208 protein-coding genes, 2 tRNA genes and 2 pseudogenes are annotated in these 230686 nt (G+C 60.5%); 128 read left to right on the forward strand and 84 right to left on the reverse strand.

The features are described from left to right. Positions 1-56 precede the first annotated feature (56 nt). The 5 genes from ACN0WV_RS01915 to ACN0WV_RS01935 all read right to left on the reverse strand — a co-directional run bounded on the left by ACN0WV_RS01915 (position 57) and on the right by ACN0WV_RS01935 (position 4846). Positions 57-131, reverse strand: a tRNA-Gly gene (locus ACN0WV_RS01915). 56 nt (positions 132-187) lie between these two features. After that, on the reverse strand, positions 188-838 hold the full coding sequence (locus ACN0WV_RS01920; RefSeq protein WP_417603376.1) for a GIY-YIG nuclease family protein: 651 nt from the start codon (positions 836-838) through the stop codon (positions 188-190). A gap of 85 nt (positions 839-923) precedes the next feature. After that, a complete protein-coding gene (locus tag ACN0WV_RS01925) occupies positions 924-2069 on the reverse strand; it encodes a DNA cytosine methyltransferase (protein ID WP_417603378.1) in 1146 nt (381 codons plus the stop codon). 356 nt (positions 2070-2425) lie between these two features. Beyond that, complete coding sequence (locus ACN0WV_RS01930) at positions 2426-4471, reverse strand: ASKHA domain-containing protein (protein WP_417603380.1); 2046 nt, start codon at positions 4469-4471, stop codon at positions 2426-2428. Between the two features lie 114 nt (positions 4472-4585). Beyond that, complete coding sequence (locus ACN0WV_RS01935) at positions 4586-4846, reverse strand: hypothetical protein (protein ID WP_417603382.1); 261 nt, start codon at positions 4844-4846, stop codon at positions 4586-4588. A gap of 143 nt (positions 4847-4989) precedes the next feature. Here ACN0WV_RS01935 and guaB point away from each other — a divergent pair, with 143 nt between their 5' ends. From guaB to ACN0WV_RS01950, 3 genes are all read left to right on the forward strand, one after another. Then, complete coding sequence (guaB, locus tag ACN0WV_RS01940) at positions 4990-6438, forward strand: IMP dehydrogenase (RefSeq protein WP_084349860.1); 1449 nt, start codon at positions 4990-4992, stop codon at positions 6436-6438. Between the two features lie 251 nt (positions 6439-6689). After that, on the forward strand, positions 6690-7841 hold the full coding sequence (locus ACN0WV_RS01945) for an RsmB/NOP family class I SAM-dependent RNA methyltransferase (RefSeq protein WP_417603384.1): 1152 nt from the start codon (positions 6690-6692) through the stop codon (positions 7839-7841). 127 nt (positions 7842-7968) lie between these two features. After that, positions 7969-10245: an ATP-binding protein gene (locus ACN0WV_RS01950; protein WP_417603386.1), complete on the forward strand. Its 2277-nt coding sequence runs from the start codon at positions 7969-7971 to the stop codon at positions 10243-10245. Positions 10246-10357: 112 nt separating this feature from the next. Here the strand turns inward: ACN0WV_RS01950 and ACN0WV_RS01955 are convergent, their stop codons facing one another. After that, positions 10358-10951 carry a gamma-glutamyl kinase gene (locus ACN0WV_RS01955; RefSeq protein ID WP_417603388.1) on the reverse strand — a complete coding sequence of 198 codons (594 nt, stop codon included), beginning with the start codon at positions 10949-10951 and terminating at the stop codon, positions 10358-10360. A gap of 197 nt (positions 10952-11148) precedes the next feature. On the opposite strand from ACN0WV_RS01955, the gene recA reads away from it, so the two are divergent. From recA to ACN0WV_RS01970, 3 genes are all read left to right on the forward strand, one after another. Then, complete coding sequence (recA, locus tag ACN0WV_RS01960) at positions 11149-12228, forward strand: recombinase RecA (protein WP_084349862.1); 1080 nt, start codon at positions 11149-11151, stop codon at positions 12226-12228. Positions 12229-12356: 128 nt separating this feature from the next. Continuing rightward, positions 12357-15017, forward strand: a complete 2661-nt coding sequence (alaS, locus tag ACN0WV_RS01965) for an alanine--tRNA ligase (RefSeq protein WP_417603390.1) — start codon at positions 12357-12359, stop codon at positions 15015-15017. Between the two features lie 3 nt (positions 15018-15020). Continuing rightward, on the forward strand, positions 15021-15308 hold the full coding sequence (locus tag ACN0WV_RS01970) for a DUF1330 domain-containing protein (RefSeq protein WP_417603392.1): 288 nt from the start codon (positions 15021-15023) through the stop codon (positions 15306-15308). Positions 15309-15455: 147 nt separating this feature from the next. Here ACN0WV_RS01970 and typA read toward each other — a convergent pair whose 3' ends face one another. After that, positions 15456-17276: a translational GTPase TypA gene (typA, locus tag ACN0WV_RS01975; RefSeq protein WP_417603394.1), complete on the reverse strand. Its 1821-nt coding sequence runs from the start codon at positions 17274-17276 to the stop codon at positions 15456-15458. Between the two features lie 58 nt (positions 17277-17334). Next, positions 17335-17673 (reverse strand): DMT family transporter, encoded by a 339-nt coding sequence (locus ACN0WV_RS01980; protein ID WP_417603396.1) that lies wholly within the window; start codon positions 17671-17673, stop codon positions 17335-17337. Positions 17674-18066: 393 nt separating this feature from the next. Between ACN0WV_RS01980 and mfd the strand changes: the two genes are divergently transcribed. Continuing rightward, positions 18067-21558, forward strand: a complete 3492-nt coding sequence (gene mfd, locus ACN0WV_RS01985) for a transcription-repair coupling factor (RefSeq protein ID WP_417603398.1) — start codon at positions 18067-18069, stop codon at positions 21556-21558. Positions 21559-21691: 133 nt separating this feature from the next. Here mfd and ACN0WV_RS01990 read toward each other — a convergent pair whose 3' ends face one another. The 3 genes from ACN0WV_RS01990 to ACN0WV_RS02000 all read right to left on the reverse strand — a co-directional run bounded on the left by ACN0WV_RS01990 (position 21692) and on the right by ACN0WV_RS02000 (position 25142). After that, the gene (locus ACN0WV_RS01990; protein ID WP_417603400.1) at positions 21692-22906 is read right to left on the reverse strand and encodes an NADP-dependent isocitrate dehydrogenase; all 1215 of its coding nucleotides are present in this window, start codon (positions 22904-22906) and stop codon (positions 21692-21694) included. A gap of 123 nt (positions 22907-23029) precedes the next feature. Next, complete coding sequence (locus ACN0WV_RS01995; RefSeq protein WP_417603402.1) at positions 23030-24238, reverse strand: multidrug effflux MFS transporter; 1209 nt, start codon at positions 24236-24238, stop codon at positions 23030-23032. A 316-nt stretch (positions 24239-24554) separates the two neighbouring features. Further along, on the reverse strand, positions 24555-25142 hold the full coding sequence (locus ACN0WV_RS02000; protein WP_417603404.1) for an LOG family protein: 588 nt from the start codon (positions 25140-25142) through the stop codon (positions 24555-24557). Positions 25143-25275: 133 nt separating this feature from the next. Here ACN0WV_RS02000 and ACN0WV_RS02005 point away from each other — a divergent pair, with 133 nt between their 5' ends. From ACN0WV_RS02005 to ACN0WV_RS02015, 3 genes are all read left to right on the forward strand, one after another. Next, positions 25276-26820, forward strand: a complete 1545-nt coding sequence (locus tag ACN0WV_RS02005) for a LysM peptidoglycan-binding domain-containing protein (RefSeq protein WP_417603406.1) — start codon at positions 25276-25278, stop codon at positions 26818-26820. Positions 26821-26922: 102 nt separating this feature from the next. After that, positions 26923-28776, forward strand: coding sequence for an ABCB family ABC transporter ATP-binding protein/permease (locus tag ACN0WV_RS02010; RefSeq protein ID WP_417603408.1), 1854 nt, complete (start codon positions 26923-26925; stop codon positions 28774-28776). 185 nt (positions 28777-28961) lie between these two features. Beyond that, entirely contained in the window at positions 28962-30146 is a 1185-nt protein-coding gene (locus ACN0WV_RS02015) for a multidrug effflux MFS transporter (RefSeq protein ID WP_417603410.1), read from the forward strand. A 40-nt stretch (positions 30147-30186) separates the two neighbouring features. Here ACN0WV_RS02015 and ACN0WV_RS02020 read toward each other — a convergent pair whose 3' ends face one another. Further along, the gene (locus ACN0WV_RS02020) at positions 30187-33918 is read right to left on the reverse strand and encodes an efflux RND transporter permease subunit (RefSeq protein ID WP_417603413.1); all 3732 of its coding nucleotides are present in this window, start codon (positions 33916-33918) and stop codon (positions 30187-30189) included. Beyond that, a complete protein-coding gene (locus ACN0WV_RS02025) occupies positions 33915-35207 on the reverse strand; it encodes an efflux RND transporter periplasmic adaptor subunit (protein ID WP_417603415.1) in 1293 nt (430 codons plus the stop codon). The genes ACN0WV_RS02020 and ACN0WV_RS02025 overlap by 4 nt, the downstream gene beginning before the upstream one ends. Before the next feature lie 252 nt (positions 35208-35459). On the opposite strand from ACN0WV_RS02025, the gene ACN0WV_RS02030 reads away from it, so the two are divergent. The 4 genes from ACN0WV_RS02030 (at position 35460) to ACN0WV_RS02045 (ending at position 39732) form a co-directional block, all read left to right on the forward strand. After that, on the forward strand, positions 35460-36125 hold the full coding sequence (locus ACN0WV_RS02030; protein ID WP_417603417.1) for a hypothetical protein: 666 nt from the start codon (positions 35460-35462) through the stop codon (positions 36123-36125). Between the two features lie 55 nt (positions 36126-36180). Further along, positions 36181-37521, forward strand: coding sequence for a PQQ-like beta-propeller repeat protein (locus tag ACN0WV_RS02035; RefSeq protein WP_417603419.1), 1341 nt, complete (start codon positions 36181-36183; stop codon positions 37519-37521). 48 nt (positions 37522-37569) lie between these two features. Continuing rightward, positions 37570-39039 (forward strand): ribosome biogenesis GTPase Der, encoded by a 1470-nt coding sequence (gene der / locus ACN0WV_RS02040; RefSeq protein WP_417603421.1) that lies wholly within the window; start codon positions 37570-37572, stop codon positions 39037-39039. Positions 39040-39495: 456 nt separating this feature from the next. Further along, a complete protein-coding gene (locus ACN0WV_RS02045; protein WP_084349877.1) occupies positions 39496-39732 on the forward strand; it encodes a hypothetical protein in 237 nt (78 codons plus the stop codon). A gap of 95 nt (positions 39733-39827) precedes the next feature. Here ACN0WV_RS02045 and ACN0WV_RS02050 read toward each other — a convergent pair whose 3' ends face one another. From ACN0WV_RS02050 to ACN0WV_RS02060, 3 genes are all read right to left on the reverse strand, one after another. Then, the gene (locus tag ACN0WV_RS02050) at positions 39828-40529 is read right to left on the reverse strand and encodes a hypothetical protein (protein ID WP_417603423.1); all 702 of its coding nucleotides are present in this window, start codon (positions 40527-40529) and stop codon (positions 39828-39830) included. 12 nt (positions 40530-40541) lie between these two features. Further along, positions 40542-41834: a serine--tRNA ligase gene (gene serS, locus ACN0WV_RS02055; RefSeq protein WP_417603425.1), complete on the reverse strand. Its 1293-nt coding sequence runs from the start codon at positions 41832-41834 to the stop codon at positions 40542-40544. Between the two features lie 205 nt (positions 41835-42039). Next, positions 42040-42678: a trypsin-like serine peptidase gene (locus ACN0WV_RS02060; RefSeq protein ID WP_417603428.1), complete on the reverse strand. Its 639-nt coding sequence runs from the start codon at positions 42676-42678 to the stop codon at positions 42040-42042. Between the two features lie 406 nt (positions 42679-43084). Between ACN0WV_RS02060 and yajC the strand changes: the two genes are divergently transcribed. From yajC to ACN0WV_RS02105, 9 genes are all read left to right on the forward strand, one after another. Next, a complete protein-coding gene (yajC, locus tag ACN0WV_RS02065; protein ID WP_417603430.1) occupies positions 43085-43372 on the forward strand; it encodes a preprotein translocase subunit YajC in 288 nt (95 codons plus the stop codon). 36 nt (positions 43373-43408) lie between these two features. Beyond that, positions 43409-45070: a protein translocase subunit SecD gene (gene secD, locus ACN0WV_RS02070; RefSeq protein WP_417603432.1), complete on the forward strand. Its 1662-nt coding sequence runs from the start codon at positions 43409-43411 to the stop codon at positions 45068-45070. Between the two features lie 3 nt (positions 45071-45073). Further along, on the forward strand, positions 45074-46042 hold the full coding sequence (gene secF / locus ACN0WV_RS02075) for a protein translocase subunit SecF (RefSeq protein ID WP_084349883.1): 969 nt from the start codon (positions 45074-45076) through the stop codon (positions 46040-46042). Positions 46043-46141: 99 nt separating this feature from the next. Beyond that, complete coding sequence (locus ACN0WV_RS02080) at positions 46142-46495, forward strand: Mth938-like domain-containing protein (protein WP_417603434.1); 354 nt, start codon at positions 46142-46144, stop codon at positions 46493-46495. Positions 46496-46590: 95 nt separating this feature from the next. Next, entirely contained in the window at positions 46591-47202 is a 612-nt protein-coding gene (ccmA, locus tag ACN0WV_RS02085) for a heme ABC exporter ATP-binding protein CcmA (protein WP_417603437.1), read from the forward strand. Next, positions 47199-47855 (forward strand): heme exporter protein CcmB, encoded by a 657-nt coding sequence (gene ccmB, locus ACN0WV_RS02090; protein WP_417603439.1) that lies wholly within the window; start codon positions 47199-47201, stop codon positions 47853-47855. The genes ccmA and ccmB overlap by 4 nt, the downstream gene beginning before the upstream one ends. Before the next feature lie 41 nt (positions 47856-47896). Then, positions 47897-48646, forward strand: a complete 750-nt coding sequence (locus ACN0WV_RS02095; RefSeq protein WP_417603441.1) for a heme ABC transporter permease — start codon at positions 47897-47899, stop codon at positions 48644-48646. After that, positions 48643-48801, forward strand: coding sequence for a heme exporter protein CcmD (ccmD, locus tag ACN0WV_RS02100; RefSeq protein WP_179141397.1), 159 nt, complete (start codon positions 48643-48645; stop codon positions 48799-48801). The genes ACN0WV_RS02095 and ccmD overlap by 4 nt, the downstream gene beginning before the upstream one ends. Beyond that, positions 48794-49333, forward strand: coding sequence for a DsbE family thiol:disulfide interchange protein (locus tag ACN0WV_RS02105; protein WP_417603443.1), 540 nt, complete (start codon positions 48794-48796; stop codon positions 49331-49333). The genes ccmD and ACN0WV_RS02105 overlap by 8 nt, the downstream gene beginning before the upstream one ends. Before the next feature lie 78 nt (positions 49334-49411). Here ACN0WV_RS02105 and ACN0WV_RS02110 read toward each other — a convergent pair whose 3' ends face one another. Together ACN0WV_RS02110 and acnA are read right to left on the reverse strand one after the other, a co-directional pair. After that, positions 49412-49546 (reverse strand): hypothetical protein, encoded by a 135-nt coding sequence (locus ACN0WV_RS02110; RefSeq protein ID WP_268876722.1) that lies wholly within the window; start codon positions 49544-49546, stop codon positions 49412-49414. A 205-nt stretch (positions 49547-49751) separates the two neighbouring features. Then, positions 49752-52523 (reverse strand): aconitate hydratase AcnA, encoded by a 2772-nt coding sequence (gene acnA / locus ACN0WV_RS02115; RefSeq protein ID WP_417603445.1) that lies wholly within the window; start codon positions 52521-52523, stop codon positions 49752-49754. A gap of 326 nt (positions 52524-52849) precedes the next feature. On the opposite strand from acnA, the gene ACN0WV_RS02120 reads away from it, so the two are divergent. Further along, a complete protein-coding gene (locus ACN0WV_RS02120) occupies positions 52850-53545 on the forward strand; it encodes a DUF1223 domain-containing protein (RefSeq protein WP_084349891.1) in 696 nt (231 codons plus the stop codon). Here the strand turns inward: ACN0WV_RS02120 and ACN0WV_RS02125 are convergent. The 8 genes from ACN0WV_RS02125 to ACN0WV_RS02160 form a co-directional block, all read right to left on the reverse strand. After that, the gene (locus tag ACN0WV_RS02125) at positions 53509-54384 is read right to left on the reverse strand and encodes a lysophospholipid acyltransferase family protein (protein WP_417603820.1); all 876 of its coding nucleotides are present in this window, start codon (positions 54382-54384) and stop codon (positions 53509-53511) included. The genes ACN0WV_RS02120 and ACN0WV_RS02125 overlap by 37 nt on opposite strands. 162 nt (positions 54385-54546) lie before the next feature. Then, on the reverse strand, positions 54547-55614 hold the full coding sequence (locus ACN0WV_RS02130) for a flagellar motor switch protein FliG (protein ID WP_417603447.1): 1068 nt from the start codon (positions 55612-55614) through the stop codon (positions 54547-54549). Between the two features lie 107 nt (positions 55615-55721). After that, positions 55722-55880, reverse strand: coding sequence for an adenylosuccinate lyase (locus tag ACN0WV_RS02135; protein WP_143514456.1), 159 nt, complete (start codon positions 55878-55880; stop codon positions 55722-55724). Between the two features lie 267 nt (positions 55881-56147). Next, a complete protein-coding gene (gene purB, locus ACN0WV_RS02140; protein WP_417603449.1) occupies positions 56148-57449 on the reverse strand; it encodes an adenylosuccinate lyase in 1302 nt (433 codons plus the stop codon). A 143-nt stretch (positions 57450-57592) separates the two neighbouring features. Next, positions 57593-58804: a bifunctional alpha/beta hydrolase/OsmC family protein gene (locus tag ACN0WV_RS02145; RefSeq protein ID WP_417603451.1), complete on the reverse strand. Its 1212-nt coding sequence runs from the start codon at positions 58802-58804 to the stop codon at positions 57593-57595. A 301-nt stretch (positions 58805-59105) separates the two neighbouring features. Then, entirely contained in the window at positions 59106-59921 is an 816-nt protein-coding gene (locus ACN0WV_RS02150; RefSeq protein ID WP_084349896.1) for a lytic murein transglycosylase, read from the reverse strand. Positions 59922-60116: 195 nt separating this feature from the next. Next, positions 60117-61523 carry a type I glutamate--ammonia ligase gene (glnA, locus tag ACN0WV_RS02155; protein ID WP_084349897.1) on the reverse strand — a complete coding sequence of 469 codons (1407 nt, stop codon included), beginning with the start codon at positions 61521-61523 and terminating at the stop codon, positions 60117-60119. Between the two features lie 115 nt (positions 61524-61638). Further along, entirely contained in the window at positions 61639-61977 is a 339-nt protein-coding gene (locus ACN0WV_RS02160) for a P-II family nitrogen regulator (RefSeq protein WP_417603454.1), read from the reverse strand. A 252-nt stretch (positions 61978-62229) separates the two neighbouring features. Here ACN0WV_RS02160 and ACN0WV_RS02165 point away from each other — a divergent pair, with 252 nt between their 5' ends. The 3 genes from ACN0WV_RS02165 (at position 62230) to tig (ending at position 65554) form a co-directional block, all read left to right on the forward strand. Next, positions 62230-63960 (forward strand): NAD(P)H-hydrate dehydratase, encoded by a 1731-nt coding sequence (locus ACN0WV_RS02165; RefSeq protein WP_417603456.1) that lies wholly within the window; start codon positions 62230-62232, stop codon positions 63958-63960. Positions 63961-64110: 150 nt separating this feature from the next. Next, positions 64111-64195: transfer RNA gene (locus tag ACN0WV_RS02170), tRNA-Leu, on the forward strand. 24 nt (positions 64196-64219) lie between these two features. After that, complete coding sequence (gene tig, locus ACN0WV_RS02175) at positions 64220-65554, forward strand: trigger factor (protein WP_417603458.1); 1335 nt, start codon at positions 64220-64222, stop codon at positions 65552-65554. Positions 65555-65707: 153 nt separating this feature from the next. Here tig and rplI read toward each other — a convergent pair whose 3' ends face one another. From rplI to rpsF, 3 genes are read right to left on the reverse strand one after another with little or no spacing between them, the layout of a single operon-like run. Then, positions 65708-66337, reverse strand: a complete 630-nt coding sequence (rplI, locus tag ACN0WV_RS02180) for a 50S ribosomal protein L9 (RefSeq protein ID WP_417603460.1) — start codon at positions 66335-66337, stop codon at positions 65708-65710. 12 nt (positions 66338-66349) lie between these two features. Further along, complete coding sequence (rpsR, locus tag ACN0WV_RS02185; RefSeq protein WP_025061827.1) at positions 66350-66577, reverse strand: 30S ribosomal protein S18; 228 nt, start codon at positions 66575-66577, stop codon at positions 66350-66352. A 25-nt stretch (positions 66578-66602) separates the two neighbouring features. Further along, positions 66603-66956, reverse strand: coding sequence for a 30S ribosomal protein S6 (gene rpsF / locus ACN0WV_RS02190; protein WP_084350288.1), 354 nt, complete (start codon positions 66954-66956; stop codon positions 66603-66605). A 242-nt stretch (positions 66957-67198) separates the two neighbouring features. Between rpsF and fabD the strand changes: the two genes are divergently transcribed. The 22 genes and pseudogenes from fabD (at position 67199) to ACN0WV_RS02300 (ending at position 86636) form a co-directional block, all read left to right on the forward strand. Next, positions 67199-68137 (forward strand): ACP S-malonyltransferase, encoded by a 939-nt coding sequence (gene fabD / locus ACN0WV_RS02195; protein WP_084349902.1) that lies wholly within the window; start codon positions 67199-67201, stop codon positions 68135-68137. A gap of 259 nt (positions 68138-68396) precedes the next feature. Then, entirely contained in the window at positions 68397-69134 is a 738-nt protein-coding gene (gene fabG, locus ACN0WV_RS02200) for a 3-oxoacyl-ACP reductase FabG (protein ID WP_116597070.1), read from the forward strand. A 205-nt stretch (positions 69135-69339) separates the two neighbouring features. Beyond that, positions 69340-69576, forward strand: a complete 237-nt coding sequence (locus tag ACN0WV_RS02205) for an acyl carrier protein (protein ID WP_084350289.1) — start codon at positions 69340-69342, stop codon at positions 69574-69576. 268 nt (positions 69577-69844) lie between these two features. Further along, positions 69845-71104, forward strand: coding sequence for a beta-ketoacyl-ACP synthase II (fabF, locus tag ACN0WV_RS02210; protein ID WP_084349904.1), 1260 nt, complete (start codon positions 69845-69847; stop codon positions 71102-71104). Next, positions 71104-72261, forward strand: coding sequence for an endolytic transglycosylase MltG (gene mltG, locus ACN0WV_RS02215; protein ID WP_417603465.1), 1158 nt, complete (start codon positions 71104-71106; stop codon positions 72259-72261). The genes fabF and mltG overlap by 1 nt, the downstream gene beginning before the upstream one ends. A 336-nt stretch (positions 72262-72597) precedes the next feature. Beyond that, positions 72598-72927 (forward strand): hypothetical protein, encoded by a 330-nt coding sequence (locus ACN0WV_RS02220; RefSeq protein WP_198662598.1) that lies wholly within the window; start codon positions 72598-72600, stop codon positions 72925-72927. Beyond that, positions 72875-74218 carry a DNA-packaging protein gene (locus ACN0WV_RS02225; RefSeq protein WP_417603821.1) on the forward strand — a complete coding sequence of 448 codons (1344 nt, stop codon included), beginning with the start codon at positions 72875-72877 and terminating at the stop codon, positions 74216-74218. Before ACN0WV_RS02220 ends, ACN0WV_RS02225 begins: the two co-directional genes overlap by 53 nt. A gap of 201 nt (positions 74219-74419) precedes the next feature. After that, entirely contained in the window at positions 74420-75628 is a 1209-nt protein-coding gene (locus ACN0WV_RS02230) for a phage portal protein (protein WP_417603467.1), read from the forward strand. After that, on the forward strand, positions 75621-75842 hold the full coding sequence (locus ACN0WV_RS02235; protein ID WP_084349908.1) for a GTA head formation protein, RCAP_rcc01685 family: 222 nt from the start codon (positions 75621-75623) through the stop codon (positions 75840-75842). The genes ACN0WV_RS02230 and ACN0WV_RS02235 overlap by 8 nt, the downstream gene beginning before the upstream one ends. Positions 75843-75874: 32 nt before the next feature. Next, positions 75875-76429: an HK97 family phage prohead protease gene (locus ACN0WV_RS02240; protein WP_417603469.1), complete on the forward strand. Its 555-nt coding sequence runs from the start codon at positions 75875-75877 to the stop codon at positions 76427-76429. 28 nt (positions 76430-76457) lie between these two features. Then, entirely contained in the window at positions 76458-77639 is a 1182-nt protein-coding gene (locus tag ACN0WV_RS02245) for a phage major capsid protein (RefSeq protein WP_417603471.1), read from the forward strand. Positions 77640-77798: 159 nt separating this feature from the next. Then, positions 77799-78395, forward strand: a complete 597-nt coding sequence (locus tag ACN0WV_RS02250) for a head-tail connector protein (protein ID WP_417603473.1) — start codon at positions 77799-77801, stop codon at positions 78393-78395. After that, positions 78392-78730, forward strand: a complete 339-nt coding sequence (locus ACN0WV_RS02255) for a head-tail adaptor protein (protein ID WP_084349911.1) — start codon at positions 78392-78394, stop codon at positions 78728-78730. The genes ACN0WV_RS02250 and ACN0WV_RS02255 overlap by 4 nt, the downstream gene beginning before the upstream one ends. Beyond that, a complete protein-coding gene (locus ACN0WV_RS02260) occupies positions 78727-79137 on the forward strand; it encodes a DUF3168 domain-containing protein (protein ID WP_084349912.1) in 411 nt (136 codons plus the stop codon). Before ACN0WV_RS02255 ends, ACN0WV_RS02260 begins: the two co-directional genes overlap by 4 nt. A gap of 23 nt (positions 79138-79160) precedes the next feature. Further along, the gene (locus ACN0WV_RS02265) at positions 79161-79574 is read left to right on the forward strand and encodes a phage major tail protein, TP901-1 family (RefSeq protein WP_417603476.1); all 414 of its coding nucleotides are present in this window, start codon (positions 79161-79163) and stop codon (positions 79572-79574) included. Positions 79575-79578: 4 nt separating this feature from the next. Next, on the forward strand, positions 79579-79905 hold the full coding sequence (locus ACN0WV_RS02270) for a gene transfer agent family protein (protein WP_417603478.1): 327 nt from the start codon (positions 79579-79581) through the stop codon (positions 79903-79905). Continuing rightward, positions 79902-80105 carry a rcc01693 family protein gene (locus ACN0WV_RS02275; RefSeq protein ID WP_084349915.1) on the forward strand — a complete coding sequence of 68 codons (204 nt, stop codon included), beginning with the start codon at positions 79902-79904 and terminating at the stop codon, positions 80103-80105. Before ACN0WV_RS02270 ends, ACN0WV_RS02275 begins: the two co-directional genes overlap by 4 nt. Then, positions 80098-80759: pseudogene (locus tag ACN0WV_RS02280) on the forward strand (phage tail tape measure protein). Before ACN0WV_RS02275 ends, ACN0WV_RS02280 begins: the two are co-directional and overlap by 8 nt. Before the next feature lie 10 nt (positions 80760-80769). After that, the gene (locus tag ACN0WV_RS02285) at positions 80770-81402 is read left to right on the forward strand and encodes a phage distal tail protein, Rcc01695 family (RefSeq protein ID WP_417603480.1); all 633 of its coding nucleotides are present in this window, start codon (positions 80770-80772) and stop codon (positions 81400-81402) included. After that, a complete protein-coding gene (locus tag ACN0WV_RS02290; RefSeq protein ID WP_417603482.1) occupies positions 81402-82286 on the forward strand; it encodes a DUF2163 domain-containing protein in 885 nt (294 codons plus the stop codon). The genes ACN0WV_RS02285 and ACN0WV_RS02290 overlap by 1 nt, the downstream gene beginning before the upstream one ends. Beyond that, positions 82286-82723 carry an NlpC/P60 family protein gene (locus ACN0WV_RS02295; protein WP_417603484.1) on the forward strand — a complete coding sequence of 146 codons (438 nt, stop codon included), beginning with the start codon at positions 82286-82288 and terminating at the stop codon, positions 82721-82723. The genes ACN0WV_RS02290 and ACN0WV_RS02295 overlap by 1 nt, the downstream gene beginning before the upstream one ends. A gap of 4 nt (positions 82724-82727) precedes the next feature. Continuing rightward, a complete protein-coding gene (locus ACN0WV_RS02300; protein WP_417603487.1) occupies positions 82728-86636 on the forward strand; it encodes a baseplate multidomain protein megatron in 3909 nt (1302 codons plus the stop codon). Between the two features lie 58 nt (positions 86637-86694). Here ACN0WV_RS02300 and ACN0WV_RS02305 read toward each other — a convergent pair whose 3' ends face one another. Next, positions 86695-87027: a TraR/DksA family transcriptional regulator gene (locus ACN0WV_RS02305; RefSeq protein ID WP_417603489.1), complete on the reverse strand. Its 333-nt coding sequence runs from the start codon at positions 87025-87027 to the stop codon at positions 86695-86697. A gap of 79 nt (positions 87028-87106) precedes the next feature. Here ACN0WV_RS02305 and cysE point away from each other — a divergent pair, with 79 nt between their 5' ends. Continuing rightward, entirely contained in the window at positions 87107-87916 is an 810-nt protein-coding gene (cysE, locus tag ACN0WV_RS02310) for a serine O-acetyltransferase (protein ID WP_417603492.1), read from the forward strand. Positions 87917-88042: 126 nt separating this feature from the next. On the opposite strand, the gene ACN0WV_RS02315 is transcribed toward cysE, so the two are convergent. From ACN0WV_RS02315 to ACN0WV_RS02350, 8 genes are all read right to left on the reverse strand, one after another. Then, complete coding sequence (locus ACN0WV_RS02315; RefSeq protein WP_417603494.1) at positions 88043-89332, reverse strand: pyruvate dehydrogenase complex dihydrolipoamide acetyltransferase; 1290 nt, start codon at positions 89330-89332, stop codon at positions 88043-88045. Between the two features lie 3 nt (positions 89333-89335). Next, positions 89336-89689 (reverse strand): hypothetical protein, encoded by a 354-nt coding sequence (locus ACN0WV_RS02320; RefSeq protein WP_417603496.1) that lies wholly within the window; start codon positions 89687-89689, stop codon positions 89336-89338. A 43-nt stretch (positions 89690-89732) separates the two neighbouring features. Then, the gene (locus ACN0WV_RS02325) at positions 89733-91103 is read right to left on the reverse strand and encodes a pyruvate dehydrogenase complex E1 component subunit beta (RefSeq protein ID WP_417603498.1); all 1371 of its coding nucleotides are present in this window, start codon (positions 91101-91103) and stop codon (positions 89733-89735) included. A 3-nt stretch (positions 91104-91106) separates the two neighbouring features. Beyond that, positions 91107-91490, reverse strand: a complete 384-nt coding sequence (locus tag ACN0WV_RS02330; protein ID WP_084349925.1) for a VOC family protein — start codon at positions 91488-91490, stop codon at positions 91107-91109. Then, entirely contained in the window at positions 91490-92488 is a 999-nt protein-coding gene (gene pdhA / locus ACN0WV_RS02335; protein WP_084349926.1) for a pyruvate dehydrogenase (acetyl-transferring) E1 component subunit alpha, read from the reverse strand. The genes ACN0WV_RS02330 and pdhA overlap by 1 nt, the downstream gene beginning before the upstream one ends. A 146-nt stretch (positions 92489-92634) precedes the next feature. Beyond that, positions 92635-92937, reverse strand: coding sequence for an FtsB family cell division protein (locus ACN0WV_RS02340; RefSeq protein ID WP_084349927.1), 303 nt, complete (start codon positions 92935-92937; stop codon positions 92635-92637). Between the two features lie 179 nt (positions 92938-93116). Then, positions 93117-94046 (reverse strand): class I fructose-bisphosphate aldolase, encoded by a 930-nt coding sequence (locus ACN0WV_RS02345; protein ID WP_084349928.1) that lies wholly within the window; start codon positions 94044-94046, stop codon positions 93117-93119. Between the two features lie 216 nt (positions 94047-94262). After that, positions 94263-95450, reverse strand: coding sequence for a phosphoglycerate kinase (locus ACN0WV_RS02350; RefSeq protein ID WP_417603502.1), 1188 nt, complete (start codon positions 95448-95450; stop codon positions 94263-94265). A gap of 129 nt (positions 95451-95579) precedes the next feature. Between ACN0WV_RS02350 and ACN0WV_RS02355 the strand changes: the two genes are divergently transcribed. Together ACN0WV_RS02355 and ACN0WV_RS02360 are read left to right on the forward strand one after the other, a co-directional pair. Next, complete coding sequence (locus ACN0WV_RS02355; RefSeq protein WP_084349930.1) at positions 95580-96086, forward strand: peptidylprolyl isomerase; 507 nt, start codon at positions 95580-95582, stop codon at positions 96084-96086. Then, a complete protein-coding gene (locus tag ACN0WV_RS02360) occupies positions 96079-96624 on the forward strand; it encodes a peptidylprolyl isomerase (protein ID WP_417603504.1) in 546 nt (181 codons plus the stop codon). Before ACN0WV_RS02355 ends, ACN0WV_RS02360 begins: the two co-directional genes overlap by 8 nt. A gap of 120 nt (positions 96625-96744) precedes the next feature. Here the strand turns inward: ACN0WV_RS02360 and ACN0WV_RS02365 are convergent, their stop codons facing one another. Beyond that, a complete protein-coding gene (locus ACN0WV_RS02365; RefSeq protein WP_417603506.1) occupies positions 96745-97662 on the reverse strand; it encodes a GNAT family N-acetyltransferase in 918 nt (305 codons plus the stop codon). A gap of 46 nt (positions 97663-97708) precedes the next feature. On the opposite strand from ACN0WV_RS02365, the gene ACN0WV_RS02370 reads away from it, so the two are divergent. Further along, positions 97709-97837, forward strand: a complete 129-nt coding sequence (locus ACN0WV_RS02370; RefSeq protein WP_417603508.1) for a hypothetical protein — start codon at positions 97709-97711, stop codon at positions 97835-97837. 78 nt (positions 97838-97915) lie between these two features. Here ACN0WV_RS02370 and tyrS read toward each other — a convergent pair whose 3' ends face one another. Beyond that, positions 97916-99169: a tyrosine--tRNA ligase gene (tyrS, locus tag ACN0WV_RS02375; protein ID WP_417603510.1), complete on the reverse strand. Its 1254-nt coding sequence runs from the start codon at positions 99167-99169 to the stop codon at positions 97916-97918. A gap of 726 nt (positions 99170-99895) precedes the next feature. Between tyrS and ACN0WV_RS02380 the strand changes: the two genes are divergently transcribed. The 4 genes from ACN0WV_RS02380 (at position 99896) to pgi (ending at position 105066) form a co-directional block, all read left to right on the forward strand. Continuing rightward, positions 99896-100987, forward strand: a complete 1092-nt coding sequence (locus ACN0WV_RS02380; protein ID WP_417603512.1) for an anhydro-N-acetylmuramic acid kinase — start codon at positions 99896-99898, stop codon at positions 100985-100987. A gap of 342 nt (positions 100988-101329) precedes the next feature. Next, on the forward strand, positions 101330-102784 hold the full coding sequence (zwf, locus tag ACN0WV_RS02385; protein WP_084349935.1) for a glucose-6-phosphate dehydrogenase: 1455 nt from the start codon (positions 101330-101332) through the stop codon (positions 102782-102784). Then, positions 102781-103452: a 6-phosphogluconolactonase gene (gene pgl, locus ACN0WV_RS02390; RefSeq protein WP_417603515.1), complete on the forward strand. Its 672-nt coding sequence runs from the start codon at positions 102781-102783 to the stop codon at positions 103450-103452. The genes zwf and pgl overlap by 4 nt, the downstream gene beginning before the upstream one ends. 6 nt (positions 103453-103458) lie before the next feature. Continuing rightward, the gene (gene pgi / locus ACN0WV_RS02395) at positions 103459-105066 is read left to right on the forward strand and encodes a glucose-6-phosphate isomerase (RefSeq protein WP_417603517.1); all 1608 of its coding nucleotides are present in this window, start codon (positions 103459-103461) and stop codon (positions 105064-105066) included. A 195-nt stretch (positions 105067-105261) separates the two neighbouring features. On the opposite strand, the gene ACN0WV_RS02400 is transcribed toward pgi, so the two are convergent. Both ACN0WV_RS02400 and ACN0WV_RS02405 read right to left on the reverse strand, forming a co-directional pair. Further along, a complete protein-coding gene (locus tag ACN0WV_RS02400; protein ID WP_417603519.1) occupies positions 105262-105390 on the reverse strand; it encodes an entericidin EcnA/B family protein in 129 nt (42 codons plus the stop codon). Between the two features lies 1 nt (position 105391). After that, entirely contained in the window at positions 105392-107209 is a 1818-nt protein-coding gene (locus ACN0WV_RS02405; protein WP_417603521.1) for an extracellular solute-binding protein, read from the reverse strand. 805 nt (positions 107210-108014) lie between these two features. Here ACN0WV_RS02405 and ACN0WV_RS02410 point away from each other — a divergent pair. Genes ACN0WV_RS02410 through ACN0WV_RS02420 form a run of 3 tightly spaced genes read left to right on the forward strand, consistent with a single transcriptional unit; the run spans position 108015 to position 109974 of the window. After that, positions 108015-108788 carry a 3-hydroxybutyrate dehydrogenase gene (locus tag ACN0WV_RS02410; RefSeq protein ID WP_417603523.1) on the forward strand — a complete coding sequence of 258 codons (774 nt, stop codon included), beginning with the start codon at positions 108015-108017 and terminating at the stop codon, positions 108786-108788. After that, on the forward strand, positions 108785-108943 hold the full coding sequence (locus ACN0WV_RS02415) for a hypothetical protein (RefSeq protein ID WP_417603525.1): 159 nt from the start codon (positions 108785-108787) through the stop codon (positions 108941-108943). Before ACN0WV_RS02410 ends, ACN0WV_RS02415 begins: the two co-directional genes overlap by 4 nt. Further along, positions 108928-109974, forward strand: a complete 1047-nt coding sequence (locus ACN0WV_RS02420) for a patatin-like phospholipase family protein (RefSeq protein ID WP_417603527.1) — start codon at positions 108928-108930, stop codon at positions 109972-109974. The genes ACN0WV_RS02415 and ACN0WV_RS02420 overlap by 16 nt, the downstream gene beginning before the upstream one ends. Before the next feature lie 51 nt (positions 109975-110025). Here ACN0WV_RS02420 and ACN0WV_RS02425 read toward each other — a convergent pair whose 3' ends face one another. The 3 genes from ACN0WV_RS02425 to ACN0WV_RS02435 form a co-directional block, all read right to left on the reverse strand. Then, entirely contained in the window at positions 110026-110739 is a 714-nt protein-coding gene (locus tag ACN0WV_RS02425; RefSeq protein WP_084349941.1) for a DUF502 domain-containing protein, read from the reverse strand. Between the two features lie 70 nt (positions 110740-110809). Then, positions 110810-111739 (reverse strand): pseudouridine-5'-phosphate glycosidase, encoded by a 930-nt coding sequence (locus ACN0WV_RS02430; protein ID WP_417603529.1) that lies wholly within the window; start codon positions 111737-111739, stop codon positions 110810-110812. Then, positions 111736-112635, reverse strand: a complete 900-nt coding sequence (locus ACN0WV_RS02435; RefSeq protein ID WP_417603531.1) for a PfkB family carbohydrate kinase — start codon at positions 112633-112635, stop codon at positions 111736-111738. The genes ACN0WV_RS02430 and ACN0WV_RS02435 overlap by 4 nt, the downstream gene beginning before the upstream one ends. 117 nt (positions 112636-112752) lie before the next feature. Between ACN0WV_RS02435 and ACN0WV_RS02440 the strand changes: the two genes are divergently transcribed. From ACN0WV_RS02440 to tsf, 3 genes are all read left to right on the forward strand, one after another. Next, positions 112753-114069, forward strand: a complete 1317-nt coding sequence (locus ACN0WV_RS02440; RefSeq protein WP_417603533.1) for a HupE/UreJ family protein — start codon at positions 112753-112755, stop codon at positions 114067-114069. A gap of 263 nt (positions 114070-114332) precedes the next feature. Then, positions 114333-115106 (forward strand): 30S ribosomal protein S2, encoded by a 774-nt coding sequence (gene rpsB / locus ACN0WV_RS02445; protein WP_084349945.1) that lies wholly within the window; start codon positions 114333-114335, stop codon positions 115104-115106. 94 nt (positions 115107-115200) lie between these two features. After that, positions 115201-116076, forward strand: coding sequence for a translation elongation factor Ts (gene tsf / locus ACN0WV_RS02450; RefSeq protein WP_084349946.1), 876 nt, complete (start codon positions 115201-115203; stop codon positions 116074-116076). Positions 116077-116446: 370 nt separating this feature from the next. Here tsf and ACN0WV_RS02455 read toward each other — a convergent pair whose 3' ends face one another. From ACN0WV_RS02455 to ACN0WV_RS02465, 3 genes are all read right to left on the reverse strand, one after another. Further along, on the reverse strand, positions 116447-117214 hold the full coding sequence (locus ACN0WV_RS02455) for a LuxR family transcriptional regulator (protein WP_084349947.1): 768 nt from the start codon (positions 117212-117214) through the stop codon (positions 116447-116449). Between the two features lie 231 nt (positions 117215-117445). Then, positions 117446-118015 carry a DedA family protein gene (locus ACN0WV_RS02460; RefSeq protein ID WP_417603536.1) on the reverse strand — a complete coding sequence of 190 codons (570 nt, stop codon included), beginning with the start codon at positions 118013-118015 and terminating at the stop codon, positions 117446-117448. Continuing rightward, on the reverse strand, positions 118012-118362 hold the full coding sequence (locus ACN0WV_RS02465; RefSeq protein ID WP_084349949.1) for a hypothetical protein: 351 nt from the start codon (positions 118360-118362) through the stop codon (positions 118012-118014). Before ACN0WV_RS02465 ends, ACN0WV_RS02460 begins: the two co-directional genes overlap by 4 nt. A 240-nt stretch (positions 118363-118602) precedes the next feature. On the opposite strand from ACN0WV_RS02465, the gene ACN0WV_RS02470 reads away from it, so the two are divergent. The 3 genes from ACN0WV_RS02470 (at position 118603) to ACN0WV_RS02480 (ending at position 121081) form a co-directional block, all read left to right on the forward strand. Further along, entirely contained in the window at positions 118603-118812 is a 210-nt protein-coding gene (locus ACN0WV_RS02470; RefSeq protein ID WP_084349950.1) for a hypothetical protein, read from the forward strand. Positions 118813-118909: 97 nt separating this feature from the next. Continuing rightward, positions 118910-119677: an SDR family NAD(P)-dependent oxidoreductase gene (locus ACN0WV_RS02475; RefSeq protein WP_417603539.1), complete on the forward strand. Its 768-nt coding sequence runs from the start codon at positions 118910-118912 to the stop codon at positions 119675-119677. Positions 119678-119869: 192 nt separating this feature from the next. Further along, positions 119870-121081 (forward strand): MFS transporter, encoded by a 1212-nt coding sequence (locus ACN0WV_RS02480; protein WP_417603541.1) that lies wholly within the window; start codon positions 119870-119872, stop codon positions 121079-121081. A 42-nt stretch (positions 121082-121123) separates the two neighbouring features. Here the strand turns inward: ACN0WV_RS02480 and ACN0WV_RS02485 are convergent, their stop codons facing one another. Then, positions 121124-122005: a MurR/RpiR family transcriptional regulator gene (locus ACN0WV_RS02485; RefSeq protein WP_417603543.1), complete on the reverse strand. Its 882-nt coding sequence runs from the start codon at positions 122003-122005 to the stop codon at positions 121124-121126. Positions 122006-122100: 95 nt separating this feature from the next. Here ACN0WV_RS02485 and ACN0WV_RS02490 point away from each other — a divergent pair, with 95 nt between their 5' ends. The 11 genes from ACN0WV_RS02490 to ACN0WV_RS02540 all read left to right on the forward strand — a co-directional run bounded on the left by ACN0WV_RS02490 (position 122101) and on the right by ACN0WV_RS02540 (position 133854). Next, positions 122101-122871: an N-formylglutamate amidohydrolase gene (locus ACN0WV_RS02490; RefSeq protein WP_417603545.1), complete on the forward strand. Its 771-nt coding sequence runs from the start codon at positions 122101-122103 to the stop codon at positions 122869-122871. Then, positions 122868-123386 (forward strand): TRAP transporter small permease subunit, encoded by a 519-nt coding sequence (locus ACN0WV_RS02495; RefSeq protein WP_417603547.1) that lies wholly within the window; start codon positions 122868-122870, stop codon positions 123384-123386. Before ACN0WV_RS02490 ends, ACN0WV_RS02495 begins: the two co-directional genes overlap by 4 nt. Further along, a complete protein-coding gene (locus ACN0WV_RS02500) occupies positions 123376-124701 on the forward strand; it encodes a TRAP transporter large permease (RefSeq protein ID WP_417603549.1) in 1326 nt (441 codons plus the stop codon). Before ACN0WV_RS02495 ends, ACN0WV_RS02500 begins: the two co-directional genes overlap by 11 nt. A gap of 54 nt (positions 124702-124755) precedes the next feature. Next, complete coding sequence (locus ACN0WV_RS02505) at positions 124756-125793, forward strand: TRAP transporter substrate-binding protein (RefSeq protein WP_417603552.1); 1038 nt, start codon at positions 124756-124758, stop codon at positions 125791-125793. Between the two features lie 63 nt (positions 125794-125856). Beyond that, positions 125857-127218: a glutamine synthetase family protein gene (locus ACN0WV_RS02510; RefSeq protein ID WP_417603554.1), complete on the forward strand. Its 1362-nt coding sequence runs from the start codon at positions 125857-125859 to the stop codon at positions 127216-127218. A gap of 97 nt (positions 127219-127315) precedes the next feature. Beyond that, positions 127316-128698: an aldehyde dehydrogenase family protein gene (locus ACN0WV_RS02515; RefSeq protein WP_417603556.1), complete on the forward strand. Its 1383-nt coding sequence runs from the start codon at positions 127316-127318 to the stop codon at positions 128696-128698. Further along, a complete protein-coding gene (locus tag ACN0WV_RS02520; RefSeq protein ID WP_417603558.1) occupies positions 128695-129840 on the forward strand; it encodes an iron-containing alcohol dehydrogenase in 1146 nt (381 codons plus the stop codon). Before ACN0WV_RS02515 ends, ACN0WV_RS02520 begins: the two co-directional genes overlap by 4 nt. 88 nt (positions 129841-129928) lie before the next feature. Continuing rightward, positions 129929-130990: an extracellular solute-binding protein gene (locus tag ACN0WV_RS02525; RefSeq protein ID WP_417603560.1), complete on the forward strand. Its 1062-nt coding sequence runs from the start codon at positions 129929-129931 to the stop codon at positions 130988-130990. Between the two features lie 59 nt (positions 130991-131049). After that, positions 131050-132147, forward strand: a complete 1098-nt coding sequence (locus ACN0WV_RS02530) for an ABC transporter ATP-binding protein (protein ID WP_417603562.1) — start codon at positions 131050-131052, stop codon at positions 132145-132147. Next, positions 132144-133001: an ABC transporter permease gene (locus ACN0WV_RS02535; protein WP_417603564.1), complete on the forward strand. Its 858-nt coding sequence runs from the start codon at positions 132144-132146 to the stop codon at positions 132999-133001. Before ACN0WV_RS02530 ends, ACN0WV_RS02535 begins: the two co-directional genes overlap by 4 nt. A 4-nt stretch (positions 133002-133005) precedes the next feature. Further along, positions 133006-133854 (forward strand): ABC transporter permease, encoded by an 849-nt coding sequence (locus ACN0WV_RS02540; protein ID WP_417603566.1) that lies wholly within the window; start codon positions 133006-133008, stop codon positions 133852-133854. Between the two features lie 79 nt (positions 133855-133933). Here the strand turns inward: ACN0WV_RS02540 and ACN0WV_RS02545 are convergent, their stop codons facing one another. After that, on the reverse strand, positions 133934-135961 hold the full coding sequence (locus ACN0WV_RS02545) for a S8/S53 family peptidase (RefSeq protein ID WP_417603568.1): 2028 nt from the start codon (positions 135959-135961) through the stop codon (positions 133934-133936). 3 nt (positions 135962-135964) lie between these two features. Further along, the gene (locus tag ACN0WV_RS02550; protein WP_417603570.1) at positions 135965-137134 is read right to left on the reverse strand and encodes a phosphatase PAP2 family protein; all 1170 of its coding nucleotides are present in this window, start codon (positions 137132-137134) and stop codon (positions 135965-135967) included. Between the two features lie 176 nt (positions 137135-137310). Between ACN0WV_RS02550 and ACN0WV_RS02555 the strand changes: the two genes are divergently transcribed. Then, entirely contained in the window at positions 137311-138939 is a 1629-nt protein-coding gene (locus tag ACN0WV_RS02555; protein WP_417603572.1) for a hypothetical protein, read from the forward strand. Positions 138940-139178: 239 nt separating this feature from the next. Here the strand turns inward: ACN0WV_RS02555 and ACN0WV_RS02560 are convergent, their stop codons facing one another. Beyond that, positions 139179-141515, reverse strand: coding sequence for a calcium-binding protein (locus ACN0WV_RS02560; protein WP_417603574.1), 2337 nt, complete (start codon positions 141513-141515; stop codon positions 139179-139181). A gap of 384 nt (positions 141516-141899) precedes the next feature. Here ACN0WV_RS02560 and ACN0WV_RS02565 point away from each other — a divergent pair. From ACN0WV_RS02565 to ACN0WV_RS02590, 6 genes and pseudogenes are all read left to right on the forward strand, one after another. Next, positions 141900-142949, forward strand: a pseudogene (locus tag ACN0WV_RS02565) (dipeptidase). 19 nt (positions 142950-142968) lie between these two features. Continuing rightward, positions 142969-144564, forward strand: coding sequence for an ABC transporter substrate-binding protein (locus ACN0WV_RS02570; protein WP_417603576.1), 1596 nt, complete (start codon positions 142969-142971; stop codon positions 144562-144564). After that, positions 144565-145620 (forward strand): ABC transporter permease, encoded by a 1056-nt coding sequence (locus ACN0WV_RS02575; protein WP_417603578.1) that lies wholly within the window; start codon positions 144565-144567, stop codon positions 145618-145620. Then, positions 145617-146528: an ABC transporter permease gene (locus tag ACN0WV_RS02580; RefSeq protein ID WP_417603580.1), complete on the forward strand. Its 912-nt coding sequence runs from the start codon at positions 145617-145619 to the stop codon at positions 146526-146528. Before ACN0WV_RS02575 ends, ACN0WV_RS02580 begins: the two co-directional genes overlap by 4 nt. Then, on the forward strand, positions 146525-147385 hold the full coding sequence (locus ACN0WV_RS02585) for an ABC transporter ATP-binding protein (RefSeq protein ID WP_417603582.1): 861 nt from the start codon (positions 146525-146527) through the stop codon (positions 147383-147385). Before ACN0WV_RS02580 ends, ACN0WV_RS02585 begins: the two co-directional genes overlap by 4 nt. Then, the gene (locus ACN0WV_RS02590) at positions 147382-148146 is read left to right on the forward strand and encodes an ABC transporter ATP-binding protein (RefSeq protein WP_417603584.1); all 765 of its coding nucleotides are present in this window, start codon (positions 147382-147384) and stop codon (positions 148144-148146) included. The genes ACN0WV_RS02585 and ACN0WV_RS02590 overlap by 4 nt, the downstream gene beginning before the upstream one ends. A gap of 72 nt (positions 148147-148218) precedes the next feature. On the opposite strand, the gene ACN0WV_RS02595 is transcribed toward ACN0WV_RS02590, so the two are convergent. Further along, entirely contained in the window at positions 148219-148983 is a 765-nt protein-coding gene (locus tag ACN0WV_RS02595) for a DeoR/GlpR family DNA-binding transcription regulator (protein WP_417603586.1), read from the reverse strand. A gap of 209 nt (positions 148984-149192) precedes the next feature. Between ACN0WV_RS02595 and glpD the strand changes: the two genes are divergently transcribed. From glpD to glpK, 9 genes are all read left to right on the forward strand, one after another. Further along, a complete protein-coding gene (glpD, locus tag ACN0WV_RS02600; protein ID WP_417603588.1) occupies positions 149193-150830 on the forward strand; it encodes a glycerol-3-phosphate dehydrogenase in 1638 nt (545 codons plus the stop codon). A gap of 12 nt (positions 150831-150842) precedes the next feature. Then, positions 150843-151931, forward strand: coding sequence for an ABC transporter ATP-binding protein (locus ACN0WV_RS02605; protein WP_417603590.1), 1089 nt, complete (start codon positions 150843-150845; stop codon positions 151929-151931). Positions 151932-151942: 11 nt separating this feature from the next. After that, positions 151943-153025: an ABC transporter ATP-binding protein gene (locus ACN0WV_RS02610; RefSeq protein WP_417603592.1), complete on the forward strand. Its 1083-nt coding sequence runs from the start codon at positions 151943-151945 to the stop codon at positions 153023-153025. Positions 153026-153164: 139 nt separating this feature from the next. Continuing rightward, positions 153165-154034, forward strand: coding sequence for a carbohydrate ABC transporter permease (locus ACN0WV_RS02615; protein WP_417603594.1), 870 nt, complete (start codon positions 153165-153167; stop codon positions 154032-154034). A 3-nt stretch (positions 154035-154037) separates the two neighbouring features. Further along, positions 154038-154895 (forward strand): carbohydrate ABC transporter permease, encoded by an 858-nt coding sequence (locus ACN0WV_RS02620; protein WP_417603596.1) that lies wholly within the window; start codon positions 154038-154040, stop codon positions 154893-154895. Continuing rightward, positions 154895-155329: a hypothetical protein gene (locus ACN0WV_RS02625; RefSeq protein ID WP_417603598.1), complete on the forward strand. Its 435-nt coding sequence runs from the start codon at positions 154895-154897 to the stop codon at positions 155327-155329. Before ACN0WV_RS02620 ends, ACN0WV_RS02625 begins: the two co-directional genes overlap by 1 nt. Before the next feature lie 12 nt (positions 155330-155341). Then, positions 155342-155614, forward strand: coding sequence for a DUF2160 domain-containing protein (locus ACN0WV_RS02630; protein ID WP_417603600.1), 273 nt, complete (start codon positions 155342-155344; stop codon positions 155612-155614). Between the two features lie 84 nt (positions 155615-155698). Continuing rightward, the gene (locus tag ACN0WV_RS02635) at positions 155699-157411 is read left to right on the forward strand and encodes an ABC transporter substrate-binding protein (RefSeq protein WP_417603602.1); all 1713 of its coding nucleotides are present in this window, start codon (positions 155699-155701) and stop codon (positions 157409-157411) included. 124 nt (positions 157412-157535) lie between these two features. Continuing rightward, positions 157536-159044, forward strand: coding sequence for a glycerol kinase GlpK (glpK, locus tag ACN0WV_RS02640; RefSeq protein ID WP_417603604.1), 1509 nt, complete (start codon positions 157536-157538; stop codon positions 159042-159044). A 76-nt stretch (positions 159045-159120) separates the two neighbouring features. On the opposite strand, the gene ACN0WV_RS02645 is transcribed toward glpK, so the two are convergent. Next, complete coding sequence (locus tag ACN0WV_RS02645) at positions 159121-159708, reverse strand: nucleotidyltransferase family protein (protein WP_417603606.1); 588 nt, start codon at positions 159706-159708, stop codon at positions 159121-159123. A 364-nt stretch (positions 159709-160072) separates the two neighbouring features. On the opposite strand from ACN0WV_RS02645, the gene ACN0WV_RS02650 reads away from it, so the two are divergent. Next, positions 160073-161347 (forward strand): DUF2254 domain-containing protein, encoded by a 1275-nt coding sequence (locus ACN0WV_RS02650; protein WP_417603608.1) that lies wholly within the window; start codon positions 160073-160075, stop codon positions 161345-161347. A gap of 64 nt (positions 161348-161411) precedes the next feature. Here ACN0WV_RS02650 and ACN0WV_RS02655 read toward each other — a convergent pair whose 3' ends face one another. The 4 genes from ACN0WV_RS02655 to ACN0WV_RS02670 all read right to left on the reverse strand — a co-directional run bounded on the left by ACN0WV_RS02655 (position 161412) and on the right by ACN0WV_RS02670 (position 165494). Next, positions 161412-162725: an HlyC/CorC family transporter gene (locus ACN0WV_RS02655; RefSeq protein ID WP_084349984.1), complete on the reverse strand. Its 1314-nt coding sequence runs from the start codon at positions 162723-162725 to the stop codon at positions 161412-161414. 105 nt (positions 162726-162830) lie between these two features. Further along, entirely contained in the window at positions 162831-163802 is a 972-nt protein-coding gene (locus ACN0WV_RS02660; RefSeq protein ID WP_084349985.1) for a site-specific tyrosine recombinase XerD, read from the reverse strand. After that, on the reverse strand, positions 163799-165355 hold the full coding sequence (locus ACN0WV_RS02665; protein ID WP_417603611.1) for a hypothetical protein: 1557 nt from the start codon (positions 165353-165355) through the stop codon (positions 163799-163801). The genes ACN0WV_RS02660 and ACN0WV_RS02665 overlap by 4 nt, the downstream gene beginning before the upstream one ends. Further along, positions 165345-165494, reverse strand: coding sequence for a hypothetical protein (locus ACN0WV_RS02670; protein WP_179141402.1), 150 nt, complete (start codon positions 165492-165494; stop codon positions 165345-165347). Before ACN0WV_RS02670 ends, ACN0WV_RS02665 begins: the two co-directional genes overlap by 11 nt. A gap of 95 nt (positions 165495-165589) precedes the next feature. Between ACN0WV_RS02670 and ACN0WV_RS02675 the strand changes: the two genes are divergently transcribed. Then, positions 165590-166168: a shikimate kinase gene (locus ACN0WV_RS02675; RefSeq protein ID WP_084349987.1), complete on the forward strand. Its 579-nt coding sequence runs from the start codon at positions 165590-165592 to the stop codon at positions 166166-166168. Beyond that, on the forward strand, positions 166165-167271 hold the full coding sequence (aroB, locus tag ACN0WV_RS02680) for a 3-dehydroquinate synthase (RefSeq protein WP_417603613.1): 1107 nt from the start codon (positions 166165-166167) through the stop codon (positions 167269-167271). The genes ACN0WV_RS02675 and aroB overlap by 4 nt, the downstream gene beginning before the upstream one ends. 61 nt (positions 167272-167332) lie before the next feature. On the opposite strand, the gene ACN0WV_RS02685 is transcribed toward aroB, so the two are convergent. The 5 genes from ACN0WV_RS02685 to ssb form a co-directional block, all read right to left on the reverse strand. Next, the gene (locus ACN0WV_RS02685; protein ID WP_417603615.1) at positions 167333-167740 is read right to left on the reverse strand and encodes a DoxX family protein; all 408 of its coding nucleotides are present in this window, start codon (positions 167738-167740) and stop codon (positions 167333-167335) included. 245 nt (positions 167741-167985) lie between these two features. Continuing rightward, positions 167986-169056, reverse strand: coding sequence for an ABC transporter ATP-binding protein (locus ACN0WV_RS02690; protein ID WP_417603617.1), 1071 nt, complete (start codon positions 169054-169056; stop codon positions 167986-167988). Beyond that, entirely contained in the window at positions 169053-171272 is a 2220-nt protein-coding gene (locus ACN0WV_RS02695; protein WP_417603619.1) for an ABC transporter permease, read from the reverse strand. The genes ACN0WV_RS02690 and ACN0WV_RS02695 overlap by 4 nt, the downstream gene beginning before the upstream one ends. Then, complete coding sequence (locus ACN0WV_RS02700; RefSeq protein ID WP_084349992.1) at positions 171273-172298, reverse strand: ABC transporter substrate-binding protein; 1026 nt, start codon at positions 172296-172298, stop codon at positions 171273-171275. 452 nt (positions 172299-172750) lie between these two features. Then, positions 172751-173272, reverse strand: a complete 522-nt coding sequence (gene ssb, locus ACN0WV_RS02705) for a single-stranded DNA-binding protein (protein WP_084349993.1) — start codon at positions 173270-173272, stop codon at positions 172751-172753. Positions 173273-173482: 210 nt separating this feature from the next. Here ssb and ACN0WV_RS02710 point away from each other — a divergent pair, with 210 nt between their 5' ends. Continuing rightward, a complete protein-coding gene (locus ACN0WV_RS02710; protein WP_235866524.1) occupies positions 173483-174055 on the forward strand; it encodes a lytic transglycosylase domain-containing protein in 573 nt (190 codons plus the stop codon). On the opposite strand, the gene ACN0WV_RS02715 is transcribed toward ACN0WV_RS02710, so the two are convergent. From ACN0WV_RS02715 to miaA, 6 genes are all read right to left on the reverse strand, one after another. Beyond that, positions 174052-174654 (reverse strand): glutathione S-transferase family protein, encoded by a 603-nt coding sequence (locus ACN0WV_RS02715; RefSeq protein WP_417603622.1) that lies wholly within the window; start codon positions 174652-174654, stop codon positions 174052-174054. The genes ACN0WV_RS02710 and ACN0WV_RS02715 overlap by 4 nt on opposite strands. Positions 174655-174784: 130 nt before the next feature. Continuing rightward, positions 174785-176869, reverse strand: coding sequence for a dipeptide ABC transporter ATP-binding protein (locus tag ACN0WV_RS02720; RefSeq protein ID WP_417603624.1), 2085 nt, complete (start codon positions 176867-176869; stop codon positions 174785-174787). A gap of 100 nt (positions 176870-176969) precedes the next feature. Beyond that, the gene (locus tag ACN0WV_RS02725; protein ID WP_417603626.1) at positions 176970-178163 is read right to left on the reverse strand and encodes an ABC transporter permease; all 1194 of its coding nucleotides are present in this window, start codon (positions 178161-178163) and stop codon (positions 176970-176972) included. Positions 178164-178176: 13 nt separating this feature from the next. Beyond that, positions 178177-179223, reverse strand: a complete 1047-nt coding sequence (locus ACN0WV_RS02730; protein WP_417603628.1) for an ABC transporter permease — start codon at positions 179221-179223, stop codon at positions 178177-178179. Positions 179224-179282: 59 nt separating this feature from the next. Beyond that, positions 179283-180950, reverse strand: coding sequence for an ABC transporter substrate-binding protein (locus tag ACN0WV_RS02735; protein WP_417603630.1), 1668 nt, complete (start codon positions 180948-180950; stop codon positions 179283-179285). A gap of 379 nt (positions 180951-181329) precedes the next feature. Further along, positions 181330-182223, reverse strand: a complete 894-nt coding sequence (miaA, locus tag ACN0WV_RS02740) for a tRNA (adenosine(37)-N6)-dimethylallyltransferase MiaA (protein WP_417603632.1) — start codon at positions 182221-182223, stop codon at positions 181330-181332. Between the two features lie 126 nt (positions 182224-182349). Here miaA and pyrH point away from each other — a divergent pair, with 126 nt between their 5' ends. The 12 genes from pyrH (at position 182350) to lpxB (ending at position 194316) form a co-directional block, all read left to right on the forward strand. Then, complete coding sequence (gene pyrH, locus ACN0WV_RS02745) at positions 182350-183084, forward strand: UMP kinase (protein ID WP_084349999.1); 735 nt, start codon at positions 182350-182352, stop codon at positions 183082-183084. A 169-nt stretch (positions 183085-183253) separates the two neighbouring features. Then, a complete protein-coding gene (gene frr, locus ACN0WV_RS02750; RefSeq protein ID WP_417603634.1) occupies positions 183254-183823 on the forward strand; it encodes a ribosome recycling factor in 570 nt (189 codons plus the stop codon). A 26-nt stretch (positions 183824-183849) separates the two neighbouring features. Further along, positions 183850-184575, forward strand: coding sequence for an isoprenyl transferase (locus tag ACN0WV_RS02755; protein ID WP_084350001.1), 726 nt, complete (start codon positions 183850-183852; stop codon positions 184573-184575). After that, positions 184572-185363, forward strand: coding sequence for a phosphatidate cytidylyltransferase (locus ACN0WV_RS02760; RefSeq protein ID WP_417603636.1), 792 nt, complete (start codon positions 184572-184574; stop codon positions 185361-185363). The genes ACN0WV_RS02755 and ACN0WV_RS02760 overlap by 4 nt, the downstream gene beginning before the upstream one ends. Beyond that, positions 185360-186541 (forward strand): 1-deoxy-D-xylulose-5-phosphate reductoisomerase, encoded by a 1182-nt coding sequence (gene dxr, locus ACN0WV_RS02765; protein ID WP_417603638.1) that lies wholly within the window; start codon positions 185360-185362, stop codon positions 186539-186541. Before ACN0WV_RS02760 ends, dxr begins: the two co-directional genes overlap by 4 nt. A gap of 16 nt (positions 186542-186557) precedes the next feature. Then, a complete protein-coding gene (gene rseP / locus ACN0WV_RS02770; protein WP_417603640.1) occupies positions 186558-187895 on the forward strand; it encodes an RIP metalloprotease RseP in 1338 nt (445 codons plus the stop codon). 152 nt (positions 187896-188047) lie between these two features. Further along, positions 188048-190405: an outer membrane protein assembly factor BamA gene (bamA, locus tag ACN0WV_RS02775; protein WP_417603642.1), complete on the forward strand. Its 2358-nt coding sequence runs from the start codon at positions 188048-188050 to the stop codon at positions 190403-190405. 1 nt (position 190406) lies between these two features. Continuing rightward, positions 190407-191024, forward strand: a complete 618-nt coding sequence (locus ACN0WV_RS02780) for an OmpH/Skp family outer membrane protein (RefSeq protein WP_417603644.1) — start codon at positions 190407-190409, stop codon at positions 191022-191024. A 65-nt stretch (positions 191025-191089) separates the two neighbouring features. Continuing rightward, complete coding sequence (fabZ, locus tag ACN0WV_RS02785) at positions 191090-191551, forward strand: 3-hydroxyacyl-ACP dehydratase FabZ (RefSeq protein ID WP_084350006.1); 462 nt, start codon at positions 191090-191092, stop codon at positions 191549-191551. Beyond that, positions 191548-192333: an acyl-ACP--UDP-N-acetylglucosamine O-acyltransferase gene (gene lpxA / locus ACN0WV_RS02790; protein ID WP_417603646.1), complete on the forward strand. Its 786-nt coding sequence runs from the start codon at positions 191548-191550 to the stop codon at positions 192331-192333. Before fabZ ends, lpxA begins: the two co-directional genes overlap by 4 nt. A 2-nt stretch (positions 192334-192335) precedes the next feature. Further along, positions 192336-193145, forward strand: a complete 810-nt coding sequence (locus tag ACN0WV_RS02795; protein ID WP_417603648.1) for an LpxI family protein — start codon at positions 192336-192338, stop codon at positions 193143-193145. A gap of 4 nt (positions 193146-193149) precedes the next feature. Further along, on the forward strand, positions 193150-194316 hold the full coding sequence (gene lpxB / locus ACN0WV_RS02800; RefSeq protein ID WP_084350300.1) for a lipid-A-disaccharide synthase: 1167 nt from the start codon (positions 193150-193152) through the stop codon (positions 194314-194316). A gap of 92 nt (positions 194317-194408) precedes the next feature. Here lpxB and ACN0WV_RS02805 read toward each other — a convergent pair whose 3' ends face one another. Beyond that, the gene (locus ACN0WV_RS02805; RefSeq protein ID WP_417603650.1) at positions 194409-195104 is read right to left on the reverse strand and encodes an invasion associated locus B family protein; all 696 of its coding nucleotides are present in this window, start codon (positions 195102-195104) and stop codon (positions 194409-194411) included. A gap of 516 nt (positions 195105-195620) precedes the next feature. On the opposite strand from ACN0WV_RS02805, the gene ACN0WV_RS02810 reads away from it, so the two are divergent. Then, complete coding sequence (locus ACN0WV_RS02810) at positions 195621-197177, forward strand: helicase HerA-like domain-containing protein (RefSeq protein ID WP_417603652.1); 1557 nt, start codon at positions 195621-195623, stop codon at positions 197175-197177. A 112-nt stretch (positions 197178-197289) separates the two neighbouring features. Here ACN0WV_RS02810 and ACN0WV_RS02815 read toward each other — a convergent pair whose 3' ends face one another. The 9 genes from ACN0WV_RS02815 to ACN0WV_RS02855 form a co-directional block, all read right to left on the reverse strand. Then, positions 197290-198585 carry a branched-chain amino acid ABC transporter permease gene (locus ACN0WV_RS02815; RefSeq protein ID WP_417603654.1) on the reverse strand — a complete coding sequence of 432 codons (1296 nt, stop codon included), beginning with the start codon at positions 198583-198585 and terminating at the stop codon, positions 197290-197292. Between the two features lie 187 nt (positions 198586-198772). Next, positions 198773-199222, reverse strand: a complete 450-nt coding sequence (locus ACN0WV_RS02820) for a MarR family winged helix-turn-helix transcriptional regulator (RefSeq protein WP_417603656.1) — start codon at positions 199220-199222, stop codon at positions 198773-198775. A 118-nt stretch (positions 199223-199340) separates the two neighbouring features. Continuing rightward, positions 199341-200360: a hypothetical protein gene (locus ACN0WV_RS02825; protein ID WP_417603658.1), complete on the reverse strand. Its 1020-nt coding sequence runs from the start codon at positions 200358-200360 to the stop codon at positions 199341-199343. A gap of 67 nt (positions 200361-200427) precedes the next feature. Next, positions 200428-201438 carry a branched-chain amino acid ABC transporter permease gene (locus tag ACN0WV_RS02830; RefSeq protein WP_417603660.1) on the reverse strand — a complete coding sequence of 337 codons (1011 nt, stop codon included), beginning with the start codon at positions 201436-201438 and terminating at the stop codon, positions 200428-200430. Further along, the gene (locus ACN0WV_RS02835) at positions 201438-201680 is read right to left on the reverse strand and encodes a hypothetical protein (RefSeq protein WP_417603662.1); all 243 of its coding nucleotides are present in this window, start codon (positions 201678-201680) and stop codon (positions 201438-201440) included. The genes ACN0WV_RS02830 and ACN0WV_RS02835 overlap by 1 nt, the downstream gene beginning before the upstream one ends. Positions 201681-201683: 3 nt before the next feature. After that, on the reverse strand, positions 201684-202511 hold the full coding sequence (locus ACN0WV_RS02840; protein ID WP_417603664.1) for an ABC transporter ATP-binding protein: 828 nt from the start codon (positions 202509-202511) through the stop codon (positions 201684-201686). 109 nt (positions 202512-202620) lie between these two features. Continuing rightward, positions 202621-203397 (reverse strand): ABC transporter ATP-binding protein, encoded by a 777-nt coding sequence (locus ACN0WV_RS02845; protein ID WP_417603666.1) that lies wholly within the window; start codon positions 203395-203397, stop codon positions 202621-202623. 86 nt (positions 203398-203483) lie between these two features. Beyond that, positions 203484-204680: an ABC transporter substrate-binding protein gene (locus ACN0WV_RS02850; RefSeq protein ID WP_417603668.1), complete on the reverse strand. Its 1197-nt coding sequence runs from the start codon at positions 204678-204680 to the stop codon at positions 203484-203486. Positions 204681-204995: 315 nt separating this feature from the next. Further along, positions 204996-206000, reverse strand: a complete 1005-nt coding sequence (locus tag ACN0WV_RS02855; protein WP_084350019.1) for a GlxA family transcriptional regulator — start codon at positions 205998-206000, stop codon at positions 204996-204998. 176 nt (positions 206001-206176) lie between these two features. Between ACN0WV_RS02855 and ACN0WV_RS02860 the strand changes: the two genes are divergently transcribed. Further along, positions 206177-207544, forward strand: coding sequence for a class II 3-deoxy-7-phosphoheptulonate synthase (locus tag ACN0WV_RS02860; RefSeq protein WP_084350020.1), 1368 nt, complete (start codon positions 206177-206179; stop codon positions 207542-207544). A gap of 181 nt (positions 207545-207725) precedes the next feature. Here the strand turns inward: ACN0WV_RS02860 and ACN0WV_RS02865 are convergent, their stop codons facing one another. Further along, on the reverse strand, positions 207726-208490 hold the full coding sequence (locus tag ACN0WV_RS02865) for a PAS domain-containing protein (RefSeq protein WP_417603671.1): 765 nt from the start codon (positions 208488-208490) through the stop codon (positions 207726-207728). A gap of 197 nt (positions 208491-208687) precedes the next feature. On the opposite strand from ACN0WV_RS02865, the gene ACN0WV_RS02870 reads away from it, so the two are divergent. From ACN0WV_RS02870 to phoB, 11 genes are all read left to right on the forward strand, one after another. Further along, positions 208688-209578, forward strand: a complete 891-nt coding sequence (locus tag ACN0WV_RS02870) for a YicC/YloC family endoribonuclease (RefSeq protein WP_417603673.1) — start codon at positions 208688-208690, stop codon at positions 209576-209578. A 3-nt stretch (positions 209579-209581) separates the two neighbouring features. Beyond that, positions 209582-210226: a guanylate kinase gene (gene gmk, locus ACN0WV_RS02875; protein WP_417603675.1), complete on the forward strand. Its 645-nt coding sequence runs from the start codon at positions 209582-209584 to the stop codon at positions 210224-210226. Next, the gene (locus ACN0WV_RS02880; RefSeq protein WP_417603677.1) at positions 210223-210744 is read left to right on the forward strand and encodes a gamma carbonic anhydrase family protein; all 522 of its coding nucleotides are present in this window, start codon (positions 210223-210225) and stop codon (positions 210742-210744) included. Before gmk ends, ACN0WV_RS02880 begins: the two co-directional genes overlap by 4 nt. Positions 210745-210937: 193 nt before the next feature. Beyond that, positions 210938-212113 (forward strand): trans-sulfuration enzyme family protein, encoded by a 1176-nt coding sequence (locus tag ACN0WV_RS02885; protein ID WP_417603679.1) that lies wholly within the window; start codon positions 210938-210940, stop codon positions 212111-212113. Further along, positions 212110-213141, forward strand: coding sequence for a sensor histidine kinase (locus tag ACN0WV_RS02890; protein ID WP_417603681.1), 1032 nt, complete (start codon positions 212110-212112; stop codon positions 213139-213141). The genes ACN0WV_RS02885 and ACN0WV_RS02890 overlap by 4 nt, the downstream gene beginning before the upstream one ends. A 262-nt stretch (positions 213142-213403) precedes the next feature. Further along, positions 213404-214444, forward strand: coding sequence for a substrate-binding domain-containing protein (locus ACN0WV_RS02895; protein ID WP_417603683.1), 1041 nt, complete (start codon positions 213404-213406; stop codon positions 214442-214444). Positions 214445-214538: 94 nt separating this feature from the next. Beyond that, positions 214539-216011 carry a phosphate ABC transporter permease subunit PstC gene (gene pstC / locus ACN0WV_RS02900; protein ID WP_084350028.1) on the forward strand — a complete coding sequence of 491 codons (1473 nt, stop codon included), beginning with the start codon at positions 214539-214541 and terminating at the stop codon, positions 216009-216011. Further along, entirely contained in the window at positions 216008-217369 is a 1362-nt protein-coding gene (pstA, locus tag ACN0WV_RS02905; protein ID WP_417603685.1) for a phosphate ABC transporter permease PstA, read from the forward strand. The genes pstC and pstA overlap by 4 nt, the downstream gene beginning before the upstream one ends. A gap of 13 nt (positions 217370-217382) precedes the next feature. Next, positions 217383-218183, forward strand: coding sequence for a phosphate ABC transporter ATP-binding protein PstB (gene pstB, locus ACN0WV_RS02910; protein ID WP_417603687.1), 801 nt, complete (start codon positions 217383-217385; stop codon positions 218181-218183). Between the two features lie 4 nt (positions 218184-218187). Beyond that, positions 218188-218919, forward strand: coding sequence for a phosphate signaling complex protein PhoU (gene phoU / locus ACN0WV_RS02915; RefSeq protein WP_084350031.1), 732 nt, complete (start codon positions 218188-218190; stop codon positions 218917-218919). A gap of 1 nt (position 218920) precedes the next feature. Then, positions 218921-219610 carry a phosphate regulon transcriptional regulator PhoB gene (phoB, locus tag ACN0WV_RS02920; protein ID WP_417603689.1) on the forward strand — a complete coding sequence of 230 codons (690 nt, stop codon included), beginning with the start codon at positions 218921-218923 and terminating at the stop codon, positions 219608-219610. Positions 219611-219793: 183 nt separating this feature from the next. On the opposite strand, the gene ACN0WV_RS02925 is transcribed toward phoB, so the two are convergent. Next, positions 219794-220312, reverse strand: coding sequence for an acyloxyacyl hydrolase (locus ACN0WV_RS02925; RefSeq protein ID WP_417603691.1), 519 nt, complete (start codon positions 220310-220312; stop codon positions 219794-219796). A 97-nt stretch (positions 220313-220409) separates the two neighbouring features. Beyond that, complete coding sequence (locus tag ACN0WV_RS02930) at positions 220410-221252, reverse strand: glycosyltransferase family 2 protein (RefSeq protein ID WP_417603693.1); 843 nt, start codon at positions 221250-221252, stop codon at positions 220410-220412. Between the two features lie 197 nt (positions 221253-221449). On the opposite strand from ACN0WV_RS02930, the gene ACN0WV_RS02935 reads away from it, so the two are divergent. The 6 genes from ACN0WV_RS02935 to ACN0WV_RS02960 all read left to right on the forward strand — a co-directional run bounded on the left by ACN0WV_RS02935 (position 221450) and on the right by ACN0WV_RS02960 (position 229762). Then, positions 221450-222703 carry an imelysin family protein gene (locus ACN0WV_RS02935; protein ID WP_417603695.1) on the forward strand — a complete coding sequence of 418 codons (1254 nt, stop codon included), beginning with the start codon at positions 221450-221452 and terminating at the stop codon, positions 222701-222703. A gap of 47 nt (positions 222704-222750) precedes the next feature. Continuing rightward, positions 222751-224289, forward strand: a complete 1539-nt coding sequence (locus ACN0WV_RS02940) for a di-heme oxidoreductase family protein (protein ID WP_417603697.1) — start codon at positions 222751-222753, stop codon at positions 224287-224289. A gap of 1 nt (position 224290) precedes the next feature. Beyond that, on the forward strand, positions 224291-225274 hold the full coding sequence (locus ACN0WV_RS02945) for an imelysin family protein (protein WP_417603699.1): 984 nt from the start codon (positions 224291-224293) through the stop codon (positions 225272-225274). A 3-nt stretch (positions 225275-225277) separates the two neighbouring features. Continuing rightward, entirely contained in the window at positions 225278-226348 is a 1071-nt protein-coding gene (locus tag ACN0WV_RS02950; RefSeq protein ID WP_417603701.1) for a DUF1513 domain-containing protein, read from the forward strand. Positions 226349-226495: 147 nt separating this feature from the next. Then, entirely contained in the window at positions 226496-227290 is a 795-nt protein-coding gene (locus tag ACN0WV_RS02955) for a sulfite exporter TauE/SafE family protein (protein ID WP_417603703.1), read from the forward strand. Between the two features lie 270 nt (positions 227291-227560). Next, positions 227561-229762, forward strand: a complete 2202-nt coding sequence (locus tag ACN0WV_RS02960) for an NADP-dependent isocitrate dehydrogenase (RefSeq protein WP_417603705.1) — start codon at positions 227561-227563, stop codon at positions 229760-229762. A gap of 118 nt (positions 229763-229880) precedes the next feature. Here the strand turns inward: ACN0WV_RS02960 and ACN0WV_RS02965 are convergent, their stop codons facing one another. Together ACN0WV_RS02965 and ACN0WV_RS02970 are read right to left on the reverse strand one after the other, a co-directional pair. After that, positions 229881-230336: a host attachment family protein gene (locus ACN0WV_RS02965; protein ID WP_417603706.1), complete on the reverse strand. Its 456-nt coding sequence runs from the start codon at positions 230334-230336 to the stop codon at positions 229881-229883. Then, positions 230336-230566, reverse strand: coding sequence for a hypothetical protein (locus tag ACN0WV_RS02970; protein WP_417603708.1), 231 nt, complete (start codon positions 230564-230566; stop codon positions 230336-230338). The genes ACN0WV_RS02965 and ACN0WV_RS02970 overlap by 1 nt, the downstream gene beginning before the upstream one ends. Positions 230567-230686 lie beyond the last annotated feature (120 nt).

Below are 230686 nucleotides of genomic sequence, written 5' to 3' on the forward strand. Positions count from 1 at the left end.
ATGTTGAATTTCGTCGGCAAATTGAAGGCAGTTCCGGCATGCCTGCAATTTGATGGTGGAGCGGGTGATGAGATTCGAACTCACGACATTCTGCTTGGGAAGCAGACGCTCTACCCCTGAGCTACACCCGCGACACAGTTCTGATACTGTCTCGTAGGGCACTTCGCAAGGCATCAAGTGAGTGCCCCTAGTTGTTTTCGTCGTCTTCGGTTTCGACCGACGACGCACCGCCCAGAGCGTTGTAGCGGCGTTCGGTCAACCATTGCAGACGTTTCGCCTGCGTGACAAGGACGCGACGAAGCCCGCCTTGCACTTTGCGCTCTGATATGACTTGCGCAAGGCGCGAGATGATCAAAGCGCGCCGAGCAATGCGAAAGTCGGGGTGTGACCTGATCTTGTGAACGTCGTCCGAGACGAGCCGAAAGCGGAGCGAAGGCGGCTTCGTGATCACCATTGTCGGCGCTGGTGGATCCTTTTCATTTAAAACCGCCTTGAACGTGCTGCCTGCTATCGCCTCCTGATACACAAGATCTTCCAGCGCGTCTAAATGCGCTTTTGCGTCGGGGTCGGTTGCACCGGTTTTCTGAAACTGGGGTAGCGGCCAAACTTCGACCTCGTAAACCTCGAACGGATCAAGGACCGACATTGCAACGGCGTCTGTCCGCTGATTTGTCAGGTGCCGCCTAATTCGGGTGCTCACCTTTTCTTTTGTCTGTCCGACGTAAATTGGTTCGCCATCATAATCGAAGAAAGCATAGACGCCCCACTTGAAACCGCCAATTGCGCGCGGTTTCCCCGTGATCGGATCATCGAACTCCTGAAGGAGAAACTCTGTCAAATTTGACCGAAGATCCTCGGTCTCAAAAGGCGGAAAATTGGTGTCGTCAGGATTTCGGTCAGCCATGACCGATACTTACCGGACTTCAGGCAACCAAGGCGAGTCGATTCCGCTTCAGGATCGGTTCAAAGATTGCCTCGGCCAGATGCCGAACGACAGGAGCGGCAACACCGTCCCCTGCCAGCTTGTAGGCGTCGTTGTAGCGTTCTGGCAGGACGTAAGTGTCAGGCAGGCCCATAAGAGAAGCTGCCTCGCGTGTCGAGAGCAGGCGCGAGCGCACCTTTTTTCCATCTACCAGCATGATTGTCTGACGGCTCGATCCTCCGGCGGGCGTGCGTAAGCATCCAGCAATCTGGTCAAAGCGCACCTCCGCGCGCTGCCGCTTCACACCGTTGGCATCGGCGCGCGTGCGCCTGTATATCGTTCCAACCACGCGCCCTTTACACTGCTTGGCTGCGTCAACCTTCTTGCGGTTGTGATCGGTCATCATGTCGAGCAGATACTTCGTTTCTGCTTTGGTGTGCCACTTCACACCTGTTGGCTTATCTTCGATCAGCGAGGCCAGGTTCGTATTCCGTGCCGGTGGCGTCGGAAGATTCCACCAACGCCACCGCGACGCGGCTGTCCGTGAAAGCAGGTTGCACCCCTCGACCAACGCGGGCGGATGCCACAGCGCACAAGGCCCATCTGCTGTATGCCCCTCCGGGATCGTCAGGTCGCCCCGAATACCCACCATGAAAAAACGTGGGCGCGATTGGGGCAGAAAGTGAACCGCATCGACGACGACCGCCCCGAACCTATAACCGAGGCCTGAGAAAGCAGCACAAAGCGTTGCGAAGTCGCGCCCACCGTTGCTGGTGATCGCCCCATAGACATTTTCGAGCGCGATGATCTTGGGGCCGCGACCGCCGGCGTGAAGCGAGCGCATCAGTTTCCAGAACGGTTTGAACATACCGCTACGCTTGCCCGCAAGGCCCGCGCCATTGCCCGCGAGTGAAAGATCCTGGCAGGGGAAGGACGCCCACACAAGGTCTGGCGATCCGGGCAGCTCATCCACCGTGACCTGAGAGACATCCTTAAGCAGCAATTCCTTCCCGCCATCGTGGTTGGCGCGATAGCTTGCTGCCTTCTTCGGGTCTATGTCGTTTGCAAATAGACATCGCCAATCCGACCCGAGGCCAAACCCGGCCATGCCGCCGCCTGCAAAGAAATCGTAGAATGTGTGCGGCATAATCCCTCCTTCGCTAAATGTTGATTAGCGCAAGCCAATATCGGTTGTCCAAGGTTAACCTTCGGTGCCTGGGGAAGGTGACCTGAAAAGTTCTGTTGAGCAAGAACAAAAGTGGAACTTGCGCGGTGTTGCTGCGCAAAATCCCGCTGAAGGCGAGAGTGCCGCTTAGCCCTTAGACGTTATGCCCGTGCGGACGATCTCGGATGTGGCTGGACCCATGGCAGGTGCAGTTTCGCCACGCGCGGTATGGAGGCGCGAAGTGAATCCTCCGTCGCCAGACTTGTGCAATAACGCCCGCGCAGACGTTTCGCGACAGCGCCCGTTGCCGCCTGGCGCTGACATCTGCGACGTGCCGATCAGCTGCTGCGCCGCCGTCTGCGGCGCCCGCCGCCGCCATCCTCACCGCCGGAATTGAAGCTTACGTCTGGCAGGGGCGCGATTGCGGACAGGTTCGGGAACGGATCGGTCGCATGCGGGATGGCGTTGGCATTGACGAAATGTTCCTGGAATTTCGGCTCGATCGCAGTTTCCACCTTGACGACATTCCGCACGGTGGCCTCGATCTCGGCGCGCGCTGCGACGTTGCATAGCGCGATCCGTGCGCCTGTGCCGGCGGCATTCCCGGCGCTGGTCACCTGATCAAGCGGTACGTCCGGGATCATCCCCAGCACCATCGCATGCAGCGGCGAGATATGCGCGCCGAACGCGCCCGCCAGCACCACGCGGTCAACCTGATCCACGCCCATCTCGTCCATCAGCAATCGAGAGCCCGCATAGAGCGCCGATTTCGCAAGTTGAATGGCACGGATGTCGCCTTGGGTCACGGTGATCAGCGGGCCGCCATCGGCGCTGGCGTCATGGATGACATAAGAATGCGTCCGACCTTCGGGGATGTTGCGCGATGTGCCGGTCTGCGCCGCCGACCCGATCAACCCGGAAGGGTCCAAGAGGCCCGCCATGCGCATCTCTGCCACAGCCTCGATGATGCCGGAACCGCAGATGCCGGTGATGCCGGTCGCTGCCGTTGCCGCGGCAAAGCCGTCCTCATCGGACCAAAGCTCGCATCCGATGACGCGAAACCGCGGCTCGCGGGTCCGCGGATCAATCCGGATCGCCTCGATCGCGCCGGGGGCCGCACGCTGGCCGGAACTGATCTGAGCGCCTTCAAAGGCCGGGCCGGTGGGGGAGGAACAGGCCAGCACGCGGGTGGAGTTGCCCAGAAAGATCTCGGCATTGGTGCCGACATCCACAATCAGCGACAGGTCCTCGCGTTTGCCCGGCTCTTCGGACAGCGCCACGGCGGCAGCATCCGCACCGACATGGCCCGCGATACAGGGCAGGATATAGACCTGCGCGCTGCTGTTGAGCGCCGTCAGATCCAAGTCGCGGGCAGGGAAGGACAGGCTGTCGGATGTTGCCAGCGCAAAGGGTGCCTGACCCAGCTCCAACGGGTCGATGCCAAGCAGAAGATGATGCATGACCGGATTGCAGACAAAAACCGCCTCGACGATCAGGCGTTCGGCAACGCCGGTCTCTGCCGCGAGTTCGCGGATCAACGTATCAAGCGCCTCGCGAACGGCTTGCGTCATCTCGACATCGCCGCCGGGGTTCATCATCACATAGCTGACCCGGCTCATCAGGTCCTCGCCGAACCGGATCTGCGGGTTCATGATGCCCGACGATGCCTTGACCTCGCCCGTCGCAAGATCGGTCAGATGCGCGGCGATGGTGGTGGATCCAAGATCAATCGCCAGCCCGTACAGCCCATCCTCATGCAGGCCCGGCCAGACATCAATCAGGTGATGCGCGCCCGGCAGATGCGATTTGTGCAGGGCGACGGTGATCTTCCAGTTGCCCTTGCGCAGAACCGGTTGCAGGCGGGCAAGCGTTGCCAGATCCGCCTTGATTTCCGGAATGTCCCACTGTGCCTCCAAGGCGCGTTCCAGACGCTCCAAATCGCCGGTGGGTTCGTGCATGTCGGGCTCTTCCACCTCGACATAGTAAAGCCGCGTGGCGGGGTCCATCTCGATCACGCGGGCCGAGGCCGCCTTGCGCACCACCTGCCGGTGGACCTGGCTTTCGGCGGGCACATCAATCACCACGTCGCGCTGGATGGTCGCCTGACAGCCCAACCGGCGACCGGATTTCAAGCCGCGCTTGCTGTCATAGCGTTCCTCGACGGCGTTCCACGGCGACAGCGCATCGGGGGCTACCGTGACGCCGTGCTTGGAGAATTCACCGTATGACGGCGTGATCTGACATTTCGAGCAGATGCCGCGGCCGCCGCAGACGGAATCGAGATCAACGCCCAGTTTGCGCGCCGCAGTCAGCACGGGTGTGCCGACGACAAACCGTCCGCGTTTGCCTGAGGGGGTGAAGATCACGAGGGGATCGGTGCTCATCTGCGCCTGCCTGTCTGCTGTTCTGCCGCAACGGGGTGTGCGGCGACCATAGCCATTGCGGCGAAAGGTGAAAGGCCGGAAACGCCGGAACATCAGGCGACACCGGCATTTGCGTCAATCTGTCTGCATGCCACTGGGGCATACCGGCCGCACAAATGAACGGCCCGCGCGTTCGAGGAAAAAGACCTGCGCTGCGTTCACGCAGGCTTGCGCCGCATGGAGGCTGGTCTCGTCGACCGAGGCGCAATCTTCGGTCTGCACGGCACCAGAGGGAGTGCCAAGGCTGGCAAGGCCGACGTCGATTGCGTTGCAATGTGCCGCCCTTGGGTTTCGTTCCGGGGCTCCGACGCCGGTGTCATCTGTATGCGTCATCATGGCTGCCGTATCGATCGCGGCCAGCGCAACCGGCAATTGGCAGGTGCCGGGCGGGGCCTGGCTGCACGTTTCGCTCTTTCCTTTCCGACCACCACATGAGATAGGGACGCGTCAAACGACGCTCCCACCGAAAGGTTACTGCCATGGAGATTCGCGAGGCGCTCACCTTCGACGATGTTCTGCTTGTTCCCGCAGCTTCCAGCGTGTTGCCCAGCACCGCTGACACCCGCACGCGGGTGACAAAGGCGATTGCGCTGAACATTCCGCTGCTCAGCTCTGCCATGGATACGGTCACTGAAAGCCGGATGGCGATAACGATGGCGCAGGCCGGCGGGATGGGCGTGATCCACCGCAATCTTGATATCGAACAGCAGGCCCGTGAAGTGCGCCGGGTCAAACGGTTCGAATCCGGTATCGTCTACAGCCCGGTGACGCTGACGCCGGATCAGACGCTGGCGGATGCCAAGGCGCTGATTGAACGCTACAACTTCACCGGCTTTCCGGTGGTGGACGAAAAGGGCCGGGTGGTCGGCATCGTGACCAACCGCGACATGCGTTTTGCCGAACATGACGACACGCCCGTGCGGGTGATGATGACCTCCGACAATCTGGCGATCCTGCAAGAACCTGCTGATCGCGACGAGGCCAAGAACCTGATGAAGGGCCGACGGATCGAAAAGCTGCTGGTCACTGACAAGGACGGCAAGCTGACGGGCCTTCTGACGCTGAAAGATACAGAGAAGGCCGTGCTGAATCCCACCGCCTGCAAGGACGATCTGGGGCGGCTGCGCGTTGCTGCGGCCTCGACCGTGGGCGATGCCGGGTTTGAACGCAGTCAGGCGCTGGTCGATGCCGGTGCCGACATGATCGTGATCGACACAGCGCATGGCCATTCCGAGGGCGTGGCGATCGCCGTCGAGCGCGCCAAGGCGCTGTCCAACGAGGTTCAGGTCGTCGCCGGTAACGTCGCCACCGCAGAGGCAACGCGCGCGCTGATCGGCGCGGGGGCGGACGCGGTCAAGGTGGGCATCGGGCCGGGATCCATCTGTACCACGCGCATGGTTGCAGGCGTCGGCGTACCGCAGCTGACCGCGATCATGGATTGCGCCCGAGAGGCCGGGGATATTCCGGTGATCGCCGATGGCGGCATCAAGTTTTCCGGTGATTTTGCCAAGGCGATTGCCGCAGGCGCGTCCTGCGCGATGGTCGGCAGCATGATCGCAGGCACCGATGAAAGCCCCGGAGAAGTCATCCTTTATCAAGGCCGTACCTTCAAAAGCTATCGCGGCATGGGGTCATTGGGCGCGATGGCGAGCGGCTCTGCCGACCGGTATTTTCAGAAAGACGCCGCCAGCGACAAGCTGGTGCCGGAAGGCATCGAGGGTCAGGTTCCCTACAAGGGCACCGCGACGGCGGTGATCCATCAACTGGTCGGGGGCTTGCGCGCGGCGATGGGCTATACCGGCTGCGCCACGGTCGATGAAATGCGCCGGAACTGTCAGTTCGTAAAGATCACCGGGGCAGGGCTTCACGAAAGCCATGTGCATGATGTGCAGATCACCCGCGAGTCGCCGAACTACCGGATCGGTTAACCGGGGCGCGACGTCAGCGTCTGACAGCGTCAATTTGCGCGGCTCACTGGCTCCGGTTCCGCTTTGTGTCGCGCTCTGCACAGGCTTTGCTCGTCGAACAGAGACGGTCATCACTGCATATTGGCTTTATGAAGCAGATCTTCACGTCTTCTGACAATATACATGGCGCGGAGGTCTCTGGCTTCAGTCAATTTCGGCATTGAAGACGATCTATCAGGAAACAATTTTGAAATGACACATGAGGTTCTGACGTGACGCCTGCTGCCCGCTACCAAGCTGCCATCGAAGTTCTGGACCGTGTCACGACGGGTATCGCTGCCGAGCAAGCGCTGACCAACTGGGCACGCGGCGCACGTTTCGCCGGGTCCAAAGACCGCGCGGCGGTCCGCGATCACGTCTACACCGTGATCCGGTGCCAACGAAGCTGCGCGGCGCTCGGCGGAGGCGAAGCCGGGCGCGCGCTGATCCTCGGGTTGTTGCGCGCCGAAGGCACGGACCCGGCTGACGTATTTACCGGCGAAGGCTACGGGCCACAGCCGCTTACTGATGCTGAACTTTCCGCAGGGCGCACGCCAGACAGCGCCGAAGCCATGGACATGCCGGACTGGCTGCTTACACGGCTCAAGGCTTCACTGCCCGAGGTGGAGCCGACCGCGCTGGCTCTTCGGGAACGGGCACCTGTTTTCTTGCGTGTCAATAGGTTGCGCGGAACAGTTAAGGTGGCGCAAGAGTCTCTTTTGGCCGAAGGGATCGCCACGCAACCGCATGCCTTGTCTCCCTCTGCACTGGAAGTCACCGAGGGCGCGCGCCGGGTGCATCTGTCTCAGGCCTATGCCGAGGGTCTGGTAGAGCTTCAGGACGCGGCCAGCCAGGCCGTCGTCGATCAACTGCCGTTGCGCGCGGGAATGCGTGTGCTGGATTATTGCGCTGGCGGCGGTGGCAAAGCGCTCGCGATGGCGGCACGCCTGTCCGGCCCGGTTGAAGCCCATGACGCAGATCCGCGCCGCATGTCTGATCTGCCGAAACGCGCAGAGCGGGCGGGGGCGCAGATCGCGCGGATTGACAGGCCCGGCGGGCTCTACGATCTGATCCTTTGCGATGCGCCCTGTTCGGGCTCCGGTGCGTGGCGGCGTTCGCCTGAGGGCAAGTGGGCATTGACCGAGGCGCGGTTGCAGGAATTGCAGGATATTCAGTTGGATATTCTTCGTGAGGCGTCGGCATATCTGACCACGGACGGGCATTTGGCCTACGTCACATGTTCGATCCTGTCCGATGAAAATGACTCCGTGATTGACCGGTTTCTGGCGGATCGTCCGGACTGGCGCGTTGCAGACCGGCGACAGTTTCTGCCTGTCGATGGCGGTGACGGCTTTTTCCTGGCACTGATGTCGGCGGATGCTTGACCGGGACGCACAACCTTGAGACGATATTTTCAGCTTTAAGGAGCGGTTAACAAATCTCTCGTCGTAATGGCCGGGGTGAGAATCACAGGGGGTCGCCTTGGCCTATACGGCATTGAATCCCGGACCGATGACGCGCGCTTCTGACCGCGTCTCGCAACGGCTTGGCTGGTTGTTGATGGCCGCCGGGTTGCTATTGGCCCTGTCCTTTCTGGTCAGTTCGTACCAATTACAGTTGGCGTTATCGGTTGGCGGGCTGACAGCAGCTTGTCTGGCGGCGCTGTCCAGATCTTTGACATATCTTCACAAGCGTCGCCGTGATCAGGCGTATGATGCCCTGGCCGAAGTCATCGCCCAAGACAGTGCTTTTGCATTTTTCACCGACCCCGAGGGGGAAATCATCTTTCGCAACCATGCGGCCGAAGCACGTTATGGCAAAAGCGAAGGCGCGACGCTGGCAGGAGAGCTACGGGATATTCTCGCGAATCCCGGCAACGTGCTTTACCGTCTGCAAACGCGCATCAACGCCGGCGGGACCGCACGCGAAGAGATCGTGACCAGACAGGGTAGCGTGCGCATTTCGGTGCACGCGCTTGGCAAGTCCGGCTTGCTGTGGCGTGTCGAGGAAGGCACCGCGACCGAAAAGCCGTCATCCTGTGCCGCAATGAAACATGTGCCGATGCTGACACTTGGGCGCAATAACGTTGTCATTTCCCTGAACGAAGCCGCGCGTCAGATGGCTGGCCATAGGATTGCATCGCTGGATTGCCTGATTCTTGATCCGCCGCTTGTGTCGGGAACCGTGCATCGTATTCAGACCGAAGATGGCGTTGTGGCGCGTTTGGCGACCTGCGTTCCGGCGGGTGTCGGCAGGTCAGAGCTGTTCTTGCTGCCCGCACCCAGGCAAACCGCGACCGATGATGCCGCGGCTGCGTTTGATGCGCTGCCGGTGGGCCTTCTCAAGCTTTCACCAAACGGCGTGGTGCTGCGGTCCAACAAAGAGGCGCGGGCGCTTTTTGGCGACATCTGCACCAATGGAAAACAACTGTCGGACTATATGGAAGGTCTGGGGCGACCGCTGACCGACTGGATACAGGAAATGGCTTCGGGACGTGGCACCAGCCATTCGGAGTTTCTCCGGCTCACGCGGGCGGACAAGGAAGTTTTCGTTCAGGTCACATTGAACCGGATTTCCGAGAACGGGCAGACCGCGTTGATTGCGGTCATCAATGATGCCACCGAATTGAAGACGCTCGAAGCGCAATTCGTCCAAAGCCAGAAAATGCAGGCGATTGGTCAGTTGGCGGGCGGGGTCGCGCATGACTTCAATAACCTTCTGACCGCGATTTCAGGACATTGCGACCTGTTGTTGCTGCGGCACGATCAGGGGGACCCGGATTTCAGCGACCTGGTGCAGATCAATCAGAACGCCAACCGAGCCGCTGCGTTGGTGGGTCAGTTGCTGGCGTTTTCCCGCAAGCAGACCTTGCGGCCGGAAGTTCTGGACCTGCGTGATACCTTGTCTGACCTTACCCATCTTCTGAACCGCCTTGTCGGCGAGAAGGTCGGATTGGATTTGCGGCATGATCCGGTGCTGAAACCCGTGCGGGCGGACAAGCGTCAGCTGGAACAGGTGATGATGAATCTCGTCGTGAATGCACGCGACGCCATGCCCACGGGCGGTTGTATCGTGATCGAAACGGGCATGAGGGTGCTGAGTGAACCCATGCGCCGTGACCGCGCAGAGGTGGCGGCGGGTGAATATGTGTCGGTGAAAGTGTCTGACGACGGTATCGGCATTCCGCCGGACAAGCTGCAAAAGGTGTTCGAGCCGTTCTACACAACAAAACGCACGGGCGAGGGCACAGGGCTGGGCCTGTCCACGGTCTACGGGATCGTTAAGCAGACCGGTGGTTTTATCTTTGTCGACAGCGTGACCGGGTCCGGGACGTGTTTCACGCTTCTCCTGCCCGCCAGCGAGTTGGAACTGCCTCTTGAAGCATTGCCCAGACCGGCGATTGAGAAACCGATAATCCGGCATGGCGAAGGTGTAGTGCTTCTGGTCGAGGACGAGGCACCGGTGCGTGCGTTTGCATCCCGCGCGCTGCGGCTTCGGGGATACACGGTATTGGAGGCAGCCTCTGCCGAAGATGCGCTGAAGCTCTTGGAAGACACCAGCGTCGAGGTCGATGTTTTCGTGACGGATGTGGTGATGCCCGGCATGGACGGGCCAACCTGGGTGCGTGAAGCGTTAAAATCCCGGCCCGATGTGCGCGTTGTCTTTGTGTCCGGCTATGCCGAGGACGTCTTCCGCGACAGCGATGCCCGCATCCCGAAGTCGATCTTCCTGCCAAAGCCGTTTTCACTGAGCGATTTGACGGAGACCGTCCATAAACAACTGTCGTAGCCCGAACCCGGTTGCGTGGCGCAGTCTGACAACGTGAATGAGCGTGCGCAGGTCTGCTGGATGTGGATTTCACATCCAATCGGCAAACATACGATTTCGCGGCTGTTCCGCCTCACAATCCGCTTTCCCAGACCTCATATTCATTGGCGCATTTCTTGCGAAACATCTTTGCCGTTTCTGTCGAGACAGTAAGGTCCATCTCTGGCGAAACATTGGTCTTTGGCAGGTCAAGGGTGACGTTCAAACGGGATTCGATGAACTGCTGCAATGCGGGTTGGTTCTCATAGCGAAAAAGATGGTTGATCCGCACACCGTTCGGCCGCGGCTCCAGAAATTTCGCCTGGCTCCCGACATTGGCGAAGGGCGGTTTGTCGCCTTTCATGTAGGCCAGGACAAAATCGTCAAAATCTATCCCGGCGGTCGATGTCGGCTTGCCATTCAGAAAGGGCCGCTTGCGATAGCGAAACCAGCTGCCAAGCCAATCCAGCGGGTCGCGGACCACGGCCAACGTCTCCATGTTATCGGCGCCGACTTTTTCGAACATCGGGCGGAAAAACCGATTATAGCGGTAGATCGGCGCATGTTTCAGTTCCGGCGGGTCCATGACAGCCATGGATGCGCGGGACTTCAAGGCCGCCTCATAAGCCGACGAACCCGTTTTTGGCACCGCCAGAAACACCAGTCTTTCTTTCCAGAACACCAGCATTCGGAAAACCTCCTCGATCGTTTGGCAGGTATGGCCCAAACCCCTCAATCCTTCCTTAACCAATTCCACGAAAACTGACGAGAGTAGGATTTAACTTGAATTGTTCCTGTTTTGATCTCATACAGATGAGAACAAGAGGCGAACATGAAGCAGCAATTGCCGCCCGGCAACGGGTGTGGAATAAGGACACGAAACTCATGGCAACGGCAGATCTTTTGACGATGGACAGCAAGCGCAACGCGGACAAACAAAAGGCGCTGGACAGCGCTTTGGCCCAGATCGAACGGCAGTTCGGCAAGGGGTCGATCATGAAACTTGGCGGCGACAATGTGATCAAGGACATTGAAGCAACCTCGACCGGGTCGCTTGGACTGGACATCGCGTTGGGGATCGGTGGGTTGCCCAAGGGGCGGATCATCGAGATTTACGGGCCAGAAAGCTCTGGCAAAACCACGCTGACCCTGCATTGCGTGGCCGAAGAGCAGAAAAAGGGCGGTGTTTGCGCTTTTGTCGATGCCGAACATGCGCTTGATCCGCTTTATGCCCGCAAGCTGGGCGTTGATCTGGACGAATTGCTGATCAGCCAGCCCGACACCGGCGAACAAGCGCTGGAGATCGTCGATACGCTTGTCCGGTCGGGCGCTGTCAACATGGTGGTTGTCGATTCGGTTGCTGCGCTGACCCCGAAATCCGAACTTGAAGGCGATATGGGCGACAGCAGCGTGGGCGTGCAGGCCCGCCTGATGAGCCAGGCGATGCGCAAGCTGACCGGCTCGATCAACCGTTCGAACTGTATGGTGATCTTCATCAACCAGATCCGGATGAAAATCGGCGTGATGTTTGGCAGCCCGGAAACGACTTCGGGTGGCAACGCGCTGAAATTCTACAGTTCCGTGCGGCTCGATATTCGTCGTATCGGCTCTATCAAGGACCGCGACGAGGTTGTGGGAAACTCCACCCGCGTCAAGGTCGTCAAGAACAAGGTGGCCCCACCCTTCAAGCAGGTCGAATTCGACATCATGTTCGGCGAAGGCATCAGCAAGATGGGCGAGCTTCTTGATCTGGGGGTCAAGGCCGGAGTCGTCGATAAATCCGGCAGCTGGTTCAGCTACGGCGATGAGCGGATCGGACAAGGCCGCGAAAACGCAAAGAACTTCTTGCGTGAAAACAAGCAGATGGCGCTGGAGATCGAAGACAAGATCCGCGCCAGTCACGGGCTCGATTTCGACATGGGTGCCGGTGGCGAAGGGGCACCCGACGAGGTGATGGAGAGCTAAGCACAGTCCGGCGAACAGATTTCAAAGGCCGGCACCCTCGCAAGGTGTGTCGGCCTTTTTCAATGCGTCATGGACAGTCGCAGGGCAGGGCGGTACACCTGCGTAAAATCCTTGCACGAGACCAGAATATGCCTTCGCTCAACGACATACGCTCTACTTTTCTGAATTATTTCGAGAAACAGGGCCATCGTATCGTGCCCTCCAGCCCGCTGGTGCCGCGCAACGATCCGACGCTGATGTTCACCAATTCGGGCATGGTTCAGTTCAAGAACCTGTTCACCGGGGTGGAGCATCGCGATTACACCCGCGCCACGACGTCGCAGAAATGTGTGCGGGCGGGCGGAAAGCACAATGATCTCGACAATGTCGGCTATACGGCGCGGCACCATACCTTCTTTGAAATGCTGGGAAATTTCAGCTTCGGCGATTATTTCAAAACCGAAGCGATCCGGTTTGCCTATGAGCTGATCACGCGCGAATTCGGCATAGATGCCTCTCGCCTTCTGGTCACGGTGTACCACACCGATGACGAGGCATTCGAGATCTGGAAGAAGATAGGCATCCCCGAGGACCGCATCATCCGTATCGCCACCTCCGATAATTTCTGGCAGATGGGCCCGACCGGTCCTTGCGGCCCCTGCACAGAGATTTTCTACGATCACGGCGATCATATCTGGGGCGGTCCTCCGGGCAGTCCTGAGGAAGACGGCGACCGGTTCATCGAGATCTGGAACATCGTTTTCATGCAGAACGAGCAGTTCGAGGACGGCTCGATGCGCGCGCTCGACATGCAGTCGATTGATACCGGGATGGGGTTGGAACGGATCGGCGCGCTCTTGCAGGGCAAGCACGACAATTACGACACCGACCTGATGCGCCACCTGATCGAGGCCAGCGCCAACGTCACCGATGGGGCACCCGACGGGCCGGGCAACGTGCATCACCGGGTGATCGCCGATCATCTGCGCTCGACCTCGTTCCTGATTGCGGATGGTGTGATGCCTGCAAATGACGGGCGCGGCTATGTGTTGCGCCGGATCATGCGGCGGGCGATGCGGCATGCGCATTTGCTGGGCGCGCAGGATCCGGTCATGCACCGTCTGGTGCCGTCGCTTGTGCATGAAATGGGCGCGGCCTATCCGGAATTGGGACAGGCGCAGTCGCTGATCGAAGAAACGCTCAAGCAGGAAGAGACGCGCTTCAAGCAAACGCTGGATCGCGGTCTGAAATTGCTGGATGACGAGCTGGGCAAGCTGCCCGCCGATGCCGCATTGCCGGGTGAGACGGCGTTCAAGCTGTATGACACGTTCGGCTTTCCGCTCGACCTGACACAGGATGCGTTGCGAGAAAAGGATCGCAGCGTTGATACGGCGGGCTTCGATACCGCGATGGCCGAGCAGAAGGCCAAGGCCCGCGCCGCGTGGTCCGGCTCTGGCGAGGCGGCGGATGCGACGATCTGGTTCGACATTGCCGACAAGCACGGCACCACGGATTTTCTGGGTTATGACACCGAAACCGCCGAGGGTCAGATCGTGGCGCTGGTGTCCGACGGGGCCGAGGTTGCCTCGGTCAAAGCGGGCGACACCGTGCAGATCGTGTTGAACCAGACACCCTTCTACGCCGAGTCAGGCGGGCAGGTCGGCGATAGCGGCATCATCCGCAGCGACTCTGGCCTTGCGCGGATCACCGACACGCTCAAGGTGGCCGGGGTGTTTATCCATTTTGCCGAGTTGACCGAAGGTACGTTGACCAAAGGCGAAGGCGCGGTGCTGGAGGTGGATCACGCGCGCCGCACGTCGATCCGTGCCAACCACTCGGCAACGCATCTGCTGCACGAGGCGCTGCGCCGGGCGCTTGGCGATCATGTGGCGCAACGCGGGTCCTTGAATGCCGATGACCGGCTTCGGTTTGACTTTTCGCACGCAAAACCGCTGACACCTGCTGAGCTGGCCCAAGTCGATGCCGAGGTGAACGATTTCATCCGTCAGAACACGCCTGTCGAAACCCGCATCATGACGCCGGACGACGCGCGTGGATTGGGCGCGCAAGCGCTGTTTGGTGAGAAATACGGCGATGAGGTCCGCGTGGTCTCGATGGGGCATGACCCGCAATCGGGCAAGGGCGGCAATGGCGCGACCTATTCGATCGAGCTGTGCGGCGGCACGCATGTTCGCCAGACCGGTGATATCGGTGTGTTCGTGACGCTTGGCGACAGTGCCTCCAGTGCGGGTGTGCGGCGGATCGAGGCGCTGACCGGCGCTGATGCCTTCCGCTATCTTTCGGGGCAAGACCACCGGCTTGCCGATGTGGCGTCCGAGTTGAAGACCCAGACCACCGACGTTCCCGCGCGTGTCCGTGCCTTGCTGGACGAGCGCAAGGCGCTGAGCAACGAGGTGGCGCAGCTGCGCCGCGAACTGGCGATGGCCGGTGGGTCTGGCAAAGGTGGGGGCACCGATGCGCGCGACGTCAACGGTGTGCAGATGGTGGCGCAGGTATTGTCAGGCGTGTCCGGCAAGGATCTGCCGCCGCTGATCGACGAGCACAAGGCGCGGCTTGGGTCGGGCGTGGTGCTGCTGATCGCGGATACCGGTGGCAAGGCCGCTGTGGCGGCTGGCGTGACCGAGGATCTTATGGGCCGTGTGTCCGCTGTTGATCTTGTGCGTGCCGCAGTGGCCGAACTGGGCGGCAAGGGCGGCGGCGGTCGGCCCGATATGGCGCAGGGCGGAGGCGCGGATGCCGCAAATGCAGAGGCCGCTTTCAAGGCGGCAGAAGCCGTAATCGGAGGATAAACTATGCCAGCACTTTGGATTGCCCACGTGACCGTTTCGGATCCCGAGGCCTATGGCCGCTATGCCGAGCTTGCCGGTCCCGCGATTGCCAAACATGGCGGTCGCTTCATCGCGCGCGGTGGACGTTTCGTACAGCTTGAGGGCAAGAAACGGCCGCGCAATGTTGTCGCCCAATTTGCCACTCTTGAAGAGGCGGAAACCTGCTACCACTCGCCCGAGTATCAGGACGCGCTGAAACATGCGCGCGGAGCATCAGAGCGCGAGCTGTTGATTGTCGAGACGACTGACTAGGCGCTGATTTGGCGGGCTCGCCAGACCGGACACATCGTCTTATAAAATCAATTATTTAACCAAAAAATCGGCGGCCACTGGCCGCCGATTTTAATTATCTACAGATTGTTGTCGGTGTCCGCGCTGGACACCGATGATGATGGAAGGTCAGCTTGCCTTGGACATCCGCTTGCGTTCATGCGGGTCAAGGAAGCGCTTGCGCAGACGGATTGCGGTGGGGGTGACCTCAACAAGTTCGTCATTGTCGATATAGGCGATCGCCTCTTCCAGAGACATCCGAACCGGCGTGGTCAGACGCACCGCCTCGTCCGTGCCGCTGGCGCGCACGTTGGTCAACTGCTTGCCTTTAAGGGGGTTCACTTCAAGATCGTTTTCGCGGCTGTGCTCGCCGATGATCATTCCGGTATAGACCTGTTCTTGTGCGCCGATGAAAAACTTGCCGCGATCTTCCAGCTTCCATAGCGCGTAAGCAACTGCGACGCCGGCTTCCATCGAAATCAGGACGCCCGCACGACGGCCGGGAATGGTGCCCTTATGCGGGGCCCATGTGTGGAACACCCGGTTCAGAACGCCTGTCCCGCGCGTATCGGTCAGGAATTCGCCGTGATAGCCGATCAGACCGCGCGACGGAACATGGGCGATGATGCGGGTCTTGCCTGCACCGGCGGGCTTCATTTCGGCCAATTCGCCCTTGCGCGTTCCGGTGATCTTTTCGATCACCACGCCGGAATATTCGTCATCGACATCAATGGTGACTTCTTCGATCGGTTCCAGCCGTTCGCCATTATCGCCGTCGCGCATCAGCACCTGAGGACGCGAGATTGACAGCTCGAACCCTTCGCGGCGCATGTTTTCAATCAGAACGCCCATCTGCAATTCGCCGCGCCCTGCGACCTCGAAGGCTTCGCCGCCGGGCGTGTCGCTGATCTTGATCGCGACGTTGGATTCCGCCTCTTTCATCAGCCGTTCACGGATCACGCGGGATTGTACCTTCTTGCCGTCGCGCCCGGCCAGAGGACTGTCATTGATGCCGAATGTGACGGTGATGGTGGGCGGGTCGATGGGTTGGGCATCAAGGGCTTCGTCCACGGCCAAAGCGCAGATCGTATCGGCAACTGTCGCCTTGGTCATGCCGGCGAGGCTTACAATATCACCGGCCTGCGCCTCTTCGATGTCCTGCTGGGCAAGGCCGCGGAACGCCTGGATCTTGGTGACGCGGAACTGTTCGATCTTCTGGCCGATGCGGCTAAGCGCCTGCACGGTTGAGCCGACCTTCAGCTTGCCCGATTCCACGCGGCCCGTCAGGATGCGCCCGACGAACGGATCGGCGCCCAGTGTGGTGGCCAGCATGCGGAAGTCTTCGCCCTGCCGCTTGACCTGTTTGGGGGCAGGGACGTGATTGACGATCAGGTCGAACAGCGCGGTCAGATCCTTGCGCGGTCCGTCCAGCTCGTGATCGGCCCAGCCGTTGCGGCCCGACGCATACATATGCGGAAAATCAAGCTGGTCATCATTGGCGTCGAGGCTGGCAAAAAGATCAAAACATTCGTCCAGCGCGCGGTCAGGCTCTGCATCCGGCTTGTCGACCTTGTTGAGAACGACAATCGGGCGCAAGCCAAGCGCCAGCGCCTTCGAGGTCACGAATTTTGTCTGGGGCATCGGCCCTTCGGCGGCATCGACCAGCAGGACAACGCCATCCACCATCGACAGGATCCGCTCTACCTCGCCACCGAAATCGGCGTGGCCGGGGGTGTCGACGATATTGATCCGCAGACCTTTCCATTCAACCGAGGTGGGCTTGGCAAAGATCGTGATGCCGCGCTCTCGCTCGAGGTCGTTCGAATCCATCGCCCGTTCGGCAACTGCCTGATTTTCACGGAAAGCGCCCGACTGTTTCAGCAGCTCGTCCACAAGTGTGGTCTTGCCGTGGTCGACGTGGGCGATGATGGCGATATTTCGCAGATCCATTTGGAAACCTTTTCTGTTCGCCCGCGCCGTACGCTTGCTGAGGGCAAAAGACCACCCCCTAATGCGTCGCAGCCGCCGAAAACAGCTGTATCACTGCGATGCCAGCGACGATGAGCAACATTCCTATCACAGCCGGCCAGTCGAGCGTTTGACCAAAAACGACAAAGCCGATCAGCGCGATCAACAAAATTCCCAGACCGGACCAAAGCGCATAGGCCACGCCGACAGGCACGCTGCGCAGGGTCAGTGCCAGCAGATAAAACGCTGCGGCATAAGCCACCACCACGATCACCGAGGGCAGGGGTTTGGTGAATTGCTGGCTGGCCTGAAGCGCGGTCGTGCCGATGGTTTCCGCCAGAACCGCCAGAAACAGCGTGGCGTAAGTCAACAAAGACATAGATGGACCTTTCCTCAGAGCATGTATCGCGAGCCTTCAGATCAATCAGAGTTGCCGAAAACGCAAGCAAATTGGGTCTGGTTGGGAGGACCAGTTGCAAAGGCGGGTCTTTTTAAAGCCATCGACCGATATGCGCTGCTGCATGGGGCAGTGTCGAACAGCCCGTCCCGTGCCGTCGCGGCGCATACTAACCCGGTTTGGGTCGTTAAGTGACATAAAACGATCAATCCGATGCTGTCAGCCATATTCCATCAATTTGCGGCGCGTCGCTGGCATTCAGCGGATAAGCGCCAGAATAACATTCGGGCAGGGGCGACAACCAGGCCAGGCAGGCTGCCAAACGCGCTGGAGACAGGTTGACGCGGCCCCCGGCATGCCCCATTTGCGTCAGCTATGGCATATCCCGATACCCCCTCGCGCGATCATATCACCATGGGTGGCGCGCCCGAAGGCTACGACGCCCGGTTGATCCTGCAAGAGCTGGAGCGCAGTTCCGCTCCTGTCCTGCATATTGCTCGCGACGACAAGCGGCTGGCGCAAATCCGCGATGCGTTGCACTTCTTCGCGCCTGCGATGCCGGTTTTCAGCTTTCCGGGATGGGATTGCCTGCCCTATGATCGGGTCTCGCCCAATGCCGACATCTCGGCAGCGCGTATGGCGACACTGGCCGCGCTGGTTCACGCAATGCCGGATCGCTTCATCCTGCTGACCACGCTGAACGCCGCGTCGCAATATATCCCCGCGCGGGACGTGCTGCGAGAGGCCGCCTTCACCGCACGCGTCGGCGAGCGCGTCAACGAAGAGGCCCTGCGCGGCTTTCTTGTCCGCATGGGGTTTTCGCAGGCCCCCACCGTGATGGAACCCGGCGATTATGCCATCCGGGGCGGTATCATCGACATCTATCCGCCGGGTGATGGCGGGCCGGTCAGGCTCGATTTCTTCGGGGACGTGCTGGACGGCGCGCGCCGCTTTGATCCCGCCACGCAACGCACCACCGAAAAGCTTGACATGATCGAGCTTGCCCCGGTGTCCGAGGTTATCCTCGACGAGGCGGCAATCACCCGGTTTCGCCAGAATTATCGCATCGAATTCGGCGCGGCCGGCACGGATGATCCACTATACGAGGCTGTCAGCGCGGGCCGCAAACATCAGGGGATCGAACACTGGCTGCCGTTTTTTCACGACCGGCTGGAGACCTTGTTCGACTACCTGCCGGGCACCACGATCACGCAGGATGATCAGGTCACGCCCAGCCGGATTGCGCGCTGGGATACGATTGCCGACCAATATGAAACCCGCCGCCTTGCGATGGGTCAGAAGAACCGCATGGGCACGGTCTACAAACCCGCGCCCCCCGGCCTGCTGTACCTGGACGAGTCCGCGTGGGAGGCAGCCACAGCCACGCGGCGCGCGATCCAGTTCCACCCCTTGCCGCAAGCGACTGGTCCAAAGGTCGTGGATGCGGGCGGGCGTATCGGACGCAGTTTTGCCCCCGAACGCCAGCAGGAAAGCATCAGCCTGTTCGGGGCGCTGGCCGACCATATCAAGGCGAAGCTGGCCCAAGGCCCCGTGGTCGTCGCCAGCTATTCAGAGGGTGCGCGCGAACGCCTGTCCGGGCTGATCGAAGACGAAGGCCTTGCCGAAACCATCCCCATCACGGACGCCACCCGCATTGGCAAGCGCGGCTTGCATCTGGCCGTCTGGGCGCTGGAGCACGGGTTCGAGGGTCCGTGGCAGGACCGTCAGCACATCACAGTCATTGCCGAACAGGATGTGCTGGGCGACCGGCTGATCCGCGCGCCGAAAAAACGCCGCAAGGCCGAGAATTTCCTGACCGAGGCGCAGTCGCTCAGCCCCGGCGATCTGGTGGTGCATGTCGATCACGGCATCGGTCGCTATCAGGGGATGGAGGTCATCACCGCCGCCGGTGCCGCGCATGAATGCCTGTTGCTGGATTATGCTGAAGGCGCGCGGCTTTATCTGCCGGTCGAGAACATCGAACTGCTGTCGAGATACGGCCATGACGAAGGTCTGCTGGATCGTCTGGGCGGCGGGGCATGGCAGGCCAAGAAGGCCAAGCTCAAGGAACGCATCCGCGAGATGGCCGACCGGCTGATCCGCATCGCGGCGGAACGTGCCTTGCGCAAGGCGCCGATCATGGACCCGCCGCCGGGGGCGTGGGACGCGTTTGCCGCGCGTTTTCCCTATCAGGAAACCGACGACCAACTGCGCGCCATCGAGGATGTGATGGCCGACATGCATTCCGGCCAGCCGATGGATCGGCTGATCTGCGGCGATGTCGGCTTTGGCAAGACAGAGGTGGCAATGCGGGCGGCCTTTGTCGCTGCGATGTCGGGCGTGCAGGTGGCGGTGATCGCGCCCACGACACTGCTCGCCCGGCAACATTACAAAAGCTTCGCCGAACGCTTTCGGGGCTTCCCGCTGGAGGTGCGCACCCTGTCGCGTTTTGTCAGCGCCAAGGAGGCCGCCCAAACCCGCGACGGCATCGCGCGCGGCACCGTCGATATCGTCATCGGCACGCATGCCTTGCTGGCCAAATCCATCCGCTTTCAGAACCTCGGCGTGCTGATCATCGACGAGGAACAGCATTTCGGCGTGTCCCACAAGGAGCGGCTGAAACAGCTGCGCTCGGACGTGCATGTCTTGACACTGACCGCCACGCCGATCCCTCGCACGCTGCAACTGTCCCTGACCGGCGTACGGGATCTGTCGATCATCGGCACGCCCCCGGTGGACCGGCTGGCCATCCGCACCTATGTGTCGGAATTCGACCCTGTCACCATCCGCGAGGCGCTGCTGCGCGAACACTATCGTGGCGGGCAAAGCTTCTACGTCGTGCCGCGCATCTCCGATCTGCCGGAGATTGAGGATTTCCTGAAAGAACAACTGCCCGAACTCAGCTATGTGGTGGCCCATGGCCAGATGGCCGCAGGCGAGCTCGACGACCGCATGAACGCCTTCTACGACGGCAAATTCGACGTGCTTCTGGCCACGACAATCGTGGAATCCGGCCTGGACATTCCCACCGCCAACACGATGGTCATCCACCGCGCGGATATGTTCGGCCTCTCGCAACTCTATCAGATCCGGGGACGGGTGGGGCGGTCCAAGACCCGCGCCTATGCCTATCTCACCACCAAACCACGCGCCAAGCTGACCGCCACCGCCGAAAAGCGCCTGCGTGTTCTGGGCAGCCTCGACACGCTGGGGGCTGGCTTCACACTCGCCAGTCAGGATCTGGATATTCGCGGCGCGGGCAACCTGCTGGGCGAAGAACAATCCGGCCAGATGCGCGACGTCGGCTATGAACTTTACCAATCCATGCTGGAAGAGGCGATCGCCAAGATCCGCGCAGGCGAGATGGAAGGCCTGTCCGAGGCGGACGACCAGTGGGCACCGCAGATCAATCTCGGCGTCCCGGTGCTGATCCCCGAGGAATATGTCCCCGATCTTGACGTGCGCCTTGGCCTCTACCGCCGCCTCAGCAGCCTGACCACGAAGGTTGAACTCGAAGGCTTTGCCGCCGAACTCATCGACCGTTTCGGCGCGTTGCCGAAAGAGGTCAACACGCTCCTGTTGGTGGTTCGTATCAAGGCGATGTGCAAACGCGCGGGCATTGCCAAACTTGACGGCGGCCCCAAAGGTGCCACGATCCAGTTCCACAATGATAAATTTGCCTCTCCGCAAGGGCTGGTCGAATTCATCGAGGATCAGAAAGGCCTCGCAAAGGTCCGCGAAAACAAGATCGTCGTCCGGCGGGACTGGAAGAAAAGCCGCGACAAGATCCAGGGTGCCTTTGCCATTGCCCGCGATCTTGCCGAAAAAATCGCTGCCGAGAAAAAGCGCGCCAAGTCCGCCACCTGACCCTGATCACTTCTTCTTGGCAAAAATACTCCGGGGGAGGCTGGCATAAGCCAGACGGGGGCAGCGCCCCCATCTGCGTGTACGCAAAAATGAACCCTGCGCGCCCGTATGGGCGCACAGTCAAGGAACAACTTTATCCCGCAAGCGCCTTGTTCAGGTTCTCTTCGATCTTTTCCAGAAAGCCCATCGTGGTCAACCAGCCTTGATCCGGGCCGACAAGCAGCGCCAGATCCTTGGTCATGTGCCCGGCCTCGACAGTCTCGATGATCACGCGCTCCAGCGTCTCGGCAAAACCCTTGAGCGCTTCGTTCCCGTCCAGTTTGGCGCGGTGCTTCAAGCCGCCTGTCCACGCGTATATCGACGCGATGGAGTTGGTCGAGGTCTGCTCGCCTTTCTGGTGCTGGCGGTAGTGCCGCGTGACCGTGCCATGCGCGGCTTCGGATTCCACGACCTTGCCATCGGGTGTCATCAGGATCGACGTCATCAGCCCCAGCGAGCCAAAACCCTGCGCAACGGTATCCGACTGCACGTCGCCATCATAGTTCTTGCAGGCCCAGACATAGCCGCCCGACCATTTCAGGGAACTGGCCACCATGTCGTCGATCAGCCGGTGTTCGTACCAGATCTTCTTTTCCTCGAACGCCTCTTTGAATTCGGCCTCATAGACCTCTTCAAAGATGTCCTTGAACCGTCCGTCATAGGCTTTCAGGATCGTGTTCTTGGTCGACAGATACACGGGCCAGCCCAGGTTCAGACCATAATTCAGCGACGCACGCGCAAAGTCATAGATCGACTTGTCGAGGTTATACATGCCCATGACGACGCCACTGTCGGGCGCGTCAAACACCTCGCGCTCGATCACTTCGCCATCGGTACCTTCGAATTTCAGCGTGATCTTGCCTGCACCCGGAAAGCGGAAATCCGTGGCCTTGTACTGGTCGCCGTAAGCGTGACGTCCAACCACGATGGGCTTGGTCCAGCCCGGCACCAGCCGCGGCACGTTTTTGCAGATAATGGGCTGGCGAAAGATCACGCCGCCCAGAATGTTGCGGATCGTGCCATTGGGGCTGCGCCACATCTTTTTCAGGCCAAATTCCTCGACCCGTGCCTCGTCCGGCGTGATGGTGGCGCATTTCACGCCAACGCCGACTTCCTTGATCTTTTGTGCGGCGTCCACGGTGATCTGGTCATCGGTGCGGTCCCGCTCTTCCATGCCCAGATCGTAATACAGCAGGTCGATGTCCAGATATGGCAGGATCAGTTTCTGCTTGATGAAATCCCAGATGATCCGGGTCATCTCGTCGCCGTCAAGCTCGACTATCGGGTTCTGCACCTTGATCTTGGACATGGGGGCCTCTTTCGCGCTGGCTGACTGGTAAACCTGCCCGATCCCTACCGCATGCGGGTGCAGCGTCAAAGACCTGCTTTCCGCAATGCGGTTTTTTGCGCGGCTGCGTCCGAAAAAAGCGCGTTAAGCGGGCAGACCACGTTCGACGCGGCGCATGTGCAACATGATGACCAGCGAAGCCAGTGCCATCGCGCAAACACCCAGGGCGAGCGGCAGGGTGGTGCCGTCGAACATCAAGCCTAGCGGGATCGCCAGGGCGACAGAGAACACAGTCGAAACCGCGCCGATCACACTGGCAGCCGTCCCTGCGATATGGCCCATGGGCTCCATCGCCAAGGCGTTGAGGTTGCCCAAGGTCATGCCGGCCTGAAAGAACACCGAAATCTGCCAGATCACGAAAGCAGCGAACCCCAGATTGCCCGGCAGATCAGCCATGCTCAGCAGCACCATGGCACCGGACAACCCGACCTGAACCGCCAGCGTCACCGTCACCAGAAACCGCATTCCCAAACGGCCGACCAGCGCTGCATTCAACAGGCTGCCCGTCCCTGCCAATACTGCGACGATCCCAAACCAGAACGGAAATTCCGCGCCGCGCCCAAAGGTGATGTCATAGATCTGCTGGACCGACGACAGCATTGAAAACAGCATTCCGAAACACAGGGTTTGCACGACAATGGACAGCCGCACGGTGGGGTGCATCGCCAATTCCGTCAGCGCCTGTTTCAAGGCCGAAAGACGCATCGGTCGCCGCTCCTCGACGGGCAGGGTTTCCGGCAGGCGCAGCGCCAGCCACAGGCAGGCAAGCCCCATGAACACCACAAATGCCACGAAGATTGCCCGCCAACCGGAATGCGCGATAAGGAACGCGCCCATCAGGGGGGCGAGGGCCGGCACCAATGTGAACACCATCATGATGAAGGACATGATCTTGGCCATCCCGCGCCCGGCATATAAATCGCGGATGATTGCCAGTGTCACGATGCGCGGTCCGGCGGCACCCAAGCCTTGTACCAGGCGCGCCGCCAGCATCAGTTCCAGCGAATGCGCGGCCCAGGCCACAGCGGATGCCAGAACGTAGACAACGGCCCCGATCATCAGCACGGGTTTGCGCCCGTACCGGTCCGACAGCATCCCCGTGACAAGCGTTCCAAGCCCCATGCCCAGCACAAATGTCGTCAGGATCAACTGCGCGCGATTTTCGAAACCGGGGCTAAGCTCTGTTCCGATTTCGGGCAGCGCGGGCAGCATTGCATCGATTGAGAACGCAATGGTGGATACCATCATTGCCATCAACGCAACGAACTCAAACTGTGAAAGGCGGTGTGGCATGGCGCAGTCCTGATTTCAGTGCAATGCGCCTCGGACCTGCCGTGACAGGGAGGGCGCATTCAGCCTGCCTATGCCCATTTTTTAGCCTTGACCAGTGCAATACCTGTCAAAAATAGCACATGGCCTGTCCGCCTTCTCACAAGCGGTGTTGTCGCGAGAGTCGCGTGTCAGTGATATTTACAGCAAACGAATTTCAAGATTCTGTTCACAAGGCTGCGTCTGCGGGTTGGGCAGGGTCATCTTGGACGATGCCGCCGGGCCGATACCTGGCCGGCTTCCACCGAAAATGCAGTTGTTCAGGGGATATGTCGGTGATTCATCCGCGCGTCTGCGCCAGCGCGTCAGGGCACAGGGCGTCGCGCAGCGTCTGTGTCACGTCGCGTGCAGACGTGGCGCTGGTAACGAACGCCGCCAGGGACGCGTCGGCAAAGCCGCGCGCGATCACATGATCCAGCAACGCTTGCAGCGGGTCCCAGTAGCCGTTCACGTTCAGCAGCACGATCGGTTTTGCGTGCAGGCCCAACTGGCGCCATGTCAGCACCTCGAAAAATTCATCCAGCGATCCTGCACCGCCGGGCATGACCACGATTGCGTCGGCGTTCATCACCATGACCTTCTTGCGTTCATGCATTGTCTCGGTGACGATAAAGCGGGTCAGATCAACCTTGCCGACTTCGGCGCGCAGCAGATGCTCGGGGATCACACCAAACGTGTCGCCGCCTGCGGCTTGCGCCGCCCGCGCCACGACGCCCATCAGCCCGACATCGCCCGCACCGTAGACCAGCCGCCAGCCCTCGGCCGCCAGCGCGGTGCCCAGATTCTCCGCCTCGTCGTGAAAGGCGGGGTCGTCGCCGCTGCGAGAACCGCAATAGACACAGACGGACCGGGTGGGCGAGTTGGCCATGTGGGCGTGCTCCGATAGGTTTTCCAAAGTTTTGATTCCTGATAGCCTTGTTGATATATACTCTCAACCGGGCAGGTGTCTTTCTGGCATACTGTCGTCATTTATCCGGTCTCCGGGCACGAAAAGGATCGCCATGAACAAGGTGGCCGGCATGACGCTTGGTGGCGTCGCTGCAATCGGCGGGACAGGCACCGCTGCCATTCTCGCCTTGGTGTTCTTTTCTGGGGACAGGCCTGCATCGTCGCCGGTTGATATGCCCGTCGCAGAAACATCGCAGGCAGAAACGTCGAAGGCACCGCAGAAGGCCAGAGCTGCGGATGCGCCGGCGGCAGATGATCCGGTCGCGCCGCAGGCGGGGGCAGAGCCGCAAACGCCGCCCGGTTTCGATATCGTCCGGGTGGACCCGAACGGGGCGGCGCTGATTGCCGGGACCGCAACGGCCGGGGCGGGGGTGCTTGTTCTGCTCGACGGGCAAGAAAAAGACAAGGTCGAAGCTGACGGCACGGGACGCTTCGTCAGTTTTCTGTCCTTGCCGCCGAACGATCTGCCACGCGTGCTGAGCCTTCGACTGGTGACCAGGGATGGCACAGTCGACTCCGAAGACCGGGTCATCATTGCGCCAAGATCTGTCGCGCCCCCCGAAGATCTCGCGTCGGTGGAACCGGCGCGGCGAAAGGCTGAAGTGTCGGGCGCAAAGGTGCCGCAGCCCGGCACGGGGCCGAACGGCGCGGTCGCCTCGCCGAAGCAGAAGACCCAAACGCCACAGCAATCTGCCGCCGACATTCCCGCCCCTCCCGATACCCGCGAAATGCCCGACGACATGGCCAGGACAACGGCGCGCGCCGGGATGAATGCGGCAACCGACCCGACAGAAATCGCGCAGGACGCGCAAGAAGCCGGGCTGGCGATGGCCGGCGCATCAGCGGACAATATCGCTGTTGAGGGTCCCGCGACAGGCAGGACCAATCGTCCCGCATCATCAACTCTCAGGTCAAGTGACGCGATCGGCGTGTCAGGCAGGACAAGCCCGTCCGAATCCCAACCGGACGCGCTGGCGCGGACCGCCGTGAGCGTGCCACAGCCTGATACGGTGCCTGCGCCGACACCACAGGCCCCGACGGTGATCCTGGCCAACCGCGAAGGCCTGCGCGTGCTACAGACCCCATCGGACGGCGCGATGCAGGCCGTGGCACTGGATGCGATCACCTATTCCGAGGCCGGCGATGTGGCGCTGTCGGGGCGCGGCTCAGCGCAGGGGTTTGTCCGGGTCTATCTTGACAACACCCCCGTCACCACCTCGCGGATCGCACAGGATGGCAACTGGCGGGCAGAGCTTCCGGATGTCGATAGCGGCGTCTACACGCTGCGCATCGACGAGGTCGATGACGACGGCACCGTGATCAGTCGCGTGGAAAGCCCGTTCAAGCGCGAGTCGCCTGCATCCTTGGCGGCAGGGTTGGGAACCGGCGCACAACAGGTGCAGGCGCTGACGGTGCAGCCCGGCGATACGCTCTGGGCGATTGCGAATGACCGTTATGGCGACGGCTTTCTCTATGTCCGCGTGTTCCGCGCCAATGCCGACCGCATCCGCAATCCCGACCTGATCTATCCCGGTCAGATCTTTGCCTTGCCGGATGACGATACCGGCGATGCCGGCAGTACCGCAACGCCCGAATAACCTGCCACACCTGCCTGCGCACAGGGGCTGCGCAGGGCGGGGTACTGGTCTTTCCGCATTGCACCGACTATCTCGGCAGACTTGAAGCAGAAAGACGTCCCCATGCCCGCAGATACCACCACCGCCGCCGCTGACGAAAACCGCGAGTCCACCGAGGCCAATCTAGCCCGGGCGGAGCGCCGCTCTTCCCTGCGCACCATCCGCAAGGTCGTGCCATATCTTTGGCCGAAAGATCCTGCCTGGGTGCGCCACCGGGTTGTCTGGGCCATGGCAACGCTGATCCTGGGCAAGCTGATCGCGGTCGGCACGCCGATGATTTACAAGGGCGCGGTTGACGCGCTGAGCGGCGAGGGTGTCTCGCCGCTGATGCTGGGGGCCGTCGGGCTGACCATCGCCTATGGCATGGCGCGACTGTTGTCGGTGGGGTTTCAGCAGTTGCGCGACGCGATCTTCGCGCGGGTCGGGCAGCGGGCGCTGAGGATGCTGGCGCTGGAAACCTTCACCCATATCCACCGTCTCAGCCTGCGCTATCACATCACCCGCAAGACCGGCGGGCTGAGCCGCATCATCGAGCGTGGCGTCAAGGGCGTGGACTTCCTTCTGCGCTTCATGCTGTTCAGCATCGGGCCATTGCTGCTGGAGCTTCTGCTCGTCGCGGGGATCTTCTTCTTCGTCTTCGATGTCTGGTATCTGGCGGCCGTGGTCGTGACCATCGCGCTCTATGTCTGGTTCACCTTCGCGGTTACCGAATGGCGGGTCAAGCTGCGCCGTCAGATGAACGATCAGGACACCGACGCCAACCAAAAGGCCATCGACAGCCTGCTGAATTTTGAAACCGTCAAGTATTTCGGTGCCGAGGATCGCGAGGCCCGGCGCTATGACGCGGCGATGGAGGGCTACGAGACGGCGGCGATCAAGACCGCGACCTCGCTGGCGTTTCTGAACTTCGGCCAGTCCCTGCTGATCACCACCGGCCTTGTTGTGGTCATGGTGCTGGCGGCGATGGGCGTGCAGTCCGGCGATCTGACAGTCGGCGACTTTGTCATGGTCAACGCCTACATGATCCAGATCACCATGCCGCTGAACTTCCTTGGCACGGTCTACCGCGAAATCCGCCAGAGCCTTGTGGATATGGGCCAGATGTTCGATCTGCTGGAACAGCCCGCCGAGGTTCAGGACAAACCCGCCGCGCCCGCGCTGGCCGTGAAGGGCGGCGTGGTCAGCTTTGACAATGTGAAATTCGGTTATGACAGCGAGCGTCATATCCTGAAAGGCATCTCGCTGACGGTCGGGGCGGGCGAAAGCGTGGCGCTGGTCGGGCCATCGGGGTCCGGCAAATCCACCATCGGGCGGCTCTTGTTCCGGTTCTACGATGTCGATGGCGGGGCGATCCGCATCGACGGGCAGGATCTGCGCGAGGTAACCCAGAAAAGCGTGCATGACGCGATTGGCGTGGTGCCGCAGGACACGGTGCTGTTCAACGATACGATACGGTATAACATTGCATATGGCCGCGACGGCGCCACCGAGGCGCAGATTATCGAGGCTGCCCGCGCCGCACAGATCCACGACTTCATCGCCTCGCTGCCCGAAGGCTATGACACCGCCGTGGGCGAACGCGGCTTGAAACTGTCGGGCGGCGAAAAGCAGCGCGTTGGCATTGCCCGCACGTTGCTTAAGAACCCGCCGATCCTGCTGCTGGACGAGGCGACCTCGGCGCTGGACACCGAAACCGAGCACGAGATCCAAGGCGCGCTGTCGCGGGCCGCCGAAGGCCGCACGGTCATCACCATCGCGCACCGGCTGTCCACCATCGCCGACGCCGATCGCATCGTCGTGCTGGAAGCGGGTGAGGTGGTCGAACAGGGAACGCATGAAGATCTGCTGGCCCGCGCCGGACGCTACGCCCAGCTTTGGGCGCGCCAGCAGGCTGAAGAGGAAGATGACGTGGCTTGAGGTGACCAGCCTGCACAGATCCTGCCAACACCGGTTTTTCAGATCGTAACAGCAACCGCCTGATGCGTCGAAAGCACAAATTTGCCTGATCACGAAACGCTTACCGTCTGCTGACAGATACTGTCAGCAGACGGGGTTGAGCATCGCAAAGCGGCGCGCTAGGGCAATGGCGAAAGGATTTCGTCATGTCACTGTTCCGCGCCGCCCTCGTTCTGGGCCTGCTTTCTGCCGTTGGTCCCTTCGCGATCGACATGTTCCTGCCTGCAATGCCCGCCATCGCCGCTGATCTGGCGGTATCGGAAACCGCGACGCAGGCCACGATCACGGCCTTCTTCATCTCGTTCGGACTGGCGCAGCTGATCTACGGCCCGTGGTCGGATCAGGTTGGCCGCAAACTGCCGCTTTATGTCGGGCTGACGATCTTTTCGCTCGCCAGCATCGGTTGTGCGATGGCCGACAGCATTGTGGCGCTGACGGCGTTGCGGTTTGTGCAGGGGATCGGCGCATCCGTGGTCATGGTGGTGCCCCGCGCGGTCATTCGCGACATGCTGACCGGCAATGCCGCGACCCGGCTGATGGCGCTGGTGATGCTGGTGATTTCCGTGTCGCCCATGCTGGCACCGCTGGCGGGCAGTATCGTGCTGGCCTTTGCGGAATGGCGGGTGATCTTCTGGGTGCTTGCAGGCGGCGCGGTTCTCAGCCTTGCCCTGACGGCGGCGCTGCAACCCGAAACTCTGCCCGTTGAAAAGCGCGTCCCGATCAACCTGGCCTCGCTGTGGCGCGGCGCTGGCATCTTGCTGCGCGACCGGACGTTTCTGGGCATGACCTTCATCGGTGGCTTCGGCATGGCCAGCTTTTTCGTCTTCATCGCCAGCGCGCCCTTTGTCTATTCCGGACAATATGGCCTGACACCCACCGGGTTCAGCATTGCGTTTGCCGTCAACGCCGTCGGCTTTTTCGGAGCGTCGCAGCTTGCGGCCCGTCTGGGCGAGCAGCTTGGCCCCGAAAAGGTGATCCGCCGCGCCGTCATGGGGTTTGCAACCTTCACCACATTGCTTCTGGTGCTGACGCTGTCCGGGTTTGCAAGCCTTTATGTCCTGATCGGCTGCCTGTTTCTGGGAAATGCCTGCCTCGGGCTGGTCATCCCGACAACCATGGTGCTTGCGCTTGATCCGCATGGCGAGATTGCCGGGCTGGCCTCGTCACTGGGGGGCACCATGCAGATGCTGGCAGGCGGCGCGATGATCGCGCTGGTGGGGCCGTTCTTTGACGGCACGGCGCTGCCGATGGTGGTGGCCATTGCCATCTGTGCGTGGGTTGCCTTCGGCCTGTCCCGCCTGCTGGTGAGCGAACAGGCGGCCGTGGCATAGGCCCGGCCGCAAGCTCCGTGTCGGTGCTTGAGGCTGGTGTTTACTCGGCCGCCTTCAGCGCCACATGGCTGCCCGGCGCGGGGGCGGCCTCTGGCGTGTCTTCCCACAGGATGGTCGGTGCCTTGATGCGCCGCGCGGCACGGCGCAGCGCCCAGTCCTGCGCGGCCGCACTGGACCGGCCCAGCGACAGCTTGGCCAGCAACCGTGCGAACCAGCCGACATAGGCCACGAACCAGACCCGCAGCGCCAGCATCGACGGTGTCACGACCAGCGTCAGCACCGTGGCGATGCCCAGCCCGAACACCACCGCAGTCGCCAGCTGTTTCCACCAAAGAGAGGTCGGGCTGTCGATCGAATAGCCGCCATTGATGAAATCTAGGCTCAGCCCGAACATCATCGGCGCAAGCCCCGCCATCGTGGTGATCGTGGTCAGCAGCACCGGGCGGATACGGTCCTCTGCGGTGCGGATGATCGCCTCGATCCGGGGCATGTAGCGGGCGTAATCCTGATAAGTGTCGATCAGCACGATGTTGTTGTTCACCACGATGCCCGCCAGCGCCACGATCCCCGTGCCGGTCATGATGATCGAAAAGCTTTGATCCATCACCAGCATCCCGATCAGCACGCCGGTGGTGGACAGCACCACCGCCAGCAGCACCAGGACCGAGTTGTAAAGGCTGTTGAACTGCGCCAGCAGGATGATGAACATCAGCCCCAGCGCGCCCAGAAAGGCGTTGCCGAGAAAGGCCTGACTTTCGGCCTGATCCTCCTGATCGCCGGTCCATTCCCATGTGATGTCAGACGGGAATGGACTACCGTCCAGCCAGCCCGTCAGGACGGCAATGCGTTCATTGGCGTTCAGCGGCACCGTTTTCAGCGTATCGGCATCGACAGATGCGGACGGATCGGACAATGACACGATGTCATAGCCAAAATCGCCGCCCGGAATATCCGGCGTGCCGGTGCTGTCCTGCATCCTTGCGCGCCCGATACCAACCAACGCGTCGCTCTTCACGTCCTTCAAGGATACCAGCCCGTCAACCACATCCGCCTTCACGTCGAAATAGCGTTTCTGGTCGATCCTGTTGATCTCTGCCAGCTTGGCCACGGGTTTGCGCGTGATGAAATTGGACAGTGGCACCAGCCCGTCGCCGGTGCGCACTTTCAGCGAATCCAGAGTTGTCAGCACCCGGTCCTTTTCCGGCAGGCGCACACGGATCTCGATCTCTTCGTCGGAACTGTCAACGCGCATCGTGTCCAGCAGAATGCCGCGCGTCACCAGTTGCACCATCGCGCCCACGGTGGCCACATCCGCACCGTAACGGCCTGCCTTTTCCACATCCACGTCGATCTGCCAGTCGATGCCGGGCAGGGGGCGCGTGTCCTCGACCAGGGTCAGGCCGGGTGTTTCCTCGAACCGGGTGCGCGCGATGTCGGTCGCGGTCAGAAGATCCTCCCAATTGTCGCCTTTCAGGCGCAGATGCACGGGCTTGCCGCTGGCAGGCCCCATGGCGAGGTTGAGGATCTCGATCTCGATACCGGGCAGGGCTTCCAATTGTTCGGTCAGCTCTGCCAGCACCACATCGCCATCCAGTTCCGGCACGTCGCGGCGATCCTCCCATGGCACGGTTTCCAGCTGGATCTGGCCGATCGTGTCCTTGGGGGATTGCGCGCCGCCGGTGTTGGAATTCAGCCCGCCATCGCCCGCAAAGGCAAAGGCGGTCTGCACGCCGGGATGGGCCAGCACGATCTCTTCGGCCTCGGCCAGCAACCCGTCCTTTTCGACAAGGCTGAGATTGCCGCGCGCCCGGACATAAACGATGGCCTGTTCCGGCTCGCTTTCGACAAAGAAATCCACGCCGTTATTGTTGGCACCGAAATAGGTAAACACGCTGCCCACGAAAATCGCGACCGCCGCGATGGTCACCAGCGGCATCACCGGGTTGCCCGCGATCAGCCAGATCAGCCAGCCAAACGGGCGGCGGCGATAACGCCCCTGCACGCGGGTGGCGCGGCGTTCGATCTTTGCGGCCCCCATCACGATGGAGGCGAAGACGGCCGCCAAGACGAAGGGCAGGCCAAGCGCCAACACGCCGACGACGATGCCCAGCACACCACCCGCATCGGAAAACGCCCAAGCCACAAGCGCGCCGAAGGGCAGGATGTAATCGGGGTTCAGCGCCTGCATGGCGCTTGCGAACAGCGCAAGCATGGCCACCGGCACCAACGCCGCGCGGGCCAGCCACGGCAAATTGCGGCGCAGCGTGGCGCTGGCATTGCCCAGCATCCGCGAAAAGCGCCCCGTCACGCCGCCCATCACCGGCAGGAAAATCAGCGCCACCACCAGCGAGGCCGACAGCACGAAGATCAGCGTGACCGGCAACATCCCCATGAACTCGCCCGGAACCCCCGGCCAGAACAGCATCGGCAGAAACGCACAGAGCGTCGTCCCGGTAGAGGACACGACCGGCCAGAACATCCGTTTGGCCGCCTCGACATAGGCATGCATCGGGCCAACCCCGGCCGAGATCCGCTTGTCGGCATATTCCACCACCACCACGGCGCCATCGACCAGCATGCCCACGGCAAGGATCAGCCCGAACATCACGATGTTGGAAATCGCGATATCCATGATCGCCAGAAAGGCAAAGCACAGCATGAACGAGGTCGGGATGGCAAACCCCACCAGCAGCGCGGGCCGCGTGCCCAGCGAGGCAAGCACCACGATCATCACCAGCGCAATCGCCGTCAGCACCGACCCTTCCAACTGGCTGACCATGGACCCCACGGTGCGCGACTGGTCGTTGGACGTGCCGACCTTGACCGCGGCCTGCAATTCGGGCGGCCAGTTGGCCTGCGTCTCCTCGACGACCCGCGTCACCTCGGCGGCGGTGTCGATCAGGTTGAACCCCTTGCGCTTGACCACCTGCAACGCAACCGTCGGTTGGCCGTTGAAGCGCGCCGTGCCGGTGCGGTCCTCGAATGTCAGCTGGATCTGCGCCAGATCGCCCAGCGTCACCACCCGGTCGCCATTGGTCTTGACCGGCAGGTTGTAAACGTCGCTGGCATCGTCAAAGCTGGACGGGATCTTGACGCTGAACGTACCCTGATCGGTCTCGACCTCGCCGGCGGCGATCAACTGGTTGTTGTTCTGCACGACGGAAATCAGCTCTCCGGCGGTGACATTGTAGGATTCCAGCCGCAGTGGGTCGATTACCACTTCCAGCATCTCGTCGCGATTGCCTGCGATGGCGGCCTCCAGCACCGCGTCCAGCCCCTCGACCCGGTCCTGCAATTCCTTGGCCACGCGGGTCATGGTGCGTTCAGGAACGGCCCCGGTCAGATTGACGATGACGATGGGGAATTCGGAAAAGTTGATCTCGTTGATCGAATATTGCTCTGCCCCGACTGGAAAGCCTGCCTCGGCATTGCTCATGGCGTCGCGGACATCGGCCATGGTCTTGGTCTTGTCCCAGCCGAATTCAAATTCCAGCGCGACCCCGGCATAGCCCTCGGACGCGGTGGCCGACATGGTTTTCAACCCGTCCAGATCGGCCAGCTCGGTCTCCATCGGCTTGACCAGCAATGTCTCGCTGTCCTCGGCAGAGATTCCGGGGAAGGGGACGGACACGAACAGCGCCGGGATCTCGATATCCGGTTCGCCCTCCTTGGGCAGCATGGCATAGGCAAACACGCCGATCGCCAGCGACAGGAAAATGAAGGCGATGACCATCCGGGCATGTTCGGCGGCCCAGTCGACGATACCGGTCATTGCGTGACCTCTTTGTAGGTCGCGGCCACCGGCACGCCGTCGACCACATATTCCTGCCCGACGGTGATGACATCCACCTTGTCCGGCAGACCAGTGACAAGCACGCCTTCGCGCGTGTCACGCAGCAGGGTGACGGGTATGAACTGCGCCTCGTCATCGGCCGTAACCGTGCGCACGCCAAGCGCGCCTTCATCGTTCAGCGTCAGCGCCGATTGCGGCAGCAGATGCGCCATCGCACCCTCTGCCTCGATCAGGATCTCGGCGGTCTGGCCCGCGCGCAGGGCCAGTGCTGCATTGGGCACCTGAACCTCTACCCGGAAGGTGCGGGTGGTTTCGTCGGCACTGCGCGACAGAAAGGTGACACGCCCCTTGGTTTCCTCGCCGCCCGTCAGGCGGGCTGCGGCGGGGGCACCAATCTCGATCCTCGTGACCTCGGTTTCCGGCACAAAGGCCACCATCTTGATCGGGTCAAGCTGAATGACGGTGGCGCAGATGCCGCCGGCCTGCAACAGGCTGCCCAGTTCGGCGCCGTCGCTTTCCAGCAGCCCGGCAAAGGGCGCGTGAATTTCCAGCCATTCGATTTCCTTGCGCGCCGAGGCCACGGCGGCTTCGGCGGCCTGGATGCCGGCCTGTGTGCTTTCCAGACCGGATTTGGCCGATTCGACCGTCGCCTCGGCAGAGCTGACCGCCGCCTTGGTGGTTGCCACCCGCGTCGCCGAGGCAAACCCGTCCAGTTGCAGCGACGAGGCGGCATTGTCGTTGATCTTCGCCTCTTCCAGCCGCGCCTGCGCCTCTGCCACGCGGGCACCCGCCTCTGGCACTCGGGCGCGGGCCTCTGCCAGACGTGCCTCGGCTTCGGCCAGCGCGGATTCGCGGGTGCCCGGTTCAAGCTGGCACAGCAACTCGCCCTCGTTCACGAACGATCCCTTGCGCAGTGGCTCTGACGCGACGCGGGCGGTGGTTTCGGCCCGGACATCGACCTGCCGGGCGGCGGTGGTCTCGCCGCGCAACACAACCGCACTGTCAACTTCGCGCGCGACCGAGTGCCGTGCGATCACCGACACCGTGCCGGGGGCCAGTTCGGCGGCATTTTGCGATGCGGCCTCGGTTGCGGCGGTCGCTTGCGGTTCTGCCTGCTTGTCGGTGCCCCCCGTGCCGGGCGTGTCGCCGCGCATCAGGGCTTCGGGTGTTGCTTGGCGCGCAAAATCCAGTAACGCCTCACGCTGAAAAACAATGGCAAACAAAAGTGCGGACACCAATAAAGCGGTGACGATCGAAACGATCCGCATGATTATCCTTCCAATGGGATGGCCTGTCCGCCCCGACCGATCCCCCCGGAAGGACCATGTCGAAAGACATGCGCTGAACTGTTTGGTTCAAAATAAACTTTTCTACATCGCCGCGCAAGGCACCAGTGAAACGACATTGCTTCGGCTGTGAAGCCGCGTTCTCATGCGGCCTTGGCACGCAGCGCCGCAACCGTTAAGAGGGGGCAAAACCAGTGGTATAGACCGCTACCCAATCGCAGACAGGGGCCGCTTGTGAGCAATTCCGACAGTTTCATTGATGAGGTGACCGAAGAGGTCCGCCGCGACAGGCTTTTTGCGCTGATGAAGCGCTATGGCTGGATTGCGGTGCTGGTCGTGATCCTGCTGGTGGGCGGGGCGGCCTGGAACGAATGGCGCAAGGCCAGCGCCCGCGCCTCTGCCGAACAGCTGGGCGATGCGATTCTGGCTGCATTGGAACAGGACGACGCGCAGGAACGGGTTTCGGCCCTGACCGCGATCGACGCGCCGACCCCCGGCGGCAAGGCGCTGCTGCATCTGCTGACCTCGTCCGAACAGGCGAGTGCCGGGGATGATGCGGGCGCGCGCAACAGCCTTGATGCGATCAGCGCCGATGCGGAAGTTCCCGAAATCTACCGCCAGATCGCGGCCTACAAGGCGCTGACACGCGGCGGCACGGACATCACTGTCGAAGACCGACGCCTGCGGTTCGAAGGGCTGGCCACGCCCGGCAGCCCGGTGCGTCTTCTGGCCGAAGAACAGCTTGCGCTGATTGATATTGAAACCGGCGAGCGTGACGCTGCGTTGACCCGCTTGCGGGCGCTTCTCGAAGATGCCGAGATCACCTCGGGCTTGCGTCGGCGGGCAACACAGTTGATTGTTGCCCTTGGTGGCACGCCGGGCGAAGTTTCCGCCGGGTAGGCAAGGCGACCGACGGGCGCAAATCCGTGAAGCAGGACGATAAGGGGACGATGCTGTGCTGAAATTTAGCGGGATGGCCGGTTTGGCCGGGCTGATGTTGCTTGGTGCCTGTGGAGAGCGTGAAGTGATCCTGCCGGGCGAACGGCTGGACCTGCGCGAGGTCTTGCAGGCCGAGGATGGCTTTGTCGATCAGGCCGATGCGCTGAATGACGGCATCAACCGCGAGGCACCGATCCGCCTTCCCGCCATGTCCACGAATGGCAGCTGGCCGCAAGCCGCAGGCAGCGAGCTGTTTCGGGTCGACCATGCGCAGCTGGGACGCAGCCTGACGCCGATCTGGTCCTCAAGTATCGGGCAAGGCGACAAACGCCGGGCGCGGATCTCGACCGATCCCGTCGGCGGCGCGGGGCGCATCTTCACCATGGACAGCGCCTCGACCGTGACCGCGACATCGACCGGCGGCGCGACGTTGTGGCAGACCTCATTGACTCCGGCGCGCGATGGCGCGGGCGATGCGGGCGGCGGCGGTCTGGCGCTTGGGGGCGGCACGCTTTACGTCTCGTCCGGCTTCGGGACCCTGACGGCGCTCGACCCGGCAACCGGTGCCGAGAAATGGCAACAGAAACTGCAAGCCAGCGGCACGGGCACGCCCAGCTATCATGACGGCATCGTCTATCTGGTGGCGGGTGACAGCACCGCCTGGGCGCTTGAGGCCGATACCGGCCGCATCCGCTGGCAGGTCGACGGGCTTTCGGACGTGAACAACGTCGCAGGTGGCCCCGCCCCGGTGGTCAGCGACAAGCAGGTGGTGTTCTCCTTCGGCTCCAACGAGGTGCAATCGACCTTCCGCAAAGGCGGCATCCGGCTGTGGAACGCCTCGCTTGCCGGTCAGCGGGCGGGCTATGCCGCGGCTGGCATCGGTGACGTGACGGGCGATCCGATGCAGGTCGGCAATGTGCTTTACGCGGGCACGCATTCGGGCCGCACCATGGCGCTGAACGCCGATAGCGGCGACCGGATCTGGACCGCGCGGGACGGGGCGCTGGACGCGCTTTGGGTCACTGGCGGATCGGTGTTCTTCGTGTCCGACCGCAACGAGCTTTTGCGTCTGGATGCCTCTGACGGCAGCCGGATCTGGGCGGCGCAACTGCCCGGCTATACCCGCGAGAATCGCCCGCGCAAACGCAAGGCGATCCACGCGCATTTCGGTCCGATCCTGGCTGGTGGCCGGCTGGTCATCGCGTCCTCGGACGGGCAGATCCGCAGCTTTGACCCGGTCAGCGGCGCGCTGGTCGGCAGCACTGCGATCCCCGGTGGCGCGACGTCGCGGCCCATCGTCATGGGGGGTGTGCTCTATGTCGTGTCGTCCAATGGGCAACTCCACGCTTTCCGTTGACGCCGAATTGCGCTATCGGGGCTGTCTGACGCGCCTTGGAGCCTGAAAATGTCCTTCACCCTCGCCATCGTGGGCCGCCCGAATGTGGGAAAATCCACGCTGTTCAACCGCCTTGTCGGCAAACGCCTTGCTCTGGTCGATGACCAGCCGGGGGTGACGCGCGACCTGCGCGAAGGCGATGCCCGCCTTGCCGACCTGCGCTTTACGGTGATCGACACCGCTGGGCTGGAAGAGGCCACGGACGAATCCCTGCAAGGCCGGATGCGCAAGCTGACCGAACGCGCGGTGGATATGGCCGATATCTGCCTGTTCATGATCGACGCCCGTGCGGGCGTGACGACCACGGACGAGGTGTTTGCCGAAATCCTGCGCAAACGCGCCAAACATGTGATCCTGGCGGCCAACAAGGGCGAGGGTGCCGCCGCCGATGCCGGCGTGATCGAGGCATACAGCCTTGGCCTGGGCGAACCCATCCGCCTGTCCGCCGAACATGGCGAAGGGTTGAACGACCTTTATCTGCATCTGATGCCGCTGGCTGACGGTTTTGCCGAACGTGCCGCCGAGGATGCGCCAGAGGTCGATGTGACACTGGACGAGGACGAAGCCGAGGCTGGCGAAGACGGCCCGGCGCTGCGTCCCATTACGGATGCGAAACCATTGCAGATCGCCGTCGTCGGCCGGCCCAATGCCGGCAAATCGACGCTGATCAACCAGATTCTGGGCGAAGAGAAACTGCTGACCGGGCCCGAGGCCGGGATCACCCGCGATGCAATCTCCAGCCGCACCAGTTGGGAGGGCACGCCGGTCCGGATTTTCGACACGGCAGGCATGCGCAAGAAGGCCAAGGTGCAGGACAAGCTGGAAAAGCTGTCCGTATCAGACGGGCTTCGCGCCGTGAAATTCGCCGAAGTGGTCGTCGTGCTGCTGGATGCGGAAATTCCGTTCGAAAGCCAGGATTTGCGGATTGCCGACCTTGCCGAACGCGAAGGCCGCGCCGTGGTGATCGCCGTGAACAAATGGGATATCGAAGAAGACCGGCAGGGCAAGCTGCGCGATCTCAAGGAAGCGTTTGAACGTCTGCTGCCGCAATTGCGCGGCGCGCCTTTGGTCACGGTGTCGGCCAAGACGGGCCGGGGGCTGGACCGGCTGCACGCCGCGATCATGAAGGCGCATGACGTCTGGAACCGCCGCGTATCCACCGCGCAGCTCAACCGCTGGCTGACCGGCATGCTGGAGCAGCACCCGCCGCCCGCGCCACAGGGCAAGCGCATCAAGCTGCGCTACATGACACAGGCCAAGACCCGGCCGCCGGGCTTCGTGGTGATGTGCTCGCATCCCGACAAGCTGCCCGCCAGCTATTCGCGCTATCTTGTGAACGGGCTGCGAGAGGATTTCGACATGCCCGGCACGCCGATCCGGCTGTTCATGCGCGGGCAAAGCGACAAGAATCCCTTCAAGGGCCGCCGCAAGACCAATGCGGGCGCACTGACCAAGCATCTGGGCAAGCGCCCGAAGTAGCGGTTTTCAGATTGAGCGCTTCCGCGCGCTCTTTTTTCAGCAATTTGCAGCGTGACGCGACAGCCTTTCGGGTAGGGACCCCGGAAGGCTGTTTCGATTCGAGTATTTTTACCAAGAAGAAGCCATCACGGCGGGCCCTTGGCGAAGGAAATTTACGAGCGAAATCTTGCCATTGGCGGGTTTGACGACAGAGGCGGCGGGAACCTGCACGCAGGCTTGGCGGGGGTCCGCGCAGAGGTGGTCAAAACCGGATGCCGCTGCGTTTTTCCGCCGGTTTTTTCGGCAATCTTCTGCCTGTCGGTGGCACCTATCTGCCGATTTCGCGGACGGTGCCCAAAGCGCTCCGGTTGGGCTTGAAAGGGGCGCGAAAGAGGGCTTTGTCATGGGCATGACGGACGAAACGCCGTCGATTTCGCGGCCATGAATGGCCGTGCAACTCAACCTAGGAGAAGACTTATGAAACTCGCAGCACTCACACTCGGAACTGTCCTTGCTCTTGGTGCAGCACAGGTTCATGCCGAGACCATGGTCGAGGATATGGATGCCAGCGGAGCCTATTCGATGGAAGAGCTTCAGGCGGCCTATCCCGATCTGACCGAGGATGGGTTTGCCCAGATCGACACGTCGGGTGACGGTGAAGTCGATGCCGACGAGCTGGCCGCCGCGCGCGAAGCCGGTGTTGTCGCTGAATAATTGACGGCAGGGCCTCCGCCTTGCAGCGGGGGCCCGTCGCGCACCGGGGGCGTGCCTGACAAGGCGCGCAACCCGGTGCCTCTTGGCTTTCGGGTCTATTCGGTATCGGTGCCGCGCAGGGCGAGGATCACCAGAATGCCGATGACGGCCAGCGCCGTCACCGCCACGTTCAGCGGGTCGGAATTGGCAACCACGATCCCCACCAGCGCCCAGATGATGGTGATGCCGTAGCTGGGTGCACGGTGCAGGAAATATTGCGTGGCGACAGCACCTGCCAACCCAAGGCTCAGCGCCAGTAGCGCCGCGGGGGTTTCCGGCAACCAGCCATATCCGCCCAGCAAAAGCCCGACCGATACTGCCGAGGCGGCTGTCAGCCAGCCCGCATAGACCGCGATCGGCGCCTGTTGCCACCAGCGGTCGGTATCGCCTGACTTGAACAATGCCATCAATGCCGTGCCAAGCATGATGAAGATCAGCACCGTGGCAAGGACCGGCGAGAGGTTGGCCAGCGGAATCCAGACAGCCCCCACCGCCATGCTGGCAAAGAGCCAGGGCCGCATCGGTGCCCAGTCTGGATCGTCCCACCGGCGGATCAGGCCAAAGCCGCTGCCGACGATGAGCCACGCATAGATCAGCCCCCAGATCGAGAACGCGTACCCCGCAGGCTGCACGGGCGGGTTGACCTGCGGGACCGGAAAGCGGTCAGGAGGGAACCCGCTGAACCCCTGCGACAGCAAGGGAGAGGCGGCAAAACCCACCGCCGCCAGCAGCACGAGGGGGGCCCAGACTCGTGTCATGCAGTGTGCTCCTCAGACCAATGTGCCATCGGCGCTCAGCCGGGTCTTGCCGCGCAGCCACGGGTGCAGCGCCTCTGGCAGATCGACCGAGCCATCCTCTTGCTGGCCGTTCTCCAACACCGCGATCAGGCAACGCCCCACCGCAAGGCCAGAGCCGTTCAGCGTGTGCACATATTCCGGCTTGCCGCCGCCTGAGGGTTTGAACCGCGCATTCATCCGGCGCGCCTGAAACGCATCACAGACGGAGACAGAGCTGATCTCGCGATACGCGTTCTGTCCGGGCAGCCAGACCTCGATGTCATGGGTGCGGCGCGCGCCAAAGCCCATATCGCCGGAGCACAGCGACACGGTCCGGTAGGGCAGACCCAGCCGTTCCAGAATCCCCTGCGCGCAGGCTGTCATGCGGTCCAGTTCCGCGCGGCTGTGATCGGGATGGGTCACGCTGACCATCTCGACCTTCTCGAATTGGTGCTGGCGCAGCATGCCCGCCGTGTCACGGCCCGCAGAACCAGCCTCGGACCGGAAGCATTGCGAATGCGCGACATAACGGCGGGGCAGGGTGTCTTCGTCCACCGTCAACCCATTCACGATATTGGTCAGCGTCACCTCGGAGGTCGGGATCAGCCACCAGCCATTCGTCGTCTGATAGCTGTCCTCGCCGAATTTCGGCAACTGACCTGTGCCCAGCATCATCTCTTCGCGCACCAGCACGGGGGTCCATGTTTCGGACAGACCGTTTTCCTCGACATGCGTGTCCAGCATGAATTGCGCCAGCGCCCGGTGAATGCGCGCGACACCGCCCGACAACACGACAAACCGCGCGCCCGACAGTTTTGCGGCGGTCTCGAAATCCATGCCCGGTTTCACGCCCGCCAGATCGTAATGTTCCCTGGGGGCGAAATCGAACGCGCGCGGGGTGCCCCAGCGGTGCGTTTCGACATTGTCATCCTCGTCGGTCCCGTCCGGCACATCGTCATGCGGCAGGTTGGGCAGGGTCATCAGCAGCGCGGTCAGCCGCTCATCCTCGGCTTTTGCCCTCGCCTGCATGTCCGCCATCTCGGCCTTCTTGGCGGCCACCAGCGCGCGCAGACGCTCGAACTCTGCCTCGTCACCGCGGCCCTTGGCGGCCCCCACTTCCTTGGACGCCTTGTTCTGTTCGGCCTGAGCGGTCTCTGCGGCGTGGATCGCGGCACGGCGCGCCTCGTCGATGGCCAGAACATCCGACGACACCGGCGCAACGCCTCTGCGGGACAGCGCCGCGTCAAAAGCAGCCGGGTTTTCGCGGATGGCGCGGATGTCATGCATCTGTCTGGTCCTTCGTGATGAATCGTTCTGTGCGGCGTTATGCACCAGAATTCGCGCGGGCGGTACTGGCGGTTTTGACGCTGTTGTGCTGCGCATGTCAGGGGCGCGCCGCCCATGTTTTGCCCGTGAGGTGCATTGGACGCAACCCGCAACGCTGCGCGATTGCCAGACTCCGCATGTGTTTTGTCGAACTGACGCCGCTTTGTCAGGGCTCGTCCGTCATCCGGCTCAATACCCATTCTCCTACAGGGGCACCCAGACTGGCCGTGCTGTTCGCGCCATTGACCACGCCCACAACATGCCAGATGCCGTCAACCTGCTGGAAGACCGGCCCGCCAGAGGTACCGCCTCGCGCCGGACAGGACAGCCACAGCTGGGTATCGCTTAGCCGCTGACAATCGAACCGCGCGCCCAGCCGGTGCGGCCGGTTGTCCTGATATCCCATGATCGCGACGATCCCAGGCTGCGGTGCGTGGATTGCAAACGGTGTCACCTCCAGCGGGTGTTTCAGCCACATCAAAGCGATGTCCGATGGGCCGGGCTTGTCGGCATAATCGGGGTGCACCAAGACCCGTTGGGCAGCTGAATCGCCGGCATAATCCCCGCCCAGCCAGCCCGCGACGAAATGCAACCGGCTCAGCGGAATGACTCCGTCGCGCCCCTGCACACAATGCGCCGCCGTCAGCACCAGATCCGGTGCGACAAGCGTGCCGGAACACAGCGCCTTTTGATTGAACCCCGCCTGATTGACCCGTCCCACGGCCTGCCACGCTGCGTGGTCCTCCAATGGCAGGGCGGGCAGTTCAGCCTGCGCCGGCACACAAAGCCCCAATACAAGGATCATTGCCGCCCAAAACCGCATGCGCCTCTGTCCGGTCAATCCGCTGGCGCGTCGACCTTTGGGGGCAGTTGCCGGATAGTCCACTCGGCATATCGCGTTCTGTCGGGCAAGCATTGCATCCCCGACCGCTGTGTCCTTCCGGACCGGCGTGGTTGGCTGCATGGCGTTGTCCATGTGATGTCCCGTCCGTTATTCCGGCCAGCAACTTGGGCGGCGTGGCCGGACCCTAGCGCCGTCGCGGATTGGCGGCAATCTGCGGGGATTTGCGGGGCATAGGGCTTTTGTACAGAACGGAGGTACAAAAAGCACAAAATGCACCAACCAAGCCGCCTTGCAATGCCCCGGCTCTGCGCATAGGTTCCGCCAGAATTTGCGGGGATGTCTCCGCCTGAACCAACGGAGCCTTCCCATGGACACCAGCGCCATCGCGCAGTTTCTGCCTCTCATTCTGATCTTCGCGATCATGTATTTCCTCCTGATCCGTCCGCAGCAGAAAAAGCTGAAAGATCATCAGAAGATGGTAAGCGCTCTGCGCCGTGGCGATCAGGTCGTGACCCAGGGTGGCCTGATCGGTAAGGTCGTTAAGGTCAAGGAAAACAACGAGTTGGAAGTTGAACTTGCCGAAGGTATGAAGGTTCGCGTGGTGCAATCCACCATCGCGCAGGTGCTGTCCAAGACAGAACCCGCCGACACCTGATCCGCCCAATTTCTGCCTCGTAGACGGAGCGGCCTTATGCTGCAAATCGACCTTTGGAAGCGCGTGCTTATCTGGGCAGTGTGTATCGCAGGCCTGCTTTTGGCCATGCCCAACGCCTTCTACTCCCGCGTCGAGACACATAACGACGCTGTGGCCACCATCGAGGTCGCAGGGCAAACGCCGGAACTTGCTGAACAATCAGCGGGTTGGCCGTCGTTCTTGCCGTCGTCCCTGGTCAATCTGGGCCTTGATCTGCGGGGCGGCGTGCACCTGCTGGCCGAGGTTCAGGTCGAGGATGTCTACAAGGCGCGGATGGATTCAATGTGGCCAGAGCTGCGCAACGCCCTGCGCGAGGCGCGCTCTGATGTCGGCACGATCCGTCTGCAACCTTCCGGCGATGATGAACTTCGCGTGAAGATCTCGCAGCCCGAAGGTATGGCGCGGGCGATCGAGGTTGCGCGCGCATTGTCGCAACCCGTCACCTCGATCACCGCCGCAGGGGCGCGCGATCTGGACGTGGCGGGCGACGGCGATGTGCTGGTCGTTACCCTGTCCGAGGCGGAACGCACGGCGATGGATGACCGCACGCTGCAACAAGCCCTTGAAATCATTCGACGTCGCATCGACGAGGTTGGCACACGCGAACCCACGATCCAGCGTCAGGGGGCCGACCGCATCCTGATTCAGGTGCCTGGCATCGGGTCCGCGGAAGAGCTGATCGCGATCATCGGCACGACCGCGCAACTGACCTTTCAGCCTGTCATGGGGCGCGGCTCGAATGCCGACGCCACTGTGCCTGCGGGGCAGGAAGTGTTGCCGTCCCTCGATGAGGAAGGGCTGTATTACACGCTGGAGACGGCTCCGGTTGTCACAGGCGAAGAGCTGACCGACGCGCAGCCTGCCTTTGACCAGAACGGGCGTCCAGCGGTCAACTTCCGCTTCAACCCGACAGGGGCGCGGAAATTCGGAGATTATACCGCCCAGAACATCGGCAGCCCCTTCGCCATCGTGCTGGATAACGAGGTCATCAGCGCGCCGGTGATCCAAAGCCATATTCCGGGCGGTTCGGGCATTATCACCGGCAATTTCACCGTCGAGGAATCCACCAAGCTTGCCGTGTTGCTGCGCGCGGGTGCCTTGCCTGCCGGGCTGAATTTTCTGGAACAGCGCACCATCGGGCCGGAGCTTGGCCAAGACAGCATCGACGCGGGCAAAATCGCCTGTATCGTTGCTTTCATTGCGGTGCTGGTCTTCATGTTCCTCAGCTACGGCCTGTTCGGCATCTTTGCCAATATCGCGTTGCTGATCAACGTGGGTCTGCTTTTCGGACTGCTCAGCCTGATCGGGGCAACACTCACGCTGCCGGGGATTGCGGGCATCGTGCTGACCATCGGCATGGCCGTGGATGCCAATGTGCTGATTTTCGAGCGTATCCGGGAAGAACTGAAATCCGCCCGAGGCCCGGCGCGTGCCATTGATCTTGGCTATGAAAAAGCGCTGTCAGCGATCATCGACGCCAATATCACCACCTTCATCACGGCCGTGATCCTGTTTGCCATGGGCTCTGGTCCGGTACGCGGCTTTGCCATCACTCTGGGCATCGGCATTCTGACATCCGTGTTCACCGCGATCTTCGTCACCCGCCTGCTGGTGGTGATGTGGTTCGAACGCACCCGCCCCAAGACGATCGAGGTCTGACCCATGCGCCTGAGACTGGTACCCGAGACGACGAACTGGGATTTTTTCAGCCGCTCAAAGCTGTGGCTGGGCATTTCGGCCTTCATGATCGTGCTTGCCCTGATCTCTTTCGGGGCGCGCGGGCTGAATTACGGCATCGACTTTCGCGGCGGTACGACCATCCGCACGCAAAGCGAACAGACGGTGGATGTGGGCGCGTATCGTGACGCGCTGGCCGCGCTGGAACTGGGCGACATCACCATATCCGAAGTGTTCGACCCCAATTTCGGGCCAGAGCAGAACGTGGCGATGATCCGCATTCAGGCCCAGGACGAGACGGATAGCGTTTCATCCGAAACCATTGTCGCCGCTGAAAACGCCTTGTCCGAGGTGACCCCGGATATCAGGTTCGTGTCGGTGGAATCGGTTGGCCCGAAAGTCTCTGGCGAGTTGATCCAGACCGCCGTGATTGCCGTCGTTCTCGCGATCTTTGCGGTGCTCGTCTATATCTGGCTCAGGTTCGAATGGCAGTTTGCGCTTGGGGCCGTGGTCGCGCTCGTGCATGACGTTGTGCTGACCATCGGCGTGTTCTCCGAGGTCGGCATCAAGTTCGATCTTGCGATCATCGCGGCGCTTCTGACCATTGTGGGCTATTCGTTGAACGATACGGTCGTGGTGTTCGACCGCGTTCGCGAAAACCTGCGCAAATTCAAGAAGATGGAGCTGAAAGAGGTTCTGAATGTCTCGATCAACGAAACGCTTAGCCGGACGTTCATGACCTCGATCACCACGCTGATTGCGCTGATCGCGCTGTTCGTGCTGGGCGGCGACGTGATCCGTGGCTTTGTCTTTGCGATGATCTGGGGTGTTGTCGTGGGCACCTATTCGTCGATCTTCGTGGCCTCGACCTCCCTGCTTTGGCTGGGCGTCAAGCGCGACTGGACAAAGACGGATGGCAAGGCCGGAACGCAATTCGCGGATATTGATGCCTGACATGAAGGCAGGGGCGCTGTAACGCGCGTCTGCCGTTGGCCATCTCTTTCGCGGGCGCTGCGCTGGCGGTGAACTGCTGTTCGACTGAAGGAGAAGGACATGCGCCTGAACGAGATCGTCTTTACCGATGCCCAGCCCGTCGAGGGCTATGGGTCCGGCTATTTCCGGATCGGCGGCAAAGTCGTGGAAGGCCCGGTTATTCTAAGCGCGGGTGGTGTGCAAAGCTGGGGCGGCTATGACGACCGCGCGCCGCTTTTGGCGCTTGCCGAGGACATTGACGTGCTGTTCGTCGGCACCGGTGCCGAGATCCTGCATCTGCCGCGTGACTTGCGCGAAGAATTGGAGGCCGCGGGCATGGGGATCGAGGTGATGAACACGCCCTCGGCCTGCCGGACGTATAATGTGCTGCTTTCCGAAGGTCGGCGGGTGGCGCTGGCTGCGCTTCCGGTTTGAGCGTGCCGGTGGGGCCTTGCCGGGGCAGTAATCAACATCACCCGCGCGCATTTGATCTCTTTTGTCCGTGCGGGCAATGAATTAAGCCCGACACCATGACATTGCATGCCATAGATCTCAGCGTCTCGCGTGGCGGGGTTGCGGTGCTGGAAGGGTTGAATTTCAGCCTTTCACCCGGCACGGCGCTTGTGTTGCGCGGGCCGAACGGGTCCGGCAAGACAACGCTTTTGCGCACCGTCGCGGGCTTGCAGCCGCCCTTGGCCGGGCGGGTCGAGGGCGACGGTGAAGAGATTGCCTATGCCGCCCATGCTGACGGGTTGAAGGTGATGCTGAGCGTGTCCGAAAACCTGTCTTTCTGGGCGTCGGTCTTTGGCACCGGTGACATCGTGGCGGCACTTCGCGCCTTCGATCTGGAGGCCCTGTCGGATCGGCTCGCCGGGACACTCTCGGCGGGGCAGAAACGTCGTTTGGGACTGGCGCGGCTCATGGTGACGGGGCGCGCGATCTGGGTGCTGGATGAACCAACAGTCTCATTGGACGCGGCGTCTGTCGAACTGTTCGCCGCAGCCGTGCGCACCCATCTGGGGCAGGGCGGATCGGCGCTGATCGCCACCCATATTGATCTGGGACTGGACACTGAACTGCTGGATGTCACGCCCTTTCGCGCCGTCTGGCGGGCCTCTGACCCGGACGAGGCGTTCCTGTGATCGCGTTGCTGACACGCGATCTGCGGCTTGGCGTGCGCGCGGGCGGCGGCTTTGGTCTTGGGCTTGCGTTCTTTCTGATCGTGACGGTGCTGGTGCCGTTCAGTATCGGGCCGGAAAGCGCCCTGCTGGCGCGGATCGCTCCCGGCATCCTGTGGCTGGGGGCGCTGTTGGCCTGCCTTCTGTCGCTGGATCGCATCCTTGCGCTGGACTGGGAGGATGGCAGTCTGGATCTGCTGGCCACCGCGCCCTTGCCGATGGAAGGGATCGTCAGCATCAAGGCGCTCGCGCATTGGATCACCACCGGCCTGCCGCTGGTGCTGGTCGCGCCGGCGCTTGGCGTGCTGCTGAACCTGCCGGGGCCGGGCTATCTATGGGTCACGGTGTCGTTGCTGTTGGGGACGCCCGCACTTTCGGTGATCGGAACTTTCGGTGCCGCCCTGACGGTGGGCATCAAGCGTGGCGGGCTGCTCCTGTCGCTGCTGGTCCTGCCGCTTTACGTCCCGACGCTGATCTTCGGGGCAGAGGTCGCGCGACGTGGCGCTGCCGGGCTGGAGGTCGTGACGCCACTGACCATGCTTGCCGGGATCACTTTTGGCGTGATCGCGCTATTGCCATTTGCCTCTGCGGCAGTGTTGCGGATTAACCTGCGCTGAACCATCTGTTAGGACGGCGCGGAACTGATGTAGGAGGAGGCATGGCCTCTATCTGGGAATATGCGAACCCGGTGAAATTCATCCGGACCACCGACAGGCTGTTGCCCTGGCTGTCGGCTGCGGCGGTGGTGACGCTGCTTGTGGGTCTGGTCTGGGGGTTCTTCTTCACGCCGGACGATTACCGGCAGGGATCGACCGTCAAGATCATCTACCTGCATGTACCGGCCGCGCTGATGGCCATCAATGCCTGGCTGATGATGCTGGTGGCGTCACTGATCTGGATCGTGCGCCGCCACCATGTCAGCGCGCTGGCCGCCCGTGCCGCCGCCCCCGTGGGTGCGGTGATGACGGTGATCGCTTTGGTCACCGGTGCGCTTTGGGGCCAGCCGATGTGGGGGACGTGGTGGGAATGGGATCCACGGCTGACCTCGTTCCTGATCCTGTTCCTGTTCTACCTTGGCTACATGGCGCTTTGGGCCGCGATCGAGGATGACGACACCGCCGCTGATCTGACCTCTATCCTGTGTCTGGTGGGGTCGGTCTTTGCGATCCTCAGCCGCTATGCGGTGAATTTCTGGAATCAGGGTCTGCATCAGGGCGCGTCGGTGATGCGTGCGGGCGCGCTTGCGGGCGATACCGAAGAACGTGTCAGCAACATCTTTGCCGTGCCGCTTTTTGTGTCGATGGCAGGGTTCGCGCTGCTGTTCATCGCGCTGGTTTTTCTACGCACACAGACTGAAATTCGGGCACGACGGACACGGGCCTTGATGGCGCGGGAGAGGATGGGGTGATGCCGGATCTGGGGAAATACGCGGATGTCGTACTGTCATCCTATGCAGTGTCGATCCTGCTGATCGTGGCCCTGGTCGGCGTCAGCTTCTGGCGCGCGCGCCGGGTCAAGGCAGAGCTGGACCGGGTTGAAACAAGGGGAACACGCCGTGGCTAAGATTTCACCACTGATGATTGCACCGCCGGCGATCTTTGCCGGGCTGGCCGCCTTGTTCTACGTTGGCATGTTCCGCGACGATCCGCAGGGTTTGCCCTCCACCCGGATCGGACAGCCCGCACCGGCGACTACCGAGACTGCCCTGACCGGCTATCCCGCGCTCGAACCGGGGGCGCTAGCAACGGGCGAGGTGACGCTGGTGAATTTCTGGGCAAGCTGGTGTCCGCCGTGCCGCGCCGAACACCCCAAGCTGCTGGAACTGGAGGCACAGGGGATGCGGATCGTCGGAGTGAACTTCAAGGATCAGGCCGAGGACGCACAGAAATATCTGGCCGAGTCGGACAGCCCGTTCATAGCCGTTCCGTTTGATCCCAAGGGCCGCAGCGCGATTGATTGGGGCGTGACCGCCCCACCCGAGACATTCATCGTCGATGGCGATGGCACAGTGCTGTTTCGCTTTGCCGGACCGTTGGTCGGATCAGATTATGAGAACCGTTTCGCGCCCGAGCTGGAAAAAGCATTGGCTGACTGACGCTTGCCGTCCCGGCCCGAACCGGGCCGAGACGACGCGCATTTGCTATGAAATACCAAGAATAGCGGGACCCTTATCTCAGGGCGTGATCGCGCAATGTTCCGATGCGCTGAGCGAGGGGCAGGCCGGGGGCGACTTGGTGCTGGCCTGGGCACCGTAAACGACAAGAATGCTCAATGCGATGATCTGCGCGAATGTGATCGTGTTCTTCATGGTCTCTGCCTCTTTGCTTGCCCTTCAAATGGGGCATTACAGCAAATGACATAAGGGGAAATTTCCGGGCTGGCGCGTCACGAAGCCGTGTTTGGCGAAGACCCGCGCATAGCAGGGTTGCACAAAACGAAAAGGCGCGCCACCGAAGCGACGCGCCATTTTCTGCATTGAACCCCGTCAGCTTGGGGTTGTGGGGCCTGACGGATCAGGATGCCGCGAGGTTGCGAAGCACGTAATGCAACACGCCGCCATGCTCGATATATTCAATCTCGATCGCGGTATCGATCCGGCATTTCAGCGTGATTTCCTTTTCCGTGCCGTCGGCATAGGTGATGGTGCAAGGCACATCCTGAAGCGGTTTGATCGTGTCCAGACCCGAGATCGAGACCGTCTCGTCACCCGTCAGCTTCAGCGATTTGCGGGTGTCGCCGCCGGTGAATTCCAGCGGGACGACGCCCATGCCCACCAGGTTGGACCGGTGGATACGCTCAAAGCTTTCGGCGATGACTGCCTTGACGCCCAGCAGGGCCGTGCCCTTGGCCGCCCAGTCACGGCTGGAGCCCGCGCCGTATTGCTCGCCACCGAAGATCACCAGCGGCGTGCCGTTTTCCTGATAGGCCATTGCGGCGTCGAAGATGGCCGCCTGTTCGCCATCCGGGCCTTTTGTGTAGCCGCCTTCGACCCCGTCCAGCATCTCGTTCTTGATGCGGATGTTGGCGAATGTGCCGCGCATCATCACCTCATGGTTGCCGCGACGGCTGCCATAAGAGTTGAATTCGCGCGACGGCACCTGACGCTCTGTCAGATAGCGGCCCGCTGGTGTGGTGTCCTTGAACGAACCGGCCGGGCTGATGTGGTCAGTGGTGACCATGTCGCCAAGCAAGGCCAGAACACGCGCACCTTCGATATTGCTGATGGTGCCCGGCTCCTTGCTCATGTTCTGGAAGTAGGGCGGGTTCTGGATATAGGTCGATGTGGACGGCCAATCATAGGTTTCCTGCTGCGGAACCTCGACGCCCTGCCATTTTTCGTCGCCTTTGAAGACATCGGCATATTTCGACTGGAACGCCTCGCGCGTCACGGTCTGTTCGACCAGATCCGCGATTTCCTTTGTGGTCGGCCAGATGTCCTTGAGGTAGACGTCATTGCCGTCCTTGTCCTTGCCAAGACTGTCTTTGGTGATGTCGACATTCATGTCACCCACCAGCGCATAGGCCACGACGAGGGGCGGCGATGCCAGATAGTTGGCGCGCACATCCGGGCTGATCCGGCCTTCGAAGTTGCGGTTGCCCGACAGGACCGACGTGCCGATCAGGTCATTGTCGTTGATGCATTTCGAGATCTCCTCGGCCAGCGGGCCGGAGTTGCCGATACAGGTGGTGCAGCCATAACCGACAAGGTTGAACCCGATCTTGTCGAGGTCCTTTTGCAGATCCGCAGCCTCCAGATAGGCAGAGACGACCTGCGATCCGGGGGCGAGGGATGTCTTGACCCACGGTTTGCGCGTCAGGCCAAGGGCCGCCGCCTTGCGCGCCACAAGGCCCGCGCCGATCATCACATAAGGGTTCGACGTGTTGGTGCAGGACGTGATCGAGGCAATCACGATAGAGCCGTCATGCAGCTGGTAGTGGCTTTTCTCTGTCGGAACGAAACCCCGTTTGTGATGCCCCTCATCACCGGGGATGTCGGTGGGTTCCGGCGCGCCGCCTTCACCTTCCCAGCGAACCTCGGAACTCGCGCTGGTGTCCTTGCCTTCGCGGATGCCCTTGACGTACTGGCCAAATGCGGTGGCCGCGGAATCCAGCGCGATGTAGTCCTGTGGACGTTTGGGGCCGGAAATGGCGGGCACGATCGTGCCCATGTCAAGCTCCAGCGTGTCGGTATAGACGGGATCGTAATCCGCGCCGCGCCACATGCCGTTTTCCTTGGCATAGGCCTCGACCAGTGCGATGCGGTCGTCTTCACGGCCGGTATTGCGCAGGTAACGCAGGGTTTCGTCGTCGATCGGAAAGAAGCCGCAGGTGGCACCGTATTCCGGTGCCATGTTGGCGATAGTGGCACGATCCGCCAGTGGCAGATTGTTCAGACCGTCACCGTAGAATTCCACGAATTTGGAAACCACGCCCTTTTCACGCAGCATTTCCACGACTTTCAGAACCAGGTCGGTGCCGGTGGTGCCTTCGACCATGCGGCCGGTCAGTTTGAAACCCACGACTTCGGGGATCAGCATCGAGATCGGCTGACCCAGCATCGCGGCCTCAGCCTCGATCCCGCCAACGCCCCAGCCCAGAACGGCCGCGCCGTTGACCATGGTCGTGTGGCTGTCGGTGCCGACCAGCGTGTCGGGATAAGCGACGACATCGCCGTTCTGGTCCTTGTCGCTCCAGACGGTCTGGCTGAGATATTCCAGGTTCACCTGGTGGCAAATGCCGGTGCCCGGTGGCACAACGCGGAAATTGTTGAACGCGGTCTGGCCCCATTTGAGGAAAGTATAGCGCTCCATGTTGCGCTCATACTCTCGGTCCACGTTCATCTGGAAGGCGCGCGGGTTGCCGAATTCGTCAATCATGACCGAGTGGTCGATGACCAGATCGACCGGGTTCAGCGGGTTGATCTTCTGCGGGTCGCCACCGAGATGCTTGATGCCGTCACGCATGGCGGCAAGGTCAACCACGGCGGGGACGCCGGTGAAATCCTGCATCAGTACGCGGGCCGGACGATAGGCGATCTCGCGCGGGTTCTTGCCGCCTTTGGTCGCCCATTCGGCAAACGCCTTGATGTCGTCGACGGTGACGGTGTTGCCGTCCTCAAACCGCAGCATGTTTTCCAACACGACCTTCAGCGCGGCGGGCAGTTTCGAGAAATCCCCAAGCCCGGCTGCTTCGGCTGCGGGGATCGAGTAATAGGCGAAAGACTGGTCGCCGACAGACAACGTCTTGCGTGTCTTGGCTGTATCCTGACCGACTGTGATGGGCATTATTGGCTCCCTTGCGAAATGCGGGTGATAAGGGTGTTGCTGGCTGTTATCTGCCCTAACCTGACGTGCCAATCAAGGGGGGTGCGTCGTTATGTATACCATTGCACACCGAATTTGGGCCGCCAGATCCAGAAATTGCGACACCTGACACGGAACAGGGTGTCAATGCGTCCGCTTTCGTCGCTGAGGCGAGAGATTGGCGGTGCCAAAACGGTGGCGGCTCGGTTCTTTGGGACAGCTCTCGGGTTATCGCAAATCCTTGATTGGCTATTTCAGCATGATCGTTTTAATGACGTTGGGATACTTCAAACGGAATAGAGTGACGCATGCGAAAGCTGGTTGGATGGATCGCCACAATCTGGATAGCGCTGGCTGGCGCTGCTGCGGCGCAGGACCATCCGGTGGTGGTAGAGCTTTTCACCTCGCAGGGTTGTTCCTCTTGCCCGCCTGCGGACCAACTGCTGGGTGAGCTTGCCCGGCGTGACGATGTGATCGCTCTGGCGCTGCATGTCGATTATTGGGATTATATCGGCTGGAAGGATGTCTTCGCCCAGGCCGGGTTCACCAAGCGGCAAAAGGCCTATGCCGCGGCTGCCGGTCATCGCAGCATCTACACGCCGCAGATGGTTGTGCAAGGGACAGAGGATGTCGTCGGCAACCGCAGGATGGATGTGGCCGATCTGATCCGCAAACACGAATCGCAACGTCTGCCCGTGTTGGTGGAACTTGCCCGCAACGGTTCAGAACTGGTGATTTCGGCCCGCGCCCTGCGCTCTGCCGGACCGGCAGACATTCATCTGGTGCGCTACGAGCCCGAAACTGTTGTTGCGATAAAGCGCGGCGAGAATGCCGGGCGGACGCTGACCTACCACAATGTCGTGACTGACTGGCGGGTTCTGGGACGCTGGGACGGGCAGGGCACTTATAAGGCGCGCCTGCCGATTTCGGGTCCACGTCCACTGGTCGTATTGGTTCAGCGCGCCGGTCACGGCCCGATCTTGGCAGCTGCACGTTTGCGCTGACGTTTTGGCTTCCACCGGCGGTGGATCCAGAACCACTGTTCGGGATGGGCCTCGATCCGGCGTTCCAGCGCTTGTGTCACTTGCCGCATCATCTCTACCGGGTCGCCATGCGGCACCGGCTCATCGAATTCGATGTGGAAATTCTGCCCGTCCGGTTGTCTTGTACCGAAGAACGGGATCAGCAAGGCCCCGGTTTTTAGTGCGATATCGGCAGCCGAGGTGACCGTCGGGGCGGGCTTTCCCAAAAACGGCAATGGCGTGCCCGAACTGTCGTATATGTCGAACAGCAACACACCCATGCCACCCTCACGGATATGGCGCATCAACCCCAGCGTACCGCGGCGGCCCTGTTCAAAGACGGGGCCGGACAGGGCATGCATATTGGCGGCGTAATGTGCGTTGAAATAGGCGTTGGACATGGGCCGGTACAACCCGCCGATTTCGAATCCGCGCGCAACAAGTGCTGCACGAGGTGCTTCGAAATTACCAAAATGTCCGGTGACAAAAACCACCGGGCGGCCTTCGGCGCGGGCCTGTTCTGCGGCGTCAACACCCGGCCCGTGCACCGGCGTGTTGGTCATTCTGCGCAGCAAGCCTTTGACGTCGTAATTCTCGATCATCGTGCGCCCGGCATTGTCGGCCACGGCATCTGCGAGCTGCCTGCGTTCCGCTTCGGGCAGGTCCGGCCAGACATGGGCAAGGTTGGCCATGGCGCGGTCCCGGTATCCGGCAAGCGGCGCGACGATGCGGCTGATCAGCCGACCCATCAGCCAGAGCCGGGCACGCAGCGGCAAGACCAGTGCCAGCCGGATCATCGCCCGTAATGCGCGATCGGTCATCCAGTCGCCAAAGCTGCCCTTGGGGGGCGTCGAAGATGTCTTGTCTTGCACGTTTGTGGCGGCTTTCCTTGAAAGGACTGCCGAGACATAGGCCGAGGCAGGAACGATCACAAGCATCGGGCCATTTGTATCGCACCGTTACATTGCCAGTATCGGCTGAGTTCACTCTTCTTCGTCAGGCTGGACCAATGTGATCTCGCCGGCTTCGACCAAGGACAGTATACCGGCAACCACAGTGTTCATCGCCGCCTCGCCGTCCTTGCGTTTTGGCGTGCCGCGCTCTTCGATCTGTTCGCGAATCTGTTCCGACATGCGCTTGCCCAGATTTTCGAGCATGTGGTCGCGGGCCTCGTCCTGACCGATGGTCGCTGCAAAGGCCAGCGCGGTCACCATCGCGTCACCATCGGCGTCGCGCAGGATGCGCGGCACATCCAGCGCTGCGATCCGCGTCGGAATGTCAGAGAAGGTGAAGATCGCTTTGCGGACGGCTTGCGCAAAGACGCTGTCAGTCTCGTCCAATCCGCTCAGCACATCGTCGCGGGTCAGCGATGGTGAGACGTTCAGAATCGCCCCGACCCGATTTTCCGGAGCCGCATTGAAGGCGCGTTCGGGCTTGTTATCAAGCTGGCTTGCAAGGCTCAGACCGATCCGGTCAACGGCATCCGGGGTGACAGCGCCGGTCTGCGACACTGCGTAGGCGATCAATCTGGCCTGGGCACCGGGCAGCTTGCACAGCACCTCTGCCGCGCGGGTCACATCAATTTTTGACAGGGCAACGGCGGCAACCTCTGTGCTTTCAGCCTCGAGCATACGGCGCAATTCATCGGCCGATAGACGCGCGATGCGCGCCCACGGATCGCCCGCCTGACGCACGCCGGCCTCTTTGCGAAGGCGTTGGGCGGTCTGGGCGCTGATCTTTCCGTCCAGCGCCGACAAGGCCCCCGCGATCCCTTTGGGAAAGCTAAGCCCAACGCCGCCGAGTTCGTCGGCGAATTCGGTCAACACCTCGTTCAAAGTGTCGGTGTGCACATAGTGCATGTCGCCAAGCTGTTGGGTCAGCGTGGCCTGCAAGTCATCGGGCAGGGTGGTCAGGGCCACCTCTGCACCTTCATTCAGAATGAACTGCACCACGATCGCCGCCTTCTGGCGGCGGGTCAATACAGGGGTCATGCCGACCGGTGGGCGGGCGGCAGGTGAAGCCAATGTGGCGATCTGTGTCTGGTTCGTCATCCGTTCAGGACCTCGTCCGGCTACATCCCGTATGGTCCCGACCTAACCCGAGTCAGGTGAACAAACCCTGAACGAGTGACGTTTGATCGCAGTTTATTCTTTTTGCCTCAGCCGGTCACTTGCTCGACACAGCTGCCCGATGCGCTGTCATAGACAGTGCCCTGAGCGCAGGACATCGCCTCACTATGGCCCGAACAGGACGCCCAAGCGCCGACTGCGGGAATGATTGCCAGAGCCGTGGCGGCCAGAATTGTCTTGAGGTTCATTGCAATTCTCCATTTGGTCTGTGGAGACAACATAACACAGCCTTGGCCTGCGACAAAACGTGAAGACACAGGTTCAATGAGATCGGCGTCAGCTTGCCGTCGCGCGCCGGGCTCTGGCCGGAAGCGCTGGAACGTTCGGGCGTCTGTCTGTCAGCAAAAATAGCGACGCTTCAGGCAGGCACGAAACGCCTTCCTCGCGACGTTGGCAAAACGAAAAATCCCCCACTGTCGGACAGTGAGGGATCGCAATTTACGTGTCTAGTCGCTTCAGCCAAACACGCGTTTGAAGATCGTGTCGACATGCTTGGTGTGATAACCGAGGTCGAATTTCTCTTCGATTTCTTCTTTCGACAGGGCGGCTGTGACCTCGTCATCCGCCAGAAGCTCTGTCTTGAAATCGGCACCCTTCTCCCAGACCTTCATCGCGTTGCGCTGGACAAGGCGATAGGAATCCTCGCGGCTGACACCGGCCTGCGTCAGCGCCAGCAACACGCGTTGGGACATCACCAGACCTTTGAATTTGTTCATGTTGGCCAGCATGTTGTCGGGATAGATCACCAGCTTGTCGATGACCTGCGTCAGACGACCAAGCGCGAAATCCAGCGTGATTGTGGTGTCGGGGCCGATGTTGCGCTCCACCGAGCTGTGGCTGATGTCGCGCTCGTGCCAAAGAGCTACGTTTTCCATGGCAGGCACAACGGCCATGCGCACCAGACGCGCCAGACCGGTCAGGTTTTCGGTCAGAACCGGGTTGCGCTTGTGCGGCATCGCGGAAGAGCCCTTCTGACCGGCAGAGAAGAATTCTTCGGCTTCCAGAACCTCGGTGCGTTGCATGTGGCGAATTTCGGTCGCGACATTCTCGATAGAGCTGCCGACAACGCCGAGGGCTGCGAAGAACGCGGCGTGACGGTCGCGCGGGATCACTTGCGTGCTGATCGGTTCGGGCTTCAGCCCCAGCTTTGCGCAAACATGTTCTTCAACCGCGGGGTCGATATTGGCAAATGTGCCAACCGCGCCGGAAATCGCACCGGTGGCAATCTCGTCGCGGGCGGTGGCCAGACGGGTGCGGTTGCGGTCCATCTCGGCGTAGAAACGCGCGAAGGTCAGGCCCATGGTCGTGGGTTCGGCATGGATACCGTGGCTGCGGCCGATGCGAATGGTGTCCTTGTGTTCCAGCGCGCGGCGTTTCAAAGCCTCCAGCAGTTTGTCCATATCGGCAAGCAAGAGATCGGCAGCACGGACCAGTTGCACGTTGAAGGTGGTGTCCAGCACATCCGAAGAGGTCATGCCCTGATGCACGAACCGCGCTTCGTCATTGCCGATGATCTCTGCCAGATGGGTCAGAAAGGCGATCACGTCATGTTTGGTCACGGCTTCGATCTCGTCAATCCGGGCGACGTCGAATTCCACGTCCTTGGCTTTCCAGACCGCTTCGGCATTTGCCTTCGGGATGACCCCCAGTTCGGCCTGAGCGTCACAGGCATGGGCCTCGATCTCGTACCAGATGCGGAACTTGGTCTCGGGCGACCAGATTGCGACCATGTCGGGGCGGGAATAGCGGGGGATCATCGGCGGGCCTTCCAAGCTGCAAACGGGATTGCGCGGGGTTTAGACCCAAGCGGCCTTGCCCACAAGGCAGTAGCGCCCCGACCAGCGTGCCAGGGCAGCTGGTCGGGGCCGAAACGGTTCCTGACGTCAACCGGCGCGGCGCGTCAGACCAGTTCCGTCAGCACCTTCGCGCCGCGCTCCAAGCTGCGATGGACAGGACATTTATCCGCAATCTCCAGCAGTTTGGCGCATTGCTCTTGTGATAGCTCACCTTCAAGCGTGATCCGGCGGCGGAACGTGTCGATCTTGTCAGTACTTCCAGAGGACGCATCCTGCGCGTGGACCTTGTCGTGGCGAACATCCACCGAGACGTGATCCAGCGGCCAGCCCTTGCGGCGCGCATACATGCGGATCGTCATCGAGGTGCAGGCACCCAGACCGGCAGCCAGGAACCCGTAGGGCGACATGCCGCGATTGCTGCCGCCATAAGCCTCAGGCTCGTCGGCCAACATGTGATGATCCGGGCCGTTTTGTACGTCTTGCAGGAAGCCGTCCGGATCAGCCTCTGCCACGCGGACCACGCCTTCGGGCGCGCCGGGGGGCGGTGCGGGCGCTGGCAAATCAAGGTAGCGTCCGGCCCAGGCGGCAATTACCTGTGCTGCATATTCTGCATCGCTTGCGCGGCTGACCAGATGATCGGCATCGTCCAGCGTGACAAAGCTTTTCGGATGTTTCGCGGTGGTAAAGATGCGTGTCGCATTGGAGATGTCCACAACGCTGTCGCGCGGCGCATGCATCACCAGCAGCGCGCGTTTCAGCCCGGAAATGGCGCTTTCAAGCTTTTCCGACGTGACGTCCTGCACGAAACCCTGCGAGATCGTGAAGGTCTGCCCGCCCAGATCAACCTCTGCACGGCCATCCTCGGCAATCTTGTCCAGCGCATTGGCGAAGTTATGGGTCACATGGGCGGGATCGAAGGGGGCTGCGATGGTGACGACCGCGCGCACGCTGTCGATGCTGCCCGCAGCGCGCAGCACAGCCGCGCCGCCCAGTGAGTGACCGATTATCAGCGACGGTGCCATGCCGCGCGCGCTAAGATAGGCGGCGGCATTGTGCAGATCATGCACATTCGACGAGAAAGACGTATTGGCAAATTCGCCGCCTGAATGCCCAAGCCCGGTGAAATCGAACCGCAGAACGGCGATCCCCATCATCGCAAGCCGACCCGCGATCCGGCGCGCGGCGGCGATGTCCTTGGAGCAGGTGAAACAATGCGCAAACAGCGCCGTGGCCAGATGTGGGCCCTCCGGCAGATCAAGCCGCGCGGCGAGCGGGGCGCCCGCGTGGCCGTCAAAAGTGATACGTTCGGTGGCCATGGCGGCTCCTTTCTGATGTTATTGAAAGGGTAAGCAGACATGTGCCTGCCCGCCAGAGATGTGTCATGGCTGTCACGTCAAGGTGACGGCCGGTGTTGTTTGGTGTTCAGCAGAAATCGGATCTTGCGGGCGGAGTGGCCAATTTCGCATAACCGTCCGCACGCCTGATGCTGGTCAGTCTTGTCGCGTTGCAACGCGCCCGCCGCCTGTTGCAACCATCAAGAGCGGGCGCATCTTCATCTAAAGCCTTGCATTTTCCCTTTAAGTCATTGATAAGTAAATGTTAAAGGTGATATTTAACTTACCCTCCGATCCGTTGGGCCGCGTAGACAATCGCGCGTTGATAGTTACCACTGTCATTCCAGGCAGACAGCGCCTGAAAGTTGCGTGTGCCTTCGCCATAAGGTTGACCGGGCTGCCAGCCGTTCTGGCGCAGCATATTGGCGGCAGAGGCCAGCGCGTCGACCGCGCTATACGGATCGGCCTTGCCATCGCCGTTGGCGTCAACACCGTAGCGCAGCCAGTTCTCGGCCAGAAACTGCATATGCCCCAATTCGCCCGACGGGCCACCCTGCGTGCTGGTCGAGATCACACCGCGATCCACCAGTTTCAACGCCGCGATCGCGCTGCCTTCAAAGCGCGGATGCCGTCGGCAATAGGAGGCCAGCGTGACCGCCCCGTCGACGATGGGCGTCTTGCCAAGATAGCCGCCCCAGCTTGTTTCCAGTCCCCAGATTGTCACCAGAAGGTCGGCCGGTACACCGTAAGTGCGTTCGATCGATGAGAACGTGTTGGGATTCTTGCTTTTCTTCGAGCGCGCCATGTTGATGAAACTTTGCGCAGAGCTGCCCGAACGCTTGGCGAGAAACGCCGCCGGATCGCCGTATGAGACGCCGCTTTGGCTGGACGGGTTGGATTCGAACCGCCATGTCAGGCTGGACAGGGATGCGCTGCCAAGCGCCTGAAGGCCGCTCTGGCCCACGCCATTGGACGCGGCCTGTTGGCTGAGACCCTGCTTATAGGCACCAAAACTGCCCTTGTTCGTGATGCAATTCGCCGCCAATGCCGGAGAGGCAGTCAGCAGCGACAGGAAAAGAGCGGTGAAAATCGGACGCATTGCGGTCTCCGGAATAGGTAACTGATCCAGACGACCCTACCCGCAGAGATGCTCTGGGCCAAGAGGGAAGGCAAATGCGGTTTTTCGGTACGGTGACGCGCGCAGGAGCGCGTGAAAGCGATGTTCTTTTCGAAGGCAGAAAAGAAAAGGGCGTCCGTGAAGACGCCCCGTTCCGATAGCTGTGCAAGCTGGAAATCAGCAGCTGTAATACATTCCGAACTCGACCGGGTGCGGTGTTTGTTCGTAAAGTTCGACCTCTTCCATCTTCAGTTTGATATAGCCGTCGATCTGGTCTTTCGTGAACACGTCACCTGCCAGAAGGAAGCCGTGATCTGACTTGAGCGCCTCCAACGCCTCGCGCAGCGAGCCGCAGACCGTGGGGATGCCTTCCAGCTCTTCCGGCGGCAGGTCGTACAGGTTCTTGTCCATCGCTTCGCCCGGATCAATCTTGTTCTTGATGCCATCGAGACCGGCCATCAGCAGGGCAGCAAAGCACAGATAGGGGTTTGCTGCGGGATCGGGAAAGCGTGCCTCGACGCGTTTTGCCTTGGGCGATTCGGTCCACGGAATACGAACGCAGCCGGACCGGTTGCTGGCCGAATAGGCGCGCAGCACAGGAGCCTCGAAGCCTGGGATCAGCCGCTTGTAGCTGTTTGTCGCCGGGTTGGTGAAGGCGTTGAGCGTCTTGGCATGCTTCAGGATGCCACCGATGAAATACAGCGCTTCCTGGCTGAGATCGGCATATTTGTCGCCCGCGAACAGCGGTTTGCCGTCTTTCCAGATCGACATGTTCACATGCATGCCGGTGCCGTTGTCGCCGTAGATCGGCTTGGGCATGAAGGTCGCGGTCTTGCCGTAAGCCTGCGCCACGTTGTGAATGACGTATTTGTATTTCTGCAACTCGTCGGCCTGCTTTGTCAGCGTGCCGAAGATCAGGCCCAACTCGTGCTGACAGGACGCAACCTCGTGGTGGTGCTTGTCGACCTTCATGCCGAGCCGCTTCATGGTGGTCAGCATTTCAGCGCGGATGTCCTGCCCGTCATCGATCGGATTGACCGGGAAGTAGCCGCCCTTCAGGCCGGGGCGGTGCCCGGTGTTGCCCATCTCATATTGTGTGTCGCTGTTCCAGGACGCATCCATCGCATCAACTTCGTAGGATACCTTGTTGATAGAGTTTGAAAAACGAACATCATCGAACAGAAAAAATTCGGCTTCCGGACCCCAGTAGGACACGTCGCCGATGCCCGAGGATTTCAAGTAAGCCTCTGCCTTTTCCGCGGTGCCGCGCGGGTCACGTTCGTAGCTTTCGCCGGTATCCGGCTCGACGACAGAGCAATGGATGCAAAGCGTCTTTTCCGCGTAGAACGGATCAATATAGGCGCTTTCGGTGTCGGGCATCAGCTTCATGTCCGAGGCTTCGATCGATTTCCAACCGCCAATCGAGGAGCCATCGAACATGAAGCCCTCTTCCAGGAAATCTTCGTCGACCAGATCCGAGACCACCGTGACGTGCTGCAACTTGCCGCGCGGGTCGGTGAAGCGAATATCGACATAGGCGATATCCTCGTCCTTGATGGTTTTCAGAATTGCGTCATTGCTCATCTTTGGTTGTCCTCTTCTCATCGCGTCCCGGCCGGTGGCCGTGAGCTTTCAACTGGAATTGAATTCGGGTGGGAGTGTTGAAGCATCGAGGCCCCGGATCAGGTCCGGGGCAGGCTCAGAGCGCGTCTGAGCCGGCCTCTCCGGTTCGGATGCGGATCGCCTGTTCGACCGGGCTGACGAAAATCTTGCCGTCGCCGATCTTGTCGGTCTTGGCCGCGTCGATGATTGCCGCGATGGCATCATCGACCAGATCATCGTCCAGCACGACCTCGATCTTCACCTTGGGCAGGAAATCGACGACATATTCCGCGCCTCGGTAGAGTTCAGTATGGCCCTTTTGGCGTCCGAAACCTTTGACTTCGATGACGCTCAATCCCTGTATGCCGGCATCTTGCAGGGCTTCTTTCACCTCATCAAGCTTGAATGGCTTGATAATCGCCTCGATCTTCTTCATCTGAAATCTCCGTCGCAACAGGTGTCGCTAGGGATTGATCATGTGGGGCACCATGGCTCAATCGGATTCGGGTGCTATGGCTGTTTCGACGCCGGATGTCAGAATTAAATGCACATAATTTGTGCGTTCTGACTTAATAATGCGCGATCAGAAAACTCTGTATGCGAATCTGCGCGGTTGTCCTCTTGTAAGCTATGTCCTGAAGGGCGGATAAGAGGTCGAGCTTTTACACCAGTGACAGGACAGTTGTGCATGACCGAGCTTCTGACTGCCGCGCAGATGCGCGCCATTGAACAGGCCGCGATAGACAGCGGCGAGGTTAGCGGACTGGAATTGATGGAGCGGGCAGGGCGGGGCGTCGTCGAGGCGATTTTCGAGGAATGGCCGGAGTTTGCGCGAGATGCGATGCCGGAGCGGGGGCCAGCCCCCGCACCCCGGGAGTATTTGGTCCAAGAAGAAGAGACAAGTATTCTGCGGGCCGTGGTGCTGTGCGGGCCGGGGAACAATGGGGGGGACGGGTTTGTCGTGGCGCGGTTGCTGCAGGAACAGGGCTGGAAGGTGCAGGTTTTCCTCCATGGTGATCCGTCGCAACTGCCGCCTGACGCGAAAGTGAATTATGAACGGTGGTGCGCGCTGGGGACGACCTATTCATTTTTGCAATACGAAGAAAAGTTTTGGAATTGCGACCTGCTGGTGGATGCACTGTTCGGAACAGGGCTTAAGCGCGCGCTTCGAGAATTTGATGGCCTATTCTCAAAAATGGAAAATATGGTGGGGTGCCGTCCCATTAAGGTTGGGCATGAAATTGGTCGGGCGGCCATCGTCGCCATCGATCTTCCAACTGGTATTTGCGCTGATAGTGGCCGGATCTTCGCGATTTCAGACTCTCGCCATGGGGTCTCAGCCAGCGCGCATCTTACAGTGACCTTTCATAGCATGAAATTGGGGCACGTCTTGGCCGATGGACCAGATCATTGTGGCAAAGTCGTCGTCAAAACTCTGGGGATTGAGGCATTTGCTTTCCGGTGGTCGCGTGAAGGTCCGGACAGGCAGCGGGAAGTGTGGCTTGAGCAGGTCACGCTTGCCAAAGATTCGATCTGTCTCGGAAAAGAAGATTATCAGCACAAATACTCTCATGGCCACGCCCTGATCTTGTCCGGTGGTGCCGGGCGCACGGGGGCGGCGCGGCTTGCAGCGCGGGGCGCGTTGCGGATCGGGGCGGGGCTGGTGACTTTGGGGGTACCCGGCTCGGCGCAGATGGAGGTGGCCTGTCAGATCACTGCGATGATGCTGAAGCGTGTTGAGGATGGCGACGGGCTGGCTTCGGCGCTGGAAGACGGGCGCATCAATGCGCTGTGTCTGGGGCCGGGGCTGGGACTGGATGAGCGCGCGACGGGGTTGGTCGCCGCAGCGCTACGCGCCCCGGCCCCCGAGCCGGGGCCTTCTGTTTCGCAAGGCCCCGGGCCAAGCCCAGGGCGGGCAGTGCTGCTGGATGCTGACGCGCTGAGCCTGCTTGCGCGCGACCCGGATCTGTTTGCGTTGCTGCATGATCAGTGCGTGCTGACGCCACATGCGGGCGAATTCAAGCGGCTGTTTCCAGACATCGCTGAGAAATTGAACGCTGCCGCAACGAAAGGTCCGGCCTATTCCAAGGTTGATGCCACACGTGCGGTGGCCAAACGGGCGGGATGCGTGGTGCTGTTCAAGGGGGCGGAGACGGTGATCGCGGATCCTTCCGGGGCTTGCACGATAAACTTGGCCAAATATGATCGTGCCGCACCTTGGCTCGCGACGGCCGGGTCGGGGGACGTGTTGGCGGGGTTCATCGCCGGATTGCTGGCGCGCGGTTATTGTCCGATGGACGCCGCTGCGAGTGCCGCCTGGCTGCATGTGGAATGCGCGCGCAGCTTTGGGCCGGGCTTGATTGCTGAAGACCTGCCGGAGGTTTTGCCCCAGGTTCTGAGTCGTGTCCTGGGTTCTTGACATCCACTGTGTTTCGGCCGCGTACCGCCGGTGCCGGAATAACCCTGCAGCCCTGTCTGTTTCAGGCGAATTTTCCGCTCGCATCCGGCTTGCGGGTTTGCTAGACAGCGCCGGACTTGGGCGGCCCGTTGGGCTGCCTCTTGGGTTTTTGCGGGTGTGGCGAAATTGGTAGACGCACCAGATTTAGGTTCTGGCGCCGCAAGGCGTGGGGGTTCAAGTCCCTCCACCCGCACCAGAGGATGAGAAAAAGGACACGTAAATGCAGGTCACCGAGACTCTGAACGAAGGGTTGAAGCGCGGATACGCGATCACCGTCAGCGCTGATGAGCTTAGCGCGAAGGTCAACGAAAAGCTGGCCGAAGCGCAGCCCGAGGTCGAGATGAAGGGCTTTCGCAAAGGTAAGGTTCCGATGCCGCTGCTGAAAAAGCAGTTCGGCCAGCGTTTGCTGGGCGAGGCGATGCAGGAAACCATCGACGGCGCGATGAACCAGCATTTCGAAGACAGCGGCGACCGTCCTGCCGCCCAGCCAGAGGTCAAGATGACCAATGAGGACTGGAAAGAAGGCGACGACGTCAATGTCGAGATGAGCTATGAGGCGCTTCCGACGATCCCCGAGGTCGATCTGAGCGTGATCAAGCTGGAAAAGTTGGTGGCCAAGGCGGATGACGCATCGGTGACCGAGGCGCTGGAAAATCTGGCCGAGACCGCGCAGAATTTCGAGGACCGTGAAGAGGGTGCCGCAGCCGAGGATGGCGACCAGATCGTGATCGATTTCGTCGGCAAGGTGGATGGCGAAGCATTCGAGGGCGGCTCTGCCGAGGATTATCCGCTGACGCTGGGATCAAACAGCTTCATCCCCGGTTTCGAAGAGCAACTGGTCGGCGTGAAAGCGGGCGACGAGAAAGCCGTCGAAGTGTCGTTCCCAGAGGATTATCAGGCCGAGCATCTGGCGGGCAAGGCGGCGATCTTCGATTGCACCGTCAAGTCCGTGAAGGCATCTCAGGCTGCGGTAATCGACGACGAGCTTGCCAAGCGTTTTGGTGCCGATGATCTGGCCGCGCTGAAAACCCAGATCGCCGAGCGTCTTGAGGCTGAATATGCGGGCGCTGCGCGCGCGGTGATGAAGCGCGGCCTGCTGGATCAGCTGGATAATGTCGTCAGCTTCGAACTGCCGCCGTCGCTGGTGGATGCCGAAGCCAAGCAGATCGCGCATCAGCTGTGGCACGAGGAAAACCCCGAAGTCGAAGGCCATGATCACGATCCGGTAGAGCCCACCGAAGAGCACAATAAGCTGGCCGAGCGCCGCGTGCGTCTGGGGCTTCTTCTGGCGGAACTGGGCCAGAAGGCCGAGATTCAGGTTACCGATGCCGAGATGACGCAAGCAATCATGAACCAGGCGCGGCAGTATCCGGGCCAGGAACGTCAGTTCTTTGAGTTCATCCAGCAGAACCAGCAGATGCAACAGCAGATGCGCGCGCCGATCTTCGAGGACAAGGTCGTCGACCACATCGTTGAACAGGCCGATGTGACCGAGAAAGAAATCTCGAAAGATGAGCTGCAAAAGGCCGTCGAGGCGCTTGAAGAAGACGAATAAGCCCCGTTACCTACGGAGTTTCATAAAACCGCGCCTCTCGCAGGCGCGGTTTTTTGCTGGCCTAGGGGAAGGCCAGGCCGCGGCACAAAAAAAGACCGCGCGGGGTGGGCCCGCGCGGTCTGAACGCCCCGAATTGGGGGCATTGCTGTCGGCTTAGTCTTCGGTGGACTCGGCTTCGGCCTCGGCTGCGGCGTTGACCACATCGCGGGGCGCGTCGTCGTCCTCGGCGGCAGAGCCGATATCGTCGAACAACTCGGCGATCTCGAAATCTGCGGCGGCCTCTTCTTCGGCGGCCAGTTCCTGGATCGACTTGCCGGACGCCTGAAGCTGCGCCTCTTCGGGCGAACGGGCGACGTTCAGCGTGATCGTCACCATGACCTCGGGGTGAAGGTTCACCTCAAGTTCGTGCAGACCCAATACCTTGATTGGCTCGCGGATGATGATCTGCTTGCGGTCCAGCGAGAAGCCAGCCTCGGTCGCGGTGTCCGCGGCGTCACGCGTGGTGACAGAGCCGTAGAGGTTGCCGCCGTCAGACGCTTGGCGAATCACGACAAACTGTTCGCCGTCAAGCTTTGCTCCCAGCGATTCGGCTTCCTTGCGGCTGTCGAGGTTGCGGGCTTCGAGATGCGCTTTTTGTGCTTCGAATGCCTTGATGTTGTCTTCCGACGCGGTCAGGGCTTTCTTCTGCAACAGCAGATAGTTGCGGGCGTAGCCGGGCTTGACGTCAACGACGTCGCCCATCTGGCCGAGTTTCGCAACGCGTTCGAGAAGGATGACTTGCATGATGCTTACTCCTTACTTCACTGCGTAGGGCAGCAGGGCGAGGAAACGGGCGCGTTTGATCGCACGGGCCAGTTCACGCTGCTTCTTGGCCGAGACGGCGGTGATGCGGCTGGGGACGATCTTGCCACGCTCAGAGATGTAGCGTTGCAGAAGACGTGTGTCCTTGTAGTCGATCGCAGGTGCGTTGTCGCCCGAGAAGGGGCAAACTTTACGACGGCGGAAAAATGGTTTTGTTGCCATGGTTTAGCGTCCTTTTCTCAGGTGATCAACGGCGCTCGCGGCGGTTGTCCCGCTCGTCGCGCTTCTGCATCTGGACCGAGGGTCCTTCGGCGTGCTCGTCGACCTTGATGGTCAGGACGCGCATCACATCGTCATGCAGACGCATCAGGCGTTCCATTTCCTGCACGGCCTCGGAAGGGGCATCGGTGCGCAGGAAGGCATAGTGGCCCTTGCGGTTCTTGTTGATCTTGTACGCCATGGTCTTGACGCCCCAATACTCGTGTTCCACGAGCTTGCCGCCGTTGTCGGCGAGGACGGTGCCGAAATGTTCAACAAGGCCTTCGGCCTGCGTGTTGGACAAGTCCTGACGCGAAATGAATACATGCTCATACAGTGGCATGCGGTCTCCGTTCATATTGCGGCGCATTTCAAAGGACAGGTCTGTGATCCTTCCGCCCCTGCCCACGAGAGTCTGCGCGGTTTGTCTGTAATTGCGAAAGGAGCGCTCCGTATACACGGAAATGTCCAGGGTGCAAGTCTGCCAGCGGAGGTGTCAACTGCGTTGCGCGAAAGCTGCTGTGACGGTACATCAGGTCCAACCGCCCCGACAGAAAGGGGCCGCACATAACAAGGGGGCATCAGATGAGCCGCGCATTCGTATTTCCCGGGCAGGGTGTCCAGACCATCGGCATGGGGCAGGCGCTTGCCCAGGCCTATCCGCAGGCGCAGGCCGTGTTTGACGAGGTGGACGACGCGCTTGGCGAAAAGCTGAGTACACTGATCTGGGAAGGCGAGGCGGATGCGCTGACGCTGACACAGAACGCGCAGCCCGCACTGATGGCGACATCGCTTGCCGCGATGCGGGCGTTGGAGGCAGAAGGCGTGGCGGTGGATGCGGCCGCTTATGTGGCGGGTCACTCGCTGGGCGAATATTCCGCACTGGCGGCAACCGGTGCGATCAGCATTGCCGACACTGCGCGGCTTTTGCGGATTCGCGGCAAAGCCATGCAAGAGGCCGTGCCTGTCGGTGCCGGGGCCATGGCTGCTTTGCTGGGGCTGGATTTCGAGACTGCCCGTACCGTCGCGCAAGAGGCTGCACAGGGCGAGGTTTGCGAGGCTGCGAATGACAATGACCCGGCGCAGGTGGTCGTGTCCGGGCACAAGGCGGCTGTGGAACGCGCCGTCGAGATCGCCAAGGAAAAAGGGGCGCGGCGCGCTGTTTTGCTTCCTGTAAGCGCGCCGTTTCATTGTCAGTTGATGGAGCCTGCTGCCCGCGCGATGGCAGAGGCTTTGGAGGATGTCGAAATCTCCAACCCGTCCGTGCGGCTGGTGGCGAATGTGCTGGCGCATGATGTGGCCAATCCCGAGACCATCCGCTCCTTGCTGGTGCAGCAAGTCACCGGATCGGTGCGGTGGCGCGAAAGCGTGGGGTTCATGGCGGCGCAGGGCGTCACCGAGATCTGGGAGATCGGCGCGGGCAAGGCGCTGTCGGGCATGATCCGACGGATCGACAAAACCATCGCGACGCGCAATATCGGCACGCCCGACGAGGTCAAGGCGGCAGCAGAAAGCCTGAGCTGAAGAATGTCGCACAGGCCCGCTTCGGCAGGTCACAAGAGAATCGTGAAGCGGGATTTGCCGGTGAAGATTAGCGCTGGCGGGAACAGAGTGCGACGCAAACAACCTGGGTCTCTGGCTGCGGGGCAAGGTGTTACCGGGCGGGGTGAGATCACGATTTGCTCGTCTTGATTATGAGGCCATGCAATGCGATACGCCTCAAATATGGAACATCGCGGCACGGTCGGCAAAACAGCTGACCCGCCGCAAACGGGGGACAGGTATGTTCGATCTGACTGGAAAAACCGCGCTGATCACCGGCGCTTCGGGGGGCATCGGCGGCGAGATTGCACGCGTGTTGCACGGCGCGGGTGCCACGGTAGGGCTGAGTGGCACGCGGACCGAACCGCTTGAGGCCCTGGCCGCCGAACTTGGCGAGCGTGCGCATGTCCTGCCGTGCAACCTTTCGGATTTCGCAGCCGTTGATGCCCTTCCCAAGCAGGCAATCGAGGCGATGGGCAGTCTGGATATTCTGGTCAACAACGCCGGTATCACCCGCGACAACCTGTTCATGCGGATGTCGGATGATGAATGGCAATCGGTGATCGACGTGAACCTGACCGCGACATTCAAGCTGTGTAAAGGTGTACTGCGCGGCATGATGAAGGCGCGCTGGGGCCGGATCGTGAATATCTCGTCCGTTGTCGGGGCAACCGGTAATCCCGGTCAGGGCAACTATGCCGCCGCCAAGGCGGGTGTGATCGGCATGTCGAAGTCGCTGGCCTATGAGGTCGCAAGCCGAGGCATCACCGTTAATGCCGTGGCACCGGGTTTCATCACCACCGCGATGACAGACAAGCTGAACGACGACCAGAAATCTGCGATTATGGGCCAGATACCCGCAGGCCGCATGGGCGATCCGGCCGAAATTGCCGCTGCGGTTCTGTATCTTGCCGCGCCAGAGGCCGGGTATGTCACCGGAACCACCTTGCACGTCAATGGCGGCATGGCCATGTTGTGATAAGCGTGTTTGGCACCGGTGCGAAAGCGTTTGCCAACGCTGCACCATGTGCTATAGGCGCAGAAGTTTCGGGCAGAAGGGGGTAACTCTTTCGAATCCGACCCGCATCGCGGGGAGTTGAGCCGCCCGCAAGGGCACTTGAAAACCCCGCAGGGGCGAGGGATAATCCGGGCGAATGTCCCGACAATACCGTGAGGAAGACAATATGAGCGACGTCGCAAATCGCGTTAAAAAGATTGTGGTAGAGCACCTGGGTGTCGAAGAAAGCAAGGTCGTCGACAATGCCTCGTTCATCGACGATCTGGGCGCAGACAGCCTTGATACCGTGGAACTGGTCATGGCTTTCGAAGAGGAATTCGGCATCGAAATTCCTGACGACGCCGCTGAAACCATTCAGACCTTCGGCGACGCGGTTGGATTCATCTCCAACGCCAACGCCTGAGCCCCAACAGTCATAGAGACAGCGTAAACGGCCTCCGTCATGGGGGCCGTTTTCGTTTGTGGGTACCACGCTCACCTGCGGAGCCGTGTTTGATGCCCTTCTGACAGGCGATAGAGGCACAAATCGGGGCGATGCTTGCGGGCTGTTTCGGGCGCAAGATCATGCCGGGCTGTGCGGAACTTTGTCAAAGTGATAATCGACGGTCTTGCCCCCTTGCCCGCATGCAGGGTAAGAGCGGCAGGAACGAAATTGATGGAAGGACAACCGAATGCGCCGTGTTGTTGTCACAGGACTTGGCCTTGTCACCCCCTTGGCCAGCGGGGTCGAGGAAAGCTGGAGACGCATTCTGGATGGGCAATCGGGTGCGGGGAAGATCTCGCGGTTCGATGCCAGCCATCTGGCAACTGACTATGCCTGCGAAGTGCCGCATGGTGATGGAACCGACGGTACGTTCAATCCAGATGACTGGATGGCACCAAAAGACCAGCGCAAGGTCGATACGTTCATCCTTTACGGTATTGCCGCAGCGGCGCAGGCTGTCGAAGATGCAGGCTGGACCCCGGATGATCGGGCAGAGCTGGAACGGACCGGCGTTCTGATCGGATCCGGTATTGGCGGGCTGAACTCCATCGCCGAGACAGCGTTGGTTCTGCGGGATCGCGGACCGCGGCGCGTGTCGCCGTTCTTTGTTCCGGGCGCGCTGATCAATCTGATCTCGGGTCAGGTCAGCATTCGCTACGGATTCCGCGGACCGAACCATTCGGTTGTGACGGCCTGTTCGACTGGCGCGCATGCCATCGGCGATGCCGCGCGGCTGATCCGCGACGACGATGCCGATGTGATGATCGCCGGCGGGGCCGAGGCGTCGATCTCGGAGATCGGCATCGCCGGCTTCAACGCCTGCAAGGCGCTGTCCACCAAGCGCAGCGATGATCCCACAAAGGCAAGCCGCCCCTATGATGTCGATAGTGACGGGTTTGTCATGGGCGAAGGCTCCGGCATCGTGGTGCTGGAAGAATACGAACACGCCAAGGCGCGCGGTGCCAAGATCTATGCCGAGGTGATCGGTTACGGTCTGTCGGGCGACGCCTATCACATCACCGCGCCGTCAGAGGATGGCGACGGCGCGGAACGCTGTATGCGCATGGCGCTGAAAAAGGCCGGGCTGCAACCGTCCGATATTGATTATATCAACGCCCATGGCACCAGTACGATGGCGGACAAGATCGAACTGGGCGCGGTAGAGCGCATGATGGGCGATGCCGCAGACAAGGTCACCATGTCCTCGACCAAGTCGATGACCGGGCACCTGCTGGGTGCTGCTGGCGCGATCGAGGCGATCTTCTCGATTCTCGCAATCCGTGATCAGGTGGCGCCACCGACGATCAACCTCGACAATCCGGCGGTGGAAACGAAGGTGGACCTTGCCCCCAACGCCAAGCGCGAGCGCAAGATCAACGTGGCCCTGTCCAACAGCTTCGGCTTTGGCGGCACCAATGCCAGCGTGATCTTCAGAAAGGTCGATTGATGTGGCGCCATATCGCGTCTAACGCGCTGACGTTCCTCGCCGTCTTGCTGTTCCTGGCCGGGGGCGTGGTCATATGGGGCCGGTCGCAATACCTGTCCGAAGGACCGCTGGAGCAGGCAATCTGCGTGCAGGTCGAACGTGGGACCAACCTGCGCGCTGTGTCGCGCAATCTGGAAGGTCAGGGGGCCGTCACAAGCGGGGCGATCCTGCGGATCGGCGCGGATTACATGGACAAGGCGCAAGACCTGAAAGCGGGCAGTTTTCTGGTGCCGGAAGGCGCGTCGATGGCAGAAATTGTCGATATCGTGACCCGTGGCGGTGCCAGCACCTGCGGGACAGAGATTGTTTACCGCATCGGCGTGACTGCGGCGGAAATCCAGGTGCGCGAGCTTGATCCCGCCAGCGGCCGCTATGCCGAACGGGCAAAGTTTGCGCCTGGCGATGCAGAGACCAATCCGGTTTACGCCGAGATGCGTGCAAAGGACGACACCCGCTACCGCGTCGCGCTGGCTGAAGGTGTCACCAGCTGGCAGGTGGTGCAGGAATTGGCGTCTCTGGACCTGCTGGAGGGCGAGGCGGAGGTTCCGGCAGAGGGCAGTCTTGCCCCCGACAGCTATGAGGTTCAGCCCGGCGATACGCTGGACTCGGTGATCGCCCGGATGCAGGGCGCACAGGAGGCAATCCTTGCCGATGCATGGGAGAACCGCGCCGATGATCTGCCGCTTGAAACGCCGGAAGAGGCACTGATCCTTGCGTCAATCATCGAGAAAGAGACCGGCAATGCCGAAGAGCGCGGACAGGTTGCCTCGGTCTTTACCAACCGGCTGCGCGCCGACATGCCCCTGCAAACCGATCCGACGGTCATTTACGGTGTGACCGAAGGCAAAGGTGTCCTGGGGCGTGGGTTACGCCGGTCGGAGCTGGACCGCGAGACGCCGTGGAACACCTATGTCATCAAGGGTCTGCCGCCGACACCGATCGCAAATCCGGGGCGTGCCAGCATCGTGGCGGCGCTCAACCCGGCTGATACGGATTTCATCTATTTTGTCGCGCGCACGCTCGATCCGGCGGATGGCCACAACTTCGCCGTCACGCTGGACGAACATAATCGCAATGTGACGGCTTACCGTGCGCTGGAAGCGCAGCGCAATCAGTAGCGCCACCGCGCGGTGTGATTTCGAAAAAGTTAATCACTTGATTTAGAAGGCGGCGCTATCCTTGGGGGTGGTGCCGCCTTTTTCGTTTGTCTGAAAAATCGCTAAAAGCGATGGTTTTCGCGTTGCGCTTAGGTTGCGCAGAAGTAGATATTAACATTTATTTACAATTATTTACGGCATCGTGTGGGCGTGTTCAGGCTTGACTCTGCGAACGGTCTCCCGTATAGGTTGTGGCATGCTGGAACAGTTGGGCGAACGGCCCCGGGGGTGACCCCGGTGGCCGTTTTTTCATGCGGTTCGGGCGGAGGATCACTCTAGCGAGAGGTCATCGAGCACATGACACTTATTACCCCGGAAGAAGGGTTTGCCGAACTGGAAAACGTGGCCCGCGAGGTCCGCGAAGAGCTTCGGGAAGCACGAAAAGATTTGCAGGACCTGAGACAACGGGTCCGCGCCGGGGAAGTCGGAACGGAAACAGAGGGCCTGAAGATACTCGCATATGTGAGATCCATGTTGAAGGCTGCCAGCGAAACGGAGGCGCAACTTGCCAAAGCACAACGAGACAGAGCCGGAATTGTCCGGGATTACGCGATCGATTTTGACGCCGCACGATCTGAGATCGGGTGCCGCCTGGATCGCTTGCGCAGATGTTGCCGTGAGGAATGAGTTCCTGAACGATATGACCGAGGGAGAGCTTCTGGCTCTCCCTTACATTTTCGAGTTCTGGGCGCTGGACCATCAACTGCCCCCGGTGGGGGATTGGCGGTCCTGGGTCATTCTGGGTGGGCGCGGCGCGGGCAAGACGCGTGCCGGGTCCGAATGGGTCCGGTCCATGGTAGAGGGGTCGCGTCCGCGCGATCCCGGCCGGGCAAAACGCGTGGCGCTGGTGGGCGAGACGCTGTATCAGGTCCGCGAGGTGATGGTGTTCGGCGAAAGCGGCATTCTGGCCTGTTCGCCGCCTGATCGGCGTCCTGAATGGCATGGCGGGCGGCGCACGTTGATCTGGCCCAACGGGGCCGAGGCGATGGCCTTTTCCGCGCATGAGCCTGAATCTTTGCGCGGGCCGCAATTCGATGCCGCCTGGGTGGATGAGCTGGCGAAGTGGAAGCGGGCTCAGGACACCTGGGACATGCTGCAATTCGGTTTGCGGCTGGGGGAGTGTCCGCAGCAATGCGTGACGACGACGCCGCGCAATGTGGGCGTGCTCAAGCAGTTGCTGAAGCTGGATTCGACCGTTGTCAGCCATGCGCCCACTGAGGCGAACCGCGCCAATCTGGCCGATAGCTTTCTGGCCGAGGTGCGTGCGCGCTATGCCGGGACGCGGTTGGGGCGGCAGGAACTGGACGGCGTGTTGATGGAAGACGAGGAGGGCGCGCTCTGGACACATTCCTTGCTGGACGAGGTCCGGATCGACAAGGCCGGCGCGTTTGACCGGGTGCTGGTCGCGGTCGATCCGCCGGTTAGTGGTCATGCCGGGTCTGACGAATGCGGGATCGTGGCGATTGGTGTCACCATGCAGGGGCCGGTGCAGGATTGGCGCGCTGTTGTGCTGGAGGATGCCAGCGTGCGCGCGGCCAGCCCGATGACGTGGGCGCGCGCGGCAATCACCTGCATGGAGCATTGGGGCGCTGATCGTCTGGTGGCCGAGGTCAACCAGGGCGGCGATATGGTCGAACAGGTCATCCGGCAGGCCGATCCGCTGGTGCCGGTGACCAAGGTGCATGCCGCCAAGGGCAAGATCGCACGGGCCGAGCCTGTCGCGGCTTTGTATGAGCAGGGGCGCGTCAGCCACTTGCGCGGCCTTGGCGAACTTGAGGATCAGATGTGCCGCATGACCTTGCAGGGCTATCAAGGCAAAGGATCGCCGGACCGCGTGGATGCGCTGGTCTGGGCGTTGACAGAGGGCATGATCCAACCGGCGGCGGGCTGGCGCAAGCCGCAGTTGCGCGCGCTTTAGGAGGTGCGACCGCATTGGTTAAGCGACCTTAACCATTAAACCCTAGGTTGGTTTCAACGGCGGCGGGCAACCTCGTCAGACTGACAGCAAGACGGACAGACAGCCAGAGTGGCAGGCAGGCAGGACGGGCGCGCGAAACAGCGTGATCCGAAGGATCGCGGCTTGTCTGCACGGCACAGGTGAAACGAGGAGCATCACACGATGGTATTTGATTTCATGCGCAAGAGCCAGGCAGTACCGGCCCCGGTGAAAGCGCCTGCGGCCCCCGAGGCCAAGGCGAGCGCGGTGGGTCGGGTGATCGCCATGCAGGGCAATGGCCGGGTGGCCTGGAGCCCGCGCGACACGGTGTCCTTGACGCGCACAGGCTTTGCCGGCAACCCGGTTGGGTTCCGCGCGGTGAAGCTGATTGCCGAGGCCGCGGCGGCGTTGCCGCTGGTGCTTCAGGATGCGGAACGACGCTATGAAAGCCATCCGGTGTTGGCGCTGCTATCCGCGCCCAACCCGGCGCAGCGGCGGGCGGAATTGCTGGAGGCGCTTTATGGCCAGATCCTGCTGTCGGGCAATGGCTATGTCGAGGCCGTGCAAACCGATCTGGGCGAGCTGGCGGAACTGCATGTCCTGCGGTCCGACCGGCTGTCGGTGATCCCCGGCCCGGATGGCTGGCCTGTGGGGTATGAATATGCGGTTGGCGGTCGTAAGCACCGGTTTGATGCTACGGGGCCGGTTTCGCCGATTTGCCATATCAAGAGCTTTCATCCGCAGGACGACCATTACGGGCTAAGCCCGATGCAGGCGGCGGCCATGGCGCTGGATGTGCATAACAGCGCTTCGCGCTGGTCCAAGGCGCTTCTGGACAATGCCGCGCGGCCTTCGGGAGCGATTGTCTACAAGGGTGCCGAGGGGCAGGGAAGTCTCGCGCCCGATCAATATGACCGGCTGGTGAGCGAGATGGAAAGCTATCACCAGGGCGCGCGCAATGCCGGGCGGCCGATGCTGCTGGAAGGTGGTCTCGATTGGAAACCGATGGGATTCAGCCCCTCGGATATGGAGTTCCAGAAGACCAAGGAAAGTGCCGCGCGGGAGATTGCGTTGGCCTTCGGGGTGCCGCCGATGCTGATGGGGATACCGGGCGATGCGACCTATGCCAATTACCAAGAGGCCAACCGCGCCTTCTATCGGCTGACGGTTCTGCCGCTGGCGATGCGGGTGGCCGGGGCGCTGAGCGGTTGGCTGGGCGGACATATCGGCGAAACGTTTGATCTCAAGCCCGACCTGGATCAGGTGCCCGCGCTGAGTGCCGAACGCGACGCGCAATGGGGTCGTGTCACGGGTGCCGAGTTCCTGACCGTCGCCGAAAAGCGCGCCATGTTGGGCCTGCCTGCGCTGACGGAGGATGCGGCCAATGGCTGATGGCCGAGGCCTGCCTTTCGACTGTGCGCCCTCGTTGAAACTGGAAGCGCATGAACGCATGGCGCGGATGCAGTTCGAAGCCGTGAACCGACGGATCGACAAGATCGAAGTGCTGATGGAGCGGCTTGAGCGACGGCTGTGGCTGGCAGTCTACGGCGTGGTGGGCGTGATCCTCGCGCAAGCGGTCCAGGGCCTTCTGGCGGCGGCGCCGTGATCCGGGATTTCGAGATGATGGAAGGACAAGAGATGCAGACGGATTATGGGTGGGAGCAGAAATTCTGCCGTTTCGAGACAGAAGTCTCGGTGACTGATGGCAGCCGGATCGAGGGCTATGCCTCCTTGTTCGGGGCCTGCGATCAGGGCGGTGACGTGGTTGAGGCCGGCGCTTACAAAGCATCGCTCAAGCGGATGGCCCAGGAACGCCGCGCGGTAAAGATGCTGTGGCAGCACGATCCGGCGACGCCCATCGGGATCTGGGATGAGGTGCGCGAGGACGGTCGCGGGCTGTTCGTCAAGGGGCGTCTGCTGGACAGCACGCAGAAGGGCCGTGAAGCGGCGGCGCTGATCGCGGCGGGGGCCATTGACGGGCTGTCGATTGGCTACCGGACGTTGAAGGCCACGAAGAATGACAGGGGCCAGCGGCTTCTGACGGAACTGGAGCTTTGGGAAGTCTCGCTTGTGACCTTCCCGATGCTGCCCAGTGCGCGGGTGGCGGCCAAGGGCGATGCCCCGGCCGAGGCCATGCTGCGCGAGTTGGCGCAGGCGCTGGAAGGCGCGCGTCTGAACCTGGCGCGCGACTGACGCGTCAAGCCATCACGGGACCAATGCCATGAGCAAGACCGAGACGACCTCTCGGACCGGGGAAGATCTGTCTCCGGTCACCCAGGTGAAATCCGCAATCGCGGGTTTTGTCGGGGATTTCAGAACCTTTCAGGACGACATGTCCGCACGGCTTCAACAACAGGAAGAGCGACTGACCATGCTTGATCGTAAATCTCATACTGCCTACCGCCCCGCATTGGCCACTTCGGCCGAAGTCGAGGTGCCGCACCAGAAGGCGTTCAACGCCTATCTGCGCTCTGGCGACGATGACGGCCTTCGCGGTCTGGAATTCGAGGGTAAGGCGATGTCCACCGCCGTAAATGGCGATGGCGGCTATCTGGTCGATCCCGTGACCTCCGCATCGGTCAATTCGGTGCTGGCGACCACGGCATCTATCCGGGCGATCGCCAATGTGGTGAATGTCGAGGCGACGTCCTATGACGTTCTGATCGACACCACCGAGATGGGGGCCGGCTGGGCGTCCGAGACCGGATCTTCGACTGAAACTAGTACGCCGATCGTTGACCGTATCGCCATTCCGCTGCACGAGTTGTCGGCTTTGCCGAAAGCCTCACAGCGTCTTTTGGATGATGCCGCGTTCGACATCGAAGGCTGGCTGGCTGGCCGGATCGCCGACAAGTTCGCGCGTGCCGAGGCTGCCGCCTTCATCAACGGGGACGGCAATGACAAACCCACCGGTTTTCTGAGCCACCCCACTGTCGATAATGACGTCTGGAGCTGGGGGAATATCGGCTATGTGCCGACCGGCGCTGACGGTGGGTTTGCAGGCGCTGACGCGCTGATTGACCTGGTCTACTCTCTGGGGGCAGAATACCGCGCCAATGCGACCTTCGTGATGAACTCCAAGACCGCCGGTCTGGTGCGCAAGCTCAAGGACGCGGATGGTCGTTTCCTGTGGTCGGACGGTCTGGCGGCGGCAGAGCCCGCGCGTCTGTTGGGCTATCGCGTGCTGATTGCCGAGGACATGCCCGATGTTGCGCCGGGTGCCGATGCGATTGCCTTTGGCGATTTCGGCACGGGCTACACGGTTGCTGAACGCCCCGATCTGCGGGTGCTGCGCGATCCGTTCTCGGCCAAGCCACATGTGCTGTTCTATGCCACCAAGCGTGTCGGCGGCGATGTCAGCGATTTTGCCGCGATCAAGCTTCTGCGTTTCGCCGTCTCGTAAGGCGCGGCGGAAGAGCGGCGGGGCAACCCGCTGCCCTGGCGCGCGCCGGTTTGGACTTGCGTTGTCCAGCTGCTCCCCTCCGTCCGAGCAACGTGAGCGGCGCGCGTCTTTTTTGCCGGAAAAGCTCCCGCGGAGGGGCAGGATGTTTGGAGACGATCCATGATGTTGATCGAAGAAACCACAGTGCCGCAGGCGGTGCTTCCGATTGCCGGATTGCGAAGCCACCTGCGGCTGGGATCGGGCTTTGCCGAGGATAGCTTGCAGGACGGATTGCTGGAAGGTTTTCTGCGCGCGGCGCTTGCGGCCATTGAGGCGCGCACCGGGAAGGCGCTGATCGCGCGTGATTTCACCTGGACGGTGGAGCGTTGGAACGGTGCCGGGCAGGGCTTGCCGATTGCCCCGGTCAGCGCGATTTCGCAAGTGTCCATGGTTGGACGCGACGGCCTGCCGACGGTGATCGAACCGGGCAAATACCGTCTGGTGCAGGATGCGGTGCGTCCGGTTCTGGCACCGATGGGCACCTGCCTGCCGACGATTCCGCATGGCGGTCATGCCGAACTGAAACTGACCGCCGGAATGTCGCCGGACTGGGGCAATCTGCCCGCCGATCTGGCGCAGGCGGTGATGCTGCTGGCCGCGCATTATTACGAATACCGCGACGAGACCTCGCTGGGTCGCGGCTGCATGCCCTTCGGCGTGACCAGCCTGATTGAGCGCTACCGGCCGCTTCGGATCGGCCTGGGGGCAGAGCAATGAGTACCGTCGAACTGAGCCGCCCGCTGGTGCTGGAGGCACCGCTGGTCACGGCCGACGGGGCGGGAGGCTACGACGAGGGCTGGAACGCACTTGGCACGCTTTGGGCAGAGGTCAAGCCGCGCAGCGGGCGCGAAGTGTCCGGACCTGCATCCTCGGCCTCGGTCATGGGGTTCAAGATAACGGTGCGCGGTGCCCCGGTGGGCAGTGCGATGCGCCCACAGGCAGGACAGCGGTTCCGTGAAGGCACCAGGCATTACCGGATCGAAGCCGTGAGCGAACGCGACCCGCGTGGCCGGTTCCTGATCTGCTTTGCCGAAGAGGAGGTCGCGGCATGAGCTATGCGCTTTCTGCACCGCTTCAGTCGGCCGTCTATGCGTGCCTGCTGGCAGATGCCAGGGTGCAGGCCACCGTCGGTGCGCATGTCTACGATGCGCTGCCATCCGGCCGGGTGCCGGATCTTTACGTCACGCTGGGGGCCGAGGTGGTCCGCGACAAATCCGATGCCACGGGTGCAGGGGCAGAGCATGACCTGACGATCACCGTCGTCACAGGCGCTTCCGGGTTCCAGCAGGCCAAGGAAGCCGCCGCTGCGATCAGTGACGCGCTGGAAGATCCCGCGTTGACACTCAGTCGCGGACGATTGGTGGGGATGCGATTTCTCAAGGCGCAGGCAGCGCGTGTGGGAACCGGAACCATCCGCCGCATCGACCTGAAATTCCGCGCCCGCGTGGAAGACAACTAAACACTATCAACGGAGTAAATGCCATGGGTGCCCAGAACGGCAAGGACATGCTGATCAAGGTGGATCTGACCGGTGTCGGCCAGTTCCAGACGCTGGCGGGGCTGCGTGCCACGCGGGTAAGTTTCAACGCCGAGACGGTCGATGTGACCTCTTTGGAAAGCTCGGGCGGCTGGCGCGAATTGCTGGGCGGCGCGGGTGTGCGTTCGGCCTCGCTTTCAGGGTCGGGCGTGTTCCGCGATGACACGACGGACGAGCGCGCGCGTCAGATCTTCTTCGACGGCGAGACACCTGATTTTCAGGTCATCATTCCGGATTTCGGGGTGGTCGAAGGCCCGTTCCAGGTGACGGCGATCGAATATGCCGGTTCGCATAACGGCGAAGCGACCTACGAGCTGTCCATGGCCTCCGCCGGTCAGCTGATCTTTACGGCGATTTAAGGCCATGACCAATCCGTACAGAGGGGAAGTCGCGCTGGAGATCGACGGGGTGCAGCACCAGTTGCGCCTGACTCTGGGCGCATTGGCAGAGTTGGAAGCCGGGTTGGACAGCGGATCGCTTATGGATCTGGTGGCCCGTTTCGAAGGCGGCAAGGTCAGCAGCCGCGATGTGCTGGCCTTGATCGTCGCGGGGCTTCGTGGCGGCGGCTGGCAGGGCCGCGCGGGCGATCTTCTGGCGGCCGAAATCAGCGGCGGTCCGATGGCGGCGGCACGGGTGGCGGCAGAGCTTTTGACCCGCGCCTTTCTGCCACCGGAGGAGATCGCGACGTGACCGCGCTGGACTGGCCGGCGCTGATGCGGGCCGGCTTGCAGGGGCTGGGTCTGCGCCCGGCGGAGTTCTGGGCACTGACACCTGCCGAATTGCGGGTGATGCTGGGCGAACGCTCCGGCGCGGCGTCCCTGGGGCGCGATGGGTTGGAGGCGCTGATCCGCGCCTATCCCGACAGTCAGGAAAGGGCAGAAGATGTCTGACAGAGACGCAGTGGAAACGTTGGAAAATCAGGTGGATGCGCTGGAAAATTCTCTGGCTTCCGCGACCGGCATGGCGGCCGGGTTCGATGCGGAAATGCGCCGTATCCACCAGACCTTCAGTGCCACCGGCAAGGGGGTCGCTGCGCTGGAAACCTCGCTGAGCCGGGGTTTGAAGGGCGCAATCGACGGGGTTGTGTTCGACGGGATGAAGCTGTCGGACGCGCTGGAGCGGATCGCCAACTCCATGATCGGCACTGCATATAACGCGGCTGTCAAGCCGGTGACGGATCACGTTGGCAGCCTGATCGCGGGCGGCGTGTCGGGAATTTTCGGCGGCGCATCGCCTTTTGCTGACGGCGCGGCCTTCGGGCAGGGCCGGTTATGCCTTTCGCCAAGGGCGGCGTTGTCACCGGGCCTACGAATTTCCCGATGCGCGGCGGCACCGGGCTGATGGGCGAGGCCGGGCCTGAAGCGATCATGCCCCTGACACGCGGTGCGGATGGCAAACTGGGCGTGCAGGCGCAGGGCGGGGCCGGCGCGACGACGGTGGTGATGAACATCTCCACGCCGGATGTCGATGGGTTCCGCCGCAGTCAGGCGCAGGTCGCCGCCCAGATGAGCCGCGCGTTAAGCCGCGGTCAACGCAACCGCTGAGGAGGACGTCATGTCATTTCACGAAGTCAGATTTCCGGCCAGCCTGAGCTTTGGGTCGGTCGGCGGTCCCGAACGGCGCACCGATGTTGTGACGCTGGCGAACGGGTTCGAGGAACGCAATACGCCCTGGGCACATTCCCGACGGCGCTACGATGCCGGGTTGGGATTGCGGTCGCTGGACGATATCGGCGAGCTTATCGCCTTTTTCGAGGCCCGTCAGGGGCAGCTGTTCGGCTTTCGCTGGAAAGACTGGGCGGATTACAAAAGTTGTCGCGCGTCGCGGACTGTCCGCTTCGACGATCAGGTGATCGCGCGCGGTGACGGCGCGACGGTGACGTTCCAACTGATCAAGCGCTACTGGTCGGGAGACAGCCATTATGACCGCCCCGTGACGAAACCTGTGCAGGGTTCTGTCCGTGCGGGTGTGCAGGGCGACGAACTGCTTCACGGCGTGCATTACGAAGTCGATGACGAGACGGGCCTCATCACTTTTGCAGAGCCGCCGCTGGCGGAAGGCGAGGTGACGGCCGGGTTCGAATTCGACGTTCCGGTGCGGTTCGACACGGACAGTATCCGCACAAGCGTCGCCAGTTTCCATGCAGGCGAGGTGCCCGACGTGCCAGTGGTGGAGGTACGGGTCTGATGACGTTTCATGAGGGGCTGAAGACGCATCTGCAAACCGGCTGCACCACCGTTGCACGCGCCTGGAGCGTGACGCGGCGCGATGGCGTCCAGATGGGCTTTACCGATCACGATTGCGATCTGGTCTTTAACGGCATGATCCATCGTGCGGATACCGGCCTGACCGCGCGGGCGCTGCAACAAAGTACCGGCCTGTCGGTGGACAATAGCGAAGCGATGGGCGCGCTGTCTTCGTCGGCGATTTCAGAGGCGGATATTGCCTCGGGGCGGTTCGACGGCGCGGAAGTGTCGTCCTGGCTGGTGAATTGGGCAAACCCGGACGAACGGCAATTGCTGTTTCGTGGCTCTCTGGGCGAGATCCGACGATCCGGCGGCGCGTTTGAGGCGGAACTGCGCGGGCTGAGCGAGGCGCTGAACCGTCCGCTGGGGCGCGTGTTCCAGAAACCGTGCTCGGCCGTTTTGGGCGATAGCGCATGTGGTTTCGACACGTCGACACCGGGCTATTCGGTCGAGGCGCATCTGATCGACGTTGAAGCGCGGCGGATCTTTCGGTTCGGCGATACGGGCAGCTTTGATGCCGGGTGGTTTCAACGTGGACGTTTTGAAGTGCTGTCAGGGGCGGCAAAGGGGCTTCGAGGCGCAGTGAAGCGCGACAGGTCCGAAGGCGATCTGCGCATCGTCGAGTTGTGGGAGCCGATGCGGGCAGACATTGCCTCTGGCGACAAGATCCGCGTGATCGCGGGCTGTGACAAGCGCTTCGAAACCTGCCAGTTGAAATTCGCCAATCAACTGAACTTTCAGGGTTTCCCCGACATTCCCGAAGAGGATTGGGTCATGGTGCATCCATCGGTCGCCACGGCGCAATCCGGCGGGAGCCGACGGTGATGGCGGCGGGTTTGCAGGTGGTGAACGCGGCGCGCGATTGGTTGGGGACGCCTTACCGGCATCAGGCCTCAACGCGGGGCGCGGGCACCGATTGCCTGGGTCTTTTGCGCGGAGTTTGGCGCGAGGTGGTCGGGCCAGAGCCTGTAATCATTCCGGCCTACACGTTCGACTGGTCGGAGCCGCAGGGCGAGGAACGCCTGTGGGCCGCTGCCCTTGCGCATCTTTCGCCCGCCGGGCCGGACATTAAGCCCGGCGATGTGTTGCTGTTCCGAATGCGGAACGGGGCGGTCGCGAAGCATCTGGGCATCCTTTCGGAGGCAGGAACTCTGCCCGCCTTCGTTCACGCATATACGGGGCATGGGGTGGTCGAAAGCCCGCTCAGCGCCCCCTGGAGACGCCGCATCGTGGCGCGTTTCCGTTTTCCTCTGGAGGGATAATCTCATGGCGACGATTCTGCTGTCGGCCGCGGGTGCGGCGCTTGGAAGCTCTGTCGGCGGGAGCCTGCTGGGCCTGTCGATGACGGCCGTGGGCCGGTTTGCCGGGGCGACGCTGGGTCGGGCCATCGACCAGCGCCTGATGGGGCAGGGATCGGAGACGGTCGAAACCGGCCGCATCGACCGGTTTCGTCTGACAGGTGCGGGCGAAGGTGCCCCGATTGCGCAGGTCTACGGGCGTATGCGGATCGGTGGGCACCTGATCTGGGCGACGGAATTTCAGGAACACGTCACCACTAGCGGCGGCGGCGGCGGTGGCGGCAAGGGCGCGCCACGTCAGCCCAAGACAAAGTCGTTCAGCTATTCCGTCAGCATTGCGCTGGCGCTTTGCGAAGGCGAAATCACCGGTGTGCACCGGGTCTGGGCCGATGGTGCCGAAGTGCCTTTGGGCGATGTGTCGATGCGCGTCTATCCGGGCAGCCGCGACCAGTTGCCCGACCCGGCAATTGCGGCAGTCGAAGGGGCGGGCAGTGTGCCGGCCTATCGTGGCACCGCCTATGTGGTCTTCGAGGATCTGGCATTGGAACGGTTCGGCAATCGTATCCCGCAGTTCAGCTTTGAGGTCACGCGCCCCGATCAGGACAAGGACGATCCCGCCAGCGTGGCGCATGGGATCAGCGGCGTCGCACTGATGCCCGGAACCGACGAATACGCGCTGGCCACTGTGCCTGTGCATTTCAAATATGGCGGCGGCAAGGCCGCGATTGCCAATATCAACACCGGCTCGGAACAGCCCGACCTTCTGCAATCGCTGGACATGCTGGAGGCGGAACTCCCCAACGCCCGCTCCGTGTCGCTGGTCGTCAGCTGGTTTGGCAACGATCTGCGCTGCGGCGCCTGTAGCTTGCGCCCACGCGTGGAGCAGGACGAGTTTGACGCCGGTACGATGCCCTGGAGGGTTGCGGGACAGACGCGCGCGACCGCGGGCATCGTGCCGGAGGTGGAGGGGCGACCGGTATATGGCGGCACCCCATGTGACACTTCTGTTGTGCAGGCCATACGCGAGATGAACGAGCGCGGGCAGGACGTGATGTTCTATCCGTTTATCCTGATGGATCAGCAGGCTGGAAACACCGTGCCGGATCCGTGGACGGGTGCGGAAGGACAGCCGCCGTTGCCGTGGCGCGGAAGGATCACCCTTTCGGCGGCCCCCGGTCAGGACGGATCGCCCGATGGAACAGCCGCCGCCGATGCGCAGGTCGCGCAGTTTTTCGGGACGGCCAGTGCCGCCGACTTCGCGGTGGGGAATGGAAAGGTCGGCTATTCCGGTCCCGCCGAATGGGGATTTCGGCGCTTCATCCTGCATTATGCGGCGCTGTGCGCGGCGGCGGGCGGTGTGTCGTCATTCTGCATCGGCTCGGAAATGCGAGGGCTGACGACGATCCGTGGCAGTTCCGGCTATCCGGCGGTTGCGGAGTTGCAGGCACTGGCGGCAGAGGTGCGTGCGCTTCTGGGGCCGGAGTGCAAGATTGGCTACGCGGCTGACTGGTCGGAGTATTTCGGTCATCACCCGCAGGATGGCACGGGCGATCTGCGCTTTCACCTTGATCCGCTTTGGGCGGATGACAATATCGACTTCATCGGGATCGACAATTACATGCCTTTGTCGGACTGGCGTGACGGGCATGATCACGCCGACGCAGCGTGGGAGTCGATCCACAACCAGGATTATCTCGCATCGAATATCGAGGGCGGCGAAGGCTACGACTGGTATTACCCGTCCGATGAGCCGCGCGCAGCGCAGCGCCGTGTACCGATCACCGACGAGGCCCATGACGAGCCCTGGGTCTGGCGGTACAAGGATATCCGCAACTGGTGGTCGAACCCGCATCACGAACGGATCGCAGGCGAACGGCAGGCGCAGCCGACGGCCTGGGTGCCGGGGTCGAAACCGATCTGGTTCACCGAATATGGCTGCGCGGCGATCGACAAGGGCAGCAACCAGCCCAACAAGTTTCTGGACCCCAAAAGCTCGGAATCCGCATTGCCGCATTATTCGGACGGTCGGCGGGACGAGCTGATCCAGCACCAGTATCTGCGCGCGATGCAGGGATATTGGCGCGATCCGGCACATAACCCCGTGTCCGAGATTTATGACGGCCCGATGATCGACATGGACCGGGCATTCGTCTGGGCGTGGGACGCGCGGCCTTATCCGTGGTTCCCCGCCAACCGCGCCTTGTGGTCTGACGGGGCGAACTACCTGCGCGGTCATTGGCTGAACGGGCGATCCTCGGGGCGCACGCTGGCCTCTGTCGTGGCCGAGATCTGCGAACGGGCAGGTTTGAGGGACTATGACGTCAGCGGGCTGCACGGGTTCGTGCGCGGCTATGTGGTGCCGGATGTCGCGGCGGCGCGTGGCGCGTTGCAACCCTTGATGCTGGCCTACGGGTTCGACGCGGTAGAGCGGAACGGCCTGCTGAGCTTTGTGATGCGGGCGCAGACCAAACCTCTGTCGCTGGGCCACGAAGCACTTGCCGAAAACGCGGAATTCGAGGGCACGGTAGAGCAGACCCGCGCCGCAGATGTGGAAATGTCCGGCCGTGTCCGGGTGCGGTTTCTACAGGCGGATGGCGATTATGACACCGTGGCCGAAGAAACCGTATTGCCCGACGACACCACGCATTCGGTGGCGGAGACAGAGCTTGCCCTGTCGATGACCCGTGCCGAGGGTCGTCAGACCGCCGAGCGTTGGCTCTCCGAGGCGAGGCTGTCGCGGGACGCGGTGCGCTTTGCCTTGCCGCCTTCGCGGATGGATATTGGCGCTGGCGATGTGGTGGCGCTTGACGAGGATGGCGCGCTGTACCGCGTCGACCGCATCGAACATGGCAATGGTCAACTGATCGAGGCCGTCCGGGTTGATCCCGATGTCTACCGACCGTCTGAATTCCCCGATGACCAAGTCAGCTTGCGCCCGTTCTCCGCGCCGGTCCCAGTCTTGCCGCTGTTTCTGGATCTGCCGCTGCTGACCGGTGATGAGGTCGCTCACTCTCCGCATCTGGCGCTGGCGGCGGATCCATGGCCCGGAACCGTTGCCGTCTATGATGCCGTGAGCGACGAGGATTACGGGCTTAACCAGATCATCGCGGCACAATCCAAGGTGGGCCTGACAGAGACACCGTTATTTGCCGCACCCGCTGGCCGCATTGACCGGGGCGGCGACCTTCAGATCAAGCTGACCTCCGGTGCCTTGCAAAGCGTCAGCGATGGCGCGTTGCTGTCCGGCGCGAACATGGCCGCGATCGGGGATGGCACACCGGGCGGATGGGAGGTGTTCCAGTTCCGCGATGCCGAACTGGTGGACAAGGACACCTGGCTGTTGTCGCACAGGTTACGCGGGCAGGCGGGTACTGACGGGACGCAGCCCGCTGTCTGGCCCGCCGGATCCTGGGTGGTGATGCTGGATGGCACGCCGCAGCAGATAGAGCTGGCAACCGCGACACGCGGGCTGGCGCGACATTACCGGATCGGTCCGGCGAAGCGCGGTTATGACGACCCCAGCTATGTCCACGAAGTACACGCGTTCGAGGGCATCGGGCTGCGGCCCTACCGCCCGGCGCATCTGCGGCTTGCGGTGTCGGACGGTGGTTTCGATGTCAGCTGGATCAGGCGGACCAGAACCGAAGGTGACATCTGGGAAACCCCCGAAGTGCCCCTTGGCGAAGAACGCGAAGCCTACTTGCTGCGGGTGCTACAGGGCGAGACGGTGCTGCGCGAACACACACTGGAAACATCTGCCTGGCATTACAGCGCCGCGGCGCGGGCACAGGACGGGCCGGGGGTGACAGTCGCGGTCGCGCAGCTTTCGGCGCGATTCGGGCCGGGGCCATTTGCGAAGGTGAAGGCCGCGATCTGAACGGCGACCCTGCGCGATGGGTTTCTCTCGCGCTGGGTATGTCCGGGCGACGCGACGTCTAGCCGGACGCACAGCCGATACAGCGGGTGGCGGCCAGATCGACCTCCAGCCGCTTTTCGGCGATCTGTTCACCGCAATCGTCACACCATCCGTATTCGTCTTGATCCAGTCGTTGCAGGGCCTGACGCAGTTGCGTGGCTTCGGCATCACGGCGGACTTGACCGGCGCGGGCCATCGCCTGCGCCTGCAATGCGTCCATGCGGCTGAGCCTGCCGACCGCCTGCTGGTCCAGTTCGACGACGGCCTGACTGTCACGACCCAACGCGCTGTCATCGTTCAAGGCGGCCAGCCGATCCTCGATCAATTCACGAAATTTGTCATTTCGGTCCATGATTTCCTCCATCACAGGTTTGCAATTGGCGTTGGCCCCCTATCTGGTGTATTCAAGCACGGTCCAAGGAGGAATTGCCATGCCAACGACCCGCGCGAAGCTCGCCGAACTCGATCCGGTGTGGAGCCAGATTATTGAAGAGGGTCACGTCGCGATTCGTGAAGAGCCGCTTTTGGGGGGCGTTGTCCATTCGAGTGTGCTGCATCACGGCACCATCGAGGCCGCGCTGGCTTATCGGACGTCACTGAAACTCGCCTCGGGCGAGATGTCCGAACAGATGCTGCGTGAAATCTGCGACGAGGCCTATTCCAAAGATCCCGACCTGGCAGCAGCGGCGCGGGCCGATATCGTCGCGGTCTATGATCGCGACCCGGCATGCCATCGTTTCCTGCAACCATTGCTGTTTTTCAAAGGCTTTCAGGCCTTGCAGAGCTACCGCGTTGCCAACTGGCTGTGGCGCGTCGGGCGGCGGGACCTGTCCTATTTCTTCCAGATGCGCTGTTCCGAAGCCTTTGGCGTGGATATCCACCCGGCGGCGCGGATCGGGCGCGGGATCATGATCGACCACGCACATTCCATCGTCATTGGCGAAACTGCGGTTGTGGGCGACAATGTCTCGATGTTGCATTCTGTGACCCTTGGCGGGACCGGCAAGGAAGAGGAAGACCGCCACCCGAAGATCGGCGACGGCGTGTTGATCGGGGCCGGTGCAAAGGTGCTGGGCAATATTCATATCGGCCATTGCTCTCGCATCGCCGCAGGGTCAGTCGTTCTGGATGCGGTTCCGGCCTGCAAGACCGTGGCGGGCGTGCCTGCACGGATCGTGGGCGAGGCAGGATGTGACCAGCCGTCGATGACCATGGACCAGATTCTGCGTTCGGGTGCGTGAAGCATCAGCCTGATAGGTGTAAGGCGACGCGGTCGTTTGGGTGCCGATGTGAAGGTAGGACAGGGGCGCGTTAGTCTGCCGCGCCATGCCTTTGTGGAGATCGACGCCGTGATCGGCTGCCACACGTCACGCCAGCATAACCATCGGATTTTCGAGGTTTTCCTTGATCGCCGCCAGCAATTCTGCCCCAAGTGCGCCGTCTATGACACGGTGATCGACGCTAAGTGTCACGGACATGATGGTAGCGGCTGTCAGATCGCCATCCGGACCGACAACAGGCTTTTTGATGCCCGCGCCAACCGCAAGGATTGCGCCGTGGGGCGGGTTGATCACCGCATCGAAATTCTCGACCCCGAACATGCCCAGATTGGAAATGGCAAAGCTGCCGCCCTGATATTCATGGGGGCCCAGTTTTCGGTCCCGCGCGCGCGCGGCAAGATCTTTCATCTCGGCTGACAAGGTGGTGAGGGTTTTCTTTTCGGCGTCCTTGAGAACGGGTGTGAACAGGCCGCCCTCGATTGCCACGGCAACTGCGACGTCCGAGGGCGTCAATTGCAGGATGCGGTCACCGGCCCAGACGGCATTGGCGGCAGGCACCTGTTGGAGGGCCTGCGCACAGGCCTTGATGATGAAGTCATTGACGCTGAGTTTGATCCCGCGCGCGTCGAGTTGCGCATTCAGATCGGCGCGGAATTTGAGCAGAGCGTCCAGTTGAATATCGCGGCGCAGGTAGAAATGCGGAATCTGCTGTTTGGCTTCGGTCAACCGCGCGGCAATCGTCTTGCGCATCCCGTCGAGCGGTATTTCATCATGCGGACGGTCGGCATAGATTTTTGCGATCTGACCTGAGGAGACAGGCGGCACGGATGGGGGCGCATCTGCGCGATCTTGCGTTGCGCTGGCAGGCGCGGCGGCTTGGGGGGGGGCACCTTCAACATCTGCGCGGACGATCCGCCCATGTGGACCGGAGCCTTTGATCTGCCCAAGATCCAGATTGTTCTGCGCAGCAATACGACGTGCCAGCGGCGAGGCAAAGATGCGCTCACCAGAGGCGGATTTTGGCGCGGCGGGCGCGCGAGGCCCCGGCTCGGGGGCCAGGGCGGGTTTTGATTCGACCTTGGTGTCGTGCGGGGTCGTTTGCCCGGTTTTGGCCGGGATGTCCTTCTCGCTTTCGCCCTCTTCGAGCAGCACCGCGATGGGGGTGTTCACCTTGATACCTTCAGTGCCTTCCGAGATGAGGATCTGGCCGATCGAGCCTTCATCGACGGCCTCGAACTCCATCGTTGCCTTGTCGGTTTCGATCTCTGCGAGGATGTCGCCGGACGACACGGTGTCGCCTTCCTTGACGAGCCATTTCGCGAGCGTGCCTTCTTCCATCGTCGGGCTGAGGGCGGGCATCAGGATTTCTATAGGCATCGGTCAGGTCCTCTTTGACGGCGCACCGGATGAGGGCTTCGGCGCGTGGGGGCCAGCCCCCACACCCCCGGAGTATGTTGGCCAAGAAGAAGCAGGGGCGTCTTCGATCAGTGTCAGAATGTCATAGGGGCGTCGTGGAAGCTTTCCGCGTGAAAGCGTTTCCACGGCTCGGATCAGCGGGGATTTGTGGGCGGCGATCCATTCATAGGCTTCCCGGTGGGACGGGCGGTCACCGGGGCGCGGGCCCTGCATCAGGCATTCAGGCACAAGAGCGCGGACAGGTGTTCCTGCCACCGTTGTCGCGATCCGGTAGGCTTCGTTTGCGACGTCGCGGCCCTGCACTTCAACGCGGGTCATCGTCTGACCGCGATCGAGGAGGCCGGGAGGGGCATTGGCGGCATCACCGATATGTCACTTTCCGCACGGCTTCCATCACCTCTTCGGTGATGACCAGCGCGTGCTTTTCGAGGTTGGCGGCATAGGGCATGGGCACGTCCTTGCCGGTACAGTTGATTACGGGCGCGTCGAGCCAATCGAACGCTTCTTGCATCAGGATGGCCGAGATGTGGTTGCCGATCGCGCCCTTGGGAAAGCCTTCCTCGACCGTGACGCAGCGGTTGGTTTTCTGTACCGATGCAATGACGGTTGCCGTGTCCAACGGGCGCAGGGTGCGCAGGTCGATGACTTCGGCGCTGATCCCGTCTTCGGCAAGCTTTTCAGCGGCTTCCAGCGCGTAGGTCATCCCGATTCCGAAGCTGACGATGGTCACATCCGTGCCCTCCCGCCAGATCCGCGCCTTGCCGAACGGCACGGTGAAATCGTCGAGTTTCGGCACATCGAAGCTGCGCCCATAGAGGATTTCGTTTTCCAGAAAGATCACCGGGTTCGGATCGCGGATGGCGGTTTTCAGCAGTCCTTTGGCGTCCGAGGCGGAATAGGGCATCGCGACCTTCAGGCCCGGAATATGCGAAAACCAGGCGGCGAAGTCCTGACTGTGCTGGGCCCCGACGCGTGCAGCGGCACCGTTGGGGCCGCGAAATACCATCGGCGCACCCATCTGACCGCCGGACATATAAAGGGTCTTGGCGGCAGAATTTACAATCTGATCCATGGCTTGCATGGCGAAGTTAAACGTCATGTATTCGACGATCGGCTTTAACCCACCAAAGGCGGCCCCCACGGCGATGCCGGTAAATCCGTGTTCGGTGATCGGTGTGTCGATGACCCGTTTGGAGCCGAATTCTTCAAGCAACCCCTGGCTGATCTTGTAGGCACCTTGGTATTCAGCGACCTCTTCGCCCATCAGGAACACGTCACCATCGCGGCGCATCTCTTCGGCCATCGCATCCCGCAGCGCCTCGCGGACGGTCTGCTGGTGTGTCTCCGTGCCTTCGGGCCAGTCGGGCGAGCGGTCGGGTTCCGGATGGGTGCGCGCCGCGGCGGGTGCGCTTTCGGAGGTCAGCGTTTTGTCGGCAGGGGCCGGTTGCTGGCTTTGCGCGGTTTCAACGGTGGCAGAGTCAGCGTCTTCGCCGTCGTCAAGAAGTAATCCGATGGGGGTATTTACTTTGACGCCCTCGGTGCCGGCCGGGATCAGGATGCGCCCAAGAATGCCCTCATCCACGGCCTCGAATTCCATCGTGGCCTTGTCGGTTTCGATCTCGGCAAGGATGTCGCCCGAAGAGACGGTATCGCCTTCCTTGACCAGCCATTTGGCGAGCGTGCCTTCTTCCATCGTCGGCGACAGAGCGGGCATCAGAATTTCTGTGGCCATGTCCTAACTCTCCGTTTCAGCGGGCGTGACAAATCCCACGACATTGCCTTGACCATCCTCGACATAGGCCGCGCGGCCGACGCCGGGATAATCGGTCGGGGGCAACGCTTCGGCGCCGCCATGTTCAAGCGCCCAGGCGTAGCGTTCATCGACATCCGCCACCTCGAAGGTCAAGGTGCAGCCGCGAATGGGGCCGTTTGGTGCCGGTGTGGCATCCATCCGCTTCATCAAGCCGCCGGTCAGGCTGTCACCCAGATCCTTGCCGTCTATCAGGTGGTAATCGACCTCCTCGCCACCCGGCATGGGGGTGAATTCCCAGCCGAAAAGGCCGGTATAGAAGGCGCGGGCGCGGGCAGGATCCTCGGCGTGGATCTCGAAATGTGGCATCAGTCGGCCTCCGCGTATATATCTGTCCAAAGCTCTTCAAGCGCGGGTTCGGGGCTATCCTTGGCGAATTCCGCGCTGGCATTGACCACCGCCTTGATCTCTTTGTCGATCGCCTTGAGATCGTCTTCGGTGGCGTGTTTGCCTTCAAGCAGCATGATGCGGACATGTTCGATCGGGTCGCGTTCCTCGCGCATTTTCTGCACCTCCTCGCGGGTGCGATATTTGGCGGGGTCGGACATCGAATGGCCACGGTAGCGATAGGTTTTGATTTCCAGGATATAGGGACCCTTGCCCGCGCGACAGTGACCGACTGCGGTTTCGCCAGCCGCCTTGACGGCCAGAACATCCATGCCGTCCACCACCTCGCCGGGGATGCCGAACGCTTCGCCTCGTGTGTGAAGATCCGGCGTGGAGGTAGAGCGTTGCTGCGCGGTGCCCATGGCGTATTGGTTGTTTTCAATGACAAAAACCACCGGAAGCTTCCAAAGCGCCGCCATGTTGAATGTCTCGTAGACCTGCCCCTGATTGGCGGCACCGTCACCGAAATAGGTAAAGGTCACGCGGCCGTTGTCGCGGTACTTGTCCGCAAAGGCGAGGCCTGCGCCAATCGGCACCTGCGCCCCGACAATTCCGTGACCGCCGTAGAAATGTTTCTCTTTGGAGAACATATGCATCGAGCCGCCCTTGCCCTTGGAGTACCCTCCTTCGCGGCCGGTCAATTCCGCCATGACGCCATTGGGATCCATGCCGCAGGCCAGCATGTGGCCGTGGTCGCGATAAGAGGTGATGCGCTTGTCGCCGTCTTCTGCCGCGGCCTCCAGCCCGACGACGACAGCTTCTTGGCCGATATAAAGGTGACAGAAGCCGCCGATCAGGCCCATTCCGTAAAGCTGACCGGCTTTTTCCTCGAATCTGCGGATCAAAAGCATGTCGCGGTAATAGCGCGTCAACTCTTCGGCAGAGACGTTGGGCTTGGTCGCGGATTTCCGGGCTGCCATCTGTGAGGCCCTCCATTGGCTGGATAGTTTAGCCTTGAACTTGTGATCAGCGTAGAAGGGGAAGGCTTGCCTGGCAAGTCCGGTCCGACGCAAAAGACACCTGCGTGAAAGCGTGCATCACACGCCTGCTTTGGGCGGGCTGAGAGTTAGCGGACCACGATCTCGTCGGCGCGGATCAGGCCCAGCACATCGCGGGCCTGTTCGTCGAGCAGATCCAGATCCAGATAGTCGTCGGACAGGCGGCGCGACAGGTTTTGCATGCGCGTCACCTCGGCATCCAACTGGGCCAACTCCTCGGCGAGGTGTTGCGCCTCGATCCTGATCTCGGCGCGTCTGAACAGGCCGAAATCGCCTTGGACTGCGGCAAAGGTGAAGTAGATGCCAAGACTGAAGGCCACGGCGAAAAATATCACGACGCCGAAGGCGGGCCGGTTTCGAAGGATGCTCATAATTCTGCCTCACTGCGCCTCTCGGGGCGCTTTCAGAAACTATGGCACAGACGAATCACGCTGGGAATCATTCCGGAAAAGGAGAATTTCGAAAAAAAATCCCCGTGATCCTTGAGCAACAATCAGGGGTGGCCCTGCGCAGACCGGTTTTGTCCGAAATGGCGCGCAGGGCCAAAAGTTCAGTCGCGACCTTTGTAGATGTCGACCAGTTTGCCAAGCATGTCCAAGGCATCCTCACGCGAACGCTGGAAGCTGTTGCGCCCGATGATCGACCCGTTGCCGCCGCCGTCACGGATGGCGCGCGCGTCGTCATAAACACTGTCGGCCCCTTTCTTGGCCCCGCCCGAGAACACCATGATCCGGCGGCCCGCAAAGGCCGAATCGACACAGTGGCGCACGCGCGCGGCCTGGCTGGCGATGTCGATGCCTTCGGATTCGTAGACTTTCTTGGCCTCGGGCAGGGACAGGTGATCGGTTGAAAGCTTGATCTTGATGATATGTGCGCCCAGCAGGGCCGCAATCTGGGCGGCATAGGCGGCGATGTCGATGGCGGTTTCGCCGTCCTTGTCCAGCATCTCACCGCGCGGATAGGACCAGATCACGGTGGCCACGCCCTTGGCGGCGGCTTCGCGGCGCATCTCTGCGATTTCCTCGAACATGCCAAGACCAGCGGAGGAACCGGGATAGATGGTAAAGCCGATACAGCCGGCGCCGATACGCAGCGCGTCATCGACGCTTGCGGTGATAGCTTGCGTCTTGGGCTGCTCGGACGGCATCAGGGAATTGGCGCTGTTGACCTTGAGGATCGTCGGGATCTGGCCTGCAAATGTGTCGGCCCCCGCTTCGAGCATCCCCAGCGGCGCGGCATAGGCGTTCATCCCGGCCTCGATCGCCAGCTTGTAATGATAATGCGGGTCGTAGGCCGGGGCGTTGGGGGCAAAGCTGCGTGCGGGGCCGTGTTCGAAGCCCTGATCGACGGGCAGGATGATCATCTTGCCAGTGCCGCCCAGTTTGCCTGTCATCAGCATCCGGTTCAGGTTGGCCTTCACGCCGGGCGTTTCGCCTTCGTAATTGGACAGAATTTTTTGAACGGTACGGGTGGATTTCATGGCTTGAACGCCCTTTCGCAGCAGCGGTTGACTTTATGTGTTCCGAATATGGGCAGGACATATCGCTTGCAACGCTGTTGGCGCTAACAGTGACAGTGTTTGCGCCAACAGCGTGAACTCATGGCGGTTCAACGCCGGGTTTGTGCCCTTGAAACGGGAAAAGGCCGGGCTGCCCCGACCTTTTGCGCCATGCGCAAAAGGGTTGCGCACTGCCGGTCAGCCAAGCGCCGCGACGCCCGGCAATGTCTTGCCTTCCATCCATTCCAGAAAAGCACCGCCTGCGGTGGAGATATAGGTGAAGTCATCCGCAGCGCCGGCCTTGTTCAGCGCCGCCACAGTGTCGCCGCCGCCCGCAACAGAGATCAATGCGCCATCCCGGCTAAGCTGCGCGGCCTTGGCGGCGGCGGCGTTGGTGGCGGCATCGAATGGCTCGATCTCGAACGCGCCAAGCGGGCCGTTCCAGATCAGCGTCTTTGCACCTTCGAAAACCTGGGCAATGCGCGACACCGTGTCGGGGCCGGCATCAAGGATCATCGCGTCGGCGGGGCAATCGGTGGCTGGCACGGTTTCATGCGCAGCACCGGCCTTGAATTCACGCGCCACCACCACGTCCGACGGCAGGATGATCTCGCAGCCCGCCGCTTTGGCCTTGGCGACGATTTCCAGCGCGGTGTCTGCCATTTCGTGTTCGCACAGCGACTTGCCCACATCCACGCCCTGTGCGGCGAGGAACGTGTTGGCCATGCCGCCGCCGATCACCAGATAGTCGACGCGTGCCACCAGATTGCCCAGAAGGTCGAGCTTTGTTGACACTTTCGCCCCGCCAACGACCGCGACCACCGGGCGCTTCGGTTCGCCCAAAGCGGCCTCCAGCGCACTGAGTTCCGCCTGCATCAGACGACCGGCACATGAGGGCAGCAACCGCGCCAAGCCTTCGGTCGAGGCATGGGCACGGTGGGCGGCGGAAAACGCATCGTTACAGTAAATATCGCCCAGTTGGGCCATGTCGGCGGCCAGTTCCGCGTCGTTTTTCTCTTCGCCCGGATGATACCGCGTGTTTTCGCACAGTAGGACCTGACCGGGTTGCAGCGCTGTCACCGAAGCCTCGGCCGCAGGTCCCACGCAATCGGCAACAAAGACCACATCCGCGCCAAACGCCTGTTCCAACGCGGGCACCAGCGGTTGCAGGCTCATTTCCGGCACGCGCTTGCCTTTGGGCCGCCCGAAATGTGCGAGCAAGACCGGTTTGCCACCCGCATCCAGAATGTCGCGCACGGTGGGGGCAATTCGCTGGATGCGGGTGGCGTCGGTGACGCGGCCATCCTCGACCGGTACGTTGATATCGACACGCACCAGCACACGTTTGCCGCTAATGTCCATCTGATCGAGCGTTTTCCAGGCCATGGGGCGTTCCTTTTCTGCCTTTTGTTGCGGTTGTTCTGACCAACCCGGACAGCCAGGTCAATGCGCACGCTTGGCAATTGGCCATTGCAAGCTTAGGTATCACGCCAAACGCAGCGAAGGAGCCGGACAATGGCAGAGATAAAAGACCCCGAAAACACCATCCTGATCGAATTGAAGGGTGGCACCGTCACAATCGAACTGTTGCCCGATGTGGCCCCGAAACATGCAGAGCGCATGAAGGAACTGGCCCGCGCCGGTGCCTATGACAACGTTGCTTTCCACCGTGTCATCGACGGCTTCATGGCGCAGACCGGCGATGTCGAGCATGCCAACATGGAAAAAGACTACAATCCGGGCCGTGCCGGCACAGGTGGTTCGGACCTGCCGGACCTGCCTGCCGAATTCTCCAAGCTGCCGCATGACCGGGGCACTTTGGGCGCGGCGCGCAGCCAGAACCCGAACTCGGCCAATTCGCAATTCTTCATCAACTTCAAGGATAACAGCTTTCTGAACGGTCAATACACCGTTTATGGCCGTGTGATCAGCGGTATGGAGCATGTTGATGATATTGCAAAGGGTGAGCCGCCGGCAAACCCGGACCGGATGATCTCTGTCAAGGTGGCCGCAGATGCGTAAGCTTGCACTGGCGCTGATGCTGGCAGGTTCGCCAGCTTTGGCCACCGAAATGACAATCGAGGTTGCGGGCGGCACCAGCGGCACCATCACCGTCGACCTGTTCGAGGATGTGGCCCCGAAACATGTCGACCGGATCGCCACGCTGGCAGAGCAGGGTGCCTATGACGGCATCGTGTTCCACCGCGTGATTGACGGCTTCATGGCGCAGACCGGCGACGTGGAATTCGGCAAGCTTGGTGGCGATATGGGAATGGCGGGGCGCGGCGGGTCTGACCTGCCGGATCTGCCCGCCGAATTTTCTGACCGTCCGTTCGAACGCGGCGTTGTCGGCATGGCGCGGTCGCAATCGCCTAACAGTGCGAATTCGCAATTCTTCATCATGTTCGCGCCGGGCGATTTTCTGAACGGCCAGTACACGGTTGTCGGCAAAGTCACCGATGGCATGGATGTGGTTGATGCGATCAAGCGCGGTGAGGGTCCGAACGGTGCCGTGATCGGAGAGCCTGACCGTATGGCAAAGGTCACTGTGTCGCGGTGACACGCTCGGCGCATGCCTGACGCAAATGTGGATGAAAGGCCGCGCCGGGGTGAACCGGGCGCGGCTTTTTGCTGTGCGTAACGTTGGAAACAGGGGCGGTCAGGTTGGCCCGTACCAGCATCACGCGGCCATCCGTTTGGGCAAGCGGCGCGCAAACGGCGCAAGCCCCGGCAGGTGGAGCCATGTGCCGCCCAGATGCTTGGCGTTGGCACCTGTCCCCAACTTGAACCGCGCAATCCCCGGCGCATCCTGCGTGTTGACTGTCCCAAGGTCCAGAAGATCGTGGCCGTTCTTTGCCAACCAGGTCATCGCCCGCCACATCAGCAGATTGTGGGCATTGCATTTTCGTCCCTCGGGCAGCGTGTGCCCGATGTGATAGGTTGCCATGCGTCCATGCCGCAGAATCAGAACCGCCGCGACAGGTTCATTCTTCTGGCAGGCCGTGAACACGCGGGCGCTGCGGGGATTGGAGCGGGCAAAGGCAGTGGTGAAGGCGGGCGGCAGGCCGGAATAGCCGCGTCGGCGCTGTTGCATCTTATCTGCCGCCAGAAGCCAATGCGAAGGGTCGCCGTCAAAATTCTGGCTGCGAACGCTCAGCGGGCCGTTCTCGGCGCGTACCAATCGGTTGCGCCATTTTTGCGTCAGACGGCTGCGCATCTCGTCGGGGGTCGACAAGGCAAGCATCGCAACGGTGGCCCCGGTCATCAATGGCCAGAAACCATCGTTCCGCAGCGCATCGAATGCCATTCTGTCGGCATTGAAAAGCAAAGGCCCGGCCCGGTTGTTGGACCGCCACTGCGCCAACCAGTCGAGCGCAGCGTCTGCATGCGCGTTCTTCCAGACCGGACCGCGCGTCACCATGCGGACGTCGCCAAACAGGCGCAGCCGCCGCGTTTGGGTCAAGCACCACCCGATTGGCGCACCGTCTTTGCGGATTGCCAGACTTTCGGCGCGCAGGCCAAGCAGATCCAGCGCGCGGGCATAATGCGGGGATTGCTGCAAGGGCAGAGCCAGGCTGGCGGGAAAATCAGTCTCCATGGCTCCAGTTAAGACGCTGGAAACCTAATTCGGCGTTAATCGCGCCATGACGATTCAAACCGTTCGCGGCATCAAAGCCCCGCGCCCCAGGCCGACGCTTGCCGCAGCTTTCCTTGTCGCGGTGGTTCTGTCGCTACCTGCCGCGATCGTCGCGATTGTGGAGTATATGGTGTAGTGCTGAAGATTATTGCGATCTATCCAATGGCGGACTGCGCGCAGTTTACCCGCGCGCAGTGGCAAGGCCTTGTCGCGCTCAATCCGCGATACGGATCAAGGCGTGCCGTTTCTTGCCTGCCGACAGTTTCACCGGAGAGGACAGAGCGGCCGCATCCAGCATCAGACCGGCATCAGATAGCGGAGCGTCGTCAATCCGAGCACCGTTCTCGGCGATCAGGCGTTTGGCCTCTTTGCCGGAATTTGCAAGACCCGCCCGGACGATCAGTTGCACGATGGAAATACCTTCTCCGATTTCCTCGGCCGACAGCGCCAGCGTTGGCAGATCATCGCCCACGCCGCCCTTTTCAAAAACTTCGCGCGCGGTATCCGCTGCCGCAGCGGCGGCCTGGGTTCCGTGGCACATTGTCGTGACGGCATTGGCGAGCACAATCTTGGCCTCGTTTATTTCGGACCCTGCCAATGCGCCAAGCCGTTCACATTCGTCCAGCGGCATTTCTGTATAGAGTTTGAGGAACCGGCCCACATCGGCATCGGTGGTGTTGCGCCAGAATTGCCAGAACTCATAGGGCGCCAGCATATCGGCATTCAGCCACATGGCACCGCCCGCCGACTTGCCCATCTTCTTGCCATCCGAGGTGGTCAACAAAGGCGAGGTCAGCCCGTAGATCTCGTGGTCCAGCACCCGGCGCGTCAGGTCGATGCCGTTGACGATATTGCCCCATTGATCGCTGCCGCCCATCTGCAACAGGCAACCGTAGCGCCGGTTCAGCTCAAGATAATCATAGGCTTGCAGGATCATGTAGTTGAATTCGAGGAAGGACAGCGATTGCTCGCGGTCCAGCCGCGATTTTACAGACTCAAACGACAGCATCCGGTTGACGCTGAAATGCCGCCCGATGTCGCGCAGGAAATCGAGGTAGTTCAACCCGTCCAGCCATTCGGCATTGTTGAGCATCAAGGCATCGGTCGGGCCCTGGCCATAGGTCAGGTATTTGGAGAACACCTGTTTCATCCCGGCGATATTGTCGTCGATCTGCGCAGGCGTCAGCAGGGGACGTTCATCGGCGCGAAAAGACGGATCTCCCACCTTGGTGGTGCCGCCGCCCATCAGGGTGATCGGCTTGTGGCCGGTCTTTTGCAGCCAGCGCAACATCATGATGTTGAGAAGATGACCCACATGCAGCGATTTCGCCGTGGCGTCATAGCCGATATAGGTCGGCACCACGCCCGCATTCAGCGCCTCGTCCAGCCCCTGATAATCGGTGCAATCGGCCAGAAAGCCGCGCTTCATCATGACATTCATGAAGTCCGATTTGGGGTGGTAGGTCATGGTTTGTCCATTCATTGGCCAGAGTATTCGGTGGCTTCGTTTAGCCTACCGTCGGGCCGGGCTTCAAGGCGCAAAGAACAACCCGGACCGAACCCGGGTTTTGATGTCGCGTTTCTCAAAATGTGCTGCCGGGTCAGGCAGTCCTTTTTTGCGCCTGTGGTGCAGATAAGCCATGAACCCGGAGCAGTCAGCAGCGGCAGGCACCGCAAGGGCAAGACGCCTTCAAAGTCTGCGCTAATATGCTAACCAGCGAGCGATTGTTCGGCGTGTCGCGGGTTCTAAGCTCATGGCCGTTTGTCGGGATTTGCCCAGAAAGTCCTCGCCTTTCGCAGCGAGGAATGTCTTCAGGACGTCATATCCAATACTTGAAAAATTATCGACGCCATTCAGCAGACACGCGTTCTTTGCCAATGAAAAGGACGGGGCTATAGCGTGTGCCGAAATGTCAGCCAACGGCTTTTCGTAGCAGAATTTTATCGAAATATTTGGTATGATGTTACGAAACATTTTGTTTTCATTGCGTATGCGCAGTGGTTCCATCGCATCCGTCGGGTGTGCTCTTTATCCCGGTGGCATATGCCGGCTGCACAAAAGACGAAACATCAGGCGCTGCTCGACTCAGATGCGCACAGCCATGTACCTTTGGCGAATTTCCGGTGCATGCATTGAACAGCAGCGTGTTTCGCCCCAAAAGGGTTTCAAACGGGGCGGTTTGGGATGGCGACAATGGATACGAACGGCAGCGTTCTGGCGCTGGGATCAATGTCCGGCACCTCTTTGGACGGGGTGGATGCTGCGATGCTGCGCACTGATGGCGTAAAGATCGAAGCCTTTGGTGACACCAAATATCGGCGGTATTCCGGCGGCGAACAGGCCACGCTTCGGGCGGCGCTGGGGCGCTGGCCCGACGAGGACCTTGGGCAGGCTCCGGATGTTTCCCTGTCGGCGCATGTTGAATTGTTGTTAACGTTTCAGGGGGCCGAACTTGTGGGATTTCACGGTCAGACGCTGGCGCATGATCCGCAGGGGCGGGGCACCCATCAGATGGGGGACGGCGCGGCATTGGCGCAGGCCTTGGGCGTCCCGGTGGTCTGGGATTTTCGCAGCGACGACGTGGCGAAAGGCGGCGAAGGCGCGCCGCTGGCACCGTTCTTTCATTTCGCTTGCGCGGCGTGGATCGGGGCCACAGTTCCCTTGTGTTTTCTCAACCTTGGGGGGGTCGGCAACCTGACATGGATAGACCCCAACAAACCTGCGCCGGAGGTCGATGGCGCGTTGCTGGCTTTCGATACGGGGCCCGCCAATGCGCCGATCAACGACTTGATGATGCAGCGCCGCGGGCTGGAGTGTGACCGCGACGGCGCGCTGGCCGCGTGCGGAACGGTTCTGGACAGTGCGGTGACGAAGTTTCTGGACCATCCTTTTTTCCGCCGCAGCCCACCTAAATCACTGGACCGGGATGACTTTGCGACAGCGCTGGACCTTGTGCGAGGGCTGTCTGACGCCGATGCGGCCGCGACATTGACCGCGATGACGGCCGCGTCGGTGAAGCGCGGAATGGCGCAATGTCCAATTCCGCCGGACCGCGTGTTGGTGACGGGCGGTGGGCGGCGCAATCCCGTGATGATGCGGATGCTTCAGGATGCGCTGTCATGCCCGGTAATCGCTGTCGAAACCGTCGGGCTTGACGGCGATATGCTGGAGGCACAGGCCTTTGCGCACCTCGCGGTGCGGGTGGCGCGCGGCTTGCCCACCTCTGCGCCGTCCACAACGGGCGTGCGCGTGCCGGTAAGCGGCGGAGTGATCAGCACGCCCTGACCGTTTCCCGAAGCGGTTCCTTAGATCCGTCGTTTGGTGGCCGCGAGTTTGCCGGATAGCCGGGGCGGCGCTTCGACAATGACTGAACCTGCTACAATCGTAGAATCGGCACAAAGAAGCGATTACCGTAAAATTCAGCACCAGACGGATCGCGACCAGCGAGAAAAATCCACGAATTCATTCGTCTGCACGGCCAGTTTCCTCATTATGCTGGTAAACTGTTGAGACAGATCAAACCCGTGTTAGACTCTTGAAGAAAGATGCGATAGCTAATCCTCGTTAGCGCTAACGCAGTGATGCGCAAAAGCGTATTGCGTCCAGAAAATCGGAGTCCGAGACCAGATGGTATCCCGCGTCATTCCTGTCGACCCGTTCGATCTTGTTATTTTCGGCGGCACGGGCGACCTTGCCCGCCGCAAGATTCTTCCCGGTCTGTTTCGGCGCTTTTGTGCCGGGCAGATGCCCGAAGAGGCCCGCATCATCGGCGCTGCACGGTCCGATATGGATGATGCGGCTTATCGCAAATTGATTGCCGACGCGATCAAGGAGTTCGGCAACGGTTTCACCTTCGAAGCCGCCACACTTAACGCGTTTCTTGAGCGGATCGGCTATGTCGCCGTTGATGCGACAGGAACGGATGGCTGGGCGGAGCTGGCTGGCCGGATGCGGGACGGGACAGTTCGGGCGTTCTATTTTTCGGTCGGACCATCGCTGTTCGGCGATCTGGCGGAACGGCTGCACACGCATGGTTTGGCGACCGATCAATCGCGCATCGTCGTCGAAAAACCGTTTGGCCGCGACCTGCAAAGCGCCCGTGCACTGAACGCCACGCTGGCCGAGCATTTCCGCGAGGATCAGATCTACCGGATCGACCACTATCTGGGCAAGGAAACCGTCCAGAACCTGATGGCGGTGCGTTTTGGCAACGTGTTGTTCGAACCGCTGTGGAACGCGCAATATGTCGATCATATTCAGATCACCGTCGCCGAAACCGTCGGTGTCGGCGGGCGCGGCGGGTATTACGACAAATCCGGCGCGATGCGGGACATGGTGCAGAATCACCTGATGCAGCTTCTGTGTCTGATCGCGATGGAGCCGCCATCGAAATTCGAGCCCGACGAGGTGCGCGACGAAAAGCTCAAGGTGATCCGCGCGCTGGAGCCGATCGAGCCGCACCATATCGTGCGCGGGCAATACAGCGCCGGAGGCGATCAGCCCAGCTATCGCGACCATGCCGAAAATCCACGTTCCAATACCGAAAGTTTCATCGCGCTCAGGGCTCATATCTCGAACTGGCGGTGGGCGGGGACGCCGTTTTACCTGCGCACCGGCAAACGGCTCAAGGCGCGCACATCCGAGATTGCCGTGGTGTTCAAGGATGCGCCGCATTCGATTTTTGGCGTCGATGCCGGGCGGCACCGCAATGTGCTGGCGATCCGGTTGCAGCCGAACGAGGGTATGACGCTGGACGTCACCATCAAGGAACCCGGACCGGGCGGCATGCGTCTGATTGACGTGCCGTTGGACATGACCTTTGCCGATGCGCTTGGCGATGAGGCCGAAGAGGTGACGGACGCTTATGAGCGGTTGATCATGGACGTGATCCGCGGCAACCAGACGCTGTTCATGCGTGGCGATGAGGTAGAGGCCGCATGGGCCTGGACCGATCCGCTGATCGAGGGCTGGAAGCAACGCGGTGATGTGCCAAAACCCTATGATCCCGGCACGGCCGGCCCCGACGATTCGATGATGCTGATGCATCGCGACGGACGCCGCTGGAGGGAGTTGAAGACGTGAACCTGATTGAATATGCAGATCGTGAAATGCTGGCCATCGACCTGGCAGACAAGCTGGCATCGGAACTGCGCGCGTCGCTTGACAGCCATGACCGTGTGACGCTTGCGGTGCCGGGCGGCACCTCGCCGGGGCCGGTCTTTGATGCGCTTTGTGGTGTGCGGCTGGATTGGGGTCGTGTCGATGTGATGCTGACCGATGAACGCTGGGTGCCGACAGATCACGAACGATCCAACACGCGGCTTTTACGGCAGCGCTTGTTGACCGACCGCGCGTCCGATGCGCGTCTGGTGCCGCTTTATGCGGATGCGCGCCAGCCCGAGGATGTACTGGCCGAGATCGAACTGGAGATCAAACCGCGCCTGCCGCTGAATGTCGTGTTGCTGGGCATGGGCGCGGATATGCATACCGCGTCGATCTTTCCCGGCGCGGATTTGCTGGCAGAGGCGCTGGCATCCGATGCGCCCGTCTTGTTGCCGATGCGCGCACCCGGCGCGCCAGAACCGCGGATTACCATCACGGCGCATGTGTTGAACGGGGCGCTGGCCAAACACCTGCTGATTTTCGGGTCTGAGAAGCGCGACGCGCTGGAAAAGGCCCGCACCCTTTCGCCGGAAGAGGCGCCGATCGCGGCTGTGCTCGACGGCATGACAGTCCACTGGGCGGAGTAACCTGCGATGACTTGGGATGATCTCAAAGCTGCGGCTGATGCTGTTGACGGTCGGCATATGCTGACCTTGTTCGAGGACGAGACCCGCGCCGAGGCGTTCAACGTTGAGGCGTTGGGGATTCGGTTCGACTATTCCAAAACCAATATTGATGTCGCGGCCCGTACCATGCTGATCGAAATCGCCCGCGAAGCGCGTGTCGAAGCCAAGCGCGACGAGATGTTCAGCGGCGCAGCGATCAACAATACCGAGGGCCGCGCCGTGCTGCATACCGCGCTGCGCAATCTGGATGGCGGTCCGGTCATGGTGGACGGTGTCGATGTGATGCCCGGCGTGCTGGACGGGCTGGACCGGATGCAGAGTTTTGCCGAGGCAGTGCGCAGTGGCGCATTCACCGGGCAGGGCGGCAAGATCACCGATGTGGTCAATATCGGTATCGGCGGATCGGATCTTGGCCCCGCAATGGGCACATTGGCGCTGGCACCCTACCATGACGGGCCGCGCTGCCATTTCGTGTCGAACGTGGACGGCGCGCATATCGCCGATACGCTGCGCGGCCTGGACCCGGCAACGACGCTGGTGATCGTCGCCTCCAAGACCTTTACCACCATCGAGACGATGACCAATGCCCGCACCGCCAAGGCGTGGATGTCCGAGACCGTCAGCGACCCTGCCACGCAGTTTGCCGCCGTGTCCACCTCGCTTGAAAAGACCGGCGATTTCGGCATTGCGTCGAACCGGGTCTTCGGCTTCGAGGATTGGGTCGGCGGGCGTTATTCGATGTGGGGACCGATCGGGCTTGCGCTGATGATTGCGGTCGGCAGTGACGCCTTCCGCGCCTTCCTGCGGGGCGCGCAGTCGATGGATCTGCATTTCAAATCCGCCAGTCTCGAAGAGAACATGCCGGTACTGCTGGCGCTGGTGGGGATCTGGCACAATCAGGGCTGCGGCTATGCCACCCGCGCGGTGCTGCCCTATGACCAACGCCTGTCGCGGCTGCCCGCCTATCTGCAACAGCTGGAGATGGAGAGCAACGGCAAGCGTGTCGCGATGGACGGCTCTACGCTGGATGTCGATTCCGGCCCCGTTGTCTGGGGCGAACCGGGCACCAACGGCCAGCACGCGTTCTATCAGCTGATCCATCAGGGCACGCGGGTTATCCCTTGCGAATTCATGGTCGCTGCCGAAGGGCACGAGCCGGATCTGGCGCATCACCACACTCTGCTGATCGCCAATTGCCTGGCGCAGTCAGAGGCGCTGCTGCGCGGCCGCTCGCTGGATGAGGCGCGCAAGATGATGGCCGACAAGGGCTTCACCGGGGACGAGCTGGAACGTCAGGCCCGCCACCGGGTCTTTCCCGGCAACCGTCCGTCAACGACTCTGGTCTATCCGCAACTGACCCCGGAAGTGCTGGGCCAGATCGTGGCGCTTTATGAACACCGGGTGTTTGTCGAAGGTGTGATCCTCGGCATCAACTCCTTCGACCAATGGGGTGTCGAGCTGGGCAAGGAACTGGCCACTTCGCTGGGTCCGGTCGTGGCCGGCGAGGACAGCGCCGAAGGCAAAGACGGCTCTACCCGCGCATTGGTGGACTACGTTTTGAAGCATCGCGGTTAGGACTGACGCTGCGCCAGCCTGAGACCCGTCAAACGTAACAACGCGACAGGCGCTGACCTGTCGCGTTGATCTATCGTTGAAATCGCTGGCGTGGGGCGGCGGCCGTGGAACTGCGGTGCCGGATCACCCACGGGTTAACCGACGCTTTGCGCGCACCGGCGCTTTGCGGTTCCCGCGCGGCATGTCGCGACAGGCTTAGAACCAGCTTTGCACATTGCGCGCACCGGTAGAGATGTCCTGACCGACGCCATCGACCGTCGCGCAAGCCGTCAGGGCTGCGAGGGACAGAAGCGCCAGAGTGGCCGTGATTTTTGTTCGTGTCATGTCAATTCTCTTCATACCACCAGACATCCGGATTCCAGCCGATCCAGTCGCCATACATCGGGATGTTTTCGGGGAATTTCAACTCCTTCACATGGGCGATGCGGCTGATGTTCCATTGATAGATCGGGATCACATAGCGCCCCGTGGTCAACACGCGGTCCAGCGCCTTGGCTGCGGCCAGAAAGTCCTCGCGGCTTTCCGAGGTCAGCAGCCGGTCGATCATCGCGTCGGCTGCGGCTGATTTCATCCCCATCAGATTGCGCCCGCCCGGTGCGTCCGCCTCTTCGGACCCCCAGTAAAGACGCTGTTCGTTGCCGGGGCTGAGCGACAGGCCACGGCGCATATAGGTCATGTCGAAATCATAGCTGTTGGTGCGCTCGTTATACTGGGCGCTGTCAACAACCGTGATCCGGGGCGTGATCCCAAGACGCTTCAGAGAGCGCGCAAAAATGTCGATGATGGCCTGTTCCTCGCCACCCGCCTGTTGCAGCAGGATGTCGAAGGTGAAGGGCGCGCCATCGGCATTCTTCATCGTCCCGTCCTGCACGGTCCAGCCGGCCTCTGCCAGAAGGTCCATGGCGCGGGCGATGTTGCGGCGGTTGCGTTCGGATCCGTCACCTTCGGGCAGAGTGTAGCCTTCGATCGCGCCGGGCAGCAATTCATCCGCAAAAGGTTGCAGAAACTCCTCTACGCGACCGGTGGCGGGGCCGTGATCCATCGCCAGAACCGAGTTGGAAAAATAGGAGGAGATGCGCGGCTGCTGCGAGCCGGTCATCGTCTCGTTGACATATTCAAAGTTGAACGCATGCAGCATGGCATCGCGGACGCGCCAATCCGCGAAAATCTTGCTGCGGGTGTTCATCACAAACCCGGTGATGCCCGAGGGGCGCTGATGGGGGATGACGGATTTGACCACATCGCCCTGGGTCACGGCGGGAAAATCGTATTGCGTGTCCCATTTTTCGACGTTGAATTCCCGCATCGCCGTCAACTGGCCCGCCTTGAACGCCTCGAACATCACGGACCCGTCGCCGTAGAACTCCATGCGGATTTCATCCAGATTGGCCTGTCCTGCCATGAAGGGCAGGTCGCGGCCCCAATATTCCGGATTGCGGCGCAGGGACACGAAGCGCCCGGCCTCGAAATCGTCAATCACATAAGGCGACGTGGCGATCGGAATCGTTTCCAGACCGGATTCACCGAACACCTTGCCGTCCCATTGCGCCTTTTTCAGGATCGGCCGCATGCCGATCAACAACGCCAACTCGCGGTTCGGTTCGGAAAAGGTAAAGCGCAGGCTGCGGGGGCCGGTCTGTTCCATGCGGGCCACCTGATTCCACGTCCCGTGATAGCGTGGATGACCTTCGGTGCCCAAAGTTTCGTAGGACCACATGACATCCTCGACCGTGACGGGCGCGCCATCGGAAAATGCGGCCTCGGGGCGCAGGGTGAATTCTGCCCATTCGCGATTCGGCCCGACCTCTATCGATTCGGCCAAAAGCCCGTAAAGCGTAAAGGGTTCGTCCCAGCTTCGGCCCATCAGGCTTTCATACGAAAGGTAGCGCAATTGCCACGGCGTCGTCCCCTTGAGGATGTGGGGATTGAGGCTGTCGAAACCGCCGGTTTCGCCGGTGACGATGCGCCCGCCCTTGGGCGCGTTCGGGTTTGCGTAGGGCAGGGACACAAAATCAGGTGGAAGCGCGGGGTCGCCATACATAGCTATGCCATGTTGCGGCTCTGCCACGGTTGATGTCGCGGCGAAGCAAAGGGCAATTGCCAGCCCCTGACGTCGCAGAGATTGGAAAAAATCTGGTCCCATACTGGCAACATTCCTCGACTGCTCTTGTTTTATGGAACCGGACCGTAACGATGGATTCACGCCTTTTCAAACTTTTAGCTTGGATGGCGGCGCAGGATTGCTTATAAAGGGGCCACTGCTCGATAGGTTTCTTGCCTGTATGAAACCTGCCTCAATAACTTAACGCCCGCTTCGTGCGGGCGTTTTTTTTTTGGCAGAGTTTTGACCCCACACTTAAATCGTGCGACGGCAGAGAGGGGGCAGATAATGGACAAGAATACGGTGTTGCAGCCCTATATAACAGCATGACGCGGGCCTGACGGGCAAAGCGGGATAGGTTGCCGGCGAGGGCATTCGCGATGGATGGCCTATATTGCGACCCGACGGCACAGATGCGGGAACGTGCAGCGCTGGCGGCGTGATTCTGTCGCAAAAACGCGGGGCACGAATCGAGCTGCCCAGTGGCGTCGGTCATCATCACGCGCATCTGCGATTCGGCTGGCGTTTTACGAAATGGCCCGGATTGGCACCGATGACGAGGCCGACGTTGCCGCGGCACTGATAGTTTGCTGTCCGAGGTGATTGGCTTCGTCGGCGCGTTGTCGGAGGAGCAAGGTGCAGATCATAGATAATCGAGCTAACCCCCATTTCCGCGCGACAATACGCATATCCTCGCGCAGGTTCTGCGCCAATGCGCGGCGCGGCGAACTGCCAATCGACCAAGTTATCGTGAAAAACCGATTTTCCCCTGTTTCTCGCGACTGTAGGGGCTAGGATGCTGCATGACAGCATAGCGATGCATTCACGCAACGACGGAGACTATCACATGAGCTTGAAGGGCAAGACCGCCATCATCACCGGATCGAATTCAGGCATCGGGTTGGGCGTCGCACATGAACTGGCGCGTGCCGGCGCGGATGTCGTGTTGAACTCTTTCACCGACCGGGCAGAAGATCACAAGCTGGCCGAGGATCTGGCCGCGGAACATGGCGTCAAGGCGCGCTATATTCAGGCGGATATGTCCAAGGGCGATGAGTGCCGCAAGCTGATCGAAACCGCAGGCGTTTGTGACATACTGGTGAATAATGCCGGCATTCAGCATGTCGCGCCGATTGATGAATTCCCGGTCGAAAAATGGGACGCGATCATCGCCATCAACATGAGCTCGGCCTTTCACACCACCGCCGCAGCCCTGCCGCTGATGCGCAAGGCGGGCTGGGGTCGAGTGATCAACATCGCTAGCGCCCACGGGTTGACGGCCTCGCCGTTCAAATCGGCCTATGTGACGGCCAAGCACGGGATTGTCGGGATGACCAAGACCGTGGCGCTGGAAACCGCACGCGAGCAGATCACCTGCAACGCGATCTGTCCGGGCTATGTGCTGACACCGCTGGTCGAAGCGCAGATTCCTGACACCGCCAAGAAATACGACATGAGCGAGGATGAGGTGAAACAGAAGGTGATCCTTGAACGCCAGCCCTCGAAAGAGTTCGCGACCGTCGAACAGATTGGCGGCACCGCGGTGTTTCTATGTTCCTCTGCGGCAGAGCAAATCACCGGCACGACAATCAGCGTGGATGGCGGCTGGACGGCGCTTTGACCGGCGAGAACGGCTTTCGCCGTCAGGATCTGTCCGGCGCTGTTTTTGGCGATGCGACCATGTCGGGCGGCCCAAGTGACGGCATCGGCGTGACCCCCAAGACATACATCCGAACCTCTCTGAAGGGCGTGCAAGGCCTATGGCAAAACCCGTGAAGAAACGGATCAATCTGGCGCTTCAGGGGGGTGGGGCACATGGAGCCTATACTTGGGGTGTACTTGACCGCCTGCTGGAAGAGCCAGATCTGGAAATCGCCGGAATTTCCGGCACATCGGCCGGGGCGCTGAACGGTGCCGCGCTGAAGGCTGGAATGCGGCAGGGTGGGCGTGAGCAGGCGCGCGACAATCTGGACTGGCTCTGGGGACAGATCGGTGCCGTGAAAGACCTGCATGTGCCCGCCTGGATGGGTATGGCGATACCGGAGGCGCGGATGATCTCCGGCGCGCTGGAGTGGTCCTTGCCCTACATGATGGCAGATTCGTTCAGCCGCATGGTGTCGCCATATGTCTGGGGGCCGTTCTATCGCAACCCGCTGGAATTGATCGTCAGTCAGTTTCATTATGATGATGTCTGCGGGCCGGGGGGGCCGGATCTGTTCATCTGCGCCACCAATGTCCGTGATGGAAAGGTGCGCGTCTTTTCGGGCGACAGCATCAATGCAGATGTCGTCATGGCCTCGGCCTGCTTGCCGACCCTTTTTCAGGCCGTCACCCTGCGCGATCCGCGTTCCGGCAAGATGGAGCCGTTCTGGGATGGTGGATATACCGGCAACCCGGCGCTGTTCCCGCTTTTTGCCAAATCGCTTCCCGATGATCTTGTGATCATCAATATCAACCCGATCATCCGCGAAAAACTGCCCACCACGCCGCCGGAGATCCAGAACCGCATCAACGAGATCAGCTTCAACTCGTCACTGCTGCGAGAGTTGCGGGCGATCAATTTTGTGCAGCGTCTGATGACGGATGGATCGGTGACGGAGGGGGCGATGAAGAGCGTCCTGGTCCACATGATCTCGGACGATGCGCTGATGAATGACCTGTCGGTGGCCACCAAGACGATTGCGATCCCGTCTGTTCTGAGCGCGTTGAAAGCGGCGGGCCGGACTGCGGCGGGCACGTTTCTGGAAACACATTGGGATGACCTGAATGTGCGTCAGACAGCCGATCTGAAAGACATGTTCGACTGAGCGATTAGCGCGAACCGTAACAATCGACATGAGCGCGAGAAAGGCCCCCGCTCAGGCGCTGAGGCGGTTCTTTTCTTGCGCCCGCAATTTCGCCTTGGCCAGCTCTGCCGGTGCCTTTTCGTGCGGATAGACCAGCCCCGCCGAAATCACCAGCTTGGCGGCGTCCTCAACGGTCATGTCCAGCTCGACCACATCCTCGCGCGGGAAAAACAGTAGAAAGCCCGAGGTCGGGTTCGGCGTTGTCGGAACAAAGACGCTGAGCAGATCACCGGCCACTTCGGGCCGGGCCGCAACCTCGCCCTTGGCTTGGGTCGAGACAAAACCTATCGCCCAGATGCCCTTGCGCGGATATTGGATCAGGCAAGCTTTCTCAAAGCTGCGGTCACTTTGCGCAAAGACGGTCTCGGCGATCTGTTTCACACCGGAATAGATCGACCGGACGATCGGCACGCCTTCAAGCAGATTTTCGGCAAAGCGCAGGATGGACCGGCCGATCAGGCCTTTGGCGACCCAGCCCACAGTGATTGTGAACAGCAAAAAGATGATGACGCCGACACCGCGCAGGTTGATGCCGATGTATTTTTCCGGCTGGAACGTATAGGGTACCAGCGGCAGCACCACCCCATCGACCCAGCCGATCAACGTCCAGATGAACCAGATCGTCAGGCCCACCGGAGCAATCACCACAAGACCGGTCAGAAAGCTGGAGCGCAGACTGGTAAACAGGCCGGGGCGTCGCGGGTCTTTGTCGAAAGGGCTGGTCATGGATCTATCCGCAGGGGTCGGTCGTCTCAAACTAGGTGGTCAGCGGGGGCGCTACAATGGGCGCGACCGTTTAAGACGGCGCATTCTCCTGTCGTTTGCTCATTTCTTGCGCAATCTTCGCCGCCAGACGGGCATTGTTGAGGACAAGTGCGATATTTGCGTCCAGCGAGCGGCCTTTCGTCAATTCGAAAATGCGTTGCAACAGATAGGGCGTGACCGCCTTGCCGATGATCCCGTGCTGCTTGGCGTCGGCCATGGCTTGCGCGATCACGGGCTGGATTTCAGACCGGGGGATTTCAGCCTCGACCGGGATCGGGTTGGCGATCAGCTGGCCGCCGGGCAGTCCAAGCGCGCGGCGTGCCATATGTGCTGCGGCAATGTCCGCAGGATCGTCGATGCGCAGCGGCGCGCGCAGGCCGGAATTGCGCGACCAGAAGGCCGGAAACGCATCCTGCCCGACGGCTATGACCGGCACGCCGCGGGTTTCCAGCACTTCCAGCGTCTTGGCAAGATCAAGGATGGCCTTTGCGCCCGCACAGACTACGCTGACCGGCGTCAGCGCCAGTTCCGCCAGATCGGCGGAGACATCAAAGCTCATCTCGGCACCCTGATGCACGCCGCCGATGCCGCCGGTGGCGAACACTTCGATCCCGGCCTTCGCGGCACCGATCATCGTGGCGGCGACGGTTGTCGCCCCCGTGCCGCCCTGCGACATGCAAACCGCCATATCAGCCCGGCTCAGCTTGGCCACCCCCTTGGCCTGCGACAGCTGTTCCAGCTGCGGATCGGTCAGCCCGACATGCAGCGTCCCGTTCAGAACCGCGATCGTGGCAGGCTCTGCCCCGTTGTCGCGCAATTCCTTTTCAACCTGGCGTGCGGTTTCAAGGTTCTGCGGATAGGGCATCCCATGGGTGATGATGGTGCTTTCCAGCGCCACAACGGGACGACCTTCGGCCAGTGCCTTTTCGACGGCGGGGGACAGAGTAAGCGAAGCGGTCATAGCGGTGTTTCTCCTGAGACGTAATCGGCGGCCACCTGCAAGGCAGAGGTCAATGCCTCCTGCCTGTCGGTTCCGCGCTGTTCTGCGGCCATATGCGCGGCCATGAAAGTATCGCCCGCACCGGTGACACGGGTCACCAGCACTTCAGCCGGCATCTGTTGGATCACCCCGTCGGGTGAGGCATCCGAGGCGGGGCTGCCGCCATCGGTGACAAGCGCGCGCGCGGCACCGAGTTTCACCAGCGCAGCGGCAGCGGCGGCGCTGTCGTCAAAGCTTTGATGACACAGCAGCCCGGCCTCTTCGAGATTGACATAGAGCATGCCGCGGCGTTGCAGCAGGAAAGAGCGCAAGCGTTCCGCCTTGCCCGGTGAGGCGGGGGCGATGCGCAGGTCGGCGCGGGCAAAGGCCGGGTCCTTGGCGATCTCTTCCAGCAATGTGGTTGTCAGGTTGCCATCCAGCGCGACGGTCCCGGTATATGGCGCGTCGGCGCTGCCCAAGGTGCCGTCACGCAAGGGGGCCAGGATGCGCGCGCCCGCCGCTTCCAGCGAATGCGCGTCTGCAATTGCGGCGATCAGACCATTGGCACCTTCGACCGCCATGTAGACATCTGTCGGCAGATCTTCTGACCGGTAGATATGGTCCATCACCAATCCGCGCGACGTGCAAGCGGCCACCAACTCGTCGCCCTCCGCATCGCGCCCCACAGCTGACAGCAGCACCGGGCGCATCTCGAATTGTGCCAGCGTCATCGCGATATTCAGCGCAACACCGCCGGGCAGCCGCGTAATCCGTCCCGGCACATCCGATCCCTGACGCATGTGGCTGGCGGCGCGGCCGATTACGTCCCATAAGGCGGAACCGATGCAAAGGATGGTATGTGGCGCGTGCGAAGTCATGAATATCTTTTGAACGGTTCACGGCGGCGACGCAACAGGACTCCGCCGTGTTGAAGTTTCTACTTGATTGACGATCCACCTGAAATACTTTGCAAAGACAAGTTCTTCGGAGGGCGCATGCCACATTTGTTACTCGTTCGTCTGCTGACAGGCGTCTTCTTGCTGATTTCTGCGTCCACCGTCTGGGCACATGAGGTGCGCCCAGCCATTGGCGACCTGACCACCGCCGACGGCAGGCTTGAATTGTCGCTGTCCTTGAATGCCGAAGCGCTTGTCGCCGGGGTCGACCTTGACGGTGTGACCGACACGGACGAGACGGACAGTTCCGACCGCGTCGATGCGCTGCGCGCGCTGTCGCCGGAGGAGATGGCCGAACGCCTGCGCGCTGCGCTCGTCGATGTCGTGACGGCACTCGACCTGCGGGCCGGCGACGCGCCGCTGACTGCCCAGATCGACAGCATTGATGTGGCACCGGTGGGAAATACAGATCTGCCGCGTGACACCACGATTGTGCTCAGCGCCGAGCTACCGCCTGCCGTCGATACGGTGCAGATGTCGTGGCCTGCGGAATACGGCACGTTGGTGCTGCGCCAGCAGGGCGTTGAGGATCCTTATACCGAATACTTGTCGGGCGGGCAGGGCAGTGGGCCCATATCGGTCTCGGGTGGCGATCAGCGCGGGGCGCTTGCGACCTTTGCCGCCTATGTGCCGGTGGGGTTCGACCATATCCTGCCGCTTGGTCTCGACCATATCCTGTTCGTGCTGGGATTGTTCTTTCTTTCGCCGCGCATCCGGCCACTGTTGTGGCAGATTTCGGCCTTCACGCTCGCCCATACCGTGACGCTGGCGCTTGGGGCGACCGGGGTGGTCAGCGTTTCACCCGCCATTGTCGAGCCGCTGATCGCAGCATCCATCGCCTATGTCGCCTTCGAGAATATCCGCTCGCCGGTGATGAGCCGCTGGCGTCCGCTGGTGATCTTCGGGTTCGGGCTGCTGCACGGGTTGGGCTTTGCCTCTGTTCTGGGAGAGTTCGGATTGCCGCAGGACCGGTTCCTTTCCGCGCTGATTGGCTTCAATATCGGTGTGGAACTGGGTCAGTTGACCGTGATCGCCGCGATGCTGGCGCTGGTCTGGGTGGCGCTGCGTGTCGATGAGGGGCGGGCAAAGGTCGAGGCAGGGCAAACCGTCTATGGCGTGCTGATCGTGCTGTTCCTGGGTGCCGGTTTTCTGGTGGATCGTGGCGCGATGGCGGCAGTGCTGGAGGTCGATCCGATCGTCTTTCTTGCGCCGCTTGCCGTGCTGTCGGCGCTGTGTCTGGCATCGGTCACGCTGGTCGATGAACTTGCAGCCTATCGCCGGTTCGTCGAGGTTCCCGCCTCTGCCGTGATTGGTCTGGTCGGCGTCTATTGGGTGATCGAACGGGTTTTCCTTTAGCCGTGGCCTGATAACGCTGGTGAAAATGCGGTAACCTGCGCATCCTTCTGCGCTCCTGCACCACGGGGATTGCGACGACGCGCGCGTGTTGAACCTGTTTGCAATGCATCGGGGCTTGCGCGCGGCTCTGATGCGGTCTATACGCGCGCCACTCAATCCGCAGGTATGGGCGGGCTGATGGGGGAGACATCCTCATCCGTCCACCGGTTGACGCATTCCGCGTTGCACCCCGTACCAAGGCGAAAACCGGAAAGGATAAAGACATGGCTCTTCCAGAGTTCACCATGCGCCAACTGCTTGAAGCAGGCGTACATTTTGGCCACCAGACGCAGCGCTGGAACCCCCGTATGGGCGAGTTCATTTACGGTGCGCGCAACGGCATCCACATCATGGACCTGACACAGACCGTTCCGATGCTGGACCAGGCGCTGAACGTGATCCGCGAAACCGTCGCCAAGAATGGCCGCGTGCTGTTTGTCGGCACCAAGCGTCAGGCCGCGACCCCCGTTGCCGAAGCCGCTGAAAAATGCGCCCAGTATTACATGAACCACCGCTGGCTGGGCGGTACGCTGACCAACTGGCAGACCGTGTCGAAGTCGATCAATCGCCTCAAGCAGATTGACGAGCAGATGGAAAACGGTGCCGAGGGCCTGACCAAGAAAGAGCGTCTGGGCATGGAGCGCGAGCAGACCAAACTGCAAGCCTCGCTTGGCGGTATTCGTGAAATGGGCGGCCTGCCGGATCTGCTGTTCGTCATCGACGTCAAGAAAGAGCAGCTGGCGATTGCCGAAGCCAACAAGCTGGGCATCCCGATTGTGGCCGTGGTTGACACCAACTGCTCGCCCGATGGCATCGACTACATCATTCCGGGCAACGACGACGCGGCCCGTGCGATCAACCTGTATTGCGATCTGGCCAGCCGTGCCGCGCTTGACGGCATGCAGGCTCAGCTGGGCGCTGCCGGCGTTGATCTGGGTGCGCTTGAAGAAGCCCCTGTCGAAGAAGCCATCGCCGAAGACGCACCTGCCGAGGCGTAAGCCCGACAGCGATGTCGTGAGAACGACATGATAGCTTGATACTGGGGCGCGGCCACTGCCGCCCCCGACCCCCAAGAACATGAGGAGAGCCGAAATGGCGATCACAGCATCCCAGGTGAAAGAACTGCGCGAAATGACCGGCGCAGGCATGATGGACGCCAAGAAGGCGTTGACCGAGAATGACGGCGATATGGAAGCCGCAATCGACTGGCTGCGCACCAAAGGTCTGGCGAAAGCCGCCAAGAAATCCGGTCGTACGGCTGCCGAAGGTCTTGTCGCGGTCAAGGTCGAAGGCAACAAGGGCGTCGCCGTAGAAGTTAACTCCGAGACCGATTTTGTCGGCAAGAACGCTGAATTCCAGTCGATGGTCGCTGCGATTGCCGAAGCGGCGGTCAATGTGACAACGGTCGAGGAACTGGCCGATGCGGATCTGGGTGGCAAGACCGTCGCCGAGACCCTGACCGCCAAGATCGCCACGATTGGCGAGAACATGGCCCTGCGCCGGATGGCCTCGATCGAGGGTGACACGGTTGTGTCCTATGTCCACAACGCAGTCGCTGACGGCATGGGCAAGATCGGTGTGCTGGTTGCGCTGAAAGGTGACAATGCCGCATTCGGACGGCAGGTTGCGATGCATATCGCGGCGGCATCGCCGCAGGCGCTGAACGCTGACTCGCTTGATCCGGCCGTGGTCGAGAAAGAGCGTCAGGTCCAGATCGATATCGCGCGCGAGTCGGGCAAGCCCGAGCAGGTGATCGAAAAGATGATCGTTGGCCGGATGAAGAAATTCCTCGGCGAAGTCACCCTTCTGGGCCAGGCGTTCGTGGTCAACCCCGATCTGACGGTTGAAGACGCTGCCAAGGAAGCCGGTGTCGAGATTGTCGGCTATGTCCGTCTTGAAGTCGGTGAAGGCATCGAGAAGAAAGAAGAAGATTTCGCCGCAGAAGTGGCCAAGGCTGCTCAGGGCTGAACCATATGGCGGTCGCTTTCGGGCGGTCGATGGACTTTCGAACGGTGCCGCAGCGAAAGCCGCGGCACCGTTTCTTTTTCGATCCGTCCCAATGCGGGGAGCAAGCAGGGAGGGCCGATAAAAGGCGACCAAACCACACACAAAAACGAACCAACTAAAACGGTTCGGTCCGCACCGGCAGGAATTGCCGGTTAGGGACGGCAGGGCCTAGTAATCGCTAGGGTGCCGCCCCCTGTTCCTTTGGCTAAAGCCACCACTCACGGAACATCTTCAGCATGCCTCTTAACCCTAGGTCACGAAAGTAAGGTATTCCGGACCTTTCGGAGAAAACTCTCAGGTCGTCGAATAACCATCTAATTTTAATGCCATTTTAGGATTGGACATCCAGAACGAACATCTGATTCTGGAAAGAAGCTTTGAGCACGGCCTGCGCCGTTGTCTCAACGCTCAGCGCGACGCGGGCAAGCCGCAGATGCTTTTCCACCGTCGCTGTTGTCAGCCCCATCAGGATTGCAATGTCCTGCATCGTTTTGCCGTCACCCACCCATTCCAAGGCTTCGCGCTGGCGCGGTGTCAGTGTCCGGTTCGGGGCGAAATAGGGCAGGGTAAGAATTTTCAGATGCGCGAGATTGTTCATCAGGATGATGTCATCGCTATGACGCACCCAAATATCGTCGACCTCGTCTTGCGTCAGGCCCTTACGGGCGGTCAGGGCGATGGCACCTTTGGAGCGCGCCGAAACCGATTTGAAGCTGAGCGTATAGCCGGCCGTCACGCCTTGGGACAGGTTGAAATCGACCACGCGGCGTTCGGCCTTGCTGAGCGCATCGGCGCGCGCCATGTCGGCGATCACCCGCCAACTGCAATCGCCTTCGTTCTCCAGCGCCCAGTTGACCATCGGCGCGTGATGATACAGCCCCCGGCCTATAAACCCATCCGTATAGGCCGTGCTGTGATTGGTCAGCAGAAGAAAGTCATTGGGATCCCCAAGCGAGCTGGCGCTGCGGAACCGGGTGAACCCGTACATGATCCGGTCAAATCCGAAGCTGGCCATGCGTTCGGTATGCATCGCCCAAAGCTCTTCGATGCTGGGCGTATTGGTCATCTCGATCAGATATGTCTTGTCGCCAGCGTTCATGTCTGCCTCTTGTCATTCAGGCTTAGCCCATACGGCCAGACGCGCAACGGTCGCAATGTCTGGCATTCCCCGGAGCCGGAACCATTTCTGACATCGGCACCCAGGCAGGCGCGTTCACTCTTTATGGATGAAACAGCCACCCTTGGTGTATAGGCGTAAGGGTGACAGTTGCAAGTTTTGCTGTCCAGTCTGAAATTGACCAGCCGGTCAAAATGCAATCTTCGCATTTTTCTAACGTTTCAAATCGCTTCGGATAAAGCGCCAAAGCAGCCAGGCCAAAACCGCGAAGGCCAGAAATCCGGTAATGTCGCCAAGCACTTCGGAGATCTGCGAGACGTAGCTGCCGAACACATATCCCAACCCGAGATAAAGCGTCACCCACACCACCTCGCCTGCAATATCGAAAGGCGTGAAGCGTTGCAGAGGCATTGTCACCACGCCTGCCATATAGTTGACGCCCGGCCCCAGCGGAGCCAGCAGCCAACGGGTCAGGAACACCGCCATGCCGCCGCGCGTTTCCAGCATGTGGCGGGCGCGGTCCATCAGCGGGATGCGCCACTGCGCGAGGCGCGGGCCGCCCCAACGCCCAACAGCGTAGCCCGCATGATCAAAGAAGATCGCCGCGACAAGGCTGGTCACATAGACCTGCGTGCCGTTAAAATCGCCGGCGGCGATCAAAGACCCGCTGATAAGCAGCGTCAGTGAGGCCGGCGCAGGTGCCCCCATGCACCCAAGTCCGATGATCAGCACAAGCACCGGAAGGCCGTAAACCGGTAACCATTCCAATGCGACTTCTGTCATTCAGTTGCCGCTTTTTGTCGGGCGATGACATCCATAACGCGAAGCGCATAGGTCTCGAAGTCGATGTCCTGTTGACGCGCCAGATGACCCAGGCTGGTCTTGCGATCACGGCCAGGCCCAAGCGCCAGCGCCTCGTGCAGCTTACGCGGGTCCAGAACCCATGACCGCGCGACATATCCGACCGTCATCCAGGGTTCCAACTGTTGTTCATGGTGTTTCGGGTCGTTCCAGTACACCATGTCCAATCCGACACGCACGCCAAAGAACAGCGCGGCCACGAGCGACAGCCCCAGCAACCAACGGGCCGCGCGCCGGTTGCGTTCACGATGTTTGGCGTTCCGGCTCACTTTCTGGTCTCCGTATGGTGTCGTCGGGATTAATATAGTGTGACGCATCCTGGCGCGGGGAACAATGCGGAGGGCCGCGCAGGCGGTTTCGCAAAGCGTTGTCGGCAGGTTTTTCGCCCGCAGGCCGGTTTTGGCTTGATGTAACTGACCGTCCTGCCGAGATTGGGCATCGCAGATCACTGAAGGCGGCAGTCAAGCCGCGTTGCGAACAGGAGCGAGCATGCCAAGCGATAACCCGACATGAAATTCTTTGATCTTCGCATTCCGTTCTTTCTGCCGCTCTGGCGGCGCGTCGTTACCGTCGTCTTGACGGGTGGTTGGGCGGCTTTTGAACTGGCGAATGGAAATCCCGGATGGGCTGCGATTTTCGGCGCTGCGAGCGCGTTTTGTGCCTATGAGTTTTTCATCGTTTTCGATCCCGAGAATTTCAAGGGCGACAAGGATACCTAACCGGACTTGCGCTTGGCCCGCGCACCGCGCACTTTGAGGACAAATTGCAGCGGCCGTGCAATCCGGCGCCGCGCCACTGAAAAGAGAGGGCTTTCACATGATCATCGACAATAACCGCATCGCCGTGGTGACTGGCGGCGCGTCAGGGCTTGGCGCCGCAACGGCGCGGGCTTTGGCAACTGCGGGTGCGACCGTGGTTTTGTTCGACATGAACACGACGTCCGGACCCGAGATGGCAAAGGAACTCGACGGAGGCTTTTACAAGGTCGATGTCAGTGATGCCGAAAGCGTGCGCGCTGCCCTTGCCGAAGTGGCAAGGGTTTACGGCAGGCTTGATATTCTGGTGAATTGTGCCGGCATCGGCCCGGCGGCCAAAACCGTGGGGCGCGACGGCGCGCATGATCCGGCGATGTTCTCCAAGACCATTCAGGTCAACCTCATAGGAAGCTTCAACTGCGCCAGCCAAGCTGCTGCGATAATGTCGAAAAATGACCCCGGACCTGGGGATGGAAGCCGCGGCGTGATCATCAACACGGCGTCGGTCGCAGCTTATGAGGGACAAGTCGGACAAATTGCCTATGCAGCCTCCAAGGGTGGCATTGTCAGCATGACGCTGCCCATGGCGCGCGATCTGGCCAGCCTTGGAATACGGGTTTGCAGCATCGCGCCGGGACTTTTCCTGACACCGATGTTGCAGGGTTTGCCTGACGATGTGCAGGACAGCCTTGGACAACAGGTGCCGTTCCCGTCGCGGTTGGGCGACCCTGCGGAATACGCGGCCCTTGCGCTGCATATCATCGAAAACCAGATGCTGAACGGTGAGGTCATCCGACTTGACGGGGCGATCCGTATGGCCCCGCGCTAGGGCATTTCTGACGTCGCAGGTGAGGTCTGGTTGCGCTGGAGGCCGTCACCATGCAACCAGACTGCGCTGAAGCGGCGGTTCGATGATTTGGACAGAGCCTGTCGATCGTTCCGGTCGTCCACGGTGACACTTGCGTCGTGTCCGGGATGCGGGCAGGGGGTTGCATTCAGGATGCCGGAGAACAGGGTCTAAATGTCCGCACAGCTCTCGAATAAATGGGTCGCCCTCACGCTGGCCGGATTGGCCGTCGTTCTGTCGCTGACAACGTGGTTTTCAGCGACAGCGGTTCTGCCGGACTTGCAGATCGTGCTGGGGCTTGATGCTTCAGGGGCGGCCTGGCTGACAAATGCGGTGCAGGCTGGTTTTGTTCTGGGGGCGTTGGTTTCCAGCGTTCTGGCACTGTCGGATGTCTTGCCGCTGACCCGGCTGATGGCGGTGGCAAGCCTTGCGGCGGCGGCGTTCAATGCGGCGGCGCTGCTGGATCCGGGGGCCGGTTGGGTGATTGCCGCGCGGTTTGCAACGGGCGCGTCACTTGCGCTGGTCTACCCCCCTTCGCTGAAATTCATCGCGACGTGGTTCCGCAAGGGGCGGGGATTTGCGATGGGGGTCATGGTTGGCGCGCTGACGCTTGGATCTGCACTGCCGCATCTGGTGCGCGGGGTCGGCGTGGGGTTCGATTGGCAGGCGGTGCTTGTTGTCAGCTCTTTGGCGAGCCTTGTTGCGGCGGCAATATTCGGACTTGTACTGCGCGAAGGGCCGGACCCGTTTGTCCGGGCCGCTGTTGATCTGCGCCAGATTGGCAAGGTCATTCGGGACCGGCCGGTGATGCTGGCCAATGCGGGCTATTTCGGCCACACATGGGAGGTGTACGCCATGTGGGCGTGGATACTGGTCTATATCGGTGCCGCGCAAGAGGCTGGGCTGGCTGTGACCAATGCCTCGATCCTTGCCTTCGCGGCGATTGCGTTCGGCGCACCGGGAAGCGTGCTGGGCGGGTTGGTCGCCGACCGGATTGGGCGGTGCAAGACAACGGCGATTGCATTGGGGCTTTCGGGCGTTTCCGCTGTGTTGATCGGGGTCAGCTTTGACGGACCGGTCTGGATCTTTACCGTGGTTGCATTGTTCTGGGGCATGACCGTGGCGGCCGACTCTGCTCAGTTCTCGGCCGCAGTGACCGAGTTGGCGGATCAAAACCATGTCGGTGCGGCGCTGGCCTTCCAGATGGGCGTGGGGTTTGCGATCACCATCGTGACGATCTGGATGATGCCTCTGATCGCCGAGGCGCTTGGATCGTGGCGATGGAGCTTTCTGGTGCTGGTGCCGGGGCCTGTGTTGGGAAGTTGGGCGATGCTGACATTGCGACGCATGCCCGAAGCCGCGAAGATCGCGGGTGGGCGGCGGTAACGTCCTGATCCTGCGCGGCATCGAGTGGTTCTGAACGGGGGCCTACGTCCCGCGAAATATCCGCGATGCACCGATCATCTTTTCGAGCGCGGCAATCCGGTCAGTGCTGGATGATCGTGCCTGTATGCCCGCCACCAGCGCCTCGATCAGAAAGTTGATCGCAAGGGTCGAATCCCAGCTCGAGGGCGCTTCGACCATGCTGCGAAAACAATGGCTGGCATGCGCCTCGATGGGTGAGCCCCATTGATCGGTGAACAGAACGATATTGCCGCCCTGTTCAACGACCAGTTTTGCCAGCCGCTCCAACTGTTTCTCATAGCGGCGGATGTCGAACACCACGAGTGTCGCGGAGGCGTCGATATCCAGCAGCGATTGTGGCCAGACACTGGGCGATGCGTCAAGCAGCGACACACCCGGTCGGATGATCTGCAAATGGTTGTAGAAATAGATCGCATTGGACCGGGTGATCCGTCCACCCATCAGATAGATGTGGCGTTTCGGATCGGACAGAAGATTGGTCGCCTCTTCGAATTCCTGCACATCCAGACGGTCTATCGTGGCGTTGATGTTGCGCGATACGGCCAGCGCAAAGCGGCTGATGATATGGTCGCTGTGCCCCTCCAGTTCCGAGGTCTCAAGTTTTGCCAAGGGCTGCTTCACGCGGGCCGCAACCTCTTCGCGTATGGTGTTCTGGAAGTCGGAGAACCCGTCGAAGCCAAGTTTGCGGGCCAGCCGCACCACCGTCGCGGTCGACACTTGCGCAAGCTCGGCAAGCTTGGTGATGGATTGCAACCCGGCAACCAGTGAATCGTCCAGCAGCGTCGCGGCCAGTCTGCGTTCAGCCGCGGTCAGGTCGGGTTGCTGGGTCTTCAACATGTCCCAGATCAGCGCCTTGCCACCGGGCGATGCTGTCGGTTCCGTCATTTCCACACCTCCGGTCTGCACAGAAATAGAAACGATCTTGACATCATGTGCGACTCTGTAGTGATCTTTACACATTGAATTCAGGGGAACAAGAAATGGATGCGCAGGGTCGGGCTCCGTTTGTGATATCGGGCGAGGGCGGGACTGCGCCGGTTGTCCTGATTTGCGAACACGCCTCTGCATATATTCCGCCGGAACTGGATGGTCTGGGGCTAAGCGGTGAGGCGCAGAAATCGCATATCGCCTGGGATATCGGCGCGCTGGACATGGCCAAGCGATTAAGCGCGCGGATGGGCGCGCCGCTGATTTCCGGCCAGATTTCGCGTCTTGTCTATGATTGTAACCGGCCGTTCGAAGCATCAGACAGCATTCCCGAACAAAGCGAGGTTTACGCAGTTCCGGGCAATCGGGGGCTGAGTGCGGCGGATCGGAAGGCGCGTTTTGATTCGATCCATACGCCGTTTCACAACGCGGTCAGCGCGGTGATCGACCGGCAGTCCGCTCTGACGGGCGGGCAGGTGGCTGTTATCACCTTGCACAGCTTTACCCCGATCTATCACGGCAACAAGCGCGCGTTGGAGCTTGGCTTTCTCTATCACGAAAGCGGCGACCTTGCACAGGCGGCGACGGCAATCGAAGCGGAGCGAGGCCTGATGAAAGCGGCGGTGAATGCACCCTATTCAGCCAGTGACGGCGTGACGTACAGCTTGCACAAGCACGCGGATATGCGCGGGTTGCATTCGGTCATGGTCGAGGTCCGAAATGATCTGATCGACACATATCCAAAGGCACAAAGCATGGCCGATCACCTTGCGCAGACCCTTGCCGCAGCCATGGCGCAGGTCACGCAGCGGGGTGCCGCATGACGTTTTTCAAACGGTATATCGCGCTGGTCGACGCCATGAACCGCGCCATCGGACGCGTGACGATGTACGGCATTTTTGCCCTGATGGGCGTTTTGCTGTGGTCGTCGATCTCCAAGACGTTTTTCAACCCGTCGCTGTGGACGCTGGAAATGGCGCAGTTCATGATGGTGGGATATTACATCCTTGGCGGGCCGTATTCGATACAGATGGGATCGAATGTGCGGATGGACTTGCTATACGGCGAATGGTCCACGCGGCGAAAGGCAGCGGTGGATTCCATCACCGTCTGTTTCCTGATCTTCTATCTTGTCGTCCTGCTATGGGGCGGGATCGACAGCACGGCCTACAGCTTCAAATACGGAGGCGAGCGCAGCCCGACGGCGTGGCGACCCTATCTCTGGCCCATCAAGATTGTCATGTGCGTTGGTATTGTTCTGATGCTGCTTCAGGCGGTCTCTGAGTTGTTCAAGGACATCCTGCGCCTACGCGGGGAAGAGGTCGCCGATGTCGTATGAGATGATCGCGATCTTCATGTTTGCCACGATGATGGCGATGCTGCTGACCGGGCAGCGGGTGTTCGGTGCCATCGGCTTTGTCGCGGTGATCGCGGCGCTGGTGCTTTGGGGCGACCGGGGCGGCTATGACATCGCGTTTTCCAGCGCGATGAAGCTGATGAAATGGTATCCTCTGCTGACCCTGCCGATGTTCATCTTCATGGGCTATGTCTTGTCGGAATCGAAGATCGCCGATGACCTTTACAAGATGTTCCATGTCTGGATGGGCGGCTTGCGTGGCGGGTTGGCGATTGGCACGATCGGGCTAATGGTGCTGATCTCGGCGATGAACGGGCTGTCGGTTGCGGGCATGGCCATTGGTGCCACGATTGCGCTGCCGGAATTGCTGAAACGCAACTATGACAAGCGGATGGTGACGGGGGTCATTCAGGCCGGATCGTCTCTGGGCATCCTCGTGCCGCCCTCGGTCGTGCTGGTGCTGTATGCGATGATCGCCCGGCAACCGGTGGGCCAGCTATGGCTGGCGGGGGTGATCCCCGGTCTGATGATGGCCGCGATGTTCATCATCTACATCGTGATCCGCTGCTGGTGGAACCCATCTTTGGGGCCTGCCTTGCCGCCGGAAGAACGTGCCATGCCCTTGGGCGAAAAGCTGAAACTGCTGCGCGCGGGTCTGCTGCCGCTTGGCATCTTCGCCGCGATGATGGTGCCCTTTGTCAACGGCTGGACCTCGCTGGTCGAAAGCTCTGCTATCGGGGCGATGACGGCTTTTGTTGCCGCAGTCCTGAAGGGCCGGATGACGCGCGAAGTGTTCGAAACCTCGGTGCGTCAGACGCTGGGGATCTCGTGCATGTTCATGTGGATCATCCTGGCCGCCATGGCCTTTGGCGCGGTGTTCGACGGGTTGGGCGCGGTCAAGGCCATCGATACGCTGTTCACCGAACGGTTGGGGCTGGACCCGTGGATCATCCTGATCCTGATGCAGCTCAGCTTTATCCTGATGGGCACGTTTCTGGACGACACGGCCATGCTGGTTATCGTCGCGCCGCTTTATGTGCCGCTGGTCAAGGCGCTGGGGTTCGATCTGGTCTGGTATGGCGTGCTGTATACGATCACCTGCCAGATCGCCTATATGACGCCGCCTTTTGGCTATAACCTGTTCCTGATGCGGGCGATGGCCCCGCCGGAAATCACCCTCAAAGACATCTACGGATCGATCCTGCCGTTTGTTCTGGTCATGGTCTTCGCGCTGGCCGTTGTGATGATTTTCCCGCAGATCGCCCTTTGGCTACCCGGATATATTTATGGAAACTAACCTCAAGAACTCCGCCAACGGAGCGTCAATTTCAAACCCAACAAGGAGAGTTCGATGACTTCACGACGTAAGTTTCTGAGCACGGCGGCGCTTGGCGGCGCTGCATCGCTGGCGGCCCCTGCCATCGTCAAGGCACAGGCCCCGATCAAGTGGCGGTTCCAGACCTATGCGGGCGCGGCGCTTGGCGAATTTGTCACCAAGCCGGTAATCGACTACATCAACGAGGCCGCCAATGGCGAGATGGAGATCGAGCTGTTCTATGCCGATCAGATCGTGCCCACAGGCGAATTGTTTCAGGCGCTCCAGCGCGGCACCATCGACGGCGTGCATTCGGACGACGATTCCATGGCCTCGCCCACGCCCTTGCAAGTGTTCGGCGGCTACTTCCCGCTGGCCACAAAACATTCGTTGGATGTGCCGGTGCTGTTCGACCAATACGGGCTGGCCGATATCTGGCGGTCCGAATACGAAAAGGTCGGCGTTGCGTGGCTGTCGGCGGCCGGGCAGGATCCATGCAACTTCAACACCAAGAAAGAGATCACCTCGCTGGCCGATCTTGATGGGCTGAAGCTGTATACCTTCCCGACGGCGGGGCGCTTTCTGTCGCAATTCGGCGTTGTGCCGGTGTCCATTCCCTATGAGGACGCCGAAGTCGCGGTGCAGACGGGCGAGCTGGACGGCATGGCGTGGTCTGGCATTACCGAGGATTACACCGTCGGCTGGGCAAATGTGACCGATTACTTCCTGACCAACAACATCTCGGGCGCGTGGATCGGATCGTTCTTTGTCAATCAGGGGCAATGGGCGGACCTGCCCGAACACCTCAAGGCCATCGTCATGGCGGGGATAGAGGCGGGTCACACCTATCGCAACCAGTGGTATTGGGGCGGCGAGGCACGTCTTCGCGCGCAGGGCGACCAGCTTCAACTGCGCTCCATCCCGCATGAGGAATGGAAGGTTGTCGAGGATGCAGCCGTCAAGTTCTGGGACGAGATTGCCGAAGAAGGCGAGGTCCACGCCAAGATCGTGCAGATCTTCCGCGATTACAACGAGGTGATCAGCAAGGCTGGCCCTCCCTACACGTTTGGATAAGACCATCGGGGGCGCGCTTTGCGGCGCGTCCCGTTTCTGGATTACAAGGATCGGAGATTGCCCATGTCTGGCATATTGCCCTTTGAGGACCTGAAGGCCCAGGTCGCGGAAGGCCGGATTGATACGGTGCTGGTGTGCATCGTCGATATGCAGGGCCGCCTGATGGGCAAGCGGTTCCACGCGGGCCACTTTGTCGCCAGCGCCTGGGAAGAAACGCATTGCTGCAACTATCTGCTGGCCACCGATCTGGAGATGGCCACACCCGAAGGCTATGCGGCGACAAGCTGGGAAAAGGGCTATGGCGACTATGTGATGAAGCCGGACCTGTCGACTTTGCGGCCTGTGCCGTGGTTGGAGGGCACCGTTCTGGTGCTGTGCGATGTGCTGAATCACCATACCCATCAGCCGGTTCCACATTCGCCGCGCGCCATGCTGAAAAGCCAGATCGCCCGGCTGGAGGCGATGGGGTTTGACGCCATGATGGCCACGGAATTGGAGTTCTTCCTGTTCGAGAAGAGCTTTGACGAGATCCGCAAAGGGGGCTTTCGGGATCTCACGCCGATCAGCGGCTATAACGAGGATTACCACATCTTCCAGACCACCAAGGAAGAGCATGTGATGCGCCCCGTGCGGAACCACCTGTGGGAAGCCGGTATCCCCATCGAGAATTCCAAAGGCGAGGCGGAGGCCGGTCAGGAAGAGCTGAACATCAAATACGCGGCTGCGCTGGATACGGCGGATTATCACAGCATTGCTAAACATGCGGTCAAGGAAATTGCCTGGCAAAACGGACATGCGGCGAGTTTCCTGCCCAAATGGCACAAGGACCGGGTCGGCAGTTCCAGTCATGTGCACCAGTCGTTGTGGAAGGACGGCGCGCCTGCGTTTTTTGATCCCGAAGACAGTTTGGGCATGAGCGCGCTGATGAAAAGCTATGTGGCCGGGCTGTTGAAATACGCGCCTGATTACACCTATTTTCTGGCCCCCTATATCAACAGCTACAAACGGTTCATGAAGGGGACGTTTGCGCCCACCCGGATCATCTGGTCCGTGGACAATCGCACCGCTGGGTTCCGGCTGTGCGGGGATGGCAGCAAGGCCATTCGGATCGAATGCCGGATCGGCGGTTCGGATCTGAACCCCTATCTCGCCATGGCCGGGATGCTGGCCGCAGGCATTGCCGGGATTGAAGAAGAGCTGGAGTTGCAGCCACCGGCACGCGGAGATGTCTATCAGGGTGAGACAGCGATGATTCCCGATACTCTGGAGGCGGCGCGTACGGCACTGGACGGGTCTGCATTGATGCGGAAAGTCTTTGGCAATGCGGTCGTCGATCACTATTGCCGGGCTGCCGAGGTCGAGATCGAGGAATTTGCCCGAGTGGTAACGGATTGGGAAATTGCCCGAGGGTTCGAGCGGGCCTGAGAGGGCGGGAGCGAGGGGCCTGCCCCTCGCGCTCCCCGGAGTATTTTGGCCAAGAAGAAGGGCAGGGCGCGGGCCTTGCAGGACAAGGAGGTTTGACGTGGGTCAGACATTGAAATGTATCTCTCCGATCGACGGGTCTGTTTTTGCGGAGCGGGATGTGGCGGCGTTTGCACAGGCGCGTGACAAGGTCGCGGGCATGCGTGCTGCGCAGGCGGAATGGGCGGCGCGGCCCTTGCAGGAGCGGATCGACCTCGTGATGGCGGGGGTTGCCGCTGTGGGCGAGATGAATGATCGCATCGTGCCGGAACTGGCGCGGATGATGGGCCGCCCGGTGCGTTACGGCGGCGAGTTTGGCGGGTTCGATGAGCGCGCGCGTCATATGGCTGCGATTGCGAAGGATGCCCTGGCCGATCTCGTGGTGGGCGAGGATGCGACGTTCCGGCGCTATATCAAGAGGGCTCCACATGGGGTGGTTCTGGTCGTGGCACCGTGGAATTATCCCTACATGACGGCGATCAATACGGTCGCGCCTGCGTTGATCGCGGGCAATGCCGTGCTGCTGAAACATGCGACGCAAACCCTTGTCGTGGGCGAGCGGATGGCACAGGCGTTTCAGGCGGCTGGAGTGCCCGCCGAGGTGTTCGACAATATCTTTCTGGACCACGATACGACCTTCCAACTGATCACGGCCCGCACGTTCGACTTTGTCAATTTTACCGGCTCGGTCGGTGGCGGCCAGCAGATGGAGCGTGCCGCAGCGGGCACGTTCACCGGGGTTGCAACCGAATTGGGTGGCAAGGATCCGGGCTATGTCATGGAGGACGCCGATCTGGATGCGGCGGTCGAGACGTTGATCGACGGGGCGATGTTCAATTCCGGCCAGTGCTGCTGCGGGATCGAGCGGATCTATGTGCACGAAAGCCTGTTCGATGCGTTTCTGGAAAGGGCGTTGAAGATCGTGCGCGGCTACAAGCTGGGCAATCCGCTGGATGAGGCAACGACGCTTGGCCCGATGGCGCATGTGCGTTTCGCCAATGAGGTGCGTGCGCAGATCGCCGAGGCTGTGGCGGCCGGGGCCACGGCCCATATCGAGACATTTGCCGAGGATGACGGGGGCGCTTATCTGACACCGCAGATCCTGACCGGCGTGACACATGATATGCGGGTGATGCGGGACGAGAGTTTCGGTCCCGTTGTGGGGATCATGCCTGTGAAGGATGACGCCGAAGCGATTGCGCTGATGAATGACAGCGACTTTGGCCTGACCGCCAGTCTGTGGACAGGGGACGTTGAGCGCGCGCAGCGCGTGGGCGACCGGATCGAAACCGGCACGGTATTCCTGAACCGTGCTGACTATCTGGATCCCGGCCTGTGCTGGACCGGCTGCAAGAATACCGGGCGCGGCGGCGGGCTGTCGGTGATCGGCTATCACAATCTGACGCGTCCGAAATCCTACCATCTCAAGAAGGTGACGACATGAACCTGACCGGAAACTGGTCCTATCCGACCGCAATCAAGTTCGGCGCAGGCCGGATTGCAGAACTGCCCGGCGCCTGCGCGCAGGCCGGGATCGCGCGGCCCTTGCTGGTCACTGACAAGGGGTTGGCGGATCTGCCGATCACTGCGCAGGTGCTGGATATACTCGACGCCGCAGGGCTGGGCCGTGCGGTGTTTGCGCAGGTTGATCCCAACCCGAATGAGACGAACCTTGCCGCCGGTGTGCAGGCTTACCGCGATGGCGGGCATGACGGGGTGATTGCCTTTGGCGGTGGCTCTGGTCTGGACTTGGGCAAGATGGTGGCCTTCATGGCCGGGCAAACCCGGCCGGTCTGGGATTTCGAGGATGTCGGGGATTGGTGGACACGCGCCGATGCGGATGCGATTGCGCCCATAATCGCCGTGCCAACCACCGCCGGGACAGGATCAGAGGTGGGGCGCGCCAGTGTCATCACCAATTCCGGTACCCATGTGAAGAAGATCATCTTTCACCCCAAGGTGCTACCGTCGGTGGTGATCTGCGATCCGGAACTGACGGTGGGCATGCCGAAATTCATCACCGCAGGCACGGGGCTTGATGCCTTTGCCCATTGTGTCGAGGCGTTCAGCAGCCCGTTCTATCATCCGATGAGCCATGGCATCGCGCTGGAAGGCATGCGGCTGGTCGTGGAATATTTGCCGCGCGCCTATGCGGATGGCACCAACGTTGAGGCCCGCGCGCAGATGATGAGCGCGGCCGCGATGGGGGCGACGGCGTTTCAGAAGGGTCTGGGCGCGATCCACGCGCTCAGCCATCCTATCGGCGCGGTGTTCAACACGCATCACGGCACGACGAATGCGGTCTGCATGCCTGCGGTCTTGCAACTGAACGCAGCAAAGATTGCGGACCGTTTTGATCGCGCCGCCAGTTACATCGGGGTCGAGGGCGGCTTTGACGGGTTCTGCAAATTCGTGCAGGATTTCAACGACAGTTTTGCCATTCCACGAAAACTGTCCGAGATGGGGGCAAGCGCTGACCGGATCGACGAGTTGGTGCCAATGGCGCTGTCCGATCCGTCCTGCGGAGGCAATCCCGTCAAGCTGACCGAAGGGAATGTGCGGTCGCTATATGAGGCGGTCATCTGATGTGTCATCAATCTGTGATATATCGGATCTAAGGACGCAGGAAAGGCTACCCAAGTCTTTCACGAAATACACAATCGGGAGAATTGAAATGAAAACTCAGATGCTTATGGCGACAACGGCGCTTGTCGTGACGTTTGGCGCAGCGGCGCAGGCGGATACGCTGCGCCTGCTGACATGGGGCGGCTACGCGCCCGAGGACGTGGTGGCCAAGTTCGAGGAACAGACCGGCCACACGGTAGAGGTGACCAAGTCCAACAACGAGGAAATGATCGCCAAGCTGCGCGCGACAGGTGGCGGCGGGTTCGACCTTGCCCAGCCCAGCCAAGACCGGATTGCGGGACCGCAGGCCGAATTCGGCATCTACAAGCCGATGGACCTGTCCAAGATCGACGCGGATCTTTTTATCCCGTCGATGCTTGAGGCGACCAAGGGCAACACCACCGTGGGCGGTGACGTCTATGGCGTGCCGCATATCTGGGGCACCTCCGGTCTTGTCGTGAACACCGCTGAGGCCGCGTCGGTCAAGGATTATACCGATCTGTGCAATGACGATGTGGCGGGCAAGGTATCCTACCGCCTGAAACGCCCGACCCTGATCAGCTTTGCCTTCGCGATGGGCGAAGATCCGTTTGCGGCCTATGGCGACCCCGCGAAATACGAAGAGGTCATGGCAAAGGTCGAAGAGGCGCTGATCGCCTGCAAAGCCAATGTCAAAACCTATTGGGGTGGTGGTGACGAGCTGATGAACCTGGTCCGCTCTGGCGAGGTCGTGGCGTCGATGGCGTGGGACACCGGCGGCTGGAAGCTGAACGAGGACAACCCGGATGTGACCTTCGTGGCACCCGCATCCGGTGCGCTTGGATGGGTCGATACGTTCGCGTTGCCCGCCAAGGGCAAGGCCGATGACGTGGCCTATGAGTGGATCAACTTTGTCATGCAGCCAGAGGTTGCCGCGATGATTACCGCCGCCGCGGGCAATTTCACCGCCTCCAAAGGCGCGGACGAATTCGCGTCGGACGACTTGAAAGCCCGCTATCAGGCCAGCTTCCCGCCGGAAGCGATTGACAATATCAAGTGGTACCCGCCCGTTCCTGCCGGTCTTGAAGTCATCGAAGGCGGCGTTCTGGACCGCGTCAAGGCTGCCAACTGATCTGACTTTGGCGGCATCCGGGCTGACGTTCGGGTGCCGCCCCGATGAATGGATTTCGCATGAGCTTTGACCTTGAATGCCGCAACCTGACCAAGCGTTTCGGGGGCACGACGGCTGTCGATGACGTGTCCTTCGACGTGCCGAGCGGGTCGTTTTTCTCGATCCTGGGTCCGTCGGGCTGTGGCAAGACCACGATCATGCGGATGATCGCGGGGTTTCTGGAGCCAAGTTCGGGCGACATTCTGATCCGGGGCAGATCGGTTCTGGATGTGCCGCCGAACAAGCGGCCCGTGAATATGGTTTTTCAGCATCTGGCACTGTTCCCGATGATGAATATTGCCGAGAATATCGGCTACGGGCTGCGCCGGCAGGGCATGCCAAAGGCGCAGATCGCCGTGAAGGTGGACGAGGCGTTGGACCGGATCGGCCTACCGGGCATCGGCACGCGCAAGATAGACGAGTTGTCGGGCGGGCAGAAACAGCGCGTCGCCATCGCCCGCTGCATGGTGCTGGAGCCGGACGTGCTGTTGCTGGACGAACCGCTGGGCGCGCTGGATCTGAAGCTGCGCGAACGCATGAAGGTAGAACTGAAGGCGCTTCAGGCCGCGTTCGACACAACCTTTGTCTATATCACGCATGACCAATCCGAAGCCCTGGTGATGTCGGACACAATCGCCGTGATGAACGAGGGCCGGTTTGAGCAGATGGGCAGCGGGCGGGATCTGTATTACCGCCCTGCAAGCGCCTTTGTCGCGGGCTTCGTGGGTGACAGCAATCGCTGGGCAGGCCGGGTGGAACGCGCAGAGGGCAATGTCATGCAGGTCCGCACGGAAAGCGGGCTGTCGATGCGTGCCTCTGCACATGACCGCGCGTTGGGCGTCGGTGACGCCGCGCAGATATTTGTCCGGCCAGAGGCGATCCGGATCAGCACCGCAGCCGATGATCTGGCGCATTTCGACAACCACCTGTCGGGCAGGGTGACGAACCTGTTGTTCAACGGCGCTGCCAGCCGCATCGTCGTGGCCGCAGATGCCGAAGAGATAGAGGTGAACCTGCCGCAATCGGGCGAATTTGCCGCGCTGTCCGAAGGCGACGCAGTGCATATCGGCTGGGCCGGAGATCAAGGCAATTGCTTTGCCGCCGGGGCTGCGCCATGAAAAGCGGCGCGCGCCTTGGCCTGATGCTGCTGCTGGCCCCTTTGCTGTTATGGCTGATCCTGCTGATCCTGATCCCGCATGTGGATATGTTCCTTGTGTCCTTGCGGGAACGTGTGGGCGTGGGCGAATACCGGATCTCGCTTGCCAATTATCTGACGTTTTTTCAGGAACCGCTATATCTCTGGACGTTTCTGCGCACGGCGGTGATGTCTATTATGGCGACGATCATCACGCTTCTGATCGCCTTTCCGGTCAGCTATTTCATTGCCAAGATCGCGCGCGGGCGCAGCCGTTCGGCGCTGTTTCTGCTGTGCCTTGTGCCGTTCTGGGTGTCTGAACTGGTGCGCACCTTCGGCTGGATGATCCTGCTGCGCGAGACCGGCATCATCTCCAACCTGTTGCAATGGGCGGGGCTGGTCAGCGGCCCGGTCGAGTTGCTGTATAACGATGCCGCCATCATGGTGGGGCTGGTCTATACGTCGATGCTGTTCATGGTGGTACCACTGGTCACGACGCTGGAAAGCCTGCCGGATGAGGTGATTGAGGCGGGTTACGATCTGGGCGGCACCAATACCAGCGTGATGCGGGAAATCGTGATCCCTCATGCCGCGCCCGGCATCGTATCGGGCAGTATCGTCGTCTTCATGCTGAGCCTTGGCAACTACCTGACGCCCACGATGCTGGGCGGCAAGGACAGCCTGTGGTTCACAGAGCTGATCTATTCGCAGTTCATCGTCCGTTTCAACTGGGAGCTTGGCGCGGCCTTCGGTTTCATGCTGCTCTTGCTGTCATCGCTGATCGTCTGGGGAATGCTGCGGCTGACCGGGCAGACGCTTGAACGGACAATGGGGTGACGCCATGATCCCATCCATCCCGCAACCCCGCGTCCTGCGCGCCGCTTATGTGGCCTATGTCGCGGTGTTCTTTATCTTTCTCGCGCTGCCCTTGGTTATTGTCGCTGCCTTTGCGTTCAACGACAGCCAGTTCCCGTCGCTCCCTTGGGAAGGCTTCACCTGGGGCTGGTTCTTCGGGTCCGAGCGCCCGATGATAGGGGCCTTCCACGAACGCGGCATCCTGCGCGCCATCGGCACCTCTGCCTTTGTCGCTGTGGGCGTGTCGATGCTGGCGGTGGCGGTGGGGCTGTCCAACGCCTTCCTGTTCAATCGGTACAGGTTTCGCGGGCAGGGTATCCTGTATATCTTCATGCTGCTGCCGCTGGTGGTGCCGGGGATCGTGCTGGGGATCTCGATCCTTGTGTTCTCCAGCCGCGTGGCGAACGGGTTGTGGGACATGGCCCAGTGGGATGTCGAGGCGCTTCGTCCCGGACTGACGCTGGTCATCCTCGGGCAGTTTTCCTTCATCGCGACCATCGCGACGCTGGTGATTGCCGCGCGCCTGCAAAAGTTCGACCGTTCTTTGGAAGAGGCCGCGATGAACCTTGGGGCAGGGCGGTTGGTGGCCGTGCGGACCGTTACCTTGCCCTATCTGGCACCCGCGCTGATCGGTGCCTTCGTCGTGGCCTTCCTGATGAGCTTCGAGAATTTCAACACGACGCTGATGCTGGTGGGCTCGGACGCGCCGCTGACCATCGCGATGTTCGACCGTTTGAAAGAGGGCTCTACCCCCTTGCTGAACGCGGTGTCCTTGTTGCTGATGCTGGGATCATCGCTGCTGGCGCTGGTGATGATCGCGTTTCAACGAAAGTAACCCCGTCCGGTGGTGTGGGGGATGCCGTCGAATGACAGCATGCACCCCGTTTGCCGGACATAGGAGACCTCGCATTTTGCTACGGCAGCTTGGAAAAGGACATCGCCTTATGCGCGCCGGAACTGTTCTGGTAGCGGTCAGACAGGTTTTCGGTGATCGGCAGAACCGGCGGCGGATCGGTGTCATGTGAGGATCGCCGTAGCAGGGACACCCCGCTTAGCTTTGGCCGCTCGCTGAGCGGTCGCATCGCCTTGGCGAGTTCCCGCGACATGACCGGTGCCGCGATCGACGTGCCGCCGACACCGATGCGGCTGCCGCTGCGCGACCCCGCTGCACGAATGACCCCGCGCATCCGCTGCATGGAGGCCGACGCACTGGCGTCAATGCCGCGCAAACCTTGCCCGCCGCTGCCGCCTTCGCCGGAATAATCGACCGGTTCCAGCGTGTCCGCATAGCAACCACCGACCACGACAATCTCTGGCGCGGTTGCGAAGGCGTTGATCGTTCCGGCGCGCCGGACATAGGGCAGCGTGCCGTCCGGTCCGGGCCGGTCATTGGTCACGGTAAAGCCGCGCGCATCCACCTGTATATATTGCCGGTCCTGAAGATATGACTGCCGCCCGCCACCCCTGTAGCCGGGGATCATGTCATCGCGCTGAACCACCAGATCCAGCGGCCAGCCGGATTGGGACGGTGATGTATTGGCAGGCTCCAGCAACAGTTGCCATGGTCCCGGCACGGTATAGGCCCTTGCCGGATTGCCGGGCACGGTTGGCGGGACGGCCAGGGTCAGCCGGACACGGCCCCCGGCGGATGGCTTGTCGATCCGCTTCGGCACCCATTGCGTGTAGCACCTTGCCGCGAGTTGCGGACCGCTTGTCAGATCGAACACGCCGTCCAGTGGCACCGGACCAAGGGGCGCGGCCTCTTTGCTCTGCGCGGGCCGAAGGGTCAGGGAAATCGGCAAGACCTCTGGCTTTCGGCGTAGGGGCGTTGACCAGATCTCCAGAAAGCTGGGCGTTGAATCGTCGGGTGCGATTGTCCAGAACAGCGGCGATGCCTGTGCATCCACCGGCGCGTCAAGCACGGCATGGACCTTGGCTTGCCGGAAGTTTCCGGCCGGCACGACGATGCGGATCGGAACCCGGTCACTGGGTCGCTGCGCATTCACGGCAGCAATAAACCGATCCAGCAGGCTGGTGCCATCCCGCGGGCCGGCCGTCAGGCCAAGGCTGATATTGATCACCAGAGGATAATCCTTGCCTTCACGCTGGCTGCGACGTTCCACATGGCTGATAAGACGAACCATGCCCAGGATCACAAATATCTCGGCAAAGGTGCCGGACGTGTCCATGATCAGCCGCTCGGGCAGGGAAACGATAGCTAGATCAAAGTCTTCCGGCGCAATATTCATCTCGCCCGGTGGGGTAAAACGATCACCCCCCCGCGCAGTGCCGGCCGCGCCGAAACTCGCCGCCAGATCGGCAACGGCTGTTCCGTGACCGGCTGTGCGCGCCAGGGATTGCGGCGTGCCGAGGCTCATATCCAATGCGCTGGCGTGGCGGTACAGACCGTCCTCGTCAATCATCTCGCCCATCGGACCGCGCCGAAACCGGTCGATCAACCGTTCGATTCCGGTTCGGTCATATTCCCTGCCAAACGGGGTCGCGTTGTCACCGGCCTCGTGCCGCGCGCTTTGCAGCCACAGATAGTCGATGCGGCTGCGACCGTTTGGAAGCCGGAACCGCTCATGCGCGAAGGCCGTCGCATCATCGATGATGCCGACGATCACGCGGTCATTCGCGGGCGGTAAAGTTTGCACCTTGGCAGAGATGCTTTCCTCGCCGTCCTTGCCGTTTTCGGCCGCTTCTGTCGGAACGGCGTGACGGGGCAGGACATGGTGCAACAGCCGCCGCCAAGGGTCGGCAGCGTCACCGATCGCCGTCTGGATCGCGTGCGCCAGCCATGGGATATCCGTGTCCAGAAGATCCTGCGCGGCAAAGGCCTGATCGCTATGCGACCAGGCAGAGGTCCAATGGATATAGGGCGAGATGCGCCCCCCCGGCGGCAGCGATTCAACATGGGTCCATTCGTGTTGCATGGTCATGATTTACGCGCCTTCCGGCAGATGTTCCGACGCGGCTTTTTTCCACAGCCTGCTCCAGAGATCATCGGTCGCACGCGTGGACGTGTCCTTTGACCGGACCACAGAGGTTGCGCCCTCGGTATCGGCGGCGTCAATCAGATCGGCAACGATGCCGTGGTGAAAATCGCTGTTATTCCACGCCGTCCCGTCGAATGCCCAGTTCCCGGCCGGGGCCGCGCCTGCGCCTGCCGTTGCCGCAAGATGTTCGGCCAACCCGATGCCAAGCACCGCGCCTGCCGCGCTGTCCACGGGATAATGCACCCCGGCGACGGTACGGTTCACCGCGATCCGCGCCGCCAGCCGGAACCGTTGCTGCATATCGGCGGCGGCTCTGGCCGGATCACCGCCGCGCAACAGAGTCAGCAAAGACGCGATCAGAAACGCCTCGGTCGCGTGCCCGCTGGGAAGGGTGCCGTGGGTCGGGGTTGCGATGATCGGCTCGACACGCGGCGAAAATTGCACAGGGCGCGGGCCGTCGAAACTCAGCTTGATCCGCTGGATGATACCGCCCGCATAGCCGGCGGCGGCGTCCAGCACTTTCAACGTGTAGGGCGTGCGTTCGGTATCCAGAAGATCGCCCACGGCAAAGAATGACAGGATGTCGCCCATCTGCACGATGATCTCGGGCAGGCGTTCATCCCGCAGATCGGCGTAGCTTTGGATATAAGGAACCTGCTCGGCAAAATCGTCTATGCTGGGACAGGTCATTTTTACGAACGGATCGCCCGCAAAGCTGTCCGAAAGCGGCCCGCCCTTGCTGATGACCCGCGCGTGCAGGCTGGCCTGTTTCTCGCCAAGTTCAATACGCGTGCTCTGGATCAGGCCGGCAACAACCGCCTGAAGAAAATAGGGTGTGTCCGGCAGCCGCGGCAGTTGCGCATCATCTGATCCCAACAGACCGGTCAGCCTGTCTTCCGCCTGTTTCAACCGGTCGCTGCGCAGGCCAATATCGTCGAAATCGAGCGCCTCTGTCGCAACCACACCGTCATGGCTGGTTGCGAGGGCAGCGGACAAAAGCGGATTGCTGTCGCCGGTCACGACGCCTCTGCCCTGGGTCGATTGTGTGGATTGCGTCGACTGGGTGGATTGGGTTGATTGCGTGGAAACGAGGGTCTGGACTGATTGAACGGACATGAGAATTAACTGCCTTCTGAAGGTGAGTTTAAAAGCTCTGCATCATTCTTGGGCTGAATTGCCGCTACGTCAATGATCACGGCCATGCCGACTGGCAAGGAATACCTGACTTCCGTGAAACACCCTTTGGGTCTACCATGGGTAAGAAATCCAACAGGAAGAGCGTTGTCATAACAATGTCGACCACACAGAATTTCGTTCTGAAACTGGCAGGTCCGGTGCGTCTGATACAGTCTGATGGACTTGAAATCACGCCCAGTGCGGCAAAGCTGAAAGCCCTGCTGGTGCTGATCGGCACCGGCAACGGGATGCGACGGCCCCGCGCGTTTCTGCAAGATATGCTGTGGAGCTGTTCTGACCCCGAAAAGGGCGGTGCCAGTCTGCGTCAGGCGTTGAGTGCGGCGCGCAGAATGCGGGGTGGGGCCGAGGATCTGTTGATCATCAATAACGAGGCCGTGGCGCTGAACCCCGCGCGGGTCAAGGTTGATCTGTCCCTGCCGCGCGACTGTATCGAAATGCCGGAATTTGCCGAAGGGCTTGATGTGGCCGACCCGGAATTCGAAGACTGGGTGCGCGACAGGCGGTCGGAATTTGCCGATGCCTGCGACAAGCTTCGCGATGCGGTGCCGACCCACCATGCACTTGCCGCGCGGGTCAAGGCTGCGATGCCGACGGGTCGGACGCGACCGGCGATTGTCGTGCTGCCGCCGGTTTGCGATCACTCGTCGGTACGCGCCCATGCCGAGATTTTGACGGCCGATGTCGCGACACATATTGCTCAGCTTGGCGAGGCCGAAATCCTGCTGGAACCCCATGCGGTCGCACATGGTGAAAAGCTTGCCGTGCAGGTGCGTGCCATGCGCAGCGGTCCCGGTCTGCGCTTCCAGGTCCAGCTTGCGGAAACGGCCGTGCCCCGGATCGTCTGGATCGGGGACGTCAACTGTGCCAATGCTCCAGCGATTCATCAGGACGCCAATTTCGATCAGCTTCTGGTCGATACGGCTGCGGCGGCAAGCGCGCATTTCGGACGGCTTAGCCCCGAAGGCACACCGGATGCCTCGCATCTGGCGTTTCAGATGTTTGCCCATTTCCCGTTTCAGGACGGAAACCGCTTGCGGCGGTTCGACGCCTGGTTCGATCAGCATAGCGCCAGCCCCGAGATCAGCGCCACGCAACTTGCCTGGCGCGCAAGGCTGCGGCTGGTGACGTTGCTGGAACGCAGCAGCGGTGACCGGCACGCTTACGGCGAAGCGGTCGAGTTCAGCCGTGCCGCCATGTGCATGAATGCCGGCGATCCGATGGTCACGGCGATCGCGGCGGACGTGGCGCTGCATGTTGAAGGCCGGCTCGAACTGGCGTGCGAACTGGCGCGGACAAGTGCTGTCAAATGCCCCCGAAACCCATTCATTCATGCGATCCTTGCGCAGGCGCTTGCCCGTGCGGGACGCCCGAGCGAAGGCTATGCCGTTGCGCAACGGGCGCTTCGGCTCGCGGCCGGGCAGCCCAATCAAAGCTGGTGGCATGCGATCTGTGCGGCAACCGCGATCAAGCAACACAGCTATGCGGACGCTCGCAAACATGCCGAACTGGCGCATTTTCTGGCCCCGACATTCCGCCCGCCGCTGCGCTTTCTCAGCGCCTTGCGGTTTCATGCCGGCGATGAGGCCGGTGCTGCTGAAGCACTTGGAACGCTGAAATCGCTGGAGCCGGATTTTTGTCTGCAACGCATGGCCGACGAAACCTACCCGGTGGCGTCCATGCGCGGCACCGAATTGCTTGCCGTGACACAAAGCGGATTGCTCTGATACCAGTCGCGGCCGGGCAGGGTGCCAAGCATCTTCGTAAATGTCTCCTTGTGTTGTGACCTGTTTCCACGTTCCGATTGTCGAATACGGTGCTGCGTCACTGATGCGCGATCCGGATCGGATTGTCGCAAAGCTTGCCTGCTGTCCCGTGGGCATCTCACGCGAGAAAGGAAGCGGCGATACCTCGCCGCTTCCCAGTATCAGCTCCTCGAGCAGAGGAGGTAAGGCAGATGCCATGGTCACAGGACGAAATCACCGGCCCAGTAGTCAGAAGCGGTTGTCGCGCCGTCCTGAATGCGGATCGTCAACTCCCATGACGCATCGGCGTCGGTGTTGCCAACGACCCAGGTTTCGGTACCCACGTTGATGACGCCAAGCTCGCCTGTGGCCAGTCCGGCACCCACACCGCCCCATGTAAAGGCGTTGTTTCCGGCGGCCAGGACGTTGGCATCAATCGCTGCAAGGTCAATCTTGTCTTCGGTGACCCAGGTGAAGTTGATACCGGCACCATCGAACCCTTGAATGATGTCGCGGCTCGCCCCCACGGATTCGGCTGTCGAATAGTAGACGAAGGTATCTTCACCAGCGCCACCGTTCAGAATGTCGGCACCGGTCCGGCCGCGCAGCACGTCGTCGCCGCTATTGCCGATCAGCCGGTCATTGCCGCTGCCGCCGTCAACCACATCGTTGCCACTGCCGGCCGCGACGTAATCATTGCCGCTGCCTGCGAAGATGTAGTCTCTGCCGGAACCGCCATAGATCGTGTCATTGCCGGAACCGCCCGAGATGACATCATTGCCGCCAAGGCCGACCAGCCGGTCATTGCCGTTGTTGCCATACATGCGGTTGGCATCGTTTGTCCCGATCAGATAGTCGCTTCCGGACCCCGAATAGATGTTTTCGAAGTTCAGGAAAGTCTCGAACGAGAAGTTCGTCGCGCCGGTTCCGAGGTTAACGGTGTAGTTGCCCGAATAGTCGGTGGTGTTGAGCCAGTCATTGCCGGTCCCGCCGTTCAGATACTCCGTTCCGCCATTCCCGGCATAGATGTAGTCGTTGCCAGAATCTCCGTAGTAGCGACCGTAGCCTGAAGACGTGATATTGTCATTGCCCGATCCGCCATACACGGTATCGGTCCCGGTGCCTGCATCAATCCGGTCATTGCCAGCGCCGCCGGAAAGCAGGTCGTTGCCGCCCAGCCCGTCGATCGTGTCATTGCCGTTATTGCCATACATGCGGTTGGCATCGTTGGTGCCGGTCAGCTTGTCATTTCCGGACCCCGAATAGATGTTTTCGAAGTTCAGGAATGTCTCGAACGAGAAGTTCGTCTCGCCGGTTCCAAGGTTGACGGTGTAGTTACCCGAATAATCGGTGGTGTTCAGCCAGTCATTGCCCGAACCGCCGTTCATATACTCGGTGCTGCCATTTCCGGCATACATATAGTCGTTACCGGAGTCGCCATAGTAACTACCGTAACCCGAGGACCAGATCGTATCGTTGCCCGATCCGCCGGACACGGTGTCTGTCCCGGTGCCTGCGTCAATCCGGTCATTGCCAGCGCCGCCGGACAGGTAGTCGTTGCCGGCAAGGCCGTTGATGGTGTCATTGCCATTGTTGCCGTAGATCCGGTTGGCACCCGTGGTTCCGGTCAGGTTGTCATTACCGGAGCCGGAATAGAGGTTCTCGAAGTTCAGGAACGTCTCGGTGGCGTAGTTGGTATCGCCTGTGGTCAGGTTCACCGTATAGTTGCCAGACCATTTGGTGGTGTTCAGCCAGTCCGTGCCGGATCCGCCGTTCAGGTATTCGGTTCCACCGTTGCCGGCGTAGATGTAGTCGTCGCCGGAGTCGCCATAGTAGTACCCATAGCCGGAGGACGTGATGTTGTCGTTGCCCGATCCACCGGACACGGTGTCTGTCCCGGTGCCCGCATCAATACGGTCATTACCGGCACCGCCGGAAAGATAGTCGTTTCCGGCCAGCCCGTCGATCGTGTCATTGCCATTGTTGCCGTAGATACGGTTGGCACCGGACGTCCCGGTCAGCTTGTCACTTCCGGACCCTGAATACAGGTTCTCGAAGTTCACAAAGGTCTCGTAGGAGTAGTTGGTATCGCCGGTGGTCAGGTTCACGGTATAGTTGCCCGACCATTTCGTGGTGTTCAGCCAATCCGTTCCGGACCCGCCGTCCAACAGTTCTGTCCCGCCATTGCCAGCATAGATGTAGTCATCGCCGGAGCCACCATAGTAGCTGCCATAGCCGGAGGACGAAATATTGTCATTGCCAGCGTCACCATTGACGTAATTGGTGCCCGACAGGTCGCTGATCCTGTCATGGCCGTTGCCACCGTAGATGGTGTCGTTGCCGGTGCCACCGTCAAGCGAGTCGTTGTCATCCATCCCGCTCAGGTAGTCGTTGCCGCTGCCGCCGTACAAGGTGTCGTTCCCATCATACCCGTACAAACGGTCATTGCCGCCGTTCCCATAGGCGCGGTCATTGCCGGCATAAAGAAACATCCAGTCATCCAGGCTGGTGCCATAGCGCACGTCGTTGCCCGGGGTTCCATAAATATAGTTCGGCATAATTCATCTCCATTATTTCGTTCCGATCAGTTTGAGCGGACAGGGAGAAAAAACACCCTCGCCGTCAAGCCAGCGTGAAAGGGCGTTAATGCATTGGAAATAAAAATTAAAATATTCACATCTTAAGCTGAGATATGACCCTTAACTTGCCGTGCCACACCTTGAATTTCGTGCGTCATCAGGGCCAGGCTGGCGGCCAGCGGCGTGAACGGGCAGGCATGGGGTTGTCAGAATTCGGCGTTTTTCTGCGTCGGACGCGCGACTGCGCGGTGGTACAGGCGACAATGCGCGGCTAGTCTGCTTGCGCGGCTTATCGTTGACCGAAAGCGTACAGATGTGTGTCTTTGGATATGCTTGCCGTTTGTAATTGATGCAGGAGACACCATGACCAACTTTCCCGTTTTCGACGGCCACAATGATCTGGTGTTGCGCCTTCTGAAAGGCGATGTCACCGCCGAGCAAGTCACACAGGGGGTGCCGGACGGGCATATCGACACGCCTCGGGCCATCAAGGGTGGATTTGGCGGCGGGATCTTCGCGATCTTTGTGCCCAACCCGGACAATATTTCGGTGGATCACGAGGCGATGAAAACCCCGCCTTATGCGCTGCCGCTGCCACCTCCGATCACCGAGTAACGCGCAGTCGAGTGGACGGAAAACGGCTTTACCGCGCTGGAGGCTTTGGAGGCGGCGGATGCAATCACGATCTGTCGCACGGCCGCCGAGATCTCCGAAGCTCTGCCATCGCCCAAAATGGCTGCGAGCATTCATATCGAAGGGGCAGAGGCGGTTGATCGCGACTTTGCGCGGCTGCATGATTGGCACGCGCGCGGGCTGCGATCGCTGGGCCCGGTCTGGAGCCGCGACACGGTCTGGGGCCACGGTGTGCCGTTTCGCTTCCCGTCAGATGGCGATATCGGCCCCGGTCTGACAGATGCGGGCAAAGCGCTGATCCGCGAATGCAATTCCTTGAGGATCATGGTAGACTTGTCGCATCTGAACGCGAAAGGGGTCGAAGACGTTGCCCGGATCAGTGATGCTCCGCTGGTTGCAAGCCATTCAAATGCTTGCGCTGTTTGTCCACATTCACGCAATCTGACGGATCGGCAGCTTGACATGATCCGCGATACTGATGGGATCGTGGGGATCAACTTTGCCAGTGCCTTTCTGCGACGGGATGGCAAGTGGGACGACAAGTTCGGCCTTGACATCCTGCTCCGACATTTTGACCATTTGGTCGAGAGAATGGGGGAAGACCGCGTCGGCTTTGGCTCTGACTTTGACGGGGCGCTTATCCCGGCCTTGATCGGTGATTGTGCGGGTCTGCCCAATCTAATGACAGCATTCCGGGATTCCGGGGTGGGCGACGCGCTTCTGGCCAAGCTCACGCATGAAAACTGGGTGCGGGTCCTGCGACAAACGTGGGGCGTATAATATAAACAGGGAGTTTGCCATGAAGAAGAATTTCGTAGCCGCCGCGGTGGCCGCCATTATGTCGGTCGGCGTGGCCGCACCGGTCTTTGCCGAAACGCCGCCCAACATGCTGGTGATTGCCAACCGGATCGACGACATCAAAACGCTTGATCCAGGCGAGAGCTTTGAGTTTGCGGGCTCTGACGTGTCGCGCAACGTTTATGAAAAGCTGGTGAATTTTGATCCGCTGGATCTGGACGCGGGCTATCAGCCGGAACTGGCCGAAAGCTGGGAAATCTCCGAGGACGGCAAGACGATTACCTTCACCATTGCCGAGGGTCATGTTTTCTCCTCGGGCAACCCGGTAACGGCCAAGGATGCGGAATTTTCGTTGCGGCGCGCCGTTCTTCTCGACAAGACGCCTTCGTTCATCCTGACTCAGTTCGGATTGACCGCCGACAATGTCGAAGAGACGATCAAGGCGACCGATGACCGGACCTTGGTCCTGACACTGGATAAACCTTACGCGCTGTCCTTCGTGCTGAACTGTCTGACATCGACCATCGGCGGCATCGTAGACATGGCCTCGGCCATGGAGAACGAAGTTGACGGTGATATGGGCAACGACTGGCTGCGCACCAACACTGTGGGATCCGGCCCTTACAAAGTGGTCGAATGGAAGCCGAATGAAAGCGTCCTGATGGATCTGAACCCCAATTTCCACGGCGACAAGCCGGCGATGGAGCGGGTGATCGTCCAACATATTCAGGAAAGCGCGACCCAGCGTCTGCAACTGGAACGCGGTGATATCGACGTGGCGCGCAATCTGTCGCCCGAGGATGTCGCGGGACTTGCGGATGTAGAGGGCGTGAAAGTCGTCGACGAACTGCGCGGTCGCTTGATGTATTTCTCGGCCAATCAGAAAAAGGAGTTGATGGCCGATCCGAAAGTGATCGAGGCGCTGAAATATGCGACCGATTACGCGGGCATGTCGGATTCCTTCCTGAAGGGGCAGTATACCGTCCATCAGGCTTTCCTGCCGCTGACCTTCCTTGGTGCGCTGGAAGAGAAGCCGTACAGCTATGATATGGATGCAGCAAAGGCGGCGCTGGCAGAGTCCGGCTTTCCCGACTGCGGCCCGATCAAGATCTCCGTGCGCGACGCGCAGGAACGCATGGATATCGCGCAGTCCTTGCAGAACACTTGGGGTCAGTTGGGCTGTGATGTCGAGCTGATCGTCGGCACCGGCGCGCAAACGCTGGATCGCTACCGCGCGCGCGAACATGACATCTATCTGGGCGCCTGGGGGCCGGATTATCCCGACCCCAACACCAACGCGGGCACCTTCGCGGTGAACCCTGACAATTCCGACGAAGCGGGCACAACGGGTCTGCTGGCCTGGCGCAATGCCTGGGCCATCCCCGAGATGACAGAGACAACCCTGGCGGCAGTGGTCGAGAACGACACTGAAAAGCGCAAGCAGATGTATCTGGACCTGCAACGTGAACATCAGAAAACCAGCCCCTTTGGCATCATGTTCCAGCAGATCGAACAGAACGGCATGGGTGCCAGCGTCGAGAATTTCGTGGCCGGCGGGGCAACGACCGAAGTGTCTTACTGGGTCATTACCAAGTAAATGACGGATATGACCAATGGCGAAGGGCGGCGCGGGCCGTCCTTCGCTCCGTGGCTGAGCAAAACCTTGACAACATTGGTGACCGTGGCGGTCACTCTGCTTGGCCTTCTTTTTGTGACCTTCATGATCGGGCGTGTGATGCCCATCGACCCGGTTCTGGCGGTGATCGGGGAACGCGCCACGCAGGCGCAATACGATGCGACCTATCTGGAACTGGGTCTCGACAAGCCGCTGCTGGTGCAATTCGGCATATATGTCAGCGACGTGCTACAGGGCGACTTGGGCAAGTCGATCCGCACCGGGCAACAGGTGACAACCGACATCGCGCGGGTTTTTCCCGCGACGCTTGAACTTGCCACGCTGGGCACGCTGATCGGCGTTGCGATCGGGGTGCCTTTAGGGGTTCTCGCCGCCGTAAAACGTGGCAGCTGGATCGACCAGGTGGCCCGTCTTGTCGGGTTGGTCGGGTATTCCATGCCGATCTTCTGGCTGGGATTGGTGGGGCTGCTGCTGTTTTACGGCATTCTGGGCTGGGTGGCTGGACCGGGGCGGTTGGGCATTTTCTATCAGGGGATTGTCGAGCCGATCACCGGCATGCTGCTGGTCGATGCGGCACTGCGCGGCGAATGGACGGTCTTTCGGGATGCGTTGTCACACATCATCCTGCCTGCCGCGCTGCTGGGATATTACTCGCTGGCCTATATCAGCCGGATGACCCGCAGCTTCATGCTGGAACAGTTGAGCGCAGAGTATGTTATAACAGCGCGCGTGAAGGGCCTGTCGGAATGGCAGGTGATCTGGGGGCATGCCTTCCGCAATATCCGGATACAATTGATCACCGTGATTGCGCTGGCCTATGCCAACCTGCTGGAAGGGTCGGTCCTGACCGAGATCATCTTTGCCTGGCCCGGCATCGGCAGCTATATCACCACGTCGCTTCTGGCCAATGACATGAACTCTGTTCTTGGCGGAACCATCGTGATCGGCAGCATCTTCGTGGGCATCAACATCCTGTCCGACCTGCTGTATCGCTTTTTCGATCCGAGGGCCAAATGATCACAGCAAACCTGCGCGATTGGCTTTTGTCGGACGCCCCCACATCCCGGCGTCAGGCCCGTTTTGCATCCTGGTACAAAGGCTGGCTGACGCTTCGGTCCAACACGCTGGCGATGGTGGGTCTGATCGTGCTGGCCCTGATCATCCTCGCCGCGATCTTTGCACCCGTATTGGCCACGCATGACCCCTATGCTCAGGATTTGGGTCAGCGCCTGCTGGGTGCGGGGCAAGGCGGCCATCTTCTGGGGACGGACAGCCTGGGCCGTGACATCTATTCCCGGCTTGTCTATGGCGCGCGCATTTCGATCTACATCGTTTTACTGGTGGCGATGGTGGCACCGCTGGTCGGGCTGATCGTCGGCACGGTGTCGGGCTATGCGGGTGGCTGGGCCGATGTGGTCCTGATGCGGATCACCGATATTTTTCTGGCCTTCCCACGGCTGATCCTGGCGCTGGCCTTTGTCGCCGCTTTGGGGGCAGGGATCGAGAATGCCGTTCTGGCGATTTCCCTGACGGCCTGGCCGCCTTACGCCCGGATCGCACGGGCCGAGACGCTGACCATCCGCAATTCCGATTACATCCACGCCATTCGCCTTCAGGGTGCGGGGCCGTTCCGCATTGTCACCAGACATATCTGGCCGCTCTGCATTTCTTCACTGGTGATCCGTGTCACGCTGGATATGGCCGGGATCATCCTGACGGCCGCCGCTTTGGGGTTTCTGGGTCTCGGCGCGCAACCGCCCAGCCCAGAATGGGGCGCGATGATATCGGAAGGGCGCAAATATATTCTTGATTACTGGTGGGTCGCCACCTTTCCCGGCCTTGCGATCTTTGCCATCAGCCTTGCGTTTAATCTGCTGGGCGACGGGTTGCGCGATATGCTTGACCCCAAGGAGGACAACGCATGAGTGAAACGCTTCTCGACGTCGAAAACCTGCGGGTCAGTTTCGCGACGCGCACCGGTGTTTTCGAGGCGGTGCGCGGGATCTCTTTCACCCTTGGGCGCGAAAGGCTGGGGATCGTCGGCGAAAGCGGATCGGGAAAATCCATGACTGGACGCGCGATCCTGCGGCTGATCCGCCCGCCGGGCCATGTGGAAGCAGACCGCATCACGATGCATGGCGAGGATGTGCTTGCCGCCTCTGAAACCCGGATGCGGCAGCTTCGCGGCGGGCGCGTGTCGATGATCATGCAAGACCCGAAATTTTCACTTAACCCGGTGATGACCGTGGGCCAGCAACTGATCGAGTCGTTGCGGGCGCATGAAAAAATCGCACGGTCCGAGTGCCGAAAACGGGCCATGGCCATGCTGGACGAGGTTGCCATTCGCGACCCCGAACGCGTCATGGGTCTGTACCCGCACGAAGTGTCTGGAGGTATGGGCCAACGCATCATGATCGCGATGATGCTGCTGCCGGGGCCGGAAATCCTGATCGCGGACGAGCCGACCTCGGCGCTGGACGTGTCGGTGCAATTGCAGGTGCTCGACATCATGGACCAGCTTGTAAAAACCCGCGGCATGGGGCTGATCTTCATCAGCCACGATCTGAACCTTGTGGCCAAATTCTGTGACCGGATCGCGGTCATGTATGCAGGGCGCATCGTCGAATGTTGTAAAGCCTCGGAACTGCACAAGGCGCAGCATCCCTACACGCTTGGCCTGTTGAACGCGGTGCCGGACCTTGAACATCCACGCCCGAGGCTGGAAGTGCTGCAACGCGACCCCGCCTGGCGAGAGGCGCTTTCCGTGAGTGCACGCGCATGACAAACCCGGCGATCGACATCCATGATCTTGACGTCTGGTTTGGGTCCGGGCGTGGCCGCAGCGTGGCGGTCAGGCAGGCGAGCTTTGCTGTGGAGCAGGGCGAAAGCTTTGGCATCGTCGGTGAAAGCGGATCGGGAAAGTCCACAATCCTGCGCGCTATCGCCGGCCTGGTGCCAACATGGTCGGGCGATATGACCGTGGCCGGAGAGACACTGGGGCCGCGGCGCAGCAAGGCGTTTTTCCGCAAGGTTCAGATGGTGTTTCAGGATCCCTATGCCTCATTGCATCCGCGCCAGACGGTGGATCGCGTCTTGTCCGAAGCGATGGGGCTGCATGGCCTCAAAGATATTGACAGCCGCATCCCGCGCCTGATGGAGAATGTCGGGCTTGGGCCGTCCTTCCGGTTTCGTTTCCCGCATCAATTGTCTGGTGGCCAGCGGCAGCGCGTTGCCATTGCGCGCGCTTTGGCCCGTTCGCCGCAAATCCTGCTGCTGGATGAACCGACCTCGGCCTTAGATGTGTCGGTGCAGGCAGAAATCTTGAACCTGCTGACCGATCTGCGGCGCGACCACGGCCTGACCTATATCATGGTCTCGCACGATCTTGGTGTGGTCGGGCACCTTTGCGAACGGATCGCCGTGATGAAGCAGGGCCGTATCGTCGAAGTCCTGGACGTGGAAACCATGCGCCGTCTTGAGGCTGAGGATCCATATACGCGGCAGTTGCTCGACAGTTCTATCCAATCATCCCGTAGCGTTTGACGTCGGCAATTCCCGGCGGTGGCAGGTGGCGCTGCCGAAATATGTTAGCTGCCAATGCAACGGGTCTGAGGATCAGTCGTCACATATAACAAGATCAGTGCCCCAGTCGCGACAGGCGTTTTCAAGCTGCTTTGTCAGGGGCAGGTCGGTGAAGAACGTATCAACCTCGGAAAGTGAGGCGATCTTGGCGGGGGCGCTTCGGGCAAATTTGGTGTGGTCGGCCACCAGAAATGACTTGCGGGACTGGCTGAGAATGGCGCGACTGACGCTGACCTCCTGAATATCGTAATCCAGCAGGTCGCCATCCGGATCCAGCGCCGAGCATCCGATCACGGCCATGTCGAATTTGAACTGGCGGATCGTGTCCGCTGCAAGATTACCGACCAACCCGCCATCCGCGCGGCGTAATTGGCCCCCCGTCACGATGATTTCGCAATCTCTGTTGGCGACAAGGATATTTGCCACGTTCATATTGTTGGTCACGACCATCAGGTTGGTGTGATGCAGCAACTCGCGCGCCACGGCCTCGGTACTGGTGCCGATATTGAGAAACAGAGAAATGTCATTCGGGATCATCTGAGCACAGGCGCGTGCAATTGCCGCTTTGCCGGACGGGTTGATGGTGCGCCGCTCTTCATAGCCGATATTCGTTGTGCCGGAGGGCAGGATCGCGCCGCCATGCACACGTTCCAACCTGCCGGCATCGGCAAGGTCGGTCAGATCACGGCGAATGGTCTGTAATGTCACGCCGAAACGGTCTGCCAGACCGTCGACCGTGACCTTGCCTTCCCTGCGCGCAATTTCAAGGATCTCTGGGTGACGAAAGGTTTGGGACATGGCTGCATTCCTGTTGTTTCGTCGCCCATAGGGGGTATGCTCGGATCAAACTATAGTACCGTTTTTCTTGCCGGCGCAACGCGTAGCGAAGAAGGGCACGCGTAAGTTGTCATCTTCAAGCGTTTTGTCGGTCTGCCCGCAGGAATTATAGAACGTCGCTGAAAACGAACAAAAGCGAAAATTTCACTGTTGCGGTTTTAGTCTTTTGCATGCATAACGTCGAAGAGGTTACGCAAGGGGGGAATCGCGTGGCGAACACCACTGACACAGACGTGACAGACCTGTTCGTGATTGGTGGCGGCATCAACGGATGCGGCATTGCGCGCGACGCTGCGGGGCGCGGCTTGTCAGTGACCCTGGCAGAGATGAATGATCTTGCCTCTGCCACGTCCTCTTCCTCGACCAAGCTGTTTCATGGCGGGTTGCGCTATCTCGAATATTTCGAATTCCGCCTGGTGCGTGAGGCGCTGATCGAACGCGAAGTGCTGTTGCGCGCGATGCCGCATATCAGTTGGCCGATGCGGTTTATTCTTCCTTATCATAAGGATATGCGGTTCGAATCGGAAACGCCGACATCGCGTCTATTAAGTGTCGTCATGCCCTGGATGAAGGGACGGCGCCCCGCATGGCTGATCCGTCTTGGTCTGTTCATGTATGACAATCTGGGTGGCCGAAAGATCCTGCCCGGTACGAAGACGCTGGATTTGACGGGCACTGCCGAAGGTGTGCCGCTGCAAGAGCGTTTTGCCAAGGCCTATGAATATTCCGATTGCTGGATCGAGGATTCGCGCCTTGTCGTGCTGAATGCACGCGACGCCGAGGCGCGTGGCGCAAATATTATGACACGCACAAAGGTTCTGACAGCAGAGCGCGAAGGTGATCTGTGGCGAATAGAAACGCACAATAACGAAGATGGCGCGCAGACGACCCACATGGCACGCATGCTGATCAATGCGGGCGGTCCGTGGGTGGGCGACATCATCCATTCCAAAGTCCGGATCAACGCGACTGAAGGCGTGCGTCTGGTGCGCGGCAGTCATATTGTGACGCGCAGGCTCTACGATCACGACAAGTGCTATTTCTTTCAGGGCACTGACGGGCGGATCATCTTTGCGATCCCGTATGAGAGCGATTTCACGCTGATCGGCACCACCGACGCGGAACATGAAAGCCCATCGGAAAAGCCGGTGTGCACCCCGGAGGAGCAGCGCTATCTGATCGACTTTGCCAACCAGTATTTTGCCAGAAATATCAGCGAGGATGACGTCGTCTGGACCTATTCCGGCGTGCGACCTCTATATGATGACGGGGCAAGCAGCGCCACGGCGGCGACACGGGATTATACGCTGAAGGTTGACAAGGCCGGTGGCGCGCCGATGCTGAATGTCTTTGGCGGCAAGATCACCACCTACCGGCGCCTTGCCGAAAGCGCGCTGGAAAAAGTCTCGCAAAACTTGGCCGATGTGAAAGCGCCGTGGACGGCAGGTGTGCCACTGCCCGGCGGCGATTTTCCGGTGGGTGGGGTGGATGACCTGGTGTCGGACCTCAAGGACAGGTTTCCGTTCCTCTCCGAAGCCTGGGCGCGGCGGTTGGTCCGGGCCTATGGCACCGAAGCGCAACTCGTGCTGAACAAGGCGACAACCGCCGATGATCTGGGTTATGATTTTGGCGCGACCCTGACAGAGGCCGAGGTTATCTGGCTGATGGACAAGGAATATGCCCGTACGGCCGAGGATGTGGTCTGGCGCCGCAACAAGCTGGGCCTGAGACTGAGCGCCGAACAGATCGGCACATTGGATGACTGGATGGCGGCGCGCCGCGCATCCGCGCGCGATGCAGCAGAATAGGGGGAGGATCTGATGACGCTTGAACTCAGAAATGTGTCGAAGGTCGTGGAGGGGCAAACCCATATCCACCCGACAGATCTGACACTGGAAAAGGGCACGATGAACGTGCTGCTGGGGCCGACGCTGTCGGGCAAGACCTCTTTGATGCGGTTGATGGCGGGGCTGGATGCGCCCGCGACCGGGCAGATTTTCTGGCAGGGCGAAGACGTCACCGGAATGCGTGTGCAGGATCGCAAGGTCGCGATGGTCTATCAGCAATTCATCAACTATCCGTCCATGACGGTCTATGACAACATCGCCTCGCCCATGCGGCTTCTTGGCATCGACAAGGCCGAGATTGACCGGCGCGTTCGCGAGAATGCAGAACTGATGAAGCTGACGCCGATGCTGGACCGCAAACCTCTGGAATTGTCGGGCGGGCAGCAGCAGCGTTGCGCCTTGGCGCGGGCCTTGGTCAAGAATGCGGGGCTAGTCCTGCTGGACGAACCACTTGCCAATCTCGACTACAAATTGCGTGAAGAGTTGCGGGTGGAAATCCCAAAGATATTCGAGGCTTCGGGCGCAATCTTCGTCTATGCCACGACCGAGCCGGAAGAGGCATTGCTGCTGGGTGGCAACACCGCGACCTTGTGGGAGGGCCGGGTGACGCAGTTCGGTCTGACGCCGCAGGTTTACCGCCAGCCGGCCGATGCCACCACCGCGCGGGTGTTTTCAGATCCGCCGATGAACTTCGTGCAAATCAACAAAACCGGATCGTCGCTGAGCTTTGGCGACGGGCAGACGGTGCCCGCCAGTGGCAAGCTGTCCGAGTTGCCGGACGGCCGCTACAGCGCCGGGTTCCGTCCCAACCACCTGGAGATCGCCCAGCACGTCGCGGATGCCGTGCCATTCAAGACCACATTGTCGGTGACGGAGCTGACAGGATCGGAAACATTCGTGCATCTGGATCATCACGGCGAACGCTGGGTCGGTCTGGTGCATGGCGTGCATGACCTGTCCATCGGGGCCGATCTGACGGTCTGGCTTGATCCTCGGCATGTCTACATCTTTGGCGAAGACGGCAAGCTGATCGCCCCGGCCGCCTATGCGCTTGCAGCCTGAAGGGACAACAGATGGCAAAGATCACGCTCGACAATCTCGCGCATTCCTACCTTCCCAATCCCGCGTCCGAGGATGACTACGCGCTCAAGGAGTTGAACCACGACTGGGACGATGGCGCGGCCTATGCGCTGCTGGGGTCTTCCGGGTGCGGCAAGTCCACATTGCTGAACATCATCTCGGGGCTCTTGCATCCCAGCCAGGGGCGCATTCTGTTTGATGGTCAGGACGTCACCCACGCGCCCACGGCAGAGCGCAACATCGCGCAGGTGTTCCAGTTTCCGGTGGTCTACGACACAATGACGGTACGCGACAACCTAGCCTTTCCCCTGCGCAATCGCGGCAGGGATGAGGCCTATGTCGCGGAACGCGTTCAGGAAATTGCCCGGATGATCGGGATGGAGGACATGCTCAGCCGCAAGGCGCGCGGGCTGACGGCCGATGCCAAGCAGAAGATCAGCCTGGGTCGCGGCATGGTGCGCAAGGACGTGAACGCGCTGCTGTTCGACGAGCCGTTGACGGTGATTGACCCCCACATGAAATGGGAATTGCGCACCCAGTTGAAAAAGCTGCATCACGATTTCGGCCATACGATGATCTACGTCACGCATGACCAGACAGAGGCGCTGACCTTCGCCGACAAGGTCGTGGTGATGTATGACGGCCGTGTCGTGCAGATCGGAACACCCGAAGAACTGTTCGAAAGGCCCGAGCATACATTCGTGGGTTATTTCATCGGATCGCCGGGCATGAACGTGCTCCCGGCCCGCGTCGATGGCGATACGGCCTATATCGACGGATCCGGGGTGAAGCTGGCGGGGGGCTACGCGCCCCTTGATGGCAAGGTCGAGATCGGGGTGCGCCCGGAATTCGCGCGGCTCAGCCAGACGGACGGGTTGCCGGTACGGGTCCACCGCGTTGAGGATATCGGTCGGCACAAGATCATCCGCGCCGAGGTGTTGGGACATGACATCAATATTCTGGCGGATGAGGACGAACACGTCAGCGCGGATATGAACCGGGTCACGTTCGACGCAAGCCGTGTGAATGTCTACGCAAACGACTGGCGTGTCGCGCCCAAAGGGGAGGCCGCGTGATGCCGATGAAACATCGCGACACTCTTCTCGGGCCTGACCCGAGAACTCTTGCCGCGCACCGGGCGGCGTCACCTGACCCGTATCCTGCCCGGTCACCTATCAGCCAAACCAAAGCACGAACCGGGGGAGGGTTCGCCTGATGGAAAAGACAGTCAATCAAAAGGCGTGGTTCCTTGTTCTGCCGGTGCTTTTGCTGGTGGCCTTCTCGGCGGTGATCCCGTTGATGACGGTCGTCAACTATTCGGTTCAGGACACGTTCGGGAACAACCAGTTTTTCTGGGCGGGGTTGGAATGGTTCAGCGAGATGCTGGAATCGGACCGGATGTGGGACGCGCTTGGCCGTCAGTTGATGTTCTCTGGCATTATCCTTGCGATTGAGGTGCCCCTGGGCATTTTTGTAGCACTCAACATGCCGAAATCGGGCGTCTTGTCGTCGCTGTGCCTTGTGCTGATGTCGCTGCCGCTGCTCATTCCGTGGAACGTGGTCGGCACGATCTGGCAGATCTTCGGCCGCGTCGATATCGGCCTGCTGGGCTATACGCTGGATGCGTTGGGCATCGACTATAACTACACGCAGGACACGCTGGCCGCATGGATCACCATCGTCGTGATGGATGTCTGGCACTGGACCTCGCTGGTCGCGCTGCTGGCCTTTGCGGGCCTCAAATCCATCCCCGACGCCTATTACCAAGCTGCCAAGATTGATCAGGCATCGCGCTGGAAAGTGTTCCGCTACATCGAGCTGCCCAAGATGACGGGCGTGTTGATGATCGCCATCCTGCTGCGTTTCATGGACAGTTTCATGATCTACACAGAACCTTTCGTCGTCACCGGGGGCGGGCCGGGCAATGCAACCACGCTTCTGTCCATTGACCTTGTGAAAATGGCGCTTGGACAGTTTGACCTTGGACCTGCGGCGGCCTTCTCACTGATGTATTTCCTCGTGATCCTGCTGATCAGCTGGGTGTTCTACACCGTGATGACAACTCTTGATAAGCGGGAGAGCTGAGCCATGAGTGATGCAACAACCGACGCGCCTGTGACGTTCGCGACTAAAAAGCGCAAGGCGCGGATCAATTCCAGCGCCGTGGTCATGACGCTCTACCTGCTGTTCCTGCTGCTGCCGATCTACTGGCTGCTGAACATGAGCCTGAAGACCAATACCGAGATCCTGAACTCCTTCACGCTTTTCCCGCGTAATCTGACATTCGCCAATTACGCCACCATCCTGACGGATCCGGCGTGGTATCTGGGCTACGTCAATTCACTGATCTATGTAACGATGAACACGGTGATCAGCCTGGCGGTGGCGCTGCCTGCGGCCTATGCGTTTTCGCGCTATCACTTCATGGGCGACAAGCATCTGTTCTTCTGGTTGCTGACCAACCGTATGGCCCCGCCCGCCGTTTTCGCGCTGCCGTTCTTTCAGCTTTATTCCAGCGTCGGGCTGTTCGACACGCATATCGCCGTGGCGCTGGCGCATTGCCTGTTCAACGTCCCTCTGGCGGTGTGGATCCTCGAAGGGTTCATGCGCGGCGTGCCCAAGGAAATTGACGAGACGGCCTATCTGGACGGCTACGGTTTCGGGCGTTTCTTCGTGAAGATCTTTATGCCGCTGATCGCGTCGGGCATCGGCGTGGCCGCGTTCTTCTGCTTCATGTTCTCATGGGTCGAATTGCTGCTGAGCCGCACCCTGACAACCGTTGACGCAAAGCCGATTGCTGCCATCATGACCCGCACGCAAGGCGCGTCAGGCGTCGATTGGGGTGTGCTGGCGGCCGCAGGCATCCTGACCATCGTGCCGGGCGCTTTGGTGATCTACTTTGTCCGCAACTACATTGCGAAGGGCTTTGCCCTGGGGAGGGTCTAATGCAAAAGGCATTCGATGTTCGAATTCTCGAGCGGAGGAAGAAGAGTCCGCTTTATGCATCCTTGATCTGCTTGCTCACTGTGCAACCGGTCTTCGCTGACGAAAAGGCTGGCATTCTGTTCTCAGAGTTGCAGCGGCTCGACGGCTCTGAGTTTTCAGGCGAGGGTTTATTAAAGAAAGCGTTCATGCAGTTTGATGAAAGTGAAACTAACTATGTCCTGCAAATAGAAGACAGAAAATATCCGGTTAACTTAGACGACGGTAGAGGAAAGAGCCAACGGGCAGAACAGTGCCAGAAAGAAGAGTTTATTGGCCTGAACTCGACTTTAGGCTGTCCGATCACGTTTGACGCTGAATACACAGTAGGCGTTAACGATGCGTCAGTTGAAGTAGCACTGACCATCTGGAATGTCGTATTTCTGAACGACGACTAAAGGAGACAACTCATGGCATGGATGGCATGGACATGGCCGACGGCGATCTTCTTTATGGTCATCGCCTCGCTGCTCATTATCTTCACGGTGCTCGCGATCAAATTCCCCGAAACGCCCCGGACGGGCATTTTGCGGATTGAAACGACGCGCGGGGACAGGCTTTTCATAACGCTTCTGGGCTCGGCCTTCATCAATCTGGCCTGGCTCGGGATCGTCGGGGCGCATCAACCGTATGCCCTGATCGCGTGTCTTGTCTATGCTGCGGCGGTGTTTCGCTGGGTTTAGACACACGGCTTGTGACCGGGGATTGAGGAGACCCGGACATGAGACAACATATCCTCGAAACTGGTTTTAATTGGGAGGAAACCCATGAACTCGAAACTTAAATCAACCACGGCGGCGCTGCTGATCCTTGCGGGTCCGGCGTTTGCCGACATGGACGCGGCACGCGCGTTCCTGGATGAAGAGATCGGCGATATGTCGGTGCTTGACCGCGAAGGTCAGGAAGCCGAGATGCAGTGGTTCATCGACGCCGCAGCCCCGATGGCCGGCATGGACATCAAGGTGGTGTCGGAAACCATCACCACGCATGAATATGAAAGCCAGGTGCTGGCACCTGCCTTCACCGCGATCACCGGCATCAAGGTCACCCATGACCTGATCGGCGAAGGCGATGTTGTCGAAAAGCTTCAGACCCAGATGCAGTCCGGCGAGAATATCTATGACGGCTATATCAACGATTCGGACCTGATCGGCACCCACTGGCGCTATCAGCAGGCGCGCAACCTGACCGATTGGATGGCGGGCGAGGGCGCGGACGTGACCAACCCCGGTCTCGATCTGGACGACTATATCGGCACGTCCTTCACGACCGCGCCGGATGGCAACCTGTATCAACTGCCTGACCAGCAATTCGCGAACCTTTACTGGTTCCGCTATGACTGGTTCAACGACGAACAGAACAAGGCTGATTTCCAAGAGAAATACGGCTACGAGCTGGGCGTTCCGGTCAACTGGGCGGCCTATGAGGACATCGCGGAATTCTTCACCGGGCGGGACCTGTCGCGTCTGGGTGTCGAGGGCGAAGTCTTTGGCAATATGGACTACGGCAAGAAAGACCCGTCGCTGGGCTGGCGCTACACCGATGCGTGGCTGTCGATGGCCGGTGCCGGCTCCAAGGGCGAACCGAACGGTCTGCCGGTCGACGAGTGGGGTATCCGCGTCAACGAGAACTCGCAGCCCGTCGGTTCCTGTGTCGCGCGTGGTGGTGCAACCAACGGCCCCGCGGCGGTTTATGCAGTCTCCAAGGCGATCGAGTGGCTTGAAAAATACACGCCGCCTGCAGCCGCAGGCATGACCTTTGGCGAGGCCGGCCCGATCCCTGCACAGGGCAATATCGCCCAGCAGATGTTCTGGTACACCGCCTTCACCGCCGACACGGTCAAGCCCGGCCTGCCGGTGATGAACGAGGACGGCACGCCGAAATGGCGCATGGCCCCCTCGCCACACGGCGTCTATTGGGAAGAGGGCACCAAGATCGGCTATCAGGATGTGGGGTCCTGGACGCTGATGAAATCCACCCCGGTGGATCGTGCCAAGGCGGCCTGGCTCTATGCCCAGTTCGTGACCTCCAAGACCGTGGATGTGAAGAAAGCCCATGTCGGCCTGACCTTCATCCGCGAATCCACCATCCAGCACGACTCGTTCACCGAACGTGCCGACAAGCTGGGCGGTCTGGTGGAATTCTACCGCTCGCCTGCACGGGTTCAGTGGTCGCCCACCGGCACCAACGTGCCTGACTACCCCAAGCTGGCACAGCTGTGGTGGCAGAATATCGGTGACGCGATGTCGGGTGCCAAGACGGCTCAGGAAGCGCTTGATGCACTCTGCGCCGATCAGGAGCGTGTCATGGAACGTCTGGAGCGCGCAGGCGTTCAGGGCGACATCGGTCCCAAGCTGAACGAGGAAAAGGATCCTCAGGAATGGCTTGCGATGGAAGGCTCGCCCAAGGCGAAGCTGGAAAACGAGGACGAAGAGCCCAAGACCATCGCTTATGACGAGTTGATCAAGTCCTGGCAGTAAGTCTTGCATATCGGCCGGGGCCCTTTTGCGGGGCCTCGGCCACATCCGGACAAGAACCGAAACATTTCAAGAACCGCATGGCGGGCGCCTGTCTGATACGTCCCGGCGGAAGGTGAGGCTGGCCATGACCCATATTCTTGCAATCGATCAGGGCACGACTTCGACACGCGCGATCCTGTTCGACACATCGCTTTCGGTTGTCGCCTCGGCGCAGGAAGAATTCGAACAACATTTTCCGCATAGCGGCAGGGTCGAACATGACGCCTCGGACCTTTGGTCGACCACGGCCGCGACCTGTCGCTCGGTGATCGAAAAGGCCGGGCAGGGCACCGACCGGATTGCCGCCATCGGCATCACGAACCAGCGCGAAACCACGCTGGTCTGGGATCGCAAGACCGGCAAGCCGCTTTACAACGCCATCGTCTGGCAGGACCGCCGCACCTCGGATATGTGCAAGGCGCTGAAGGCCGACGGGTTTGAAGAGACGGTGACGGACCGCACCGGGTTGCTGCTCGATCCCTATTTTTCGGGCACTAAACTGGCCTGGATCCTTGAGAATGTCGACGGTGCGCGGGCGCGCGCCGAGGCTGGCGACCTGGCTTTCGGCACGGTTGACAGTTGGCTGGTCTGGAACCTGACGGGGGGCAAAGAGCATCTGACCGATGCCACCAACGCGGCCCGGACGATGCTGTACGACATCCGCAAAGGGCGTTGGTCCAGCTCGATCTGCGAACGGTTGGGCATACCGATGCCCATGCTGCCAGAGGTGCGCGATTGCGCCGCCGAATTTGGCGAAACCCGGCCTGATTTGTTCGGTCGCGCGATCCCGATCCGGGGCATTGCCGGCGATCAACAGGCCGCGACGGTCGGGCAGGCGTGTTTTGAGCCGGGCATGCTGAAATCCACCTATGGCACGGGGTGTTTCGCGCTGCTGAACACGGGTGACACGCCGGTGCGGTCGCAGAACCGGCTGCTGACGACGATCGCCTATCAGCTGGATGGCAAGCCGACCTATGCGCTTGAAGGGTCGATCTTTATTGCGGGTGCCGTGGTGCAATGGCTGCGCGACGGGCTGAAAATGATCCGCGACGCGGGTGAAACGCAGCCCATGGCGGAAAAATCCGACGCCTCGCAACAGGTTGTGCTGGTTCCCGCCTTCACCGGTCTGGGCGCGCCTTACTGGAACGCCGAATGTCGCGGCGCGATCTTTGGCCTCTCCCGCAATTCCGGACCCGAGGAACTGGCACGGGCCGCCCTTGAAAGTGTCGGGTTTCAGACCCGCGACCTGCTGGATGCGATGAAGGCCGACTGGTCCGAAACAGGTGCGAAGGCGGACGCCTCAACGCCCGCGCTGCGGGTCGATGGCGGGATGAGCGCGTCGGATTTCACCATGCAGTTCCTGTCCGACATCATCAATGCCCCGGTTGAACGGCCGCATGTGCTGGAGACCACCGCGATGGGGGCGGCTTGGTTGGCTGGCCGTCAGGCGGGACTTTTGCCGGATATGCAGGCCTTTGCCGAAAGCTGGGCAGCCGAAGCACGGTTTGACCCCAGCATGCCCGATGATAAGCGTGAGGAAAAATACGCCGCGTGGAAGCGCGCGGTTGAGGCAACCATCGGTTTTGCGTCCTGACTGACGGATCCGAAGTTTACCTGCAATAAAGGTCATTTATTGTCAGTGCTTTATCATGAATAGATGATGTTTTAAATTATCTTGATGCGCGCCATTTCGTCCATGCTTCCGGTGTATCCAGATCTGTCAGCGCTGCGCGGCCCGGCAGTGGCACAAGCATTATCCGATCACGCATTTTCTGCAAGATCGGACGCGCGCCACGGTCACCGCTGAGGGTTTTGAACAGAGACAGGCAGTCGGCAGGAAACAGAACAGGATGGCCGGGTTTGTCCAGCGATGATCCCTGAATGATCGCGTGAGGATTTCTACCGTAGTATTTGATAATACTGTCTAAATCGGAAATCTCTATGTCCGGCATATCGGCGGGCAAGATCAGCGCGCCGTCAATTCCGTCGGGCAAAGCCCTGGCCGCTGCGCGCAAGGACGCGGCCATTCCCTCTGCGGCATCCGGCACCGGGATGACCCGTAACGACAGATCGTCCAGCGCATTCGCACGCGGATGATCTAGATTGGGCAGCGTTACAAATACCGTATCCGACACAGCACAGGCGCGTTCTGCCATGATACGCAGCAACGGTTTGCCATCAACATCCTGCAACAGCTTGTCGGCCCCGCGCATGCGACGACTGGCACCGGCTGCGGGAATAATTACAGCTACTTTCATATGCGTCCGCCTACCTTCAGGGTTAAAGGGAACTGCTGCATCAAACGAGCGCTGACCGCGGGTTTGGATCGCTACTGTCGGCCTATCCGCGCCACGACTACAGTGGGATAGCACGAATGCGACCAACCAGCGCATATGGGTTCAGTAGCCGCCTGAAGCGCAAAAACCAAGGACGTTCCCCGCGATCCGGTCAAGTTATGTTTCTGACATCGGTGGTTCCCGCATTGACGCACCGGTCGCACGAGCTGTGGTTTTCATTTTGATCCCCACTAGGTATTCCGGAATGCGTGTCGACGGCATATGCTCGGGGTGGCAGATCGAAACACGACAATCGGTACGGCGGGCGCGTCGGGAAGGTAGATTTATGCTGAGTACGATCTTGCGGCGCGCGCGACAGATTTCACGGCGCCTGCATGTGCGGGTCATCCTGTTTGCGGTGCTCAACCTTGTGGCGCTGGCATTGGCCAAACTCATCTCGCCGATCGTGCCGGACTGGTTGGGCGACCGCATCGGTGCCGAGGCCGTGGACCCGATCCTCAGCATTATTGCCTCGTCCATGCTGGCCGTCACGACGTTTTCGCTGACGATCATGATGGCGGGATTGCATCGGGCTTCAAGCCAATGGACCCCGCGCAGCCATCTGATCCTGCGCGAAGATACGGTCACGCAATCTGTATTGTCGAATTTTCTGGGGGCGTATCTGTTTGCGCTGGTCGCAATCATCCTGCGCGCCGCGGACGTGTTCGACCATCGTGACATCGTGGTGCTGTTTGGAATGACGCTGGTTGTGGTGGCGCTGATTGTCGTATCTTTCATCCGCTGGATTTTGCATCTCGAGGGGCTTGGCAGCCTGCCGGAGACCGCGGAACAGATCGAAGACAAGGCAACCGATTCCCTGCAAAGGATTGCCAGCCATCCTTGCAAGGGGGCCAATCCCCTGACCGACCCCAACACGCAAATCCCGCAGGACGCGTTGATGATCACCGCCCCGCAACATGGCTATATTCCGCAACTGTTCGAGGAAGCGTTGCAGAAACTCGCCAGCGATAACGACCTTCGTATATATCTGGTGACATCCGTCGGGCGATACCTTCACAAGGGTGATCCGCTGGCGTTCGTTTCTACGCCGAGCGGCGCACTGGACGACGGCCTGAAAGACGACATCACCGAATGTGTCCAGATTTCAGACCTGCGCAGTTTCGAGCAGGACCCCGTATTCGGCGTCGCGGTCATGGCGGAAATCGCGACCAGAGCTTTGTCGCCAGGGATAAACGATCCGGGCACCGCCATTGACGTGGTCTACCGTCTTGGCCATCTGGTGTCGCTTGCAGCGCCACAAGGTGTCGACGTGCCGGAGGTGAAGTATGATCGGTTGTGGGTGCCGCCTCTGGATTTGGCAGAGTTGTTTAACACCAGTTTCGATCCGATCTGTCGATGCGCCGGGGACGCGGTCGAGGTGCACCTGGCCCTTCAGAACGCGCTAAGCGGTGTGATAACCCACGCGGCCCCTGAATTGTCAAAAGAGGCCTGGAAGATGGCGGATATCTGTCGGGCGCGCGCCGAAACGATGATCAGCTTTCCTGCGGATCTTGCGCGGCTGCGCGAGGTCGCGGTGACGCAGTCGGCGGATGTCGATTAGACTGCCGAGTTACACTTGGTTGTCAAATGCGGTCGCGGGGCCGTAACCTCTGTCAGACGATCCGCTAAAGGGGCCGGATTTTCAGCCGTGTCACCCGGTTGCCCTCGCGCCCGGTGACTTCAAAGCGGAAGCCGTGAAAGCTGAAGACCTGGCCGGTGCTGGGGATCATCTGCGCCTCGTGAATGACGAGCCCGGCAACGGTGTTGGCCTCGTCATCGGGCAGGGCCCAATCGGTGGCGCGGTTCAGGTCGCGGATCGTCATCGCCCCATCCACCCAGAAATGCCCGTCATCGGCGTGACGGACAGGGTGGTCGGCATCGGGATCAAATTCGTCTGTGATCTCGCCCACGATTTCTTCGAGGATGTCCTCCAGCGTGATAAGCCCTTTAAGCGAGCCGTATTCGTCAACCACCAGCGCAAAATGTGTGCGCCGCCGCAGGAACTGGCGCATCTGTTCGTCAAGGCTTGTGGTGTCGGGCACGAAATAGGGCTTCATCGCCACATCGGTGATCTTGAACGCCTCCAGTTTCATGGCGGCATCCGTTTCCCGGCCCGCGATCAGCATATACATGACGCGCAGCAGGTCCTTGGCATGGACCACACCGATGATGTTTTCCGGCTCGTTGCGGTAGACCGGCAGGCGCGTGTGGCTGCTTTCAAGACATTGCTCAAGGATCAGGTGCGGTTCGGCGTCGGCGTCAATCATCTCGATTCCCGAGCGGTGCAACATGATCTCCTCAACGGTACGGTCGCCCAGATCCAACGCGCCAAGAATGCGGTCACGATCTTCTTTTTCGACCACGCCCTCGGAATGACCAAGGTTCAGGGCACCTGCGATCTCTTCCCGCACGGCCAGAATGTGGCTGTCGGGATCGGTCTTCACGCCAAAAACACGCAACACGCCACGCACCAGCCAGCGTACAGCGGCTACTACGGGCGAAAAGACGAGGATCACCAGCCGGATAATGGGGGCCACCTTTGCGGCCGCGGTTTCGGCATTGGTGATGGCGTAGGTTTTGGGCAGCACTTCAGCAAAGATCAGAACCAGCAGGGTCATCACCAGAGTCGCGAGGGCCACACCGGATTCACCAAACGCCCGCGTGAACAAGGCCGTCGCCAAAGACGTGGCAAGGATGTTCACAAGGTTGTTGCCCAGCAGGACAGAGCCGATCAGCCGCTCATTGTCTTCGGTGATGGTCAGCGCGCTGACGGCCCCGCTTGACCCCTTGTCAGCCTGCGCGCGCAGTTTGCCGCGCGACGCTGCGGTCAGGGCGGTTTCGCTGCCTGAAAAGAAGGCTGACAGGATCAGCAGAAATATAATGGCCCCGGAGGTCATCCAGAATGCCGAGTCGAAGGTCGATAATGTCGCGGAGTCCATTCAGGGGCCCTTGGTTGGTGTCATTCCGCTTATGAGGCTGCGTTGGCCGTCATTCAAGAGCAAGCGGCCCGGTCGCAGAGCAGTCAGTGCGGTGGTCATGGTCAGCTACGGATCCTCGGTGACGGTATCATCGGCGTCCGCGTGCGGCCCGGCTGACTGCGTCAGCGGATGGTGCTCCAGAACCAGTTCGCGCAGCCGGTCTTCCAGCACATGTGTGTAGATCTCGGTGGTGGAGACATCGGCATGACCCAACAAGGTCTGGATCACACGCAGATCGGCACCTCCGGCGAGCAGATGCGTGGCAAAGGCGTGGCGCAGCGTGTGCGGCGTGACTTTCGCGGGGGAAACGCCGCCCGCAACCGCAATTTCCTTGAGCATGACGTAAAACGCATGGCGGGTCAGGTGGCCCGCCTTGCTATGCGACGGGAAAAGAAAGGGCGATACCGGTTTGCGCTCGGCTCTGGCGGCGTCTTGCAGCACATCAAGCGCGTTCAGCCAGTCGGTCAGCGCCACGCGGGCAGGGGGTGACAGGGGCACCATGCGTTCCTTGCCGCCCTTGCCACGAATCAACAACATCTGCGGGCGTCCGCGCGCGGCGGCAACCGGCAGCGATACCAGTTCTGTCACACGCATGCCGGTCGCATAAAGCAATTGCATCAGACATGTATTCCGCAACTGATCACCGGGGGTGCGGCCATGAGTTTGTGCGGCCTCCAGCAGGCGGTCGACCTCTTCATGGCTGAGCGTTTTGGGCAAGCGCGCATCGCGTCCCGGTCCGGTGATCTGAAGCGTTGGATTGTCCGTTCGCCAGCTTTCCTCGTAGGTGAACCGGTAAAGCTGCTTGATCGCTGAAAGCCGCCGGGCACGGGTGGATTTCGCCAATCCCTGCGCGTCGCAATGGGTCAGGTAGGCCTCGACTTCTGCGCGCATGGCCGTGGCAAGTGAGCCGCCCGCATCGGTCAGCCAATCGTGAAAATCGCCCAGATCGCGCGCGTAGGCCAGAAGGGTGTTATGTGCGGCCCCGCGTTCGGCGGCCTGTGCCTCAAGAAAAGCGGATATCCAGTTGCGATCGTTCATAACTGGCCCGGTCCCGCGAGCAAAAGTTGCAACGCGGCGCGTCGGGCGGCGTCTTCCAACCCGACGCTGCGCAGCACGATCAGCGCATCCGTCAAATCTCCGGGGTCGCCGCGCATTCCCTGACGCATCAACGCGGTGGTGCGCAGCAGGACTTCGCCCAGACGGTCATCGGCAAGCTGCTCTGCCAATGCATCGGGCAATGCGGCGTCCGGCGCGAACGCCGCTGCAATGGCATGGGCCGTGGCGTCCTGCTCGGGTGGCTCTGCGGTGTCCCCGCGCGCAATCGCGGCAGCAAAGGCAAAGGGGCTGTCCGCGGTCAGCTTCGCCGCCATCATTTCGTAGTCGGGCGAAAGCAATGCGGCTTGCGTCGCAAGATCCGCGGCACGGCCACTGAGCGGATATTTCATCAGGGATGCACCATAGAGCCGGGAAAAGGGCACAACCAGATCAGCGGCGAGCATCAGCGGCCAGACCCGTTCCAGCGCGGCGGAAATGGCTTGCGGATCGCGTGACGCCAGCGCCGTGTCAAAGCGTTGCAAGCCTTCGACGCGGTCCCAGATGCCACCCGACGCGGCGCGAAGCCGGTCAGTATAGATGCCCAGCATCCGGTTTTCCGAAATTGCGCCGACGCGCGCCAATCTCTCGGCGGCAGCAAGCTGGGCCTTCCAGCCCGCATCGCCATTCAGGTTCACCGTCGCGAATGGCCGGGGCAGCGTGGCCGTGGGCAGAGGTTCGCCCAAGGCCTCGAACAGACGAAACTCCAACGGCGTCGGGCGTACTGGCGGGGTCAGGGGGGCTAGTTCCTCGGCCAGTTCGGGATCAAGGAACCGTTCAAGCAGCGACGCCTCGCGCTGTGTCAGGGCGTCAATCGCGCGGGCGGTGCCCAGCGTCGTCATCGCCGTGCTCCAGTCGCTGTCACGCGCCGAACAAAAGATGCGTGCGCCGTAGCCGGGTGCCAGATGCGGCTTTGCTGCCAGTTGGGCACAGGCCGGGCCGGTTTGGCCGGTCAGCAATGACAGATCAAACCACAGGCTGAACAACACCGGCGTATCGCTTCCCGCCCGCTCGATCAGCGACATTGCAGGTTCCACCGCGCCCATATCCATCAACTTCGCCGTACGCGCCGCCAAAAGCTGCTCCCCGCTTCCCGCATCGGCTGGTGGATCGGCCTCGGCCAGCAAAAGCGTGAACAGGAGCGCGTTTATCGCCGGTAACCCATCTTCCGGCTGCGCTGCAATCAACTGCTCCAGCGTGTCGCTGCTTGACGCGACCCACATATCGGCCGGAAGTCCTGTCACGCTGGGCGGCAACAGGCCGACCGCGGCAAGGCTGGTCTGGTCCAAGGGCATCACCGACACGTCGGGCGACCGGGCAGACTGGCTGATTGGGGGCTCGATCTGCGGTTGCGGTCGCCGTTGCGCGCGCGGTGCCTGCTGCGCCACCGGTGACGGCACGTTCAGTTCCAGCCAGTCGATCGCCGACAAGGGTTCTTGTGCCGTGGCCGTGGTGGCGGTTAGCGCCGAAAGGATGGCCGCCGCCGTGCTATTTCGCATTCAACGTCACCGGTTCCCTGATCTCGCTTGCCGGAGCTGAGAAATCAGCGCCGAAAAACGGCCCGACATAGGCGTATGCCACCAATGCGATGGCACCCAGAACCAATAAATAAAATACCCATTTCAGAATGCGCCCCATGAAATATCCCTTTAGCCTGCCTGCCTGCTTGTTTTGCGGAACTTATAACTGGCCTTTTGCCCAAGATCACGTCATTCAGACCTGCAAATTGAAAAATGGCGGCGGATGGCCGAAAACGGCAACGAATGACAGCCAAGTTGAAGAAAACAGTTGTCCTGGTGGGCATGATGGGCGCGGGCAAATCCGCGGTGGGCAAGGCGCTTGCCGCATCGTTGGGTGTGCCGTTCATCGATTCGGACGAGGAAATCGAAAAAGCGGCCAATATGACTATTGCCGAGATTTTCGCGCGTGACGGCGAGCCTTTTTTCAGGCGCAAGGAAAGCCAGGTTATCGAACGTCTTCTGGGAAACCAGACCGGCATTCTGTCAACGGGGGGCGGGGCTTTTCTGGACCAGGCCAATCGCAAGATGATCTCTGACCGGGGTGTGTCGGTCTGGCTGGATGCCGAGCTTTCGCTGCTGTGGCAGCGCGTGCGGCACAAGGACAGTCGTCCGTTGCTGCGATCCCCCGATCCGCGCGGCACTCTGGCCGCGATTTACGAGGCGCGTGTGCCGATCTATGCACAGGCCGACCTTTCCGTGAAGGCGGACCCTGCCTATTCGATTGAAACCATGGCCGCGAAGGTCCGGTGCGCGCTGCGCGCGCGTCCCGATGTCCTGGAGGATGAGCAATGAGCGAGACTGTGCATGTCGATCTGGGGGAACGGGCCTATGACATCCGCATCGGTGACGGGCTGCTTGCCCGTGCCGGCGTTGAGATTGCGCCATTCCTGCACCGCCCGCGTGTGGCGATTGTCACAGACCGCAATGTCGCCGCCCTGCATTTGAGCGCGCTGCGCGATGCGCTGACGGCGGAAGGAATCGAAAGCGTTGCGCTGGAACTGCCGCCCGGCGAGGCGACGAAATGCTGGACCGAATTGCAGAATGTGGTCGAATGGCTGCTGGCCCAGAAGATCGAGCGGCGTGATGTGGTGATTGCCCTGGGCGGTGGCGTGATCGGCGATCTTGCGGGCTTTGCCGCAGCCATTCTGCGGCGCGGTGTGCGTTTCGTGCAAATCCCGACCTCGCTTCTGGCGCAGGTCGACAGTTCCGTGGGTGGCAAGACCGGGATCAACTCGGTCGCGGGCAAGAATCTGGTGGGCGCGTTCCATCAGCCGGCGCTGGTTCTGGCGGATATCGGCGTGCTGGCCACGCTGCCACGCCGCGACCTGCTGGCGGGTTACGGCGAGGTGGTCAAATACGGACTTCTTGGGGACGCGAATTTCTTTGCCTGGCTTGAAGTGAACGGACCGCTTCTATCGTCCGGTGAAATGGAGGCCCGCGCCAATGCTGTTCGGCGGTCTTGCGAAATGAAGGCCGAGATTGTCGTGCGCGACGAGACAGAGCAGGGCGACCGCGCATTGTTGAACCTTGGCCACACGTTCTGTCATGCGCTGGAGGCCACGACTGGCTATTCCGACCGATTGCTGCACGGCGAGGGTGTGGCGATCGGCTGTGCGCTGGCATTCGAGCTTTCGGCGCGTCTGGGACTGTGTGCGCAGGAAGTCCCCAGCCGGGTGCGGGCGCATCTCAAGGACATGGGCATGAAGGTCGACCTGACCGACATTCCCGGCGAGTTGCCTGGGCCGGAGGTTTTGTTGGAGCTGATGGGGCAGGACAAGAAAGTGCTGGACGGGAGACTGCGCTTCGTTCTGGCGCGCGGAATTGGGCAGTCTTTCGTGACGTCGGATGTGCCGCCGGATGCCGTACTGTCAGTCTTGCGCGACAGCGCGGGCTGATCCATGCAAAAGGCACCGGGCTGGAACCCGACGCCTTTGGTCTTCATGAATTTCTGAAAAGTCAGACGCTGACCATCCCGGTCTCGCGGGATTGGGCGCGGTCGAGGCTCCATGCGCCGGGGCCGGTAAAGACAAAAAGCAGGAACACGAAGCAGAACAGGACGGCCGCATCGCCACCATTATTGGCGGGAAAAAAGCTGTTGCCGGAATGGACCATGAAATAGGCCACCGCCATCATGCCTGACGTCACGAAGGCGGCCGCGCGGGTGAACAGCCCCACAAGGATCAGCGCGCCGCCCACCAGTTCAATCGGACCCGCCCACCACATCAATGTGAACAATTCGGGCGAAAACTCTGCTGCCGGGAAGCCAAAGAGTTTCTGGGTGCCGTGCTGGATGAACAGCAGGGCGGCCATGATGCGCAGGATCGCAAACATCTTGGGTGCGTGGTTGGACAAGGTCTGGATCATCTGGGTCTCCGTAAATGTCGATGTGTTTGTCTGAGCGTGACCTAGTCCGACACCATCAGTTTGGATACGCATATACCCGCGCAACGCCTCTGCGATTATGCACAGCGGCGGCAGAGGATTTGCGACATGCGCACAGCCTCGGCGAGGCCAGCGCGAGATGCAAGACCCCGGGTCGCAAGAGCGCCCGGGGTGGGGTGAGCATCTTGCACCCGTTGTTTGCGATAAGGCGGATCGGAGCTTTGGGTTTATTGAGCGAGAAGTACCGGGCCCTTGTCGGCGCAGGCCATCGTGGTTTGGGTGCCAATCTCAAGTGGGGCGTCGACGTCGTCTTGCACGGCGAAGACTTGGCCGAAAGCGCCGGTCAGCGTGTATTCCATGCGCACGCCAACATAGGTCGCCTTTGCCACAGTGGCTGGTATCCCGTCCGGCGCGCCGATCACAAGCCGGGAGGGCCGAACAGCGAGGGTGGCAGGACCGGGCGGCAACCCGCGCGCCGCGAGGCTGTGACGGTAGCCGTCGATCTCGATCGTCGCCATGTCGCCGGTAACCGAGATGATCTGGCAGGGCAGCAGGTTCGCCTCGCCAATGAAATCCGCAACGAAGCGGTCATTGGGCGCATCGTAAAGCTGCCGCGGCGTGCCGATCTGCGCGATGGCGGCGTTGCGCATCACCACAATCTCGTCCGAGACGGCCAGCGCCTCTTCCTGATCGTGGGTGACATAGACAACGGTGAGACCGAGATCCTTCTGGATCGCGCGGATGTCCTCGCGGACCTGTCGGCGCAGCTTTGCATCCAGGTTGGACAGCGGTTCGTCGAACAGCAGAACCTGCGGCTCCAGCACAAGCGCGCGTGCGACGGCGACGCGTTGCTGCTGACCGCCCGAAAGTTCCGACGGGAGGCGGGCGTCAAATCCCTTGAGCCCGACAAGATCGAGGCCGTGCAGCGCACGGCTGCGGGATTCCTCTTTGCCGAATCCCGAGAAGGTCAGACCGTACATCACGTTCTCCAGCACAGTCATATGCGGAAAAAGCGCGTAAGACTGAAACACCATCGACACATCGCGGTCGGTGGCGGGCAGCTTGGTCACGTCCTGATCGCCGATGGTGATCCTGCCCGAACTGGCCATTTCCAGTCCCGCGATCATCCGCAGCGTGGTGGTCTTGCCGCAGCCCGAGGGGCCAAGCAGCGTGACGAGTTTGCCCGCCTCCACATGCAGGTCGATATTGTCGACGGCCACCACATCCTTGCCGAACAATTTGGACACGCCGTGGAATTGCACCGGCGCGGCCTTGGAGCCGAGGATCTTGTTCGTCATAGGGCTTTCTCCGTTCCATGCTGCGTGCGTCGGCCGATTTTCACCCGGCCCACAAGAAGTTGCAGCAGCCCCACCGCTGCCAGCATCACGAAGATCAGTGTCGTGGAATAGGCAATCGCAAGGCCGTAGTCGTTGTTCTCCACCCGTCCGATGATGTAGCTGGTGGCCATGTCATATTCGGCGGATACAAGGAAGATCACCGCCGAGATCGCCGTCATGGCGCGGACGAAACTGTAGACCAGCGCGGCGAGGATCGCCGGACGCAGAAGCGGCAGGATCACACGGCGGAAGGTCTGCCAGCTGTTGGCACCAAGGGTAAGCGAGGATTCGTCAAGGCTCCGGTCAAGTTGCGACATGCTGGCAATCCCGGCGCGGACGCCGACGGGCATGTTGCGAAAGACAAAGCTGATGACAAGGATGACGCCGGTGCCGGTGATCTCTATCGGGGGCACGTTGAAGGCAAGGATATAGCTGACGCCGATCACGGTGCCGGGGATGGCAAAGCTAAGCATGGTGCCGAACTCGAACGCGTCCTTTCCAGCGAAACTCTGACGGGTCAGCAGATAAGCGGCAATCAGGCCGACCGCAGCCGTCAGCGGTGCCGCAATCGCCGCGATCATGATCGTCGTCCAGAAACTGTCCCATGCCGATCCGGTCCAGTGTATCCCGTGCTCGTTCATGCCGATTGCGAAGGCGGTGACGTAATGTTTCAGCGTCAGCGAATTGTCGACGCCCCAAAGCTCTACCACGCTGCCATACAGGATCATGGCGTAGACGATGATCGTGAACAGCGCCCAGCCAAACGCGACGCCCATGACAGGTATCGCAAGGTCATTCGGCATCAACGGATGGACGCCCGCATCGCCCTTGCCGGTGACGGTGGTGTAGCTTTTCTTGCCCAGCCAGGCGCGCTGCGCATAAAACGCCGAGAGGGTGAAGAACAGCAGCACCATGGCCAGCACGGCGGCGCGGCCCTGATCGTATTGCGCGCCGACGATGGCAAAGAAGATCTCGGTCGACAGCACGTCGAAATTGCCGCCCAGAACCAGCGGATTGCCGAAATCGGCCATGGATTCGATGAACCCCAGCAGGAACGCATTGGCCAGACCGGGCCGCATCAGCGGAAGCGAGACTGTGCGAAACACCTGCCACTTGTTGGCGCGCAGCGTCTGCGCGGCTTCCTCCATCGAGGGTGAGACGCCTTCGACAACACCGATCAGGACGAGAAATGCGATGGGGGTGAAGGCAAGCGTCTGCGCGATCAGCACGCCGGGCATCCCATACAGCCAGCGCGTCGGCTGAATGCCGAACAGATCGGACACGAATTGCGTGACCGATCCGGACAGACCGAACAGCAGGATCAGGGCAAGACCAATCACGAATGGCGGCGTGATGATCGGCAGAACCGTCAGCGCCCGCAACACGCGCTTGTAGCGAAACCCCGAGCGGGTCACGACCAGCGCGAAGGCAAGACCAAGAAGCGTGGTCAGGAACGCCACGGCGATGGCGAGGAACAGCGAATTCCACGCCGCACCACAGCGCGCACCCCACAGGCACCCAAGGCCCCAAAGCCGATTGTCGAAGAATTTCGCGAAGAAGACTGCAATGGAATAGGCACCGTCCTCGGTCACGAAGGCGGCAAACAGCATCTTGGCAATCGGGAAGAAGACAAAGGCGGTGACAATGGCGATGATGCCGCCGATAGCGCCGACGACGAAAACATCGCCGTTGATCGCGCCACGCGCGGCGATGCCTTGGGTCAGAAGAAACAGAAAGGCCAAGGCGCAGATCATGGCACCGTAGCCCATGCCGAACTGGCGATCCCCCAACTCTCCGAACAGCGCGGTCAGCCAGTCATAGGCAAAGCCGCGCAACCCGATGCCAAAGCCCTGCGCGATCAGCCAGCCGAACCCAAGCGTGCCGGCAAGGATAAGCACGCGGGCATAGACCGGATCGGATTTCCTGCGGCCCAAGGCCAGAAAGGGCAGCGCAAGGGCAATGACCAGAGGCGCAAGCCACAGCTTTTCACCCTGCGCGATCAGGAACGCGGCCGGCGCGTAATCCGTGTCGAACGGATAGCCGTCCAGCAGCCATTCAAACGACCACAGCCCATCCTCGACCATATACCATGGCAGCAGGCAGAACCCGACCCACCCGGCAATGATCCAGAAGATCAGAACCGGCTGAGTGGTCTTTTTAGCAGCGTCGTTACGCACTTACTGGGGCAGGGTCGATACTTCTTCGTCCCACTTCTGCAACAGCCGTTTCCGCTCGTCCGACGATCCGTATGTCTTGAAATCATAGTCGATCAGCTTGATCGTCGACATATCGGGTGCCTTGTCCGACGTTTTGGCACCCGTGTTGGAGGGAACCTGAAAGGCGTTGACCTCAAGTGCGAGGTTCTGCGCCTCGGCGCTCAACGCCCAGTCGTAGAATTTCTTGGCCTCTTCCATGTTGCGCGCGCCTTTGACGATCGACATCGAGCCGATCTCATAACCGGTGCCCTCGCAAGGTGCCACGACCTTGACCGGGAAGCCCGCGACCGCCTGTGCCACCGCGTCATGCATGAAGACGATGCCGATGGTGGTCTCGCCTCGGCCCGCCGCCTTGATCGGTGCTGAGCCGGATTTGGTGTACTGGTTGATATTCTTGTGCAGGCCCTTCATGTACTCAAAGCCTTCATCCTCGCCGAAGATCTGCACCATGGACGCAAGCGTTGTGTAGGCCGTGCCAGAGGAGTTGGGGTTCGCCATCTGGACATGGCCCTTGTATTCCGGCTTCAGCAGATCCTTCCAGCAAGCCGGTTCCGGCAGATCGTTTGCCGCCAGCAAATCGGTGTTGTAACCGTAGCCCAAAGCGCCCGAATATATGCCGATGGTGCGGTTTCCGGCGCTTTCGGCCTGCGAAATGGCCCAATCGTGAAGTTGCTCGCGCATTGGTGACAGATATTCCTCTGTCAGGCCTTCCTCGGCAGCCTGAAGATGCGGATCACCCGTGCCGCCCCACCAGACATCGCCTTTGGGGTTCGCTTCCTCGGCGCGAAGTTGTGCAAATGTCTCGCCCGAGGATTTGCGCGTCATGTTGACGTCGATGCCGGTTGCTTCCTCGAAACTGCGGGCCATCAACTGGCACCATTCTTCCTGCGCAGAGCAATAGAATGTCAGCTTGTCCGCATAGGACGCCGAGACAGACGCGCTGAGCGCGATCAGGGACCCCGCAAATGTGGCCGTGAGCTTTTTCATGTTTTTCCTCCCAAGTGATTGTCAGGCACCGGTTGACCCGGCTTCGTATTTTCAGGGGTTCAGGATCGCATAACCAACCGCGAACCCGTCCTGAATTTTTGTAAGTTCACATCGAGAGGATCATTCGTGATTGGAGTTTGCAACAAAAATAAAATTAAAGCGGCGCAAATGTGGGGAAGGCCCATGCTTTGATCACCGACCTTGGCACTCTTGCGCGCAACAATGTTGCGTAAGCGTTTGAAAATATCAGAGTAATTCCATATTTAATGACCGGCGACGCCTTGAAGGCGGACCGGCATAAGCAGATGAGACAAACATCGTGATATAATCAGAAATACGTTTAAAAACAAAGAGAAGCCCGCCGTGGTTAAACAAAAGCGGGCTTTTCGGAACTTGCGGATTTTATGGTAGCAATGGCGCGGTCGGCAGAAGCCGACGACGCCAAATTGGCTTCAGAACGGGATTTCGTCGTCCAGATCACGAGAGGGGCTGGGTTGTCCGCCGCGCCCGCCTCCGGAACTGCCGCCACTGTCGCCGCCATATCCTCGGTCATCCTGCGGGCCGCTGTCATAGCCGCCGCCACCATATCCGCCGCCGCTCTGGCCACCGCCACTGCCGTCGTTCCGGCCGTCGAGCATTGTCAGTGTCGATGTATAGGGACGCAGCACGACTTCGGTGGAGTAGCGATCCTGACCGGATTGATCCTGCCATTTGCGCGTCTCCAATTGCCCTTCAAGATAGACCTTTGACCCCTTGCGCAGATACTGTTCTGCTATGCGGGCCAACGGCTCGGAGAAGATCGCCACGGAATGCCATTCCGTGCGCTCTTTGCGCTCGCCGGTATTGCGGTCCTTCCAGGTTTCGGACGTGGCGATGCGCAGGTTGCACACTTTGCCGCCATTCTGGAAGGTGCGCACCTCGGGGTCGCGTCCCAGATTGCCTATCAGAATGACCTTGTTGACTGATCCCGCCATTTGCGCTCCCGCTTGTCTCTGTATGTTCGAACTGTTTTTCCGGACCCGAATCTGCCCGTCGGATTGTTGCCGACATTACACGACAGGCCGCGAGGGGGAAGGTCAACGGGGTGGCGTATTTTTCAAATTCGGCTATAGTCATGTCAAAATGAGGGACAGTAGGGTGTTTTGACGATGCGCAAACTTGTTTGTGTGGTAGCGCTTGGCGCGATGACGCTGGGAACCGGCGCGGTTTCGGTAAGTGCGGAAACGCTATCAACGAAGAACCGGGCGAAGCTGTTCAGTTCTCAGACCCGCATTCTGGATACGCGCGCCTCGCAGCAATACAAGAACTCCGTCAGATTGCAGCCCGCGCGCGTGGTAACGCCGACCAAATGGGGCACGGCGGATGGCGCTGTCAAATCCTACAGAGGCAAATACAAGGGCATCTATTCGACCATGGCGCGTGATGCGGCCCGCCGACATGGCGTGCCGGAAGATCTGTTCCTGAGGCTGGTTCAGCAGGAAAGCGGCTGGAATGCCAAAGCCTTGTCACACAAAGGGGCGATCGGTCTCGCGCAGTTGATGCCGTTCACGGCGCGCAAACTGCGCGTTGATCCGCATGATCCGGCGCAAAACCTCGAAGGCGGTGCGCGCTATCTCAAACAGCAATATGCCACGTTCGGATCGTGGCGGCTGGCGCTTGCCGCCTATAATGCCGGTCCGGGCGCGGTGCAGAAATATGGCGGCGTGCCTCCTTACAAGGAGACACGCAACTATGTGAAGGTGATCTGGGGCGGTTAGGCTGCGGATTTTTCCTGCTCGGCGATGGCTTTGGTCGCCGGTCTGTCCAGGCAGCGGGTCGCCCAGTCGCGGATGGCCGGGATGTCAGGCATTAGCTGCGGTGCCCAGCCATAGGTGGATGAGATCAATATGTCGGCTGCGCTGATTTGATCGTCCACAAGGTAGGCATGGGTGGTCAGTGCCTCTTCCAGCCGGGTGTTCGCCGTCGCAAGGTTGCGATAGGTCGCCTGCAACCCCGGATGCGACAACTCGCAAAACTGCATCACGATCAGCGGTTCAAGTACATTGCCATACCAGGACAGCCACGACAGATAAGCCCCTCGGCCCGGCGCGCCGATGCTTCGCCCCAACGGGTTGTCGCCAAAATGATCTGTCAGATACAGCATGATCGCGTCGCTTTCGCGGATCATCGCACCGTCATGCACCAGGCATGGTACCTTGCCTTCGGGATGTGGATTTGCGGTATCCACCGCGCCGGATCCATCCTGTCGCGGGATCGTCACCTCCTGGATGCTCACCTGATCGGACACGCCCATCTCGTGGATCAACTGGACAATCCGCGTCGAGCGGAAATTCGGCGCGTGGTACAATGTCAGCATGTCAGTCTCCTTTATTTGACGGCCCAGTCATGTCATGGCCTCCTGACATCTACTGTCAGGAAGGGCGCACACCCGTCCGGTTTCCGCCATCCGCCGCGAGGTGCCGGTTCAAGGACCGGCGCGGGGTCGTTCAGGCATCCTCTGTCCGGACCTCGATCACCGGTTCCATCGTCGCAAACTCGGCTTCAGACAGGTGGCATTTGACCTGATGTCCCTCTGCCATGCGGCGCATCGGGGGCACTTCGGTCTCGCACAGATCGCCGGGTACGCGCACCTTCCAGCGGCACCGGGTCTGGAACGGACAGCCGGGCGGCGGCTTCATCGCCGAGGGCACGTCGCCTTCAAGCACGATATGTTTCTTCTTCACCGACGTATCGGCAATCGGCACGGCGGATAGCAGCGCCTCGGTATAAGGATGAAAGGGCGGCGAGAAGACCTGCGCAGTGTCGCCCAATTCGACGACATGGCCAAGATACATGACCATCACGCGGTCGCTGAGATAGCGCACGATGGACAGGTCATGGCTGATGAATAGCAGCGTGGTTTTATGCTCGCGCTGGATTTCCATCAGCAGATCGGTAACCGCGGCCTGCACACTGACATCAAGGGCAGAGACAGGCTCATCCGCGACCACGATCCGCGCATCGCCTGCAAAGGCGCGCGCAATTCCGACGCGCTGCTTTTGTCCGCCCGACAATTGCCGCGGCATCCGGTTGGCAAATTCTCGCGGCAATTTCACCAGACCAAGCAGGTCCAGAATCCGGTTGCGCCGCTCGCCCTCAGAGTTGCCGATGCCGAAAATTTCCAGCGCCCGGATGATCTGACGGCCCACGGTCATCGATGGGTTGAGCGTATCGAACGGGTTCTGAAACACCATCTGCACGTCGGCGATTGTCTTCGTGTCGCGCTTCTCGATCGGGATCTGTTCGATGTTTTCTCCGTCCAGCAAGATCTGCCCTTCGGTCGCCGTCTCCAATCCCATCAGCACCTTGGCGAAGGTAGACTTCCCGCAACCGCTTTCGCCAACAATTGCCAGCGTCTCGCTTTCGCGCGCCTCAAAGCTCAGCGTCTCGTTGGCTTTCACCACCTTTTTCTCACCGCCAAACAGTGCATTTGCCGCGACCTCGTAATATTTCTTCAGCGCATCCATGCGCAGCACGACTTTGCCGGTCTCGCCCTTTTCATGGGTTGCGCCGACAATTGGCGGGGCGTTCCAGTCGATCTCGCGGAACCTCAGGCAACGCGTGGCATGGCGCTCGCTATCAGGAACGTCGAACATCGGAATATGCCCGGCGTCACAACGCCCGGCCTCAAAGTAGTCGCAACGCGGACCGAAATTGCAGCCTAGGGGCCGTTCATGGGGTAGTGGAAAGTTGCCCGGAATTGTCACCAGAGGATGCGCATTCTTATCCGCGCCGGGTAGCGGGATCGAGCGGAACAGCGCCTGCGTATAAGGGTGCTGCATCTCGTCGAACACATCCTCGATAGAGCCGCGCTCGACCGCCTCGCCGGAATACATCACGCAGATCCGGTCGCAGGTTTCCAGAACCAGCCCAAGATTATGACTGATGAACAGCATGGACGTGCCGTATTTGCGCCCCAGATTCTTGACCAGTTCGACAATCGAAGCCTCAACCGTCACGTCCAGCGCGGTTGTCGGCTCGTCGAGGATCAGCAAGGCAGGCTTTGACATCAGCGCCATGGCAATCACGATGCGTTGCTGCTGCCCGCCCGACAGCTGATGGGGGTAGGCTTTCAGAATGCGCTCCGGATCCGGCAGCTTCACATCCGCGACAACCTCCAGCGCACGGCTTAGTGCCTGCGCCTCTGAAATGCCCTCATGAAGCATCGGCACTTCCATCAACTGCCGGCCGATTTTCATCGCCGGGTTCAGACTCGCCATCGGTTCCTGATAGATCATCGCGATCTCGTTGCCGCGGATCTGCCGCAGCTCGCTGTTGCTCAGGTCCGCCATGTCGCGGCCCTTGAACCGGATAGCCCCCCCCACAATCCTGCCATTGCGCCCCAGATCCCGCATCACGCCCAGCGCCACCGTGGATTTTCCGCAACCGGACTCGCCAACCAGCCCGACGGCCTCTCCCGGCTGCACCTTGACCGAAAAGTCCATCACCGCCGGGATCTCGCGCAACCGCGTAAAGAAGGAAATCGACAGATCGTCAATTTCCAGGATGGGCCCGTCATATGGCTCTTTCATCACTCAACTCCTTCACTCGACGCCGAAACCTGAGTTTCATCTTCTTCTTGGCGAAAAATACTCCGGGGGTCCGGGGGCTGGCCCCCGGCCTTGGCCCAGATCAATCGCGCAAGGATTCCTCCCGCAACCCGTCCGCCAGCAGGTTCAATCCGAGAACCAGCGACAAAAGCGCAAGGGCCGGGGGCAGGGCAGGGTGCAGGTAGATCGTCAGCAACTTGCGCCCTTCGTTGATCGTCGATCCCCAGTCGGGGCTTTCCGGCGGCATGCCCAGTCCGAAAAAACCCAGCGTTCCCAGCAGGATCGTCGTATAGCCAATCCGCAGACAAAAATCGACGATCAGCGGCCCGCGCGCGTTGGGCAGGATCTCCCACAACATGATATACCAGCCGCCTTCACCGCGCGTCTGGGCGGCGGCGACATAGTCTCGGGTCTTGATGTCCAGTGTCAGCCCGCGCACGATCCGGAACACGGTGGGCGCATTCACAAAGACCACCGCGACAGACACCACCAGGATCCCGCCGGGTACATCGAACAGGTCCAGCCAGCGCGGCAGCACCTTCAGCGGCGTGCCCGCATCTGACACTAGCGACAGGTAAAGCCAGCCCATTAACGCCAGCACCCCGATCAGCAAGGGCGTCCGCACGGAGGGGCGTGTGTGATACCTTGAATTCAGCAGCACGCCCGCAAAGATCAGCGGGAACACGAACAGCACCGCTGCCATATAGCTCGGTATGCCCGTTGCCAGGATCTCTGGCGTCACCAGAAGATAGAACAGAAGGATCACCGGAAAGGCGAGCACGAGGTTTGCCATAAAGGTCAGCAGAGTATCCAGCTTGCCCCCGTAATAGCCTGCGGGCAGGCCCAGCGTGATGCCCACCATGAAGGCAAAGAGCGTGGCGAGCGGCGCAATCTGCACAACGATCCACGCCCCCTTTATGGTGCGGCTGAACACATCACGCGCCAGATTGTCACCGCCCAGCAGGTAATATGGATATTTTCCCGCCTCTGCACCGCGCAGAGGCGTGCCCGGAACCTTGTTCTTCATGCCAGAGGCTTGCCCCAGCGCGTCATGCGTCACGATCAGATCCATCGCACCGAAGATGCCGGTGAAGACCCAGAACATCACCAAAGCAAAACCGATCATGCCGATGGTTGAATCGAACAATTTTCCGTAAAGCCCCGACCGCCTCTTGAAGGTGATCGACAGCGCGAACAGCCCCAAAAGCGCAATCCAGACCGGCAGGAATTGCCAAAGAATGCGCGGGATGATCTCTGCCCAGGTCAGCGGTTCCATTAGACAGCTCTCCTCAGGACACGCTGATGCGGGGATTAAGATAGACATAGCCGATATCGGAAATCAGCTGTGTCACCAGCACGACGATCACGGAGACGACCGAAACCCCCAGCAAAAGCTCGATATCGTTGTTCCCGGCGGCCTGCACCAAGGTCCAGCCGAAGCCTTTGTAGTTGAACAGGGTCTCTACGATCACCACGCCGTTCAACAGCCACGGGAATTGCAGCATGATGACCGTGAAGGGCGCAATCAGTGCGTTCCGCAGCGCGTGCTTCATCACGATATTGGGAAAGCTCACACCCTTCAGGCGCGCGGTGCGGATATATTGCGCGGTCATCACCTCGGCCATCGAGGCGCGGGTCATGCGCGCGATATAGCCCATCCCGAAGAGTGCGATGGTCAGGACCGGCAGAAAGAAATTCTCGAAATTGGCATCCTCCATCGCCGAGGTCGCCGTGCCCTTGAACCATTTCAGGCCCGCGGCAGAGGACGCGAAGACCGCGATCAGGATCACGCCGGAGACATATTCTGGCGTTGCCGTAGTGGTGATCGAGATCGTCGAAAGCGCCCGGTCGGTGCGCGAGCCTTCGCGCATTCCCGCAAGCACGCCCAGCAGAAGCGCCGAGGGCACCATCAGGATCATCACCCACAACATCAGCTTGGCCGTCAGCCCCAGCCGGATGCTGATTATGTCGCTGACATCCTCGCGAAACACGGTGGAATAGCCCCACTCGCCCTGCAGCACGCCACAGAACCGGGGGGCTGTCTCTATCGTCATGCCGTCGTCCAGACAGCGTGCCTGAACCGATCCATCTGCGGATTGGTTCACAAAACCCGGTACAACACCCAGCCATTCGCCGTATTTCATCAATATCGGTCGGGCGTAACCACGCGCCTCCAACCACGAGGCAACCTGCGTGTCGGTCATGCGCATGTTGCCTTGGGTCTTTGCCAGCTTTTCAAGGTTGGGCTGAAGATTGGTCAGCCAGAACACGACGAAGGTCAGGCAGAGTGTGGTGAGCAGCATCACACCGAGACGGCGCAACAAAAAAATTCCCATGGATTGCCTTCTGACGGGGGCAGAACGCACCGGGGCAACAAATGACCCCGGTGCAAAAATCAGGCCTTGAAGCCGTATTTGTGATAGTGGAATTCGTGCGCCGGATGCTTGTCGACATTCACCAGCGTACCGTTATGGTGGTTGTAGAGGTTGCGCCAGTAAGGCTGGATGATGATCGCGTCGTCACGCATCAACTGCTGGATCTTGGCCATCACCTCACGACGTTTATCGGCATCGGCGATCGACAGTGCCTCTGTCATCAGAGCGTCGAATTCCGGGTTGGCATAGGCCGTCTCGTTCCAGGCCTGACCACTGCGATATGCCAGAGACATAACTTGCACTTCCAAAGGACGGTGGTTCCAACTTGTTGAGCTGAAGGGATATTTCGTCCAGTCGTTCCAGAAAGTTGCCCCCGGAAGGATAGAGCGTCGGACAGCGATTCCAGCATCGCGCAGTTGTGCCGCAATCACGTCGCCGGTGTTACGCTGCCAGTCGTCATCGATGGTAATCAGTTCATGCTCGAAATCAGCAAATTCGGTGGCGTCCATCATCTCTTTGGCTTTGACAGGGTCATGCTCTGACGGGCCGAGATCAGCATAGGCCGGGTGAATCGGGCAGACATGATCGTTGCGTGCGACTTCGCCGCGATCCGAATAGCCCAGTTGCAGACACAGACTGTTGTCGACCGCCAGCGCCAGCGCCTTGCGCACATCCCGGTTGGCATAGGGTTTGCGCCCGTCCACATCGGCCGCATGGTTGGTGCGGAACACGGCGGTGGAGGCGGTGACAGTCTCCGTCTGGGTCCAGCCGATCGCCGTCAAAATGTCGATGAAATCCCCAACGGATTCGTAAAGCAGGTCGACCTCTTCGGATTCTGCCGCCGCCACCCAGGATGCAGGGTCGGTGCCATAATCAATCAACTCGATCCGGTCGAGGTAAGGCCCGCCGAACACTTCGGTTCCCCACCATGTATGATCGGTATTGCGCTCCATCACGCAGCGCACGCCGACTTCCAGTGTGACCGGCTTGTACGGTCCGGTGCCGATGCCGAAATCAAACGGATTTCCGCCGTCGTAATCGGCATGCATGATGGCCGCCGGATAATCCGACATATTGGCGATCACAGCGATGTCGGGCGCCGACAGGTTCAGCCGGACGGTGTGATCGTCTATAATCTCGATTGCGCCGTCTCGCGCCTGTCCTGCGGCCTCGTCCATCAGCCCGCCCATGCGCGACGCCATGGAATTTTCATCGACGGAACTGTCGCACCAGCCGCGAATATTGCGCGCGACATCTTCGGCTGTGAAAGCGTCGCCGTTATTCCACGTCACACCCTGACGCACGTTGAGCGTATATTGCGTTGCGTCGTCATTGACCTCCCAGCTTTCCAGAAGCATGGGCGTAAAGCTGCCGTCTTTTTCGTATTGCACGAGGTATTCGTAGATGCCGCGGGACTGGTTGCCGATCTCGGACCAGTCATAGGCGCGGGGGTCTTTCATCGCCTTGACGAAGCTTTCGATCCGCAGCGTGCCGCCCTGTTTTGGTGTCTCTTGCGCCTGCACGGGCTGTGTCAGGCCGCCTAGCGTGTAGGCGGCGGTCGCGGTCAGCCCCAGCGCGGTGGTGCGGGTCAGGAATTCACGTCGGCTCAGCTTGCCCTGTTTGAACTCTTCCGCATACATCCGCGCCGCAGGGTGTAGCCTTTTCCGCGTCTTTTTCATGCTTGTCATCGTGATCTCCCAGTGAACAGTCTTATTGTGACGATTTTTCTGATCCGTACGGTCTTTCTGAATGGTCTCAACTAGGGCGTTTTCCCTCATCATCAACTTCTTATAGACTTCCCGCGGCATGATTTCGGCAGGTTTTCCGCAATGCCTCTTTTCGCGTGGCTTCGGTCATTGATGGCCCGAAAGCGACATCAGTTCCAGCCAAAAACGACATTTTGAGGATTGTGGAATGGTCCGACAGAGCGATCGCTGCTTCACCGTCATGGACAAGTCGCGCCGAAAGCCAGAGCGCGCGCTTGTTATCCCGGTCGCAAATCACCGTCTTTCGATGTTTCGACCAGCAGAGCATGACGCGATGATCCCGGCAGACCGACAGACGTGCTCAATCGGTGGTATCAGGGTGGTGCCGCGTCCATGATTTCATCCGGGCGCGGAACCAGGTCCGTTGCCGTTTGGCAAATTGCCGGGTCGCGATGGTGGCCGCCTCGCGTGCAGCGTCCAGCGTCATCTCGCCGCGCAGATGGGCGATCAGTTCTGCCGCACCGATTGCCTTGGCCGAGGGAAGGTTGGTGGAAAATCCATCGAGGTTGTCGCGGGCCTCTTCCAGCGCACCTTGGGTCAGCATCGCATCAAAGCGGCGGGCAATACGGGCATTCAGCCAATCCTTCGGCGCATCGAACAGAATGGGCTGAACCTTCTCCAATGCCAAACGCGGCGGTGGCGTCGCATCCTGCCACGAGGCGAGCCCGCGCCCCGTGGTGCGCTGCACTTCCCAGGCACGTTGCACCCGCATCGGGTTCTGCCTGTCGATCCTCGCTGCCGTGACGCTATCAAGCTCTGTCAGCAGCGCCGCGTGCCCCTCGGCTGCCAGACGCGCATCGGCCTCGGCGCGGATCGGGGCAGGGGTTGGCGGGATTTCTGCCAGCCCTTCGGTAAGGGCCGAAAAATACAGCCCCGTCCCGCCGACGATGATCGGTCGTTCCGGCCCTGCGAGGAGCGGTTCGAGATCGCGTAGCCAGTGACCGACCGAATAGGCCTGATCGCCCGGCACATGACCGTAGAGAAAATGTGGCGCGCGTGCTTCTTCCGCAGGCGAAGGCCGCGCGGTCAGAACCCGCCAGTTCCGGTAGACCTGAATGGCATCGGCATTGACGATCACGCCGCCTTGTGTTTCCGCTATCCTCAACGCCAGCGCAGATTTTCCCGACGCTGTCGGCCCTGCAATCAGGACCGGCGTGTCTGCCGCCAGCGCTGCCAGCCATGACGGCTTACCCAAACCGAGCCTCCTGCGGTGAAAGAAATTCGAGGTTTATCCGCTTATCGGCTGTGCCATGCATTGTGTCTGCTCGTGTTTTCCGACATTTTGCGCGCAATCTAGACCCTTGCCCGGAAGAGACGCAACATGCCCGATACCGCCTCCGCCCCGCAGACCGCTTTCAGACGCGTTTTGTTGAAAATCTCAGGAGAGGCGCTGATGGGCGACCAAGGCTACGGCCTGCACCCACCCACCGTACAGCGCATCGCTGAAGAGGTGAAATCGGTTCACGACATGGGCGTCGAGATCTGCATGGTGATCGGCGGCGGCAACATCTTTCGCGGTCTGTCAGGGGCCGCGCAGGGGATGGAACGGACAACGGCCGATTATATGGGCATGCTTGCCACGGTGATGAACGCGCTGGCCATGCAGGCGGCGCTGGAAGAACTGGGCGTCTTTACCCGCGTCATCAGCGCGATCCCGATGGATCAGGTGTGCGAGCCGTATATTCGCCGCCGCGCTGTCCGCCACCTTGAGAAGAAGCGCGTCTGCATTTTTGCGGCGGGCACCGGAAACCCTTATTTCACCACGGACACGGCCGCAACTTTGCGTGCAAATGAAATGGCTTGCGAGGCGATCTTCAAAGGCACCAAAGTGGATGGCGTCTATGACAAGGACCCGGTCAAGCACGCGGATGCCAAGCGTTATGATCGTGTGACCTATGACGAGGTTCTGGCGCAGCATCTTGGCGTGATGGACGCCTCTGCGATTGCCCTGGCGCGCGACAACAGCCTGCCGATCATTGTTTTCAGCCTGGATGAACCCGGCGGTTTCCGTGGCATTCTTGCGGGGCAAGGCACCTACACGACGGTACATTCCTAAGCCCGGAGCGGCGTCCTTCCGAGGACTGTGTAAATATTAACTTTCCGCCGCGATACCGATGTTGCGCGGCAGTTCCCCGCGCTTGAGTGCAACACCACCTATACATTGTAATGCCGTTGGCGTTATAGATGGCGGAAGAATACAGGCTCCAAGACCAAAGAGACCAAAGATGGCTGATGATACTTTCGAACTTGATACTGACGACCTGAAACGCCGGATGGATGGCGCTATGGCGAATTTGCGCACCGAGTTTGCTTCGCTGCGGACCGGGCGGGCTTCGGCGTCGATGCTGGAACCTGTGCAGGTCGACGCCTATGGGCAAATGACCCCGATCAACCAGGTGGGCACGGTCAACGTTCCTGAAAGCCGCATGGTCACGATAAACGTCTGGGACAAAGGCCTTGTCGGCAAGGTGGAAAAGGCGATCCGCGAAAGCGGTCTTGGCATCAACCCGCAGCTGAATGGTACGATCATCATGTTGCCGATCCCGGAGCTGAACGAAGAACGTCGCCGTGATTTGACCAAGGTCGCCGGTCAATATGCTGAACATTGCCGTGTCGCCGTGCGCAACGTGCGCCGGGACGGTATGGATCAGACCAAAAGGGCCAAGAATGACAGCAATCTTTCCGAGGATGACCAGAAATTCTGGGAGACCGAGATTCAAGAGCTGACCGACACATACATCGCATTGATCGACAAAGCGCTGGAACATAAGCAGGAAGAGATCATGCAGGTCTGAGCGGACCCGCCGGTAAGGAGATCACAATGGTGAAACCGATCCGCGAGGGCAAAGGCCCGCGCCATGTTGCTATCATTATGGATGGCAATGGCCGATGGGCCACTCAAAAGGGCAAACCGCGCTTGTTTGGACATCACGCAGGCGCAAAACGTGTCCGCGAAATTGTTGAGGCCTGCCCGGATGCCGGTGTCAAATATCTGACGATCTTTGCTTTCTCCACCGAAAACTGGAAGCGTACGCAAAACGAAGTTGCCGGTCTGATGAGCCTGTTCCGGCGCTATATCAGCCGCGAAGCGCAGGCTTTGCTGAAGGAAAACGTGCAGGTCCGGTTCATCGGCGACCGGATGAAGCTTGACGACAAACTGGTCACCCTGATGGATGAGCTGGAGCTTTTGACGTCGCATTGCACGGGCGTAAATCTGACCATCGCCATAAATTACGGTGGCCGTGACGAGGTCGCGCGTGCTGCTCAACGTCTGGCGCATGACGTGGCCGCAGGCAGGCTTGCGCCCAAGGAAGTCAATGAAGAGACATTGCCGCGCTATCTGGACACCTATGTTCTGCCTGACCCAGATCTGGTGATCCGCACGAGCGGCGAGGCGCGTATTTCCAACTTTCTGCTGTGGCAATCGGCCTATGCCGAATATGAATTCATCGACACGCTGTGGCCGGATTTCTCGGCTGCCGAATTTGCTCGGTTGACCCAGTCCTATTCGACCCGCGACCGCCGTTTCGGTGCCGTTAACGTATGAGTGCCTCGCCTAAATGGGACGACTTGGCACCGCGCGTTGCGTCGGGTGCGGTGATGGTCGTGATCGGACTTCTGGGCGTTTGGCTGGGTGGTATCTGGTGGCATTTGCTGATTGCTGCCATTTCCGGTGTCATGGTCTGGGAACTGGCCGTGATGCTGCACGGCGCAAACTCTGACCGGATGCTGATGCTTGGGGGGATTGCGGCCGCAGCGGCGATGCTCTCGATTGAACTGCCTGCCGGGTTTGCGTTGCCGCTACTGCTTGCACCCGCTCTTGTCGGCGTCACATTGCTCGGACGTCGCGCGCCAACTTACATGATTTATACAGCCGTCATTCTGCTGGCCGGCTACGGCATGATGGCCTTGCGCGACGATTTTGGATTGGTCTGGATGCTCTGGCTGGTTCTGGTCGTGATCGTCACCGATGTCGGAGGCTATTTCGCGGGGCGGATGATTGGCGGGCCTAAATTCTGGCCGCGTGTCAGCCCAAAGAAAACATGGTCCGGCACTGTGGCGGGCTGGATTTGCGCAGGTTTCATCGGTGCGATCTTCGCAGGCTTTACCGAAGCAGGGTCGGAGCTGATCGGCATCAGCATCGCCGCCGCCATGGCCTCGCAAATGGGGGATATTGCGGAAAGCGCCATCAAACGGCGCTGCGGTGTCAAGGACAGCTCCTGGTTGATCCCCGGTCACGGCGGCCTGCTGGACCGGTTCGACGGGATGTTGGGGGCTGCCTTGTTCCTGCTTGTGGTTGGCCAGATCGTCAACTTCCCGCCGGGGGTGCAATGAGGCGCATTTCGGTTTTCGGGGCGACCGGATCCATCGGACAAAGCACATTGGACCTGATCGGGCGCGCGCCGGAGGAGTATCACCTTGTGGCGCTGACCGGCGGGCGCAATATCGCGCTGCTGGCCGAACAGGCACGGCAGCACAGGCCAGAGATCGCCGTAACTGCTGATCCCGACCGGCTGACCGACTTGCGTGATGCGCTTGCTGGAAGCAGAATAGAGGCCGCCGCCGGAGAGGGCGCGCTGATAGAGGCGGCCACCCGTCCTGCCGATTGGGTGATGTCCGCAATCGTCGGTGCGGCCGGCCTTGCGCCGGGTCTGCGCGCGCTGGAACAGGGCGCGACGCTGGCGCTGGCCAATAAGGAAAGCATGGTTGCCGCTGGACGTCTCATGCTGCAAACCGCTGAAACACACGGCGGGCGTATCCTGCCGGTGGACAGCGAACATTCCGCAGTTTTTCAGGCGCTGATTGGTGAAAATATCGCGTCAGTAGAACGGGTTATCATTACCGCCTCAGGTGGTGCGTTCCGTGACTGGCCGATGGAAAAGCTGGCGGCGGCGACACCGGAACAGGCGGCGACCCATCCCAATTGGGACATGGGTCAGCGGATCACGATAGATTCCGCGTCCATGTTCAACAAAGCGCTGGAACTAATTGAAACACGGGAGTTTTTCGGAATTTTACCCGAAAAGATCGAAACTGTCGTGCATCCGGAATCGCTGATACACGCGCTGGTCGGTTTCAGTGACGGGGCATTGATGGCGCATGTCGGCCCTCCGGATATGCGCCATGCTATCGGCTTTGCGCTGCACTGGCCCGAACGCCGTGCATTGCCCGTTGAGCGGCTGGATCTCACGGCCATCGGCTCGCTTAGTTTTCGCGCCGCCTGCGATCAACGCTACCCGGCCTTGCGACTGGCACGAGAGGTCATGCAGGAAGGGGGCCTTGCGGGAGCCGTATTCAATGCGGCCAAGGAACAGGCGCTTGACGGTTTTCTTGCGCGTCAGATCGGGTTTATGGACATGGCCGGGGTCGTCGAGGATGTCCTGACCGAGATTTCGGCGAGACCCGGACATATTCACGCAGAGTTCACCCTTGATAATGTGAACAGACTGGATCATCTGGCACGGGACACGGCACGCGGCGCGATAAAGCGTCTTACGGACCGGAAACACTAGGGCGAATGGACAAGACATGGCAGGGCTGATCCCGCAATTCGGAAGCGTTTTCCTGACCTTGGCGGCCTTCGTGGTGGCGCTGTCGATCATCGTGGCGATCCACGAGTACGGCCATTACATCGTCGGCCGCTGGTCGGGCATCTCTGCGGATGTGTTCTCGCTTGGTTTTGGTCCGGTGATCTGGAGCAGGGTCGACAAACGCGGCACACTTTGGCAGATCGCCGCATTGCCGCTTGGCGGATATGTGAAGTTCCGCGGTGATGCGAATCCTTCGGGTGGTACCGATACGGACGCAATGGACTTGCTGAGCGCGGAGGATCGACGTCAGACGATGAACGGCGCACCTCTATGGGCACGTACGGCGACCGTTGCGGCCGGTCCGATATTCAATTTCATCCTGTCGATTGTGGTATTTATGGGCGTGTTCATGGCGCGCGGCGTGGTGACCGAACCTCTGACGGTGGGAGAGTTGCGCAACCTGCCCGTCGAACAGCAACTGCTGCCCGGTGACGTGATCCTTGAAGTCGGGAGCGAAACGGCCCCGTCTTTCGATGATCCTGCGGCATTCGAGACCTTCATGAAATCGCTGCCCGCGCAGGCGCAGATCGACTATACCGTGCGCCGCGACGGCGAGGTTGTGCAGGCACAGGGGCCATATCCCTATCCGGCGATTGCCACGCAGGTTGTTCCGCAATCGGCTGCCTACGATATCGAGATGAAAGCGGGCGATGTCATTCGCCGCGTCGATGACGCGCCGATCTACGCGTTTGAACAGCTCAAGCAGATTGTCGAAGGCTCCAACGGGCGGCCTTTGCAGCTTGATGTGTGGCGCGACGGCGAAGATCTGGACTTTGTGCTGGTGCCGCGCCGCGTGGACGAACCGCAGCCCGATAACAGCTTCAAGACCAACTGGCGCATCGGAATCGCCGGCGGTCTGTTCTTCGAGCCAGCCGTTTCGACACCCGGTCCGATTGACGCGTTGAATGCCAGTGTCGCGCAGACCTGGGGCATCATCACCGGATCTTTGTCCGGCCTGTATCATATGGTTACCGGCGCGATCAGCAGTTGCAACCTCAGCGGGCCGCTGGGAATCGCGCAGGCCTCTGGTGCGATGGCCAGTCAGGGCACAACCAGCTTCATCTGGTTCATCGCCGTTCTCAGCACGGCTGTCGGCCTGATGAACCTGTTTCCGATCCCGGTGCTGGATGGCGGACATCTGGTGTTTTATGCCTATGAGGCGATCACGGGACGCCAGCCCAACGACAAGGCGCTGCGGATCCTGATGACAATGGGGTTGGCCTTTATCCTGTCAATCATGGTTTTCGGCCTGACGAACGATCTTTTCTGCCCGTAGCTTTACAGCCATAATCTCGTGCGGAAAGCGTGGACAGGGGCGATTTAACTGCCCTCAGGGCAACATCTTAGAAAAACCGGACTCACCGCTTTTGACAACCCGGTGTTTAGCCGATACTCACGTTTCAAACGATGTCTGTACGGAATGGAAGCATGATCAACAATGCTGAGGGCAGGGCGTTCGGACCAGCCACTAAGTCGGGTAAGCCCCGCACGCTGATCACAACGTTTTTAGCGATGATAGCGATTGCGTTTGCGGTTTTGCCGCAGGCCACAATAGCGCAGGACTACAGGTTCAACTCGGTCTCGATCGAGGGCAACCAACGGGTCGAGGCGGGCACGATCCTCAGCTATGCAGGGATCGCGCGGGGTCAAAGCGTCAGCGGTGGGGACCTCAATGAGGCTTATCAGCGGATTGCAGGGTCAGGTCTGTTCGAGACCGTGGAACTGGTGCCGCAGGGTGGCACCCTGGTGATCCGGGTCGCTGAATACCCCACGATCAACGTCATCAACTTCGAGGGCAACTCGCGGATCAAGGATGATGTGCTGACGACCATCGTGCAGTCGCAATCCCGCCGCGTCTTCAGCCCGTCCCAGGCCGAACGCGACGCCGCGAATATCGTGACCGCCTATGCCCAACAGGGCCGGATTGCCGCACGGGTGACACCGAAAGTCATTCGCCGTAGCGACAACCGTGTTGATCTTGTTTTCGAGGTCTTCGAAGGCGGCGTTGTCGAAATTGAGCGTATCGGTTTTGTCGGCAACAAGGTTTATTCCGATTATCGTCTGCGCCGCGTTCTGGAAACCAAGCAGGCAGGCATTTTCCGCCTTCTGGTCAAGCGTGACACGCTGATCGAAGACCGGATCGAATTCGACAAGCAGGTGCTGAACGATTTCTACATGTCGCGCGGCTATGTTGACTTCCGCACCACAGGTGTGAACGCCGAACTGACCCGCAAACGCGATGGGTACTTCCTGACGTTCAATGTGCAAGAAGGGCAGCAGTTCCGCTTTGGCGAAGTGACAACAACATCCGATCTCGCCGAAGTTGACGTGGACCTGTTCCAGGCCGCGTTGAAAGTGCGCCCCGGCGTGGTCTACTCTCCGATGCTGGTGGAAAACTCCATCGCGCGGTTGGAGCGGCTGGCAATCCGCGAAGGGTTGAACTTCGTTCGGGTCGAACCGCGGATCAGCCGCAATGATCGGGACCTGACCCTGGATGTGGAATTCGTGCTCAGTCGCGGACCGCGCATTTTTGTCGAGCGGATTGATATTGAAGGCAACACCACCACGCTGGACCGCGTCGTGCGTCGCCAGTTCCGCGTTGTCGAGGGCGACCCGTTCAATCCTCGGGAAGTGCGTGAAAGTGCCGAACGTATCCGCGCGCTTGGGTTCTTTACCAAGGCCGATGTCGATGCGCGTGAAGGATCCAGCCCCAATCAGGTGGTTGTGGATGTCAATGTCGAGGAGCAGCCCACAGGCTCGCTCAGCTTTGGCGGCAGCTATTCCACAAGCAACGGTTTCGGTGTCGCCATTCAATTCCGCGAACGTAACTTTCTGGGCCGGGGACAATCTTTGTCGCTGGGTGCCACGACCGGTGTCGACAACCGCCAATACAACTTCAACTTTGGCGAACCGGCTTTTCTTGGCCGCGATCTGGCGTTCAACTTTGATGCGTCTTACCGCGAGACCGACAATGACAATGCGGAATATGACACGGATTCCGGCCGTATTTCGCCATCGTTCAGCTTCCCGATCTCCGAAAATGGGCGTCTGACGCTGCGCTATACGGCCGAGGTGTCGGATATCAGCGATGCTGACGACACCAAAGTGGGCGATCTTATTCAAGCCGAAGCCGAACGTGGCCAAATCTGGAATAACTCCATCGGGTATACTTATTCCTATGATACGCGTCGCACCGGACTGAACCCCAATGCGGGAGTGTTGCTGGAATTCGGTCAGGATTTCGGCAAGGCAACCGGTGGTGCCAGCTTTATCAAAACCAATGTTCGCGCCATTGCCCAAACCAAAGTTCTTAACGAAGACGTGACCCTGCGGGCAACGCTCCAGGGGGGCGCGCTTAACTATTCGGGCGGGTCCGGCCGCGTTACAGACCGTTTCTTCATGGGGCCGTCAGTGATGCGCGGCTTTGAATATGGCGGTATCGGTCCGCGTGAACGCGGCGAGAACAGACAGGGCAACTCGGTCGATGACGCGCTTGGCGGCAACCTTTATGCCGTCGCCCGGTTCGAGGCGGAGTTCCCGCTTGGTCTGCCAGAGGAATATGGCATTTCCGGCGGTGTGTTCTATGATGTCGGCTCGCTCTGGTCGTTGGAAAATACAAATGCCAACACGATCTACGAAGATTTCAGCGCGCGTCACGTTGTCGGTGTGTCAATCTTCTGGGATACGCCGATTGGCCCGCTGCGTTTCAACTTCACCGAAGCTTTGCAGAAAGAGAAGTACGACAATGAACAGAACTTCGACCTGACCATCTCCACGCAGTTCTGACATGATGCTTCGCAAGACATTCGGGGCGGCGGCATTGGCTGCCGCCCTTTTCTTTGGCTATTCAGCATCCGCCCAGGATATGGTCAAAAGCCCGATCCTGACGGTCGAGGCCGACAGGTTGTTCAACGAGAGCCTGTATGGCCAGAGGCTCGCCGACAAGGTCGAGGCGGAAGGCCTCGAACTGTCCAGCCAAAATCGGCAGATCGAGGCAGAACTGACTGCCGAAGAAAAAAGGCTGACGGAACGGCGTTCCAAATTGCCACCGGCTGAATTTCGGGCGCTTGCAGACGCGTTCGATGAAAAGGTGCAAAGAATCCGGGAAGAACAGGATGCGAAGGGGCGGGCTTTTGCGGGCCGCACCGACGAAGTGCGACGGGTGTTTCTCGCGGCCGCACAGCCCGTTTTGGGTGAACTGATGCGAGAGGCCGGTGCTGCCGTCCTTGTTGAACGCCGCAGTGTCTTTCTCAGCGCAGACGCGATAGACATCACCGACGAGGCGATCACCCAAATCGATCAGCTTCTAGGAAACGGCACCGACAAAGTACAGCCTGCACCGGACGGGCCCGCGCCCGATCCGGTGCCTCCTGCCGAAGGTGAGACGGTTCCTTCAGATCCCTAGAGCTTGCCCCGAGGCGCGTCAGTTGCTAGGTCACAATGACCCATGCCACTTGTCAAGGATCCCATATGACCGAGGCTTTGAAAACTGCGGATATCCAGCTGATCCAGCGCATCCTGCCGCATCGCTATCCGTTCCTTCTGGTCGACCGCGTCATTGATATCGACGGCACATCCTCTGCCGTCGGCATCAAGAACGTCTCCATGAACGAACCGCATTTCCAGGGTCATTTCCCCGGCACCCCGATCATGCCCGGCGTCACGATTGTCGAAGCGATGGCGCAGACCTCTGCGGTGATGGTCGGCGTGGCGCTGGATCTGGCCGATAAGGACATGCTGATCTATTTCATGGCGATCGATAAATGCAAATTCCGCCGCAAGGTCATTCCCGGTGACGTGCTGCGCATGTCGCTGAAAACACTTCGTGGCAAGCCCGGCGGCAAGGTCTGGAAATTTCAGGGTGTTGCCGAGGTAGAGGGCGAGATGGCCGCCGAGGCGGAATTCACCGCGATGATGGATTTGCCCGCGTGACGTCAGACATCCATCCTTCCGCAGTAATCGAAGATGGGGCCACGATCGGCGATGGCTGCCAGATCGGGCCGTTCTGCCATGTTGGGCCGAAGGTAACGCTTGGCCCAGGCGTGGTTCTGAAAAGCCATGTGGTTGTTACGGGCGTCACGTCCATCGGCGAAGCGACCGAGATATTCCCCTTCGCGGTGATCGGCGAAGTGCCACAGGATCTGAAATTCAAGGGCGAGGAAACGCGGCTGGAGATCGGCACCCGCAACCGTATCCGTGAACATGTCACCATGAACGCCGGCACTGCGGGCGGCGGCGGCGTCACGCGTGTGGGCAATGACGGGCTGTTCATGGCCGGCTGTCACGTCGCCCATGACGCTCAGGTCGGCGACCGGGTCATTCTGGTGAACAACTCGGCCCTTGCCGGCCATTGCGTGCTGGAGGACGATGTAATCGTCGGCGGGCTGTCTGGCGTGCATCAATGGGTCCGTATCGGGCGTGGTGCCATCATCGGTGCCGTGACCATGGTGACAAATGACGTCATACCTTACGGCCTTGTCCAGGCACCGCGCGGCAAGCTGGATGGGCTGAACCTTGTGGGACTGAAGCGCAAAGGCGTCGCACGCTCGGATATCACGGCGCTGCGGGCCGCGTTCCAGATGCTGGCGCAGGGCGAGGGCGCCTTTCAGGACCGTGCCAAACGTCTGGGGGCAGAAACTGAAAGCGACTATGTACGCCATATCGTCGATTTCATCCTCGGCGCGACCGACCGTTCCTTCCTGACGCCGGGCTGATCATGGCGGGACGGCTTGGCCTTTTGGCGGGTAGTGGCCAATTGCCCCCGCGCATCCTTCAGGCGCATCCAGACGCCTATTGCGTCACCCTGAACGGCATGGCCCATGATCTTCCCAACGGTGCCGCGCGTGAACACCGGATAGAGCAACTTGGTGCTCTGTTCGATGATCTGCGTGCCCAAGGTGTGACTCGCGTCGTCATGGCAGGCGCGATGGCGCGGCCAGCGCTTGACCCGGCAATTTTTGACGCTGAAACGGCCGCCCTTGCGCCCGCCTTCGAGACGGCTCTGCATCACGGCGATGACGGTCTCTTGCGCCATATCGTAGCCCTGTTCGAAGAGCGCGGTTTTGACGTTATCGGCGCACATGAGCTTGTCGCTGGCTTGACCGCCTCGGCCGGCATGCTTTGCGGGCCGGAACCAGACGACATCGCGAAAGCCGATACAGAGAGGGCCGCCGCAGTTCTGTCCGCCCTGTCCCCGTTCGATCTGGGGCAGGCGGCGATTGTTGCCGGCGGGCTTTGCCTCGGCATCGAGACACTTCAAGGCACGGATGCATTGCTTGACATGGCTGCGGCGACCCAAGCAGAACGGCGTCCCAAGGCACCCGGCGTGTTGGTCAAACTGCCAAAGCACGGTCAGGATTTACGCGTGGACATGCCCAGCATCGGACCGCGCACGATTGAAGGTGCAAAATGCGCAGGTCTTGGCGGCATCGTCATCGCGGCAGGCGGCGTATTGATCCTAGAGCGTGACGCCACGCTGAGCGCAGCCAAAGAGGCAGGAATATTCCTACAGGCCCGCGATGTCTGAGCCGCTGCGTGTCTTCGTCATTGCAGGCGAGCTGTCAGGCGACAAACTGGGCGCAGCCATGATGCAGGGGCTGACCGAACTGACCTCCGGACAGGTCCACTTTCAGGGCGTCGGCGGCCCCCGGATGGAAGCGCAAGGGCTGGACAGCCTGTTCCCGATGGACGAGATCTCGATCATGGGGATCACCGAGATCCTGTCGCAATACTCCCATCTCAAGGCGCGCATCCGTGAAACCGCCGACGCAGTGATTGCGGCGCGCCCGGATGTGTTGATCAGCATCGACCTGCCGGAATTTTCGCTACGCGTCGCGCGACTGGTCAAGGCGGCCAGCGACATCCGCACCGTGCATTATGTGGCACCCACCGTCTGGGCATGGCGTCCCGGCAGGGCCGCCAAGATGGCGCGCCATATTGATCAGGTACTGGCGCTGTTCCCGTTCGAGCCGCCCTATATGGAAGCCGCGGGCATGCGCTGCGATTTTGTCGGCCATCCCGTCGTGACCGATCCTGTCGCAACCCCGGACGAGATCATCGCTTTCCGCGACAGCTTTGACATTCAGGGTGATTACCTGCTGATCCTGCCCGGATCACGACGGTCCGAGGTCGGTCGTCTCGCGCCGATCTTTGGCCAGGTCCTCGCCCGCGTTCTGGATGAACGGCCCGGTTTGCGCCCGGTGATTCCGGCGGCCGCCCCGGTTGCCGATGCGGTCATGCAAGCAGCCGTCTCATGGCCGGGAAATCCGGTCGTGCTTGATCCGCGCAGCCATCCTGACCCGGCGTTGAAGCGCGGTGCATTCGCCGGGGCACGGGCGGCGCTTGCGGCATCCGGCACGGTCAGCCTTGAACTGGCCGCAGCGGGCACACCGATGGTGGTCGCCTATGACATGAACTGGTTGTCGCGGCAGGTCATCTCGCGGATGTTGCGCGTTGATTCAGTGACCCTGGTCAACCTGGTGACAAATTCGCGCAACGTGCCGGAATTTATCGGCAAAGCCTGTCAGCCCGCCATGGTTGCAGAGGCCGTGCTGGAAGTGCTCGCCCATCCCGAGGCGCAGCAGGCGGCAATGTCTGAAACGATGCAAAAGCTGGGCAAGGGGGGGGGCGCGCCGGGCCTTCGCGCCGCCCAAGCCGTTCTGGACGGGATCGCAGAATCCGCAAACTCCGGGCAATAGCGTCCGAAACGGCAGACCCCTCTCTCATCGCCAACGAAAAACGCCGCGCCCGGTGTTTCCGGACGCGGCGCATCATCCCCAAAAGGGATGGATCAGTTCGCCAGTTCGCTGGTCTTGGAATATCCGTCGGTGAACCCGGTCAAGGACATATCGACCGTCACTTTCTGATCTGGTGCCAGCGCCGGAACGATGGTGATCTTTGCCACTTTGCCGCGCTTGAAGCGGTTCACGTCATCGGCCGTAAAGCCGACGCGGGCATAACATCCAATCGGATTGCACAGCGTAAAGTCGTAACGCTTGGGCTGTCCACCATCTACCGAGATCGACATTTTTTGCGTCAGAAGCGTTTCAAGAGGCACTACGAAGGTCCCGCCAGCCTCGACCTGTCCCCCGTCCTTGACGCGGAAAAGGCTGACTTCGGCAACGCTGTTGCCCTGTCCGTCTGTCAGCAACTGATACATCTGGCACGGCTCTTCGCCTTCCTCGACACGCAGGCACTGCATATCCCAGTCACCGATCTTTTCGCGCACATATGTCTGCGACTGCGCGGCATCGGCTTCTTCGCCAGTGTCAAGCTGATCGGCCAACGCGCCTGTGGCCGGAGCCTCTGTCGCGGGAGCATCTGCTGCGGGCGCATCTGCTGCGGGCGCATCTGCTGCGGGCGCTGCGGTTTCGGCTTGCTCTGTTGTGGACTCGGCAGGTGCCGCGTCCGTCGCGTCTTGCGCGAAGACCGCCGATGACGAAGCCATCAGGGCGGCAAGTGTCAGAGCACTGAGGTAGGTATTCATAAATTGCTCTCCCAGAGCTAGTGGTCTCTGGCAGGCGCTTACCATGCACACCGGCGGATGTCAGGCCAAAATTGGCCATGTTCCGGCAAATCCAGCAAGAACCTGCCCGGAATGAGTGTAAAATAGCAACATGGAAACAAGGGGTTGTCTAAAAGTGCGAAAGGAGCCCTAAGGCTCCTTTCTGTATTCTTCACTCCCCGTCGGACTGGCCGACTTCATCATTGCTGAAACGGTACGAGACTTGAATGTCACGGTCAACAGAAAAAATATCGGCATCTAAGATGGGTTGCATGAAATTTTTCTTGACGGAATTCTCAACCCGAATCGATTTGAACGTCGTGCTCAAAGCCGTTCGGCCAAAAAAATGCCGCACCCGAAGGTGCGGCCAGTCTAACAGGGAGGAAGTCTGTCCGAGACCAAAGAGGACATGTGGCACCGGACGTATTTGACTTTCAACGGAAATGGTTAAGGTTAGATGTTCAGGGCGTTACGGGCCAGCAGCAGGGGCAGCGATCAATGGATAACGGAATCTTCATCGGAGGTGGCGGAGCGGACTATGTCGAGAAGCAGTTTCTTGATCTCAAATACGCCAATCGGCACGGTCTGATCGCAGGGGCGACCGGCACCGGGAAAACCGTCACACTGCAGATCCTGGCCGAGGGTTTTTCTGCCGCTGGCGTTCCGGTTTTCCTGTCGGATGTAAAAGGCGATTTGTCCGGGCTGGCGGAACCCGGCAGTGTGGATGTCAATTTGCATGATGCCTTCACCGAACGCGCGGCCCGGATCGGGTTTACTGACTTCAGCTATGATGCATTCCCGGCGGTTTTCTGGGATCTGTTCGGCAAGCAGGGACATCCCGTGCGCACCACCGTGGCCGAGATGGGCCCATTGCTGATTTCGCGGCTGCTGGATCTGACCGAAGCGCAGGAAGGCATCCTCAACATCGCCTTCCGGCTGGCCGACGAACAGGGGCTGCCCATTCTCGACCTCAAGGATTTGCAGGCGCTGCTGGTTTGGACCGGCGAAAACCGTGCCGACCTCAGCCTGCGATATGGCAATATCTCGGTTGCGTCGATCGGTGCCATTCAACGCCGCCTGTTGGTGCTGGAAAACCAAGGCGGGACGCAGATCTTCGGCGAACCGGCTCTGGATTTGGCCGATATGATGCGCGTGGGCAAGGACGGACGTGGCCAGATCAACATCCTTGCTGCCGACACGCTGATGGGCGCGCCACGGCTGTATGCGACCTTCCTGCTGTGGCTGCTGTCAGAGCTGTTCGAAGAGCTGCCCGAGGTTGGTGACCCCGACAAGCCCAAGCTGGTCTTCTTTTTCGACGAAGCACATTTGCTGTTCGACGATGCCCCGAAGGCGCTGGTCGACAAGGTTGAACAGGTTGCGCGGCTGATCCGGTCAAAAGGCGTCGGCGTCTATTTCATCAGCCAGAACCCCGACGACATCCCCGAAGATATCCTCGGCCAGCTTGGCAACCGGGTCCAGCACGCCTTGCGCGCCTTCACTGCGCGCGACAAGAAAGCCCTGCGGATGGCGGCTGAAACCTACCGGCCCAACCCGGATTTCGACACGGAATCGACGATCCGTGAGGTTGGTGTAGGCGAGGCGGTGACCTCGATGCTGATGAAGAAAGGCGTGCCGGGGATTGTGCAGCGCACTTTGATCCGTCCGCCATCTTCGAAACTGGGCCCGATCACGAATGCCGCACGTTCCAAACACGTCGCCGCATCCGATCTGGGCACAAAATATGCCGATGCCGTGGATCGCGACTCCGCCAGCGAAATGCTGCAACGGCGTGCCGAGGCCGCCGCCCGCGCCGCAGAGGACGCAGAGCATCGCGAGGAAGAGCAATCCGCAGCAGAGCGCGAGTTCAGCGCCGCACGGCGCTACTCAGGCACACGCGTGTCGCGCTCTTCCTCAAAGTCGCGGAAAGGCACGCTCGATTTCGACGATAGCAGCCTCGGCGGTGCCATCGCCAATGTCCTTGTCAAAGAAATCAAAGGCACCACCGGTCGCCGCATTGTTCGCGGCATTCTGGGCGGTCTCTTCAAGGCTCGATAACGCCGCGACGCCCCTAACAAGGGCACCACCCCTTCTTCTTGGCACAAATACTCCCGCCGGAGGCGTCGACCTTCTCAAGCTGCACCGCCGCAGGATCGTTGACGCAGAAATGTCATCGCTCCGGCAACAGTCCCCGCGGACTGAAACGCAGCACCAAAAGCAGGATCAAACCCATGGTCAGCAGCCGCATATGCGCCACGCTGTCCAGCAGGTGGCTTTTCAGCCAGGATCCGTCGCTCATCCCGGCGGTGATCAGCCCCATCAGGGCACTTCCGATCGGCTCCACCTCGACCCATAGGAACCAGATCAGGAACCCGCCAAGGACCGCGCCCAAATTGTTGCCAGAGCCGCCGACAATCACCATCACCCAGACAAGAAACGTATAGCGCAGCGGTTGGTAGCTGCTTGGAGTCAACTGGCCGTCCAGCGTGGTCATCATAGCGCCCGCAATGCCGCAAATCGCAGAGCCGAGGATGAATATCTGGAGATGCCGACCGGTGACATCCTTGCCCATCGCCCGAGCAGCGGTTTCATTGTCCCGGATCGCGCGCATCATCCGACCCCAAGGACTTCTCAGCGCCAGTTGTGACAGGGTCAGAAGCACCACCAGAACGGCCGCAAAAAGCGCTCCGTAGCCCAGTTTGACGAAAAGTGTGGATGCGGTGGTTGGATCAAGCCCGAAGCCCGCAGCGCGTTCGACAAAACCGGGATCGTTCTGCAAATCAATCTCGTAGGGCAGGGGCCGCGGCAGGCCGATGACATTCTTGACGCCGCGCGTCAGCCAATCCTCGTTCTTCATTATAGCGATGACGATCTCGGCAATGCCAAGCGTGGCGATGGCAAGGTAATCTGACCGCAACCCCAGTGCGGTCTTGCCGATCAGCCACGCCGCACCCGCCGCCAGAAGGCCGCCCACCGGCCAGGCGATCAATACCGGCAGCCCCAGCCCGCCAAGATACCCGGTGGTGGCGGGGCTGATCGCCTCGACCGCGTCAACGCCTGCATCGAACACGGCGCGGAAGATGAAAAAGCCCGCCACGATCAGGACAAAGACCACCAGTCCGCGCAACCGTCCGGCAAGCCGTCCCCAAGCGATAACCGCAGCAGCGATGACCCCTGCGCCGACCAACAGCCCGCCAAGCACCCGCAAGCCGCCTGCTGCCCAAGCCTCTGCCACGGGCGGCGCGGAAACAAGAACTGTCGCCAGCCCGCCCAAGGCCACGAAGCCCATGATGCCGACGTTGAATAGCCCCGCAAAACCCCATTGCAGGTTCACGCCCAGGCTCATTATTGCCGAAATCAGCCCCATATTCAGGATCAGCAGGGCGGTGTTCCAGCTTTGCAGAAACCCGGATCCAAGGATCAACAGCCCCACGACTGCAAACAGGATAATCTCGCGTGAGGTCATCGGGATGGTCTCCGTCTTGCTGAACAAACTTGCGCGCTGGTCCGGGTGCCGGACTGTGGCGCAGTTTGCACGTCAGGGGCAGGGAGGCAAAGCAGGAATTGGCGTCAACTTTGCCCATAGACAAAGAAAAACCGGCACCGCAGATACGGTACCGGTTGTCTGTTGGCCCTGAAAGGGGGCGTGAAGCTCAGCTTTCGGCCTTGTCAGTCTTGTTTCCGGCCACAGTGTCGGTCAGCTTGCGCAACACGCGCGCGGATTTCTCCATCGACTTTTCAGGCAGTTCGGAAAGCGCGTCGCCAAGCAGGACGGTCAGCTCCTTTTCGACAACTTGCAGCACGGTGCGGCCTGCATCTGTCAGCAGAACCTTTCGGGCGCGCTTTTCGTCTTCGTTTATCTTCAGCTCGACATAACCTTTTTCGGCCAGACGGTTGACGATCTGGAACATCCGCTGACGGGTCAACGAAAATGCGCGACCGAGGGCTGCGACTGACAGGTCCTCCTTGTTGGCCAGACGACGCAGAACCAGCCAGCCGGCTGTGGTCAGGCCCTTGTCAGCCAATATCTTGTTGCTGGTAATCGCGGATTGCAGCGAAAATGCGTTCACGATGATGCGGGCGAAATCCGTGGTTGTGCTCATGAGAATATGCTCCGGGAGTTATCTGATGATGGTGCCGGTGTTCCAGCGCTTATGGAACATTTGGGGCGCACCCGGCCTATTGTCAATAGCCTTTACGGTTTTGACCTTATCGGCAGCGTTACGCTTGCGCCGCTACCGTTTCAGAACCCTGCGCAGTCTTTTTGTCCTGCGTGCTCTGTGCCTTCCAGACTGTGTGGGCAATACTCACGGCCTCATCCGCCGTCAGGCCGGGGTAATTCTGCCAAGGCTCATTCAAATCGGGCAGGGGCGAGCGGAACAGATCGTCCCCATCCGCCAGATAACGCGCCGCGATCAGCGCATTGCTTTCGGCAAATTCCCGGGCAATTGCCAGCCGCTCACCTGGCGGATAAAGCGCCTCATGCTCTGGCTTGTCAGGACGGTCCTGGGACCATGCCTCAAGCGTTTTCTGTAGCAGTCGATACTCGTGGTTGATCCGCCGCTCATTGGGGAATTTCATGAGGAAATCCATCGCCGCACGGTTCAGCTTGTCATTGCGGCGTGGTGCTTGCCTGTAGTCAGGGGTCAGCGTCAGCCCGAGCACGTCCATAAACTGCTCGATCAGCGAGGTTTCATAGAATTTCGGCTCAAAACGTCGCACCGAGATCCGGTCGATGCCGATGGCATTCTCCCAGTCGCGCAGGACACGATCGTAGTTCAGGCTAGGTTTCATCTGCCGCAAATAGCTGTGGCGATCGCTGAAGACGGCACCGCCGCGTAATTGCTGTCGGTAAACTGATTCCAGCCACTCATCCTGCCTGCGCAGATAGACCAGCATGTTGATGTCATAGTCCGAAAAATATTGCGTCAGCCGTATCAGATCATTGATATGAAACAACGACTCTGAACTGATCACGACATTTTGGGCGCCGCTTTGTTCGCGTTCGCGGGCCAGTACCCAGCGCACCTTGGCAGCATCGGCCTGCCGAATCCACGCCAGTTGCTTGTTATCGGTGCGAAAGAAATTGCCGAATGTGTGATGCGCATGCCATTGCCGCCCGGTTTCGGGATAGAGCCAGCCATTCTGCGCCAACACCTGGCGATTCAGCGAACAATGCAATTGGATCGTGGTTGTTCCGGTCTTGGGCAGTCCGGTGTGGATCAGGAGCTTCGGTTTCACGGTTTATATCTCTAGTGCTGGCGTTTGTATTTCTATCGAGGCGTTGTTGCTGCGCCTCGCCGGGAAATCAAACTGATTTTCCTCGGAAAAGGCCGGTTGGCCGGAACAATAGCACGATCAGCAGGATCATAAAGCTGACGGCGAATTTATACTCCGTACTCAGAAGCTGTACCAATCCGTCCGGTTCCAGTGCTCCGGGCATCATATAGACCAGCACTTTTTTCCAGGCATAGGTGATGCCCACCTCGGAAAACGCAATGACAAAACCGCCTGCGATGGCACCCACCGGGCTGCCCAACCCGCCAACAATGGCGCTGGCGAAGATCGGCAACAGCAGTTGGAAATAGGTGAACGGCTTGAAGCTTTTGTCCAGCCCATACAGCGTACCCGCCACCGTCGCCAATGCCGCGACAAGCAACCAGGTGACCAGCACCACCCGTTCGGGGTTGATACCCGACAGCAGCGCCAGATCCTCGTTATCCGAATAGGCCCGCATGGATTTGCCGGTGCGGGTGCGGTTGAGAAACCAGAAAAGCAATGCGACCACAACCACGGCCGTTACCAGCGTGATGGCTTGTGTGCTCTTGATCGCCAACCCTTCGTCAAGGCCGGTCATTTCCTTGAACTCGCGCGCGCCGATGATGAACCGTTCGCCATCGGCAAAGCGCTGATCTTCCGGCCCGATGATGAAGCGCGTGACGCCGTTATAGATGAACATCACCCCCATGGAGACGATGACAAGGATCACCGGTTTAGCCTTTTGCGCGCGGTAAAAACGATAGACCGCACGGTCGGTCAGCAAGACCATCGCGGCAGCGCCAGCAATGCCGAAGGGCAGGGCCAAGAGCGCCGTCGGCAGCGGACCAAAGCTGATTCCCGCCGCCTGCATGGCCCATGTCACCAGCACGACGACCATCGTGCCGAATGCCATCGTGTCGCCATGCGCAAAATTCGAAAACCGCAAGATGCCGTAGATCAGCGTGACACCCAACGCACCAAGCGCCAACTGGCTGCCATAGGCTAGTGCCGGGATCAGAACGAAGTTGGACAGGGCGACGATGGCGTTGAGAAAATCCATCAGCGCGTCTCCGGCGTGGGGTTCGTGTGTAAAACGCGGCTGATATCCGTCAAAACGCCAAGCACCAGCCCTGCGCAAAGCACGACATATCCTTCTTTGCGCAAGAGGCTGCCATCGGCGCGCGCGCCAAAAGGCTCGGCAATTGGTGGGAAAACGTCAAAGGATATTCCCAGCGCGATTGAAAACGCGCCCAATACGCAAGACCAATTGGCGAAGACGCGGCCCATTTTCGTATAATTCACACCCTATCCCCCCAGAAAACTCTTGCGCACATCATCATCCGCCAGCAACTCCTTGCCGGTTCCGGTGAAGGCATTTGCGCCTTGCACCAGCACATAGCCCTTGTCGGCGATCGCCAGCGCCTGCCGGGCGTTCTGTTCCACCATCAGGATCGGGATACCGGTGCGCGCGACCTCGATGATGCGGTCGAACAGCTCGTCCATGACGATGGGGCTGACGCCTGCGGTGGGTTCGTCCAGCATAAGCACCTTGGGCTTGGTCATCAGCGCGCGGCCGACAGCAACCTGCTGGCGCTGGCCACCGGACAGTTCTCCCGCCGCCTGACGCCGCTTGTCGCGCAGGATCGGAAACAGGTCATAGACCTGCTCCATCGTGTCGCGAAAATCGTCGCGCCGCACGAATGCCCCCATCTCCAGATTCTCTTCGACCGTCATCGAGGTGAAGATGTTATGCGTCTGCGGCACAAAGCCCATGCCCTTGACCACACGGTCCTGCGGGCTGAGTTTGGTGATGTCCTCGCCGTCCAGCACCACATGGCCCTCGCGCAGATCCAGCATGCCGAAAACGGCCTTCATCGCGGTGGATTTGCCCGCACCGTTAGGGCCGACGATCACTGCGATTTCCCCGCGCTCCACTGCGATCGTACAGCCGTGCAGAATGTCTGCGCCCCGCCCGTACCCACCGGACATTTCCTTGCCGATCAGGAAAGGATTGCCTTGCGCATCAGTGGCCTTGCCACCGCCCGCCGCACGCATGACCGATCCCATTCCGTGCGGGTTGGTGATTGACCGGTCGCGATTGCCGCGATCATCCTGCCAGGGGTTGCCGCTCATCCGCAGTCCGCCCGACGTAGTGCGAAACCGGTCTTTTCAGTCACGAATCCACGCGTGAGGCACCGTTGACAACGGGTTTTGGTGGCATGTTGTTCTGACAAACCCTCCATCACACCATCTCCTTGTTCTTCAGGCCCGTGCCGAGATAAGCCTCGATCACCGCATCATTGGCCTTGATCTCGTCAATCGTGCCTTGTGCGAGAACTTTGCCTTCGGCCATGACAATCACCGGATCGCAAAGACGGCCGATGAAATCCATGTCGTGTTCGATCATGCAGAACGTATAGCCGCGCTCTTGATTCAGCCGCAAGATCGCGTCCCCGATGGTGTTGAGCAAGGTGCGGTTCACGCCCGCGCCGACCTCGTCAAGAAAGACGACCTTGGCATCCACCATCATCGTGCGGCCCAGCTCCAGCAGTTTTTTCTGCCCACCGGACAGGTTGCCCGCGCGTTCATCCTTGAGATGCGAAATTGTCAGAAAATCAAGGACTTCATCGGCCTTCTTCAGCAAAGCAGACTCTTCCTGCGCAATCCGTCCGCGGCTGAACCACGCGTTCCACAGCGTTTCACCCGACTGGCCACCCGGAACCATCATCAGGTTTTCACGGCAGGTCATCGAGCCGAATTCATGCGCGATCTGGAAGGTGCGTAACATGCCCTTATGAAACAGGACATGTGGCGGCAGGCCGGAAATATCTTCGCCATCCATGCTGACGCGCCCGGAGGTCGGCTCAAGAACGCCTGCTATCACATTGAAAAGCGTTGTTTTTCCAGCGCCGTTTGGCCCAACAAGTCCGGTGATTGATCCGGTGGCGATCTCAAGCGACGCCCCATCAACGGCATGAAATCCGCCAAAATGCTTGTGCAGGTTCTCAACCCGTATCACAGCACCCCTTTCCGCGCCTTGATGACGCCTCTCATCTTATTGAAACAGCCCGGAAAACCGGGCTGCTTGGGTTTGCGTATTGACGTTCAGCGGAACGACACCGTTTCATAACCACCATCGGTGATGGTGTATTCGCGATAGGTGCCTGCGGCTTCGCCCGGTCCGATCAGTTCCACATTGGTGGCACCGACGTAATCGACCTCACCGCCATTGGCGAGGATTTCCAGCGCTTTGGCCAATTCGCCCGGCAGGATCTGTTCACCGGGGGCATTTGCCACATCCATGACGTTGTCCGCGACGGCCTTCGAGGTCGCCTCGCCACCCGCCATCATCGCCAGCGCGATCAGCGCCGCCGCATCATAGCTTTCACGGGTGAAGGACGACTCGCTGTTCACGCCTGCCGTTTCGGCGAGGGCCGCGAATTTCTCTGTGCCTTCGCCTTCGGACCATGGCACCGCGCCGAAGGAGCCTTCCATATCGCCGCCAAGATCCGCCATCAGGGCGTCGCTATACATGCCGTCGCCCATCATGAACGTGTCAAACGCGCCGGTGTCGAGCGAGGCCTGAATGATGCCCTTGCCGCCCTGATCGGAATAGCCCAGAACGACCAGAAGATCGCCACCCGCCGAGGCCAAAGCGCCGATTTCTGCGGAATAGTCGGCTTTGCCGTCCTCATGCGGGGCGTTCAGCGTGACGGTGCCGCCATTCGCCTCGAAAGACGAGATGAAGCTGTCGGACAGGCCTTTGCCGTAGTCATTGTTGGTATAGGTCACCGCGACAGAGGTGATGTCCTTGTCGGCCAGCAGATTGGCCAGCACTTCACCCTGACGCGCGTCAGATGGTGCGGTGCGGAAGAACAGCCCGTTATCTTCGGCATTCGACAGGCCCGGCGACGTTGCCGAGGGCGAGATCATCGGCACGCCATTGGGGACGGCCACGTTCGACAGGACCGCCCCGGTCACGCCAGAGCAGTCAGCGCCCATGATCGCCACGACACCATCGGTCGTGACCAGACGTTCCGCAGCGGCCGTGGCGGCAGCGCTGTCAACGCAGGTCGAATCCGCGCGCACCGGTGCAAGCGTCACGCCGTCCAGGAACTTGCCGCTGTCATTGACTTCGCTCAGCGCCAGTTCGGCAGAGCCAGCCATCATCGGCGTCAGCGATTCGATCGGGCCTGTGAAGCCCAGTATGACGCCTATATTCACGGTACTTGCGTGGCTTTCAGCATAAACGCCACTCGCAGTGAGGGCGCTCGCAGCGGTGGCCATCAAAAGTCTTTTCATTGTCTTCTCCCGAGTTGGAACATTTGTCCTGACCAAAGCCTAAGCGGCGTCATGCTAAATGAAAAGAGCCGTGTGATGTTGCCGTTGCGCGATGGTCGGACGGGTTTGTTTTGCGCGGTTTGAACATTGACTGAACCGGATGCCTGAAAGGTGAGCTTCGGCACCGGATCTGGCAGCGCACCCTGGTTTGTATGGTGCCGCATGCGCGTCCAAGTGCACCCGCCCCGGACTTGATCCGGGGCCTTTCTGCTCATGACGTTGAGGCCCCGGATCAAGTCCGGGGCGGGTGGCGCCAGATCACGCAGTCATTGAACCTCATACCGGCAGGCGCGCCGCATGGCTGCCGCGCTCGCGGTAGGGGGTGGTTTGATAATGGGCGCGGTAGCATTTCGAAAAATGTGAGGGCGATGCAAAACCGCAGGCGAGTGCGACGTTGATGACGCTCATATCCGTCTGCATCAGCAGGTTCCGCGCCTTTTGCAGCCGCAATTCCATGTAATATCGCTTGGGCGAACGATTAAGATAGCGGCGAAACAGACGCTCCAGCTGCCGTGTGGACATACTGACCTCTTGCGCCAGGACCGATGGGCTGATCGGTTCCTCGATATTGGCTTCCATCTTGTGAATGACCTGGCTCAACTTGGGATGGCGCACACCGATCCGTGTCGGGACGGACAGGCGTTGTGTGTCCTGATCCGTGCGGATGGCCGAATAGATCTGCTGGTCGGCGACCGCATTTGCCAGCTCCTCGCCGTGATCGTCGGCGATTAGCTGTAGAAACAGATCAATCGAAGACGTCCCGCCTGCGGTAGTGAGCCGGGTGCCGTCTACCACGAAAACGGATTTTGTCAGCTTCACGTCCTCGAACTCTTCGGCAAAGCTGTCGTGGTTTTCCCAATGGATCGTCGCCCGCTTTCCGTTCAACAGCCCGGCCCGCGCCAAAGTGAAGGATGCCGTACACAATCCTCCAACTGTCAGCCCACGCCGGGATTCGCGCCGCAGCCAGTTCAACAGACGTTTGGAGGTAGCTTCCTGCACATCTGTGCCGCCGCACAGCATGATGGTATCGTCGCGATGCAGCTCGTCCAGATCGCCATCCAGCGCAAACGTGGTACCGGTAGAGCTGACGGCATGGCCGCCGCCTTCAGCGATCACCCGCCAGCTGTAAAGCTCTTTGCCGGACATGCGATTGGCAAGGCGCAGGCAATCCATCGCCGCAGCGAAAGACAGCAGCGTGAATTGTTCCAGCAAGACGAACACGAAATGCCGGGGTTTGGTCGGCGTTTCAACGATCTCGATGACCTGACGTTGTGACGCCATCCTTCCGGTCTCCCTGCGTCTGCCGGGTGTCGCGTTGCGCAAGCCCCGTGGATGTCTTGTTTCAATTGGCCAGAAGCACGATAACCCGTCAAGGGGCAGGGCTGCATTTGCTTGTGGTCACTTGCCGCGCGGTTTTGTATAGAGGCCCCGCTATCGCTAACGACCGGAGAGAACAAATGACCGAGTGGCAGAAATCGAGCTGGCGTAACATGCCGCGGGTTCAGATGCCTGATTATACGGATGAGGCCGCGCTGAATGCCGTTGAAGCACAGCTTGCCAAATATCCGCCGCTGGTCTTTGCCGGCGAGGCGCGCACGCTGAAATCCCAACTGGGGGCCGCCGCACGCGGCGAGGCGTTCCTGTTGCAGGGCGGTGATTGTGCCGAGTCCTTCGACCAGTTCAGTGCCAATTCCATCCGCGACACCTTCAAGGTGATGTTGCAGATGGCGATGGTCCTGACCTACGGTGCCAAGGTGCCGGTGGTGAAGGTCGGCCGCATGGCCGGTCAGTTCGCCAAGCCGCGTTCCGCGCCCACAGAGGTCAAGGACGGGATGGAACTGCCCAGCTACCGCGGCGACATCATCAACGAGCTGGACTTCTCGGAAAAGGCGCGCACGCCCGACCCGCAGAAGATGTTGCAGGCCTATACCCAGGCTGCCGCCACGCTGAACCTGCTGCGCGCCTTTTCGACCGGCGGCTATGCCGACGTGCATCAGGTGCATCAGTGGACGCTTGGCTTTACCGAAGGCGAGAAGGCCGCGAAATATCGCGACATGGCCAACCGTATCAGTGACACGCTGGATTTCATGAAGGCCGCTGGCGTAGATTCCAAAGCCTCGCACACGTTGCAGACTGTGGATTTCTACACCAGCCATGAATCGCTGCTTCTGGAATATGAAGAGGCGCTGTGCCGTCAGGATTCGACCTCCGGCAAATGGCTGGCCGGGTCCGGGCACATGATCTGGATCGGCGATCGCACGCGCCAGCCCGACGGCGCGCATGTCGAATTCGCGCGCGGCGTGCTGAACCCGGTTGGCATGAAATGCGGCCCGACCACCACGGCAGAGGATCTCAAGGTTCTGATGTCGCGTCTGAATCCCGACAATGACGAGGGCAAGCTGACACTGATCGCCCGCTTCGGTGCCGGCAAGGTCGCGGAACACCTGCCGCGCCTTGTTAAGGCCGTTCAGGAAGAAGGTGCCAATGTCACCTGGGTTTGCGACCCGATGCATGGCAACACGATCAAATCCTCGACCGGCTACAAGACCCGGCCATTTGAGTCGGTGCTGCGTGAAGTGCGCGAGTTCTTTGGCGTTCACAAGGCCGAGGGCACAATCCCGGGCGGCGTGCATTTCGAGATGACCGGCCAGGACGTGACCGAATGCACAGGCGGCGTCCGCGATGTCAGCGACGAGGATCTGTCGGACCGTTACCACACCGCCTGCGACCCGCGCCTCAATGCGTCGCAATCGCTGGAATTGGCCTTCCTGGTTGCAGAAGAACTGACCGGGCGGCGCGATGCGCTGGCTGCCGCAGCGAGCTAAACCGGTTCCAAAATACCGTAAGAAAGGCGCTCAACAACCGAGCGCCTTTTTTTTGGCGACAAAGCAGGGCGCATTACGAAAAAAAGGAGAGCAAAGCGAATAGCCTTGCGCTCCCACTCATCAATAAAACACCCGGCGCGGGTTGCGCGCCGTTTCAATATTCGACTGCTACAAAAGGCCTTCAGTAATCGTCGGTCCGCACCAACCGTAATGCTGGTTTGTTCCCGAAAGGCGCGGCTCCTTCAGCAAAGCCGGGACCGGTGGCATTCACATTGTTCCGGATCGGCTGTGGCTGCACAGGGGCCATATTCCGCTTGCGCGGCACAAGCGACGGCGTATCCGTCTGACGATCGGGGCGCAGGTCCACGCGGCACACGCCGATCAGGTTCAGTGTTTCGACCCGAACGCCGACGATCTCCATCCGGCAGGGCAGGCGGCCGATTTTACCCTCTGTCACGAGAGCGCCCATTGCCCGGTCGACCTCACCGGTGTGGGAGCGCAGTGGATAAAGCACCAGCTTGCCGGTCAATGCAGGCCGACCGATACCCGCTTCAGCGCGCAGTTCAAGACGCAGGATCGCGGGTTCGGCAAACGCCTTTTGCAATGCGCTGGCAAGCGACTCGCGGCTTTCAGGGACGAAGAGCGCGCTTAACGGCATGCCCGCAACCTCCATGCCCATCAGGTCGGACAGATGCGCTCCGGCAACCCGCAGACGCGCAAGTCCTTTTCCGATACGCTCGACGATGAAAGACACGTCCAGCGCGCCCTGCAATCCGCGCCGATCAACCTCGCTGCGCGCCGGGATCGGATGATCATGCCGCAGCCCATGCCAATAGGCATCGACAAGGCGCAGTGCCGATGTCTGGTTTTTTTCTTGATATGGCTGAATTGAAATCACGTTCTTGGCGGTCTTTTTCCGGGAAAACACGGCGAAAACTCCACTCACTAATATCCTTCTTTGTTCGCCGACCGAAGTTCAGGTTAATTTGGCTTCACAAAGGTTACGAATACCTTAATAGCGCATGGCGATCACCGTTTCGCCACATTTCTTTCCAAAAGGTTAACGCATCCTCTGACCGGGTTCGCTTGCCAGCGCGGCCCGGATTGCGTAACCGATAGGCAACCGACCTGAAAGGAACATTCATGCGGCAGTCGATGACCGGTTTTGCCTCGGGGCAGGGCAGTGCGGGGCGCTACCGTTGGACATGGGAGATCCGCAGCGTCAATGCACGCGGGCTGGATCTGCGTCTGCGTGTTCCCGATTGGATCGAGGGGTTGGAGACTGCGTTGCGCGCCCGTTTAGGCAAGGCCGTAAAGCGCGGAAATATAACGCTGAACTTGCGCCTACAGGCTGATGAAGGCGCGGCACCTCAGCAGCTGAACGCGGACCAACTGGACGCGACCCTGACGGCTTTGGCAGAGGTAGAGACGCGCGCGATGGATCGCGGCATCACGCTGGCACCCGCCACCGCGACCGGAATTTTGGCGTTGCGCGGCATCCTTGACAACAGCACAACCGATACGGACACCGCTGGGTTGCGCGATACATTGGAAGCGGATTTTATCCCTGTTCTCAAAAGCTTCTGTGCCATGCGGGAAGCAGAGGGTGAGGCATTGCAATCCATTCTGACCGCCAAGATCGACCAGATCAAGCTGCTGACGGGCGAAGCCGAAACGCTTGGCGAGGCGCGTCGCAAAGACATGGCTGCGCGGATGAAAACCGCGCTTTCGCGCGCGCTGGATAATACCGACCGTGCCGATCCGGACCGGGTGGCGCAGGAATTGGCACTGATCGCTGTCAAGGCGGATGTGACAGAAGAGCTGGACCGCCTGCACGCGCATGTCGCCGCCGCCCGTGATCTTCTGGCCAGCGATGGTCCCGTGGGGCGCAGGTTGGATTTTCTGACTCAGGAATTCAATCGCGAAGCCAACACATTGAGTTCGAAGGCACAATTCCAGCCCTTGACGCGCGTCGGGCTGGACCTGAAGACGGTGATCGACCAGATGCGCGAACAAGTTCAGAACGTGGAGTAGGCAATGACCGACCGGCGCGGCCTTTTGATTATCCTGTCCTCGCCTTCGGGTGCGGGCAAATCAACCCTGTCCAAGCGGTTGCTGGAATGGGACCCCAGCCTGCGCTTTTCGGTTTCCGCGACGACACGCGCGCCCCGTCCCGGCGAAGTTGACGGCAAGGACTATCATTTCATGGCCGAAGAGCAGTTCAAGCATGACGTCATCGAAGGCCAGATGCTGGAACATGCCCATGTTTTCGGCAACTTCTACGGCTCTCCTATGGCACCGGTTCAAGCGGCAATCGAAGCCGGGCGCGACGTTTTGTTCGACATTGACTGGCAGGGCGCACAGCAGATTTCCAACTCTGTCCTGCGTGATTTCGTGCTGTCAGTTTTCGTTCTGCCGCCCTCGATTGCCGAATTGCGCCGCCGTCTGGAAAGCCGTGGGCAAGACAGCGCCGAGGTGATCGCCAAGCGAATGCAGAAAAGCTGGGACGAGATTAGCCACTGGGACGGTTACGACTATGTGCTGGTCAATGACGATCTGGATCAGAGCTTTGAAAAGCTGCGCACCATCGTGACAGCAGAACGGCTGCGCCGCGCGCGGCAACCCGGCCTGCTGGATCATGTTCGCAATCTGCAAAAGGAATTCGAGGAGATCTCCGCATGACACTGTATAGAATCGACGGACAAGCGCCTGATATTGCTGAAGATAGCTGGGTTGCACCAGATGCGAACCTGATCGGGCGAATTGTTCTGCAAGCGGGGGCATCGGTCTGGTTCGGCAGCACTTTGCGCGGCGATAATGAGGAAATTCTGATCGGCGAAGGCTCGAACGTGCAGGAGAACTGCGTGTTTCATACCGATATCGGATATCCGCTGACAATCGGCGCTGGGTGTACCATCGGCCATAAGGTCATGCTGCACGGCTGTACCATCGGGCAGAACTCGCTGATCGGCATGGGGGCAACCGTGTTGAATGGCGCGAAGATCGGCGACAATTGCCTGATCGGCGCCGGTGCTCTGATCACCGAAGGCAAGGAAATTCCCGACGGTTCGCTGGTCATGGGTGCGCCGGGTAAGGTTGTGCGCCAATTGGACGATGCCGCCATCGAGGGGTTGCGTCAAAGTGCGCGGCACTATCAGGACAATATGCGGCGGTTTCGCACCGGGCTGAAGCCAGTCTGAAACGGTATACCACGTCCTGCGGCATGTTTTGCATTAACCCTGATTATGTCGAAAAAGTGGCCGCCATCCATTCACAAGAAGGCGCGGCACTGTGTAAAAGCGCCGGGGTTAACCGTGATCGTTCCAAATTGGGCAAGTTATCCACAACAGATCTGGACTCCGACAGACCGACACCCATCCGAAAGGACACGCCATGAAGCCTACTCTCATCCGTCCCGGGGGGCTGCCAGCGGGCGCACAACACGCGGTTGTCACGCCGCTGATGCCATCGGTGGTTTATGCCGCCGATAGCCCGGATGCGCTGGACGCTCAATATGGCGGCATTGTCGAGGGCTATACCTATGCGCGTGAGGGGCATCCCAACGCGGACGTGCTGGCGCGCCGGATAGATGCGATGGAAGGCGCGACCGGCGGGCTGGTCGTCGGGTCCGGCATGGCGGCGGTGACGGCGGTTCTGTTGGGTCTGCTTGAAGCGGGCGATCATGTGCTGGGGGGCGATCAGCTTTATGGGCGGTCTCTGCGGATGCTGAAAGAGGACCTGCCACGGCTGGGCATCGCCACGTCGCAAGCCGATCCGACCGATGTTGACGCGATGCGCGCCGCTTTGCGACCAGAGACAAAGCTGATCCTGATCGAGGTTGTCTCGAACCCGACGCTGCGGGTGGCCGACATGAACGGGCTGATCGAGCTTGCCCGTGAAAAGAACATCCTGCTGGCCGTGGACAATACCTTCACGACCCCTCGTGCCATCCGGCCGCTGGAGATGGGTGCCGACATTCTGATCCATTCCGTCACCAAGCTGATGGCGGGGCATTCCGACGTGACGCTGGGATATGTGGCCGCAAAGGACGAAGCCCTGCGCCGCAAGCTGTACGATTTCGCCGTGACCATAGGGCTGACCGCCAGCCCGTTCGATTGCTGGCTGGCCGAACGCGGATTGATGTCCTTTGACCTGCGGTTCGACCGGGCAGAGGCGACAGCGCAGCGTCTGGCCGAACATCTGGCCAGGCAGGCGGGCGTGAAACGGGTTCTCTATCCCACGCGCGTCGATCACCCTGATCACACCCGCGCGCAGGGGCTGTTGCAAGGGCGCGGATGCAACATGGTCAGCTTTGAGCTGGACGGCGGGCGCGACGCGGCCAATGCCTTTGTCAAAGCTGCGGATGGCGTGGCCTTCGCACCGACGCTGGGCGATGTGGGCACGACGCTGTCGCACCCGGCCAGTTCCTCGCATCGCAGCCTGACCCCCGCACTGCGCGCCGCGCTCGGCTTGACCGAAGGGTTCTTCCGCGTCTCGGTTGGTCTCGAGGATCCAGCTGCGCTGCTGGCAGTGTTCGACAAAGGGCTAAAGGCTGCAAGGCAGGCATGAGTTCTGATCTGGCAAAAGCGCTGGTCGACGCGATCCCGCTGGCGACGATCCTCGTCGGTGCAGATGAACGCGTGCAAGCTGCCAATGCCGAGGCCGACAAGCTGCTTGGTCCAGGTGTCAGGGGGCGGCATTTTATAGCCGTGCTGCGCCAGCCTGCCGTTCTTGATGTCATAGAAGGATGCCTGCGTGACGGATCGGCGGCGACGGCGCGCTATCTGACATCGGTCGGGGCGCAGGACGTCACCTACAAGGTCAGCGCGCGGCACGTTCCGGATGCCGGCGCGCTGATCTGTTTCGAGGATGTCACGCATATGGAGCAGGCCGTACAGATGCGCCGTGACTTCGTGGCAAATGTCAGCCACGAATTGCGCACGCCGCTGACGGCGCTGATGGGCTTCGTGGAAACGCTGCGTGGCCCCGCGCGCGAGGATGCCGTGGCACGCGAACGCTTTCTTGGGATCATGGAGCGTGAGGCCAACCGGATGAATCGGCTTGTCGGCGATCTGTTGTCACTCAGCCATGTCGAATCGGAAGAGCGGGTCCGTCCGACCGCGCGGGTCGACCTGTGCGGATTGGTCCGCTCCACATCGCATTCGCTTGCGCCTTTGGCCGAGGATGCCGGGGTGACCCTGATGTTGGATCTGCCCGAGGACGGGTTTGATATTGCCGCCGATTCCGATCAACTGCGTCAGGTTCTGATCAACCTCACAGAGAATGCGATCAAATATAGCGGGCGCGGGTCGACGGTTACGATGTCGGTCACGAGCCCCGTCTACCAACCGCGTTTGCGGAGCGACGGCACCCAGCTGACGGTGCGGGATACCGGACTGGGCATCGACGCGATCCATATTCCCCGCCTGACGGAACGGTTCTACCGCGCCGACAGCCACCGGTCGCGAGAGATGGGCGGCACCGGACTGGGATTGGCAATCGTCAAGCACATCATCAACCGCCATCGTGGCCGGATGCGCATTACCAGTGAAAAAGGGCAGGGGACGACCGTCAGCGTTTTGTTGCCCATTGGATAGACGCATCCGGCGATATTGCCGAAATTCTTGCGGTGCATTCCCTTGAGAAGATCAAGTTTCTGACTTTCGAAATATGAATGAAGTCACTTTTAATTATGCATTATCAAATACTTGAGCGATGCACTGCAACGCATAACCCCCAGCGCCGTCAATGTCATAAAACCGTTACGAACTTGTCACAAAACCATAGCGTGCCCGTCTTATGTCGTCGCTCAGGGTCATCACGAGGATGACTGCGAATTTTGTCAAACAGGAGCCACCTATGTCTTCCGTAAAACTAACCGCCTCTGCACTGGCGATTGCTGCCGTTTCCGCCACAGCCGCTGCGGCGCGTGACCAGGTACAAGTTGCAGGTTCCTCGACCGTGCTGCCATATGCCTCGATCGTGGCCGAAGCCTTTGGCGAAAACTTCGACTTCCCGACACCTGTCGTGGAATCGGGCGGATCGTCGGCCGGGCTCAAGCGTTTCTGCCAGGGTGTTGGCGAAGAGCACACAGATATTGCCAACGCTTCGCGCAAGATCCGCGAAAAGGAAATTCAGGCCTGTGCCGAAAACGGCGTGACCGACATCGTCGAAGTCCGCATCGGCTATGATGGGATCGTCTTTGCCAGCCAGTTGACTGGCCCGGCATATGCCGAGTTTACCCAGTCCGACATTTTCAACGCCCTGGCGCCGAAGGTCATGGTTGACGGCAAGCTGGTCGACAATCCTTACACAAAATGGTCCGATTTCAACGCTGATCTGCCGGATGACGAAATCCTTGCATTCATCCCCGGCACCAAGCACGGGACGCGCGAAGTGTTCGAGGAAAAGGTGATCGCGGTTGGCTGTGAAGAAACCGGCGCAATGGAAGCGATGATCGCGGGCGGCATGGATGAAGATGCCGCCGAAGATGCCTGCCTCCAAGTGCGCAGTGACGGCCGCTCCGTTGACATTGACGGCGACTATACCGAAACGCTGGCCTCGATCGACGCCAATTCCAACGCCATCGGCGTGTTCGGCCTGGCGTTCTACGAGAACAATACCGACGTGCTGAAAGTTGCGACAATGGCCGGTGTCGAACCGACCACCGAAAGCATCGCAAGCGGCGAATATCCGGTCTCGCGTCCGCTGTTCTTCTATGTGAAGAAAGCTCATATCGGTGTGATCCCTGGCCTCAAAGAGTTTGCCGAATTCTTCGTCGCGGACGAGATCGCAGGCCCGGATGGCCCGCTGGCCGAATATGGTCTGGTTTCCGATCCGGAACTGGCCGACACGCAGAACGCGGTTGCCGACGAACAGACCATGAGCGCAGAGATGTAATCAGACGTCTGCCTGACTGCCGGGGGGCGGAACACGTGGCCGCCCCCCATTTCTTCGTTTGACCTATTGAACTGACAAACACACTGGGGGGCTTATGCCTGTTTTCTGGCTCGTGATTGTGGTGCTCGCACTTGCGGCGGTCGGGTATATCCTGGGCCGGTCCCGGGCGCTGAACAGCGCCGGAGGGGACATTCGCCGGTTGCATTCACTGCCGTCCTATTACGGTTGGAACGCGGCGCTGAAGGTAATCATACCGGCGTTGCTTTTGCTGGTGGTCTGGCTGCTGGCACAGCCATTCTACGTCAACAGCGTTGTGTCAAAGATGATCCCGCAAGCCGAGATTTCCGAAGGGTCAAGCCGCGGTCTGGTGATGGCCGAGGTTCGTCGTACGGCCAACGGCCTTGACAGCATCGCTGCCGCCGGCCTGATCGACGATGATGCGACGCGCAATTTGCGGGTAGACACCACCGACGTCACCAAGCTTCTCAAGGATGCGGGTCAGGTGGTGACATCGGGCATCACCCAGCCGGTGCTTGCCGCGGCTCAGCATTACCGGATCATGAAAGCGTCCGGCGATCTTATCATGTCGATTGCCGTTGTGGCGTTTGCCTTGGCCGGATTGCTGTGGGGTGTCAGAGAAAGCCATTTCGATTTCCGCGCACGCAACGTGGTGGAACAGGTCGTTAAGGCGCTGCTGATTGCAGCCGCGTCGATCGCTGTCCTGACCACCGTAGGCATCGTCTTTTCGCTGATCTTCAACACCTGGGAATTCTTCCGTCTATACCCGGCGGCGGATTTCTACACGCTGTTCGAATGGGCACCCAGCTTTTCCGGCCGTGGTGGCGCGTCCAGTCTGGGCATTCTGCCGCTGCTCTGGGGTACGTTCTACATCTCGCTTGTGGCCTTGATCGTCGCGGTCCCGGTTGGTCTGTTTGCCGCCATTTACCTGTCCGAATATGCCAGCCCGACCGTACGGGGCTTTGCCAAGCCAATGCTTGAGCTGTTGGCGGGCATTCCAACAATTGTCTACGGCCTGTTTGCCTTGCTGACCGTTGGCCCGATGTTGCTGACTGTGTTCGGCGATGACGGTCTTGGCTGGATGCAAGGCGGACGCGCGGTGATGACAGCAGGCATCACGATGGGCATCATGCTGATACCTTTTGTCAGTTCCTTGTCGGATGACATCATCAACTCTGTCCCTCAGTCGATGCGCGACGGGTCTTACGGGCTGGGTGCGACCAAATCCGAAACCATCAAGCAGGTTGTTCTGCCCGCCGCTTTGCCGGGCATTATCGGTGCTGTTCTTCTGGCCGCGTCGCGCGCGATTGGCGAGACGATGATCGTGGTGCTTGGGGCAGGGGCCGCGGCCCGGCTTTCGCTCAATCCGTTTGAGGCGATGACGACCGTGACCGCCAAGATTGTCAGCCAATTGACCGGCGACAGTGACTTCGCCTCGCCCGAGGCGCTGGTGGCCTTCGCCCTTGGCATGAACCTTTTCATCCTGACCTTGGCGCTGAACGTGCTGGCACTTTACATCGTGCGCAAATACCGGGAGCAGTACGAATGACCGACGCAAGCTTTACCCCGCCCGGACGTGTACCTGCGCCACGCCACGGCTCGCTCATCACACTTGATGCCCGTACAAAAAAGCGTAACGCCGCCGAAAAGCGATTTCGCATGTATGGCATCGCCGCCATCGCGACCGGGCTTATCTTCCTGACAGTCCTTCTGAGCGCCATCATCGCGAACGGTAAAGGGGCGTTTCAACAGACGTTCATCACCACGCAGGTTTTCCTTGATCCAGCCAAGCTGGACAAGAATGGCAACCGCAACATTGATGACATCAAGAAGGTCTCGACCTTTGGCTACACACCGCTTCTGCAAAACGCGATTTTTGCCGAAGTAACAGATCGCGGTATCGAGACACCTCTGAGCAAAGCCAGCGAGTTGAAGGCGCTGACATCGGCGTCTGCTGCGGCGCAGGTGCGTGATGTGGTGATCGAGAACCCAGACATGATCGGCGATACGGTCGAGTTTCGCATCCTCGCGTCGTCGCGTGTCGATGGCTATCTCAAAGGTCGTGTATCCCGCGAAAGCGTTATCCGTGACAAAAGCATAGATGCCGAACATCTGGACCTTACTGATGCTCTGGTAGACGCAGGTGTCATCGAGAAACGTTTCAACCTCAGCTTCATCACTGGCGCGGATGCATCCGAAAGCAGAGCGGAACAAGCCGGTATGGGTGTTTCGATTCTGGGCTCGCTGTTCATGATGATGGTGGTGCTTGTTCTGTCGCTGCCCATCGGTGTCGCGGCCTCTATCTATCTGGAGGAGTTTGCAAAACAGAACCGTTGGACGGATCTGATCGAGGTGAATATCTCGAACCTCGCGGCGGTGCCGTCCATCGTGTTTGGTATCCTGGGCCTTGCCGTGTTCATCCAGTTTGCGCATCTGCCGCAATCCGCGCCGCTGGTCGGCGGGCTGGTGCTGACGCTGATGACGTTGCCGACGATCATCATTTCGACCCGAGCGTCGCTGAAGGCCGTGCCGCCTTCGATCCGGGATGCAGCGCTTGGCATTGGGGCCTCGAAGATGCAGTCCGTGGTTCACCATGTCTTGCCGCTGGCCGCGCCTGGCATTCTGACCGGGACAATCATCGGGCTGGCGCAGGCGCTCGGGGAAACCGCGCCGCTCTTGCTGATCGGGATGGTAGGCTACATTGCGTCGAACTATCCCGACGGGATCGCGTCGGGCTTTCTGGATCCGAACTCTGCCATGCCCGCACAGATTTACGAATGGGCAAAACGCGCCGACCCGGCCTATTACGAACGCGCCTGGGGGGGCATCATCATCCTGCTGGTTGTCCTGCTTTCGATGAACCTTATCGCGATTATCCTGCGCCGCCGCTTTGAGCGTCGCTGGTAAACGGAGACCAAACATGTACGATGCGCCTAAATCTCTGGAGACGACCTTGAACCAGAAAACCGCCAAGATTACAGCCCGTGACGTTCAAGTTCATTACGGCGACAATCACGCCATCAAGGACGTGAATGTGAACATCGAAGCCAATACCGTCACCGCATTCATCGGGCCTTCGGGCTGCGGAAAATCGACGTTTCTGCGCTGTATCAACCGGATGAATGACACGATCGACATCTGCCGCGTGCAGGGCGAAATCCTGCTCGACGGTGAGGATATCAACGACAAGCGTGTCGACCCGGTGCAACTGCGCGCCAAGGTCGGCATGGTCTTCCAGAAACCCAACCCGTTCCCGAAGTCGATTTACGACAACATCGCCTACGGTCCGCGCATTCACGGACTGGCAAAGAACAAGGCTGATCTCGATGAAATCGTTGAGAAATCCCTGCGTCGCGGTGCAATCTGGGAAGAGGTCAAGGACCGGTTGCATGCCTCTGGCACCGGCTTGTCCGGCGGGCAGCAGCAGCGCCTGTGCATTGCACGCGCCATTGCCACGGAACCCGAGGTTTTGCTGATGGACGAGCCTTGTTCGGCGCTGGATCCCATCGCCACGGCCCAAGTCGAAGAGTTGATCGACGAATTGCGCCAGCAGTATTCGGTGGTGATCGTCACACATTCCATGCAGCAGGCCGCAAGGGTCAGCCAGCGGACCGCATTCTTTCATCTCGGCAATCTTGTCGAGTTCGGTGACACGGTCAAGATCTTCACCAATCCCGAAGACAGCCGCACCGAAAGCTATATCACTGGCCGGATCGGATAGAACCATGAACGACAGCAGACATATCGCATCGGCTTTTGACCGGGATCTGGACTCGATCCATGCGAAAATCCTGAAGATGGGGGGGCTGGTCGAGGCGTCCATCGTCGACTCTTCCAAAGCGCTGGAAAGCCGCGATCAGGAACTGGCGGAAAAGGTGCGTCGCGGCGATGCCGCCATTGATGCGCTGGACGAGCAGATCAACGACGAGGTTGCCAACCTCATAGCACTTCGCGCGCCAACAGCCGTCGATTTGCGGACAGTGCTGGCGATCATGCGGATGACCTCGAACCTGGAACGGATAGGTGATCTATCGAAGAACCTTGCCAAACGCTCTGACGTGCTGGGACAGCTAACGCAGATTTCCGGCGCAACCGGGTCGATCCGGCGCATGACGCGCGAGGTCGAGGCGATGCTGAAGGATGCTTTGGATGCGTTCATCCAGCGCGATCCCGATTTTGCACGCGACGTGATCGAGCGCGACCGCGAGGTCGACGAGATGTACAACACGCTGTTCCGTGAATTCCTGACCTTCATGCTGGAGGATCCGCGCAATATCACCGCCTGCATGCATTTGCATTTCATCGCCAAGAACGTCGAGCGCATGGGCGACCATGTCACCGCGATCGCCGAGCAGGTGCTGTTCTACGTCACCGGGGAAACGCCGGAAGGATCGCGACCAAAAGCGGATGTCACATCCTCGGATATGAAATATAACCCCGAAGCGGAGCCAGACTAGGATGAGCGCGTCACAACCAACAGTACTCGTGGTCGAGGACGAAGCCTCACAACGTGAAATCCTGTCCTACAATCTGGAGGCTGAAGGGTTTCGCGTCGCCGTCGCCGAGAACGGCGAAGAGGCGATGCTGCTTGTTGCGGAAGAGGTGCCGGACCTCGTGGTGCTGGACTGGATGTTGCCGAACGTCTCGGGGATCGAGGTTTGCCGCCGCATAAAAAGCCGCTCTGATACCCGTAGCATTCCGGTCATCATGCTGTCGGCCCGCACCGAAGAGGTGGACCGGGTCCGCGGGCTGGAAACCGGCGCTGACGACTATGTCGTAAAGCCGTTTTCCGTGGTAGAACTTATGGCGCGGGTGCGCGCGCAGCTGCGCCGGACACGGCCCGCGACAATGGGCGCGCGTCTGGAATATCTCGATATCCTTCTGGATGCCGAAACCCACAAGGTCACACGCGCAGAAGCACCGCTGAAACTGGGTCCGACAGAGTTTCGGCTGCTGGCGACCTTTCTGGAAAAGCCGGGCCGGGTCTGGTCGCGTGAACAACTTCTCGATCGGGTCTGGGGCCGGGACATCTATGTCGATACGCGCACCGTTGACGTTCATATCGGACGTCTGCGCAAAGCATTGTGTCAATATGGCGGCAAAGATCCTCTGCGTACGGTTCGGGGTGCAGGTTACGCGCTGGGTTAGAGATCTCGTTCGACATTCATTTGGTATGGCAGATGATCCAGAATGGAATGGGTCTATCGCTCATATATCATTCGCATAATCAGTATTATGTAAATATTGGTGATGCGCATGACATAAAATTGCAGCCTGAATGGACATTTCGTCCATAAGCCGCCGTAAGAGCCATGCCTCGCTCTGTATCGTTCAGTTCGTTGGAATGCTGACACGCAACTGGATCGTCTCAAGCCCAAGGTTGTCGCCGTACAACCCGGCATTCGAGCGGTGATCGTAGGCCAGACCGAACCGCGCGCCGCTGCGTCCTTGAAGGCCAAACTCGATACCGGACCGGAATTCGATCGGGCCACCAAGATCCGGGCCGCCACCTTGCAGATACAGACCGGTCATCGCGTGAAGCTGCATATAGGCGCTCTGGCTGCGGTTGCTCATCGTATAGGCATGTCCCAAACCGGCCCAGGCATCGCCGCGCCCGGTGACCGATAGACCATAGATCATCTGAAACGGACCATGCGCCTTGCGCGTATCGCGGCGAATGTAGATTTCTTCGTCCACATGCTCGTCCTGGAAATACACGCCACCGCCAGAGATGGCAGTATATGACGGCACCTGATTGTAAGCGAGACAGCCCTCATTCGGACAGTGGTTTTGCGACATGTTCCAAAGCCCGAGCGCAAGGGTCAATACTGCAAAAGTTCCGTCGGCCATGCTGTTCTCCGTTCCTTGACTTGGCGCGTCTGAATGCCCCGGAATGCCGATATTGTCCAGTGTTTGTGCTGGCCGGTTCTCACTACTTCATCCGCTATTACTCAAAGGTTTCGAACCAATCAGGCAGCACAGTGCGAAACGGAAATTTCAACGCGCGCGCTTTGACAAGGCCCAGACGCTCGCTGCGTGCGGGATCGTTGGAAAGCGCACGAAATGCCTTTGCGCGCGCCTTGTGCCACGGCAGCACGGGCTTGGCCCGGAAACTGGCCAGAAACTGCGCCGCATCTGCATAGGCTTCCCGCCAACCCGCGCCGGGCAATCCTTTTTGTCCTGCGTTTGACATTGCAACGCGGTCGGCATTGACCGTTTCCAACGCGTCCAGATTGGCATATTTCAGATGCACCAGATAAAGCCCCTCCGGCATCACAAAGGGAAAATCCGCCAGTCTGCGTGGCGGTACCTTGGTGCCGTGCAATGTCAGTTTGAGCGGCCTGGACTGCGCGAAAGACTTGCTGTAATGTCCTGTAAAGGAAACATTTTTCTGCGCTTTCCAAAGCCCGTCCCGCAAGGGCCTGTCCTCGGGCTGTTCGACCAGATCAAGGCCAAGCGCGGTAAGGACGGGCACCCTGCCCGCTGCGGCAAAGATCTGCTGAAGCGACCCGATAGCGGGATCGGCGCAGATCAGCTCGTCCGCATCCGTGCGGATCACCCAGTCATAGCTGGAAAGCAGTCCTGCCTGAAACGCGTTCAGCAATTCCGAACGCTTCCGGTCGAAATAGCTGAGGTCATCTCGCGGAATCGTCCAGATACTGGCGCCCGGACAGATCCGCTGTACCTCTGGATCGGCACCATGCGCCACGATATACAGCGCGTCGGCCCCCAACAGTTGCGCGTGGTGCCGATACCAGACACCCAAAGCCCAATAGTCTTTGTAAACCATTGTCAATGCGCATATTTTCATGTCGCCCTCGCGTTTCGAGGTAAATGGTTAGCCGCGGTAATACCGGCTGACAAGGGGCTGACCTGAACAGCCACAATCCTGATTGTTCTTGTCGGATTGACTTATCCTAGTCTTTTTGTCAGTAACTTGGCCAGAAATCCAATCAAGCCCACCGCGAACCGACAGGAAAGACTATGATGATACGCACGATGACCGCCGCCTGCGCCTTGGCCGCGTTTTCCACGCCGCTGATGGCCGGCAAGGCTGACGTTCTAAACACCTATGCCGACATCGCACAGGCCGGGTACGAGGACAGCGTGACCACCGCACAGCGTCTGTCGGATGCCATCGATGCGCTTCTGGAAAAGCCGTCTGCCCAAACATTGACCGGCGCCCGTGAAGCCTGGATTGCCGCGCGTGTGCCCTACCAGCAAACAGAGGTGTTCCGTTTCGGGAATGCGATTGTAGACGACTGGGAAGGCAAGGTAAATGCCTGGCCGCTGGATGAAGGCCTGATCGACTATGTCGCCGATGATGCCGGGCCGACCGATGAAAACCCTTATGCAGTACTGAACGTAATTGCGCAGCCGACCTTTACCCTGTCAGGTCAGGAAATTGACGCGACCGCGATAACGCCAGAGCTTCTGGAAACCACGCTGCACGAGGCCGATCAGGTCGAAGCAAATGTCGCAACCGGTTATCATGCCGTGGAATTTCTGCTTTGGGGTCAGGATCTGAACGGCACGGATCATGGCGCGGGTGACCGGCCGTGGACGGATTACGCCACGGGCGATGAGTGCACCAATGGCAATTGTGACCGGCGCGGCGAATACTTGCGCGCAGCGACCGATCTGTTGCTCTCCGATCTGGAATGGATGGCGGCGCAATGGGGCGCAGACGGCGAAGCGCGAAGCACTTTGACGGCGGATGAAGATGCCGGGCTGGTGGCGATGCTGACCGGGATGGGCAGTCTGTCCTACGGCGAACAGGCGGGCGAGCGGATGAAGCTGGGCGTCATGCTGAACGATCCCGAGGAAGAGCATGACTGTTTTTCCGACAACACCCATAACAGCCATTTCTATGACGGGCTTGGCATCCGAAACGTCTATACCGGGCATTACACGCGCGTCGATGGCAGCATCGTGAGCGGCGAGAGCCTGTCCGATCTGGTCGCCGAGGCCGATGCGGATGTTGACGCAGGCTTGCGCACGCAGCTTGATGCAACCATGGCGCGTCTGGCCGCGATCAAATCCACGGCCGAGGCTGGCACCAGCTATGATCAGATGTTGGCGCGTGGCAATGACGCCGGCGAAGCCCTGATCATGAGCGCGGTTGACGCACTGGTGAACCAGACCCGCGGGATTGAGCGCGCAGTGACCGCGCTCGGTCTGGACGGCGTCGGCATCGAAGGCTCCGACAGCCTTGACGATCCGGACGCAGTCTTTCAGTAAACGGCTCAAACGGGGCGGCGACTGGGCCGCCCCGACAGGATCACCACATGACGTCTCGTCTGGCTCTTACATCACTGGCTTTTGCCTTGGTGCCTTTCGCGGGGCTGGCAGAACTGCCGACGGATCACCCGCTGGCCACCCTGCCCCGCACCGACGCTGAAATCGCCCGGATCGCCCGCGCCGTCGCACCGCCCACCGATTTCTCGGTGCCGGAACCGTTTGAGGCCAATCCCGGCGGTGCCGCCACCGTGCGGGCGCGTGACACATCGGATGCGTTTTCCCTGCCATCCGGCAATGTCAGCTTTGAGGACGAGTTGAACTTCAAGCTGGGCAACGGGCTGTTCCGCAAGTTGTGGGTCTCTTCGCCCTCCTCGACCCGCGCGTCGGACGGTCTGGGGCCGGTCTATAACGCGCGTTCGTGTCAGCGATGCCACCTGAAGGACGGGCGCGGACACACGCCCGAAGGGCCGGACGACAGCAATGTGTCGATGTTTCTGCGCCTGTCGGTGCCCAGCGATGCAAAGCCCTCGAAGATCGAAACCTACCTGTCCAGCATCGGTGACACCACGCCGCACACGCGTCCCGATCCCGTCTATGGCGGACAATTGCAGGATTTCGCAGTTCCTGGCCACGCCGCCGAGGGGCAGATGCGCGTGACCTATACGAAACACCCGGTGACGTTAAACGATGGCGAAGTGGTGATGCTGCGGTCGCCAAGCTACAGCATCGCCGACGCAGCCTATGGCGCGCCTTCGCCGGACATCCAGCTCTCTGCCCGACTGTCCCCGCAGATGATCGGGCTTGGCCTGCTGGAAGCGATTCCGGCCGAGGATATTCTGGCGCTGGCCGACCCCGAGGATAGTGACGGTGACGGCATTTCCGGCAAGGCGCAGGTGGTCTGGTCTGTCGAGTTCGATCGCCCGATGTTGGGGCGTTTCGGATGGAAAGCCGGCAATCCTTCCGTTCTGGAACAGGCAGCCAGCGCCTTTGCGGGCGATATTGGTATCTCCAACCCATTGTTTCCAAACGCGGCAGGCGACTGCACCGCCCGGCAGGACGCCTGCGTGGCGGGTCCGCATGGCGATGACGATGCGCGCGGAACAGAGATTGATGCCGAGGGTCTGGACCTTGTTACCTTCTACAGCCGCAACCTTGGCGTCCCTGCCCGACGTGACATCGACGATCACCAGGTGTTGCGCGGCAAGGAGGTCTTTCACACCTCCGGATGCGCAAGCTGCCACCAGCCGAAATTCGTCACCGCGCGGCTGAAGGATCAACCGGAACAGAGCTTTCAACTGATCTGGCCGCATACCGACATGCTTCTGCATGACATGGGCGAAGGTCTTGCCGACAACCGGCCAGAGCTGCGCGCGACGGGCCGGGAGTGGCGCACCGCACCGCTTTGGGGTATCGGTTTGACACGGCAGGTCAGCGGCCACGAAGCGTATCTGCATGATGGTCGCGCCCGCACCCTGCTGGAGGCAATCCTCTGGCATGGCGGCGAGGCCGAAACTGCCCGCGAGTCCGTGATCGGGTTGGACAAACCCGACCGCGAAGCCCTGATCCGCTATTTGGAAAGCCTGTGACATGCGCCTGATCCTTGCCCTTGCCTTCGCCGCCGGTCCTGCCTTTGCAGGCGTCCCGGAGGCCGTGAACGACCATATCCTGCCGATGACGGCACGTTTTTCGGAAGCTGCCGAAAATCTGTCTACCTCTGCAAAGAATGACTGTACAGCCAATGCCTTGCAGGACGACTTTCAAGCTGCTTTCGATGCATGGATGGGGATCTCCTACCTTCGGATCGGGCCTGTCGAACAAGACGGGCGCGCCTTGGCGATCCAGTTCTGGCCGGACACGCGGGGGCTGGTGCCGCGCACCGTCGCAAGGTTGATCGCGGATAAGGATGCTGCCGCCCAGACCACGAAGCAGTTTGCCGACGTTTCCATTGCAGGTCGTGGCTTCGCCGCGCTGGAACGGGTGCTGTTCGAGCCGGAATTTTCCGCTTACGCACCAGACAGTTACACCTGTACGCTCGCGCAGGCGATGAGTGCCGATCTGGCGCAGATGGCGGATGCCATAGCTAAAGAATGGCGCGACGAATATGCCCAGACCGTCACCAGCGCCGGGGATGCCGGGAACACCACTTTCTTGACAAAATCCGAGGCAGCACAGGCGCTTTACACCACGCTGACGACGGGGATCGAGCTCAACGCGGATCAACGCCTTGGTCGGCCTTTGGGCACGTTCGACCGCCCGCGCCCCACACGGGCCGAGGCATATCGTTCGGGACGATCGCTGCGCAATGTTATACTATCACTCGAATCTTTGCATGGTTTCGCACAAGCGCTTGCCGACGGTCCGACCCCGCAGATTGATGTCGGTTTCGACATTGCACTGCAAACCGCGCGCGATCTGGATGATCCAATCTTCGCGGGTGTGGCAGATCCGCAAGGCCGCCTGCAAGTTGAGATCCTGCAACAGAAAATCAAGGCGCTCCTGCCGGCGATCGCCAATGAGGTCGGCGTGCCGCTTGGCGTGTCGGCGGGGTTCAACGCAACGGATGGAGACTGAAGGATGATCGCACGGCGCGCTTTTCTCGGAAGCCTTCTCGCGGCGGCAAGCGCGCCACGGCTTAGCTGGGCGGCTGTTGGCAGCCCGGCATGGCTTGGCGCGGCGCGGGATGCGGACGGGGCCTATGTGCTGCTGGGGCTGGCGCGGGACGGGATGGAACGGTTTCGCATTGCCCTACCCACCCGTGGTCATGCCGCCGCAGCCCACCCCACAGCGCCCGAGGCTGTGGCCTTTGCGAGGCGTCCCGGCACCTTCGCGCTGGTCATCAACTGCCTGACCGGCGAGGTTGAGCACCGGCTGCAAAGCCCGGCGGGGCGGCATTTCTACGGGCACGGCGCGTTTATTGCGGGCGGTGACATCCTGTGCACCACCGAAAATCAGATCGACACGGGTGCGGGCCGGATCGGGCTCTGGTCCCGCAAACGGGGCTATGCGCGGATTGGAGAGATCGCCAGCCACGGGATTGGCCCGCATGAGATCCTCAGCACAGTGGATGATGTTCTGGTGGTCGCCAATGGCGGCATCCGCACGCATCCCGACCGGGGCCGCGACAAGCTGAACATCCCCCAGATGCGGCCAAGCCTTGCCTATATCGCCCCGGACGGCGCGCTGCTCGAAGAGGTCGTGCTTGATCCGAGGCTCCACATGAACTCGATCCGTCATCTGGCGCAAGCGCCTGATCGCACCGTCGGTTTTGCGATGCAATGGCAGGGAGATTCCTCGGACCCCGTGCCGCTGCTTGGATTGCATGAACGCGGCAAAGAACCGCGTCTGCTTTCTGCCGATCTTGGCGAACAGTTGGTGATGCAGGGCTATGCCGGCAGTGTCGCGTTCAGCCGCGACGGCGCCGATGTCGCGATCACGTCACCGCGTGGCGGGCGCATCCACCGCTTCGATGTCGCCACGGGTGCCGTGCAAAGCCTTGCCCGCGCAGATGTTTGTGGCATCGCTGCCGGGCCTGACGGGATGGTGGCAACGGATGGGCTGGGCGGTGTGATGCGTCTTGGTACCCGGCCCGAACCGATAGCACGCTTTGAAGGGCTTAGCTGGGATAACCATCTTATCGCCCTCTAACCCCTTGCAATGCCCCGGTTTCGCGGTCAAGTTGCGGCGCAAGACAGGGGCAAGGGCCAGAAGACCCATCCGTCCTTGCACTGACCACAAGAAATTCAGGCGCTGTGCCCGCCTGCCCGTTTTGCGGCGGGGCTGACAGGATGATCCATGGACCTCGCTGCGCTGACCTATTTCAATGACCTTCCGACATTGATGCTCGGCGTTCTGGCGGTGTTTCTGGTGGGCCTGTCCAAGGGCGGTTTGGGCGGCGCGATGGCGCTGATTGCTGTGCCGCTCTTGGCCTTTGTAATGCCGCCGATGCAGGCGGCGGCCCTGCTGCTGCCGGTCCTTCTGGCCATGGACGCCATGAGCCTTTGGGCATGGCGCGGCTATTACGACAAACATCTGTTGCTGCAAATGCTGCCCGCCGCTGTGCTGGGTATCGTGATCGGGGCGTCGGCGGTGTCTATCACCTCGGATGATTTCGTGCGGCTGCTGGTCGGGCTTGTGGCGCTGCTGTTCGTTCTGCGTGTCGCCATCGGCGCGCGCGGCAAGACGGGCGGCGTTCCGGCGCGCCGAAACGGGCTGCTCGCCACGATATTCGGCACGCTTGCGGGCTTCACCAGCTTTGTGGCCCATGCAGGCGGCCCGCCCTTTCAGGTCTACGCCATGCCGTTGCGGCTGGACCCGAAGATCTTCACAGGCACATCGGTGATCTTTTTCGCGGTCGTCAACGCGATCAAGGTCATCCCCTACGCCGCGCTGGGGGAATTCACCGCGCAGTCGCTCTGGTCCGCGCTTGTCCTGCTGCCCGTCGCCTTGGTGTCAACCTTCGTGGGGGCGGCGATTGTCAAACGCATGCGGGCCGAGGTTTTTTATCCGCTGATGTATGGGATGGTCGCCATCGTGGCCTGCAAGCTGATCTATGACGGCCTGAGCGGAATGATGACGGGCGGCGCGTGACCCGCTTACCCCGGCGCGCGTGCCTGCTGAACTCCGGCTGAAAATGCCAGCGGATTCTGTCCGATAACGCGGCAGATCGCCACTGTTTGCGCCCATTGTACGCCATTGTATGCAGAGCGCATTGACACGCTGCACCCGCTGATCTAGGCGACAGGCAACTGCGCGGAACCGGGGGTCGTGGATGCCCTGCGTGCCTTCCCGCCGCGTGCCTCGGGCGCCGCCACGCATCCTGCCTGGCCGCCCGTCCTGAATGCGGAGACGGCTGACATCATGGCGAATTCAGAAACACCCGATATCATCTATACCATCGTCGACGAGGCCCCGGAACTGGCCAGCGCGTCGCTGCTGCCGATCATCCGGTCTTTTGCCAAGGCAGCAGACATCGGGATCGAGACGCGCAACATTTCCGTTGCCGGACGTATCCTTTCAGCGTTCCCCGATTTCCTGACCGAAGAGCAGCGCATTACCGATGACCTTGCCGAGCTGGGCAAGCTGGTCAAGCAGCCAACCGCCAACGTCATCAAGCTGCCCAATATCTCGGCCTCGCAGCCGCAATTGAACGCCGCGATCAAGGAGCTTCAGGAACAAGGCTACGCCCTGCCCGACTATCCGTCCGATCCGCAAAGCGATGCCGAAAAGGACATCCAGCGTCGCTATGATGCGATCAAGGGCTCTGCCGTGAACCCTGTGCTGCGCGAAGGCAATTCTGACCGGCGCGCTGCCAAGGCGGTCAAGGCTTATGCGATGCAGAACCCGCATTCGATGGGCGAATGGTCCGCCGACAGCCGGACCCATGTCGCACAGATGGATGGCAATGATTTCTTCTCGAACGAAAAGTCAGCAACCATAAGTGCCGCTCAGGCAGGGCCTGCCAAGATCACCTTCACCGCTGAGGACGGCACCGAGACGGTCCTGAAGGACGGGCTAAGCTATGACGAGGGCACTGTCGTCGATGCCACGTTCATGTCCGCTTCGGCGCTGCGCGAGTTCATCCGCGCCGAAGTGGCCAGCATGGAGCCGGGCGTGCTATTCTCGGTTCACCTGAAAGCCACGATGATGAAGGTTTCCGACCCGATCATCTTTGGCCATTTCGTCAGCGTCTACCTGGAAGATTTCCTTTCCAAGCACGGCGACACCGTCGCGGCGCTGGGTTGGACTCCGAATGCCGGGATCGGCGATCTGGATGCAAAGATCGCCGGCAATGCAGAGCTGGAGGCCGACCTGAAAGCGGCTCTCGACGGCAAACCACCGCTTTACATGGTCAATTCCGACCGAGGCATCACCAACCTGCATGTATCGTCCGATGTGATCATCGACGCATCCATGCCCGCCGTGATCCGCGCGGGTGGCATTGGTTGGGGGCCGGACGGCAAGGCGGCGGAAACCAAATGCTGCATTCCCGACAGTTCCTATGCGCCGGTCTATGACGAAACGATCAAGTATTTCAAAGAGAACGGCGCGCTTGACCCGACCACTTGCGGGGCGGTGTCCAATGTCGGGCTGATGGCCCAGAAGGCCGAGGAATACGGATCGCACCCCACCACGTTCGAGATGGCGGGCAAAGGCACGGTCCGCATCGTTCTGGGCAATGGTGACGTGCTGCACGAACACGCCGTGAATAAAGGCGACATCTGGCGTTCGGCCACGGCGAAGAAAGCCCCGATCGAGGATTGGATCCAGCTTGGTATCGCGCGCACCAAAGCCACGGGTGCCGCGGCCTTCTGGCTGGACGCGAACCGTGCCCATGATGCGGAACTGATCAAATATGTGAAGCCCGCGCTGGCGGGTGCCGGTTTGGACATTCCGATCATGGCACCGCGCGACGCGACCCGCTTCACGCTGGAGACGATGACCAATGGCGATGATTGCGTCACCATCACCGGCAACGTGCTGCGCGACTACCTGACAGATCTGTTCCCCATTTTGGAACTGGGCACCTCGGCCAAGATGCTGTCGATCGTCAAATTGATGAATGGCGGTGGCTTGTTCGAAACCGGGGCCGGCGGCTCTGCGCCCAAGCATGTGCAGCAGTTGATGGAAGAAAACCACCTGCGTTGGGACAGCCTTGGCGAGTTCTGCGCGCTTGGCGAGTCGCTGAAATTTCTGGCCGAAAGCCGTGGCAATGCCCGCGCCGAGATCATGGGCGAGGCCGTCGAAGTTGCGACACAGAAACTGCTGGAGACCAACAAGTCGCCGGAACGCAAGGTCGGTCAGCTTGATAACCGCGACAGCCATTACTGGTTCGCCCGCTACTGGGCCGAGGCGCTTGCAGCGCAAACCGCAGATGCCGATCTGGCCGCACATTTTGCGCCAATCGCCAAGGCGCTGGTTGACGGAGAAGAGGCAATCGCCGCCGAGATCATCGCGGCCGAAGGCAAACCCGTCGATCTGGGTGGCTACTATCACGGCGATCCTGAAAAGACGTCCACCGTCATGCGCCCCAGCACCACGCTGAACGGGATCATCGGCTGACCCTGACGGATCAAAAGAAAGGCGCTGTCAGAATCAATCCCTGACAGCGCCGATCAATTTTCAAAGACCATGCCACCAACACGCATTTCTTGATGCGCGGTCGGTGCGCGGCACAAACCTATCGTTCTTCCAGTTCCGCCTTGATCAGACTTTCGATCTTGTCGATCGGGTGGTTGGTATAGGTCTTGGGGATCTCGGCGATCACGCGCGACGATACTTCCTTGTGCAGCTTGTCCCGCAACTCGCCCAGGATATTGGGCGGCGCCGCGATGACCAGCTTTTCGAACTCGTTCTTGTAAGCCTTCTGATACAGGATGTCGGACAGCTCGTCGGCAAAGCGCTCTTTCGCAAGCTCGTGCCAATCCGTGTCATCCATCGCAGAGCGTTGCCCGACGCCCGTATCGTGCATGCGGCCCGGCCGATTCGCCGATTGCTCACGGTCCGACGGATTGTCCTGTTCTTCCTGCTGCATCACGTTGAGATCGGGATCCTGCGAATCCAGATCGTTGCGCAGAAACAGCGCCTTCTCGCCATCCGCGACAAGGATCCATGTGCCTTTTGAAAGTGCGACCATTACACTTTCTCCTTGTCGCCGCTGCGGTTCTGATCCTGCCCTAATGGCCGCGTCTTGCCGGCCGAGGTTTCATCGTACCGCTTCTCTTCGTCGCGGGTGCCGACCTTGCGGGCAATCTCTCCGCCTGACCGCCCTGCGGCGGAAGGCTGGTCTTCGAGGTCCTCGGGCTTTTCGCCCAAAACCTGCTCTGTCTCGCGTGTGCCGTCGGTTGATCGCTTTCTGTCTGCCATGACGTCCTCCTTTGGCTGCATCACTGAACCAACCCCCGGCGCGGCACTCCTGTTCCATGTCACCGTGACAGTTGTCCGGGTTTCGGCACCGCGACGTCTGCAATATTGAAATCCGTCGAC

The sequence above is a fragment of the Primorskyibacter flagellatus genome (assembly GCF_048268605.1).
GTDB lineage: Bacteria > Pseudomonadota > Alphaproteobacteria > Rhodobacterales > Rhodobacteraceae > Primorskyibacter > Primorskyibacter flagellatus.

What these genes read in the sequence shown, in the direction of transcription:
- ACN0WV_RS01925 (WP_417603378.1), bottom strand. Translation starts at nt 2,069, where the DNA reads ATGCCGCACACATTCTACGATTTCTTTGCAGGCGGCGGCATGGCCGGG.
- ACN0WV_RS01930 (WP_417603380.1), bottom strand. Translation starts at nt 4,471, where the DNA reads ATGAGCACCGATCCCCTCGTGATCTTCACCCCCTCAGGCAAACGCGGA.
- ACN0WV_RS01935 (WP_417603382.1), bottom strand. Translation starts at nt 4,846, where the DNA reads ATGATGACGCATACAGATGACACCGGCGTCGGAGCCCCGGAACGAAAC.
- guaB (WP_084349860.1), top strand. Translation starts at nt 4,990, where the DNA reads ATGGAGATTCGCGAGGCGCTCACCTTCGACGATGTTCTGCTTGTTCCC.
- ACN0WV_RS01950 (WP_417603386.1), top strand. Translation starts at nt 7,969, where the DNA reads ATGACGCGCGCTTCTGACCGCGTCTCGCAACGGCTTGGCTGGTTGTTG.
- ACN0WV_RS01955 (WP_417603388.1), bottom strand. Translation starts at nt 10,951, where the DNA reads ATGCTGGTGTTCTGGAAAGAAAGACTGGTGTTTCTGGCGGTGCCAAAA.
- recA (WP_084349862.1), top strand. Translation starts at nt 11,149, where the DNA reads ATGGCAACGGCAGATCTTTTGACGATGGACAGCAAGCGCAACGCGGAC.
- alaS (WP_417603390.1), top strand. Translation starts at nt 12,357, where the DNA reads ATGCCTTCGCTCAACGACATACGCTCTACTTTTCTGAATTATTTCGAG.
- ACN0WV_RS01970 (WP_417603392.1), top strand. Translation starts at nt 15,021, where the DNA reads ATGCCAGCACTTTGGATTGCCCACGTGACCGTTTCGGATCCCGAGGCC.
- typA (WP_417603394.1), bottom strand. Translation starts at nt 17,276, where the DNA reads ATGGATCTGCGAAATATCGCCATCATCGCCCACGTCGACCACGGCAAG.
- ACN0WV_RS01980 (WP_417603396.1), bottom strand. Translation starts at nt 17,673, where the DNA reads ATGTCTTTGTTGACTTACGCCACGCTGTTTCTGGCGGTTCTGGCGGAA.
- mfd (WP_417603398.1), top strand. Translation starts at nt 18,067, where the DNA reads ATGGCATATCCCGATACCCCCTCGCGCGATCATATCACCATGGGTGGC.
- ACN0WV_RS01990 (WP_417603400.1), bottom strand. Translation starts at nt 22,906, where the DNA reads ATGTCCAAGATCAAGGTGCAGAACCCGATAGTCGAGCTTGACGGCGAC.
- ACN0WV_RS01995 (WP_417603402.1), bottom strand. Translation starts at nt 24,238, where the DNA reads ATGCCACACCGCCTTTCACAGTTTGAGTTCGTTGCGTTGATGGCAATG.
- ACN0WV_RS02000 (WP_417603404.1), bottom strand. Translation starts at nt 25,142, where the DNA reads ATGGCCAACTCGCCCACCCGGTCCGTCTGTGTCTATTGCGGTTCTCGC.
- ACN0WV_RS02005 (WP_417603406.1), top strand. Translation starts at nt 25,276, where the DNA reads ATGAACAAGGTGGCCGGCATGACGCTTGGTGGCGTCGCTGCAATCGGC.
- ACN0WV_RS02010 (WP_417603408.1), top strand. Translation starts at nt 26,923, where the DNA reads ATGCCCGCAGATACCACCACCGCCGCCGCTGACGAAAACCGCGAGTCC.
- ACN0WV_RS02015 (WP_417603410.1), top strand. Translation starts at nt 28,962, where the DNA reads ATGTCACTGTTCCGCGCCGCCCTCGTTCTGGGCCTGCTTTCTGCCGTT.
- ACN0WV_RS02020 (WP_417603413.1), bottom strand. Translation starts at nt 33,918, where the DNA reads ATGACCGGTATCGTCGACTGGGCCGCCGAACATGCCCGGATGGTCATC.
- ACN0WV_RS02025 (WP_417603415.1), bottom strand. Translation starts at nt 35,207, where the DNA reads ATGCGGATCGTTTCGATCGTCACCGCTTTATTGGTGTCCGCACTTTTG.
- der (WP_417603421.1), top strand. Translation starts at nt 37,570, where the DNA reads ATGTCCTTCACCCTCGCCATCGTGGGCCGCCCGAATGTGGGAAAATCC.
- ACN0WV_RS02045 (WP_084349877.1), top strand. Translation starts at nt 39,496, where the DNA reads ATGAAACTCGCAGCACTCACACTCGGAACTGTCCTTGCTCTTGGTGCA.
- ACN0WV_RS02050 (WP_417603423.1), bottom strand. Translation starts at nt 40,529, where the DNA reads ATGACACGAGTCTGGGCCCCCCTCGTGCTGCTGGCGGCGGTGGGTTTT.
- serS (WP_417603425.1), bottom strand. Translation starts at nt 41,834, where the DNA reads ATGCATGACATCCGCGCCATCCGCGAAAACCCGGCTGCTTTTGACGCG.
- ACN0WV_RS02060 (WP_417603428.1), bottom strand. Translation starts at nt 42,678, where the DNA reads ATGATCCTTGTATTGGGGCTTTGTGTGCCGGCGCAGGCTGAACTGCCC.
- yajC (WP_417603430.1), top strand. Translation starts at nt 43,085, where the DNA reads ATGGACACCAGCGCCATCGCGCAGTTTCTGCCTCTCATTCTGATCTTC.
- secD (WP_417603432.1), top strand. Translation starts at nt 43,409, where the DNA reads ATGCTGCAAATCGACCTTTGGAAGCGCGTGCTTATCTGGGCAGTGTGT.
- secF (WP_084349883.1), top strand. Translation starts at nt 45,074, where the DNA reads ATGCGCCTGAGACTGGTACCCGAGACGACGAACTGGGATTTTTTCAGC.
- ACN0WV_RS02080 (WP_417603434.1), top strand. Translation starts at nt 46,142, where the DNA reads ATGCGCCTGAACGAGATCGTCTTTACCGATGCCCAGCCCGTCGAGGGC.
- ccmA (WP_417603437.1), top strand. Translation starts at nt 46,591, where the DNA reads ATGACATTGCATGCCATAGATCTCAGCGTCTCGCGTGGCGGGGTTGCG.
- ACN0WV_RS02095 (WP_417603441.1), top strand. Translation starts at nt 47,897, where the DNA reads ATGGCCTCTATCTGGGAATATGCGAACCCGGTGAAATTCATCCGGACC.
- ACN0WV_RS02110 (WP_268876722.1), bottom strand. Translation starts at nt 49,546, where the DNA reads ATGAAGAACACGATCACATTCGCGCAGATCATCGCATTGAGCATTCTT.
- acnA (WP_417603445.1), bottom strand. Translation starts at nt 52,523, where the DNA reads ATGCCCATCACAGTCGGTCAGGATACAGCCAAGACACGCAAGACGTTG.
- ACN0WV_RS02120 (WP_084349891.1), top strand. Translation starts at nt 52,850, where the DNA reads ATGCGAAAGCTGGTTGGATGGATCGCCACAATCTGGATAGCGCTGGCT.
- ACN0WV_RS02125 (WP_417603820.1), bottom strand. Translation starts at nt 54,384, where the DNA reads ATGACCGATCGCGCATTACGGGCGATGATCCGGCTGGCACTGGTCTTG.
- ACN0WV_RS02130 (WP_417603447.1), bottom strand. Translation starts at nt 55,614, where the DNA reads ATGACGAACCAGACACAGATCGCCACATTGGCTTCACCTGCCGCCCGC.
- ACN0WV_RS02135 (WP_143514456.1), bottom strand. Translation starts at nt 55,880, where the DNA reads ATGAACCTCAAGACAATTCTGGCCGCCACGGCTCTGGCAATCATTCCC.
- purB (WP_417603449.1), bottom strand. Translation starts at nt 57,449, where the DNA reads ATGATCCCCCGCTATTCCCGCCCCGACATGGTCGCAATCTGGTCGCCC.
- ACN0WV_RS02145 (WP_417603451.1), bottom strand. Translation starts at nt 58,804, where the DNA reads ATGGCCACCGAACGTATCACTTTTGACGGCCACGCGGGCGCCCCGCTC.
- ACN0WV_RS02150 (WP_084349896.1), bottom strand. Translation starts at nt 59,921, where the DNA reads ATGCGTCCGATTTTCACCGCTCTTTTCCTGTCGCTGCTGACTGCCTCT.
- glnA (WP_084349897.1), bottom strand. Translation starts at nt 61,523, where the DNA reads ATGAGCAATGACGCAATTCTGAAAACCATCAAGGACGAGGATATCGCC.
- ACN0WV_RS02160 (WP_417603454.1), bottom strand. Translation starts at nt 61,977, where the DNA reads ATGAAGAAGATCGAGGCGATTATCAAGCCATTCAAGCTTGATGAGGTG.
- ACN0WV_RS02165 (WP_417603456.1), top strand. Translation starts at nt 62,230, where the DNA reads ATGACCGAGCTTCTGACTGCCGCGCAGATGCGCGCCATTGAACAGGCC.
- tig (WP_417603458.1), top strand. Translation starts at nt 64,220, where the DNA reads ATGCAGGTCACCGAGACTCTGAACGAAGGGTTGAAGCGCGGATACGCG.
- rplI (WP_417603460.1), bottom strand. Translation starts at nt 66,337, where the DNA reads ATGCAAGTCATCCTTCTCGAACGCGTTGCGAAACTCGGCCAGATGGGC.
- rpsR (WP_025061827.1), bottom strand. Translation starts at nt 66,577, where the DNA reads ATGGCAACAAAACCATTTTTCCGCCGTCGTAAAGTTTGCCCCTTCTCG.
- rpsF (WP_084350288.1), bottom strand. Translation starts at nt 66,956, where the DNA reads ATGCCACTGTATGAGCATGTATTCATTTCGCGTCAGGACTTGTCCAAC.
- fabD (WP_084349902.1), top strand. Translation starts at nt 67,199, where the DNA reads ATGAGCCGCGCATTCGTATTTCCCGGGCAGGGTGTCCAGACCATCGGC.
- fabG (WP_116597070.1), top strand. Translation starts at nt 68,397, where the DNA reads ATGTTCGATCTGACTGGAAAAACCGCGCTGATCACCGGCGCTTCGGGG.
- ACN0WV_RS02205 (WP_084350289.1), top strand. Translation starts at nt 69,340, where the DNA reads ATGAGCGACGTCGCAAATCGCGTTAAAAAGATTGTGGTAGAGCACCTG.
- fabF (WP_084349904.1), top strand. Translation starts at nt 69,845, where the DNA reads ATGCGCCGTGTTGTTGTCACAGGACTTGGCCTTGTCACCCCCTTGGCC.
- mltG (WP_417603465.1), top strand. Translation starts at nt 71,104, where the DNA reads ATGTGGCGCCATATCGCGTCTAACGCGCTGACGTTCCTCGCCGTCTTG.
- ACN0WV_RS02220 (WP_198662598.1), top strand. Translation starts at nt 72,598, where the DNA reads ATGACACTTATTACCCCGGAAGAAGGGTTTGCCGAACTGGAAAACGTG.
- ACN0WV_RS02230 (WP_417603467.1), top strand. Translation starts at nt 74,420, where the DNA reads ATGGTATTTGATTTCATGCGCAAGAGCCAGGCAGTACCGGCCCCGGTG.
- ACN0WV_RS02235 (WP_084349908.1), top strand. Translation starts at nt 75,621, where the DNA reads ATGGCTGATGGCCGAGGCCTGCCTTTCGACTGTGCGCCCTCGTTGAAA.
- ACN0WV_RS02240 (WP_417603469.1), top strand. Translation starts at nt 75,875, where the DNA reads ATGCAGACGGATTATGGGTGGGAGCAGAAATTCTGCCGTTTCGAGACA.
- ACN0WV_RS02245 (WP_417603471.1), top strand. Translation starts at nt 76,458, where the DNA reads ATGAGCAAGACCGAGACGACCTCTCGGACCGGGGAAGATCTGTCTCCG.
- ACN0WV_RS02250 (WP_417603473.1), top strand. Translation starts at nt 77,799, where the DNA reads ATGATGTTGATCGAAGAAACCACAGTGCCGCAGGCGGTGCTTCCGATT.
- ACN0WV_RS02255 (WP_084349911.1), top strand. Translation starts at nt 78,392, where the DNA reads ATGAGTACCGTCGAACTGAGCCGCCCGCTGGTGCTGGAGGCACCGCTG.
- ACN0WV_RS02260 (WP_084349912.1), top strand. Translation starts at nt 78,727, where the DNA reads ATGAGCTATGCGCTTTCTGCACCGCTTCAGTCGGCCGTCTATGCGTGC.
- ACN0WV_RS02265 (WP_417603476.1), top strand. Translation starts at nt 79,161, where the DNA reads ATGGGTGCCCAGAACGGCAAGGACATGCTGATCAAGGTGGATCTGACC.
- ACN0WV_RS02270 (WP_417603478.1), top strand. Translation starts at nt 79,579, where the DNA reads ATGACCAATCCGTACAGAGGGGAAGTCGCGCTGGAGATCGACGGGGTG.
- ACN0WV_RS02285 (WP_417603480.1), top strand. Translation starts at nt 80,770, where the DNA reads ATGTCATTTCACGAAGTCAGATTTCCGGCCAGCCTGAGCTTTGGGTCG.
- ACN0WV_RS02290 (WP_417603482.1), top strand. Translation starts at nt 81,402, where the DNA reads ATGACGTTTCATGAGGGGCTGAAGACGCATCTGCAAACCGGCTGCACC.
- ACN0WV_RS02295 (WP_417603484.1), top strand. Translation starts at nt 82,286, where the DNA reads ATGGCGGCGGGTTTGCAGGTGGTGAACGCGGCGCGCGATTGGTTGGGG.
- ACN0WV_RS02300 (WP_417603487.1), top strand. Translation starts at nt 82,728, where the DNA reads ATGGCGACGATTCTGCTGTCGGCCGCGGGTGCGGCGCTTGGAAGCTCT.
- ACN0WV_RS02305 (WP_417603489.1), bottom strand. Translation starts at nt 87,027, where the DNA reads ATGGACCGAAATGACAAATTTCGTGAATTGATCGAGGATCGGCTGGCC.
- cysE (WP_417603492.1), top strand. Translation starts at nt 87,107, where the DNA reads ATGCCAACGACCCGCGCGAAGCTCGCCGAACTCGATCCGGTGTGGAGC.
- ACN0WV_RS02315 (WP_417603494.1), bottom strand. Translation starts at nt 89,332, where the DNA reads ATGCCTATAGAAATCCTGATGCCCGCCCTCAGCCCGACGATGGAAGAA.
- ACN0WV_RS02320 (WP_417603496.1), bottom strand. Translation starts at nt 89,689, where the DNA reads ATGACCCGCGTTGAAGTGCAGGGCCGCGACGTCGCAAACGAAGCCTAC.
- ACN0WV_RS02325 (WP_417603498.1), bottom strand. Translation starts at nt 91,103, where the DNA reads ATGGCCACAGAAATTCTGATGCCCGCTCTGTCGCCGACGATGGAAGAA.
- ACN0WV_RS02330 (WP_084349925.1), bottom strand. Translation starts at nt 91,490, where the DNA reads ATGCCACATTTCGAGATCCACGCCGAGGATCCTGCCCGCGCCCGCGCC.
- pdhA (WP_084349926.1), bottom strand. Translation starts at nt 92,488, where the DNA reads ATGGCAGCCCGGAAATCCGCGACCAAGCCCAACGTCTCTGCCGAAGAG.
- ACN0WV_RS02340 (WP_084349927.1), bottom strand. Translation starts at nt 92,937, where the DNA reads ATGAGCATCCTTCGAAACCGGCCCGCCTTCGGCGTCGTGATATTTTTC.
- ACN0WV_RS02345 (WP_084349928.1), bottom strand. Translation starts at nt 94,046, where the DNA reads ATGAAATCCACCCGTACCGTTCAAAAAATTCTGTCCAATTACGAAGGC.
- ACN0WV_RS02350 (WP_417603502.1), bottom strand. Translation starts at nt 95,450, where the DNA reads ATGGCCTGGAAAACGCTCGATCAGATGGACATTAGCGGCAAACGTGTG.
- ACN0WV_RS02355 (WP_084349930.1), top strand. Translation starts at nt 95,580, where the DNA reads ATGGCAGAGATAAAAGACCCCGAAAACACCATCCTGATCGAATTGAAG.
- ACN0WV_RS02360 (WP_417603504.1), top strand. Translation starts at nt 96,079, where the DNA reads ATGCGTAAGCTTGCACTGGCGCTGATGCTGGCAGGTTCGCCAGCTTTG.
- ACN0WV_RS02365 (WP_417603506.1), bottom strand. Translation starts at nt 97,662, where the DNA reads ATGGAGACTGATTTTCCCGCCAGCCTGGCTCTGCCCTTGCAGCAATCC.
- ACN0WV_RS02370 (WP_417603508.1), top strand. Translation starts at nt 97,709, where the DNA reads ATGACGATTCAAACCGTTCGCGGCATCAAAGCCCCGCGCCCCAGGCCG.
- tyrS (WP_417603510.1), bottom strand. Translation starts at nt 99,169, where the DNA reads ATGACCTACCACCCCAAATCGGACTTCATGAATGTCATGATGAAGCGC.
- ACN0WV_RS02380 (WP_417603512.1), top strand. Translation starts at nt 99,896, where the DNA reads ATGGATACGAACGGCAGCGTTCTGGCGCTGGGATCAATGTCCGGCACC.
- zwf (WP_084349935.1), top strand. Translation starts at nt 101,330, where the DNA reads ATGGTATCCCGCGTCATTCCTGTCGACCCGTTCGATCTTGTTATTTTC.
- pgi (WP_417603517.1), top strand. Translation starts at nt 103,459, where the DNA reads ATGACTTGGGATGATCTCAAAGCTGCGGCTGATGCTGTTGACGGTCGG.
- ACN0WV_RS02400 (WP_417603519.1), bottom strand. Translation starts at nt 105,390, where the DNA reads ATGACACGAACAAAAATCACGGCCACTCTGGCGCTTCTGTCCCTCGCA.
- ACN0WV_RS02405 (WP_417603521.1), bottom strand. Translation starts at nt 107,209, where the DNA reads ATGGGACCAGATTTTTTCCAATCTCTGCGACGTCAGGGGCTGGCAATT.
- ACN0WV_RS02410 (WP_417603523.1), top strand. Translation starts at nt 108,015, where the DNA reads ATGAGCTTGAAGGGCAAGACCGCCATCATCACCGGATCGAATTCAGGC.
- ACN0WV_RS02420 (WP_417603527.1), top strand. Translation starts at nt 108,928, where the DNA reads ATGGCAAAACCCGTGAAGAAACGGATCAATCTGGCGCTTCAGGGGGGT.
- ACN0WV_RS02425 (WP_084349941.1), bottom strand. Translation starts at nt 110,739, where the DNA reads ATGACCAGCCCTTTCGACAAAGACCCGCGACGCCCCGGCCTGTTTACC.
- ACN0WV_RS02430 (WP_417603529.1), bottom strand. Translation starts at nt 111,739, where the DNA reads ATGACCGCTTCGCTTACTCTGTCCCCCGCCGTCGAAAAGGCACTGGCC.
- ACN0WV_RS02435 (WP_417603531.1), bottom strand. Translation starts at nt 112,635, where the DNA reads ATGACTTCGCACGCGCCACATACCATCCTTTGCATCGGTTCCGCCTTA.
- ACN0WV_RS02440 (WP_417603533.1), top strand. Translation starts at nt 112,753, where the DNA reads ATGCCACATTTGTTACTCGTTCGTCTGCTGACAGGCGTCTTCTTGCTG.
- rpsB (WP_084349945.1), top strand. Translation starts at nt 114,333, where the DNA reads ATGGCTCTTCCAGAGTTCACCATGCGCCAACTGCTTGAAGCAGGCGTA.
- tsf (WP_084349946.1), top strand. Translation starts at nt 115,201, where the DNA reads ATGGCGATCACAGCATCCCAGGTGAAAGAACTGCGCGAAATGACCGGC.
- ACN0WV_RS02455 (WP_084349947.1), bottom strand. Translation starts at nt 117,214, where the DNA reads ATGAACGCTGGCGACAAGACATATCTGATCGAGATGACCAATACGCCC.
- ACN0WV_RS02460 (WP_417603536.1), bottom strand. Translation starts at nt 118,015, where the DNA reads ATGACAGAAGTCGCATTGGAATGGTTACCGGTTTACGGCCTTCCGGTG.
- ACN0WV_RS02470 (WP_084349950.1), top strand. Translation starts at nt 118,603, where the DNA reads ATGAAATTCTTTGATCTTCGCATTCCGTTCTTTCTGCCGCTCTGGCGG.
- ACN0WV_RS02475 (WP_417603539.1), top strand. Translation starts at nt 118,910, where the DNA reads ATGATCATCGACAATAACCGCATCGCCGTGGTGACTGGCGGCGCGTCA.
- ACN0WV_RS02480 (WP_417603541.1), top strand. Translation starts at nt 119,870, where the DNA reads ATGTCCGCACAGCTCTCGAATAAATGGGTCGCCCTCACGCTGGCCGGA.
- ACN0WV_RS02485 (WP_417603543.1), bottom strand. Translation starts at nt 122,005, where the DNA reads ATGACGGAACCGACAGCATCGCCCGGTGGCAAGGCGCTGATCTGGGAC.
- ACN0WV_RS02490 (WP_417603545.1), top strand. Translation starts at nt 122,101, where the DNA reads ATGGATGCGCAGGGTCGGGCTCCGTTTGTGATATCGGGCGAGGGCGGG.
- ACN0WV_RS02495 (WP_417603547.1), top strand. Translation starts at nt 122,868, where the DNA reads ATGACGTTTTTCAAACGGTATATCGCGCTGGTCGACGCCATGAACCGC.
- ACN0WV_RS02500 (WP_417603549.1), top strand. Translation starts at nt 123,376, where the DNA reads ATGTCGTATGAGATGATCGCGATCTTCATGTTTGCCACGATGATGGCG.
- ACN0WV_RS02505 (WP_417603552.1), top strand. Translation starts at nt 124,756, where the DNA reads ATGACTTCACGACGTAAGTTTCTGAGCACGGCGGCGCTTGGCGGCGCT.
- ACN0WV_RS02510 (WP_417603554.1), top strand. Translation starts at nt 125,857, where the DNA reads ATGTCTGGCATATTGCCCTTTGAGGACCTGAAGGCCCAGGTCGCGGAA.
- ACN0WV_RS02520 (WP_417603558.1), top strand. Translation starts at nt 128,695, where the DNA reads ATGAACCTGACCGGAAACTGGTCCTATCCGACCGCAATCAAGTTCGGC.
- ACN0WV_RS02525 (WP_417603560.1), top strand. Translation starts at nt 129,929, where the DNA reads ATGAAAACTCAGATGCTTATGGCGACAACGGCGCTTGTCGTGACGTTT.
- ACN0WV_RS02530 (WP_417603562.1), top strand. Translation starts at nt 131,050, where the DNA reads ATGAGCTTTGACCTTGAATGCCGCAACCTGACCAAGCGTTTCGGGGGC.
- ACN0WV_RS02535 (WP_417603564.1), top strand. Translation starts at nt 132,144, where the DNA reads ATGAAAAGCGGCGCGCGCCTTGGCCTGATGCTGCTGCTGGCCCCTTTG.
- ACN0WV_RS02540 (WP_417603566.1), top strand. Translation starts at nt 133,006, where the DNA reads ATGATCCCATCCATCCCGCAACCCCGCGTCCTGCGCGCCGCTTATGTG.
- ACN0WV_RS02545 (WP_417603568.1), bottom strand. Translation starts at nt 135,961, where the DNA reads ATGACCATGCAACACGAATGGACCCATGTTGAATCGCTGCCGCCGGGG.
- ACN0WV_RS02550 (WP_417603570.1), bottom strand. Translation starts at nt 137,134, where the DNA reads ATGTCCGTTCAATCAGTCCAGACCCTCGTTTCCACGCAATCAACCCAA.
- ACN0WV_RS02555 (WP_417603572.1), top strand. Translation starts at nt 137,311, where the DNA reads ATGTCGACCACACAGAATTTCGTTCTGAAACTGGCAGGTCCGGTGCGT.
- ACN0WV_RS02560 (WP_417603574.1), bottom strand. Translation starts at nt 141,515, where the DNA reads ATGCCGAACTATATTTATGGAACCCCGGGCAACGACGTGCGCTATGGC.
- ACN0WV_RS02570 (WP_417603576.1), top strand. Translation starts at nt 142,969, where the DNA reads ATGAAGAAGAATTTCGTAGCCGCCGCGGTGGCCGCCATTATGTCGGTC.
- ACN0WV_RS02575 (WP_417603578.1), top strand. Translation starts at nt 144,565, where the DNA reads ATGACGGATATGACCAATGGCGAAGGGCGGCGCGGGCCGTCCTTCGCT.
- ACN0WV_RS02580 (WP_417603580.1), top strand. Translation starts at nt 145,617, where the DNA reads ATGATCACAGCAAACCTGCGCGATTGGCTTTTGTCGGACGCCCCCACA.
- ACN0WV_RS02585 (WP_417603582.1), top strand. Translation starts at nt 146,525, where the DNA reads ATGAGTGAAACGCTTCTCGACGTCGAAAACCTGCGGGTCAGTTTCGCG.
- ACN0WV_RS02590 (WP_417603584.1), top strand. Translation starts at nt 147,382, where the DNA reads ATGACAAACCCGGCGATCGACATCCATGATCTTGACGTCTGGTTTGGG.
- ACN0WV_RS02595 (WP_417603586.1), bottom strand. Translation starts at nt 148,983, where the DNA reads ATGTCCCAAACCTTTCGTCACCCAGAGATCCTTGAAATTGCGCGCAGG.
- glpD (WP_417603588.1), top strand. Translation starts at nt 149,193, where the DNA reads ATGCATAACGTCGAAGAGGTTACGCAAGGGGGGAATCGCGTGGCGAAC.
- ACN0WV_RS02605 (WP_417603590.1), top strand. Translation starts at nt 150,843, where the DNA reads ATGACGCTTGAACTCAGAAATGTGTCGAAGGTCGTGGAGGGGCAAACC.
- ACN0WV_RS02610 (WP_417603592.1), top strand. Translation starts at nt 151,943, where the DNA reads ATGGCAAAGATCACGCTCGACAATCTCGCGCATTCCTACCTTCCCAAT.
- ACN0WV_RS02615 (WP_417603594.1), top strand. Translation starts at nt 153,165, where the DNA reads ATGGAAAAGACAGTCAATCAAAAGGCGTGGTTCCTTGTTCTGCCGGTG.
- ACN0WV_RS02620 (WP_417603596.1), top strand. Translation starts at nt 154,038, where the DNA reads ATGAGTGATGCAACAACCGACGCGCCTGTGACGTTCGCGACTAAAAAG.
- ACN0WV_RS02625 (WP_417603598.1), top strand. Translation starts at nt 154,895, where the DNA reads ATGCAAAAGGCATTCGATGTTCGAATTCTCGAGCGGAGGAAGAAGAGT.
- ACN0WV_RS02630 (WP_417603600.1), top strand. Translation starts at nt 155,342, where the DNA reads ATGGCATGGATGGCATGGACATGGCCGACGGCGATCTTCTTTATGGTC.
- ACN0WV_RS02635 (WP_417603602.1), top strand. Translation starts at nt 155,699, where the DNA reads ATGAACTCGAAACTTAAATCAACCACGGCGGCGCTGCTGATCCTTGCG.
- glpK (WP_417603604.1), top strand. Translation starts at nt 157,536, where the DNA reads ATGACCCATATTCTTGCAATCGATCAGGGCACGACTTCGACACGCGCG.
- ACN0WV_RS02645 (WP_417603606.1), bottom strand. Translation starts at nt 159,708, where the DNA reads ATGAAAGTAGCTGTAATTATTCCCGCAGCCGGTGCCAGTCGTCGCATG.
- ACN0WV_RS02650 (WP_417603608.1), top strand. Translation starts at nt 160,073, where the DNA reads ATGCTGAGTACGATCTTGCGGCGCGCGCGACAGATTTCACGGCGCCTG.
- ACN0WV_RS02655 (WP_084349984.1), bottom strand. Translation starts at nt 162,725, where the DNA reads ATGGACTCCGCGACATTATCGACCTTCGACTCGGCATTCTGGATGACC.
- ACN0WV_RS02660 (WP_084349985.1), bottom strand. Translation starts at nt 163,802, where the DNA reads ATGAACGATCGCAACTGGATATCCGCTTTTCTTGAGGCACAGGCCGCC.
- ACN0WV_RS02665 (WP_417603611.1), bottom strand. Translation starts at nt 165,355, where the DNA reads ATGCGAAATAGCACGGCGGCGGCCATCCTTTCGGCGCTAACCGCCACC.
- ACN0WV_RS02670 (WP_179141402.1), bottom strand. Translation starts at nt 165,494, where the DNA reads ATGGGGCGCATTCTGAAATGGGTATTTTATTTATTGGTTCTGGGTGCC.
- ACN0WV_RS02675 (WP_084349987.1), top strand. Translation starts at nt 165,590, where the DNA reads ATGGCGGCGGATGGCCGAAAACGGCAACGAATGACAGCCAAGTTGAAG.
- aroB (WP_417603613.1), top strand. Translation starts at nt 166,165, where the DNA reads ATGAGCGAGACTGTGCATGTCGATCTGGGGGAACGGGCCTATGACATC.
- ACN0WV_RS02685 (WP_417603615.1), bottom strand. Translation starts at nt 167,740, where the DNA reads ATGATCCAGACCTTGTCCAACCACGCACCCAAGATGTTTGCGATCCTG.
- ACN0WV_RS02690 (WP_417603617.1), bottom strand. Translation starts at nt 169,056, where the DNA reads ATGACGAACAAGATCCTCGGCTCCAAGGCCGCGCCGGTGCAATTCCAC.
- ACN0WV_RS02700 (WP_084349992.1), bottom strand. Translation starts at nt 172,298, where the DNA reads ATGAAAAAGCTCACGGCCACATTTGCGGGGTCCCTGATCGCGCTCAGC.
- ssb (WP_084349993.1), bottom strand. Translation starts at nt 173,272, where the DNA reads ATGGCGGGATCAGTCAACAAGGTCATTCTGATAGGCAATCTGGGACGC.
- ACN0WV_RS02710 (WP_235866524.1), top strand. Translation starts at nt 173,483, where the DNA reads ATGACGCTGGGAACCGGCGCGGTTTCGGTAAGTGCGGAAACGCTATCA.
- ACN0WV_RS02715 (WP_417603622.1), bottom strand. Translation starts at nt 174,654, where the DNA reads ATGCTGACATTGTACCACGCGCCGAATTTCCGCTCGACGCGGATTGTC.
- ACN0WV_RS02720 (WP_417603624.1), bottom strand. Translation starts at nt 176,869, where the DNA reads ATGAAAGAGCCATATGACGGGCCCATCCTGGAAATTGACGATCTGTCG.
- ACN0WV_RS02725 (WP_417603626.1), bottom strand. Translation starts at nt 178,163, where the DNA reads ATGGAACCGCTGACCTGGGCAGAGATCATCCCGCGCATTCTTTGGCAA.
- ACN0WV_RS02730 (WP_417603628.1), bottom strand. Translation starts at nt 179,223, where the DNA reads ATGGGAATTTTTTTGTTGCGCCGTCTCGGTGTGATGCTGCTCACCACA.
- ACN0WV_RS02735 (WP_417603630.1), bottom strand. Translation starts at nt 180,950, where the DNA reads ATGACAAGCATGAAAAAGACGCGGAAAAGGCTACACCCTGCGGCGCGG.
- pyrH (WP_084349999.1), top strand. Translation starts at nt 182,350, where the DNA reads ATGCCCGATACCGCCTCCGCCCCGCAGACCGCTTTCAGACGCGTTTTG.
- frr (WP_417603634.1), top strand. Translation starts at nt 183,254, where the DNA reads ATGGCTGATGATACTTTCGAACTTGATACTGACGACCTGAAACGCCGG.
- ACN0WV_RS02755 (WP_084350001.1), top strand. Translation starts at nt 183,850, where the DNA reads ATGGTGAAACCGATCCGCGAGGGCAAAGGCCCGCGCCATGTTGCTATC.
- ACN0WV_RS02760 (WP_417603636.1), top strand. Translation starts at nt 184,572, where the DNA reads ATGAGTGCCTCGCCTAAATGGGACGACTTGGCACCGCGCGTTGCGTCG.
- dxr (WP_417603638.1), top strand. Translation starts at nt 185,360, where the DNA reads ATGAGGCGCATTTCGGTTTTCGGGGCGACCGGATCCATCGGACAAAGC.
- rseP (WP_417603640.1), top strand. Translation starts at nt 186,558, where the DNA reads ATGGCAGGGCTGATCCCGCAATTCGGAAGCGTTTTCCTGACCTTGGCG.
- bamA (WP_417603642.1), top strand. Translation starts at nt 188,048, where the DNA reads ATGATCAACAATGCTGAGGGCAGGGCGTTCGGACCAGCCACTAAGTCG.
- ACN0WV_RS02780 (WP_417603644.1), top strand. Translation starts at nt 190,407, where the DNA reads ATGATGCTTCGCAAGACATTCGGGGCGGCGGCATTGGCTGCCGCCCTT.
- fabZ (WP_084350006.1), top strand. Translation starts at nt 191,090, where the DNA reads ATGACCGAGGCTTTGAAAACTGCGGATATCCAGCTGATCCAGCGCATC.
- ACN0WV_RS02795 (WP_417603648.1), top strand. Translation starts at nt 192,336, where the DNA reads ATGGCGGGACGGCTTGGCCTTTTGGCGGGTAGTGGCCAATTGCCCCCG.
- ACN0WV_RS02805 (WP_417603650.1), bottom strand. Translation starts at nt 195,104, where the DNA reads ATGAATACCTACCTCAGTGCTCTGACACTTGCCGCCCTGATGGCTTCG.
- ACN0WV_RS02810 (WP_417603652.1), top strand. Translation starts at nt 195,621, where the DNA reads ATGGATAACGGAATCTTCATCGGAGGTGGCGGAGCGGACTATGTCGAG.
- ACN0WV_RS02815 (WP_417603654.1), bottom strand. Translation starts at nt 198,585, where the DNA reads ATGACCTCACGCGAGATTATCCTGTTTGCAGTCGTGGGGCTGTTGATC.
- ACN0WV_RS02820 (WP_417603656.1), bottom strand. Translation starts at nt 199,222, where the DNA reads ATGAGCACAACCACGGATTTCGCCCGCATCATCGTGAACGCATTTTCG.
- ACN0WV_RS02830 (WP_417603660.1), bottom strand. Translation starts at nt 201,438, where the DNA reads ATGGATTTTCTCAACGCCATCGTCGCCCTGTCCAACTTCGTTCTGATC.
- ACN0WV_RS02840 (WP_417603664.1), bottom strand. Translation starts at nt 202,511, where the DNA reads ATGAGCGGCAACCCCTGGCAGGATGATCGCGGCAATCGCGACCGGTCA.
- ACN0WV_RS02850 (WP_417603668.1), bottom strand. Translation starts at nt 204,680, where the DNA reads ATGAAAAGACTTTTGATGGCCACCGCTGCGAGCGCCCTCACTGCGAGT.
- ACN0WV_RS02855 (WP_084350019.1), bottom strand. Translation starts at nt 206,000, where the DNA reads ATGGCGTCACAACGTCAGGTCATCGAGATCGTTGAAACGCCGACCAAA.
- ACN0WV_RS02860 (WP_084350020.1), top strand. Translation starts at nt 206,177, where the DNA reads ATGACCGAGTGGCAGAAATCGAGCTGGCGTAACATGCCGCGGGTTCAG.
- ACN0WV_RS02870 (WP_417603673.1), top strand. Translation starts at nt 208,688, where the DNA reads ATGCGGCAGTCGATGACCGGTTTTGCCTCGGGGCAGGGCAGTGCGGGG.
- gmk (WP_417603675.1), top strand. Translation starts at nt 209,582, where the DNA reads ATGACCGACCGGCGCGGCCTTTTGATTATCCTGTCCTCGCCTTCGGGT.
- ACN0WV_RS02880 (WP_417603677.1), top strand. Translation starts at nt 210,223, where the DNA reads ATGACACTGTATAGAATCGACGGACAAGCGCCTGATATTGCTGAAGAT.
- ACN0WV_RS02885 (WP_417603679.1), top strand. Translation starts at nt 210,938, where the DNA reads ATGAAGCCTACTCTCATCCGTCCCGGGGGGCTGCCAGCGGGCGCACAA.
- ACN0WV_RS02890 (WP_417603681.1), top strand. Translation starts at nt 212,110, where the DNA reads ATGAGTTCTGATCTGGCAAAAGCGCTGGTCGACGCGATCCCGCTGGCG.
- ACN0WV_RS02895 (WP_417603683.1), top strand. Translation starts at nt 213,404, where the DNA reads ATGTCTTCCGTAAAACTAACCGCCTCTGCACTGGCGATTGCTGCCGTT.
- pstC (WP_084350028.1), top strand. Translation starts at nt 214,539, where the DNA reads ATGCCTGTTTTCTGGCTCGTGATTGTGGTGCTCGCACTTGCGGCGGTC.
- pstA (WP_417603685.1), top strand. Translation starts at nt 216,008, where the DNA reads ATGACCGACGCAAGCTTTACCCCGCCCGGACGTGTACCTGCGCCACGC.
- pstB (WP_417603687.1), top strand. Translation starts at nt 217,383, where the DNA reads ATGTACGATGCGCCTAAATCTCTGGAGACGACCTTGAACCAGAAAACC.
- phoU (WP_084350031.1), top strand. Translation starts at nt 218,188, where the DNA reads ATGAACGACAGCAGACATATCGCATCGGCTTTTGACCGGGATCTGGAC.
- phoB (WP_417603689.1), top strand. Translation starts at nt 218,921, where the DNA reads ATGAGCGCGTCACAACCAACAGTACTCGTGGTCGAGGACGAAGCCTCA.
- ACN0WV_RS02925 (WP_417603691.1), bottom strand. Translation starts at nt 220,312, where the DNA reads ATGGCCGACGGAACTTTTGCAGTATTGACCCTTGCGCTCGGGCTTTGG.
- ACN0WV_RS02930 (WP_417603693.1), bottom strand. Translation starts at nt 221,252, where the DNA reads ATGGTTTACAAAGACTATTGGGCTTTGGGTGTCTGGTATCGGCACCAC.
- ACN0WV_RS02935 (WP_417603695.1), top strand. Translation starts at nt 221,450, where the DNA reads ATGATACGCACGATGACCGCCGCCTGCGCCTTGGCCGCGTTTTCCACG.
- ACN0WV_RS02940 (WP_417603697.1), top strand. Translation starts at nt 222,751, where the DNA reads ATGACGTCTCGTCTGGCTCTTACATCACTGGCTTTTGCCTTGGTGCCT.
- ACN0WV_RS02945 (WP_417603699.1), top strand. Translation starts at nt 224,291, where the DNA reads ATGCGCCTGATCCTTGCCCTTGCCTTCGCCGCCGGTCCTGCCTTTGCA.
- ACN0WV_RS02950 (WP_417603701.1), top strand. Translation starts at nt 225,278, where the DNA reads ATGATCGCACGGCGCGCTTTTCTCGGAAGCCTTCTCGCGGCGGCAAGC.
- ACN0WV_RS02955 (WP_417603703.1), top strand. Translation starts at nt 226,496, where the DNA reads ATGGACCTCGCTGCGCTGACCTATTTCAATGACCTTCCGACATTGATG.
- ACN0WV_RS02960 (WP_417603705.1), top strand. Translation starts at nt 227,561, where the DNA reads ATGGCGAATTCAGAAACACCCGATATCATCTATACCATCGTCGACGAG.
- ACN0WV_RS02965 (WP_417603706.1), bottom strand. Translation starts at nt 230,336, where the DNA reads ATGGTCGCACTTTCAAAAGGCACATGGATCCTTGTCGCGGATGGCGAG.
- ACN0WV_RS02970 (WP_417603708.1), bottom strand. Translation starts at nt 230,566, where the DNA reads ATGGCAGACAGAAAGCGATCAACCGACGGCACACGCGAGACAGAGCAG.